Origin of the sequence: Pseudomonas sp. PvP089, assembly GCF_017875165.1 — a bacterium.
Classification (GTDB): domain Bacteria; phylum Pseudomonadota; class Gammaproteobacteria; order Pseudomonadales; family Pseudomonadaceae; genus Aquipseudomonas; species Aquipseudomonas fortuita.
On sequence record NZ_JAGGME010000001.1, the window covers coordinates 4497209 to 4727419 of the forward strand.

At 62.7% G+C, this 230211-nt stretch carries 195 protein-coding genes, 5 tRNA genes and 8 pseudogenes (2 of these 208 only partly in view); 95 read left to right on the forward strand and 113 right to left on the reverse strand.

Features of this window, described 5'->3' with window-relative positions; genetic code table 11:
* Positions 1-565 carry the 5' portion of a L,D-transpeptidase gene (locus tag J3A71_RS20550; protein ID WP_096425828.1) on the reverse strand. The gene continues 470 nt to the left of window position 1, outside the view, so only the first 565 of its 1035 coding nucleotides appear in the window; the start codon lies at positions 563-565; its stop codon lies beyond the left edge, outside the window.
* Positions 566-860: 295 nt separating this feature from the next.
* On the opposite strand from J3A71_RS20550, the gene J3A71_RS20555 reads away from it, so the two are divergent.
* The 5 genes from J3A71_RS20555 to J3A71_RS20575 all read left to right on the forward strand — a co-directional run bounded on the left by J3A71_RS20555 (position 861) and on the right by J3A71_RS20575 (position 6416).
* Positions 861-2381, forward strand: coding sequence for an NCS1 family nucleobase:cation symporter-1 (locus J3A71_RS20555; RefSeq protein ID WP_096425827.1), 1521 nt, complete (start codon positions 861-863; stop codon positions 2379-2381).
* A gap of 380 nt (positions 2382-2761) precedes the next feature.
* A complete protein-coding gene (istA, locus tag J3A71_RS20560; RefSeq protein ID WP_019437638.1) occupies positions 2762-4276 on the forward strand; it encodes an IS21-like element ISPpu7 family transposase in 1515 nt (504 codons plus the stop codon).
* Positions 4277-4293: 17 nt separating this feature from the next.
* On the forward strand, positions 4294-5049 hold the full coding sequence (gene istB / locus J3A71_RS20565) for an IS21-like element ISPpu7 family helper ATPase IstB (protein WP_019437637.1): 756 nt from the start codon (positions 4294-4296) through the stop codon (positions 5047-5049).
* Positions 5050-5466: 417 nt separating this feature from the next.
* On the forward strand, positions 5467-6060 hold the full coding sequence (locus tag J3A71_RS20570; RefSeq protein ID WP_023047147.1) for a GNAT family N-acetyltransferase: 594 nt from the start codon (positions 5467-5469) through the stop codon (positions 6058-6060).
* Positions 6057-6416 carry a cupin domain-containing protein gene (locus J3A71_RS20575; RefSeq protein WP_023047148.1) on the forward strand — a complete coding sequence of 120 codons (360 nt, stop codon included), beginning with the start codon at positions 6057-6059 and terminating at the stop codon, positions 6414-6416. Before J3A71_RS20570 ends, J3A71_RS20575 begins: the two co-directional genes overlap by 4 nt.
* Positions 6417-6580: 164 nt before the next feature.
* Here J3A71_RS20575 and J3A71_RS31500 read toward each other — a convergent pair whose 3' ends face one another.
* From J3A71_RS31500 to J3A71_RS20585, 3 genes and pseudogenes are all read right to left on the reverse strand, one after another.
* Positions 6581-7021, reverse strand: a complete 441-nt coding sequence (locus J3A71_RS31500; protein WP_348636165.1) for an ATP-binding protein — start codon at positions 7019-7021, stop codon at positions 6581-6583.
* The gene (locus J3A71_RS20580; protein WP_245353448.1) at positions 6996-7781 is read right to left on the reverse strand and encodes a histidine kinase dimerization/phospho-acceptor domain-containing protein; all 786 of its coding nucleotides are present in this window, start codon (positions 7779-7781) and stop codon (positions 6996-6998) included. The genes J3A71_RS31500 and J3A71_RS20580 overlap by 26 nt, the downstream gene beginning before the upstream one ends.
* A 268-nt stretch (positions 7782-8049) precedes the next feature.
* Positions 8050-8703: pseudogene (locus J3A71_RS20585) on the reverse strand (IS1182 family transposase); the annotation flags it as partial.
* 522 nt (positions 8704-9225) lie between these two features.
* On the opposite strand from J3A71_RS20585, the gene J3A71_RS20590 reads away from it, so the two are divergent.
* Positions 9226-10209 (forward strand): LLM class oxidoreductase, encoded by a 984-nt coding sequence (locus J3A71_RS20590; protein WP_209953177.1) that lies wholly within the window; start codon positions 9226-9228, stop codon positions 10207-10209.
* Positions 10210-10247: 38 nt separating this feature from the next.
* On the opposite strand, the pseudogene J3A71_RS31505 reads toward J3A71_RS20590, so the two are convergent.
* The 6 genes and pseudogenes from J3A71_RS31505 to J3A71_RS31775 form a co-directional block, all read right to left on the reverse strand.
* Positions 10248-10430, reverse strand: a pseudogene (locus tag J3A71_RS31505) (potassium transporter); the annotation flags it as partial.
* A gap of 194 nt (positions 10431-10624) precedes the next feature.
* Positions 10625-10927, reverse strand: coding sequence for a hypothetical protein (locus J3A71_RS20595; protein WP_023047152.1), 303 nt, complete (start codon positions 10925-10927; stop codon positions 10625-10627).
* Between the two features lie 228 nt (positions 10928-11155).
* Positions 11156-12256: a low temperature requirement protein A gene (locus J3A71_RS20600; protein WP_209953178.1), complete on the reverse strand. Its 1101-nt coding sequence runs from the start codon at positions 12254-12256 to the stop codon at positions 11156-11158.
* Positions 12257-12355: 99 nt separating this feature from the next.
* Positions 12356-12895 (reverse strand): thioredoxin domain-containing protein, encoded by a 540-nt coding sequence (locus J3A71_RS20605; RefSeq protein ID WP_070086726.1) that lies wholly within the window; start codon positions 12893-12895, stop codon positions 12356-12358.
* 11 nt (positions 12896-12906) lie between these two features.
* Entirely contained in the window at positions 12907-13449 is a 543-nt protein-coding gene (locus J3A71_RS20610) for a redoxin domain-containing protein (RefSeq protein WP_019751018.1), read from the reverse strand.
* 36 nt (positions 13450-13485) lie between these two features.
* Positions 13486-13775 (reverse strand): annotated as a pseudogene (locus J3A71_RS31775) (TolC family protein); the annotation flags it as partial.
* A 184-nt stretch (positions 13776-13959) separates the two neighbouring features.
* Between J3A71_RS31775 and J3A71_RS31510 the strand changes: the two are divergent.
* Positions 13960-14130, forward strand: a pseudogene (locus J3A71_RS31510) (FAD-dependent oxidoreductase); the annotation flags it as partial.
* Between the two features lie 229 nt (positions 14131-14359).
* Here J3A71_RS31510 and J3A71_RS20615 read toward each other — a convergent pair.
* Positions 14360-14872 (reverse strand): GrpB family protein, encoded by a 513-nt coding sequence (locus tag J3A71_RS20615; RefSeq protein WP_023047155.1) that lies wholly within the window; start codon positions 14870-14872, stop codon positions 14360-14362.
* A 62-nt stretch (positions 14873-14934) separates the two neighbouring features.
* Positions 14935-15477, reverse strand: a complete 543-nt coding sequence (locus tag J3A71_RS20620) for an AAA family ATPase (protein ID WP_096425821.1) — start codon at positions 15475-15477, stop codon at positions 14935-14937.
* A 418-nt stretch (positions 15478-15895) separates the two neighbouring features.
* On the opposite strand from J3A71_RS20620, the pseudogene J3A71_RS31780 reads away from it, so the two are divergent.
* The 5 genes and pseudogenes from J3A71_RS31780 to dmeF all read left to right on the forward strand — a co-directional run.
* A pseudogene (locus tag J3A71_RS31780) lies at positions 15896-16156 on the forward strand (sigma factor); the annotation flags it as partial.
* 65 nt (positions 16157-16221) lie between these two features.
* Positions 16222-17145: pseudogene (locus J3A71_RS20630) on the forward strand (FecR domain-containing protein); the annotation flags it as partial.
* Between the two features lie 102 nt (positions 17146-17247).
* Positions 17248-19683, forward strand: a complete 2436-nt coding sequence (locus J3A71_RS20635) for a TonB-dependent receptor (protein ID WP_060518354.1) — start codon at positions 17248-17250, stop codon at positions 19681-19683.
* A 413-nt stretch (positions 19684-20096) separates the two neighbouring features.
* Positions 20097-20372, forward strand: coding sequence for a metal/formaldehyde-sensitive transcriptional repressor (locus tag J3A71_RS20640; protein WP_031311694.1), 276 nt, complete (start codon positions 20097-20099; stop codon positions 20370-20372).
* Positions 20373-20380: 8 nt separating this feature from the next.
* Positions 20381-21310 carry a CDF family Co(II)/Ni(II) efflux transporter DmeF gene (gene dmeF / locus J3A71_RS20645; protein ID WP_023047161.1) on the forward strand — a complete coding sequence of 310 codons (930 nt, stop codon included), beginning with the start codon at positions 20381-20383 and terminating at the stop codon, positions 21308-21310.
* Between the two features lie 200 nt (positions 21311-21510).
* Here the strand turns inward: dmeF and J3A71_RS20650 are convergent, their stop codons facing one another.
* A complete protein-coding gene (locus tag J3A71_RS20650) occupies positions 21511-22131 on the reverse strand; it encodes a tyrosine-type recombinase/integrase (RefSeq protein ID WP_209953182.1) in 621 nt (206 codons plus the stop codon).
* 160 nt (positions 22132-22291) lie between these two features.
* Between J3A71_RS20650 and J3A71_RS20655 the strand changes: the two genes are divergently transcribed.
* Positions 22292-22600, forward strand: a complete 309-nt coding sequence (locus tag J3A71_RS20655; RefSeq protein WP_023047163.1) for a chorismate mutase — start codon at positions 22292-22294, stop codon at positions 22598-22600.
* Positions 22601-22637: 37 nt separating this feature from the next.
* Here the strand turns inward: J3A71_RS20655 and J3A71_RS31520 are convergent.
* Together J3A71_RS31520 and cynR are read right to left on the reverse strand one after the other, a co-directional pair.
* A pseudogene (locus J3A71_RS31520) lies at positions 22638-22770 on the reverse strand (LysE family translocator); the annotation flags it as partial.
* A 47-nt stretch (positions 22771-22817) separates the two neighbouring features.
* On the reverse strand, positions 22818-23729 hold the full coding sequence (gene cynR, locus J3A71_RS20660) for a transcriptional regulator CynR (RefSeq protein ID WP_023047164.1): 912 nt from the start codon (positions 23727-23729) through the stop codon (positions 22818-22820).
* A gap of 112 nt (positions 23730-23841) precedes the next feature.
* Between cynR and J3A71_RS20665 the strand changes: the two genes are divergently transcribed.
* From J3A71_RS20665 to J3A71_RS20680, 4 genes are all read left to right on the forward strand, one after another.
* Complete coding sequence (locus tag J3A71_RS20665; protein WP_209953184.1) at positions 23842-24501, forward strand: carbonic anhydrase; 660 nt, start codon at positions 23842-23844, stop codon at positions 24499-24501.
* A 26-nt stretch (positions 24502-24527) separates the two neighbouring features.
* Positions 24528-24998 carry a cyanase gene (gene cynS, locus J3A71_RS20670; protein WP_023047166.1) on the forward strand — a complete coding sequence of 157 codons (471 nt, stop codon included), beginning with the start codon at positions 24528-24530 and terminating at the stop codon, positions 24996-24998.
* A 63-nt stretch (positions 24999-25061) separates the two neighbouring features.
* Positions 25062-25319, forward strand: coding sequence for a DUF2790 domain-containing protein (locus J3A71_RS20675; RefSeq protein WP_031311697.1), 258 nt, complete (start codon positions 25062-25064; stop codon positions 25317-25319).
* Positions 25320-25366: 47 nt separating this feature from the next.
* A complete protein-coding gene (locus J3A71_RS20680; RefSeq protein WP_095116865.1) occupies positions 25367-26590 on the forward strand; it encodes an amidohydrolase family protein in 1224 nt (407 codons plus the stop codon).
* Positions 26591-26846: 256 nt separating this feature from the next.
* Here J3A71_RS20680 and J3A71_RS20685 read toward each other — a convergent pair whose 3' ends face one another.
* The 3 genes from J3A71_RS20685 to J3A71_RS20695 form a co-directional block, all read right to left on the reverse strand.
* Complete coding sequence (locus tag J3A71_RS20685) at positions 26847-27554, reverse strand: anti-sigma factor (RefSeq protein ID WP_060518362.1); 708 nt, start codon at positions 27552-27554, stop codon at positions 26847-26849.
* Positions 27551-28093 carry a sigma-70 family RNA polymerase sigma factor gene (locus tag J3A71_RS20690; protein ID WP_095116862.1) on the reverse strand — a complete coding sequence of 181 codons (543 nt, stop codon included), beginning with the start codon at positions 28091-28093 and terminating at the stop codon, positions 27551-27553. The genes J3A71_RS20685 and J3A71_RS20690 overlap by 4 nt, the downstream gene beginning before the upstream one ends.
* A 109-nt stretch (positions 28094-28202) precedes the next feature.
* Entirely contained in the window at positions 28203-28730 is a 528-nt protein-coding gene (locus J3A71_RS20695; RefSeq protein ID WP_145914506.1) for a DUF3455 domain-containing protein, read from the reverse strand.
* Positions 28731-28946: 216 nt separating this feature from the next.
* Here J3A71_RS20695 and J3A71_RS20700 point away from each other — a divergent pair, with 216 nt between their 5' ends.
* From J3A71_RS20700 to J3A71_RS20730, 7 genes are all read left to right on the forward strand, one after another.
* Positions 28947-29348 carry a GFA family protein gene (locus tag J3A71_RS20700; protein ID WP_082422023.1) on the forward strand — a complete coding sequence of 134 codons (402 nt, stop codon included), beginning with the start codon at positions 28947-28949 and terminating at the stop codon, positions 29346-29348.
* Positions 29349-29463: 115 nt separating this feature from the next.
* A complete protein-coding gene (locus J3A71_RS20705) occupies positions 29464-29949 on the forward strand; it encodes a sigma-70 family RNA polymerase sigma factor (protein ID WP_033692634.1) in 486 nt (161 codons plus the stop codon).
* Positions 29946-30887: a FecR domain-containing protein gene (locus J3A71_RS20710; protein ID WP_060518366.1), complete on the forward strand. Its 942-nt coding sequence runs from the start codon at positions 29946-29948 to the stop codon at positions 30885-30887. The genes J3A71_RS20705 and J3A71_RS20710 overlap by 4 nt, the downstream gene beginning before the upstream one ends.
* A gap of 99 nt (positions 30888-30986) precedes the next feature.
* Entirely contained in the window at positions 30987-33512 is a 2526-nt protein-coding gene (locus J3A71_RS20715) for a TonB-dependent siderophore receptor (protein ID WP_096425815.1), read from the forward strand.
* Between the two features lie 421 nt (positions 33513-33933).
* Complete coding sequence (gene dusA, locus J3A71_RS20720; RefSeq protein ID WP_096425814.1) at positions 33934-34944, forward strand: tRNA dihydrouridine(20/20a) synthase DusA; 1011 nt, start codon at positions 33934-33936, stop codon at positions 34942-34944.
* Positions 34945-35127: 183 nt separating this feature from the next.
* On the forward strand, positions 35128-36054 hold the full coding sequence (tal, locus tag J3A71_RS20725) for a transaldolase (protein ID WP_016485667.1): 927 nt from the start codon (positions 35128-35130) through the stop codon (positions 36052-36054).
* A gap of 207 nt (positions 36055-36261) precedes the next feature.
* Complete coding sequence (locus tag J3A71_RS20730) at positions 36262-38112, forward strand: alkaline phosphatase D family protein (protein ID WP_096425813.1); 1851 nt, start codon at positions 36262-36264, stop codon at positions 38110-38112.
* Positions 38113-38250: 138 nt separating this feature from the next.
* On the opposite strand, the gene rssC is transcribed toward J3A71_RS20730, so the two are convergent.
* Both rssC and rssB read right to left on the reverse strand, forming a co-directional pair.
* Entirely contained in the window at positions 38251-38733 is a 483-nt protein-coding gene (gene rssC / locus J3A71_RS20735; RefSeq protein WP_013971741.1) for an anti-sigma factor antagonist RssC, read from the reverse strand.
* Complete coding sequence (rssB, locus tag J3A71_RS20740; protein ID WP_024717336.1) at positions 38730-39911, reverse strand: two-component system response regulator RssB; 1182 nt, start codon at positions 39909-39911, stop codon at positions 38730-38732. The genes rssC and rssB overlap by 4 nt, the downstream gene beginning before the upstream one ends.
* A 270-nt stretch (positions 39912-40181) precedes the next feature.
* Here rssB and J3A71_RS20745 point away from each other — a divergent pair, with 270 nt between their 5' ends.
* On the forward strand, positions 40182-40481 hold the full coding sequence (locus J3A71_RS20745; RefSeq protein ID WP_016485664.1) for a PilZ domain-containing protein: 300 nt from the start codon (positions 40182-40184) through the stop codon (positions 40479-40481).
* 31 nt (positions 40482-40512) lie between these two features.
* Here J3A71_RS20745 and J3A71_RS20750 read toward each other — a convergent pair whose 3' ends face one another.
* Positions 40513-41220, reverse strand: a complete 708-nt coding sequence (locus J3A71_RS20750; protein WP_016485663.1) for a VacJ family lipoprotein — start codon at positions 41218-41220, stop codon at positions 40513-40515.
* A gap of 201 nt (positions 41221-41421) precedes the next feature.
* Here J3A71_RS20750 and J3A71_RS20755 point away from each other — a divergent pair, with 201 nt between their 5' ends.
* Both J3A71_RS20755 and J3A71_RS20760 read left to right on the forward strand, forming a co-directional pair.
* Positions 41422-41988: a hypothetical protein gene (locus tag J3A71_RS20755; RefSeq protein WP_016485662.1), complete on the forward strand. Its 567-nt coding sequence runs from the start codon at positions 41422-41424 to the stop codon at positions 41986-41988.
* Positions 41989-42110: 122 nt separating this feature from the next.
* The gene (locus J3A71_RS20760) at positions 42111-42374 is read left to right on the forward strand and encodes a DUF4404 family protein (RefSeq protein ID WP_016485661.1); all 264 of its coding nucleotides are present in this window, start codon (positions 42111-42113) and stop codon (positions 42372-42374) included.
* Between the two features lie 142 nt (positions 42375-42516).
* Here the strand turns inward: J3A71_RS20760 and queF are convergent, their stop codons facing one another.
* Together queF and J3A71_RS20770 are read right to left on the reverse strand one after the other, a co-directional pair.
* Positions 42517-43347, reverse strand: a complete 831-nt coding sequence (gene queF / locus J3A71_RS20765) for an NADPH-dependent 7-cyano-7-deazaguanine reductase QueF (protein ID WP_016485660.1) — start codon at positions 43345-43347, stop codon at positions 42517-42519.
* 68 nt (positions 43348-43415) lie between these two features.
* Positions 43416-43922: a cupredoxin family protein gene (locus J3A71_RS20770; RefSeq protein WP_096425811.1), complete on the reverse strand. Its 507-nt coding sequence runs from the start codon at positions 43920-43922 to the stop codon at positions 43416-43418.
* A gap of 182 nt (positions 43923-44104) precedes the next feature.
* Here J3A71_RS20770 and cinR point away from each other — a divergent pair, with 182 nt between their 5' ends.
* Positions 44105-44785, forward strand: a complete 681-nt coding sequence (gene cinR, locus J3A71_RS20775; RefSeq protein WP_016485658.1) for a two-component system response regulator CinR — start codon at positions 44105-44107, stop codon at positions 44783-44785.
* Complete coding sequence (locus J3A71_RS20780; RefSeq protein ID WP_016485657.1) at positions 44782-46134, forward strand: heavy metal sensor histidine kinase; 1353 nt, start codon at positions 44782-44784, stop codon at positions 46132-46134. Before cinR ends, J3A71_RS20780 begins: the two co-directional genes overlap by 4 nt.
* A gap of 119 nt (positions 46135-46253) precedes the next feature.
* Here J3A71_RS20780 and J3A71_RS20785 read toward each other — a convergent pair whose 3' ends face one another.
* The 3 genes from J3A71_RS20785 to J3A71_RS20795 form a co-directional block, all read right to left on the reverse strand.
* Positions 46254-47495 (reverse strand): lipoprotein-releasing ABC transporter permease subunit, encoded by a 1242-nt coding sequence (locus J3A71_RS20785; protein WP_024717337.1) that lies wholly within the window; start codon positions 47493-47495, stop codon positions 46254-46256.
* 61 nt (positions 47496-47556) lie between these two features.
* Positions 47557-48240, reverse strand: coding sequence for a lipoprotein-releasing ABC transporter ATP-binding protein LolD (gene lolD, locus J3A71_RS20790; protein ID WP_172901731.1), 684 nt, complete (start codon positions 48238-48240; stop codon positions 47557-47559).
* Between the two features lie 7 nt (positions 48241-48247).
* Positions 48248-49498 carry a lipoprotein-releasing ABC transporter permease subunit gene (locus J3A71_RS20795; protein ID WP_016485654.1) on the reverse strand — a complete coding sequence of 417 codons (1251 nt, stop codon included), beginning with the start codon at positions 49496-49498 and terminating at the stop codon, positions 48248-48250.
* 93 nt (positions 49499-49591) lie between these two features.
* Between J3A71_RS20795 and J3A71_RS20800 the strand changes: the two genes are divergently transcribed.
* Complete coding sequence (locus tag J3A71_RS20800) at positions 49592-50176, forward strand: PilZ domain-containing protein (protein WP_016485653.1); 585 nt, start codon at positions 49592-49594, stop codon at positions 50174-50176.
* Between the two features lie 31 nt (positions 50177-50207).
* Positions 50208-50924, forward strand: coding sequence for a glycerophosphodiester phosphodiesterase (locus J3A71_RS20805; RefSeq protein ID WP_016485652.1), 717 nt, complete (start codon positions 50208-50210; stop codon positions 50922-50924).
* A 48-nt stretch (positions 50925-50972) separates the two neighbouring features.
* Here J3A71_RS20805 and sthA read toward each other — a convergent pair whose 3' ends face one another.
* The 3 genes from sthA to J3A71_RS20820 form a co-directional block, all read right to left on the reverse strand.
* Positions 50973-52367, reverse strand: a complete 1395-nt coding sequence (gene sthA / locus J3A71_RS20810; RefSeq protein WP_016485651.1) for a Si-specific NAD(P)(+) transhydrogenase — start codon at positions 52365-52367, stop codon at positions 50973-50975.
* A gap of 204 nt (positions 52368-52571) precedes the next feature.
* Positions 52572-53570, reverse strand: a complete 999-nt coding sequence (locus J3A71_RS20815) for an FAD:protein FMN transferase (protein ID WP_024717338.1) — start codon at positions 53568-53570, stop codon at positions 52572-52574.
* A 156-nt stretch (positions 53571-53726) separates the two neighbouring features.
* On the reverse strand, positions 53727-55190 hold the full coding sequence (locus tag J3A71_RS20820; protein ID WP_209953186.1) for a glyceraldehyde-3-phosphate dehydrogenase: 1464 nt from the start codon (positions 55188-55190) through the stop codon (positions 53727-53729).
* 167 nt (positions 55191-55357) lie between these two features.
* Between J3A71_RS20820 and mfd the strand changes: the two genes are divergently transcribed.
* From mfd to J3A71_RS20835, 3 genes are read left to right on the forward strand one after another with little or no spacing between them, the layout of a single operon-like run.
* The gene (gene mfd, locus J3A71_RS20825; RefSeq protein ID WP_031311939.1) at positions 55358-58807 is read left to right on the forward strand and encodes a transcription-repair coupling factor; all 3450 of its coding nucleotides are present in this window, start codon (positions 55358-55360) and stop codon (positions 58805-58807) included.
* Between the two features lie 9 nt (positions 58808-58816).
* The gene (locus J3A71_RS20830; protein WP_016485648.1) at positions 58817-59389 is read left to right on the forward strand and encodes a CsiV family protein; all 573 of its coding nucleotides are present in this window, start codon (positions 58817-58819) and stop codon (positions 59387-59389) included.
* 4 nt (positions 59390-59393) lie between these two features.
* Positions 59394-62711, forward strand: coding sequence for a DEAD/DEAH box helicase (locus J3A71_RS20835; protein WP_096425809.1), 3318 nt, complete (start codon positions 59394-59396; stop codon positions 62709-62711).
* 125 nt (positions 62712-62836) lie between these two features.
* On the opposite strand, the gene nagZ is transcribed toward J3A71_RS20835, so the two are convergent.
* Genes nagZ through J3A71_RS20850 form a run of 3 tightly spaced genes read right to left on the reverse strand, consistent with a single transcriptional unit; the run spans position 62837 to position 65129 of the window.
* Positions 62837-63835: a beta-N-acetylhexosaminidase gene (nagZ, locus tag J3A71_RS20840; protein ID WP_172455937.1), complete on the reverse strand. Its 999-nt coding sequence runs from the start codon at positions 63833-63835 to the stop codon at positions 62837-62839.
* A gap of 22 nt (positions 63836-63857) precedes the next feature.
* The gene (locus J3A71_RS20845) at positions 63858-64382 is read right to left on the reverse strand and encodes a L,D-transpeptidase (protein ID WP_016485645.1); all 525 of its coding nucleotides are present in this window, start codon (positions 64380-64382) and stop codon (positions 63858-63860) included.
* 39 nt (positions 64383-64421) lie between these two features.
* Positions 64422-65129, reverse strand: a complete 708-nt coding sequence (locus J3A71_RS20850) for a TetR/AcrR family transcriptional regulator (RefSeq protein ID WP_060518379.1) — start codon at positions 65127-65129, stop codon at positions 64422-64424.
* Between the two features lie 215 nt (positions 65130-65344).
* On the opposite strand from J3A71_RS20850, the gene lexA reads away from it, so the two are divergent.
* Positions 65345-65953 carry a transcriptional repressor LexA gene (lexA, locus tag J3A71_RS20855; RefSeq protein ID WP_209953188.1) on the forward strand — a complete coding sequence of 203 codons (609 nt, stop codon included), beginning with the start codon at positions 65345-65347 and terminating at the stop codon, positions 65951-65953.
* Positions 65954-65966: 13 nt separating this feature from the next.
* Positions 65967-66443 carry an SOS-induced cell division inhibitor SulA gene (gene sulA / locus J3A71_RS20860; protein WP_016485642.1) on the forward strand — a complete coding sequence of 159 codons (477 nt, stop codon included), beginning with the start codon at positions 65967-65969 and terminating at the stop codon, positions 66441-66443.
* A gap of 48 nt (positions 66444-66491) precedes the next feature.
* On the opposite strand, the gene J3A71_RS20865 is transcribed toward sulA, so the two are convergent.
* The 7 genes from J3A71_RS20865 to J3A71_RS20895 all read right to left on the reverse strand — a co-directional run bounded on the left by J3A71_RS20865 (position 66492) and on the right by J3A71_RS20895 (position 74918).
* A complete protein-coding gene (locus tag J3A71_RS20865) occupies positions 66492-66725 on the reverse strand; it encodes a hypothetical protein (protein WP_003248777.1) in 234 nt (77 codons plus the stop codon).
* 50 nt (positions 66726-66775) lie between these two features.
* Entirely contained in the window at positions 66776-67291 is a 516-nt protein-coding gene (locus J3A71_RS20870) for a DUF6586 family protein (protein WP_016485641.1), read from the reverse strand.
* Positions 67292-67462: 171 nt separating this feature from the next.
* On the reverse strand, positions 67463-70072 hold the full coding sequence (gene topA, locus J3A71_RS20875; RefSeq protein WP_016485640.1) for a type I DNA topoisomerase: 2610 nt from the start codon (positions 70070-70072) through the stop codon (positions 67463-67465).
* Positions 70073-70172: 100 nt separating this feature from the next.
* Positions 70173-70424, reverse strand: coding sequence for a DUF1653 domain-containing protein (locus J3A71_RS20880; RefSeq protein ID WP_016485639.1), 252 nt, complete (start codon positions 70422-70424; stop codon positions 70173-70175).
* 76 nt (positions 70425-70500) lie between these two features.
* Positions 70501-71676, reverse strand: a complete 1176-nt coding sequence (gene fadA, locus J3A71_RS20885) for an acetyl-CoA C-acyltransferase FadA (RefSeq protein ID WP_012271343.1) — start codon at positions 71674-71676, stop codon at positions 70501-70503.
* Between the two features lie 31 nt (positions 71677-71707).
* Entirely contained in the window at positions 71708-73855 is a 2148-nt protein-coding gene (gene fadB, locus J3A71_RS20890; protein WP_209953190.1) for a fatty acid oxidation complex subunit alpha FadB, read from the reverse strand.
* 625 nt (positions 73856-74480) lie between these two features.
* Positions 74481-74918 (reverse strand): hypothetical protein, encoded by a 438-nt coding sequence (locus J3A71_RS20895; RefSeq protein ID WP_060518383.1) that lies wholly within the window; start codon positions 74916-74918, stop codon positions 74481-74483.
* 110 nt (positions 74919-75028) lie between these two features.
* Here J3A71_RS20895 and J3A71_RS20900 point away from each other — a divergent pair, with 110 nt between their 5' ends.
* Positions 75029-75469 (forward strand): universal stress protein, encoded by a 441-nt coding sequence (locus J3A71_RS20900; protein ID WP_016485636.1) that lies wholly within the window; start codon positions 75029-75031, stop codon positions 75467-75469.
* 112 nt (positions 75470-75581) lie between these two features.
* Here the strand turns inward: J3A71_RS20900 and J3A71_RS20905 are convergent, their stop codons facing one another.
* Positions 75582-77510: an ATP-binding cassette domain-containing protein gene (locus J3A71_RS20905; RefSeq protein WP_016485635.1), complete on the reverse strand. Its 1929-nt coding sequence runs from the start codon at positions 77508-77510 to the stop codon at positions 75582-75584.
* A gap of 222 nt (positions 77511-77732) precedes the next feature.
* On the opposite strand from J3A71_RS20905, the gene J3A71_RS20910 reads away from it, so the two are divergent.
* Positions 77733-79658: a transglycosylase SLT domain-containing protein gene (locus J3A71_RS20910; RefSeq protein WP_016485634.1), complete on the forward strand. Its 1926-nt coding sequence runs from the start codon at positions 77733-77735 to the stop codon at positions 79656-79658.
* 67 nt (positions 79659-79725) lie between these two features.
* Here the strand turns inward: J3A71_RS20910 and J3A71_RS20915 are convergent, their stop codons facing one another.
* Entirely contained in the window at positions 79726-80529 is an 804-nt protein-coding gene (locus J3A71_RS20915; protein WP_145914579.1) for an MOSC N-terminal beta barrel domain-containing protein, read from the reverse strand.
* Positions 80530-80584: 55 nt separating this feature from the next.
* Positions 80585-81520, reverse strand: a complete 936-nt coding sequence (locus J3A71_RS20920) for a chemotaxis protein CheV (protein ID WP_016485632.1) — start codon at positions 81518-81520, stop codon at positions 80585-80587.
* Positions 81521-81871: 351 nt separating this feature from the next.
* Here J3A71_RS20920 and J3A71_RS20925 point away from each other — a divergent pair, with 351 nt between their 5' ends.
* From J3A71_RS20925 to J3A71_RS20935, 3 genes are all read left to right on the forward strand, one after another.
* The gene (locus tag J3A71_RS20925; RefSeq protein WP_024717340.1) at positions 81872-82381 is read left to right on the forward strand and encodes a hypothetical protein; all 510 of its coding nucleotides are present in this window, start codon (positions 81872-81874) and stop codon (positions 82379-82381) included.
* Between the two features lie 366 nt (positions 82382-82747).
* Complete coding sequence (locus J3A71_RS20930; protein ID WP_016485630.1) at positions 82748-83644, forward strand: histidine kinase; 897 nt, start codon at positions 82748-82750, stop codon at positions 83642-83644.
* Positions 83634-84293, forward strand: coding sequence for a response regulator transcription factor (locus J3A71_RS20935; protein WP_016485629.1), 660 nt, complete (start codon positions 83634-83636; stop codon positions 84291-84293). The genes J3A71_RS20930 and J3A71_RS20935 overlap by 11 nt, the downstream gene beginning before the upstream one ends.
* Here the strand turns inward: J3A71_RS20935 and yegS are convergent.
* Positions 84277-85164 (reverse strand): lipid kinase YegS, encoded by an 888-nt coding sequence (gene yegS, locus J3A71_RS20940; RefSeq protein WP_209953198.1) that lies wholly within the window; start codon positions 85162-85164, stop codon positions 84277-84279. The genes J3A71_RS20935 and yegS overlap by 17 nt on opposite strands.
* Positions 85165-85472: 308 nt before the next feature.
* On the opposite strand from yegS, the gene J3A71_RS20945 reads away from it, so the two are divergent.
* Positions 85473-86720 (forward strand): glycosyltransferase family 4 protein, encoded by a 1248-nt coding sequence (locus tag J3A71_RS20945; RefSeq protein WP_016485627.1) that lies wholly within the window; start codon positions 85473-85475, stop codon positions 86718-86720.
* On the opposite strand, the gene glp is transcribed toward J3A71_RS20945, so the two are convergent.
* Both glp and moaB read right to left on the reverse strand, forming a co-directional pair.
* Positions 86709-87935, reverse strand: a complete 1227-nt coding sequence (glp, locus tag J3A71_RS20950; protein ID WP_023048916.1) for a gephyrin-like molybdotransferase Glp — start codon at positions 87933-87935, stop codon at positions 86709-86711. The two genes, J3A71_RS20945 and glp, sit on opposite strands and share 12 nt — an antisense overlap.
* Entirely contained in the window at positions 87919-88458 is a 540-nt protein-coding gene (gene moaB / locus J3A71_RS20955) for a molybdenum cofactor biosynthesis protein B (RefSeq protein WP_016485625.1), read from the reverse strand. The genes glp and moaB overlap by 17 nt, the downstream gene beginning before the upstream one ends.
* Positions 88459-88645: 187 nt before the next feature.
* Between moaB and J3A71_RS20960 the strand changes: the two genes are divergently transcribed.
* Both J3A71_RS20960 and J3A71_RS20965 read left to right on the forward strand, forming a co-directional pair.
* A complete protein-coding gene (locus tag J3A71_RS20960; RefSeq protein ID WP_016485624.1) occupies positions 88646-88867 on the forward strand; it encodes a YgdI/YgdR family lipoprotein in 222 nt (73 codons plus the stop codon).
* Positions 88868-88947: 80 nt separating this feature from the next.
* A tRNA-Pro gene (locus tag J3A71_RS20965) sits at positions 88948-89024 on the forward strand.
* Positions 89025-89075: 51 nt separating this feature from the next.
* Here J3A71_RS20965 and J3A71_RS20970 read toward each other — a convergent pair.
* Entirely contained in the window at positions 89076-90692 is a 1617-nt protein-coding gene (locus tag J3A71_RS20970) for a methyl-accepting chemotaxis protein (RefSeq protein WP_209953200.1), read from the reverse strand.
* A gap of 190 nt (positions 90693-90882) precedes the next feature.
* A complete protein-coding gene (locus J3A71_RS20975; protein WP_024717342.1) occupies positions 90883-92646 on the reverse strand; it encodes an ABC transporter transmembrane domain-containing protein in 1764 nt (587 codons plus the stop codon).
* Positions 92647-92855: 209 nt separating this feature from the next.
* Here J3A71_RS20975 and J3A71_RS20980 point away from each other — a divergent pair, with 209 nt between their 5' ends.
* Positions 92856-93029, forward strand: coding sequence for a PA1571 family protein (locus tag J3A71_RS20980; protein WP_016485621.1), 174 nt, complete (start codon positions 92856-92858; stop codon positions 93027-93029).
* A 108-nt stretch (positions 93030-93137) separates the two neighbouring features.
* On the opposite strand, the gene pdxB is transcribed toward J3A71_RS20980, so the two are convergent.
* The 3 genes from pdxB to rlmM all read right to left on the reverse strand — a co-directional run bounded on the left by pdxB (position 93138) and on the right by rlmM (position 96458).
* On the reverse strand, positions 93138-94280 hold the full coding sequence (gene pdxB, locus J3A71_RS20985; RefSeq protein ID WP_023048914.1) for a 4-phosphoerythronate dehydrogenase PdxB: 1143 nt from the start codon (positions 94278-94280) through the stop codon (positions 93138-93140).
* A gap of 60 nt (positions 94281-94340) precedes the next feature.
* Positions 94341-94583, reverse strand: coding sequence for a sulfurtransferase TusA (gene tusA, locus J3A71_RS20990; protein ID WP_016485619.1), 243 nt, complete (start codon positions 94581-94583; stop codon positions 94341-94343).
* Between the two features lie 810 nt (positions 94584-95393).
* A complete protein-coding gene (rlmM, locus tag J3A71_RS20995) occupies positions 95394-96458 on the reverse strand; it encodes a 23S rRNA (cytidine(2498)-2'-O)-methyltransferase RlmM (RefSeq protein WP_016485617.1) in 1065 nt (354 codons plus the stop codon).
* 224 nt (positions 96459-96682) lie between these two features.
* Between rlmM and acnA the strand changes: the two genes are divergently transcribed.
* Entirely contained in the window at positions 96683-99424 is a 2742-nt protein-coding gene (gene acnA / locus J3A71_RS21000) for an aconitate hydratase AcnA (RefSeq protein ID WP_060519030.1), read from the forward strand.
* Between the two features lie 178 nt (positions 99425-99602).
* Positions 99603-101168: a PAS domain-containing methyl-accepting chemotaxis protein gene (locus J3A71_RS21005; RefSeq protein ID WP_016485615.1), complete on the forward strand. Its 1566-nt coding sequence runs from the start codon at positions 99603-99605 to the stop codon at positions 101166-101168.
* 178 nt (positions 101169-101346) lie between these two features.
* Here J3A71_RS21005 and J3A71_RS21010 read toward each other — a convergent pair whose 3' ends face one another.
* The 5 genes from J3A71_RS21010 to J3A71_RS21030 all read right to left on the reverse strand — a co-directional run bounded on the left by J3A71_RS21010 (position 101347) and on the right by J3A71_RS21030 (position 104717).
* Positions 101347-102231, reverse strand: a complete 885-nt coding sequence (locus tag J3A71_RS21010; RefSeq protein ID WP_016485614.1) for a pseudouridine synthase — start codon at positions 102229-102231, stop codon at positions 101347-101349.
* A gap of 51 nt (positions 102232-102282) precedes the next feature.
* The gene (locus J3A71_RS21015) at positions 102283-102591 is read right to left on the reverse strand and encodes a hypothetical protein (RefSeq protein WP_016485613.1); all 309 of its coding nucleotides are present in this window, start codon (positions 102589-102591) and stop codon (positions 102283-102285) included.
* Positions 102592-102656: 65 nt separating this feature from the next.
* Positions 102657-103088 (reverse strand): D-Ala-D-Ala carboxypeptidase family metallohydrolase, encoded by a 432-nt coding sequence (locus J3A71_RS21020; RefSeq protein ID WP_016485612.1) that lies wholly within the window; start codon positions 103086-103088, stop codon positions 102657-102659.
* 108 nt (positions 103089-103196) lie between these two features.
* Complete coding sequence (locus tag J3A71_RS21025; protein ID WP_016485611.1) at positions 103197-103436, reverse strand: glutaredoxin family protein; 240 nt, start codon at positions 103434-103436, stop codon at positions 103197-103199.
* 72 nt (positions 103437-103508) lie between these two features.
* Positions 103509-104717 carry an ammonium transporter gene (locus J3A71_RS21030; protein WP_209953202.1) on the reverse strand — a complete coding sequence of 403 codons (1209 nt, stop codon included), beginning with the start codon at positions 104715-104717 and terminating at the stop codon, positions 103509-103511.
* Between the two features lie 313 nt (positions 104718-105030).
* Between J3A71_RS21030 and J3A71_RS21035 the strand changes: the two genes are divergently transcribed.
* From J3A71_RS21035 to dacB, 8 genes are all read left to right on the forward strand, one after another.
* On the forward strand, positions 105031-105345 hold the full coding sequence (locus tag J3A71_RS21035) for a YqjD family protein (protein ID WP_016485609.1): 315 nt from the start codon (positions 105031-105033) through the stop codon (positions 105343-105345).
* Between the two features lie 9 nt (positions 105346-105354).
* Positions 105355-105729 carry a phage holin family protein gene (locus J3A71_RS21040; protein WP_016485608.1) on the forward strand — a complete coding sequence of 125 codons (375 nt, stop codon included), beginning with the start codon at positions 105355-105357 and terminating at the stop codon, positions 105727-105729.
* A complete protein-coding gene (locus tag J3A71_RS21045) occupies positions 105726-106055 on the forward strand; it encodes a hypothetical protein (protein WP_016485607.1) in 330 nt (109 codons plus the stop codon). Before J3A71_RS21040 ends, J3A71_RS21045 begins: the two co-directional genes overlap by 4 nt.
* A gap of 147 nt (positions 106056-106202) precedes the next feature.
* Positions 106203-107534: a deoxyguanosinetriphosphate triphosphohydrolase gene (locus J3A71_RS21050; RefSeq protein WP_016485606.1), complete on the forward strand. Its 1332-nt coding sequence runs from the start codon at positions 106203-106205 to the stop codon at positions 107532-107534.
* Between the two features lie 285 nt (positions 107535-107819).
* A complete protein-coding gene (locus J3A71_RS21055; RefSeq protein WP_016485605.1) occupies positions 107820-108437 on the forward strand; it encodes a response regulator transcription factor in 618 nt (205 codons plus the stop codon).
* A 2-nt stretch (positions 108438-108439) separates the two neighbouring features.
* Positions 108440-112078: a transporter substrate-binding domain-containing protein gene (locus J3A71_RS21060; RefSeq protein WP_209953204.1), complete on the forward strand. Its 3639-nt coding sequence runs from the start codon at positions 108440-108442 to the stop codon at positions 112076-112078.
* Positions 112079-112119: 41 nt separating this feature from the next.
* Positions 112120-112464, forward strand: a complete 345-nt coding sequence (locus J3A71_RS21065; RefSeq protein ID WP_016485603.1) for a YggL family protein — start codon at positions 112120-112122, stop codon at positions 112462-112464.
* A 185-nt stretch (positions 112465-112649) separates the two neighbouring features.
* Positions 112650-114107: a D-alanyl-D-alanine carboxypeptidase/D-alanyl-D-alanine-endopeptidase gene (gene dacB, locus J3A71_RS21070; protein WP_016485602.1), complete on the forward strand. Its 1458-nt coding sequence runs from the start codon at positions 112650-112652 to the stop codon at positions 114105-114107.
* 123 nt (positions 114108-114230) lie between these two features.
* Here the strand turns inward: dacB and J3A71_RS21075 are convergent, their stop codons facing one another.
* Entirely contained in the window at positions 114231-116624 is a 2394-nt protein-coding gene (locus J3A71_RS21075; protein WP_096425800.1) for a diguanylate cyclase, read from the reverse strand.
* Positions 116625-116718: 94 nt separating this feature from the next.
* A complete protein-coding gene (gene rlmKL / locus J3A71_RS21080) occupies positions 116719-118914 on the reverse strand; it encodes a bifunctional 23S rRNA (guanine(2069)-N(7))-methyltransferase RlmK/23S rRNA (guanine(2445)-N(2))-methyltransferase RlmL (protein WP_016485600.1) in 2196 nt (731 codons plus the stop codon).
* 561 nt (positions 118915-119475) lie between these two features.
* On the opposite strand from rlmKL, the gene J3A71_RS21085 reads away from it, so the two are divergent.
* Positions 119476-119691 (forward strand): ribosome modulation factor, encoded by a 216-nt coding sequence (locus tag J3A71_RS21085; protein WP_003248687.1) that lies wholly within the window; start codon positions 119476-119478, stop codon positions 119689-119691.
* A gap of 96 nt (positions 119692-119787) precedes the next feature.
* Here J3A71_RS21085 and J3A71_RS21090 read toward each other — a convergent pair whose 3' ends face one another.
* Entirely contained in the window at positions 119788-120813 is a 1026-nt protein-coding gene (locus J3A71_RS21090) for a quinone-dependent dihydroorotate dehydrogenase (protein ID WP_096425799.1), read from the reverse strand.
* A 144-nt stretch (positions 120814-120957) separates the two neighbouring features.
* Between J3A71_RS21090 and J3A71_RS21095 the strand changes: the two genes are divergently transcribed.
* The 5 genes from J3A71_RS21095 (at position 120958) to J3A71_RS21115 (ending at position 126245) form a co-directional block, all read left to right on the forward strand.
* On the forward strand, positions 120958-122172 hold the full coding sequence (locus J3A71_RS21095) for a CmpA/NrtA family ABC transporter substrate-binding protein (RefSeq protein WP_209953206.1): 1215 nt from the start codon (positions 120958-120960) through the stop codon (positions 122170-122172).
* An 11-nt stretch (positions 122173-122183) separates the two neighbouring features.
* Positions 122184-122759, forward strand: a complete 576-nt coding sequence (locus J3A71_RS21100) for an ANTAR domain-containing protein (RefSeq protein WP_016485598.1) — start codon at positions 122184-122186, stop codon at positions 122757-122759.
* 306 nt (positions 122760-123065) lie between these two features.
* Positions 123066-124277: a nitrate/nitrite transporter gene (locus J3A71_RS21105; RefSeq protein ID WP_016485597.1), complete on the forward strand. Its 1212-nt coding sequence runs from the start codon at positions 123066-123068 to the stop codon at positions 124275-124277.
* Between the two features lie 9 nt (positions 124278-124286).
* Complete coding sequence (locus J3A71_RS21110; RefSeq protein ID WP_016485596.1) at positions 124287-125957, forward strand: bifunctional protein-serine/threonine kinase/phosphatase; 1671 nt, start codon at positions 124287-124289, stop codon at positions 125955-125957.
* Positions 125958-125984: 27 nt separating this feature from the next.
* On the forward strand, positions 125985-126245 hold the full coding sequence (locus J3A71_RS21115; protein ID WP_209953208.1) for an SAM-dependent methyltransferase: 261 nt from the start codon (positions 125985-125987) through the stop codon (positions 126243-126245).
* Positions 126246-126341: 96 nt separating this feature from the next.
* Here J3A71_RS21115 and J3A71_RS21120 read toward each other — a convergent pair whose 3' ends face one another.
* The 8 genes from J3A71_RS21120 to ppsA all read right to left on the reverse strand — a co-directional run bounded on the left by J3A71_RS21120 (position 126342) and on the right by ppsA (position 134556).
* The gene (locus tag J3A71_RS21120) at positions 126342-127376 is read right to left on the reverse strand and encodes an OmpA family protein (RefSeq protein ID WP_016485594.1); all 1035 of its coding nucleotides are present in this window, start codon (positions 127374-127376) and stop codon (positions 126342-126344) included.
* A 111-nt stretch (positions 127377-127487) separates the two neighbouring features.
* Entirely contained in the window at positions 127488-128054 is a 567-nt protein-coding gene (gene sigX / locus J3A71_RS21125) for an RNA polymerase sigma factor SigX (RefSeq protein ID WP_003248665.1), read from the reverse strand.
* A gap of 113 nt (positions 128055-128167) precedes the next feature.
* Entirely contained in the window at positions 128168-128992 is an 825-nt protein-coding gene (locus J3A71_RS21130; RefSeq protein ID WP_016485593.1) for a mechanosensitive ion channel domain-containing protein, read from the reverse strand.
* A 2-nt stretch (positions 128993-128994) separates the two neighbouring features.
* Positions 128995-129267: a hypothetical protein gene (locus J3A71_RS21135; RefSeq protein ID WP_024717346.1), complete on the reverse strand. Its 273-nt coding sequence runs from the start codon at positions 129265-129267 to the stop codon at positions 128995-128997.
* Between the two features lie 87 nt (positions 129268-129354).
* Positions 129355-130350, reverse strand: a complete 996-nt coding sequence (locus tag J3A71_RS21140) for a zinc transporter ZntB (RefSeq protein WP_016485591.1) — start codon at positions 130348-130350, stop codon at positions 129355-129357.
* A 27-nt stretch (positions 130351-130377) separates the two neighbouring features.
* Positions 130378-130869: a ribonuclease E activity regulator RraA gene (gene rraA / locus J3A71_RS21145; RefSeq protein ID WP_016485590.1), complete on the reverse strand. Its 492-nt coding sequence runs from the start codon at positions 130867-130869 to the stop codon at positions 130378-130380.
* 216 nt (positions 130870-131085) lie between these two features.
* A complete protein-coding gene (locus tag J3A71_RS21150) occupies positions 131086-132078 on the reverse strand; it encodes an alpha/beta fold hydrolase (RefSeq protein WP_245353446.1) in 993 nt (330 codons plus the stop codon).
* Positions 132079-132180: 102 nt separating this feature from the next.
* The gene (gene ppsA, locus J3A71_RS21155) at positions 132181-134556 is read right to left on the reverse strand and encodes a phosphoenolpyruvate synthase (RefSeq protein WP_016485588.1); all 2376 of its coding nucleotides are present in this window, start codon (positions 134554-134556) and stop codon (positions 132181-132183) included.
* Between the two features lie 179 nt (positions 134557-134735).
* Here ppsA and J3A71_RS21160 point away from each other — a divergent pair, with 179 nt between their 5' ends.
* Positions 134736-135554, forward strand: coding sequence for a pyruvate, water dikinase regulatory protein (locus tag J3A71_RS21160; RefSeq protein ID WP_016485587.1), 819 nt, complete (start codon positions 134736-134738; stop codon positions 135552-135554).
* Between the two features lie 167 nt (positions 135555-135721).
* On the opposite strand, the gene J3A71_RS21165 is transcribed toward J3A71_RS21160, so the two are convergent.
* Complete coding sequence (locus J3A71_RS21165) at positions 135722-140587, reverse strand: NAD-glutamate dehydrogenase (protein ID WP_016485586.1); 4866 nt, start codon at positions 140585-140587, stop codon at positions 135722-135724.
* A 273-nt stretch (positions 140588-140860) separates the two neighbouring features.
* Between J3A71_RS21165 and J3A71_RS21170 the strand changes: the two genes are divergently transcribed.
* Positions 140861-141214 (forward strand): hypothetical protein, encoded by a 354-nt coding sequence (locus J3A71_RS21170; protein ID WP_016485585.1) that lies wholly within the window; start codon positions 140861-140863, stop codon positions 141212-141214.
* Positions 141215-141387: 173 nt separating this feature from the next.
* Here J3A71_RS21170 and J3A71_RS21175 read toward each other — a convergent pair whose 3' ends face one another.
* Complete coding sequence (locus tag J3A71_RS21175; protein WP_070086965.1) at positions 141388-142293, reverse strand: LysR family transcriptional regulator; 906 nt, start codon at positions 142291-142293, stop codon at positions 141388-141390.
* 123 nt (positions 142294-142416) lie between these two features.
* Here J3A71_RS21175 and lysA point away from each other — a divergent pair, with 123 nt between their 5' ends.
* The 5 genes from lysA (at position 142417) to J3A71_RS21200 (ending at position 148990) form a co-directional block, all read left to right on the forward strand.
* Positions 142417-143649: a diaminopimelate decarboxylase gene (gene lysA, locus J3A71_RS21180; protein ID WP_060519048.1), complete on the forward strand. Its 1233-nt coding sequence runs from the start codon at positions 142417-142419 to the stop codon at positions 143647-143649.
* 249 nt (positions 143650-143898) lie between these two features.
* On the forward strand, positions 143899-144399 hold the full coding sequence (locus J3A71_RS21185) for a sigma-70 family RNA polymerase sigma factor (RefSeq protein WP_016485582.1): 501 nt from the start codon (positions 143899-143901) through the stop codon (positions 144397-144399).
* A gap of 5 nt (positions 144400-144404) precedes the next feature.
* Positions 144405-145340, forward strand: a complete 936-nt coding sequence (locus J3A71_RS21190; RefSeq protein ID WP_209953210.1) for a FecR domain-containing protein — start codon at positions 144405-144407, stop codon at positions 145338-145340.
* Positions 145341-145450: 110 nt separating this feature from the next.
* Complete coding sequence (locus J3A71_RS21195) at positions 145451-147937, forward strand: TonB-dependent siderophore receptor (protein WP_209953213.1); 2487 nt, start codon at positions 145451-145453, stop codon at positions 147935-147937.
* 609 nt (positions 147938-148546) lie between these two features.
* Positions 148547-148990 carry an acetyltransferase gene (locus J3A71_RS21200; RefSeq protein WP_209953215.1) on the forward strand — a complete coding sequence of 148 codons (444 nt, stop codon included), beginning with the start codon at positions 148547-148549 and terminating at the stop codon, positions 148988-148990.
* An 84-nt stretch (positions 148991-149074) separates the two neighbouring features.
* Here the strand turns inward: J3A71_RS21200 and J3A71_RS21205 are convergent, their stop codons facing one another.
* Entirely contained in the window at positions 149075-149302 is a 228-nt protein-coding gene (locus J3A71_RS21205; protein WP_016485578.1) for a DUF3077 domain-containing protein, read from the reverse strand.
* A 713-nt stretch (positions 149303-150015) separates the two neighbouring features.
* On the opposite strand from J3A71_RS21205, the gene J3A71_RS21210 reads away from it, so the two are divergent.
* The 5 genes from J3A71_RS21210 (at position 150016) to J3A71_RS21230 (ending at position 155939) form a co-directional block, all read left to right on the forward strand.
* The gene (locus J3A71_RS21210) at positions 150016-150726 is read left to right on the forward strand and encodes a helix-turn-helix transcriptional regulator (protein WP_209953217.1); all 711 of its coding nucleotides are present in this window, start codon (positions 150016-150018) and stop codon (positions 150724-150726) included.
* A gap of 103 nt (positions 150727-150829) precedes the next feature.
* Positions 150830-152245 (forward strand): efflux transporter outer membrane subunit, encoded by a 1416-nt coding sequence (locus J3A71_RS21215; protein WP_082422047.1) that lies wholly within the window; start codon positions 150830-150832, stop codon positions 152243-152245.
* A 160-nt stretch (positions 152246-152405) separates the two neighbouring features.
* Positions 152406-153551: an HlyD family secretion protein gene (locus J3A71_RS21220; protein ID WP_209953219.1), complete on the forward strand. Its 1146-nt coding sequence runs from the start codon at positions 152406-152408 to the stop codon at positions 153549-153551.
* Positions 153541-155055: a DHA2 family efflux MFS transporter permease subunit gene (locus J3A71_RS21225; RefSeq protein ID WP_060519055.1), complete on the forward strand. Its 1515-nt coding sequence runs from the start codon at positions 153541-153543 to the stop codon at positions 155053-155055. Before J3A71_RS21220 ends, J3A71_RS21225 begins: the two co-directional genes overlap by 11 nt.
* Positions 155056-155201: 146 nt before the next feature.
* Positions 155202-155939, forward strand: coding sequence for a GntR family transcriptional regulator (locus tag J3A71_RS21230; protein ID WP_060519057.1), 738 nt, complete (start codon positions 155202-155204; stop codon positions 155937-155939).
* Between the two features lie 49 nt (positions 155940-155988).
* Here J3A71_RS21230 and J3A71_RS21235 read toward each other — a convergent pair whose 3' ends face one another.
* On the reverse strand, positions 155989-159069 hold the full coding sequence (locus J3A71_RS21235) for a MexW/MexI family multidrug efflux RND transporter permease subunit (RefSeq protein WP_060519059.1): 3081 nt from the start codon (positions 159067-159069) through the stop codon (positions 155989-155991).
* Positions 159066-160163, reverse strand: a complete 1098-nt coding sequence (locus tag J3A71_RS21240; protein WP_060519062.1) for an efflux RND transporter periplasmic adaptor subunit — start codon at positions 160161-160163, stop codon at positions 159066-159068. The genes J3A71_RS21235 and J3A71_RS21240 overlap by 4 nt, the downstream gene beginning before the upstream one ends.
* Before the next feature lie 84 nt (positions 160164-160247).
* Here J3A71_RS21240 and soxR point away from each other — a divergent pair, with 84 nt between their 5' ends.
* Both soxR and J3A71_RS21250 read left to right on the forward strand, forming a co-directional pair.
* Positions 160248-160703 carry a redox-sensitive transcriptional activator SoxR gene (gene soxR / locus J3A71_RS21245; protein WP_023049466.1) on the forward strand — a complete coding sequence of 152 codons (456 nt, stop codon included), beginning with the start codon at positions 160248-160250 and terminating at the stop codon, positions 160701-160703.
* Positions 160704-160849: 146 nt separating this feature from the next.
* Positions 160850-161098, forward strand: coding sequence for a CsbD family protein (locus J3A71_RS21250; protein ID WP_016485569.1), 249 nt, complete (start codon positions 160850-160852; stop codon positions 161096-161098).
* Positions 161099-161150: 52 nt separating this feature from the next.
* Here J3A71_RS21250 and J3A71_RS21255 read toward each other — a convergent pair whose 3' ends face one another.
* The 4 genes from J3A71_RS21255 to J3A71_RS21270 all read right to left on the reverse strand — a co-directional run bounded on the left by J3A71_RS21255 (position 161151) and on the right by J3A71_RS21270 (position 166349).
* Entirely contained in the window at positions 161151-162404 is a 1254-nt protein-coding gene (locus J3A71_RS21255) for an OprD family porin (protein ID WP_016485568.1), read from the reverse strand.
* 67 nt (positions 162405-162471) lie between these two features.
* Positions 162472-163776: a citrate:proton symporter gene (locus tag J3A71_RS21260; protein ID WP_016485567.1), complete on the reverse strand. Its 1305-nt coding sequence runs from the start codon at positions 163774-163776 to the stop codon at positions 162472-162474.
* A gap of 113 nt (positions 163777-163889) precedes the next feature.
* Complete coding sequence (locus tag J3A71_RS21265) at positions 163890-165197, reverse strand: dicarboxylate/amino acid:cation symporter (protein ID WP_016485566.1); 1308 nt, start codon at positions 165195-165197, stop codon at positions 163890-163892.
* Positions 165198-165269: 72 nt separating this feature from the next.
* The gene (locus tag J3A71_RS21270) at positions 165270-166349 is read right to left on the reverse strand and encodes a 4-oxalomesaconate tautomerase (protein ID WP_082422048.1); all 1080 of its coding nucleotides are present in this window, start codon (positions 166347-166349) and stop codon (positions 165270-165272) included.
* Between the two features lie 147 nt (positions 166350-166496).
* Here J3A71_RS21270 and J3A71_RS21275 point away from each other — a divergent pair, with 147 nt between their 5' ends.
* Positions 166497-167390, forward strand: a complete 894-nt coding sequence (locus J3A71_RS21275) for a LysR family transcriptional regulator (RefSeq protein ID WP_016485564.1) — start codon at positions 166497-166499, stop codon at positions 167388-167390.
* A gap of 25 nt (positions 167391-167415) precedes the next feature.
* Here J3A71_RS21275 and J3A71_RS21280 read toward each other — a convergent pair whose 3' ends face one another.
* Positions 167416-167712, reverse strand: a complete 297-nt coding sequence (locus J3A71_RS21280; protein ID WP_016485563.1) for a DUF3144 domain-containing protein — start codon at positions 167710-167712, stop codon at positions 167416-167418.
* Between the two features lie 386 nt (positions 167713-168098).
* On the opposite strand from J3A71_RS21280, the gene J3A71_RS21285 reads away from it, so the two are divergent.
* Positions 168099-170243, forward strand: coding sequence for an HAD family hydrolase (locus J3A71_RS21285; protein WP_209953220.1), 2145 nt, complete (start codon positions 168099-168101; stop codon positions 170241-170243).
* A gap of 94 nt (positions 170244-170337) precedes the next feature.
* Here J3A71_RS21285 and J3A71_RS21290 read toward each other — a convergent pair whose 3' ends face one another.
* Entirely contained in the window at positions 170338-170529 is a 192-nt protein-coding gene (locus J3A71_RS21290) for a hypothetical protein (protein ID WP_096425786.1), read from the reverse strand.
* On the opposite strand from J3A71_RS21290, the gene J3A71_RS21295 reads away from it, so the two are divergent.
* The 4 genes from J3A71_RS21295 to J3A71_RS21310 all read left to right on the forward strand — a co-directional run bounded on the left by J3A71_RS21295 (position 170528) and on the right by J3A71_RS21310 (position 174787).
* Positions 170528-171310: an aldolase gene (locus J3A71_RS21295; protein WP_016485560.1), complete on the forward strand. Its 783-nt coding sequence runs from the start codon at positions 170528-170530 to the stop codon at positions 171308-171310. The two genes, J3A71_RS21290 and J3A71_RS21295, sit on opposite strands and share 2 nt — an antisense overlap.
* A gap of 44 nt (positions 171311-171354) precedes the next feature.
* Positions 171355-172242, forward strand: a complete 888-nt coding sequence (locus J3A71_RS21300) for a dihydrodipicolinate synthase family protein (protein ID WP_016485559.1) — start codon at positions 171355-171357, stop codon at positions 172240-172242.
* A 69-nt stretch (positions 172243-172311) separates the two neighbouring features.
* Entirely contained in the window at positions 172312-173526 is a 1215-nt protein-coding gene (locus tag J3A71_RS21305; protein ID WP_096425785.1) for a benzoate/H(+) symporter BenE family transporter, read from the forward strand.
* A 58-nt stretch (positions 173527-173584) separates the two neighbouring features.
* The gene (locus J3A71_RS21310) at positions 173585-174787 is read left to right on the forward strand and encodes an MFS transporter (RefSeq protein WP_096425784.1); all 1203 of its coding nucleotides are present in this window, start codon (positions 173585-173587) and stop codon (positions 174785-174787) included.
* Between the two features lie 114 nt (positions 174788-174901).
* On the opposite strand, the gene J3A71_RS21315 is transcribed toward J3A71_RS21310, so the two are convergent.
* A complete protein-coding gene (locus J3A71_RS21315) occupies positions 174902-176209 on the reverse strand; it encodes a DUF2235 domain-containing protein (RefSeq protein ID WP_096425783.1) in 1308 nt (435 codons plus the stop codon).
* Positions 176210-176440: 231 nt separating this feature from the next.
* Here J3A71_RS21315 and J3A71_RS21320 point away from each other — a divergent pair, with 231 nt between their 5' ends.
* Genes J3A71_RS21320 through J3A71_RS21345 form a run of 6 tightly spaced genes read left to right on the forward strand, consistent with a single transcriptional unit; the run spans position 176441 to position 183255 of the window.
* Positions 176441-177400: a MoxR family ATPase gene (locus J3A71_RS21320; RefSeq protein WP_016485555.1), complete on the forward strand. Its 960-nt coding sequence runs from the start codon at positions 176441-176443 to the stop codon at positions 177398-177400.
* A gap of 4 nt (positions 177401-177404) precedes the next feature.
* The gene (locus J3A71_RS21325; protein ID WP_096425782.1) at positions 177405-178349 is read left to right on the forward strand and encodes a DUF58 domain-containing protein; all 945 of its coding nucleotides are present in this window, start codon (positions 177405-177407) and stop codon (positions 178347-178349) included.
* Positions 178346-178840: a DUF4381 domain-containing protein gene (locus J3A71_RS21330; RefSeq protein ID WP_016485553.1), complete on the forward strand. Its 495-nt coding sequence runs from the start codon at positions 178346-178348 to the stop codon at positions 178838-178840. The genes J3A71_RS21325 and J3A71_RS21330 overlap by 4 nt, the downstream gene beginning before the upstream one ends.
* The gene (locus J3A71_RS21335) at positions 178833-179909 is read left to right on the forward strand and encodes a VWA domain-containing protein (protein ID WP_016485552.1); all 1077 of its coding nucleotides are present in this window, start codon (positions 178833-178835) and stop codon (positions 179907-179909) included. Before J3A71_RS21330 ends, J3A71_RS21335 begins: the two co-directional genes overlap by 8 nt.
* Positions 179906-181624: a tetratricopeptide repeat protein gene (locus tag J3A71_RS21340; protein WP_209953223.1), complete on the forward strand. Its 1719-nt coding sequence runs from the start codon at positions 179906-179908 to the stop codon at positions 181622-181624. Before J3A71_RS21335 ends, J3A71_RS21340 begins: the two co-directional genes overlap by 4 nt.
* Positions 181621-183255, forward strand: a complete 1635-nt coding sequence (locus J3A71_RS21345) for a BatD family protein (protein WP_016485550.1) — start codon at positions 181621-181623, stop codon at positions 183253-183255. Before J3A71_RS21340 ends, J3A71_RS21345 begins: the two co-directional genes overlap by 4 nt.
* A 573-nt stretch (positions 183256-183828) precedes the next feature.
* Here the strand turns inward: J3A71_RS21345 and J3A71_RS31525 are convergent.
* Positions 183829-184071, reverse strand: a pseudogene (locus J3A71_RS31525) (RHS repeat-associated core domain-containing protein); the annotation flags it as partial.
* 379 nt (positions 184072-184450) lie between these two features.
* On the opposite strand from J3A71_RS31525, the gene J3A71_RS21355 reads away from it, so the two are divergent.
* The 3 genes from J3A71_RS21355 to J3A71_RS21365 are packed head-to-tail and all read left to right on the forward strand — an operon-like array spanning position 184451 to position 189920.
* A complete protein-coding gene (locus J3A71_RS21355; protein ID WP_016485549.1) occupies positions 184451-185689 on the forward strand; it encodes an exonuclease SbcCD subunit D C-terminal domain-containing protein in 1239 nt (412 codons plus the stop codon).
* Positions 185686-189330, forward strand: coding sequence for an SbcC/MukB-like Walker B domain-containing protein (locus J3A71_RS21360; RefSeq protein ID WP_209953225.1), 3645 nt, complete (start codon positions 185686-185688; stop codon positions 189328-189330). The genes J3A71_RS21355 and J3A71_RS21360 overlap by 4 nt, the downstream gene beginning before the upstream one ends.
* Positions 189327-189920 (forward strand): glutathione S-transferase, encoded by a 594-nt coding sequence (locus J3A71_RS21365; RefSeq protein ID WP_060519113.1) that lies wholly within the window; start codon positions 189327-189329, stop codon positions 189918-189920. Before J3A71_RS21360 ends, J3A71_RS21365 begins: the two co-directional genes overlap by 4 nt.
* A gap of 163 nt (positions 189921-190083) precedes the next feature.
* On the opposite strand, the gene J3A71_RS21370 is transcribed toward J3A71_RS21365, so the two are convergent.
* From J3A71_RS21370 to J3A71_RS21420, 11 genes are all read right to left on the reverse strand, one after another.
* On the reverse strand, positions 190084-190263 hold the full coding sequence (locus J3A71_RS21370) for a hypothetical protein (RefSeq protein ID WP_016485546.1): 180 nt from the start codon (positions 190261-190263) through the stop codon (positions 190084-190086).
* 122 nt (positions 190264-190385) lie between these two features.
* Entirely contained in the window at positions 190386-191516 is a 1131-nt protein-coding gene (locus tag J3A71_RS21375; RefSeq protein WP_024717868.1) for a lactonase family protein, read from the reverse strand.
* Positions 191482-191772 (reverse strand): DUF5629 family protein, encoded by a 291-nt coding sequence (locus tag J3A71_RS21380; protein ID WP_016485544.1) that lies wholly within the window; start codon positions 191770-191772, stop codon positions 191482-191484. Before J3A71_RS21380 ends, J3A71_RS21375 begins: the two co-directional genes overlap by 35 nt.
* A 150-nt stretch (positions 191773-191922) precedes the next feature.
* Complete coding sequence (locus J3A71_RS21385; RefSeq protein ID WP_033731806.1) at positions 191923-194298, reverse strand: RND family transporter; 2376 nt, start codon at positions 194296-194298, stop codon at positions 191923-191925.
* A 20-nt stretch (positions 194299-194318) separates the two neighbouring features.
* Positions 194319-195347: a YCF48-related protein gene (locus J3A71_RS21390; protein ID WP_023048020.1), complete on the reverse strand. Its 1029-nt coding sequence runs from the start codon at positions 195345-195347 to the stop codon at positions 194319-194321.
* A 266-nt stretch (positions 195348-195613) separates the two neighbouring features.
* Positions 195614-198271: an aminopeptidase N gene (gene pepN / locus J3A71_RS21395; RefSeq protein ID WP_016485541.1), complete on the reverse strand. Its 2658-nt coding sequence runs from the start codon at positions 198269-198271 to the stop codon at positions 195614-195616.
* A 13-nt stretch (positions 198272-198284) separates the two neighbouring features.
* Positions 198285-199115 (reverse strand): DUF2797 domain-containing protein, encoded by an 831-nt coding sequence (locus J3A71_RS21400; protein WP_016485540.1) that lies wholly within the window; start codon positions 199113-199115, stop codon positions 198285-198287.
* A complete protein-coding gene (locus J3A71_RS21405; RefSeq protein WP_209953227.1) occupies positions 199112-199372 on the reverse strand; it encodes a DUF1315 family protein in 261 nt (86 codons plus the stop codon). The genes J3A71_RS21400 and J3A71_RS21405 overlap by 4 nt, the downstream gene beginning before the upstream one ends.
* 13 nt (positions 199373-199385) lie before the next feature.
* A complete protein-coding gene (locus J3A71_RS21410) occupies positions 199386-200270 on the reverse strand; it encodes a rhomboid family intramembrane serine protease (protein ID WP_016485538.1) in 885 nt (294 codons plus the stop codon).
* Positions 200267-201241, reverse strand: coding sequence for a metallophosphoesterase (locus tag J3A71_RS21415; protein WP_169725181.1), 975 nt, complete (start codon positions 201239-201241; stop codon positions 200267-200269). Before J3A71_RS21415 ends, J3A71_RS21410 begins: the two co-directional genes overlap by 4 nt.
* Entirely contained in the window at positions 201238-202128 is an 891-nt protein-coding gene (locus J3A71_RS21420) for an NAD(+) kinase (protein WP_016485536.1), read from the reverse strand. Before J3A71_RS21420 ends, J3A71_RS21415 begins: the two co-directional genes overlap by 4 nt.
* An 88-nt stretch (positions 202129-202216) precedes the next feature.
* Between J3A71_RS21420 and J3A71_RS21425 the strand changes: the two genes are divergently transcribed.
* Positions 202217-203149: a DUF1853 family protein gene (locus tag J3A71_RS21425; RefSeq protein ID WP_060519087.1), complete on the forward strand. Its 933-nt coding sequence runs from the start codon at positions 202217-202219 to the stop codon at positions 203147-203149.
* 217 nt (positions 203150-203366) lie between these two features.
* A complete protein-coding gene (locus tag J3A71_RS21430; protein ID WP_016485535.1) occupies positions 203367-203912 on the forward strand; it encodes a cytochrome b in 546 nt (181 codons plus the stop codon).
* Here the strand turns inward: J3A71_RS21430 and J3A71_RS21435 are convergent.
* Together J3A71_RS21435 and J3A71_RS21440 are read right to left on the reverse strand one after the other, a co-directional pair.
* Positions 203864-204793 carry a pyridoxal-phosphate dependent enzyme gene (locus tag J3A71_RS21435; protein ID WP_016485534.1) on the reverse strand — a complete coding sequence of 310 codons (930 nt, stop codon included), beginning with the start codon at positions 204791-204793 and terminating at the stop codon, positions 203864-203866. The genes J3A71_RS21430 and J3A71_RS21435 overlap by 49 nt on opposite strands.
* A gap of 51 nt (positions 204794-204844) precedes the next feature.
* On the reverse strand, positions 204845-206881 hold the full coding sequence (locus J3A71_RS21440; RefSeq protein WP_209953230.1) for an NADPH-dependent 2,4-dienoyl-CoA reductase: 2037 nt from the start codon (positions 206879-206881) through the stop codon (positions 204845-204847).
* Positions 206882-207073: 192 nt separating this feature from the next.
* Here J3A71_RS21440 and J3A71_RS21445 point away from each other — a divergent pair, with 192 nt between their 5' ends.
* Entirely contained in the window at positions 207074-208192 is a 1119-nt protein-coding gene (locus J3A71_RS21445) for a nitrilase-related carbon-nitrogen hydrolase (protein WP_016485532.1), read from the forward strand.
* 4 nt (positions 208193-208196) lie between these two features.
* Positions 208197-209237 (forward strand): AraC family transcriptional regulator, encoded by a 1041-nt coding sequence (locus J3A71_RS21450; RefSeq protein ID WP_060519093.1) that lies wholly within the window; start codon positions 208197-208199, stop codon positions 209235-209237.
* A gap of 230 nt (positions 209238-209467) precedes the next feature.
* Here J3A71_RS21450 and J3A71_RS21455 read toward each other — a convergent pair whose 3' ends face one another.
* From J3A71_RS21455 to leuC, 21 genes are all read right to left on the reverse strand, one after another.
* On the reverse strand, positions 209468-210295 hold the full coding sequence (locus J3A71_RS21455; protein WP_016485529.1) for a DUF2242 domain-containing protein: 828 nt from the start codon (positions 210293-210295) through the stop codon (positions 209468-209470).
* 198 nt (positions 210296-210493) lie between these two features.
* Positions 210494-210570 (reverse strand) — tRNA-Asp (locus J3A71_RS21460).
* A gap of 141 nt (positions 210571-210711) precedes the next feature.
* A tRNA-Asp gene (locus J3A71_RS21465) sits at positions 210712-210788 on the reverse strand.
* Positions 210789-210888: 100 nt separating this feature from the next.
* A tRNA-Asp gene (locus tag J3A71_RS21470) sits at positions 210889-210965 on the reverse strand.
* Between the two features lie 64 nt (positions 210966-211029).
* Positions 211030-211105, reverse strand: a tRNA-Val gene (locus J3A71_RS21475).
* Positions 211106-211343: 238 nt separating this feature from the next.
* Positions 211344-212117 (reverse strand): SDR family oxidoreductase, encoded by a 774-nt coding sequence (locus J3A71_RS21480; protein WP_016485528.1) that lies wholly within the window; start codon positions 212115-212117, stop codon positions 211344-211346.
* Entirely contained in the window at positions 212114-213325 is a 1212-nt protein-coding gene (locus J3A71_RS21485; protein ID WP_016500858.1) for an O-succinylhomoserine sulfhydrylase, read from the reverse strand. The genes J3A71_RS21480 and J3A71_RS21485 overlap by 4 nt, the downstream gene beginning before the upstream one ends.
* 16 nt (positions 213326-213341) lie before the next feature.
* Positions 213342-214847, reverse strand: a complete 1506-nt coding sequence (gene purF / locus J3A71_RS21490) for an amidophosphoribosyltransferase (protein WP_016485526.1) — start codon at positions 214845-214847, stop codon at positions 213342-213344.
* A 42-nt stretch (positions 214848-214889) separates the two neighbouring features.
* Positions 214890-215447: a CvpA family protein gene (locus J3A71_RS21495; protein WP_016485525.1), complete on the reverse strand. Its 558-nt coding sequence runs from the start codon at positions 215445-215447 to the stop codon at positions 214890-214892.
* A 197-nt stretch (positions 215448-215644) separates the two neighbouring features.
* The gene (locus J3A71_RS21500; protein WP_096425772.1) at positions 215645-216310 is read right to left on the reverse strand and encodes an SPOR domain-containing protein; all 666 of its coding nucleotides are present in this window, start codon (positions 216308-216310) and stop codon (positions 215645-215647) included.
* Positions 216294-217601 (reverse strand): bifunctional tetrahydrofolate synthase/dihydrofolate synthase, encoded by a 1308-nt coding sequence (gene folC / locus J3A71_RS21505; RefSeq protein ID WP_060519100.1) that lies wholly within the window; start codon positions 217599-217601, stop codon positions 216294-216296. The genes J3A71_RS21500 and folC overlap by 17 nt, the downstream gene beginning before the upstream one ends.
* Positions 217601-218494: an acetyl-CoA carboxylase, carboxyltransferase subunit beta gene (gene accD / locus J3A71_RS21510; protein ID WP_096425771.1), complete on the reverse strand. Its 894-nt coding sequence runs from the start codon at positions 218492-218494 to the stop codon at positions 217601-217603. The genes folC and accD overlap by 1 nt, the downstream gene beginning before the upstream one ends.
* 215 nt (positions 218495-218709) lie before the next feature.
* Positions 218710-219330 carry a phosphoribosylanthranilate isomerase gene (locus J3A71_RS21515; protein WP_016485521.1) on the reverse strand — a complete coding sequence of 207 codons (621 nt, stop codon included), beginning with the start codon at positions 219328-219330 and terminating at the stop codon, positions 218710-218712.
* A 61-nt stretch (positions 219331-219391) separates the two neighbouring features.
* On the reverse strand, positions 219392-220252 hold the full coding sequence (gene truA / locus J3A71_RS21520) for a tRNA pseudouridine(38-40) synthase TruA (protein ID WP_016485520.1): 861 nt from the start codon (positions 220250-220252) through the stop codon (positions 219392-219394).
* A 187-nt stretch (positions 220253-220439) separates the two neighbouring features.
* Entirely contained in the window at positions 220440-223193 is a 2754-nt protein-coding gene (locus J3A71_RS21525) for a FimV/HubP family polar landmark protein (protein ID WP_102690165.1), read from the reverse strand.
* 71 nt (positions 223194-223264) lie between these two features.
* Positions 223265-224269: an aspartate-semialdehyde dehydrogenase gene (locus J3A71_RS21530; protein WP_016485518.1), complete on the reverse strand. Its 1005-nt coding sequence runs from the start codon at positions 224267-224269 to the stop codon at positions 223265-223267.
* 446 nt (positions 224270-224715) lie between these two features.
* A complete protein-coding gene (gene asd, locus J3A71_RS21535; protein ID WP_016485516.1) occupies positions 224716-225828 on the reverse strand; it encodes an aspartate-semialdehyde dehydrogenase in 1113 nt (370 codons plus the stop codon).
* A 63-nt stretch (positions 225829-225891) separates the two neighbouring features.
* On the reverse strand, positions 225892-226974 hold the full coding sequence (leuB, locus tag J3A71_RS21540; RefSeq protein ID WP_209953232.1) for a 3-isopropylmalate dehydrogenase: 1083 nt from the start codon (positions 226972-226974) through the stop codon (positions 225892-225894).
* A 54-nt stretch (positions 226975-227028) separates the two neighbouring features.
* On the reverse strand, positions 227029-227793 hold the full coding sequence (locus J3A71_RS21545; protein WP_016485515.1) for a class I SAM-dependent methyltransferase: 765 nt from the start codon (positions 227791-227793) through the stop codon (positions 227029-227031).
* 91 nt (positions 227794-227884) lie between these two features.
* On the reverse strand, positions 227885-228529 hold the full coding sequence (leuD, locus tag J3A71_RS21550; protein ID WP_016485514.1) for a 3-isopropylmalate dehydratase small subunit: 645 nt from the start codon (positions 228527-228529) through the stop codon (positions 227885-227887).
* The gene (gene leuC, locus J3A71_RS21555; RefSeq protein WP_016500870.1) at positions 228526-229959 is read right to left on the reverse strand and encodes a 3-isopropylmalate dehydratase large subunit; all 1434 of its coding nucleotides are present in this window, start codon (positions 229957-229959) and stop codon (positions 228526-228528) included. The genes leuD and leuC overlap by 4 nt, the downstream gene beginning before the upstream one ends.
* Positions 229960-230090: 131 nt before the next feature.
* On the opposite strand from leuC, the gene J3A71_RS21560 reads away from it, so the two are divergent.
* Positions 230091-230211 carry the 5' portion of a LysR family transcriptional regulator gene (locus tag J3A71_RS21560; protein WP_016485512.1) on the forward strand. 758 nt of this gene lie beyond the right edge of the window, so 121 of the gene's 879 nt are visible here — the first part of the coding sequence; it begins with the start codon at positions 230091-230093; the stop codon falls past the right edge of the window.

A 230211-nucleotide genomic window follows, 5' to 3' on the forward strand; every position in this document is an offset into this window, starting at 1 on the left:
GGGCCTTGCCATCACTGACCGTCGGCGCCAGCACGCCGGGGTGGTAAACCTCCACCGGGGCACTGTTGGTATCGGAAACGATGACTGTGGTTGAGCTGAAACCGGTGACTTCATACAGCTTCTTTGCAAAATCCATCGGCAGTCGAACACACCCATGCGAGGCAGGGTACCCCGGTAGATGGCCAGCGTGCAGGGCGATGCCGTCCCACGTCAGGCGCTCCATGTAGGGCATCGGTGCGCTGTTGTAGAGGCTGGACTTGTGCTCGACCTTCTTCTGCAAAATGCTGAATACCCCGGTGGGGGTTTCCCGGCCGGCCTTGCCGGTGCTGACGGTGCTGACGCCAATGGCGATGCCATTGCGATAGACGTAGGCACGTTGCTCGGTAAGGCTGACCACAACGGTCACCGGCCCCACCGGCGAGACCTGCGGGTACCAGAGAAACTGGCCAGGCTTGAGGCTTTCAAGCTGGCTCCTGAGTGCGGCCGGCGTGGGCACCTGAAAGGGAGCCGCTTCGACCATGGCGGCGGCGAGCAACAGACTCAGCCCAAGCGGTACACGCAACATCCAATAGCCCCCATATATCCCTGCCCCCAGCTTAGTCGGAACATCATCCGCAAAGCCACCCGCTCAATACACCGGGTAAAAGCTGCCGGCCCGGCGCACGGCCAGCCGTGGTGCGAGTGGTAACAACCTTACCCAAAAAATGTGCACAAAATTCCCAATTACAGCCTTGGAGCACCTGCTGACTATGCCGGATGAAGGCTATAAAGCAGTGGGAGCCACCGAACGCATGGGTTGGTACGAATCTTGTTTGTATACAAGACCAAAAATAAAAGTACACAACCATCATGGAGTTCCGATGGCGTCGATTTCACGTTCCGATGTTGACCAGCTTGATGCTCTCCCGGCCGATACGGCTGGGCCCAGTCAGCTGGCGTTGAGCCCGCGCCTGTACAGTGCCGACCTTGCCCCGACACGCGCGGCAAATCGCACTTGGGGGCGCTACAGCCTGTTTGCGCTGTGGACCAACGATGTGCATAACATCGCCAACTATTCCTTCGCCATCGGCCTCTTTGCCTTGGGCATGAGCGGCGCTCAGATCCTCGCCGCCTTCGCGCTCGGCGCGATGGTGATCTACGGCCTGATGAACCTGTCCGGCTACATGGGCCAGAAGACCGGCCTGCCCTACCCCGTGTTGTGCCGGATCAGCTTCGGCATTCATGGGGCGCAGATTCCGGCACTGATCCGTGCGGTGATCGCCATCGCCTGGTTCGGCATCCAGACCTACCTCGCCTCGGTCGTGCTGCGCGTGCTGCTGACCGCCATCGCTCCGGACCTCAAGGCCTACGACCAGAATTCGATCCTCGGCCTGTCGACCCTGGGCTGGCTCACCTTCCTTGGTATCTGGTGTGTGCAGGTGGCGATCTTCGCCTACGGCATGGAGATGGTGCGCCGCTTCGAGTCGATCACCGGGCCGATCATTCTGGTCGCGTTCGCCTGCCTGGCGGGGTGGATGTACTGGCGCAGTGGCTTGTCGATAGCCTGGTCCAGCGGCAACGCGCCAACCGGCTCCAGCCAGTGGCTGAAGGTGCTCGGCGCCGCTGCGTTGTGGGTTTCGCTGTATGGCACCATGATTCTCAACTTCTGCGACTTTACCCGTAACTGCCCGGATCGGCGCACCATCAGCGTGGGCAACTTCTGGGGCCTGCCGGTGAACATGCTCGGCTTCGCGCTGATCGCCGTGGTGCTGGCCGGTGCGCAGTTCAGCATTGACGGCAAGCTGGTGCAGGGCCCGACCGACATTGTCGCCGCCATCCCGAACACTGCCGGCCTGGTGCTGGCCTGCCTGGCCTTCCTGATCGTCACCGTGGCAGTGAACATCATGGCCAACTTCGTCGCGCCGGCCTACGTGCTCGCCAACCTGGCGCCGAACCTGCTGAACTTCCGCCGCGCTGGCTTGCTCAGTGCCGCAATCGCGGTATTGATCCTGCCCTGGCACCTGTACAACAGCCCATCCGTGATCGTGTATTTCCTCGGCGGCCTGGGCGCCCTGCTCGGCCCACTGTACGGCATCATCGTCACCGACTATTACCTGGTACGTCGCAGCCGGGTGAACCTGCCGCAGTTGTATAGCGAAAGCACAGAAGCCGCCTATCACTACAGCGGCGGGGTCAACCTGCGCGCCGTGGCCGCCTTTATCCCGGCTTCGCTGATCGCCATCGTGCTGGCGCTTGTGCCGGCGTTCGAGACGCTGTCGCAGTTCTCCTGGTTCTTCGGTGCAGGCCTGGGCGCGTTGATCCACTACGCCATCGCCAATCGCAGCATCAAGCACCTGGAAGTTTGCGGCGAAAGCATTGCGGTAGAGAGCGCGCAGCACTGACCGGCGCATTTTTGAATCGGCGCATTTCGCCGGTCACGATGGACCAGCCCTCAGCTCCGCTGAATAGTCCTGAAACCAAGGCCAGCGGCATGCCGCCCCTTCTCATGGGTATCCTGTGTTGCGGGTCGGCCGTTCACGGGCCTTTATCGCCTGTCGGCGCAAGGCCTGGATGATGAGTGCGGATTCCACGCTGACTCGGACACCCATTCCACGCGCATCCGGACAGTGATTCCACGCTGATCCGGACACTCATTCCACGAGCATCCGGACACCGACTCCACGGTCATCCGGACACTTTTCTGGCAGGCAGCCACGCAGGATTTATTCACTACCATCGATCTCTTTTTCGAAGCAGAGAGGTCGTTGTGGAGCGTTTATCCATGCGTAAAATCCGAGAGGTGTTACGCCTCAAGTTCGACTGCGGCCTGTCCGTGCGCAAGATCGCCCGCAGCCTGGGCATTGGCCACAGCAGTGCCGGTGATTACCTCTGCCGTTTTGCCGCCAGCGGCCTCACCTGGCCCTGTTCGTTGTCCGATGCCGAGTTGGAGCAGCAACTGTTCCCGCCGGCCCCGGCGGTTGCCAGTGAGAAGCGGCCTTTACCCGATTGGGCATGGGTGCATGCCGAACTGCGCCGCCCCGGGGTGACCCTGGCGCTGCTCTGGCAGGAGTACCGCCTGAGCCAGCCTCAGGGCTTTCAGTACAGCTGGTTCTGTGAGCACTACCGAGCCTGGCAGGGCAAGTTGGACGTGGTGATGCGTCAGGAGCACCGCGTCGGCGAGAAGCTGTTCGTCGACTATGCCGGCCAGACGGTGCCGGTTATCGATCGCCACAGCGGCGAGATCCGCCAGGCGCAGGTGTTCGTCGCGGTGCTCGGCGCGTCCAGCTACACCTTCGCCGAAGCCACCTGGTCGCAGCAGCTGCCGGACTGGCTAGGCTCCCATGCCCGCTGCTTCGCCTTCCTCGGCGGCGTGCCGGAGATCGTGGTGCCGGACAACCTGCGCAGCGCGGTGAGCAAGAGTCACCGCTACGAGCCGGACATCAACCCGAGCTACCGCGATCTGGCCGAGCACTATGGCGTGGCGGTGGTGCCGGCGCGGGCACGCAAACCGCGCGACAAGGCCAAGGCCGAAGTCGGCGTGCAGGTGGTCGAGCGTTGGATCCTCGCCGCACTGAGGAATCGGCAGTTCTTCTCCCTGGATGAACTCAACACGGCCATCGCCGGGCTGCTGGAGCGGCTCAACCAACGCCCGTTCAAGAAGCTGCCGGGCTCCCGGCAGTCGGCCTTCGACAGCCTGGATCGTCCGGCGCTGCGCCCCCTGCCGGAGCAACCCTACGTCTACGCCGAGTGGAAGAAGGCGCGGGTGCACATCGACTACCACGTCGAGGTCGATGGGCATTACTACTCGGTGCCGTATCAACTGGTGAAGAAGCAGCTGGAGGTGCGCCTGACGGCGCGCACCGTCGAGTTTTTCCACGCCAACCAGCGAGTGGCCAGCCACCTGCGCTCAATGCACAAGGGCAGGCACAGCACGCAGGCCGAGCACATGCCCAAGAGCCATCGCGAGCATGCCGAGTGGACGCCGCAACGGCTGATCCGCTGGGCCGAGCAGACCGGGCCGAACACCGCCGGCGTGATCCGGCACATCCTCGAACGGCGCATCCATCCGCAGCAGGGCTACCGGGCCTGCCTGGGCATCCTGCGCCTGGGTAAAACCCACGGTGAGGCGCGTCTGGAGTTGGCCTGCCGTCGCGCCATCAGCCTCGGCACGTGCAGCTACAAGAGCCTCGAATCGATCCTGCGCCAGGGGCTGGAAAACCTGCCGCTAGCTCAAACCAACCTGCCGCTACTACCGGACGACCACGCCAACCTGCGCGGATCCGCCTACTACCACTGACCCCAAGGAATCCCACCATGCTGCCCCATCCGACCCTGGACAAGCTGCAAACCCTGCGCCTGCACGGCATGCTCAAGGCGCTGAATGAACAACTGAAAACCCCGGACATCGACAGCCTGAGCTTCGAAGAACGCCTCGGCCTGCTGGTCGACCGCGAGCTGACCGAACGCGATGACAAGCGCCTGAGCAGCCGCCTGCGCCAGGCCCGGCTCAAGCACAACGCCTGCCTCGAAGACATCGACTACCGCAGCCCGCGCGGACTGGATAAGGCGCTGATCCTGCAACTGAGCAGTGGTCAGTGGCTGCGCGACGGCCTCAACCTGATCATCGGCGGCCCCACCGGTGTCGGTAAAACCTGGCTGGCCTGCGCCCTGGCCCACCAGGCCTGCCGGGAGGGCTACAGCGTGCGCTACCTGCGCCTGCCACGTTTGCTGGAAGAACTGGGTCTGGCCCATGGCGACGGCCGCTTCGCCAAGCTGATGAGCAGCTACGCCAAGACCGACCTGCTGATCCTCGACGACTGGGGCCTGGCCCCGTTCACCGGCGAGCAACGGCGCGACATGCTGGAGCTACTGGACGACCGTTACGGCCAGCGCTCGACCATCGTCACCAGCCAGATGCCGGTGGACAACTGGCACGAACTGATCGGCGATCCGACCCTGGCCGATGCCATCCTCGACCGCCTGGTGCACAACGCTTATCGGATCAATCTGAAGGGTGAATCAATGCGCAAACGGACGCAGAAATTGACGACGCCAGCCAACCCGGACTAACAATGCCACCCCTGCGTCGCTGCGCTCCGACTGCCTGTCCGAATGAGCGTGGAACAGGTGTCCGGATCAGCGTGGGCTGAGTGTCCGAATGGCGTGGAATCCGCAATGATGAGCTCATCAGCCAGGCCAGCCAGCGACCTGGCGGCACGGCTGACAGTAACCAGCAAGCGTCGCCCAGCCGATTGGCGCAGGCTTGCAACGCCTCATCGAGCCGCGTGAACGGCTCACCCGCGCAGATCTCCCAATCCCAGCGCCAGTGCGCAGGGTTTCACTTTACCGAGCTGAAGCAGCGTCGCATGCCGTGCTGACGGTGTTCGCCCAGAGCATGATGGGTACCGTTGAATCCACCTAACCTGCCACCTGGCCAAAGGGGTAATCCTTGAAAATCAAGTACCCGATCCCATGGGAGCACCGCACATGCTTATCGACTTCAGACCCGCTCATGCCTCGGATGCGCAAGATATTGCGCGCTTCTTTCAACTGACATCGGAGGGCATGGCCGATTACATATGGAGCAAGCTTGCAACACCTGGAGAAGCATTGCTGAGTGTCGGCACGTCTCGCTATGCCAGGGAACAGGGCGACTTTTCCTACAAGAACTGCCTGATGGCCATTTTCGAAGGGCGCGTCATCGGCATGATGCATAGCTATGCTTTGCGCGAGACCCCTGACAGGCCTGTCGAGACCGACCCGGTCCTCGCGCCGTATTCCGACATGGAGATACCCGACACCTTATACATATCCAGCTTGGCCCTGGATGAAGCCTGGCGCAGCCAAGGGCTGGGCGTCCAGTTTCTTCGCCACGCTCAGCAACGCGCTGAGGACGCTGGCCTTGATGGGCTATGCCTGATTGATTATGCCGAAAACCACGGTGCACGCCGCTTCTACGAACGTCACGGTTTTCAAATTGTTAAAACCTGCCAGATCGTTCCGCACCCGATGCTGAACGTAACCGGTGAAGCCTATTTGATGTATCGCCCTACCCACAATGTGCTCGAGAAAAAACCATGAACAAGAAGCTGACCGTATTCCGCGAACTGGATATCCAACCGGTGCGCGACCTTCCCTTTTTCGAAGCGGTCGTGGAAGGCACGCCTCATACGCTGACGTCCAAGTATTATCACGATGAACAACAAGGTCGCATTTCCGGAGAATGGGAAGCCAGCACCGGCGCGTGGCGCATCGACTACAAAGTTTGGGAGTTCTGCCATGTCCTGAGTGGATGCTGCGTCATCGAACTTGAGGGTTGCGCCCCCATCACACTGGCCGCTGGCGACACGTTCATTATCGAACCGGGTGCCAAGGGCAAATGGACCGTACTGGAAGACATGAAAAAGAACTTTGTGATCCTCTTGCCCGCGAACTAGGCATGGGGTGGCGGTTCATCGAGCGCAAGGCCACTTTGCATGCTTGCCTGCTGGCCGCGCTCGAATGTTCTTCGGCAGGCCACAGCAGCCCTCTACCTCATGGCTGCGCTGTCGCGCATACAACCAGGCGTTCGGCGAAGCAACCTATCAACCGAGACTTACATCTAGCCCTCTTCCGTCCACTCCAAGGTGCCAGGGAACCTCGCTATGAAGCGCGTGCCGTCCTCAGGCGTAGAGGTTACCGATAGCGTCCCGTTGTGACCCGCTACGATCTGAGATGCGATATACAAACCGAGCCCCAGCCCCTCCCCGCGACCCCCTGCCGCCCTTTTGAACGGCTGGAACAGTAGCGGTAACAAAACGTCGGGGATTTCTGGGCCATGGTTCATCACTGACAGCACTATATGATTTTCTTGCATGCTTGCGCTCACGTCTATCGGACAATCACGCGCCCCATGAGCAACGGCATTGCCCAACAGGTTTGAAAGCAATTGCCCCATTCTCCCAGCATCACAGAACACCCCAGGTGAAATGACCACCTCTTGACGGATTGTGACGTTGGGATGACTCATCATGATTTCATTGATGACCAGTAAAAACGTCACCCAGGTTATCCACTAAAGTCCGTTTGACCGGAATGCCTCCCCCCAACTTTGCTCGAGAAAAATCCAGGACATCCTCAATCAAGTGATTCATCCGCTGCGAGCTTTGTCGTATTGCAATGGCAAGCTGCTGCTCGCGACCGGCGGGAAGCTTGGCCTCCAGTAGATCAGCGCTCATTCTGATAGCGCTCAGTGGCGAACGAAGGTCATGCCCCAGTACGGCAATGAACTGCTCACGGACAATGCCGGTCTCGGCTGCATTGGCCAGTTCAATCGTTTTGGCCTCAAGGTCCGCCAAAACGTCGAGTTGAACAGCTATCAACTGGGCGAAAAGCGTTAGTGTTTTGCACACCGCATCTTCATCAAAACGTGCTGGAACCTCATCAATAGCACAGAGCGTTCCGAAAAAATCCCCGTTTGTCCTGATGATAGGTATGGAGACATAGCTTTCTAAGCCGTATGTCCTAGGGGTGTGGTGGGCTGAATACACCGGGTGCTCACTGGCATGCTTGAATATAACGGGTTTGTGGTGCTGACGAATTTCGTGGCAAATCGTCGTTTCCAGCACCAACTCGCCGCCCGGCATGAGCCCAAAATCAATAGAATCATCGACGGCGCAAGCCACCCATCTCGTCTCGGTGACACGCGCAATTGCCGCAAAGCGCATGCCGGTGACATGCTTCACCATATTGAGAATGAGCGGGACGGCCTCGACCTTGGCAATCGTACTGATGTCATATGAAAGGTCAGACGGATAAGGCATCAAGTCGCCGATTGTTTGAATGGTAAATTGGCATTAAAGCGTATGCTCCAGCGTTTGACAACGAACCCGTGCAGGGTATGCGGCCGTCAATCCGGGCATGTGGTTTCGATCAATACAGGTGGCTGACGGGCAGTTCCAGTTATGGGGAAGGCGTTGGTCAAGTCAGGTGATTTGAGCGTTCCGAAGGGATGCTCCACCGTCTGCCGGCGAACCTTCATCTTTCTGGGTCGTGCTCCAATCGGATCTGCACGGCTTCGACTGTAATAGCCTCGGCTTCAATGTCCTTGAGCTTCGTCATCTGCTGTTTCACTTTTTCTATTTTTTCGCTCAGCCGTTCAGCCTTTGCCCCGGCGACCTCGAGCGCTGCCCGATCCGCCGAACCCATCGCCGCAAGAGAGCGGTCAATGCTCTGCTCGATCTGCTGCATGCGCGCCTTGATCTTGCCCTGGGTAAAGTTGCGGTCGCGGTTATTTACGGCTTTGAATTTGCTGCCGTCGATGGCAATGATCGACTGGGATAACAGATTGAGGTTGCGGCAAAGCACTACGAATTGCCGGCAGATGCTGCGAATGGCTTTGCCGTTGTCTCGGCGAAAGCCGGCAATCGTTTTGGATTCAGGAACCAACCGGCCCGTTAACCACATCAGCTCGACATTGCGCTCTGCTTCGCGCTCAAGCCGGCGGCTGGACTGAATCCGGTTGAGGTAGCCATAGATGCAGATTTTCAGCAGGACTGCTGGATGGTAGGCCGGACGACCCGTTGCCGCAGGATCGACACCCTCGAAGCCGAGTGCTCCAAGGTCGAGTTCATCGACAAAAACGTCGACTACCCGAACTGGGTGTTTTTTGGTGATGTAGTCGTCCAGGCACTCCGGCAGCAACGTAACTTGTGTCCGAGACTCACCTTCAGTGAATCGCTTCATGATCGTCCCCGCCACGATCTCGACGATCAAAAGGTTGGACAATTGCAGGCGTTTTCACACAGCCGGGGTCGTAAGCTGCCACACGCGGACGGCAGCTATCGACCCATAGCTGCCCTTCGCGAAAGGCAGCTACCGGCCAATAGCGGCCGTTCTGGAATGGCAGGAAACGACCGATAACGGCCTTCGATACGCGACTTTCGCCCGCCAGCGGCTCGATTGTAAGAATATGGCGGAGAGCTGCAAAACCGCCTACGCTTATAGAATGATTCCTCGAACGCCTTGCCCATCTGGTGGTATAGAACCGAGAGATCTGACTTCCTTTGACCGTCCGCTTAACACCCACCCGGACCACCCGCGCCTATCGCCAGCAACTGCCCCCTGAGTCCGGTCCACACGACCAGCAGTACGGCGCAACGGGTAAAAGCCAGACCCAGTCCCCCCACTGCCGTTCAAAAGCGACCGATGCCGCAGCACCTCTGGAAACGGGGGCGCTGTTCACGTTCTGCCATGAGGTCAATCCGTATGTATCGGCCGAGCACGATTCCTTACCAGAAGCATCGAGGGTTCAGCCGAACCTTCACTCAGGGGCATTTGAGCCTTGGATTATTCTTTCCCATGGAGGCGTTCGACGGGGACACTCCGAGCATGCTCAGCCAGGTCACACTGGCTAAACAAGCCGAGGCGCTGGGCTTCTGCGCGCTCTGGTTTCGCGACGTGCCGCTTCGCGACCCTGGCTTCGGCGATGTCGGCCAAGTCTTCGACCCCTGGGTTTACCTGGGTTATATGGCCGCCCATACCTCGGAGATTGCACTTGGCACCGCCTCCATCGCCATCCCGCTGCACCATCCCCTGCACACGGCCAAGGCGTCAGCCAGCGTAGATCAGTTGAGCACTGGTCGCTTGATTCTGGGGGTTGCTTCGGGAGATCGGCCAGTGGAGTTTTCGGCGTTTGGCGTCGATCCAGAAAGGCGTGGAGAGATCTTTCGAGAACACTACGAAGTGATTCGCCGCGCCCACAGCACCAGTTTTGAGCCCATCCACTGGAGCACTGGTGAAATGCAAGGTGCAGACCTGATTCCGAAACCGACCACCCAATTCATTCCAATGCTCGTGACCGGCAACAGTCGCCAGTCACTGGATTGGATCGCGCGTGAGAGCAACGGATGGATCAACTATCCACGCATTCCGAACATGCAGCGGGTGGTCGTGGAAGATTGGCGACTGGAGGTCACGAAACAATGTGGTTCTGTGTATAAGCCCTTTACTCAGTCGCTGTACATCGATCTCGATGAGAATCCGTCAACGCCACCCACACGTATCCATTTGGGGTTCAGACTTGGACGTTACCATCTACGTTTTTTGCTGGAGTCGCTTGAGGAAATCGGCGTGGACCACGTCATTCTCAATCTCAAATACGGCAAGCGCCCTGCGGTGGAAGTTATTGAGGAATTGGGTACGCACATCGTTGCGCAGTTCGGAGTGCAGCCGCGTCAGGCAGCTCATTGAACATCGGTCACTGCTACGCCGACGAATGCTCACTTGACGAAACCATAAGGTGTCACGGCGCGGATGACCTCCGGTTCTATATCAATGATGGAGATCTTCGCGCCATCAGCGACCGGTGCCCGGCAAACAATCTACCCTACCCAGCCTAAACCCGTGATGAGCACGTTGCCTTGCAGATTCTGTGCGGCTTCCACGCCGTCCCTGGACACGATTTGCGCGCGTATCCTTTCACTTATACCGAGCGCGCAAGCATGGCATGAACCCTGGACACGGCACTTTAGCCATGACATTTATCTTCAATACAAGTGTTTTGATTGATCACCGCCCGGAACAGCAGCAGGCCCAAGCTATCCTGATTTTCACAAAATACATCGTGGGCCTCCCAGTACTGACTGGAGCTTCCTATTGGGTTTGCTTAGCCGGGTAGCTTGGCCGCAAGGACGTCAACCTTCTCGATTGATGGCGGTTCGGCAAATAGCTCGGCAGCGTTTGCCATAAGCGCCGCCGCGACCTTGCCCGAAAGATGAGCCTGCCGGCCCGCTTCATCCGGGAATGCGTCAAAGATGCCAAAGGTGGACGGCCCCAAGCGGATTCCAAACCAGGCTGTAGTGGCTGGCTCCTCCTCCACTAACGGAAGGCCACCCAAAAGAAAGCTCTCTACATCCTTTTCTTTCCCGGGTTTTGCTTCTAGGCGAACGAACAACGCTACTTTGACCATGATGTGGCTCCTGTTGTTACGATGCGGCTGGCGCTATCAGATCGCGATAGCTAAGAGGGGCATCCGAGACTCTTAACTATGGTCGACGATACCAGGATTACAAACCCAAATAGACCAAGGGTAGCGGCGAGTAGCGCACGAGCAGTGAGAACGACGTAGTGGGCAGCATGTAACCGCAAGTCAGCCACTTGCTCACTTGGTCCCACCCTCTGGTCTGATAATGATGATTCAACGATATCTGAAATTTAGAAAAACATAAGAGATCATGGTTGCTGTCAGGCCGACCAATATGTACTCGACGCGGGGTAAAAACACGACTAACCCGCCCAAAGAAAACACTATCAACGTGTTTTGTAGGATGTATTTCCTTATTCTACTCACGGCTATGAAATAGCCATATTGCTTACCTAGGAAAAACAAGGCCATGCCGGTGATCGACATAATCTGGAAATCGCGTATCGCAATGTCGTTCAGGATCGCATGCCTAATCAAATTTGCCAGAAGTGCCAGCCCCATAAAAAGAAAAAGGTGCGAGTAGATTAAGGCGTGTCCACTCATACTGCTTTGATGTTTGTTCAGCAAGTAAAAACTATCAAAATAGATCCACCAGATACTGCAAATCATGATAAATCCGGTGATGGCTGCCATCACATTATAACAACCCCATTGAATGTTAGATAAGCCTCCGGAAAGGCTAATAATTGACTCCCCCAATAAGATTAGGGTGAGTAGGCCTATGCGCTCAACCAAGTGCTCTGTGTGTGCTGGCAACGGTTTTAGTTTAGTCCAGAAAAATACAGGAAACAGAATATCAAGAATAATCCCAATATAAGCAACAAGGTAACGCAAGGGCGGGTCAAAAATAACGGATGAAAGGCTAATAACTGCGCTAACTAATAGGGCGAAGCCAAGCCTTGAGGAAAGTTCGCCGCGAGAATCGAGTTTACTAATGGATGAAATATACATAACACTGATGATTGCACGTATACCAAAATAGCAGGCAATAATGAGCGAGTAGTTCACTTCCAAGTCTTCCCCGATCCGTGCCGATAGCACAATGAGCAGGAGCATTATGAATAATGTTGCCAAACGGTGAAGATTGCTGTCTGTATCGAACCTGTTGGAGTAAATCGTGTGACTGGACCAGATCCACCACAGCGGCACAAAAAGCAGTAAGAATGTCCATAATTGCTTATGTTCAAAGTGCCCATCATGAACATGTCCGAGAGTGTGCGTAACTTGGCCTATCGTAACAACGAAAGTCAGGTCAAAAAACAACTCCAACCATGTGGCGTGTCGATTTTCTTCATAATACTTCAAAGATTTCATTAGTTGCCGGCTCCGTGCCCACCTCTTTAATGTAAAAAGGAAGCTAACGTTGGTTTTTCCTCGGCTCCGATGTGGGTGATGCCAAGCCGATTTGGCTCTCTAGCGATTTCGTCCACGCACTAACAAAAGCTCAATCATCTGACTCATCCCGATGAACTCTGGAACTCCGTCATAGCGAAGCCCGTCAATGTAAAACGCTGGGGTGCCATTCACGCCGCTGCGTACACCGCCATTGAAATCGGCTTGTATTTTGGGAATGTAAGTATCCTCTTGCATTGCAAGATCGAATTCCTCCCTGGAAAGGCCGTGTTTGAGAACGATGGCGCGATACAGCGGCAGGCCCAATCGATCCTGATTTTCGTACAATTCGTCGTGGGCCTCCCAGAAGAATCCTCGACTCCCGGCATACTCAGCGGTGACCGCTGCACCCAATGCATGGGGGTGAGCGGTGGTCAGAGGGAAGTTACGGAACACAAACAGCAAGTCATCGCGAAAATGCTGTTGCAGATTCTTGACCATCCAATAAGCTTCACCGCAATAGGGACATTCATAGTCGCCAAATTCGACCAAGGTGACCTTGGCATGCGCACTTCCCTGGCGATGGTCGTTGGCACTTACCGGGACTTTGAGAGTGGCCATCTAATCACCTGTTAATTTTTGGTTGGCGTGCTTTGTGGCGAATTCGCCAAAGCATCCAGCGCATCCAGAATACCGTCCGCACCAGGGTTGATTGCCATCGGGGAGACGTAGCTCCAGGCAACCACCCCGTCCTTGTCAATCACGAACAGCGCACGCTTACAAACCCCGAGCTGGGACTGGTACGCTCCATACTGTCGTGCCACAGCCCCTTTGGGCTCGAAATCGGCCAGCAGGCTGAAGTGAAAATTCCGATCTTTGGCAAAGGCCTGATGACACCAGGCGCTGTCAACCGAGATACCCAGTAGCGCCGCACCGTATTCTCTGAATGTGGGTAGCAACTGGTTGTACAAAGTCAGTTGGTCACCGCACACCGAAGTCCAGTCAGCGGGATAAAACGCCAATATCACGGGATTTCCCTTTAGCTCACGCAGCGACAACTGTTGATCAGGGGTTGCGTGAAGAGTGAAGTCGGGCGCGACAGTGCCGGCCGGCAGCGGCCCCTGAACCAGGTCGCCATTGGTTTTTTGTGCATCATCGAACTCTAAAGTATTCATTGCTTGAACCTTGATAGATGGGTGGTTGGGACGTGCTCAGTGGGATGCGACGTGCCCGGTGGGATAACTCCATCCACCATCAAGGGGTTCAAAAAAAGACAACGCTGCCTCGATCTCAGCCTGAGCCTGAGTGATTTCGGCAGCGAAACGTTCACGTTCCGCATCAAGGAACACAAGAAGATCCGCCGTGTAATCGCGGAATTGGATTAGGCCAGGTTGGCAGGGGAATGGTCAGATTCGCTCTGGCTCACCAATGACTATAGTCGTTGATGACGCTTACCGTAGTAGCTGAACGATTTTTCGCTACCCTCCAGTGCCAACAACACTCACGCGCTTATCTTGCTGCCATTTCAGGCGGCGTTTTAACACGATGATTTTGGCAGCTATTTCGCCACTTCAGACAAATTTACATCTGCTTTCTGGACGACAACTGCTACCCCTTACGACAAGCAGAAATCGACCAGAGGCAGACACTGAAACCGCCTTCAGGTCTACAGAGTGAAGGTTGATATGGGAAATGCTCTGGACAAACGAGTCGTTGTCATTAGTGCCGGCATCGTGGGCGCTTCGCTGGCGTAACACCTGGCTGATAAAGGCGCGAATATCACCTTGGTTGAGGCTGAAGGTATCGCGTCGGGAGTGTTTGGAGATTCACTCGCATGGAGCAACATCCTATACGGATAACGTGACCCCATTGCAGCACTGCGCGGAGCAGCAGTCAAAGATGCGGCTCGCGCAGCGATGGTGCTGTACCTAACGAATAGTCGAGATCGGTCTTCGGGAAGCTGAGCGGCAGACTTTGCGAATATTGTCACTGACCGCTTTTGGCCGTTAGCTGCCCTCCGCCAAGGGCAGCTATGGGTCGAAAGCGGTCGTGCGCGACCGGCAGCTGCCGCCCCCTAGCGGACCATCACCGTCGCCTGTTATCCCCCTCAAGCAACGCCGCGATAATGAACGGCCCCTTCTTTTCCAGATACTCAGCCATACCGCCGGTATTGGTGGCTTCCAGCTCAATCTTTAGGTCTTGATATCGCTGCCGAAGTAAGCTGTCGTTCCTGAGCAGATCTCTGAACGTCAGCATCTGGATGACTGATTGATGGCCACACCTGCAAATGTGGATCTTGTGGGTTCGCACCTCGCCAACATTGCGGCGGTAGAAATGGTGCCCTTGCGACAGGTCACTGCCGCGTACATACCCCAGCGTCAGCAGAACCTCGTCCCGCGCTGCCTCATTGCGATGCTCCGAAACCTCGATCAGCACATCGATTTCAGGCTTGGCTGCAAGTTGCGGGACAGCTGTGCTGCCTACATGATGCATGGCGACAAGCTCATCGCCGAATGCCAAGGCGAGCAGCAGTTTGTCCGCTTCGTACCGTTGCGGCCATGCGGGGTTGTGGGTCGTGATCTTGCTGGTCAGCGCCATGGGCCATCCTTGGGCAGGTAAGAACGTTCTGATGCGCCGTTTCGGCAGGCGCCCGCCGCCATCTAATGACCTTGCACAACCCCATCAGGCTGCGTGCCCATGCTTGCGAGAAAAATCTCGGTCTCCCGATTGGACCGCAGGCAGACCACGCGACACCCCGACGGCACCGTCGCCACGAATCGCTTCATTGCCTTGCGAGACGAGGTTTTCGTCCGCCACATGAACCTGAAAAACTCCGGCAGGTTGGCCAGCAGTTCCGGGCAGTCATCCGGCAAGTCTGGCCGGGACCGACCGCGGTTCAGCATCGTTCTGATGAGCACGCGCCAGAATCGAAGCGGCGCCGAGCGATCGATCCATATCACCATGTCAGCGCGGGCCAGGCGGTTGCTCCATGTGGCCGAATGGCCGCCTTCGAAGATCCAGCGCTCACGAGCCTCGACCTCGTGGCATAGACGCGTCTTCTCGTCCCGGCTCCGCTCCACCCAGCCTGGCTGCCAATGAATCGTGTCGATATGCACGACCGGCAAGCCCGTGCGCTCGCCCAGCTTGCGCGCCAGGGTACTTTTCCCAGAACCCGGCTGACCAATGATCATCACCCGTTGCATTGAAGCTCCCTCTCGCCATGCTTGTTGAAATTGGGGCGCGCGATTCTACGGCAATGGGCGATGCGGCCAACTGCACCGCCCTGGTCAGCTGACAGGTTGAATGACGCGCCCTCATCTGCAAGGAAGCGCCGGTCGCCATACGCTTCAGAGCCCCGTCTGCTCTTTCTTGGGGGCAGCCCACTTTGTGGGAGCGGGTTCAGCCGCGAACACCTGCACAGCCGGTGCCATCCACCGCACCGCCTGCTTTGCGGGTAAACCCGCAGCCACAGGTATTGCCAGTCCTCACGCTCACAAACAATAATAAGAGCAATTCCTATTTGAGATAGCCTCCATGTCGGCCGACTCGTCTGTTTCTGCCTCCGTCGGCACGCTCTACGTCGAACACAGCCCTTGGCTGCTCGGCTGGTTGCGCAAGCGTATGGGCAACCACTGCGATGCTGCGGACCTGGTGCAGGATACGTTCCTCAAGGTACTCAAGGCGCGTACCGCCGATGAGATCCGCGCCCCCCGGCACTACCTGTCGAAGGTGGCCAAAGGCTTGATGATCGACCTGTATCGCCGTCGCTCGTTGGAGCAGGCTTACCTCGAAGCACTGGCCGCTTTGCCTGAGACCCACGTGCCCAGCTCCGAAGCCCAGGTGATGGTGTTCGAAACCCTGATCGAGCTCGACCGAATGCTCGCCGGCCTCGGCGCCAAGGTGCGCGAGGTGTTCGTGCTGGCGCAACTCGAGGGCCTGCCCCGCGCCAGGCCGTTCGCGAGGCGGCACGCTGGTATGCGCAGTTGTCCACCCAGTCGGCCAGCACAGAGGAGCAAGCGCGCTGGCAGGGCTGGTACGACAGCGACCCGCTGCACCGTGAGGCGTGGCAGAGGATGCTGGCGGTCAGCGACCGCTTTGCCGGCTTGCCTGGGCGCCTCGCCGCTTCGACCTTGCTCGGCGCAGGGCAGGCCCGCCGCCAGGTATTGTATGGGCTGGCCGTGCTGTTGGGTGGTGGTGTGCTCGGTGGTGTCGGCTGGCGCAGCGAAACCCGGCAGGTCTGGGCCGCCGACTATCTTACGGGTGTCGGTGATCAGCGCACGGTGCAACTCGCCGATGGCAGTCGGATGCTGATGGACACCGACACGGCGGTGGACGCGTTTTTCGATGGCCAGCAACGGCGTTTGCTGTTGCGGCGCGGCCAGGTGCTGATCACCACTGCACGCGATCACGCTGCCCGGCTGTTCATGGTCGACACCCGCGATGGCCGTGTGTTCGCCCTAGGCACGCAGTTTCAGGTCAGTGTCGACGACCACCGCAGCGAAGTGGCCGTGCTGGAGAAAGCTGTCGAGGTTTCTGTCGGCAGGTTTTACGAAATGCGCCTGGTAGCCGGCCAGCGCGCAACGTTCAACGCCCAGGGCATTGGCCCGCTGCGTGCCAATGACGCCAGCGTCGCTGCCTGGGCGCAAGGCAGCGTCGTGGCCATCGACACCCCGCTGGTTGAGCTGTTGGCGGATTTGTCGCGCTACCGGCCCGGCTTGTTGAGCTGCGACCCTGGCGTAGCGCGCATGAAGATCTCCGGCGCGTTCCCGATCGCCGACACCGACCTGGCGCTGACCGCGCTGGAAAGTGCATTCCCGCTCAAGGTGCATCGGCGCACGCGTTACTGGGTGACCGTGTTGCCAGGCAGCTGACCGCCGCACGCGGAAAAAAATGTTCGCCACCTTGCACTTTGCTGGCAGCTCGTTCGGCTTTTCCTCCCACATGTTCAATCGAATGTTCCTGGGGAGGGAAACATGAGCAACACGCGACAGTCGCATCCAGCATTGGCATTGGCCGTACACCTGGCTTTGGGCGCAATGTACATGGCAGGGGGCAATGCCGTTGCCGCATCGGCGGCCCAGGAGCAAACCCGCAGCTACGATATTGCACCGGGTTCGCTGACCGAAACCTTGGGTCAATTCGCCAGCGCCGCGGGCGTTACACTGTCGTTCGACGGTGCCAGTACCGAGGGCCGCCGCTCCGCTGGGCTCAGGGGCAGCTACAGCGTCGCGGGCGGTTTTGCCACGCTGCTTGCTGGTAGCAACCTGCAGGCAGTGCGCCAGGCCAACGGCATCTATTTGCTGGTTGACGGTGGCGATGGCGCGGTGGTGCTGGGGGCCACCAGCATCACCGGGCAGGCTCTTGGCAGTACCACCGAAGGCACTGGTTCATACACCTCCAGCGCCATGCAGAGCGCCACCAAGCTGCCTTTGTCCATACGCGAAACGCCGCAGTCGGTAACGGTCATCACCCGGCAACGGATGGACGACCAGGCCATGCGCAGCCTCGATGACGTGGTGCAGGCCACCCCCGGCCTGCGGATGTCGGCAGCACGCCCAGCCAACAGCGAGTATTTCTCGCGTGGCTTTCCCGTCACCAACCTGATGTTCGACGGCTTGCCGACAACCTACAACGCCGACTGGGTCGCCGCAGCCGATATGGCCCCGTATGACCGGGTCGAAATCGTGCGCGGTGCCACGGGCATGATGCAGGGTGCAGGCAACCCGTCGGCGGCGATCAACATGGTGCGCAAACGGCCCACCCAGCAGTTCCAGGGCAGCGTCACAGGTTCCGCCGGCAGTTGGGACAACTACCGCGGCGAGCTGGACCTCAGTGGCCCGCTCAGTGACAGCGCCAGCGTGCGCGGGCGTTTCGTGGGCGCCTACCACGACAAGGACAGCTACCAGGACTACGCGGGTCGCGAGCGTGGCCTGTTCTATGGCATCACCGAGTTCGACCTGACCGACAGCACCACCCTGAGCCTGGGTGCCTCCAACCAGAACGACAATAACAACATCAACTGGGGTGGCCTGCCGGTCAACCGTGATGGCAGCCACGTCGGTTACTCCCGCTCCACTAACGTTGGTTACGACTGGAGCTATCAGGACATCGACAACACCACGGCTTTCGCCGAGCTCGACCACCGCTTTGGCAACGACTGGCGCCTGCACCTGGCCGCTTCCAAGAGCTGGTCGGACTTTGCCATGCAAGGGGCGGTGTTCGAGCGCACCGGCACGCCGGCTGCAGAAGTTCTCCGCCAGCGGGTGTTCAACCAGCGGCGTGACTATGACCAGTCCACCTACGATGTGTACGCCAGTGGCCCGTTCAAGTTGCTCGAGCGCCAGCATGAGCTGGTGGTCGGTGCCAGCAAGCGTGAAGTCAAGACCAGCGCCCACGGCGGTACCGTGTTCCTGCCGGTCGACGATCTGTTCAGCGTCAACCCAAGTGGTGTGAGCAAGCCTTCTGTGGCCGACATCTACACCCTCAGCGAGCACGTCGAGCAGGAAGGGGTTTATGCCACCACCCGGATCAACCTGGCCGACCCGCTCAAGCTGATCGTTGGCGCGCGTTTGGACTGGTATGACAACCAGTCGGTGTACAGCGAGATCAATGATGGCTACTACACCAATGCCGACTACAAGGTAACCCGTAACGTTACCCGTTACGCCGGCGTGATCTACGACCTCGATGACCATCACTCGGTCTACGCAAGCTACACCGATATCTTCATGCCCCAGTCGGAACTGGCCCGAGATGCCTCGATCATCCGCCCGATCGAAGGCAAGAACTACGAAATAGGTATCAAGGGTGAGTACTTCGACGGCGCGCTCAATGCCAGCGTGGCTGTCTTCCAGATCGATCAGGAAAATCGCGCGGCGGAAACTACCGACCAGGCCGGTTGCACCAACTTTACCTGCTACGAAGCCTCCGGCAAGGTGCGTACCCAGGGTATCGACCTGGAGTTGATGGGGGCATTGACCCCGAACTGGCAGGTGGGCGCTGGCTACACCTACTCGCAGACCCAATACCGCAAGGACGCCGACAAAACCAAAGAGGGCACGAAGTTCGACACCGACCTGCCCGAACACCTGTTCAAGCTCAGCACCACCTACACCTTGCCGGGCGAGTTGCACAAATGGCGTGTCGGCGGCAACGTCTATGCCCAGAGCAGCATCTTCAACAAAGGTTCCAATGCGTTCGGCAATTATCACATCGACCAAGGTGCTTACGCGGTATACGGGTTGATGGTGGGCTACAAGGTTAGCGAGAAGCTCGACACGCGGTTGAACGTGAACAACGTGTTTGACAAGAAGTACTACCAGGGAATCGCCAGCAACAACACCTGGAGCCCGTACGACGTCTATGGTGATCTGCGTAACTTCACTGTCACTGCCCGGTACAGCTTCTGAAATAGACGCGACAATAGATGCACGACTGGCATGCCTGGTTCACGCCTGCCAGTTACAGCGCCCCGAGCAACCTGACGGCGTCGGTGACCTGGAAGTACTGTGCTGGCCTCTGGCTTTCGCAGGGGTGTCACCAGCTTTCAGGCCAGCACTGTACCAGTGGGAGCCGGGCTTGTCGGCGATGGGGCGCGAAGCGGCCCCGATGCAGATGGTGCCCGCTCAGGGTTGAAGTCAGCCGATCGCAGACTGCTATCGACCCGAAGCTGCCCTTTGCGGAGAACAGCTGTCGGTACAAACAGATACCCGTTCCCTCTAGCTCTTATCTGACTTTACCTGCCTGGGGTTTCGGGCAACGACCTTGCATAGGTATAGGGGGTATGCCTATCATAGGCGTAGATAGGTATAGGGGGTATCCCATGGGTCATATCGCAGCAAACAAAGACGATCTTCTCAAGCGCGTAAAACGCATCGCCGGGCAAATCCAAGCCGTTGAACGGGCATTGGAATCAGACCACGATTGCGCCAAAACACTTCACCTTGTTGCCGCTACTCGCGGAGCCATCAATGGCTTGATGGAGGAAATCATCGAGGACCATGCACGGGAGCATGTCGCTAACCCAGCACTCAGCGAAGAAGAGCGTAGCAAGGGTGTCGAAGAGCTACTGGAAGCCATCCGACGCTACTCCAAGTGAACACGTCCATGAACAGCATCAACATCAACCACACACACGACCACATGTTCCTTGGCTCGGCCCACGACGAAAATGCCAAGCGTACGCTTTGGGTTGTGGCCCTGACTGTTGTGATGATGATTGGCGAGATCACCGCCGGCTATCTCACAGGCTCGATGGCGTTGCTCGCCGACGGCTTTCACATGGCAACCCACGCCGGGGCGCTGGGCATCGCCGCAGTCGCTTACGGATACGCAAGACGTCATGCATCCAGCCAGCGCTACAGTTTCGGCACCGGCAAGGTTGGTGACCTGGGCGGGTTCGCTTCGGCACTGATTCTCGGCCTGGTCGCCCTGGGCATCGCAGTTGAGTCTGTCATGCGCCTCTTGCAGCCAACAGATGTTCAGTTCGGTACTGCTACGCTCATCGCAGTTGTCGGCCTGGTCGTCAACCTCGTCAGTGCGCTGTTGCTGGGTCACGGGCACAGTCATGGGCACGATCATGATGATCACGGCCATGCCCATCACGGCCATGACAACAACCTGAAGTCGGCCTACGTCCATGTCATCGCTGACGCACTCACTTCGGTGCTGGCCATAATTGCACTGCTCGCCGGGCGATATCTCGGCTGGGTGTGGCTGGACCCGGCCATGGGCATCGTAGGCGCCATTGTCATCGCACGTTGGGCCTGGAGCTTGATGGGGATTACAGCTGGGGTACTGCTGGACCAGACAGATATGCACGTTGCCGAGGAAATTCGCGAACTGGTTGAGAAGCCGGGAGATGCCTCCATTACGGACCTGCACGTCTGGCGGGTTGGGCCACAAGCCCATGCTGCCATCGTCAGCGTCCTTGGCGACGCCACTGCGAACGCCGACAGCATTCGTGAGCGGCTCAAACCTGTTCACGAAGTCAGTCACCTCACAGTAGAGTTTCGACTATCAGATGGCAGCCGGTAAATCGCCTGATTTACTCTCGCGCAACTAAGATTACTGACAATCGCGGCCTGAAAAATGGCTGCCGTGCAAAGGGCGCATGCAAGCTTGAAGTGGTTAAGAAAGCTCACGGATAGATACTTCCCGGGCCGGACGTGACCGTCCGTGAGCGGCAGATATGGGTCGAATCGCGACGGTCATTCCTCGACCGTCGCTGGACGCTGTCAGACCTCCGTCTGCTCTGCCATCTCCAATGCGTCATCGACTTCACTGCCCAGGTATCGCACCGTGCTTTCAAGCTTTGTATGGCCGAGCAGGAGCTGAACTGCTCTCAGGTTCTTTGTCCTGCGATAGATCAGCGATGCCTTTGTACGTCTCATCGTGTGGGTGCCGTACCTAGCAGGATCTAGCCCAATAGACTTTATCCACGCCTTGACGATTCGGGCGTACTGCCGGGTGGAGAGATGCGCTGAGGCGTGTAGCCGGCTTGGGAAAAGACAATCCTCGCTGTGGAGTTGGGCTTGATGTATCCACGCCTGTAGGGCCAGCCGCGTTTGCTCTGTAATTTCAAACTGTACGGGACGTTGGGTTTTCTGCTGCATCACTATCGCCCGCGATGACACGTGCTCCCCATGAGCAACGTCGCGTACGCGAAGCTTGGTCAGATCGCAGGCTCGTAGCTTGCTATCGATGGCCAGATCGAAAAGGGCTAAATCACGAGTTTCCTCCGCGATTTGGAGCCTTACCCGAATGGCCCAGATATCTTTCAGTCGGAGCGGAGCTTTCTGCCCGACCAATTTTGCTTTGTTCCAAGGCTGATGGTTGCTGGTCGTAATGGCGTTCATGGCTTGTCCTCCATGTGAGGTAGGACAAGGATGGCCAACCCAATCCAGAGGCGCTAACCGGCCCGTTGCGGACATTCACCAGAGGCTACAATACAGCCCCAAACCACCAGCAACTGCCTGCCCTAACCAAACGTAGGCTCATGAAAAGGAAGTCAGGCAAATGGACGTACGTTGCACCTCTCTGGACGAAGTCCGCCAAGGGATCGATGAAATCGACCGCAACCTTGTTTCGCTTCTCGCCAAACGGGGCCGGCTTGTGACCCAAGCGGCTGCCTTCAAGAAAACCACCGATGATGTGCGTGCGCCTGCTCGGGTCGAGCAAGTGATAAGAAAGGTTCGTGAAATGGCTGCAGAGAATGGTGCCTCGGCTGAGGTCGTAGAGCAGGTCTACCGGGCAATGATTTCGGCCTTCATCACTGAAGAACTGGCCACCCATGCGAAGCTGGCCAACGATCCTTCAGTGTCTTGATGACAACGCGGGGCTCATTCGAAGCTCCGCCGCTTTCCCCGAGCCAGAGCAGATAGCCGGCAGAGCTTGATCACCGAGAAAGCGGCCACCGCGGTTTGCATCAGAAGGCGCAACCCTAACGAAGCGGCTGCGACGTGGAACAGAATGCCCGCGCCTGACGCCATGCCGGATTATTTTTCAGCATTTTCAAGGGTCGATAGCGGCCAACGGCACCCTTTTACATCCGCTGAACGGAGCGGCCTGGCGACTCAAGTTGCTTGGCCACTTTCATCGCCAATTCGACAAAGGCCCTGGCTGCAGCCGTTTGGTAAACCCCTTTTCGTTGCATCAGAACAGCAGTGCGTTGCAGGCGCTGCGGGTCTAGCTCGATAGCGACCAGCTGCTCGTGAGCCTGGGCGATGGTGGCCGGCAACAAGGTCGAGAGCGTGGTCCTGCTGACCACTTCGATAAGCGCACTGATGGTATTGGCTTCCACTTGTACGTGCGGGCGAATGTTGTGTTGGCGGCAGTAGCTGTCGATCTGCTCACGCGTGGCGAATTCGGCGCTCAAGAGTATCAACGATTCTGAGTTCAACGCCTCCAGGCCAATACTGCCCGTCGTGGCTAGAGGATGATGCTTGCCGACCACCAGCGCGAGGGTTTCGACCAGTAGCGCTTGGGCCTCCAGGTCCAGATGATGGCCATTGTCGAACGCAATGCCCACATCAACCTCGTCGGCCAACAACAGTTCTTCCATCGCCTCTTGAGCGATCTCACGCACCACCAGCGTGATGTTCGGGTACCGCCCATAGAACGCTTCAACCAGCGGGCCAACGAGGTAGCTGGTGAATGTTGGTGTTACCCCCACCCGAAGTGACCCGCGACTCAGATCGCCGAGGTCATCAATCGCTCGTTTTGCTTCCTGCAGTTCCTGCGCAGCTCGCTTGGCATAACGCAGGTAAACCTCGCCGGCATCCGTCAAGCGCGTGGTCCGGCCAGAGCGATCGAACAACAGTGTTCCAAGACTCTCTTCCAGCTGCCGGACCTGCTGCGACAAGGCCGGCTGAGACACATGCAAGGCCGCTGCGGCGCGCGTGAAACTGCGGTGATTTGCCACTGCGATGAAGTACTGGATGTGCCGGGCAAGCATGAACGCACCTATAAGATTATCTGATGGACTAGATCATAAATCAGACTTTTACCTTATTGAAGGGGCTGCGTAACCTTTGCTTCAACACATCGCGTCATTCAAGGAGTCAACCATGAAAGACATCATCGACGGGTTTCTGAAGTTCCAGAAAGAGGCCTACCCCGAGCGCGTCAAACTGTTCAAGGATTTGGCCAGCCAGCAAAGCCCACGTGCACTGTTCATCTCATGCTCCGACAGCCGCCTGGTGCCCGAGCTGGTCACCCAGCGCGAACCCGGAGACCTGTTCGTCATCCGCAATGCAGGCAACATCGTGCCGTCCTACGGCCCCGAGCCTGGAGGTGTATCGGCCTCGGTCGAATACGCCGTGGCGGCCTTGCAGGTTTCTGACATCGTCATCTGCGGCCACTCCGACTGCGGTGCCATGACGGCCATCGCCACCTGCAAATGCCTGGACCACATGCCCGCAGTGGCCGGTTGGCTGCGCTACGCCGACTCGGCCCGCGTGGTAAACGCAGCCCGCAACCATTTCGGCCCGCAGGCCAAAGTCGAAGCCATGGTGCGCGAAAACGTGATCGCCCAGCTTGCCAACATCCAGACCCACCCCTCGGTGCGCCTGGCCTTGGAAGAAGGCCGCGTGACATTGCATGGCTGGATCTACGACATCGAAAGCGGGCTGATCGAGGCCTTCGATGGCAGTACCGGCACCTTCGTATCCCTCGCCCACAACCCCGAAGTACACGCCGTTTCCCATCAACCCAAGCGTGTTGCCTGAACATCTTTCAACCAAGGAGAAACACCATGATCCAATCGCAAATCAACCAGAACGCCCGCCTTGCCCTGAGCGAAGTCATCCTTCTGGCCAAAGCCCGCAAAGACCTGTCGTTCTCCCAGATCACCGAGGGTACCGGCTTGTCCGAAGCGTTCGTCACCGCTGCACTGTTGGGCCAGCACCCGCTGCCAGCGAGCGCTGCCCAGGTGGTGGGCGACAAGCTCGGCCTCGACGCGGACGCCATCGCACTGCTGCAGACAGTGCCACTGCGCGGCAGCATTCAAAACGGTATCCCGACCGACCCCACCATCTACCGCTTTTACGAGATGTTGCAAGTGTACGGCACCACCTTGAAGGCGCTTGTTCATGAAAAGTTCGGCGACGGCATCATCAGTGCCATCAATTTCAAGCTGGACATCAAGAAAGTCGAAGACCCCGAGGGTGGCTCGCGCGCGGTAATCACCCTGGATGGCAAATACCTGCCCACCAAACCGTTCTGATTTGGCTGACACATGGGTTCGGCCGCAATTTTGCGGCCGAACCACAACCTGAAGGTGATCAAATTGAAAGCGTTGTTCGCATTGATACTAAGCGGGCTGTGCAACGTGGCCATGGCTGCCGGCGTTGAGCAACAGGTCGACCCGCTGCCGGTTGAACAGTACAGCTATGGCCAGCACCTCGATATCGCTCGCGTCATTTCCATGAGCGAAGTGCCGGATGTTTGCCAGGTAGTGCCTGCTCGCATGACGTACGAAGACTCCCAAGGCAAAGAGCATGTGCTTGAGTACCGCGTGATGGGCAATGGTTGCTCGAATAATTGAGCCCGGCCTTCGTAGCGCAACAGCACTCACTATGAGGACTGAAGTTGATGGACCTGATATTTCGAAGTGTACGCATTGACGATGCCCAGCCACTGGTAGATGTGGCTGTGCGAGCAGGCAAAATCGCCGAGATCGCGCAACACATCGACACCACGGCAGAGCACGAAGTGCAAGGCCACGGCAAAGTGCTGGTTGCCGGGTTTGTCGAAGGCCACCTGCACCTTGAAAAAGCTTACGTCATGCAGCGCAAAGCCAATCGCTCCGGCACCTTGAAGGAAGCGATAGCCGTCACTGCTGAACTGAAGCCCACACTGACCCGTGAAGATATCCGCGAACGTTCGATCCAGGTACTGCGCGCACTGGTGCAGGCCGGTACCACGCACGTGCGTGCCCACGCCGAATTCGACCCCGCCCAGGGCTTCACGGGGCTCGAAGTGGTGCTGGAGTTGCGCGAGCAGTTCCGCGAGGTGATCGACATCCAGGTCGTAGCCTTTCCGCAAGAAGGCATTCTCAAGCTGCCTGGCATGCAGGCCATGATGACCCAGGCAATGGAGATGGGGGCCGATGTGGTGGGCGGCATTCCCTACAACGACGAGTCACCGCTGGAGCACATTGATTTCGTCTTTGATTTGGCCAAGCGCTATGGCAAAGACATCGACTTGCACCAGGATTTCGCCGATGACGCCGAGCACATGACCATTGAATACGTGGCACGTCGAACCATTGCCGAAGGCTACCAGGGGCGGGTCTGCGTGGGGCATCTGACCAGCCTGGCCGCCGTCTCGCCTGCGCGACAGGCGCAGGTCATTGCGTTGCTACGCGAGGCCGGCATCAGCGTGATGTGCCTGCCTGCCACCGACCTGCACCTGGGAGCCCGGGGTGACAGTCACAATGTCAGACGCACCCTGACACCTGTACGTGCGCTGCGCGACGGCGGTGTGACGGTTTGCCTGGCCACCAACAACATCCGGAACGCCTTCACCCCGTATGGCACAGGCGACCTGCTGCACATTGCACAAATGGCCATTCCCGCGTGCCACTTGGGCGGCGCGGATGATCAAGCCACCGTGTTGTCGATGCTCACGACAAACCCTGCCAAAGCCTTGGGCTTGAAACACTACGGTTTGGCGGTGGGCAATGATGCCGACCTGGTGATGATGGATTGCCGTGCTGTGGCCGATGTCATTCTCGACCTGCCGACACGGCTTATGGTGCTCAAGCGCGGCAGGGTGGTGGCAACGGCTGAGCATCGTCGGTCAGTCGCATTTTGAGGCCATCGGGGAGATTCCTATCGCAGGCTCACCCTGCCTCTCCCAGGCCATTACGCGAAGCCTCTTCTATCCATCTCCGATACTGGCGAGTACGCACTGCCATGGAGAGCTGTTGCAGGATCAGCGCGCCCGCTGATCTTCGCCAGTTCACCTATCCTCGTAGCCCACTTGGAAAATGCTAGCGACCTTGAGTTGACTTTAAACCTGGAATCATCGGTCGGCCAAGCCACTGCGTATCACCTGTGCCCTGTCTGGCTCATATTACCTTCACCGCGCGGCCAATGAACTTCACTGGGCCCGTTGGTGCACCCGTGGGTGAGCCCCCCGCCTTCTCAAGGGTCAGCTCGAACAACTGGTTGGGCTCAAGCTCAGGCAAACGCCTCAACGGCACGCGGTACTGCTCGCCAGGTTTGACCAGCCCCAACGAAACAGGTGCGCGCCACTGCTCGCCCTTGGTCCAGAACTGCAAGGTCATGCCTTCGGGCACATCGTCCAGGCCAAGCGGGATCAGTTCGATCATGCTCGCATCGTTGGCTTGCACGACCCACCCCGGGGCCTGGCCCGACGGCGCTACCAGCACCACCATGTAGGTGGTCACAGGTGGCGCCTTGGTCAATAGCGCAAAGGCCAGCAGCAAGCTCGCCGCAAGCCCCGCAGCGCTCAGCCCCTGCCACAGTCCAAGTCGCTGCCAACCGGCAGGCCGTTGGCGCCTGGGCGGGTTGACCTGCGCCAGGCTTCGCTCGATTCGGCCCCACAGGCGGCGGCTTGGCGTGACGGGCTCAACCCGCGTAGCCAGTTCGAGCAGGCGGGCCTCCCATGCGTCCACTGCGGCACGTACGGCCGGCTCCGACGCCAACCGCACCTGCATGGCAGCACGCTGTTCGCCGCTCAAGGTGCCCAGTACGTACTCGGCTGCAAGGTCGTCCAGCTGCTCGGCGCTGTCATCACCAGGGGTCGGCTTCATGTCATGCACTCTCGCAGGGCCTTCAGGCTTCGCTTGATCCATGCCTTCACAGTGCCCAGCGGCGCCCCCAGCAGGGTTGCGATTTCGGCATTGCTGCAACCGTCCACATACGCGTGCAGGATGCAGCGCCGGGGAGCGGGTTGCAGTCGCTCAAGGCAGCGATAGATTTTCGCCGAGCCTGACCACAGTTGCAGGTCGTCCAATTCCGGGCTTGCAGTTGCGATCATGCCAGGCTCGTCCAGCTCGGTTTCCCAGCGGCTGTCTCGCACGCAGTTCAGCGCCAGGTGACGGGTGATGCTGTAGACCCAGCCCCGGGCAGACCCGCGCGAGGGGTCATAGCTGGCTGCATGTGTCCAGATACGGACAAAGGCATCGTGAACGATATCCTCCGCGCTCGCCTGGTCGCGGGCAATGCGCCGTGCCACACCCAGTAAACGGGCCCCCTCCTGCTCATAGAGCGCCTGCAAGGCGTGGCGGTCTCCTTGAGCACAAGCAGCAAGACAGCCCTCGAAATCAAAGGGAAGCACAGGCGAATTCAAAATGGGGTCGTTCCTTCGTCATGAAACCTGGACGGTGCCCTGGCTTACCAGCTTGGGGCACCTCCAGCAGCGTAGATGATCAATCGCTGGTGTGCTGCTCAAGCCCTGGTCATTTGGCTGACCAGAACACGTAGTCCGCCTGGTACTTGACGACCTGCTGCGCCCCTTTGCTCTGCGCTGTGCAGTCCATCGAAGGCGCTACTCCCCCGCGCGTCGCCAGGCGCTGGATGTAACTGACCCCTTGCATTGCACCCTTGCCCTCGGCAGGGTTGGCCTTGACCAGTTGATACGGAATGTCCCCTTTGGCGGCCGGGGCTACGGCAAGCTGGGTACCGGTCACTTTCGAACCGTCCTTGGCCTGCCAGGTGGCCGGAGGACCAAAATAGTCACCCACAGGCTTGCCGCTACGATCGTTCAGGACCGCCTTGGGGCCGACGAAAACCCACTCCATCTGGCCTGGCGCACTGGCCTTGTCGCGGCATTCGTAGGTGATCTCACCGACACCGACGGTTTCCAGCATGATGGCGTGGCCGTCGGGAACCTTGATTGCGTCCGGGACGCCTGACTGGGCATGGGCGGCGCCAGATGCAAGTACGAGGCAGGCAGCGAGCAGGGAGAAAGCGGGCTTGATGATCATGGGGCGAACTCCGTAAGGGTCTGGGGTCAGGCAATCATCGACTGCCTGATAAGAACTACCCATCGGGTGCCGTTCTGGATGCACCGGCTGAAAAATAATTTTGCATGCTCGTTATCGATACCATGCGGACACCGAAGCAGGTGTGCAGGCGTGCCACGGTCGACTGATCCCGCCGGGGCGGTTACGCTGGCGTTTTCCACCTGCACGGAAGCGCCAGTGAAAGAGGCATACCAAGGAAGCTGCTTGTGCGCAGCGGTCAGTTACCTGCTGCTTACCCCGCCAAAAGCTGTGAGCCACTGCCATTGCAGCCAATGCCGCAAAGGGCACGGGGCAGCATTCGCTTCATACGGCAGTGTTCCGCGCAGCATGCTGCGTATCCTTCGTGGCGCCACCAGTATCAAGACCTATGCGTCTTCGCCGAGGGTGATGCGGGAATTTTGCGTAGAGTGCGGCTCGACCTTGTTCTGGTCACGCTCCGAAGGTGAGTTTGCCGACTGGGTTTCGATAGCCCTGGGCACGCTTGATACGCCATTCCTGCCCAAGAAGCAGCAACACCTGCACGTTGATTCTGCTGCCCCTTGGTACGGGCCCTGCAGCTCAGCTCCTCAAAATCACTGACATTGCAAAGCATCCTGATAGCCCTATAATTGCGATCAATTCTTATCCGCACTTTATAATCAGGAAGATCCAGGTGCCCTACCCGCAGCCGCCCGCATCAGCCCGGCATGATGAGATGCATGCCCTGTACCGCGACCACAGCCAATGGCTGCAAGGCTGGATTCGCCGACGCCTGGGTAATGCAGACCGGGCGGCCGATATTACCCAGGACACCTTTCTGCGTCTGATCAGCAGCGCGCTACGCCAGCCGTTGGCAGAGCCTCGCAGCTTTCTGGCCACCGTAGCGCGGCGGGTGATGATCGACCAGCTGCGCCGACGCAACCTTGAGCAAGCCTACCTGGAGTTCCTCGGCAGCCAGCCGGTACTCGAAGAGTGCTCGCCCGAGCAGCGCCTGCTGATGCTGGAAACCTTGATGCAATTGAACGCCATGCTCGACGGGCTGGGCCAGAAAGTGCGCGATACCTTCCTGTACGTGCAACTGGATGGCCTGACCTACCCAGAGGTCGCACAGCGCCTCGGTGTGTCTGTCAGTTCGGTGACGAAGTACATGGCCAAGGCCACCGAACGTTGCCTGCTGTTCGCTTTCGATGCGCAACTGTGAGCCCCTCCGACCAGCGCCAGGCCCTGCGCGAAGCGGCACACTGGCATGCGCGCTTTCTCGCCGCACCTGACTGCCCGCAAAACCGGGCACAGTGGCAAGCCTGGCTCGAGCAGTCACCCTTGCACGGTTGGGCCTGGGGGCGCCTGGAGCAGTTGCAGGCAGGCCTGGCCGGCGTGCATGGCCCGCTGGCAAGGCACACCCTTGCCGCAGGCCAGATCGGGACGGGACGGCGTACGGTGCTCAAGACGCTGGTACTGGGTATGGGGCTGGCTGGGGTAGCCTGGACGGGCTACCGCAATGCCCCTGTCTGGTTGGCCGATGTGCGTACGGCGACCGGCGAACGCCGCAGCCTGACCCTGCAGGACGGCACGCGGCTGACGCTCAATACCGCCTCTGTCGTCGATATCCGCTATAGCACAGAGCAACGCCTGATCGTCCTGGTCGAGGGAGAAATCGCCATACGCACTGCCAGCGACCCGCGTCCGCTGCGCGTGCGCACGGTGCATGGCGAGATGCGTGCCCTGGGCACTGATTTCACCGTGCGCCTGCGTGCCGACTGCACCGAGCTGTCCGTTATCGAACACGCCGTTGCAGTGCGCAACGCTGCGAGCGCCCGCGAGGTGCGGGTTGACGCAGGGATGGCCCTGGCCTTCGACAACGGCCCGCTGCCCGAGCCACGCCCAGCCGACCTGGCTCGCACCGCGTGGCGCGAGGGGCAGCTGGTGCTCGACGGCTGGCCGCTGCGCCGCGCCTTGGCCGAACTGCAGCGCTACCGCCCCGGCGTGCTGAGTTGCAGTGACGACGTGGCCGGGCTGCGCCTGGCTGGGGTGTATCCACTGGACGACACCGACCGCGCCCTGGTGGCGATCGCCGAGGCGCTACAACTGAAGATCAGCACTTGGACGCGCTACTGGGTCAGGCTGATGCCTGCCACGTAATGGCGTCGGGTGAAAATATTATCAGCCGCATTGTCGGATTGGCCTCTCTCGTTCGAGCTCTCCTGCAAACCGCCCAAACAGGCATTTGAAGGAGCTGTCATGCCTATAACAACAAGCTGCCCATACCCGCGCCGAAAACACCTCACGTCCCTGCTGCTTGGCAGCGCCATCGCACTGCATACCGGGCTGCTGGCCCCGCTGCTGTCGACGAGCGCCCAGGCCCAAGCGCAACAGGCCAGCCGCGTCTACGATATCGCCCCAGGGCCGTTGATGACGACTTTGAACCGCTTCGCCCGCGAGGCCGGGGTGCTGCTGTCGTTCGATGCGGCGCTGACCCAGGGTCGGCAGAGCAGCGGGCTGCACGGCCGCTTCAATATCGAACAGGGGTTTGCCCTACTGCTGGCCGGTAGTGGGCTGCAGGCCCAGCGGGTGGGCAACGACTATGTGCTGGTGAGCCAGGTTGATGCTGGTTCGGCACTGCAACTGGGCGCAACCAGCATCACGGGTGAAGGTTTGGGCCTGACCACCGAGGGAAGCGGCTCCTACACCACCGGCGAAACGGCCGCCGCCACACGCCTGAACCTGAGCCTGCGCAAAACCCCGCAGTCGATCAGCGTGGTCACCCGCCAACAGATGGACGACCAGAACCTGCAAAGTGTTTCCGAAGTGCTGAAGCAAACGCCCGGTGTCACGGTCAACCAGGAAAGCTCCGAAGCCTTTACCTTCTACTCGCGCGGTTTCAAGCTGGATAACTACCAGTTCGATGGCGTGCCCAGCCTGTCCTCCGACGGCGGCTCATTGCGCGACAACTACAGCATCGGCAACAGCCTGGTCTATGACCGGGTCGAAGTACTGAAGGGCGCAACCGGCCTGGTCAACGGCGCCGGCAACCCCTCTGGGGTCATCAACCTGGTGCGCAAGCGCCCCACTGCCGCACTGCAGGGCCGTATCGGCGCAGGCGCCGGGTCCTGGGACAAATACCAGGCCGACTTCGACCTTGCCGGCCCGTTGACCGACAGCGGTAATGTCCGTGGCCGCATGGTCGCTGGCACCCAATCCCAGCACAGTTACGTCGAGTACCTGACCGGCGAGCAGAACACCTTCTATGGCGTGCTGGAAGCCGACTTCAGCGAGAACACCTTGTTCACGCTTGGCTACGACGTGCAGAAAAACTACGACAACGGCAGCACCACCGGCGCACTGCCCGCGTTCTTTCTCGATGGCCGTACGGTCAAGTTCGACCGTGATACCAACGCCGCCGACCGCTGGACCTGGCGCAATCAGGAAACCCAGCGCGCCTTTGCAGAACTTGCCCACACCTTCGATAACGACTGGGTACTCAAGGGCGTACTCAGCAGCCGTGATTACCGCTCGCGCGAGCTGATCTCGGGCATCAGCAGCGAGGCCATTCAGGCAGACGGCAGCATTTCTCATGGCTTTGTCGGCGGCAACATCGACCCCGAAACCGGCGCCGTGAACAACAACGGCACCGCGAGCAAATTCAACACCACCAGCAAGGAAAAAGGCCTGGACCTGTATGCTCGCGGCCCGTTCTCGCTGGGTGGACGCGTGCATGAAGCCGTGTTCGGCTACAGCATCGCCCACACCAAATCAACCTCCAAGCGTGATGATGGTGTGACCAATGGCGTCATCGACGATGTATTCCAGTGGGACGGCTACGGCGATACCCCAACCAACTTCGAATGGTGGTCCACCTTCGATATCGAGGCGCGGCAGAAGGTGGGCTTTGCGGCAACCATCCTGAAACCTACCGACGCGCTGGCCGTTATCCTGGGGGCACGGATCGTCGACTACAAATGGGACATCGACACGATCAACGCCATCGGTCGCCGCCTCCCGGCCAGCGCCACCAACTCCAGCGAAATCGTGCCTTACGCTGGCGTCACCTACGACCTGGACCGGTACCACACCGTGTATGCCAGCTACACCGACGTGTTCAAACCCCAGGCGTATAGCCTCGGCGCGGACGGCAAGCCTATCGACCCACTTACCGGTGCAAGCTATGAAATCGGTATCAAAGGCGCCTACTTCGAAAACCGCCTGAATGCCAGCCTGGCCCTGTTCGAGCTGAAGCAGGACAACTTCGCTGTGCTCACCGGCGGCACCACGCCAAGTGGCGGCAGCGCCTACCGGGCGGCGCAAGGCGTCACCACCCGCGGCGTCGAGCTGGAAGTAAACGGCGAGCTGATGAAGGACCTGCAAGTGATGGCGGGCTACACCTTCGCCGAATCCCACGATGCTGATGACCAGCGCGTGGCAACCAACCAACCGCAGCATCTGCTCAAGCTGGCGACCAACTACCGCCTGCAGGGCGATTGGCACAAGTTCACCGTGGGCGGCAATGCGTATTGGCAGAGTGCGACCTTCTTCAAGCCAAGCGATGAGGACTGGTACGCGATCGACGACCCGGCTGCCAAGTTTGAACAGAAGTCCTATGCGCTGGTGGGGTTGGTGGGTGGCTATGACTTTACCCGCAATCTGAAGGCAACCCTTAACGTCAACAACCTGTTCGACAAGCACTACTACAGTGGCATTGGCAACTACGGGACGGTTTTCTGGGGGGCGCCGCGTAACCTGATGGTCAATGTGAAATACAGCTTCTAGGGAATTGCCTGGCACCTCACGAAGCCCCGGCGCCACCACGCCGGGGACAGGGTCTATCTAGCCAGCGCTGCTGGCGCCGGACGACTGGGTATCAGCGGCGGGTCAGTAGGCAGTGCCGAGGTCGTGCGCCTTGGCCTGCCCGCTTGATGCGCCCTAGCGCAAGGACAACATCATTGTCAGCGGAGACAAATCGGGACACGGCGACGGTTCCGACACATATAGCTAACGTCTACACGCGTGTATTGGGCCTCAGACGGAACACTCGGCCTGTTTCCAGACGGATACCAAGCTCTCTTGGTAAACTAGCCGACACCCCGGGCAAACGCAGATCCTTTTTGATGCCAGCATTTGCTAATGCCGCCCCTGCAATTTGCTGCTACGCCCTAAAATCCAGCATTCGGTACCGAAAACGTTGAACGATATGACCGCTAATACAGGCTCTAGCCCAACAACCACGCGCCCTGAGCCGTCACGCCGCTTCAGCGTTGCACCGATGATGGATTGGACAGACCGCCACTGCCGCTTCTTCCTGCGCCTGCTCTCCAAGCAAACCTTGCTCTACACCGAAATGGTCACCACCGGTGCCCTGCTGCACAACGACGCCCACCGTTTCCTGCGCCACGATGCCTCCGAGCACCCGCTGGCCCTGCAACTGGGCGGTAGCGTGCCCACCGATTTGGCCGCCTGCGCACGCCTGGCCGAGGACGCGGGCTACGACGAGGTCAACCTCAATGTCGGCTGCCCGAGCGACCGGGTGCAGAACAACATGATCGGTGCCTGCCTGATGGCTCACCCGGCATTGGTGGCCGATTGCGTGAAAGCCATGCGTGATGCGGTATCGACACCGGTGACGGTCAAGCACCGCATCGGCATCAATGGCCGCGACAGCTATGCCGAACTCTGCGACTTCGTCGGCCAGGTGCGCGAAGCCGGCTGCCGGAGTTTTACCGTGCATGCGCGCATCGCGATTCTGGAAGGACTGTCGCCGAAGGAGAACCGCGAGGTTCCGCCCCTGCGCTATGAAGTAGCAGCGCAGTTGAAGGCAGACTTCCCGGACCTGGAGATCGTGCTCAACGGCGGGATCAAGACCCTGGAAGAATGCCAGGCACACCTTGAAACCTTCGATGGCGTAATGCTCGGGCGTGAGGCGTATCACAACCCTTACCTGCTGGCCGAGGTGGACCAGCGGCTGTTTGGCAGCGATGCGCCGGTGGTCAGCCGTAGCGAAGTGCTGGCGCAATTGCGGCCCTATATTGTGGCGCACATGGAAAGTGGCGGCGCGATGCACCACGTTACCCGGCATATTCTGGGGCTGGCCCAAGGGTTCAAGGGGGCGCGGCGCTTCCGTCAGTTGCTGTCGGCAGACATTCACAAGGCGGCGCTGCCGCTGGCAGTGTTTGACCAGGCGGTGGAGTTGCTGCAAGGACGGTGATACTACCCGTGCACGCGACACAAGGCCGCTCCTGCAGACGAGTATGTGGAACCTCAAGGCAGCCGGGCACTCGAATCTTCACCTTACGTACGGCCCTTCGTGGGCAAGCCCGCTTCTATAGGCCCTTGAGCGGCTGTCGGGGCTCGGGTAATGTCGAGTAAATGCACAGGACAGAGCACGCCCATGACTTCCAAGCTGGAACAACTGAAGCAGTTCACCACCGTGGTCGCCGACACCGGGGACCTGGATGCCATCACCCGCCTGAAGCCGGTCGATGCCACCACCAACCCGTCGCTGCTGCTCAAGGCTGCCGCCATCCCGGGCTACGCCGACCTGCTCAAGCAGGTGAAGGCCGATGCCAAGGGCGATGTCGACCTGGCCTGCGACAAGTTCGCGGTGGCCGTGGGCTCGGGCATTCTCAAGGTCATTCCCGGCCGTATCTCGACCGAGGTGGATGCACGCCTGTCGTTCGATGAACCGGCGCTGCTGAACAAAGCCCGCCAGCTGATCGGCCTGTATGACGCAGCCGGGGTCTCCAAAGACCGCGTGCTGATCAAGCTGGCCTCCACCTGGGAAGGCATCCGCGCTGCCGAGCAGCTGGAGAAGGAAGGCATCCAGACCAACCTCACCCTGCTGTTCTCCTTCGCCCAGGCCCAGGCCTGTGCCGATGCCGGGGTGTTCCTGATTTCGCCGTTCGTGGGTCGTATCTACGACTGGTACAAAAAGAGCACCGGCACGGATTACGTGGGCGCCGAGGACCCTGGCGTGCAATCGGTGACGCGCATCTACAACTACTACAAGGCCAATGGTTACAACACCGTGGTGATGGGCGCCAGCTTCCGCAACATCGGCCAGATCGAACAACTGGCCGGCTGCGACCGCCTGACCATCAGCCCCGAACTGCTGCAGCAACTGAGCGACGATCAGGGTGAACTGCCGCGCGTGCTCAAGCCGGGCAATGCCGGTGAGGCCAAGCAGCAGTTGAGTGAAAGCCAGTTCCGCTGGGCGATGAACGAAGATGCCATGGGCACCGAAAAGCTGGCCGAAGGTATCCGCCAGTTTGCCCGGGACCAGGAGAAGCTGGAGAAGTTGATGGCTGAAAAAGCCTGATACATATCCGGTTTGCCTGATGGGCGGGAAGTGTTCAGCATTTTCCGCCCGTTTTTGTTTTGCCAAGCTTTAGTTGTGAATTGAATTCCAGGGCCTCTTCGCGGGTAAACCCGCTCCCACACGCATACCCACAGGCCTGAAATTGGCGCTGTACTTGTGGGAGCGGGTTTACCCGCGAAGGGGCCCGATAAGCCACCCGAGCTGTCGATGACCTCCTCTACCCCCTTGCCCCTCGTACTCGCCGGCCCGGTACTGCGCCGCCTGGAACCCCAGCGCCTGGCCATCTGGCTGGTCGCTACCCAACCGCTGCAACCCGAATTCATCCTCCCGGCAAGCGAGGCCACGGTGGATTGCCAGGTCGTCCCGGTCGGCCAGCACGCCTTCATCCACCTGCTGGATATACACTTCGACAATGCCCTGCCCCGCAACCAGCAGCTCGACTATGACCTGCTGATCAATGGCCAGGGCATCGCTGGATGGGGGCCGCATCTGCTCTACCCCGGCACCCAGCGCCCAAGCCTGGTGCTGCGCGATCGGCTCGACCACTTGCTGCACGGCTCCTGCCGCAAGCCCCACCACCCCGCCATCGATGGCCTGCTGTGCGCCGACCGCTTGCTGCAAGCCTGCAAGCAACCCGAAGATCGCCCGGCCGTGCTACTGATGACCGGCGACCAGGTGTACGCCGACGATGTTGCCGGCCCGATGCTGCGTGCTATCCATTGCCTGATCGAGCGCCTGGGCCTGTTCGACGAGCAACTGGATGGCGCAGTGGTGCCTGATAGCCAGGCGCTGTACCAGCACCCGGCCAGCTACTACCACCGCGCCGACCTGTTGCCGGCGCAGGAAACGAACGACACCCTGCGCGAGCGCTTTTTCGGCGGCAAGCGCAAGCCGATCTTTTCGTCCAGCAATGCCGACAACCACCTGGTGACGTTCGCCGAAGTCATGGCCATGTACCTGCTGGTCTGGTCACCCGTGCCTTGGCAGTGGGTGGACATGGTCATGCCCGACGGGCTCAGCGACCAGCGCCAGGCGCGTTACCGGCAGGAGCTGCCGCTGATTCAGGCGTTTGCCGAGAACCTCGGCCAGGTGGCGCGGGTGATGGCCCACCTGCCCTGTCTGATGATCTTCGACGACCACGACATCACCGATGACTGGAACCTCTCGGCACAATGGGAAGAAACCGCCTACGGCCACCCGTTTTCACGGCGGATCATCGGCAATGCCCTGCTCGGCTACCTGCTGTGCCAAGCCTGGGGCAACGATCCGGACGGCTGCAAGCCACTGGTCAGGCAATGCCAGGCGTCGAACAGCCAAACCCGCGATGAACTGATCGGCGATCTGCTGCGCTTTCAGGGCTGGCAATTCAGCTTGCCAACAAACCCACCCTTGCTGGTGCTGGACACCCGTACCCGGCGCTGGCGCAGCGAAAGCAACCTGGCCAAGCCATCCGGCCTGCTCGACTGGGAAGCGCTTAGCGAACTGCAGCACGCGCTGCTCGACCACCCATCAGCAGTCATCGTCTCGCCTGCGCCGATTTTTGGCGTGAAGCTGATCGAGACCGTGCAGAAGGTGTTCAGCTGGCTGGGGTATCCGCTTTTGGTGGATGCCGAAAACTGGATGGCCCACCGCGGTGCGGCGCAGGTCATCCTCAACATCTTCCGCCACTCGCGTACGCCGGGCCACTACGTGGTGCTGTCCGGGGATGTGCACTACTCGTTTGTCTATGAAGTAATGATCCGCCACCGCCAGCGCAGCCCGCATTTGTGGCAGGTGACCAGCAGCGGAATCAAGAACGAGTTCCCCCGGCGCCTGCTCGACGTGCTCGACCGGCTCAACCGCTGGCTGTATGCGCCACGCTCGCCGCTGAACTGGTTTACCAAGCGTCGGGAGATGGAAGTAGTGCCACGTACGCCGAGCCACAGCAAGGCCGGGGAGCGGTTGTGGAACGGTGCGGGGTTGGGGCAGGTATTCTTTGATGAACAGGGGCGGCCGATGCGGGTGTATCAGCTCGATGCGGGTGGGGGTGAGGCTACCGAGTTTATTGGCGGAAAATAGTCTGCTCGAGAAATTCTGCTGCCTGTGCCGGCCCTTTCGCGGGCTTGCCCGCTCCCACAGGGGCGGTGTACCGCTTGAAAACTACGCAGCACCTGTGGGAGCGGGCAAGCCCGCGAATGGGCCGGCGCAGGTTAACGATCAGGTCCGCTCCAGCGCATTGACCAGGTCATGGAAGGCTTCGCGGTTGGAGTCGTTCAGGCCCATGAGGATCTTGTGCGCCTCCAGTACCTTGGAACGCACCACGTCTTCGTTCTGGTCCTGCGACGGCAGGTCGGTCAGGCACTCAGGGCAAGGAATCGGGCGATCGACAATGTTGAACACCTGATCGAAGCCCATCGACTGCAACAGCCGGGAAATGTCCGGGTTGGTGGTGACCACGGTCGGCAACAGGCCGACCTTCTGCCGCGACAGGATCGACAGCTTGGCCAGCAGGCCCAAGGTAGTGCTGTCGATACTCTCGGTTTCGGTGAGGTCGATGACAATCGCCGAGAAGTTCAACGCAGTGAAAATTTTCTCGATCGTCGCATCCAAGGCCGAACACAGGGTCAGGCGCACTTCACCGACGAACTTCAGTACGAAGGTGCCGCTCTGCTCGGCGAACTGGATTCTACCGGTACTCATTGAAGGTTCCTGCTTAACACCAATAGGGCGATATCATCCGGCATATCCCCAAGCGTAGCTAATCCGAATCGTTGACGCAGCCCATCCAGGCTGCCACCTGCTGCCCTGACGATCTCCGGCAAGGCGGCTTCTTTATCTTTGAGCGTATCACCCGGCAAAAGGTCCAGAATGCCATCGGACATCAGGCTAAGGCTGAACTGCGGTGGCAGCTCAACAACCAGATCCTGATAAGTGGCCTCGTCGAACAGCCCCACCGGCAGGCCCCGGCCTTCCAGGTAACGGGTGTGCGCCGGGGTATGCAGCACTGGCAGCGGCAAATGCCCACCCACGGCGTAGGTCAACAGACCAGACTCTTCGTCGATCACCCCGCCGACCATGGTGACGTGCTTGCCCAGCTTGCTGTTGATCAGGCCGCGGTTGATGTGACTGAGCACTTCGGACGGCTTGAACTCGCGCATTTTGCTGCGCTTGAGCTCAAACATGAGTCGCGTGGTCATGAATTTCAACAGGACGGTGACAAAGGCCGACGACGCGCCATGCCCGGAAACATCAGCGAGGTAGAAGGCGATGCGCCGCTCGTCCACGCGGAAGTAATCGACAAAATCACCCGACAGGTACAACGACGGGATGATCTGGTGCTCGAACGCGAACTCGCCAGCTACCCAGGGGCTTTCCGGCAGCATGTTCATCTGCACCTGGCGACCGGCGGTCTGGTCCTCCTGCAACAGGTGCAGGCTGGCCTCCAGCTCGCGGTTGGCCGCTTCGAGCTTGTCGCGGTAGCGCTGGTTTTCCAGCACCAGACGCGAGCGGTCGAGGGCACGGCGCACCGAATGCTCAAGGACGGCCAGGTCTTCCAGCGGCTTGATCAGGTAGTCGGCGGCGCCCAGGCGCAACGCTTCCACCGCATCGCTCATGACGCCGGCACCAGACACCACGATCACCGGTAACTGCGGCGCACGCTCGCTGACCTGACGGATCAGTTCGAGGCCGCCCATCTGCGGCATGCGCAAATCGCAGATCACAAGGTCGGGCTGGTGTTCTTCGAAGACCTGAAGCCCCTGCTGGCCATTACCGGCCTGGAGGACGCTGAAGCCACTGTCTTCGAGATAGGCGGCGAGGCTCGCACGGACCACGTCGTCATCATCGATAATCAGCAGCGTTGCACTGGTTTTCTGCATGTGGGCGAACGGCGCCGATTTGGGTTGGTGCAGCGGTGTCGGCAAAGCAGACGGCCAGCTACGGGAATTCTTGGTGGTCACACTCTACTTGAGTTGTAGGACAAGAACACCTGCCCGGCAACTGTCAAAGGTACCTTGTAAGGCGCAGACGGTACTCCCATCCGGCAGGCGTTTCAAGCATGCAACGGTCGACCTCGCCGCTCTTTACAGGGCAAATCACCGGGAGTTATAAGAAAGTCGACTAGCGCACCCCAATGGGAAGGATGCAGCATGCCCCACACGCCCTCCAGCCATAGTGAAAAACGCGATTTCATCCGCATGCGCATCGACACTGCGGTGAGCCTGCTGCATGAAGGCCAGGTGATTTCAGCCGTGTGCCTGGACCTGTCCAGCAGCGGCATGCAGGTGCAGGCCCCGCAACGCTTCCAGGTGGGCGATCAGATTGAGGTGCGCATCGATTCCGACCACCCGGCGTTGAAAGGGCTGCACGCCAGCACTGAGGTGGTATGGATTGCCGACCAGCCGGGTGGGCAGCAGAAGTTCGGGTTGCGCGTGCTGGCCATGCATTGAACAGGGGCCGATTGCGGCCCCTGTTCACAGATCAGAAGTCGTCTTCGACTTCGCCATCCTTGACCTTGAACTCGCGGTTCTGCAGGTAGGCGTTACGAATGAAGATGTACTTGTCACCCTGAATCAGCTTCTCGGCGGACAGCAGGTCGGCACGCGTGTCGATCACGTCCAGGGCGAATATCGAATTGCGCGTCGGCACATGGTCGATGTAGCGGTAAGGCTTGGTGTAGCTGTCGGGGTACTTGGCCACGCCATCACGCACCGTGCTTGGCCCCAGCAGCGGGATGACCACGTAAGGGCCGCTCGGCACACCCCAGTAACCCAAGGTCTGCCCGAAGTCCTCGTCATTGCGCTGCAGGCCCATCTTGGTGCCCACATCGAAGAAACCGCCCAGGCCGAAGGTGGTGTTGACGATCAGCCGCGCAGTGTCCACACCCGCCGCATGAGGCTTGAACTGCAGCACGTCGTTGGCCAGGTTGGTCACGTCGCCCAGGTTGCGGAAGATGTTGTGGATGCCATCTTCAAGGAACTGCGGCGTGACAGCCTGATAGCCCTTGGCCAACGGCTTGAGGGCATAGGTGTCGAGGGTATCGTTGAAGCGGAAGATCGGCCGGTTGACCGCTTCCCAGGGATCTTCCTCGGTGGCTGCCTGGGTGGCTGCCACGGGCGCCAGCAGCATGCTGGCGCAGACACAGGCCTGGGTGACTCGTTCGATCACACTGGCACCGATCCTACGCATAGATGTCTCTCCATCGAATTTCTCGGCCGCAAGCGCAACGGGTCGCGCTGCTGGTAAGGCGGCAGTATAGAGGCTTGCGGGCTGATAAACAGCTTTACACATGTTTGTTCAATATTTTGTGAACAACTGTTGCACAAGGGCCGATGTCACAGGGCGGTAACAATCAACGAATAGCCTGCGGACTATTTGGGGGAAGTTGCCATGGACGCTGCACCCGCCTTCACTGCTGTGCTGTTCGGCTTGCGCGGCTGCCTGGTGCAGGCGGCCAATGGTAGCGCCCCCTCGCCCGCCCCCGGCGCCCTGGCTACCCTCGCCAGCCTGCGCCAGCACCAGGTGCCGTGCATCTGGCTGGATGACCTCAGCGCCACCCAAAGCAAGCGCCTGGCACACGTACTGCCCGACTGGCTGCCGGGGCATTCGGTAAACGGCGTACGCTGGCCGGCGCCCAACGCCTGCTGGCAGGCGTTGATGACCCTGGAAAGCGAACGCCTGGACGGCTGCGTACTGGTCAGCGGCAACCCACAACTGCTGCAGTCCGGCCTTAACGCCGGCTTGTGGACAGTTGGCCTGGCCGCCTGCAGCCCATTCTGCGATCGCAGCTCTCGGCAATGGCAAGCCATGACCTCACAGCAACAGGACGCGGCCCGTGGCAAGGCGACGCTGGAACTGTTCGGCCTGGGGGTGCACTCGGTCATCGACCACCTGGAAGCGCTGGATACCTGCCTGCAGGACATCACCCAGCGCCGGCGCAAAGGTGAAAAACCTTGATACAGCACCCTTGATGCGGATCATGCAAAGCAGCTTCAGGTGGATTACGCTGAAGGCAGACCAGAACCTTTGCCGCTTCGCTAAGGTCCATGGTTTGCCAAGCCATTGATGGAGAACTACCCATGCCTGCCCGCGAATTGCAAAAGCGCCTGAACAGCCTGCGCGAGCAACTGGACCGCAACGTACCGCTTTCGGAAGACGAACTGGCTGCGCTGCACGAAGAAGCGCGCCAGATCGAGGCGCAACTGAAACTGGAGGAAGCCACGCCAGACAACAACCTGGTGGATGGCGTGAACCTGGCAATCGAACGCTTCGAGGCTGACCACCCAGACCTTACCGCCACCCTGCGCAGCATTGCCAACTCGCTGCACAGCATGGGTATCTGATACAGCAAGGGCCGCTTCGCGCCCCATTCGCGGGACAAGCCCGCTCCCACAGGCTATTCGCTGCACTTGAGGGCAGTGCGGCACCTGTGGGAGCGGGCTTGCCCCGCGAATGGGCCGAGAAACGGCCCCAGTCCGGTCAGAGTTACTGACGCACCAGACGCACATTCTTCGGGCTGATCGCCCCAGTGCTACGGTACGGGTTGATATCCAGCCCACCCCGGCGCACATACCGCGCATACACCGTCAGGTGCTCGGGCTGCAGCAGGTTCTTCAAGTCCAGATAAATGCGTTCTACGCACTGCTCATGGAAGTCGGCATGCTGGCGGAAGCTGATCAGATAGGTCAGCAGGCTGGCGTGGTCCAGCGCCCTGCCCTTGTACTCGACCACCACGCTGCCCCAGTCCGGCTGGCCGGTAACGGGGCAGTTGGACTTCAGCAGGTGGCTGTGCAAGGTTTCTTCTACCACTCGCTCCGGGGTGCAGCGCAGCAGCTCAGGCTGCGGCTGCTCGTAGTTGCTGATGGCAACGTCCAGCGCATCGATGCACAGCCCAGGCAAGGCCTCCACGCCTTGGCCCTCGACTTCAGCCAAGGTACGTACCTTCACCCCCACCGGCTTGCCGGCCGCGGCAGACAGGTCTTTCTCCAGGCAGGCCTGCAATTCGCCCAGCGAGGCAAACACCGTCTGATTCAGCGAGTTGAGGTACAACTTGAACGACTTGGACTCGATGATGTTCGGCGAATCGGCCGGGATGGCGAACTCGCCGATCGCCACCACCGGTTTGCCCGACGGCAGCAGCCAGCTCAATTCGAAGCAGTTCCAGTAATCCACGCCCTGCCAGGGCAAGGTCTGTGCAGTGACGCCCAGCTCAGCCCACTTGGCGGTACGCGGGATCGGGAAGAGTTGCTCCGGGGAGTAGGTGGCAATGTATTCGCTGGACTTGCCCAGCGGCGAGTGTTCGGCAGCAGGATGCATGGAAACTGACCTAGAGGTTCGAAATTGCCCCTAGTCTACCGGTTTTGCACCCTGCCTTGGAGCGCAAGTCACTCGATGGTCAACGCCCCGACCATGCCAGCCTGATAATGCCCCGGCACGTTGCAGGCGAACTCGATGGGCGCCGACTTGCGGAAGGTCCAGGTCAGCTCGGCGCGCTGGCCTGGCATGACCAGCACCGTGTTGCCGCCACCGTGGCCATGGCCGCCGCCGTGACCCATCATCTGGCCGTGGTCCATGCCTTCGTGGTTCATGGCCTCGGTGAACAGCTTGCCTTGCATGGCGACCATTTCCTTCTGGTGCTCGGCATGCATGGCCTTGTCACCCAGGTTGAATTCATGCGGCAGCTTACCCTCGTTGACCAGCACGAAGCGCACCGTCTCGCCGGCTTTTACCTGCAGGTTTCTGGGCTCGAAGGCGATGTCCTTGAGCACCACGTTGACCGTGCGGGTGGCTTTGTTCGCCGGGGCCGGCTCGCCAAAGGCGAAAGTTTGCGCCTCGCCGGCAAAGGTCGGCAGGCTGGCCAGGGCAAGGACGGCGATGAACAGGCGTTTCATGATGACTCCGGAAATGTACAACAGGATGAGGCCACCTTAGTCACGGGCGACTGGCAGCTACCTGACAGGGAGATTACAACTTTGTCAGCTTGGGCGTGCCTGCGCTTCGTCACGTATCATTTCAGCCACTACATCACCCGCTTCCACAGGGCAGGTACAAACTTTCAGATTATGGACAGTGCATGAAACTGCTGATCGTCGAAGACCAGGCCCGCACCGGCCAGTACCTCAGCCAGGGCTTGAGCGAGGCCGGCTTCGCCACTGAGCTGGCCACCGATGGCGAAACCGGCCAGTTCCTGGCCCTGACCGGCGACCACGACCTGCTGATCCTCGACGTAATGTTGCCTGGACGTGACGGCTGGCAGATCCTCCAGGCCGTGCGCCAGGCCGGCCTGGATACGCCAGTACTGTTCCTCACCGCCCGCGATGCCGTCGAGGACCGCGTGCATGGCCTGGAGCTGGGCGCCGACGACTATCTGGTCAAGCCGTTCGCCTTTTCCGAACTGCTGGCCCGGGTGCGCAGCCTGTTGCGCCGCGGCACCAGCCCCAGCCAGGACACCACCCTGAACCTGGCCGACCTGCGCCTGGACTTGATCCGCCGCCGCGCCGAGCGCGCCGGCCAGCGTATCGACCTGACCGCCAAGGAGTTCGCCCTGCTCGAACTGCTGCTGCGCCGCCAAGGCGAGGTATTGCCAAAATCGCTGATCGCCTCGCAGGTGTGGGACATGAATTTCGACAGCGACACCAACGTGATCGAAGTGGCGATCCGCCGCCTGCGCCTGAAAATCGACGACCCGCACCCCAACAAGCTGATCCACACCGTACGTGGCATGGGCTATGTGCTCGAAGAGCGCACGGAATGATGCGCAGGGTTTCCCTCGGCAGCCGTCTGGCCCTGTTGTTTGCCGCCTGCACCGCCGCCGTTTCGCTGGGCGCCGGCGTGTTGTTCAGCCGGGCCAGCGAGCAGCACTTCGTCGAACTCGACCAGCAACTGCTGGACTCGCGCCTGTCACTGTTCCGTACGCAACTGGCTGGCATCGCCACCCCAACCGAGCTGCAGGCACGCCTGCCCGCCCTGCGCGATGAGCTGAGCCACCAGGCCGATCTGGCCCTGCGCATCAGCGGCAGCGACGGCACCACCTGGTTCGAAAGCCGCACCGGGCTACCGCAGGCACCGCTGCCCGCCGGGCTGGCCACCCTGCATGCACAAGGCACCGACTACCGCAGCCTGGCTGTGCACCTGGCGCAGGGCGCCGTGCAGTCGCCACAACTGGCCCTGTACCTCGACATCACCCACCACCAGCATTTCCTGCAGGGCATGCAACGCCTGATCTGGCTGACGGTCGGCCTTTCAGCGCTGGCCACCGCGCTGCTCGGCGCCTGGGCGGTACGCAGCGGCCTGCGCCCGTTACGGCAGATGGGCCAGGTGGCCGCCAGCGTGTCGGCACGCTCGCTCACCACACGCCTGCCGGTGGCGCAAATGCCCGAAGAGCTGGCCGAACTGGCCACCAGCATGAACGCCATGCTGCAGCGCCTGGACGACGCCTTCCAGCGCCTGTCGGCATTTTCTGCCGACATAGCCCACGAGTTGCGCACGCCGCTGTCCAATCTGCTAACTCATACCCAGGTTACCCTCACCCGCCCACGCAGCCTTGAGGAGTACCGCGAAGCGCTGCATGGCAACCTGGAAGAACTGCAGTGGATGGCGCAAATGATCAACGACATGTTGTTCCTGGCCAAAGCCGATCACGGCTTGCTGGTACCGGGGCAAGCGCCGTTGGCGTTGCATGACGAGGTGGATGCGCTGCTGGAGTACTACGCGCCGCTGGCCGAAGACAACAATGTGCAGATGCTGCGCGAGGGGGAGGCCGTGTTGCACGGTGACCGGCATATGCTGCGCCGGGCGCTGTCCAACCTGCTGGATAACGCCATGCGCTTTACCCCGGCGGGCGGGCAGATAAGGGTGACACTGGCGCCTGGGCCGAGAATCAGCGTGGCCAATACCGGGCCGGCCATCGAGCCAGCTGCTTTACCGCGGTTGTTCGACCGCTTTTACCGTGTGGACCCGGCACGGCGCGAAGGCAGTAGCGAGCATGCTGGGTTGGGCTTGGCGATTACCCGGTCGATCGTGCAGGCCCATGGCGGGGGCATTCGGGCGGAATGTGAAGATGGGTGGACACGGTTCGTGATCGAGTTCAGCCAGGATCGGTGAAAATGGGGCCGCTTCGCGGCCCATCGCCGGCAAGCCGCCCCCACGGGTACGCATCAAGCCGGGAGCCTGCGCGGCACCTGTGGGAGCTGGCTTGCCGGCGATGGGCCCTGGAACCTACCTCAAACCGCCAGGCCAATCGCCGGCTGCACCTGCGACGCCCGATAAGCCGGGTAAATGGTCGCCAGGAAGCTCATCACCAACCCCGCCGTGCAGATCATCACCACATCGCCCCACTGCAATTGCGACGGCAAGCTGCTGACGAAGTACACATCCGAAGTAAAGATGTGTTGCCCGCTCACCCGCTCCAGCCAACCCACGATCTGGCTGACATTGAACGCCGCAATCACGCCCAGCACGCCGCCGATCAGCGTCCCGACAACACCAATCAGGCTGCCCTGGACCATGAACGTGCCCATGATCTGCGCAGGCGTGGCGCCCAAGGTCCGCAGAATGGCAATGTCCGGCCCCTTGTCGTTCACCACCATTACCAAGGTGGCAATGATATTGAAGGCCGCCACGGCGATGATCATCATCAACAGCAGGCCGATCATGGTCTTTTCCATCTTCATGGCGCTGAACAGGCTGCCCTGGGTGTGCGACCAGTCATCGGCGCGGTAGGCGTCACCCAGCCCGGCTGCAATCGCCTTGGACACCTGCGGCGCGGCATACAGGTCATGCAGCTTCAGGCGCACGCCCTGCACCTGGCCCGGTGCCCAACGTTGCATCTCGCCGGCATCGGCGACGTGGATGTAGGCTTGCGAACCATCCAGCTCGGCACCGACCTTGAAGATACCGACCACGGTCAGGCGCTGCATGCGCGGGGTAATGCCACCCGGCTCCTTGCTGATTTCCGGCACGATCAGGGTCAGCTTGTCGCCGGTGTTCAGGCGGAAGCGCCGTGCGGTCAATTCACCAATGACCACACCGAACTCACCCGGCTGCAGGTCCTGCAGGCGGCCCTGGACAATGTGCTGGCCAACGATCGAGACCTTGCCCTCTTCGGCCGGGTCGATACCGCCCACCTGGATCGGCTGCATCGCACCCTTGTACGAGAGCATGCCCTCCATTTCGGTAATCGGCGCAGCCGCCATCACCGCCGGGTTCTGCAAGGCTGCGTCGGCCACCTTGTGCCAGTCGTCCAGCGGCTGCACGCCGAGGATGGCGGCATGCGGTACCAGGCCGAGAATGCGCGAGCTCATTTCGCGCTGGAAGCCGTTCATCACCGACAGCACCACGATCATCGCCAGCACGCCCAGCGACAGGCCGATCATCGAGGTCATCGAGATGAACGAGATGAAGTGGTTGCGCCGCTTGGCTCGGGTGTAGCGCGCGCCGATGAAGATGGGCAAGGGTCTGAACATGTACGAAATCACCCAATGAAAACAGGAAAACGGGGCGGCACCTGCCACCCCGAGCAGTCGATCAGATCGCCACCAGGTGGCCGTCGTCGAGCTTCAATACACGGTCCATCTGCCGCGCCAGGTTGAGGTCATGGGTCACCACCAGGAACGCCGTGCGCGACGAACTGGACAGCTCCTGCATCAGTTCCTGGATGCCTTGTGCGGTATGGTGGTCGAGGTTGCCGGTAGGCTCATCGAGCATCACCAGGCCGGGGCGGTTGACGAGTGCCCGGGCAATCGCCACCCGCTGGCGCTCACCACCAGACAATTCGGCCGGCTTGTGGTTCAGGCGGTGGCCCAGGCCCACCCGCTTGAGCAGCGCCTCGGCACGTTCCCGGGCCTCAGGGATGGGCGTGCGGCCGATCAGCAGCGGCATGCACACGTTCTCGATGGCGGTGAATTCCGGCAACAGGTGGTGGAACTGGTAGACAAAGCCCAGCTCACGGTTGCGCAGCAGGCCACGGGCACGTTCACCCAGGGCCGACAGCTCTTCGCCAGCCAGCCATACGCTGCCTTGTGTGGGCCGATCAAGGCCGCCCAACAGGTTGAGCAAGGTACTCTTGCCCGAACCGGAGCTACCGACAATGGCCACCCGCTCACCGGCATGCAGCTCAAGGTTGAGCCCGGATAGCACCTTCACCGATTCCGGGCCTTCGTCGTAAGACTTGCCCAGGTTGCGGCAACTCAGAACGGCTTTATCACTCATGCGCGACTCACTCATAACGTAGCGCCTCTGCAGGCTGGGTGCGGGCCGCACGCCAGGCCGGGTACAGGGTGGCGAAGAAACTCAGGACCAGCGCCGCACCGCAGACCATGTACACGTCCTGGGACTGGATCTGCGACGGCAGGTAATCGATGAAGTACACGTCGGCGTTCAGGAACTTGTGCCCGATCAGCTTCTCGATGCCGGCGATCGCCGCACTCACGTTCAGCGCAGCAACGATCCCGACCACGGCGCCGATCAGGGTACCGATCACCCCGATCACCGTGCCCTGGACCATGAAGATGAGCATGATCTGGCCGGGCGTGGCGCCCAGGGTGCGCAAGATGGCAATGTCGCCGCGCTTGTCGTTGACCACCATCACCAGGGTAGAAATGATGTTGAACGCCGCCACCGCCACGATCAGCAGCAACAGCAGGCCGATCATGGCCTTTTCCATGCGGATGGCCTGGTACAGGTTGCCGTGGGTGCGGGTCCAGTCACGGCTGTAGAACTCCTGGTCGCCCAGCTGCTGTGCGATGCTCCAGGCCACGCGCGGCGCCTGGAACAGGTCGTCGAACTTCAGGCGCAGGCCCTGCACCTGGTCGGGCTTCCAGCGGTGCAGGCGGGAAAGGTCGCTGATGTTGGTCAGCCCCAGGTAACCGTCGATCTCGCCTGCGCCGACGTGAAAGGTGCCAACCACGGTGAAGCGTTTCATGCGCGGGAACATGCCGGCCGGCGTCACGCTGACCTCGGGGGCCACGAAGGTGAGTTTGTCGCCAATGCCCACCCCCAGCTTGGCCGCAGCCTTGTCGCCGATCATGATGCCCCACTCACCCGGCGCCAGCTGGTCGAGGCGGCCTTGCAGGACAAAGTTGTCGATGATCGACACCTCGCGCTCGCGGGCCGGGTCGATGCCGTTGAGCAGCACCTTCTGCACCTTGCCGTCATGGGTCAGCAGCCCCTGCATCTGGGTGAACGGCGCAACCGCCACCACCTGCGGATTCTGCTTTACTTGTTGGGCAAGGGCCGGCCAGTCGGCAATGGGCTGGCCGCTCTCCAGCGTGGCATGCGGGATCATGCCGAGCACGCGGGTGCGCATCTCGTGGTCGAAGCCGTTCATCACCGACAGCACCACGATCATCACCACCACGCCCAGGGCGAGGCCGATCATCGAGGTCAGGGAAATGAACGAGACGAAGTGGTTACGGCGTTTGGCACGGGTATAACGCGTGCCTATGAATGCGAAAAGAGGTCTGAACATGTCGGGGCTTGTTCGGATGAAAGGGAACGTCCTTGTGGCGAGGCGCCTACGGCGGCTTTACACTCGGACCACCGCCGCTACCTTGGGTTCGCCATGACGACATTAGACGAAGAAGATCGCCGCGAATACTACCGCATCGAAGACCGGATCGCACTTCAAATCAGCCCCCTCAGTGCGGCCGAAGCCCTTGAGCCAGATGTATTGCAAGATGATTCTCCGCTGTTCAACCTGCTGAGCGAGCTGCACCTGTCCGACTTCGAGTCGCAGCACCTGCTGCGTCAGTTGAGCGACAAGGACCGCACACTCGCGGCCTTCCTGCGGGCGCAGAACAAACGCCTCGACCTGCTCAGTGCAGTCGTTGCCCAGACCCTGCTCGGCGAAGTAGGCCAGCCTGTGCCGGTCGTGCTTTCCGAAGGCGGTATCGAATTCGCCCAGGCCACGCAGGTTGCCCCTGGCACCCGGGTGAAAGTGAAGATGGTGCTGATGCCCCGCGCCCACGGTTTGCTGCTGCGCGGCAAGGTCACCCATTGCGACCCGCGCCCCGCGGGCGGCTTCGAGGTCGGTACCGAATTCATCGACATGACCGACGCCCAGCGTCAACTGCTGGCTCGCTATATCCTGCAGCGCCAGCAACAACAGCGGCGCCAGCAGCTGGAACAGAACGATCCCGCCCCATGACCCTGTTTTTCTCTGATTTGAAGGAACGAACGTGACCCTGATCTACGGCCATCGCGGCGCCAAGGGCGAAGCACCCGAGAACACACTGCACAGCTTCCGCCAGTGCCTGTCCCACGGCGTCACCCGCTGCGAACTGGACCTGCACCTGTCGGCCGACAACGAGCTGATGGTGATCCACGACCCCACCCTCAAGCGCACCACTGGCCGACGCGGCAAGGTGGTCGACCACCCGGCCGCCGACTTGATGAAGATCGATGCGCGCAAAGGCGGCCCGGGCCACGTGCAGCCCTGCCCTATACCGAAACTGGAAGAGCTGTTCGAAAAATGCCCGTTCGAGCACTGGCAGCTTGAGGTAAAAAGCGCCTCGCGCACCCGTGCTGCCACCACCGTGTTGGCAATTCGCGAATTGGCCCAGCAGCATGGCCTGCTGGACAAGGTCACCATCACCTCCAGCTCACGCGAAGTGCTGGGCGCCGCCCTGGAGCTGGTGCCAGACGTGAAGCGCGGGCTGGTCGCCGAGTACGCCTGGCTCGACCCGTTGAAGGTGGCGCAGAACTACGGCTGTGAACTGCTGGCATTGAACTGGACACTGTGCACCCCCGAGCGCCTGCTTAAAGCGCAGGGCCAGGGTTTGCACGTATCGGTGTGGACGGTCAACGAGCCGGCACTGATGCGCCGGCTCGCGGACTTTGGCGTGGACAGCCTGATTACAGACTTTCCCGGTTTGGCCAAGACCACCCTCGGGTAGTGTTGAAATCGGTCTCTCCGACCGGCTCAGGCCACCGGTCGGAGCCGCTCAAAAAAGCCGGTTCAGGCCATCGTAGGCAGCTACCCGATAGGCTTCGGCCATGGTCGGGTAGTTGAACGTGGTGTTGACGAAGTACTTCAGGTTGTTCTGCTCACCCGGCTGGTTCATGATCGCCTGGCCGATATGGACGATCTCCGAAGCCTGGTAGCCGAAGCAGTGCACGCCGAGGATTTCCAGGGTTTCACGGTGGAACAGGATCTTCAGCATGCCCTGCGGCTCGCCGGCGATCTGCGCACGCGCCATGCTCTTGAAGAAGGCCTTGCCCACTTCGTATGGCACCTTGGCCTGGGTCAGTTCCTGCTCGTTCTTGCCGATCGAGCTGATTTCCGGAATGGTGTAGATGCCGGTCGGTACGTCATTGACGAAGCGCCAGCTGCCATTGTCGACGATGCTGCCAGCCGCAGAACGCCCCTGGTCATGGGCGGCACTGGCCAGGCTCGGCCAGCCGATCACGTCACCGGCGCCGTAGATGTTCGGCACGGTAGTGCGATAAGCCTCGTCGACCTCGATCTGGCCACGGCTGTTGACCTTGATGCCGATGTTCTCCAGGCCCAGCTTGTCGGTGTTGCCGGTCCGGCCGTTGCACCACAGCAAGGCGTCGGCCTTGATCTTCTTGCCCGACTTCAGGTGCAGGATCACCCCGTTGTCCAGGCCTTCGACACGCTCATACTCTTCGTTGTGGCGCACGGTGATGTTGTTGTTGCTGAAGTGGTAGCTCAGTGCCTGGGAAATTTCCGAATCCAGGAAGCTCAACAGTTGGCCACGGTTATCCACCAGCTCTACCAGCACGCCCAGGCCGCTGAAGATCGACGCGTACTCGCAACCGATCACACCGGCGCCGTACACGATCAGCTTGCGCGGGGTGTGGCTGAGGCTGAGGATGGTGTCGCTGTCGTAGACCCGCGGATGGTGGAAGTCGATGTCGGCCGGGCGGTAAGGGCGCGAGCCGGTGGCGATGATGATGTGCTTGGCGTTGAGCTTTTCAACTACACCGTTCGGGCACACCACTTCAACGGTTTGCTCGTCGGCAAAGCTGCCGGTGCCGACGAACACATCAACACGGTTGCGGGCGTAGTAGCCGGTGCGCGATGCAACTTGCTTGGAAATCACCTTCTCGGCGCTTTTCAGCACGTCCGGAAACGAGAACCAGCGCGGCTCACCGATCGCCCGGAACATCGGGTTGGTGTTGAACTGCATGATCTGCCGCACCGAGTGACGCAGTGCCTTGGACGGGATGGTACCCAGGTGCGTGCAGTTGCCACCGACCTGGCGACGGTCATCGACCATCGCTACCTTGCGCCCTGCTTTGGCGGCGTTCATTGCCGCGCCTTCACCGGCCGGGCCGGAACCCAGCACCACTACGTCGTAGTTGTAGACAGCCATGCGTACTCCTTCAGAACTGGCCCGCAAGCCACGGTCGCTCGCGGGACGCGATCATGCCGCCGGGGCGTCATGAGAAAATTCGGGTGCAGTCTAATCAAGCCTGAACGCCGCGCACATTAACCCTTGGTCGCGTCGTAGGCCAATTTTGCCCGCACTACATTTGGTTCACCCATTCCCTGGCGGCCATCATCCCTGCCTGCGCTTTCAATCGCCTTTCACCGCCCGTTCGAATGCGGGCGTAGCTCGAGAGACGAAGCCACCCTCGGCCCGAGTCACCAATACCGCGGCCAAGCCGTGCGCCACGGCAAAATCCCAGCCACGCTCAGGGCCAAGGATCAGCAGCAGTGTCGAATAGCCGTCGGCCTGCAACGCCGAGGCGTCCAGTACGGTGACTGCAGCCAGGTCGTGCTGCACGGGGCGCCCGAGGCGGGCATCGAAGGTGTGCGAATAACGCCGGCCATTCTCCTCGAAATAGTGCCGATAGTCACCCGAGGTTGAGACTGAAAGCTCATTGACTGCAATGATCTGCCGGGCGATCTGGCGGTCTTCACGGGGCAACTCCAGGGCGATGCGCCAGGGACTGCCATCGGGCTTGCGGCCAACCGCCTTGAGCTCGCCAGTGGCTTCGGCGACAAAACTGGCTATACCCATGGCGCGCAGGCGCGCAGCGATCAAGTCCACGGCATGGCCGGCGGCGATGCTATTGAAGTCGAGCTGCACCGGGGCGTCCTTGCACAGGGCCTGGTCTTCGATATGCAAGTGCCGGTAACCCACACGCTGACGAACCTGGGCCACGGCTTGCGGGTCGGGTACCCGCTCATGGCGGGCCTGGGGGCCGAAACCCCACAGGTCAAGCAAGGGTTCAACGGTGAGGTCAAAGGCACCCTCACTCTGCTCGGCCAGGTGCTGGCCAAGGGCAACCAGTTCAAGCATGTCGGGTGGCAGGGCCAGGCACTGGTTGGCGGGCAACTGGTTGAAACGGCTGACGGTAGAGTCGCCGCGGTAGGTCGAATAGTGCCGGTCGATTTCACCAAGAATGGTTTCGACCGCTGCCTGCACCTGGGCCGGCGCCGGGCCGCCAGGCTCGCGAACGTACTGGATGCTGTAGCTGCTACCCATGGTCGGGCCGCCCAGGCGCTCAAGGGTGGGGCCCTGGTTGCAGGCGGTGAGCAGCAGGAAAATGAACAGTAAGGCTGTGCGCAAGGTTCGGTTCCTGGGTGCTTGGCTTGGGCTTTGGGGTATGGCGCATATCGAGCGCCGCCCGCGCGGCGCTCGATCTCACAGGCACCACACGACCCACGGCAAGCAAAAAAAAGGGGAACCCGAAGGTTCCCGTTTTTTCATTGCCTTACAAGCGAATCAGCGTGGAAACGCTGGCGGGTTCACACCGGCCATGTCTTCCATCACGCGAACCACCTGGCAGCTGTAACCGAATTCGTTGTCGTACCAGACGTACAGGACAACGCGGTTGTCGTTGGCGATGGTGGCTTCAGCGTCAACGACACCGGCGTGGCGCGAGCCAACGAAGTCGGTCGAAACCACTTCCTGCGAGCTGACGTAGTCGATCTGCTTGTGCAGTTCCGAGTGCATGGCGGTCTGGCGCAGGTACTCGTTGATTTCGTCGCGGTTGGTGGCCTTTTCCAGGTTCAGGTTCAGGATGGCCATCGAAACGTTCGGCGTCGGTACGCGAATGGCGTTGCCGGTCAGCTTGCCCTTCAGCACTGGCAGCGCCTTGGCGGCAGCAGTGGCTGCGCCGGTTTCGGTGATGACCATGTTCAGCGGCGCGGCACGACCACGGCGGCTGCCCTTGTGGAAGTTGTCGATCAGGTTCTGGTCGTTGGTGAACGAGTGAACGGTTTCGACGTGGCCGTTGACGATGCCGTACTTGTCGTTGACAGCCTTGAGCACCGGCACGATGGCGTTGGTGGTGCAGGAGGCCGCCGAGATGATCTTGTCATCGGCAGCAATGTCACCGTGGTTGATGCCGTGCACGATGTTCTTCAGCGCGCCCTTGCCAGGTGCGGTGAGGATCACGCGGGCAGCGCCCGGGCAGGCCAGGTGCTGGCCCAGGCCGTCGGCATCACGCCATACCCCGGTGTTGTCGACGATCAACGCGTTTTCGATGCCGTACTGGGTGTAGTCGACTTCGCTCGGGCTCTTGGCGTAGATAACCTGGATCAGGTTGCCGTTGGCAGTGATGGTGTTGTTGGCTTCGTCGATGGTGATGGTGCCGTCGAACGGGCCGTGAACCGAGTCACGACGCAGCAGGCTGGCACGCTTGACCAGGTCGTTCTCGGCGCCTTTGCGCACGACAATGGCGCGCAGGCGCAGGCCGTCGCCACCACCGGTCTTCTCGATCAGGATACGCGCCAGCAGGCGGCCGATGCGGCCGAAGCCGTACAGGACAACGTCGGTGCCTTTGCGCGCCGAAACGTTCTGCTGGCCAACCACGTCGGCCAGTTCTTCACGGACGAACTGCTCGGCAGTACGGCCATTGCCTTCCTGCTTGAATTTGTTGGCCAGCTTGCCCAGGTCGACCGAAGCGGCGCCCAGTTTCAGCTCGCTCATGGCCTTGAGCAGGGGGAATGTCTCGTGGACGGACAGCTCGGTTTCGTCGGCTTGACGATGACGCGCAAAGCGGTGCGCCTTGAGGATCGAGATAACCGAACGGTTGATCAGGCTACGGCCATAAATCGAGCTCACCACGTTGTTGTTGCGGTAGAGCTGACCGATAAGCGGGATCATCGCTTCAGCCAGAGCTTCACGATCAATCCACTCACCAAGACACTGGTCGGGCTTCTGAGTCACGGGAACCTTCCACATGTAGGGACAGAAAAAAGGGGCTACATTATGACGCCCCGACGCGGAACCGGCAATGAGCGCCTGTCGCAGTCACGCAAGCCAGCGTTCACGCCCTTTCGAGCCTGACAGCCGGCACGGTCACCGGTACAATCGGTGTCTTTGCCGCAACGCTTGGAGTGCAATCTCCCGTGTCAGTTCTGCGCCTACCGCACATGTCGGCCACGGCCGGCAAACAAACCTGGGGTAACCTGCCCGGTGCCGCCCTCAGCCTTGCCATCGCCGAGGCCGCCAGCAACGCTGGCCGCTTCACCCTGCTGCTGACAGCCGACAGCCAGGCCGCCGACCGTCTGGAGCAGGAGCTGCGCTTCTTCGCCCCGGACCTGCCGGTGCTGCCATTCCCCGACTGGGAAACCCTGCCCTACGACCTGTTCTCGCCACACCAGGACATCATTTCCCAGCGCATCGCAAGCCTGTACCGCCTGCCGGAACTGAGCCATGGCATCCTCGTGGTGCCGGTCACCACCGCCCTGCACCGCCTGGCGCCCACCCGCTTCCTGCTGGGCAGCAGCCTGGTGCTGGACGTGGGCCAGACCATCGACGTGGAGCAGATGCGCACACGCCTGGAGGCCAGTGGCTATCGTTGCGTCGACACCGTCTACGAGCATGGCGAGTTCGCCGTGCGCGGCGCGCTGATCGACCTGTTCCCGATGGGCAGCAAGCTGCCCTACCGCATCGACCTGTTCGATGACGAGATCGAGACACTGCGCACCTTCGACCCCGAGACCCAGCGCTCGATCGACAAGGTGGATTCGGTGCGCCTGCTGCCGGCACGCGAATTTCCGATGCAAAAAGAGGAAGTGACCCGCTTCAAGGCACGCTTCCGTGAACGCTTCGACGTCGATTTCCGCCGCAGTGCGATCTTCCAGGACCTGGCCAGCGGCATCATCCCGGCCGGCATCGAGTACTACCTGCCGTTGTTCTTCGAAGAAACGTCCACCCTGTTCGACTACCTGCCGGCCGACACCCAGGTGTTTTCGCTGCCTGGCGTGGAACAGGCCGCCGAACACTTCTGGAACGACGTGCGCGGCCGTTATGAAGACCGCCGTGGCGACCTCAGCCGGCCGCTGCTGCCGCCTGCCGAGCTGTTCATGCCAGTGGAGGACTGCTTCGCCCGGCTCAAGCAGTGGCCGCGAGTGGTGGTCAGCAGCGAAGACATCGAACCGGGCGCGGGCCGCGAGCGCTTCCCGGCGCGCGCCCTGCCCAACCTGGCGATCGAGGCCAAGGCCAACCAGCCGCTGGCCGAGCTGGCCAACTTCCTCGACCAGTTCCCCGGCCGCGTGCTGTTCACCGCCGAATCGGCCGGCCGCCGCGAAGTGTTGCTGGAGCTGCTCGAACGATTGAAACTGCGGCCGCACACTGTCGACGGCTGGGCCGACTTCATCACCGGAAGCGAGCGCCTGGCGATCACCATCGCCCCGCTGGATGACGGCTTGCTGCTGGACGACCCAGGCCTGGCCCTGGTCGCGGAAAGCCCGCTGTTCGGCCAGCGCGTGATGCAGCGCCGCCGCCGCGACAAGCGTGGCGAAACCGCCAACGACGCGGTCATCAAGAACCTCACCGAGCTGCGCGAAGGCGCACCGGTGGTACACATCGACCATGGCGTGGGCCGCTACCTGGGCCTGGCCACCCTGGAAATCGAAGGCCAGGCTGCCGAATTCCTTACCCTGGAATACGCCGAGAACGCCAAGCTGTACGTGCCGGTGGCCAACCTGCACCTGATCGCCCGCTATACCGGCAGCGATGATGCCCTGGCACCCCTGCACCGGCTGGGCTCGGAAGCCTGGCAGAAGGCCAAGCGCAAGGCCGCCGAACAGGTGCGCGACGTGGCCGCCGAACTGCTCGACATCTATGCCCGCCGGGCCGCGCGCAAAGGGTATGCGTTTGCCGACCCGTCCGCCGACTACGCCACGTTCAGCGCCGGCTTCCCGTTCGAAGAAACCCCGGACCAGCAAACGGCCATCGAGGCGGTGCGGGCTGACATGCTCGCGCCCAAGCCAATGGACCGCCTGGTGTGTGGCGACGTCGGCTTCGGCAAGACAGAAGTGGCCATGCGGGCGGCGTTCATCGCCGTGCACAGTGGCCGCCAGGTCGCCGTGCTGGTGCCCACTACCCTGCTCGCCCAGCAACACTACAACAGCTTCCGCGACCGCTTTGCCGACTGGCCGGTGACCGTGGAGGTCATGAGCCGCTTCAAGTCGGCCAAGGAAGTGGCCGCCGCCGCCGCCGACCTGGCCGAAGGCAAGATCGACATCCTCATCGGCACCCACAAGCTGCTGCAGGACGATGTGCGCTTCAAGGACCTGGGCCTGGCCATCATCGACGAAGAGCACCGCTTTGGTGTACGCCAGAAAGAGCAGCTCAAGGCACTGCGCAGCGAGGTCGACATCCTCACCCTGACCGCTACGCCGATCCCGCGCACGTTGAACATGGCAGTGGCCGGCATGCGCGACCTGTCGATCATCGCCACGCCGCCAGCGCGCCGCCTGTCGGTGCGCACCTTTGTCATGGAGCAGAACAAGAGCACGGTCAAGGAGGCACTGCTGCGCGAACTGCTGCGCGGTGGCCAGGTGTACTACCTGCACAACGATGTGAAAACCATCGAAAAATGCGCCGCCGACCTTGCCGAACTGGTGCCCGAGGCACGTATCGGCATCGGCCACGGGCAAATGCGCGAACGCGAGCTGGAACAGGTGATGAGCGATTTCTACCACAAGCGCTTCAACGTGCTGGTGGCGTCGACCATCATCGAAACCGGCATCGACGTGCCTAGCGCCAATACCATCGTCATCGAGCGCGCCGACAAGTTTGGCCTGGCCCAGCTGCACCAGCTGCGTGGCCGGGTCGGCCGTAGCCACCACCAGGCCTACGCCTACCTGCTGACCCCAACCCGACAGAAAGTTAGCGCCGACGCTGAAAAACGCCTGGAAGCCATCGCCAACACCCAGGACCTGGGTGCTGGCTTTGTGCTGGCCACCAACGACCTGGAAATCCGCGGTGCGGGCGAGCTGCTGGGCGAAGGCCAGAGCGGTCAGATCCAGGCGGTGGGCTTCACCCTGTACATGGAAATGCTCGAACGCGCGGTCAAGGCGATCCGCAAGGGTACCCAGCCAAATCTGGAGCAACCGCTTGGCGGCGGCCCGGAGATCAACCTGCGCCTGCCCGCACTGATCCCCGAGGACTACCTGCCTGACGTGCATGCACGGCTGATCCTGTACAAGCGCATTGCTTCGGCCGCCGACGAAGAAGGCCTCAAGGACCTGCAAGTGGAAATGATCGACCGCTTCGGTCTGCTGCCAGAACCGACCAAGAACCTGATGCGCCTGACTTCGCTCAAGCTGCAGGCGGAAAAGCTCGGCATCAAGAAAGTCGATGCTGGCCCCAATGGTGGCAAGCTCGAGTTCGAAGCCGAAACCCCGGTCGACCCGCTGACCCTGATCAAGCTGATCCAGGGCCAGCCCAAACGCTACAAGTTCGAAGGCGCTACCCAGTTCCGCTTCCTTGTGCCGATGGAACGCCCCGACGAACGTTTCAACACCCTGGAGGCGCTGTTCGAGCGCCTGACCCCACAGCCTGCCTAAGGAAGATCCATGCGTGCCATCCGTTGCCTGACCCTGCTGCTGGCGCTGTTCGCGCCAGCCGCCTTCGCCGAAGGCCTGTATCAGGTAGAAATGATTCTGGTGCGGCAGAACAGCGTGCCCGCCTTCACCAGCCCGTTCGCCCCGGAAGACTGGAGCGCTGGCGCCCCACGCCTGGCAAAAGACGCAGAGCGCCCACTGGCGCTGGAAGACGAAGCCACCCGCCTGGAAGCCACCGCCGACTACACCGTATTGATGCACAAGGCCTGGCAGCAGCAGGTCGGCAGCGAACCTGGCCGCATTGCCCTGGGCGAAGGCGCCGAACAGTTCGGCCACTTCCCTATCGAAGGCAACCTGAGCATCGCGCAAGGCCGCTTCATCTCGGTCGAGGCCAACTTCTGGGTCAACCAGCTGGACGGCAACGGCAGCGTGCTGCAAAGCGAGCAGTTCAGGCAGAACAACAGCAACGTCAAGGCCGGCCAGCTGACCTTCCTCGACGGCGGGCACCTGGCGGTGCTGCTGAAGGTGACACCACCGGGTACGCCGAAAATGCCGGTGATGGACCCGGAGATGATGGAGCAGTAATCCGATGAAGCAAGATGCCGCCGAGATGGTGAACGCTTATCCGAACTGGACCCAATCGTTCAGCAAAGCTGCCCTGCAACGCGGTGAGCGCTATGCCGAGGAAGGCAGGGTCGAACTGGAAGGCTTCTATGGGCCGACCATCACGGCCAATTGCCAAGGGAGTGGCGACAACCACTATCGGCAAAGCATCGAGTTGCACGTAGCCGGCGGCCGTTGCCATGTGCACGGTGAATGCGATTGCCCTGTAGGGCAAAACTGCAAGCATTGCGCCGCTGCACTGTTCTGCATAAGCGACCCTTGGTCCAATCATGAGGCCACGCAAGCCGACCCGGCAACGTTGTCCGCGGAACTGCAGCACTGGTTGAGCGGCCTGGAGCAGGCCCCGCCCAAGCCCAACGCAGCCGAAGACAAACGCGGACGCATGGTGTGCTACCAGCTCGACCTCACCGATGATGCCGGCTGCGCCCTGCTGGTACGCAAGGGCACACGAACCGAGGACGGCATACGCTTCAGCCGCGTCCAGTCACTGTACGACTTTCTCTACGAGCCACCGCGCTTCGTGACGGAGGAAGACACCCGCATTCTGCGCCTGCTCTCGGCCCTGAATCAGGGCGGCGGCCAGGACCGCGGCTATAAACTGAAGGGCCAGGAAGGTGGCGAGTTGTTCCAGCGCGCACTCGAAACCGGGCGCATGTTTTACGATGTCGGCTTCCCACCGCTTCATCAAGGCCCGGTGCGCCATGCCGAGTTCCGCTGGGTACGCCTGGACAACGGAAACTACCGGGGACTGTGGTACAGCGGCGAGGAAATGCTGCGCTGCGTCATCCCGCTGCTGCCACTTTACTACTTCGATCTGCTGACCAGTGAAGTGGGCAAGGTTGAGCACAGCCTGGATCCGCATGTCGCCGTGCAGCTGACTATTGCCCCGGATGTACCCGAGCACCTGGTCGTACCCCTCAGCCATAAACTCAATGCCCTCAGCCACAAGGTGCCGACGCCGACGCCAGTGCAGGAGCAGTTGCTCGATCACATCCAGCCCAAGGCCATTCTTGCGCTCGGCAGCCTTGAATACACCGCCTACATGCCGAAAACCGGTCGCATGCAACGGCAAATGCAACACCGCGCCGCATTGGCATTCAACTATGACGGTTTGCAGGTCAGCGGCACCGACGAGAAGCCGCTGACCCGACTGGCGGGCAGCACCAGCCAGCGAATTCGCCGACAGCCGCAAGCCGAGCTAGCCCTGCGCAATGCGTTACGCGACCTGGGCTTCAAACCCGCCACTCGGCAGAGCAAGGCGCTGCCCGACAGTGCCGGCGAAATGTATCAGTTGCCCGACGACGAAGCCTGGCTGCGCTTTGCACGCGAAGGTCTGCCACGCCTGCGCGAAGCTGGCTGGAACATCGACATACACCGCGATTTCGCCTTCAACTTGCAGGAGGTGGACGACTGGTATGCGACCATCGACGAGGCGCCCGGCCATGAATGGTTCGACCTGGAGCTGGGCATTGTGGTCGATGGCCAGCGTCACAGCCTGTTGCCCATCGTGTTGCAACTGCTGCGCAGCAGCCCAGAGCTGCTGCGCCCCAGCGAACTGGCCCGGCGCAGTGACGATGAACACCTGCTGATCGACCTCAACCGCGGCCGCCTGGACACACCGGCATTGCGCGTGGCCCTGCCCTACGGCCGCATCAAGGCCGTGATGGGCACCCTGGGTGAGCTGTACCTGCACGAAGACACCGCTGGCCCGAGCCTGCGCATGGAGCGCGCCGACGCCGCGCGCCTGAACGAAATCGAGGGCCTGCCCTTGCACTGGGAAGGGGGCGAGCACGTTCGCGATCTGGGCCGCCGCCTGCGCGATGCCCGCGAGCTGCAAGTGCCACCCCCCGCCGGGCTGCGGGCCAACTTGCGGCCGTATCAGCAGCAGGGCCTGAACTGGCTGCAGGCACTGCGCGGGATGGGTACCGGCGGCATCCTCGGCGACGACATGGGCCTGGGCAAGACCCTGCAGACCCTGGCGCACCTGCTGCTGGAAAAGGACTCCGGGCGCTTGGGCGCACCGGCCCTGGCGGTCATGCCCACCAGCCTGATACCCAACTGGTTGGACGAAGCCCAGCGTTTCGCCCCTGACCTGCGCGTACTGGCACTGCATGGCCCAGGGCGCAGCAAGCATTTCACCCGATTGCACGAATACGACCTGGTCCTGACCACTTACGCCCTGATGCCACGCGACCTGGAACACCTGCGCGCCCAAGCCTGGCACATGCTGGTGCTGGACGAGGCACAGAACATCAAGAGCAGCACCAGCAAGGCCGCCCTCGCCGTCTGCGAGCTACAGGCCGGCCAGCGCCTGTGCCTCACCGGCACGCCGATGGAAAACAACCTGGGCGAGCTGTGGTCGATCTTCCACTTCCTCATGCCCGGCTGGCTGGGCGACCTCAAACGGTTCAACCAGGACTACCGCGTCCCGATAGAGCGCCATGGCGACGCTGAGCGCCTGGCCCACCTGGTCACGCGTATTCGCCCCTTCCTGCTGCGCCGCACCAAGGAGCAGGTGGCCACCGAGTTGCCCGCCAAGACCGAGATGGTGCACTGGGTCGAGCTCAGCGACGCCCAGCGCGACACCTACGAGGCCGTGCGAGTGGCCATGGACCAGAAAGTCCGCGACGAAATCGCTCGCAATGGCGCCGCGCGCAGCCAGATCGTCATCCTCGACGCCCTGCTCAAGCTGCGCCAGGTGTGCTGCGACCTGCGCCTGGTAAAAGGGGTGGAAAGCCATGGGAACCAGGCCGACAAGGGCAAGCTGGGCGCGCTGCTGGAAATGCTCGAGGAGCTGCTCAGCGAAGGGCGCCGGGTACTGCTGTTCTCGCAGTTCACCTCGATGCTGGCACTTATCGAGCAGGAGCTGCAGAAACGCAAGATCCGCTATAGCTTGCTGACCGGCGACACGCGCGACCGGCGCACGCCAGTGCGGCAGTTCCAGCAGGGTGACAGCGAAGTGTTCCTGATCAGCTTGAAGGCAGGCGGGGTGGGCTTGAACCTGACGGCCGCAGACACGGTGATCCACTACGACCCCTGGTGGAACCCGGCCAGCGAAAACCAGGCCACCGACCGGGCGTACCGGATTGGCCAGGACAAGCCAGTGTTCGTGTTCAAGCTGATTACCCGGGGTACGGTGGAAGAGAAGATCCAGATGTTGCAGCAGGAGAAAGCGGCATTGGCAGCCAGCTTGCTGGATGGCGGGCAGGCTGGGCAATGGCGCATGGGCGATGAAGAAATCGAGGCACTGTTTGCGCCATTGCCAGGCAAGCGTGGGCGGTAAACCATCAACTTTCACTGCCCAAGCTGGCCTCTTCGCGGGTGAACCCGCTCCCACAATGACCGCACCGCTATCTGGCATGCGCAGTACCTGTGGGAGCGGGCATGCCCGCGAAGCGGCCGAGGCAGTCAATCGACCAGCTGAGCTTCCTTCAACGCCCCCAACGCCTCCAGCCAGCGCGGCTGCTGGCGATAATCGGTCCGCGCAAACCCTTGCCCGCGCATCCGCGCAATCCGCGGCGATGGCTTGACCTTCATACGTTGCGCCGCACTCAGTGCCAGCTCCGCTGCCGCCCGGTCATTGCACACCAGGCCCATGTCACAGCCGGCGCTCAACGCTGCCTCGATACGGCTGGCCGCATCACCCACCACATGCGCACCGGCCATCGACAAGTCATCACTGAAGATCACCCCGTCAAAGCCCAGCTCGCCGCGAAGGATGTCCTGCAGCCAGCGCCGCGAAAAACCGGCTGGCTGGTTGTCAACCTGCGGGTAGATGACATGCGCCGGCATCACCGCCGCCAGCTGGCCGCTCAGGCGCGTGAACGGCACCAGGTCGGCCTGGCGTAATTGCTCAAGGCTGCGCTCATCGGTGGGAATGGCCACATGCGAGTCAGCCTCGGCCCAGCCATGGCCGGGGAAGTGCTTGCCACAGGCAGCCATGCCCGCCGCATTCATACCGCGGATGAACGCCCCCGCAAGTTGCGTGGCACGCAGGGGGTCGCCCTCGAAGGCACGGCTGCCGACCACGGCGCTGCGCTGGTGGTCCAGGTCCAGCACGGGTGCAAAGCTGAGGTCCAGGCCAACCGCCAGCACCTCGGTCGCCATCAGCCAACCGCACTGCTCCGCCAGGTACTCGGCGTTGTCATTGTCGGCCAGCGCACGCATGGCTGGCAGGCGCACGAAACCCTGGCGCAGGCGCTGCACGCGGCCGCCCTCCTGGTCTACCGCCAGAATAAGGTCAGGGCGTATGGCGCGGATCGATGCGCACAGCTCACGCACCTGGCGCGGGCTGTCGATGTTGCGGGCAAAAATGATCAGGCCGGCCACTTCGGGTTGGCGCAGCAAGTGACGGTCTTCGGCGGTCAGCCATTTACCGGCGATATCCACCATCAGGGAGCCTTGCAGGCTGACGGTCATGGGTAATCCTTCATTGAAGACAAAGAGAGGCCCACTGGGGGCAGGCGGCCTGTTCGATACGCACCGGGCAATGGGCCGGCACCCGCTCGAACAGGCTTAGCAAGTCAGTGTTGCGCAGGCGTATGCAGCCATGGGACAACGCTACGCCCATGGGTTCCGTATCCGGGGTGCCGTGCAGGTAGATGTAGCGGCGGAAGGTGTCGACCGCGCCCAGGCGGTTAAGCCCCGGCTCACAGCCGCTGAGCCAGAGGATGCGGGTGAGTATCCAGTCACGGCCCGGGTATTGCGCGTGCAATACCGGCGACCACACCTCACCCGCCCAGCGCCGCCCGACCAGCACTGCAGCAAGCGGCAGGCCCGCGCCAATTTTTGCCCGCACTTGATGCAGGCCACGCGGTGTGCAACCCGAACCGTGGCGCTCGCCCGCACCGTTGCGCGACGTGGAAACCGGCACGCGCACGCGCAGCTGGCCACGGGCAAAGCCATACAGGCATTGGTCGGCAAGGGAAATGTGCAGCAGGTCGAGATCGGGCATGGCGCTAGCTTAGCCGAAGCGCCCTGCCCCGCCCAGCCTTCAGGCCTTGGCGGTAATAGCGGTAGCTTTGCTGCGTGGTCGCAGCTGCGCCGTGGCCATGGCTTCGTCGGTGACGCCGCTGTGGGCACGCATGCCTGCAGCCAGGAACGGTACCATCAGGCGCATCACCTGCTCGATCGAGGTGTTGATGCCAAAGTCAGTCTCGGCGATCGCACGCAGCGCCTTGATGCCGGACATGCTGAAGGCGGCGGCGCCGAGCATGAAGTGCACGCGCCAGAACAGTTCCAGTGGTGGAATACGCGGCGCAGCCTCGTTGACCAGCAGCATGTAGCGGCGGAACACCTTGCCGTACATGTCTTCCAGGTAACGCCGCAGGTGGCCTTGGCTCTGGCTGAATGCCAGGCCCAGCAGGCGCATGAAGATCGACAGATCGTTGTTGCTGCGAGGTTGCACGACCAACGCCTGCTCCACCAGCATCTCCAGCAGCTCTTCGAGGCTGGGCTTGTGCTCCGGCTTGGCCTGGCGACGCTCCAGCTCGCGCTCCAGGCTGGCGCAGAACGGCCCGAGGAAGCGCGAGAACACCGCCTGGATCAACGCTTTCTTGGAGCCGAAATGATAGTTGACGGCCGCCAGGTTCACCCCGGCCTTGCTGGTAATCAGCCGCAATGAGGTTTCGGCAAACCCCCTTTCCGCGAACAGCTGCTCGGCAGCATCGAGAATGCGTTCAACGGTTTCCGATTGGGCCATGACTACTCCGCGTACTCCGCCAGACAAACAGGTGTTTGAAACATACGTTTCAGTCCTGCTTCTGTCAAGGCTCGGTGACCGGGCGGTCGCCATTTAAAAGCCCCAGGCGGCGTGCTGCAAGTGCCAGCGTTCAGGTTTAATGCGCCTTTTGGCTTGCAGCGCATCCAGTACTGTATATAATCCCAGTCACTGTACAAAAAGACAGAGCGCTCACCATGTCGAAACTGACGCCACGCCAAGCCGAAATTCTCGCGTTCATCAAGCGCTGCCTCGAAGACAACGGCTTCCCGCCGACACGCGCCGAGATCGCTCAGGAGCTGGGCTTCAAATCGCCCAACGCCGCCGAGGAGCACCTCAAGGCCCTCGCCCGCAAGGGCGCAATCGAGATGACCCCGGGCGCCTCCCGTGGCATACGCATTCCCGGCCTGGAAACCAAGGCAGAAGAAAGCGGCCTGCCTATCATTGGCCGGGTTGCTGCCGGTGCGCCGATTCTTGCCGAACAGCACATTGAGCAATCCTGCAATATCAACCCCGCCTTCTTCCACCCCCAGGCCGACTATTTGCTGCGCGTACACGGCATGAGCATGAAGGACGTCGGCATCTTCGACGGCGACCTGCTGGCAGTTCACACCTGCCGCGAAGCCCGCAACGGCCAGATTGTCGTCGCCCGCATCGGCGACGAAGTGACCGTCAAACGCTTCAAGCGTGAAGGCAGCAAGGTCTGGCTGCTTGCCGAAAACCCCGAATTCGCCCCCATCGAAGTCGACCTGAAAGAACAGGAACTGGTGATTGAGGGTTTGAGCGTCGGCGTCATTCGCCGCTGATCCAGGAGGCGTCATGCAGCAGTTCATTCACGCACCCGAGCAAGCCCAGTTGCCCCTGTTCGAAGCATTTCTCGCCCAGCCCGTGCTACCTGGCCTGAAAGCCAGCGAACTGGCGCGCAAGCACAACCAGCCTGAACTGTTCAGCGAATTGTCGCTGCGCGGCGCGCCAGGTCACTGCCAAAGCCTGCTGGCACCGGTACTGCGCGAACTGAGCGAAGAGGACGCGGCCCGCTGGCTGACCCTGATCGCCCCGCCGTCGAGCCTGACCCAGGCCTGGCTGCGCGATGCCGGCCTCAACCGTGAACGCATCTTGCTGCTGCAACCTCGTGGCAATCAAACCCCGCTGCAACTGGCCTGCGAAGCTTTGCGCCTGGGCCGCAGTCACACGGTGGTCAGTTGGCTGGGCAACGTCAACGCCACCGCTCGCCAGCAATTGCTGCGCGCCGCCAGTGTCGGAAACGCACAAAGCCTGAACATCCGCCTCGGCTGATGCTCAGGCTTTGCCTGTCATTTGAAAAACCTGCTGGCTGCTGCACGGTCAGTGCAGCACACGCGGCCCTTCATCACGTTCGAGCTCACCATCCATGAGGCGGCCGGCCATCTGCACGCCCACGCTAAGCATGGCCTTGGCCACTTCTACATGCTGGCCCTGCAGGAACACCTTGGCGTCTTCCGAGAAATCCAGGGTTACCAGAGAGCCCTCATCCTCAGCGCGACGCAGTTCGATGCGGCCATCAGGCAACTCGACAATTTCCAGAAAAGACGTAGACATAAATGGCAGTTCTCCGCGAAAGGTCCGTATTGTACCAGCCGTAACGGCTATCAGCACTCACTCAACGCATCGCGGAAACGTCTCACCAAACCCTTGAGGTTGTTGCGCCAGCTTTCCAGCTCGGTACGCGATAGCGCAGGATGCTCGGGCTCATCGAGATTGACGGCCTGGATCAGAGGCTGCGTGACATCGGTTTTCGGCGCTTTCCTGGCGACCGGTGGTCGGAACAAATCGGCATAAGCACCCAGCATTTGCGCCAGCCAGGTTTCGCGCTGACGGGCAAGCTCAAGCAGCTCGGCCACTTCCGGGATAGCGATGCCATTCAGCGCGTCGTCGGCCAGCGCTTGCTCGACAGTTGCAACCACCGGCAGGCGGTAGAACACCCCGATTTCATGGCACAGGCCCAGCAGCGCGCCATACAGGTGGAACAGCGCCGATTCGCGTTCAGCCTGAACCAGGCCCTGTGCATTCATGGCCTGGCTTTGTTCAGCCTTGGCCATGGACTCCAGAGCAAGGCCGGCGAAGAACAGTTTCTGGTTGGTGCGAGTGTAGGTTTCCTGGGCCATTTCTTTGCCCTCCCATCAGGCTGCAAGGCGAATACATGCATCATAAATGATTGGGGCCGCTTTGCGCCCCTTCGCGGCACAAGGCCCTCCTGCAAGAGAACGCGATTCCTTGCAGAAGCGGCCTTGTGCCGCGAAGGGGCGCAAAGCGGCCCCAATTAAAGCACCGAAAGATCAGCGCTTGTCTTCAACCTTCCAGGCATTGCCGTCGTAGAAGGCCTTCCAGCCGGTCGGCTTGCCATCGACCTCGGACTGCACGTACTGCTCCTTGGTCTTGCGGCTGTAGCGGATAACTGCCGGGCGGCCTTCTGGATCTTTCTGTGGCGCATCGCAGAGGAAGTGGTACTTCGGATCGATCTCGTGCTTGTGCGGCACAATTTCAAGCACCAGCGGCGCACGGGTTTCACGGTTTTTCGGGAACTGACTGGCAGCCAGGAACAACCCCGAAGCACCGTCACGCAGCACGTAGGTGTCGTCCACCTTCTCGCACTTGAGCTCCGGCATGTCCACCTTGTCCATCTTCGGTGGCGCCGCCTCGCCACTCTTGAGCAGCTTGCGGGTGTTCTTGCACGCCGGGTTGGTGCAGCCGAAGAATTTGCCAAAACGGCCGGTCTTCAACTGCATCTCGCTGCCACACTTGTCGCACTCCAGGCTCGGCCCTTCGTAACCCTTGATGCGGTAGCTGCCCTCTTCGATCTCGTAGCCAACGCAATCGGGGTTGTTACCGCAAATGTGCAGCTTGTGCTTCTCATCCAGCAGGTAGGCGTCCATCGCTGTGGCGCAGATCGGGCAACGGTGCTTGCCCAGCAGCACGCGGGATTCCGATTCACCCTCGTCATCAGCGGCAATCTCGTCACCCGGCACCAGGTTGACGGTGGCCTTGCAGCGCTCTTTTGGCGGAAGGCTGTAACCCGAACAACCCAGGAAAACACCCGTGGAAGCGGTGCGGATCATCATCGGCCGGCCGCATTCCTTGCACGGAATGTTGGTCATGGTCGGCTGGTTGGCGCGCATGCCGTTTTCGCTGGACTCTGCAGTCTGCAGCTTCTTGCTGAAGTCGCCGTAGAACTCGTCGAGTACGTTTTTCCAGTCACGCTCGCCCTGGGCCACGTCGTCGAGGTTCTCCTCCATATCGGCGGTAAAGCCGTAGTCCATCAGGTTGGAGAAGCTTTCCGACAGGCGCTCGGTGACGATGTCGCCCATTTTCTCGGAATAGAAACGGCGGTTATGCAAGGTCACATAACCACGGTCCTGAATGGTCGAGATGATCGCCGCATAGGTCGACGGGCGACCAATGCCGCGCTTTTCCATTTCCTTGACCAGGCTGGCCTCGGTGAAGCGCGCCGGCGGCTTGGTGAAGTGCTGGCTCGGGTCGATCTGAATCAGCTTCAGCGCCTCGCCCTGGACCATCTCAGGCAGCACGTCGTCTTCGCCCGGCTTGCTCTGTTGCGGCAGCACGCGGGTATAACCGTCAAATTTGAGGATACGGCCCTTGGCACGCAGCTCGAAGTCGCCCGCAGCCACGGTGACGCTGGTGGACAGGTACTGCGCCGGGGGCATCTGGCAGGCCAGGAACTGGCGCCAGATCAGCTCGTACAGGCGCTCGGCGTCGCGCTCCATGCCGCTGAGCTTGGTCGGGTGCGTATTCACATCGGAAGGACGAATCGCTTCGTGCGCCTCCTGGGCCCCTTCCTTGCTGCCGTAAACCAGCGGCGCATCCGGCAGGTACTGCTTGCCGAACTCGCGCTCGATGTAGCTACGCGCCATGTCCAGGGCATCGACCGACAGGTTGGTCGAGTCGGTACGCATGTAAGTGATGTAGCCGGCCTCATACAAGCGCTGGGCCATCATCATGGTCTTTTTCACCCCGAAGCCCAGGCGGTTACTGGCCGCCTGCTGCAGGGTGGAGGTAATGAACGGCGCCGACGGCTTGCTGCTGGTCGGGCGGTCTTCACGCTTGACCACGCTGTAGCTGGAAGCCTTGAGCTTCTCCAGCGCAGCCATGGCCTGGGCTTCGTTCAGCGGCTTGAAGGCCTCGCCCTTCTCGCGCGCCACCTCGAAACGCACCTTGGCGTTCTTGGCGGTACCGAGGTCGGCATGAATCTCCCAGTACTCTTGCGGGATGAATGCACGGATTTCACGCTCGCGCTCCACCACCAGCTTCACCGCGACCGACTGCACACGGCCAGCAGACAGGCCGCGAGCAATCTTGGCCCACAACAGCGGCGAAACCATGTAACCAACCACACGGTCGAGGAAGCGCCGCGCCTGCTGAGCGTTGACCCGGTCGATGTCCAGCTCGCCTGGCTGCGAGAAGGCTTCCTGGATGGCCTTTTTGGTAATTTCGTTGAACACCACGCGCTTGTAGCGTGTGTCGTCACCACCGATGGCTTCGCGCAGGTGCCAGGCAATGGCTTCCCCTTCGCGGTCCAAGTCGGTTGCGAGATAGATGGTGTCGGCATCCTTGGCCAGGCGACGCAGCTCTTCGATCACCTTTTCCTTGCCAGGCAGGATCTCGTACTTGGCCTTCCAGCCGTGATCCGGGTCGACGCCCATGCGTGCCACCAGCTGGCGACGGGCCTTTTCTTTCGGCGACAGGGCCGGAGCCTCACCCGCGGCCTTGCCACGCTTGGCGGCCGGCTCTTTGCTTGCGCTGGCCGAACCGCTGGTGGGGAGGTCTCGGATATGGCCGATACTCGACTTCACCACGTACTGGTTGCCCAGGTACTTGTTGATGGTCTTGGCCTTGGCCGGGGATTCCACAATGACCAGCGATTTGCCCATGGATCGGAGTATTCCTGAATCTGAAAATGAAAAACGCGTCAGGTACCAAACGCGGCACCGCTATATATAGTGGCAAAAGTGTGAGGTCAAGCTCGGACAATCACTCGTGCGACTTGCCCAGCAACCCAGGCAGCCCTTCTTCGGCCTTGACCAAAGCAAAGCGTGGCACCTGCTCGCCGTCAACCTCGACGGACTCCTGGAACATCAAAAGGGGGCGTACCCAGAAGCTGTAATCACCATACAGGCATTGGTAGAACACCATCCACTCTTCGTTCTCGGAGTGCCGCGCAACGCTGAAGACACGGTACTCAGGCCCTTTGTAATGCCGGTATACGCCTGGTTGTATCTGCATGTTGCCCACCCTCTTGAATAAAACCTGTAAAAACAAAACCGGGGCACAAGGCCCCGGTTGCTGTCCCGCAACGCGATCAGACGCGTTCGAAGACAGTGGTGATACCTTGGCCGAGGCCGACGCACATGGTCGCCACCCCCAGAGTACCGCCATTCTGCTTCATGACATTGAGCAGGGTGCCCGAAATGCGTGCCCCGGAGCAACCGAACGGGTGACCCAAAGCAATGGCGCCGCCGTGCAGGTTAACCTTCTCATCCATCTTGTCGAGCACTTTCAAGTCTTTCAGCACTGGCAAGGCCTGTGCAGCAAAGGCTTCGTTAAGCTCGATGAAGTCGATGTCGGCCATGGTCAGCCCGGCGCGCTTGAGCGCTTTCTGGGTCGACGGTACCGGACCATAACCCATGATCGCCGGATCAACACCTGCCACCGCCATCGAACGAATCACCGCCAATGGCTGGATACCCAGGTCCATTGCACGCTGGCCAGACATGACGATCATGCACGAAGCGCCGTCGGTGATCTGCGACGAGGTACCGGCGGTGACAGTACCGCCTTTCGGGTTGAACGCGGGCTTGAGCGATGCCAGGCCTTCGAGGGTGGTTTCCGGGCGAATGGTTTCGTCGAAATCGAATACCTTCAGGAAGCCGTTCTCGTCATAGCCCTGCATCGGGATGATCTCGTCCTTGAACTTGCCTTCGACCGTGGCTTTGTGGGCCAACTGGTGCGAACGCACGCCGAACAGGTCCTGCTGCTCCCGGGTGATGCCGTGCATCTTGCCGAGCATTTCTGCAGTCAGGCCCATCATCCCGGAAGCCTTGGCCGCATGCAAGGAAAGGTGCGGGTTAGGGTCCACGCCATGCATCATGCTGACGTGGCCCATGTGTTCCACGCCACCGACCACGAACACATCGCCGTTACCGGTCATGATCGCCTGGGCAGCGGTGTGCAAGGCGCTCATCGAAGAGCCGCACAGGCGGCTGACGGTCTGCGCTGCAGACGTGTGCGGAATCTGGGTCATCAGCGACGCCATGCGGGCGATGTTCCAGCCTTGCTCCAGGGTCTGGTTGACGCAGCCCCAGATCACGTCTTCGACTTCTTTCGGGTCGACCTTGCCGTTGCGCTCCAGCAGCTTGCTGATCAGGTGCGCCGACATGTCTTCGGCGCGGGTATTACGGTGCATGCCACCCTTGGAGCGGCCCATTGGCGTGCGACCGAAGTCGACAATCACCACGTCTCTTGGATTCAGGCTCATATCAAATCTCTCGCTCTAGCTCGTTGACCGCTCAGTTGAAGAAGCGCTGGCCGTTCTTGGCCATTTCACGCAGCTTCGCAGTCGGGTGGTACAGCGGCCCCAGATCGGCGTACTGATCGGCCAGTGCGACGAATTCGGCCACGCCGATCGAGTCGATGTAGCGCAGCGCACCACCGCGGAAGGGAGGGAAACCAATGCCATAGACCAAGCCCATGTCGGCTTCGGCGGCGGTTTCGACAATGCCGTCTTCCAGGCAGCGCACGGTCTCCAGGCACAGCGGGACCATCATCCAGTTGATGATGTCTTCGTCGGTGACTTCACGCTGTTCGAACACGATCGGCTTGAGGACGTCGAGCACGGTGGCATCGAAGACCTTCTTCGGCTTGCCGCGCTTGTCGGTTTCGTAGGCGTAGAAGCCCTTGCCGTTCTTCTGGCCCAGGCGGTTGGCCTCGTACAGCGCGTCCACGGCCGAGCGGCGGTCGTCCTTCATGCGGTCCGGGAAGCCTTCGGCCATCACGTCACGGCCGTGGTGGCCGGTGTCAATGCCAACCACGTCCATCAGGTAAGCCGGGCCCATTGGCCAGCCGAACTTCTCCATGACCTTGTCGATGCGCACGAAGTCGACACCGGCACTGACCAGCTTGGCAAAGCCGCCGAAATACGGGAACAGCACGCGGTTGACCAAAAAGCCCGGGCAATCGTTGACCACGATCGGGTTCTTGCCCATTTTCTTGGCGTAGGCCACGGTGGTGGCCACCGCCACTTCACTGGACTTCTCACCACGGATCACTTCAACCAGCGGCATCATGTGCACCGGGTTGAAGAAGTGCATGCCGACGAAGTTTTCCGGGCGTTTGAGCGCTTTTGCCAGCAGGTTGATGGAGATGGTCGAGGTGTTGGAAGCGAGGATCGCGTCGTCCTTCACCTGGCCTTCCACTTCAGCCAGCACAGCTTGCTTGACCTTCGGGTTCTCGACCACAGCTTCGACGACGATGTCGACATTGGCGAAGTCGCCATAGGACAGGGTCGGGCGAATGGCGTTGAGTGCCTCGGCCATCTTGGCCGGGGTCAGGCGGCCCTTCTCGACGCGGTTGCCGAGCAGCTTGGAGGCCTCGTTCAGGCCCAGCTGGATAGCTTCCTCGCGGATATCCTTCATCAGGATCGGGGTGCCGTTGACCGCCGACTGGTAAGCGATGCCGCCACCCATGATGCCGGCGCCGAGCACGGCGGCCTGCTTGACGTCGTGGGCAATCTCGTCATGCGCCTTGGCCTTGCGCTTGAGTTCCTGGTCGTTCAGGAACAGGCCGATGAGGCTTTCGGCAACCGACGTCTTGGCCAGCTTGGCAAAGCCTGCGGCTTCGACCTCCAGGGCCTTGTCGCGGCCGAAGTTGGCGGCCTTCTGGATGGTCTTGATGGCTTCGACCGGGGCCGGATAGTTCGGGCCGGCCTGGCCGGCAACGAAGCCCTTGGCGGTCTCGAAGGCCATCATCTGCTCGATGGCATTGAGTTTGAGCTTTTCCAGCTTCGGCTGACGCTTGGCCTTGTAGTCCAGCTCGCCGCTGATGGCCCGCTTGATCAGGTCCAAGGCACCGGCCTGCAGCAACTCAGGGGCGACCACGGCGTCGACAGCGCCCACTTTCAAGGCGTCCTCGGCACGGTTTTCCTTGCCGGAGGCGATCCACTCGATAGCGTTGTCCGAACCGATCAGGCGCGGCAGGCGCACGGTGCCGCCAAAGCCGGGGTAGATGCCCAGTTTGACTTCGGGCAGGCCAATCTTGGCGCTGGAGGACATGATCCGGTAGTCGGCGGCCAGGCACATTTCCAGGCCGCCGCCCAAGGCGATGCCGTTGATGGCAGCAACGGTCGGCACTTCGAGGTCTTCGAAGGCACTGAAGATGCGATTGGCTTCCAGGTTGCCGGCGACCAGTTCGGCCTCGGGCAGCTTGAAGTTGTCGACGAACTCGGTGATGTCGGCGCCGACGATGAACACGTCCTTGCCACTGCTGACGATCACGCCCTTGACCGAGGCGTCGGCCTGGATGGCGTCGACGGCCTGGCGAAGCTCGTTCAGGGTCAGGCGGTTGAACTTGTTGACGGACTCACCCTTGAGGTCGAATTTGAGCTCGACGATGCCACTTTCAAGAGCCTTAACCGTGATGGCTTTACCTTCGTAAATCATCAACTGATCTCCACGATATGGAAGCTGAACTGTACACGCCGATCGCTGCAGCAGAAGCAGGCCTAGCTGCCCTGCCCCAGGCACACCCGTCAGCGCGCTAGTCGGAAGTATGGCTTGGCGTCATGACATACAAACGCTCAATTCATACGCCCGTTTGATTTGGGTGTGCACACATTCTCCGAAAAGATCGGCGTTGTCAAATGCTCAGGAGCACGACGAAAACGCGACTTTCCAGTCACTTTGTATCGTCCGGGTGCAAAACATGATGACAGTGATCGCCGACCATTCACGTCAGCGATTGACCACGCCCGGTTGGACAGTGCTGCATCTTTCGGCTTGCGCGGCACCCCAGTGCGGCTACACTGGCACTTGCTTGAATGAATACCCGGCCTGCCTGGCCTTTTCTGCGTAGCAGAAACGCAAAGCGGCGACTTGGCACCCCACCCCTTCAGGGTTCTGCCAAGCCGCCGCTTTGTCGTTTAAAGCCCTGAACGCCTGCGCCGTACCTGTGGGAGCCGCCTTGTGCGGCGAAGAGGCCGATACGCCCGGAACAGTACTATCAGGCATACCGGCCTCTTCGCAGCACAAGGCTGCTCCTACGGGTACGACGTGGCCCCACGAGGTTTCAGGCCAGGGTTTCGAGGACGTAGGCAACATCCTGCAATACAGCCGTATCACCCCGTTCAGTCCAGTACAGGGCGATCATCCGCGCGTCGGCTTCGACCTTGTAGACGCTCGCCGGCAAGCGCGCCAAGGCCTCGATGAAGCGAGGATCTTCGCAGGGCTCGCGCCATTGGTTCCACCACACCCCTGGGGTGACCTGCCAGAAGCTGAAGCTGTCCTCATGCCCGCGATGCCGCGCCCGGTGGTATTGCGGGCAAGGGCTTGGCGGCTCCATTTCGAGCCAGTGCGGCCACTGCTGCGGCGCCAGTTGCATGGCCAACCCCATGCGCCGGGCCTCCAGCCGCAACTTCATCTGCTCGCTCTGCTTGCGCGAGCCTCGCAGCCAGGAAAGCGGGCTGAGAATCAGCGCAAGGATTGACACCACCAGCAATACCGTCATATCAGTAGTTCCCATAAAGCGTTGCAAATGAGCTGGTTAGCCATTTTTCACGGTAGACCCGCCCGAAAGCGACCATACTTCTTCTATCGCGATTGCCAGGAGTACCGCTCATGCAATATGAACATTTGTTGGTCGCCGTCGACCTGACCGAAGAATGCGACCCGGTGATCAAGCGTGCCATGAAGCTCGCCGAGCCCTCAGGCGCCAAGGTGTCCCTGGTGCACATCGTCGAGCCGATGGCCATGGCATTCGGCGGTGACGTACCGATGGACCTGTCGCAGTTGCAACAGCAACAGTTCGACCAGGCCAAGGAGCGCATGGACCGCCTGTTCAACAAATACCCGGACATCCAGCGCGGCGATTCCCACCTGACCTACGGCCAACCGCGCCAGGAAATCCACCAACTGGCCAAGGAACAGAATTGCGACCTGATCGTGGTCGGCAGTCATGGCCGCCATGGCCTGGCGTTGCTGCTGGGTTCCACCGCCAATGACGTGCTGCATGGTGCGCCGTGCGATGTACTGGCGGTGCGGTTGCAGAAGAAAGAATGACTTAACCTGTACCGGCCTCTTCGCGGGGCAAGCCCGCTCCCACAGGGACCGCGCCGCGATACCTGTGGGAGCGGGCTTGCCCCGCGAAGAGGCCGGTACAGGTTAAAGCCGATCAGCCTTCCAGCTCGGCCCAGCGCTCTACCAGCGCATCCAGCTCACCCTGTAGCTTCTCGATCTTCGCAAGCACTGCCGAAGTTTCCGCAATCGGCCGCTGATAGAAGCCCGCCGCATTCACTTCTTCCTGGGCCTCAGCCATACGCTGCTCAACTTCGTCGATCTGCCCTGGCAGCATCTCCAGCTCACGCTGCAGCTTGTAGCTGAGCTTCTTCTTCGACGCCTCTTCCGCCACCGGCGCAGCAACAGGCGCGGGCTTGTCCTCGACTTTTTCCACCACTGCGCTGTTGAGTTCGGACTTGCCGCCCTTGCTCTCGGTCACGCCCAGCAGCTTTGGCGAGCCCCCCTGGCGAATCCAGTCCTCGTAGCCGCCCACGTACTCACGCACCTTGCCCTCGCCTTCGAACACCAGCGTGCTGGTGACGACGTTGTCGAGGAAGGCCCGGTCGTGGCTGACCATCAGCACGGTGCCCTTGTAGTTGGACAGCACTTCCTCGAGCAGCTCGAGGGTTTCCACGTCCAGGTCGTTGGTCGGTTCGTCGAGTACCAGCAGGTTGGCCGGCTTGCTGAACAGCTTTGCCAGCAGCAGGCGGGCACGCTCGCCACCCGACAGTGCCTTGACCGGCGTGCGGGCACGCTGAGGGCTGAACAGGAAGTCGCCCAGGTAGCTCAGCACGTGGCGGTTCTGGCCGTCGATCTCGATAAAATCACGGCCTTCGGCCAGGTTGTCGATCACGGTCTTTTCCAGCTCGAGCTGGTGGCGCATCTGGTCGAAGTAGGCCACTTCCAGCTTGGTGCCGCGCTCGACCTTGCCCGAAGTGGGCTCCAGGCCGCCGAGCATCAGCTTGAGCAGGGTGGTCTTGCCGGTGCCGTTGGCCCCCAGCAGGCCGATCCGATCCTGACGCTGCAAGACCATGGAAAAGTCTTTGACCAGCATCGGCCCGTCGGCGTGATGGAAGCTGACGTTTTCCAGCACCATCACCTGCTTGCCGGATTTTTCCGCCGCCTCGATCTGGATGTTGGCCTTGCCCTGGCGCTCGCGGCGCTCGCCACGCTCCACACGCAAGGCTTTCAATGCCCGCACACGCCCTTCGTTCCGGGTGCGGCGTGCCTTGATGCCTTGGCGAATCCACACTTCTTCCTGAGCCAGGCGCTTGTCGAACAGCGCATTGGCAGTTTCTTCGGCGGCCAGTGCGGCCTCCTTGTGCACCAGGAAGCTGGCGTAGTCACCGTTCCAGTCAATCAGGCCGCCGCGGTCCAGTTCAAGGATGCGGGTGGCCAGGTTCTGCAGGAAGGACCGGTCGTGGGTGATGAACAACACCGCGCCGTTGAAACTGCGCAGGGCCTCTTCGAGCCAGGCAATCGCACCGATGTCCAGGTGGTTGGTCGGCTCGTCGAGCAGCAGCAGGTCGGGCTCGGACACCAGCGCCTGGGCCAGCAGCACACGGCGGCGCCAGCCACCGGACAGCTCGGCCAGGGTCTTGTCGGCCGGCAACTGCAGGCGGCTCAGGGTGCTCTCCACCACTTGTTGCAGGCGCCAGCCATCACGGGCTTCCAGCTCGTGCTGGACGTGCATGAGTTTTTCCAGGTCTTCGTCGTTCTGGATATTCATGCTCAGGTGGTGGAACTGCGCCAGCAGCTCGCCGACGCCATCCAGGCCTGCGGCCACCACATCGAACACCGTGCGCTCGTCGGCCACCGGCAGTTCCTGCGGCAGCTCGCCGATCTTCAGGCCCGGGGCACGCCAGACTTCACCGTCGTCACCCTTCTGCTCGCCCTTGACCAGGCGCAGCATGCTGGACTTGCCAGTACCGTTGCGGCCGATGATGCACACCCGCTCACCACGAGCGATCTGCCAGGACACTTTGTCCAGCAGCGGCATGGCGCCGAATGCGAGGGACACATCGCTGAATTTGAGCAGGGTCATGTTGGTCTCCATAAATCGGGCGCGCATTCTACCTGACTTGGCCCTCGACGGCATCCGCTTGGCCACCCGGCGACCGCTTTGCGACATCTGGTCGAAGTTAATATCCCGATACAAGCACAGTGCTTTCACCCGCCGCCGGCAAACAGCTAAGCTAAGGGCAATCGCTTCCAACAGTGCTGGCTCCGCCGTCACTTCCCCATGGTTCTACTGCCCGGACGTATCATGCGCAGCCGCCTGTTACACATTGCATCATGCCTGCTGCTCACCGCTGCCACCTGCGCGGCGCAGGCCACCGACCTCACCCAGCAACGCCAGTACTACGACGAGGCCAAGCGTGCGCTGGCCAAGGGCGACAAAGGCCCGTACTTGCGCTATGCGCAAGCCCTGAGCGACTACCCGCTCACACCGTACCTGGCCTACGACGAGCTTACCGCCCGCCTCAAAAGCGCCAGCAACCAGGAGATCGAAGGCTTTCTCGCCAAGCATGGCGACCTGCCCCAGGCCAACTGGATGAAACTGCGCTGGCTACGCTGGCTGGCCGAACGCGGCGAATGGGATACTTTCGTCAAATACTACGACCCAAAACTCAACTTCACCGAACTGGACTGCCTCAATGGCCAGTATCAGCTCAGCCATGGCCTGCGCGCCGAGGGCTACGCCACAGCCGACAAACTGTGGAACGTCGGCAAGTCCCAGCCTGCCGCCTGCGACACGCTGTTCGGCATGTGGGCGGCGGAAGGCCAACTGACCGAGGCCAAACGCTGGGAACGCACCAAGCTGGCGGCCCAGGCCCGCAACTACGCCCTGGCCAACAACCTGGTCAAGACGCTGACCACGCTCGGCCCGCAGGGGCGCCTGCTGGTCGATGTGGCGCAGAAGCCTGAGCTGCTCGGCCAGCCGTCGCGCTTTACCCCGGCCAACGACGCCATGTCCGACGTCGTCAGCCTCGGCCTGCGCCGTCTTGCACGGCAAGACCCGGACCGGGCCATGGCACTGCTCGACGATTACGCCCAGCGCATGCACTTTTCCCGCGATGAGAAGGTTGCCATCGCCCGCGAGATCGGCCTGACCCTGGCACGTCGCTACGACCCGCGCGCGCTCGACCTGATGACCCGCTACGACCCCGAGCTTCGCGACAACACCGTCAGCGAATGGCGCCTGCGCCTGCTGCTGCGCCTGGGCCGCTGGGAAGACGCCTACGAGCTGACCAAGCGCCTGCCCCAGGACCTGGCCAGCAGCAGCCGGTGGAAATACTGGCAGGCACGCAGCCTGGAACTGGCCCAGCCGAACAACCCGCAGATCCCCCTGCTGTACAAGACCGTGGCACGTGAGCGGGACTTCTACGGCTTCCTCGCCGCCGACCGGGCACAGACGCCGTACCAGTTGAACAACAAGCCGTTGTTGCTGAGCCCGCAACTGGTCAAGAAGGTCCGCAACACACCCGGCATTCAGCGTGCCCTGGAGTTCCACGCCCGCGGCCAGATCGTGGAGGGCCGTCGCGAGTGGTACCACGTCAGCCGCCACTTCACCCGCGACGAAATGGTTGCCCAGGCTCGCTTGGGCTATGAGCTGCGTTGGTACTTCCCGGCCATCCGCACGATCAGCCAGGCGCAATACTGGGACGACCTGGACATCCGTTTCCCGATGGCCCATCGCGACACCCTGGTGCGCGAAGCCAAAGTCCGCGGCCTGCATTCGAGTTGGGTATTCGCCATCACCCGCCAAGAGAGCGCATTCATGGAGGATGCGCGCTCGCCGGTGGGCGCCAGCGGCCTGATGCAGCTTATGCCGGCCACCGCCAAAGAAACCGCCCGCAAGTTCAGCATCCCGCTGGCATCACCGGCGCAGGTGCTGAACCCGGACAAGAATATCCAGCTGGGTGCGGCCTACCTGAGCCAGGTGCACGGCCAGTTCAACGGCAACCGGGTGCTGGCCTCGGCGGCCTACAACGCCGGGCCCGGGCGCGTTCGGCAGTGGCTGAAAGGCGCCAAACACCTGAGCTTCGATGTGTGGGTGGAATCGATCCCGTTCGACGAAACGCGCCAATATGTGCAGAACGTGCTGTCGTATTCGGTGATCTACGGGCAGAAGCTGAATTCGCCGCAGCCGCTGGTGGATTGGCATGAGCGGTATTTCGATGACATGTAAGGCCTGCTGAACCTGAACCGGCCCTATCGCTGGCTTGCCGGCGATAGGGCCGATTCAGGCGGCACATTCACTCCAGAACTTCCACCTGCATTCCTGTTTCAAGCCACCCGCTGCCATCCACTGCCAGGTTCTGGCCAAACAGTACATCCCCCTCCTTCTCGCGAAAGGTCTTGAGCGTGACCATCGGCTCGCGGTCCGCACTGCGCTCCCCGGTTGCCGGGTCTATCGTGGTAAAGATGCACCGCACACTGGGCTTGAGCACGCGAAATTCCAGGTTGCCGATGCGGATTCGCTTCCAGCCATCCTCGGCAAATGGTTCAGCCCCCCGCACCACCAGGTTGGGTCGAAAGCGCAACATTTCCATGGGCCGGCCAATACGCCGGTTGAGCTCGTCCAGCGAGCCCTGCCCGATAAGCAGCAAGGGGAAACCGTCGGGAAACGCCGCCCGATCACTGTTGAAGCCATAACCATTGGGCAGGTAACGTGCGCGCTGCTCCGGGCAATACACCAGGCGCACGGGCTTGCCCAGCAACGCGGTCAACCAGGCGGCTGCCGCGTCGCCGGCATCCGGCACCCGCAGGGTGTCGCGCCAGATCGTCACGCCGCGCAGGGCCTCATCGGTAGCGGGCACGGGCACCCGCAACGGCACCCGCCCGGGCGCCTGCAGCAACAACTGGCCCTCGTCGTCGTCGCACGCCTGGAGCTGGCCAAGGTGCGGCCAGGCCCGCTGGGTCAGGAAGCGTCCATTTTCTTCCTCGACCACCATCCAGCGGCGGTCGCCTTGCAACCCCAGCAAACCCACCCGTGAAGCCTGCAGGCTTTGCGCCTGCCCCGACTTCACCGGGTATCGATACAACTCACTGAGAAACATCCCTGCAGCCTCGCATCATGCCAAACACCAAGCTTATACCTGGCCGGCCCAACGTTCACGCAGTGGCGGTATCCAGCAGCAGGCGTTGCTTGACCACATCGACCAGGCGGTCGGGCTGGAACTTGGACAGGAAGTTGTCGCACCCCACCTTCTTCACCATGGATTCATTGAAGCTGCCTGACAGTGAGGTATGCAGCACCACATAGAGCTGGCGCAGCCGCGCATCACTGCGGATCTCGGTGGTCAGCCGGTAGCCGTCCATTTCCGGCATTTCGGCGTCGGTAAACACCATCAGCAGCTTCTCGCACACGTCCTCACCCGCATCGGCCCAGGCCTTGAGCATGCGCAGCGCCTTCAGGCCATCGCTGGCCACATGTAGCTTCATGCCCAGCTGGGACAGGGTGTCACGCAACTGCGCCAGGGCCACACTGGAGTCGTCCACCAGCAGCACCTCGCGGCCACGGGCACGGGCCAGCACCGGGTCGGCGAGTTTATCGCCAGAGACCCGGGCGTTGTACGGCACGATCTCGGCCAGCACCTTCTCCACGTCGATCACCTCCACCAGCTTTTCATCGACCTTGGTGATGGCAGTCAGGTAGTGCTGGCGCCCGGCGCTGGCAGGCGGCGGCATGATCGACTCCCAGTTCATGTTGACGATGCGGTCGACACCGCCCACCAGGAAGGCCTGAACCGAACGGTTGTACTCGGTGACGATGATGGTGCTGTCCGGCCCCGGCTGCAGCGGGCGCATGCCGATCGCCTGGGACAGGTCGATCACCGGCAGGGTCTGGCCACGCAGGTTGACCACCCCGCAGACGAAGGCGTGGCGCTGGGGCATCAGGGTGAGCTTGGGCATTTGCAGCACCTCCTGCACCTTGAACACGTTGATCGCGAACAACTGGCGGCCGGCCAGGCGAAACATCAGAATTTCCAGGCGGTTCTCACCCACCAGTTGCGTGCGTTGGTCTACTGTGTCGAGAATGCCAGCCATTGGAAAACCCCCAGGCTTGAGTCAAAAAAGTGAAAACATCCACCCTGTATCGGCGGCTTCACGTGCACCTTGACCCTTGCGGGAAAATGCCGTGAAGGCAATTGATATCACTTTACCATCATGCATTACTGCGGGCAGTCCATGGGAATTCAGCGGGTGCTACAAAAGTTCCCCACCTTAGCCCGGCATCAGGGAAACCCTTAGCTGCAATCGGGTGTAACCTGATGTTCGCGATATCCTTTAGCCATTAATGTGACGCCATTCTCAATGCATGAATGGAGTCAGGCTTTTGCTAGCTATCGTTTCGGCGTGCCCGCCCCCTGCGCCTGCACCACGCGCGGGGACCTGATCATGGACACTGCCTTATCGTTCGATGAAGCCCTGCAGAATTACCTGCTGGATGCACAGATATTGCTGACCCAGGCTCAGGAGTGCCTGCAGCATCTGGAACTGATCGACAATGATCCGGATGCCTGCCGCTGCCTGGACAGTACCCTCGATAACCTTGCCCGGCAGGCCACGCGCCTGGGCCTGCGTGAAGTCGCCCATTACACCAACGCCCTGCAACAGTTGCTCGCCCCCGCCTGTCACCGCGGTCGCCTGCAACGTGAAGCCCTGCCCGCGCTAGAGGCCTGCCTTACCTTGCTGGCCTGGCAACTGGAACTGGTCGATGCCCGTACCGGGCGGCTGAACCTGGACATCGGCGAACAACTGGTGTTGCTGAAAAACCTGGCCAAGGTCGTGCAGCAACCCATTGCGCCGTCCTGTGCTTCCTGCGACGAGCAAGGCAGCGTGTGCCTGCACTCGCACACCACTGTGGCAGCCGGCACACGCCCCGGCCGGTCGAATCCACCGTATTAACCAGACACAAAAGGCAACTAAGCCTGCTCGTTCAGGCCCCGCCAAGATCAAACTTGAAAAGTTCTAAAAATGCTCGGGGGCCACGTTGAATGATTACCGCACGAGTTAAGCGACAAGTGCATAGTGCGCGATCAAAGGGTGGCACTTTGCTACCCGCCAAATGCCCCACCCGCAGGCGTTTCAAGGCGTTACCCAGCCGCGACCGATACAGTGCGAAGTGGTAATATGCGCCCCCACAAACGCTTGCAACCTGAATAAAGGTTGAACGATCACGTGTCAGAAAAGAAATCGAAAGTACTGCGCCAAAGCCTCTGAGCAGCATTGTGCAAGGCCTCCATCAGCAATACTTCAGTGGCTTCCCTACCTATGCTCCCACGCTTGAAGACTTCTTTGCGTTGCTGGTCCCGCGTTGCCCTGCTGCCTTGGGCCACGGCCGCGCTATGCGTGGCCTCGCTGGTCGCCAATCTGGTGCTCTACTTTACCCAGCAGGCAATCCCGGCCAGCCTGCTGGCTCTGCAACTGGCCGCTACGCTGGCCACTGTCGCCTATCTGGCCCTGGGCGCAAGGTCGATCAGCCTGCGCCCGGCGGAACTGGCCGAGCGCATGCTCAAGGTCCAGGAAGACGAGCGCCAGCACTTAAGCCGCGAACTGCATGACGACATCGGTCAGATGCTGACCGCTGCCAAGCTGCAACTGCAGTGGTTGCAACGGCGCATGCCAGACGAACTGCAGAGCCACTGCAACACCCTGCGCAGCACACTGGATGACACCTTGGGCAACGTGCGCGACGTGTCCGCCCTGCTCAACCCTCGGCAATTGGCCAGTCTTGGCCTTGAAGCCAGCCTGCGCGCGCACCTGGTGCGCACCCTGGCCAACAGCGACGTGCACTGGAGCCTGGCGTGCAACCAACGCCTGGGCGGCATCGACGAGGCAGTGGCCATGGCGGTGTTTCGCATTACCCAGGAAGCGGTGACCAACATGCTGCGCCACGCCCAGGCAGGCAACCTGATCATCCAGCTGCAGCGCACCCCAGAGGGGCTGGCGTTGTCGATTCAGGACGATGGCTGTGGGTTCGTCCCGACGCGGCACCCCGCCGCAGCTGGCCAGCGTGGCCTGGCCGGCATGCAGGAGCGGGTCACCGCATTGCAGGGTAGCCTCGACATCACCAGCCAGCGCGGCCTTGGCACGCGTATCGAGGCAGTGTTCCCTTGGCCTGCGCGTACTCAGCAACGTGCCGGGAGTACGAACACCCATGATCTGTAGACTTTTGCTGGTAGACGACCACTCGCTGATCCGCGCCGGTGTGCGCGCACTGGTCTGCGACATTCCTGGGTATGACGTCATCGGGGAAGCAGACGACGGCAGCCAACTGCTCGACAACGTGCGCGCGCTGGCGCCCGACATCGTCTTGCTGGACATCTCCATGCGTTCGACCAGCGGCCTGGATGCACTCACTCAACTGCGGGCAAGCGGCAGTCCGTGCAAGGTACTGATCCTGTCGATGCACACTGACCCGGACCTGATCATGCGAGCTCTGGAAAGCGGCGCCCACGGCTACCTGCTCAAAGACACCAGTGCCACCGAGCTGGAACAAGCCCTTGGTGCGGTACGCAACGGCGAACGCTACCTAAGCCCGGCCATCGCCCATACGGTCATCAACCAGGCCCTACGGCACACCAAGAATGGCAAGCAAGCTGCTGGCGAGCGGCACAACCTCACTGCTCGCCAACTGGAAATCCTGCGCCTGATCGTACGCGGCAAGGCCACTCGGGAAATCGCCACTGGCCTGGGCCTGTCGATCAAGACCGTCGAAACCCACCGCTCGCAAATCATGAAGCGCCTGCAGATTCATGACGTGGCCGGGCTTGTGCTGTTCGCCGTACGCGAGAAAATCATCAGCCTGGATGACTAAGCAATGGCGACCCGGCCGGCAGGTGCAGGCGTAACGCGGCAGGCCTGGCCTGGAAGCGCAGGTTGTCGGCCTGCAAAGGCTCGCCGTCAAGGTTCATGTCCAGGCCTTGGGCACTCTTGATCTCGACCCAAGGTAACCTGGCCCGAACGAACAGGCCGTCACCCGCCAGCAGGTCACGCAGCGCCCCAACCACCTCTTGTGGCGCTGGCAGGATGGCGATGTCGAGCAAGCCGTCGTTCACCACCGCGTCGGGGCATAGCACTTGACCGCCCCCAGCCTGACGACCATTACCGATACCCAGTGCCAGCAAGCTCCCCTGCCAATGGAAGTCAGGCCCCTGCAGCTCAACAGAAGCGGCCTGCAATTCGCTGAAACGTGACAAGCCAGTGAACAGGTAGGCCGCAGCACCCAGCACTTTTTTCAGGTCTTCGGAGGTGTTGGCGGTGACCTGGCTACCAAACCCACCCGTGGCCATGTTGAGGAACAACTGGTCGCCGGCCTGGCCCAGGTCAATGGCCTGCGCGGGCGCATTCAGCAGCGCCAGTGCCGCAGCGGGCTCCAAGGGTATGCCGGCGGCTTTGGCGAAATCGTTGGCCGTGCCCAGCGGCAACAACGCCAGGCTGGCTCCGGCGCCCGCCAGCCCCATGGCCTCGGCCACATCCCGCAAAGTGCCATCCCCACCGCCAGCGACGATATGGCTGTAGCCAGCCGTCAGCGCCTCGCCGACCAGGCGCTGCGCGTCACCTGCCTCCCAGGTGACCCGCACATCCAGCACCCAGCCTGTATCACGCAGATCCAGCACGGCGCTGCGCAGCTCTTCATTCATCGCCTGCTTGCCGTGCAGAATCAGCATTGCCTTGCGCCCTTGCATCGCGCGTCTCCGAGAAATTGACCGACGCAGATCTCGACCACACACGGCCGCGGATCGTTGCATGCCCACAAAAAAATACCGAAGCGTGCGTGGTCTTTTTCCCACACCCGACAATGCGCGCTATGCTCAGAAAATGAACATTTGACAAGTTTTTGACCTAGGCAAACAACGCCCCTGGCAAGTCAGTCTTTTGACGCTTGTGTGTGGGGCTCCGAACCCTAGCCATGGACGCGCCCCGGCAGTGGTACTCAGCACACTGGCGATGGGCGCGTCTTTACATCCGCGGCCTTTAGCGAGGATTCCGGGTCATGCGCATTCTCTGGACACTGCCCTATCTACCCTGGCCGACCACCAGTGGCAGCAAGACCCGGCAATACCACCTGATACGCGCACTGGCGCAGAAGGGCCATCGCATTACCCTGTTGGCGCAGTCAAAAATACCCCTGAGCGACGCAGCCCGCGAAGCCTTGGAGCCCCTGCTCGAACGCCTGATCGTAATACCCCGTCGGCCATTGCACAGCCCGTTGAACCTGCTGGCTTCGCCAATCATCGACTACCCCATGCGGGCCATCATCAACGGCCTTTCGCCTTGTCTGCGGCACCGTTTCGAGCAATTGCTGGACGAACCCTGGGACGTGATCCAGATCGAGCACAGCTACAGTTTTCAACCCTTCGAAAAAGCGCTGCAGGCCCGCGGGCTGCCCTACATGCTAAGCGAACACACGCTGGAGTCGGTGATGGGCGGGGCCTGCCACGACCGGCTGCCCTTGTGGCTGCGTCCTCTCAACGCCTTCGACCGCTGGCGCTACCGCCGCTGGGAACACAGGGTGCTCCGCCAGCCCACCGAACTGGTGGCAGTCAGCGCCCACGATGCCGAGCTGATCGCGCAGATCAGCGGACGGCCGGTAAACGTAGTGGTCAATGGGGTTGACTGTGATTTCTACCAGCACGTGGAACCCGCGCTACACAGCCAGCGCCTGTTGTTCGTCGGCAACTTCGAATATGGCGCCAACCTGGAGGCCATCGAGTGGGCGCTGGAGGACATCATGCCGCAGGTGTGGATGAGCAACCCGGCAGTGCGCCTGGCAATAGCCGGGCACGCCCTGCCGGCTAGCTGGAAACTGCACTGGAACGACCCGCGCATCGAATGGTTCGGCTACCGCCCTGACCTGCGTGAGTTGCAAAAACGTTCGGCACTGTTCTTCGCGCCGCTGCGCTATGCCGGCGGCTCCAAGGTAAAAATCCTCGAGGCCATGGCAGCAGGCCTACCGGTAATCACAACCGGCAAAGGCGTATCGGGCCTGAGCGCAAACAATGGTGAGCACTACCTGGGCAGTGATGACGGCGACCAGCTGGCCCTGCTGATCACCCAACTGCTCAACCAGCCCTGGCGCATGAGCCAGTTGAGCGCTGCCGGGCGCCAGTTGGCCCGCCAGCGTCATGACTGGAGCGTAGCCGCACAGCAGCTGGAGAATGTGCACATGCGCCTGACCCAGGCAGCACCGTCAGAGGCCGCCCCACTGGGCAGTGCCTGGCTGGGCCGCTCAGCCAAGTAGCTCGCTGAAGGGAATGAACGGCACGCTGTCACCTTGTTTCAGTGTGCTGCCCTCACGCACTTCTACCAGCCCCTCGGCCCACGCCGCGCTACGCAGCACGCCAGAGCTCTGGTTCTTGTAGATACGCACCTGGCCGTGCTCGATGCGTGCACGCAGGTACTCGCGCCGGGTGCCAGGCTTGGGCCAGTCAAAGCCTGCCGGCATGTCGAAGCGCAGCGGCGTGACATCCGGCACACCCTGGCGGCGCAACAGGTAAGGCCGGGTTAGCAGGCCAAAGGTGACCAAGGTCGAGGCCGGGTTACCCGGCAGGCCGATCACCGGTACGCCCTGGAAGTGGCCGAAGGTCAGTGGCTTGCCCGGCTTGATCGCCAGCTTCCACAAGGCCAGTTCGCCGGCTTCGCGCAGCGCCGCGCCCAGGTAGTCGGCCTCGCCCACCGAAACACCACCGGTAGACAAGATCAAATCAACGTCGCCCAGCGAAGCCAGGCATGCGCGGGTCAGCGCCAGGTCATCCGGCAGGATGCCTGCATCCACAACATCGCAGCCCAGCCGCTGCAGCCAGCTGACCAGCAGCCGACGATTGCTGTTGTAGATTTGCCCCGGCCCCAAGGGCAGACCAGGCTCGACCAGTTCGTCTCCCGTGGACAGCACCGCCACCCGCACCTTGCGCACCACGTCCAGGCGGCCGTGACCCAGCGTCGCCGCCAAGCCCAGTTCGATCGGCCCCAGCCGGGTACCGGCGCTCATCACCTGCTCGCCCTTGCGGGTTTCCTGGCCTTGGGGGCGAATGTTCTGATCAGCCTGCAAAGGTGCGAGAAAGCGCACCCGACCGCCGTCGACCACTTCGGTGTTTTCCTGCATTTCGACGCAGTCGGCACCTTCGGGCACAGGCGCCCCGGTGAAAATGCGCGCACAGGTGCCTGGCTGCAGCGGCTGCGGCGCATGGCCGGCGAAGATCCGCTGGCTGACCGGCAGAGGCTCGCCTTGCCAGTCGGCCTTGCGCAAGGCATAGCCGTCCATGGCACTGTTCGGCCAGGGCGGCAGGTCGAGCGAGGCCACCAGGTCGGTGGCCAGTACGCGGCCCTCGGCCTCGGCCAACGGCAGGTTCTCGATGTCACGGATTGGCGCCGTTTCGGCCAGCGCCAGCAGTTGCCCCAGGGCTTGCTCCACCGGCATCAGCGGCCGGGCCTGGCTGACCTCAGCCACGGCTGTCACAGGCCGCTGCCTGCTTCAGGTGCGCCACGAAGTTGCAGGGGCGATGGCGTGCATCGAGCTGCTCGGCCAGGATGCCATCCCAGCCCGTGCGCACCGCATTGGTAGAGCCCGGCAGGCAGCAGACCAACGTGCCGTTGGCCAGCCCGGCCAAGGCGCGCGATTGCACGGTGGAGGTGCCAATATCGGCCACGGAGATCTGCCGGAACAGCTCGCCAAAGCCATCGACCTGCTTGTCCAGCAGGCAGGCCACCGCCTCGGGCGTGCTGTCACGGCCGGTAAAGCCAGTACCGCCCGTAATCAGCACCACTTGCACGCTGTCATCGGCAATCCAGGTGGCGACCTGGGCGCGAATCTTGTACAGGTCGTCCTTGAGCAGCACACGCTCGGCCAGGTGGTGGCCCGCGGCGCTCAGGCGGTCGACGAACAGCTGGCCAGAGGTGTCGGTGTCGAAGGTACGGGTGTCGCTGACCGTCAGCACGGCGATGTTCAGCGCCACGAAGGGGGTATCTGCCTTGGCTTTCATGGGTGTCCGTCACAACAGGATGAGATGGCCGCAGTTATATCACAGCGTACCTTTTCCGGCGTTGCGCCCATCAGCCTTGCCCTGGATCAAGGGGACAGATTTGTCGCTATGCTGCACTTGCAGTGAACTTGCACTAAAGTCCTGCGTCATAAATGTCATCTAGCACCATCGCACTTGGAGAAACACGATGATCAAACGGACCCTACCCGCCTTCCTGCTCGCTCTGGGCCTGGGCGCCCTCGCTGGCTGCTCGACCCCTACCGTCATCACCCTGAACGATGGCCGGGAGATCCAGGCAACCGACAAACCGTCCTTTGACGAAGACTCCGGTTTCTACGAATTCGAGCAGCTCGACGGTAAGCGCACGCGCCTGAACAAGGACCAGATCCGCACCGTCAAAGAGCTGTGAAAAACACCTTTTTTTGCCAATGGCCCTTTAAACAACAAGGGCTTGCGGGCAAAAACCGGATGCAGTAGGATTTTGTTCATCGGAGTGTAGCGCAGCCAGGTAGCGCGTCTCGTTCGGGACGAGAAGGCCGCAGGTTCGAATCCTGTCTCTCCGACCAGATCCTTTCAAAAAGCCCGCCTTGCGCGGGCTTTTTGTTGCGCTGAAATTGTCAGGCGCTCAGGCGCGAGGTCACTTCACCCAGTTGCCCCGACAACCCATGCAGGCGTTGCCCCGCCTGCTCGGTGTACTGCACAGACGCCTGGTTGGCCGTGGCAATACGGGTGATTTCGATGAGGTTGCGCGAGATGTCTTCGGCCACGCTGGTCTGTTCTTCGGCCGCCGTGGCGATCTGCCGGTTCATGTCGCGGATCGCCTCTACCGCCAGGGTGATGCGCTGCAACATCTGCCCGGCCTGCTGCACCTGCTCGGCCCCCTCTTCGCTTCGCTGCTGGCCGCTTTCGATGGCCTTCACCGCTTCCACCGCGCCCGACTGCACCGCTTCGATGATCTGATGGATCTCGGCAATCGAGGCTGCCGTGCGCTGGGCCAGGCTGCGCACCTCATCGGCCACTACCGCAAAGCCCCGCCCGGCCTCACCAGCGCGGGCCGCTTCGATCGCCGCGTTGAGCGCCAGCAGGTTGGTCTGCTCGGCAATACCGCGGATCACTTCCAGTACTTTGCCGATACGGGTGCTGTCATGCTCCAGGTCGCGGATCACCGCTGCGGTACCGGCGATTTCGCGGTTGACCACGCCAATGATGTCGATAGTCTGCTGCATGACCTGCTCACCGGCCTGGGCACTGTGGTCGGCGTCATCCGCCGCACGGGCAGCTTCTGCAGCATGGCGGGCAACTTCCTGAGCGGTGGCAGACATCTCGTGCATGGCCGTGGCCACCTGGTCGGTACGCTGGAACTGGTCATGGGTGCCGCAGGCCATGTCGCCGGCAATGCTGCGCAACTGGCCGCTGGCACCTTCCAGCTCCTGGGCATTGTCCTTCAGCCGGCCGACGGTGTCGGCGAGGAAGTCGCGCAGGGTATTGGCGGCCCGCGCCAGGCGCCCCAGTTCATCCTCCCGGCGGCTGTCCACCCGGGCGGCAAAACGGCCCTGGCTCAGCTGCGCAACATACTCGATCAGCTGGCGGATCGGCTCGATCAGGCTGCGGTTCACCAGCCACAGGCTGAGCAGCCCCACTGTCACCGCCGAGGCCAGCATCACCAGCAGGCCCAGCCATACCGTGCGCTCGGCGCTGGCGCTGATACTGGCCGCGCGCTGGCGGGCATCGGCACGCAATTGCTCGACCAGTTCGCTCATCTGCTCACTGGCTGCGCGATCCACGCCCTTGACCGCCCGATCGCCGGCGACCGGGTCGCCACCCGCGGCGACGAAGGCCTGACGGCCCTGCGCATAGGCCTGGCCCAACTGTCGGTGGCTATCACGCAATTGCTGCAACGGCGCCTTGAGCCTGGCGTCGCTGCTGTCGATCAATTGCCCGAGCAGTTGCTGCACCTGTTGCTCGCGCGCCTGAAACTGCTGCCAGTACTTGTCCAGCTCAGCCGGCTGACGCCCGCGCAGCAGCACGTTCTTCCATTCCTGCACCTGGATCTTGAACTGCAGGTTGGCTTCGTCAATCAGTTGCGAGGCCCGAAGCGGCCCGTCGACCAACTCAGCATAACCGCGCACGCTGGACGACAAAAACTGGAAACACACCAGTGCGATCAGCAGCATCGCCACCAGGCTACCGCCAAGCAGCGAGAGAATTTGCACTCTGAGGGATTTACGCAACATCGTGGATCTCGAAACCGGAAGGAAAGGAATGGCGCGCATCCGCAACACCAGGTAAGACATTCCATGTCCTTGTTGGCAGGCCAAAAAAAAGCTGCCATCAAGCAATGGCAGCCAGGTCGAGCACTTACGCAACAGTTGAGCCAGATACTCTCAGGCAATTGCTACAAAATTGTTACAAGCTTACGACGCGTTAGCCGCTTGTGAATTGCAAGGCCGCCAGCCGCGCATACAGTGGGCTTTCCTCGATCAACTGGCGGTGGGTGCCCACCGCCACCACCCGCCCCTTGTCGATGACCGCGATGCGCTCGGCGTGCTGCACCGTGGCCAGGCGATGGGCGATCACCAGCGTGGTACGCCCGGCCATCAGGCTGGGCAATGCCTGCTGGATCAGGTGCTCGCTCTGCGCATCGAGCGCGCTGGTGGCCTCATCCAGCAACAGGATCGGTGCATCGACCAGCAACGCACGGGCAATCGCCAGGCGCTGGCGCTGGCCACCGGAAAGGCCGATGCCGCCCTCGCCCAAGGGCGTCTGGTAGCCTTGCGGCAGCTGCCGGATAAATTCGTCGGCATAGGCGCCATGCGCCGCTGCTTCGACCTCCGCCAGGGTCGCCTCGGGCCGGCCATAACGGATATTGGCCTCCACCGTGCCACGAAACAGTGAGGGGTTTTGCGCCACCAGGGCAAACTGCCGTCGCAATTGGTCGGGATCCAGCTCGGTAACCGGCAGCCCATCGAGCAGGATGCACCCTTGCTGGGGGTCGTAGAAGCGCAGCAACAAATCGAACAGGGTCGACTTGCCCGCCCCCGAAGGGCCAACCAAGGCCACGGTCTGCCCAGGCTCGATGACCAGGCTCAGGCCATCGACAGCCGCCACCGAGGGCCGTGACGGGTAGGCGAATACCAACTGCTGCAGCTCGATATGTCCGCTGGCCCGCTGCTGCGGTAGCGCCTGCGCCACGGTGGGTGGCAGGATCGCGCTGCGCGCCGCCAACAGTTCGGCGATACGCTCGGCCGCACCCGCCGCACGTTGCAGCTCGCCGATCACCTCACTCAGGGTGCCGAACGCGCTACCGACGATCAGGCTGTAGAACACAAAAGCCGCCAGCTCGCCTGCGGAAATACGCCCGGCAATTACATCCATGCCGCCGACCCACAGCATCACCCCCACCGCCCCCAACACCAGCACGATCACCAAGGTAATCAGCCAGGCACGCTGGGCAATCCGCTTGCGGGCGACGCCAAATGCGGCTTCGACCGTGTCGGCGAAACGCTCGCGGTCATGTGCCTGGTGGTTGTAGGCCTGTACTGTCTTGATCTGCCCCAAGGTCTCGGCCACGTAGCTGCCCACATCGGCCACCCGGTCCAGGCTCTGGCGCGACAGGCTGCGCACCCGCCGGCCGAACAACAGGATCGGTGCCAGCACCAGCGGCAGGGCCACCACCACGATGCTGGTGAGCTTGGGGTTGGTGATGAACAGCAGCACCACACCGCCAATGACCATTAGCGCGTTACGCAGGAACATCGACAACGAGGAGCCGATGACCGATTGCAGCAAGGTGGTGTCGGAGGTCAGTCGCGACTGGATCTCGGAGCTGCGGTTGTCTTCAAAAAAACCGGGGTGCAGGCCGATCAGGTGGTCGAACACGGCACGGCGGATATCGGCCACGCAGCGCTCGCCAATCCACGACACCAGGTAGAAACGACTGAAGGTGCCCACTGCCAAAGCCAGCACCAGCAGCAGGAACAGCCCGATGGTCTGGTTGAGTTGGTGCGCGGAGCGGGTCATGAAGCCCTGGTCTACCAGCAGGCGGATGCCCTGGCCCATGGACAGGGTGATGGCGGCAGTGACCACCAGGGCCAACAAGGCCAGTAGCACCTGGCGGCGGTACGGACGGACGAACTGCCAAGCCAGGCGCAAGGCACGGCGTTGGCGAGGAGAAACCGATTCTGGCATGGCAGCGACCACAATGGCGGGGAAACCGCAGACTATCATTCATCCGGGTCGGTGGAGTGTACGCAGGTTGCTATAACGCATTGGTCTAAACAGATCATGGAGCTTTCACAGGGTTTCTGTTGGACTGTTGCTGCCGTGACACAGAAGCTGTCACAGGCCAGTCACGGCGCAGGGCTACCCTGACCTTGAACCTGAAGAGGAGACAGTGCATGAGCTTGCAGCATGGCAATGACAACCAGAAGCCCCAGACCATCCCGCAATCACAGGCGTGCGGTTCGATCATCGACGGCAAGGGGCGCGAAGTGCCTATCACCGAGCAGATGATCCAGCAGGCCTGCAAGGCTCTGGAAGAAAGCCGGGTCGAGCGCGTACGCAAAGGTTAATCGGCGGATTTTTTGCAACCCGGCGCATGCGCCGGGTTTTTATTGCCTGGCAGCCGGTGGACGCCGCGCCTACAGGGGACTGCAAAAACCTGGGGAATTGCCAACTTGTCAGACCAACTCAGCCCCCAAGGCACTGACCAGCTGCGCCAACTGCGGCGACTCTCCGCGCAAGCGCACCGCCAGCCCTTCGATCTCGCGCCGAGGCGGGTACTGTTTGCGCAACTGGTCGAACGCCGCACGCTGCTGCTGCGGGTCATCACTCAGGCTGCGACGGAAGTCGGCATCGTCGCGTCGTGGGTCGTACACGGCGCGGCACAGGGTCGCCAATGCCCAAGCCGGGTCAGTGCTGGCATCCAGCTCGATCTGCGCCAGCGGCGGTCGGGGCAGCAAGTCTGCCAGCTGCACCTGCTCATGCACCCCCAGGAAACGGCACAGCGCCTGGTAGATCTGCGCCGTGCCACGCTGGCGGCCGTCGAGGCTGTAGCCGGCAATGTGCGGCGAGGCCAAGGTGCACAGGTCGGCCAATTGCAGGTCGACCTGTGGCTCGCCCTCCCACACATCCAGCACCGCATGCACATCTTCACGGTCCAGCAGCAGCTCGCGCAAGGCGGCGTTGTCCACCACCGGGCCTCGGCTGGCATTGATCAGCCAGGCACCCGGGCGCAACTGCGCGAGCTGCGCCTGGCCCAACAGGTGCCAGGTCGGGTGCTCGCCACCGCGCTGCAACGGGGTATGCAGGCTGATCACATCGCACTGTTGCACAATGGTTTCCAGGCTAACGTAGTTGCCGCCCTCGGCGGCCTGGCGCAACGGGTCGCACACCAGCACCTTCCACCCCAGGCCGTGCAGCACCCGCACCAGGCGGCCACCCACCTCACCCGCACCCACTACCCCGTACACACGTTCGGGCAGTGCTGCTCCATCCAGCTCGGCCAGGGTCAGCAGGCTGCCTAGCACGTAATCGACCACACCGCGGGCATTGCAGCCCGGCGCACTGCTCCAGCGAATGCCGGCTTGGGCAAAGTAGTCCAGGTCCAGGTGATCGGTGCCGATGGTGCAGGTGCCGACAAACCGTACACGGCTGCCTTCGAGCAACTGGCGGTCGACCTTGGTTACCGAGCGCACCAGCAGGATATCGGCGTCCTTGACGCTGGCGGCATCGAGGCTTCGGCCGGGGTAACGGCGGATTTCACCGAAACCCTGGAAGAAGGCATCGAGCAGCGGGATGTTCTCGTCGGCAACTATCAGCATGGCGCTCTCCTGTCTGGGGAACGCAGTGTAGGCGCAACGTCGGGCGTGTTCCAGAGCGCTTCAGTCGGCTTTCTTGCGGATCCAGTACAAGAAAGTACCGGCGTCCTCTTGCTGTTGCAGCAGTTCGTGGCCGAGGAAGTTGCAGAACTTGGGAATGTCGCGGCGGGTCGACGGGTCGGTGGCGATGACCTTCAGCAGGCCGCCAGCGGCCAGGCCACGCACGTGCTGGTGCAGCATCATCACCGGTTCCGGGCAGTTCAGGCCGGTTGCATCGAGGATGGCGTCGGGGGTGAAATCGGTCATGGGGGGCTCCGAAAATGATCGCCATTGTCGCGCATAGCGCGACGCGGTCCAAGCACCGCTTGAGAAATGCCCAGCTGCGCCCCCCCCCCGGCCCAGCTCTTGATCTTGATCTTGATCTTGATCTTGATCTTGGATCTTCGCGACTTCAGGAGGCCGAACGCAGGCCTTGCGAAGGGAGGTGACGGGCATGGATGCCCGTCAAGCGCTGGGCCCCAGGATGGGGCCTGCAGCGCCATCCTCCCGGGAGCGAGGCCGGAGTGAGGGGACCCCGGAGCGCAGCGCAGGGGCCGGATGATCGGAGCGCAGCGTTTTTTGGTTACTTTTTGTCGCGTCTGACAAAAAGTGACTCGCCGTAAGGGCGAAAAGGTGAGTCAGCGTCACCATCGCAAACGGACTGTTCGATGCACCAAAACAGCCATATCCGCTTTTTAGCTTCTTGCGAGGTGGGCCTCAACACAGTGTAGACATTCGTTCGCGCAGGTGGCGCCGAGTCACCTTTCCGCCCTTCCGGCGGGTTACTTTGGTCTTGGCCAAAGTAACCAAAGCCGTCCGCTCCCATCATCCGGCCCCTGCGCTTCGCTCCGGGGTCCCCTCGCTCCGGGCTTGCTCCCGGGAGGACCGCGCTGCAGGCCCCATCCTGGGGCCCAGCGCTTGACGGGCATCCATGCCCGTCACCTCCCTTCGCAAGCCCTGCGCTCGGCCTCCTGAAGTCGCAACCTGCGTCGCCTGGACTACCGCGCGCTTAGAAGCAAAAACCGAAGCAAGAGCTAGAACAAGAGCTACAGCTGGAGCGCGAACAGCGCGCTGGGCTCAGCGCGGCTTCAGATCGAGCCGGCGCAGGTGGCAAGTCACTTCCTCACGGTCGTGATACAGCTGCTTGCAGGCAATCGACACCCTGATCTTGCGCGCCTTGAACGTCGCCTCCATGCGGTCGAGCAGCCGGCGCACTTCGGCATAGCGCTGCTTCATCGGCAGTTTCAAGTTGACCACCGCCTCGCGGCACAACCCCTCCCCCAGCCAGGTTTCGATCAGCGAGGTGGTGCGCGCCGGCTTCTCGACGATGTCGCACACCATCCAGTCAACCGGCTGCTTGGGCTGCCAGGTAAAACCATCAGCCATCAGGTGCTGGACCAGGCCAGTGTCCATCAGGCTTTCGGCCATCGGGCCGTTGTCGATGGCGGTCACCAGCATGCCCCGGCGCACCAACTGGTAAGTCCAGCCACCTGGCGAGGCGCCCAGGTCAACGCCGGTCATGTCATCCCCCAGGCGCTGGTCCCATTGCTCGCGCGGGATGAACTGGTGCCACGCTTCCTCCAGCTTGAGGGTCGAGCGGCTGGGCGCCTCGCGAGGGAATTTCAGGCGCGCAATACCCATGGGCCACAGCGCACTGTTGTTGACCGGGGCAACACCGGCAAACACCCGCCGGCCGCTGATGAAGGTGAGCAGCAGGCGTGGGCGGCTGGCATCGTCAACCAGGCGGCCGGCCTTTTCCAGTGCTTTGCGCAGCGGCACTTCGAACTTGCGGCAGAACGTAGACAATTCCTTGCCGTCGTTACTGTCCAGCACTTCCAGCCACAGGCTGCCAAACACCGGCAGTTCGGCCAACTGTGCCAGCAACACACTGATGCGGTCACTTTCCGGCAGCTCGACATAACCGCCCCGGGCCCACTGCCGCGGGAAAATCAGCTCGCTGAAACGCAACGCCCCCATCAGCCGCTCGGCACCGCCTTCTTCGGTACAGACAAACTCGGCGCTGGCACTGTGCGGCTTGCCTTTGGCGTAGCCCGCAATGCCAAGGCGGGCAGCATGTTCGCTGATTTCGGCGCACACCTCGCCCTCGAAACCAGGCCGGCAATGCATGAACAGGGTATTCATCTCTCACTCCACTACGGCTGGCGCGCAACAGGCGCCGGCAGGGCGGCGATGATAAAGGAAGTTCGGAACCTGCGACACGCCCCGCCGGTCCAGAAAAGGGTCAGGGGCCGCAAAGCGGTCTAACCTGACCACTCAGCCAGGTCCGTACCGTGCGGATCGACACAGAGCGGTGACACCGGCAGACCTTTAATATTTGCCGGGCACCGGCGCAGAAGGAGTTGGCAATGCCCTCGCTCGATAGCCTGAACACCCTCAAGCCCCTCCAGGTCGGGGACCAGACCTACCATTATTTCAGCCTTACCGAGGCCGCCCGCCAGTTGGGTGACCTGCAACGCTTGCCCATGTCGCTGAAAGTGCTGCTGGAAAACCTGCTGCGCTGGGAGGACGGCCATACCGTCACCGGCGACGACTTGCGCGCCCTCGCCCAGTGGCTGAGCGAGCGGCGTTCTGATCGCGAGATCCAGTACCGCCCGGCGCGGGTGCTGATGCAGGACTTCACCGGTGTGCCGGCCGTGGTCGACCTGGCCGCCATGCGCGCGGCAATGGCCAAGGCCGGCGGCGACCCCCAGCGGATCAACCCGTTGTCACCGGTGGACCTGGTGATCGACCACTCGGTAATGGTCGACCATTACGGCACGCCGCAGGCCTTCCACGAGAACGTGGACATCGAAATGCAGCGCAATGGCGAGCGCTATGCTTTCTTGCGCTGGGGGCAGAGCGCCTTCGACAACTTCCGCGTAGTGCCGCCGGGCACCGGCATCTGCCACCAGGTCAACCTTGAATACCTGGGCCGTACGGTTTGGACCCGTGAAGCCGATGGCCGCACCTACGCCTTCCCCGACACCCTTGTCGGTACCGACTCGCACACCACCATGATCAATGGCCTGGGCGTGCTCGGCTGGGGTGTCGGTGGCATCGAAGCCGAGGCGGCCATGCTCGGCCAACCCGTGTCGATGCTGATCCCCGAGGTAATCGGCTTCAAACTGACCGGCAAGCTGCGCGAAGGTATTACCGCCACCGACCTGGTACTGACGGTGACGCAGATGCTGCGCAAGAAGGGTGTGGTGGGCAAGTTCGTCGAATTTTATGGCGACGGCCTGGCCGAGCTGCCCTTGGCTGACCGTGCGACCATCGCCAATATGGCGCCCGAATATGGCGCCACCTGCGGTTTCTTCCCGGTTGACCAGGTGACGCTGGACTATCTGCGCCTGTCGGGCCGCCCCGAAGCGACAGTGCAACTGGTCGAGCAGTACTGCAAGGCCCAAGGCCTGTGGCGCCTGCCGGGGCAGGAGCCGCTGTTCAGCGACAGCCTCGCACTGGACATGCACGAGGTCGAAGCAAGCCTGGCCGGGCCGAAACGGCCACAGGACCGCGTGGCGCTGGGCCAGGTCAGTCAGGCCTTTGACCATTTCATCGAACTGCAGCCCAAGCCACTGGCAAAAGAAGTCGGCCGCCTGGAAAGCGAGGGCGGGGGCGGCGTAGCGGTGGGCAACGCCGACCAGGCTGGCGAGATCGATTACAGCCATGCAGGCCAGACTCACACCCTGCGCGATGGCGCCGTGGTAATTGCGGCGATCACCTCGTGCACCAACACCTCCAACCCCAGCGTGATGATGGCTGCCGGGCTGGTGGCCAAAAAGGCCGTGGAAAAAGGCCTGCAACGCAAACCCTGGGTCAAGAGTTCCCTGGCACCAGGCTCCAAGGTTGTCACGGACTATTTCAAGGCCGCCGGGCTCACCCCCTACCTTGAGCAACTGGGCTTCGACCTGGTCGGCTATGGCTGCACCACCTGCATCGGCAACTCGGGCCCGCTGGACGAAGCGATCGAGAAAGCCATCGGCAGCGCCGACCTTACCGTAGCCTCGGTGCTGTCGGGCAACCGCAACTTCGAAGGCCGCGTGCACCCACTGGTCAAAACCAACTGGCTGGCTTCGCCACCGTTGGTAGTGGCTTACGCACTGGCCGGCAGCGTTCGCCTGGACCTGACCCGCGACCCGCTGGGCACCGGCAAGGACGGGCAACCGGTGTACCTGCACGATATCTGGCCCAGCCAGCAGGAAATTGCTGCGGCCGTGGCCAAGGTCGATACCGCGATGTTCCACAAGGAATACGCCGAAGTGTTTGCCGGCGATGCGCAGTGGCAGGCCATCGAGGTGCCACAGGCTGCCACCTATGTGTGGCAGGCCGACTCAACCTACATTCAGCACCCGCCGTTCTTCGACGACATCGCCGGGCCGCCGCCACAAATCGCCGACATCCAAGGCGCGCGGGTGCTGGCGCTGCTGGGCGACTCGGTGACCACCGACCACATCTCCCCTGCCGGCAACATCAAGGCCGACAGCCCTGCCGGGCGCTACCTGCGTGAAAAGGGCGTGGAACCGCGCGATTTCAACTCATACGGTTCGCGGCGCGGCAACCATGAAGTCATGATGCGCGGCACCTTCGCCAACATCCGCATTCGCAACGAAATGCTGGGCGGAGAAGAAGGCGGCAATACCTTGTACGTGCCTACTGGCGAAAAGCTGTCGATCTACGACGCGGCCATGCGCTACCAGCAGGAAGGCACCCCACTGGTGGTAATCGCCGGCCAGGAATACGGCACCGGCTCGAGCCGCGACTGGGCGGCCAAGGGTACAAACCTGCTGGGCATCAAAGCGGTGCTGGCGGAGAGTTTCGAGCGCATTCACCGCTCCAACCTGGTGGGCATGGGCGTGCTGCCGCTGCAGTTCAAGGCCGGCCACGACCGCAAGCAACTGGTGCTGACCGGCAAGGAGCGGATCGATGTGCTGGGCTTGAACGGTGCACAGATACGTCCGGGCATGAGTCTGCCGTTGCGCATTACCCGCGAAGACGGGCAGCAGGAACAGATCGAAGTGTTGTGCCGGATCGATACCTTGAATGAGGTGGAGTACTTCAAGGCCGGCGGAATCCTGCACTATGTGTTGCGACAGATGATCGCTGGCTGAGGCTGGGAGGTTCGGCTGCAGATTTGCGGCGCTCTCGAGACCGAGCGCCGCCCGCGCGGCGCTCGATTTCACAGGCGCCAGAGCCCCAACGACGAACAAACGCAGCCACATTAAATAATCATTCAATAAAACCCCTAGCTTGCCGATACCTGTCCAAAGCCCTGCGGACTATCAACCCATGCGTAACAACCAGCCGATTACCCAGAGAGAACGGACTTTCCCTGCCCAGCAGCGGTTGATCTCCACCACCAACGCCAAGGGCGTGATCACTTACTGTAACGATGCCTTCATCGACATCAGTGGTTTCACCCGCGAGGAGTTGACCGGGGCGCCGCACAACCTAGTACGCCACCCCGATGTGCCGCCTGCCGTGTTTGCCCATATGTGGCAAACCCTCAAGCAGGGCCAGCCGTGGATGGGCATCGTCAAGAACCGTTGCAAGTCCGGGGACCACTACTGGGTCAACGCCTACGTCACACCGATTTACGACAATAACCAGGTCATCGGTTTCGAGTCGGTGCGGGTCAAGCCAACCGCCGAGCAGATTCGCCGCGCCGAGGCCCTGTACCAACGCATCAACCAAGGCAAGCCCGCAGTACCTCGCAGGGACAAGTGGCTGCCGGTGCTCCAGGACTGGCTGCCGTTCATCCTGATCAGCCAGGTAGGCTTCCTGATCGGCAACTGGCTGGGCCATTCCTGGGGCTTTGCCCTGGCTGCCGGGCTATCCGTCCCCTTGGGCCTGCTGGGCTTGAGCTGGCAGCAGCGCGGCCTCAAACGCCTGTTGCGCCTGGCCGAACAGACCACCTCCGACCCGCTGATCGCGCAGATGTACACCGACAGCCGTGGCGTGCAGGCGCGTCTGGAGATGGCCATGCTCAGCCAGGATGCCCGCATGAAAACCTGCCTGACCCGCTTGCAGGACAGTGCCGAACACCTCAGCGACCAGGCGCGCCAGTCCGACGCCTTGGCACACAAGAGTTCGTCGGGGCTGGAGCGCCAGCGGGTGGAAACCGAGCAGGTCGCCGCCGCTGTCAACCAGATGGCCGCCACCACGCAGGAAGTGGCCAACCACGTACAGCGCACGGCCGACGCCACCCAGGAAGCCAACCGCCTGACCAGCCAGGGCCGGCAGATTGCCGGGGAAACCCGCGAGGCCATCGAGCGTCTGTCGGCAGCGGTGGGCGAAACCGGTCAGACGGTTACCCAACTGGCCAAGGACAGCGACGAGATTGGTGGCGTGGTCGATGTGATCAAGGGCATTGCCGACCAGACTAACCTGCTGGCACTGAACGCGGCCATTGAAGCGGCGCGTGCCGGCGAGATGGGCCGTGGCTTTGCCGTGGTGGCCGACGAAGTCCGCCAGCTGGCCCAGCGCACTGCCGAATCCACCGGGCAGATCCACGGCCTGATCGCCAAGCTGCAACAAACTGCCAGCAACGCCGTGCTGACCATGGAAACCGGCCACCGTCAGGCGCAGGAAGGTGTCGACCGGGTGATGCAGGCTGATGAGGCATTGGTGGGGATCAGCGAAGCGGTGGCCAACATCACCGATATGGCCACCCAGATTGCCGCTGCGACCGAGGAGCAGACTGCAGTGGCCGACGAGATCAGCCGCAACATCAGCACCATCGCCGAACTGGCCGACCAGACCGCCGAACAGGCGCAGCATTCAGCACTGCTGAGCGAGGCGCTGACCAGCACAGCGGGTAGCCAGTATTCGCTGGTGGAGCGGTTCAACCGCTGACGCTCCGGTATTCGCGGCTGAAGCCGCTCCCACAGGAACCTAGTGACCTTGGAGCCTGCGACGTACCTGTGGGAGCGGGCGTGCCCGCGAAGAAACCAACGCGGTGGATGGCACCGGCCCTGCCGGTGTTCGCGGGCAGGCCCGCTGCCACAAGGGCCGCGTATGCCTGCGGCCTGTGTTACCAGTCCAGCCGCAGGCGGCTCTCGAAATAGCGTTCTTCGCCGCTCAACGGGTCTTCGAAACGCAAGCTCTGCGCCAGCAGTTTCAGCGGCCGTTGGTAGTCATCCTCTGCAGTAAGCAGCTGCGGGTAGAACGGGTCATTGCAGATTCCCGCCCCCAAGGCTGCCATGTGCACGCGCAACTGATGGGTCTTGCCGGTCACTGGTGACAGCCCATAGCGCCACAGCTCCCCATTCTTTTCCAGCACCTCGGCCAAGGTTTCACTGTTGGCCTCACCCTCCACCTCATGCATACGGAAAAACGGCTCGCCATGCACCAGGCGGCTTTTGTGCACCAGCGGAAATGCATGCTGCGGCATCGCCGCCGCAATGGCCTGGTAGCGCTTGTCGATGCGCCGCTCGGGGAACAGGCGTTGGTAAACGCTGCGGCTGTGCGGGTTGGCGGAAAACAGCACAAGCCCGGCGGTGTGCCGGTCTATGCGGTGCAACGGCACCAGATGCGGGTTATCCAGGCGACGAATCAGGCGGCGCAGCAAGGTCTGCTCGACGTACTCGCCCGTCGGCGTCACCGGCAGGAAATGCGGCTTGTCGGCCACCACCAAGTGTTCGTCCGCGTGCAGTACCACTTCCTGCACCGGGATCGGCCGCTCGTTCGCCACTTCGCGGAAGTAGTGCAAACGCAGGCCACGCTTGTAGGGTAACTCGGCAGCAATCGCCCGCCCCTCGGCATCCAGCACCCGGCCACGGGCAAAACGGTCAAGCCACTGGGCGCGGTCGATGGCCTTGAAATGGTCGCACAGGCAATCGAGCACCGTCGCCCAGTTACCGGGGGGCAGGCACACCGTGCTGGCTTGCTGGCGGGCGGGGTCGAAGGGCGCGGTCATGGCAGGGCTCGAAACGTTCACGGCCGCGCATTATCGCCCAAGCCCGCGCCCTCAACCAGCCTGGACTATCGCCTCGCTGCGTTCCTTCAGCCAGCGCAACACCTGCACCGGTTCCCAACGACCGGGGTCGTACAGGGCATAGAGCAACCCCTGGTAGCCCACCACATCCAGCCCGCGGTGATAGCCGGCACGCTGGAACAAGGCCTCGATCTCGGCGAAGCAGGTATTGAAGTGGACTTTACCGAACGGCGTGCGGTCGTCGGTCACCAGGCCTTCGAGGCGCAGTTCCAGAACGGCGTCAGCCACCCGATCCACGGGCATGCGGTTGACGCTGTACTTGAGTTGCTCGACGTTGAGCATGACGTTACCTCGACACTGTATTTATATACAGCATACGAACATCCCCTTGCCGCCGTCAATGCGGTTCATTGCAGCCCCGGCAGGTAGCCGCTGCCTCTGCGCAGGGTCAAAACCTGCCTGCGCGGGGTGCCACGGGTTACCGAAAGATGCACCCATCTGTCGAACTCCAGGATGAGTTGATCGAACGGCACGGCACTTTCGTTGATCCGCCGAGCGGTTTCCCGAGGGCTGACTTCCATCACCGTGAAGTCAGCCGCCAGCCCCTGAATATGCTGGCTGTTGGTGGCACCGCCGATCAGCCGGTTAACCTTCTCGCTGCGAAAACCGCTGCTGACGATGATCGGCACGCCGAACAGTGCGCGCACCTGCTCCAGCGCACAACACAGCAATTGCAGGTTGGCCCGGGCATCAGGAGGTGGGGTGTTATCGAACCCGTCCCTGGCGGCGAGCTGGGAAACGGTCATTTCATCGAGCGTGAAATGTGGAGTGATCAACATGGCGAACTATTCCGATGATGGGAAAGGTGACCGGCGCCAGTGCGCCGGCACCTGATCATCAGCTCGCTTCACCCTTCATGGAGCAGGGTTGCAACTCCTCTGCAGCCATCATTGCCCCAGGAACGCCACCACCTGTTCGGCATCGAACGGCCAGTGCAGCTCAGCAGCATTGTCGCAGCGTCGCAACACCGGAATGATCAGGCCATAGCGCTCGAACAGCACCTCACTCTCGGCGATGTCGACCAGCTCGACCAACAGGCCATGATCGACAAAAGGCATCAGCACGGCCTCGGCCACTTCACACAGGTGGCAGCCGAGGGTACCGAACAGTTGGCATTCAGGCAGCATGGCTCAGGTCCCGGTTGGCATGCAGAGATACCTATTCTAGGTCTCTCGCACTCGTCATGCACCTGACCTGGCTCAATCCTGGCTGGTGGCGCCGATACGGTGCAGCGACAAGTCCGCGCCCTGAAACTCCTGCTCATGGCTCAAGCGCAGCCCATGCAGCGCACGGATTGCGCCATACACGGCAAAGCCGCCGGCCAATGCCACCAGCACGCCCATCAGGCTGCCCAGCAGCTGGCTGGCCAGGCTGACACCACCCATGCCGCCCAGTGCCGTCTGGCCAAAGACGCCGCAGGCAATGCCACCCCACACGCCGCACAGGCCGTGCAGTGGCCACACGCCCAGCACGTCGTCGATCTTCCAGCGGTTTTGCGCTGCAGTGAAGGTCCAGACGAACAACGCGCCAGCCACCAGTCCGGTGGCCAGTGCGCCAATCGGGTGCATCAGGTCGGAGCCGGCGCAGATCGCCACCAGGCCGGCCAGCGGCCCGTTGTGCAGGAAGCCCGGGTCGTTACGCCCGGCCAGCAAGGCCGACAGGGTGCCACCGACCATGGCCATGAGCGAGTTGATCGCCACCAGGCCGCTGACGCCTTGCAGCGTCTGTGCACTCATCACGTTGAAGCCGAACCAGCCGATGATCAGAATCCACGACCCCAACGCCAGGAACGGAATGCTCGACGGCGCAAACGCCACCAAACGGCCGTCCCGGTAGCGCCCACGCCGCGCGCCCAGCAGCAATACCGCCGCCAGGGCTAGCCAGCCGCCCATGGCGTGCACCACCACCGAGCCTGCAAAATCGTGGAAAGGCGCGCCGAAGCGGGCCTGCAACCAGGCTTGCAGCCCCAGGTTGCCATTCCACACCACCCCCTCGAAGAACGGGTAGATAAACGCCACGATCAACGCCGTGGCACACAACTGCGGCACGAAGCGCGCGCGCTCGGCGATGCCCCCGGAGATGATCGCCGGGATCGCCGCAGCGAACGTCAGCAGAAAGAAGCACTTGACCAGCGAATAACCATGGTCAACGGCCAGCGCCGCTGCCGGCTGGAAGAAATGGACACCATAGGCTATCCCGTAACCAATGAAGAAATACACCAGTGCCGAGATGGCAAAGTCGCTGAGGATCTTCGACAAGGCGTTGACCTGGTTCTTGTGGCGTACCGTGCCCACTTCAAGGAAGGCGAAGCCGGCATGCATCGCCAGCACCAGGATGGCGCCCATGAGAATGAACAGAGTGTTGGAACCGTGGACGAGGGAGTCCATTGCGCTGTGCATGTTTTCCATGAAATAGGCAGGCCTGCTAAAAAAGGCACCAGGACAGTTCAAGAACCTGCATCCCTGCACCGAATCGGTGCCAGCCCCCTGCCCTGTTTCGGTGAGCGGGTCGGAGCCTGCGTGGTTTTTTCTTGGGTTTGTCGTGGATTGGGTTAAGGTTTATCGGTACACGCTGCGCTGACGCCCTGAATCGGCGCAATCGCTGCCAGCCACGCCCCGCAACGTGGCAATGACTTAGCAAGGCCCATACCAGCACCGGCACTTGAACCTTCCGCGCGTGCTATTACTCGAACTACCAACACTCATCGACAGGGAGAGGCCCATGGCCAGCAAATCGGCAAAGACTGCACAAGAGATACTGATGGCTGACTTCCAGGCGTTGGTACGCGACACCGAGAGGTTGCTGGCCGACACTGCCAACCTGGCCGGCGACCAGGCCGACGAATTGCGCGAACAGATTCACGACCGCCTGACCCAGGCTCGCGAAACCCTGCAACTGACCCAGGACTCCGTGCGCCAGCGCGGCCAGGCCGCGCTGGGCAGCGCCGAGCAGTACGTGCAGGAAAACCCGTGGCAGGCAATCGGCATCGCCGCCGGCGTCGGCCTGTTGATCGGCCTGCTGGCCAACCGGCGCTGAGGGGTTCCCATGGAGAATGACGCCAACGGCGCCAGCGCCTCGGGCAAGCGCCTGGGCGCAGCTGCGCTGGGGCTGCTGCACAGCCACATCGAACTGCTTGGCATCGAATTGCAGGAGCAAAAGGGCCGCACCCTGCGGTTGCTGCTGTTCGCAGGCCTGGCCCTGGTGTTCGCCCTGCTGCTGCTGACAGCCCTTTCCGGGTTGTTACTGGTGCTCCTGTGGGACAGCTATCGCCTGGCCGGCATCATCGGCCTGTGCGTGTTCTATGGCTTTGCCGCGCTGTACTGCGGGTTGCGCCTGAAGGCAGCGGTGTTCGACGAATCGTCGCCATTCGGGGCCACCCTTGAAGAACTCGCCAAGGACCGGGAGCGCCTGTTGCCATGAGCCTGCCCCAACTGCCAAACACCCGTAACCCGCGCGAACTGCGCAAAGCACTGCTGCGCCTGCGCATGGAGATGCACCGCCAGGAAATCCGCCATGAGTCCGGGCAACTAATGGAGCCGCTGCGCCGCGTGCGCGGAATGGGCAGCTCGCTGCACGCAGGGTTGGGGATCAAGCATGCGCCTTTATGGGGGATTGGTGCCGTGGTGGCGCTGGGCTTCCTCACTGGCAAGGGCGTGCGCAGCGGTAACCTGGCACGGCTGGTGCGCCTGGGCAGCAGCCTGCTGCCGCTGGTGCGCCTGTACCTGCAAGGCAACCGCCGCCCCTGAACACTGCACATTCCTTTGTAGGAGCAGCCTTGTGCTGCGAAGAGCCCGGCCCGGCGATACCCGTGTATCGCTCAAACAGGCCTCTTCGCAGCACAAGGCTGCTCCGGCAGGATATGCTGCTTCCTTCGATCCACAGGAGAATGCGCCTTGGACTGGCACACCCTGCTCACCCGCGAACGCCTGGGCAAAGCCCTTTATAGCGCCGATGAACTCGGGCGCAGCCCCTTCCACAAAGACCATGACCGCATCATCTTCTCTGGTGCCTTTCGCCGCCTTGGGCGCAAGACCCAGGTACACCCGGTTTCCAGCAACGACCACATCCACACACGCCTGACCCACTCACTGGAAGTCAGTTGTGTCGGTCGCTCCCTGGGCATGCGCGTCGGCGAAACACTGCGCGACAACCTGCCCGACTGGTGCGCCCCCAGCGACCTGGGGATGATCGTGCAGTCAGCGTGCCTGGCCCACGACATCGGCAACCCACCCTTCGGCCACTCCGGCGAGGACGCCATCCGCCACTGGTTCCAGCAGGCAGCCGGGCGTGGATGGCTGGATGACATGAGCGACGACCAGCGGGCCGATTTTCTGAATTTCGAGGGCAATGCCCAAGGCTTTCGTGTGCTCACCCAGCTGGAGTATCACCAGTTCGACGGCGGTACCCGGCTGACGTATGCCACCCTCGGCACTTACCTGAAGTACCCCTGGAGCGCGCGCCACGCCGACGCCTTGGGCTACAAGAAGCACAAGTTCGGCAGCTACCAGAGCGAACTGCCCCTGCTCGAGCAGATCGCCCGCAAGCTCGGCATGCCGCAACTGGAAGAACAGCGCTGGGCGCGCCACCCGCTGGTTTACCTGATGGAGGCTGCCGATGACATCTGCTATGCGCTGATCGACCTGGAAGACGGCCTGGAAATGGAGTTGCTCGAATACGCTGAAGTCGAAGCCCTGCTGCTTGACCTGGTCGGTGAAGACCTGCCAGAAACCTACCGCCAGCTCGGCCCCCGTGATTCCCGCCGGCGCAAACTGGCGATTCTGCGTGGCAAGGCTATCGAACACCTGACCAACGCTGCCGCCCACGCGTTCGTCGAGCAGCAGCAGGCATTGCTGGCCGGGCACCTGGCAGGCGACCTGGTAGAGCACATGCACGGCCCGGCCAAGCGCTGCGTGCTGCAGGCCAAGGACATGGCACGCAACAAGATCTTCCAGGACAAGCGCAAAACCCTGCACGAAATTGGTGCCTATACCACCTTGGAGATTTTGCTCAATACCTTCTGTGGCGCAGCGCTCGAACAGCACGGTGGGCGCACCCCCTCGTTCAAGAGCCGCCGGGTACTGGACCTGATCGGCAACAATGCTCCGGACCCACGTGCCTCGCTGCACAGTGCCTTCCTGCGCATGATCGACTTCATCGCCGGGATGACCGACAGCTATGCCAGCGAAATGGCTCGGGAAATGACCGGGCGCTCCAGCCCCACCTGAAGCACGCCGGTGCAGCCACGGTCCTTGAGCCAGTGCTGCACCGCATATTGCAGGAAACTTCCTACATATACTGACGGCAAATTAAACAGCCCGAGTAAAAGTGCACGAAAAGTTACCAATCACGCTTTGACATTGGGTCAAACACACAAAATTCGTAGCCCGTTTTGTTTTATCTTGTAAGCCATTTCCCATAAAGGGCGAATCGCCCTTCCTCGCATGTCTGACGACTTCCAACTGCGATAAGGTGCCGATTATCCCCCTCAATCGCCCGCAGGGAAGTTGAACATGCATTCCATATTTATTGTCGACGATCATCCTGTCATCCGCCTGGCCGTCCGTATGCTGCTGGAAAACCAGAACTACAAGATTGTCGGCGAGTCGGACAACGGCGTGGACGCCATGCAGATGATTCGTGAAGCCGCCCCTGACCTGGTCATCCTCGACATCAGCATCCCCAAGCTAGACGGGCTGGAGGTGCTTTCCCGCTTCCAGGCCATGGCCCTGCCATTGAAGGTTCTGGTATTGACCGCGCAGTCTCCCGCATTGTTTGCCGTACGTTGCATGCACTCCGGCGCCGCAGGCTATGTGTGCAAGCAGGAAGACCTGAGCGAACTGCTCAGTGCAATCAAGGCGGTCCTGGCCGGTTACAACTATTTCCCCAGCCAGGCAATAAAGCATGACCAGACAGCCGATGCCGAGCTGAAACTCTTCAGGCAGGTAAATGACCGCGAACTGATGGTACTGCAACTCTTCGCCCAAGGCCGCAGCAACAAGGAAATTGCCAAGGGCATGTTCCTCAGCAGCAAGACTGTCAGCACCTACAAGAAGCGCCTCATGCACAAACTTCAGGTCAACACACTGGTTGACCTGATCGAAATTGCCAAACGCAACGCGCTGGTCTGAGGATGGTCATGCCGCGCCCTTTCGCTCGCCTGCTGTTCGCCCTGCTCCTGTTCAGCGGCGTCGTGCAGGCCACCTATCAAGAGGCCTCATCCTATACGTTACTGGCTCGGTCATCAGCCAAGCCGACCCGCCCCATGCTCACGGCCGAACAACGGCGATGGCTCGAAAGCCGTCAGGAACTGGTACTGGGCACGTCGGCTCCGGATTACCCACCGTTCGACATCACCAGTGGCGGCCGCGACTACCAGGGCCTCACCGCCGAGTACGCGAGCCTGATCGGCACGGCCCTGCAGTTACCCGTGCGGGTGCTGCGTTTCTCCAGCCGGCAGGCGGCAGTGGAGGCGCTCAGGCATGGCGATATCGACCTGCTTGGCACCGCCAATGGCTACGAAGCGGCCAGCGACGGCCTGGCGCTGTCGCATCCGTATGCCGTTGACCAACCGGTGCTGGTAACACGCGAAGACGAAACCCGGGCGCTGGACGCGGACCTGACCGGCCTGCGCCTCGGCATGCTTTACCATTACCTGCCCAAGCAGGAGGTACGCCGCACCTACCCCATGGCCGAGCTACTGGCCTTTGGCTCCTCCAGCCAAGCCTTGAACGCCGTGGCGTTCGGCCAGGCCGACGTATACATCGGCGACACCATCTCCACCCACTACCTGCTTAACCGCGGCCACCTGCCACGCCTGCGCATGGCCAATTTCGGCCAGCACGAAGCCATCGGCTTCGGCTTTGCCTTGCGCCAGCAAGACACGCAACTGCTGGCGCTGGTGAACACCACACTGGACAGCCAGCCTGCGGCACTGCGTGCCAGCATCTTCAAACGCTGGAGCGCCGGCAGCGACCTGCTGCTGACTGACCGCAAGCTGCAACTGACCGATGCCGAGGAACAGTGGCTGCAAGATCACCCGGTGATGCGCGTAACGATCGATGATACGGCTGCGCCGCTATCCTATTTCGATGGCTCAGGGCATTTTCGCGGCATCACAGCCGACCTGCTGGAGCTCATCAGCCTGCGCACCGGTTTGCGTTTTGACGTGCAGCGTGCAAGCGGCATTGCCGACATGATCGCCCGCCTCAAGGATGGCCGCGCCGATGTGATTGCCGCACTGGCCACTGGCGGGGTGACCAAAGACGACCTGCAGGTCAGCCGGGCCTACCTGGAGAGCGCCTTCGTGCTGGTCGGCCGCAAGGATGACAAGGGCATGAGCACGCTGGAGCAGTTGCAGGGGCATCGCGTGGCCATTACCCGCTACAGCGCCATGGACACCCTGTTGTCCCGGCACTATCCGAAAATCGGCTGGGTCGAGACCGAGAGCGCGTACTATTCCATGGCCTTGCTCAACAGCGGTGCCGTCGATGCGGTGATCACCACGTTGATCGACGCCAACCATGCCTTGGCCAGCAACCCTGGGCTGGTCATCCGCACCACGGTCGGCAGCGAGCCTGCCAACTTCGCCATGGCCACCAGCACCCCGTCACAGGCGATGCAGTCGATCCTCGACAAGGCGCTACTGAGCATCTCGCCCGAAGAGCTGGGGGTGATCAACAACCGCTGGCGCGGCTTCGGGCAGCACGACGATGGCAGTGGCAAAGACTACAGCCAGCTTGCGCTACAAGTGGTGCTGGGCATGGTCGCGCTGCTGTTGCTGGCCTTGCTCTGGAACGCCCGCTTGCGCTTGCAGATTCGCCAGCGCCAAACCGCCGAACGCGCACTGAACGACCAACTGGCGTTCATGCGCGCCCTGCTCAACGGCACGCCCCACCCCATGTACGTGCGTGACCGCGAGGGGTGCCTGCAAAGCTGTAACTACAGCTATCTGGAAGCCGTGCAGGCCCGCTCCGACGAGGTCATCGGCAAACGGCTGGACGCCAGCCTGTTTGCCGACAGCGAGCAGACACGGCAGATCCAGGCCGACTATCTGAAAGTCATGGCCGCAGGCTCGCCGTTGATCATGGACCGGCCACTGCGGATCAAGGGCCGCGAAATGACCATCTATCACTGGATACTGCCGTACCGTGACTCACTGGGCGAAGTACAGGGCATCATCGGCGGCTGGATCGACATCAGCGAACGCCGCCAGTTGGTCATGGAGTTGCGTCAGGCCAAGCAGCAGGCCGACGACGCCAACCGCGCAAAGAGCACCTTCCTGGCCACCATCAGCCATGAGATCCGCACCCCGATGAACGCCGTCATCGGCATGCTCGAACTGGCAGTCAAACGCGCCGACCAGGGCCAGGTGGACCGCAGCGCACTGGAACTGGCCCACCACTCAGCCAAAGACCTGCTGGGTCTGATCGGCGATATTCTCGATATCGCGCGTATCGAATCCGGGCACTTGTCCCTGGCACCGGAAGCCGTCGACCTTGCGGCCCTGGTCGAATCGGTAGGGCGCATTTTCGAGGGGCAGGCACGCCAGAAAGGCCTTGCCCTGGAGGTGATGATTGCACCCGCCGCGCGTTGCCACGCACTGCTCGACCCGCTGCGTTTCAAACAAGTGCTGTCCAACCTGGTAAGCAACGCCATCAAGTTCACCGAGCATGGCCAGGTTCGCATCTGCGTAGGGCTGCTGGATGACGGCAGCACCCTGCCCGCAGTGCTGGAGCTGGAAGTGCGCGACAGCGGCATCGGCATCCATGCCGACGACCTGCAGCGCCTGTTCAATCCGTTCATACAGGCCAACCCGCATAGCCAGGGCGCCCGCGCGGGTACCGGGCTGGGCCTGGCCATCTGCCGCAGCCTGTGCGAAATGATGGGCGGCAGCCTGACCATCAAGAGCCTGGAAGATGTTGGCACCCAGGTGCGCCTGAAAATGCCGCTGCAGCGCATTGACGCCGCCCCGCATTCAGCGCCGCCCTTCGAACACCTCGAGGTGCCTGACCCGCGGCTGAATGTGCTGGTGATCGATGACCACCCGGCCAATCTGCAGCTGATGGCGCAGCAGCTCGGCTACCTGGGCCTGCCGCACGCCAGCGCCCGCGATGGCCGTGAAGGCCTGGCCACCTGGCGCGCAGGCGACTTCGATGTGCTGGTGCTCGACTGCAACATGCCGCACATGAACGGATACCAACTGGCGACCGCCGTCCGTGCCGAAGAACGCCATGGCAAGCGGCAGCGCTGCACCATTCTCGGCTACACCGCCAACGCACAGCCAGAGGTGCGCCGCCAGTGCCTGAGCGCCGGTATGGACGACTGCCTGCTCAAGCCGATCAGCCTGGGCACCCTCAGCCAGCGCCTGGCGGGCATTCGCCCGCGCCGCCAGCAAAAGCCCCGGCGCAAGCTGTACCACCTGGAAGGCCTGGCTGCAGTGATCGGGCATGACCCCGACGACCGCCAGCGCTTCCTGCTGACCTTGCAGCAAAGCCTGCAGGCCGACCGGGCCAGCTTGATGGCGCTGCACCCGGAGCAAGACAGCGAGGCCATTGCCGAGCAGGCCCACAAGGTGCTGAGTGCCGCGCGCATGCTGGAAGCCCACGACCTGATGGCGGCCTGCGAAGCCCTGGAGGCCCGCGGCTTGCCTACCCCCCAGTTGCGCTTGCGCCGTCAGGCACTGGCGCGGCACATGTGCCGTGTGGAACGGGCGTTGGCCAACGAACTGACTACCGGCGCATGCACTCAGGCAGGCAGCCCCACGTGTTAACTGGTAGACTGCGCGGCGTTATTACCTAAGAGGATTGTTTCATGGCCACAAACCGCTCCCGTCGTCTGCGCAAAAAGCTGTGTGTCGACGAGTTTCAGGAATTGGGCTTCGAGCTGAACCTGGAATTCAAGGAAGATCTGGATGACCAGGCAATCGATGCTTTCCTCGATGCGTTCCTGGAAGAAGCGATGGACGCCAACGGCCTGGACTATGTAGGCGGTGACGATTACGGCCTGGTGTGCTCGGTCAAACGCGGATCGGTCAGCGAAGAACAGCGTGCTGCCGTTGAAACCTGGCTCAAGGGCCGTAGCGAACTGACCAAGATCGAAGTCAGCCCGCTGCTGGACGCCTGGTACCCGGAAAAGCCGATCAACAAGGCTGAGTGATCCCTGCCTGGCTTGATCGCTGAAAAGGCTGCCCTTGTGGTGGCCTTTTTTATTGGCGGTGCTTTTCCGTCGAACGTGGCGCATCGTCGCTACGCTTGGGGCATAATGCGTACTCTTTCGTCGTGGGGCCATCATCTCTTACAGCCCCAATGCCCTTTTCCCTCGCCGCAGGGTATTTATCCATTATGATCAAAACGCTTCGTCCCCTCATTCTGGCAAGCCTGCTGTTGCCACTCGCATTGCCCAGCCAGGCCGCCACCGTCAATACCACCCTGCCCGCCAAAGTGCAGCAGGCGCTCAAGGCCAACAAGCTGCAGGACACGGCCCTGTCGCTGGTCATGCTGCCGCTGGACGGCCCCGGCACGCCCACCGTGTTCAATGCCGATGTGTCGGTGAACCCGGCCTCGACCATGAAACTGGTCACCACCTACGCGGCCCTCGAACTGCTCGGCCCGACCTTCCAGTGGAAAACCGAGTTTTATACCGACGGTACCCTGAGCAATGGCGTGCTCAACGGTAACCTGTACCTTAAAGGTGGCGGCGACCCGAAACTGAACATGGAAAAGCTGTGGCTGCTGATGCGTGACCTGCGCGCCAATGGCGTGCGCACCATCACCGGTGACCTGGTGCTGGACCGCAGCCACTTCGTGCAGCCCAACCTGCCGCAGTTCAACGATGACGGCGGCGATGAAAACAAGCCGTTCCTGGTCAAGCCCGATTCGCTGCTGGTCAACCTCAAGGCGCTGCGCTTCGTGGCCCGCAACGATGGCGGCAAGGTGACCGTTGCGGTCGAGCCACCGATTGCCAGCATCCGCATCGACAACCAGGTCAAGGCGGTGGCTTCGAAGCAGTGCACAGGCGATGTGCGCTACAACCCGGTGCCACAGGCCGATGGCATCAGCGTCACCGTCAGCGGCCAGCTGGGTGACGGCTGCAACTCGCAGACCTACCTGTCGCTGCTCGATCACGCCACCTACGCCGCCGGTGCCGTGCGCGCCATCTGGAACGAGCTGGGTGGCAGTATCCAGGGTGGCGACCGCATCGAGAATGTACCCAAGAGTGCTCGCCTGCTGGCCCGCGCCTTCTCGCCAGACCTGGTGGAAGTGATCCGTGACATCAACAAGTACAGCAACAACACCATGGCCCAGCAGCTGTTCCTGAGCCTTGGCGCGCAGTTCCGCACCGATGCCGATGGGGACGATGCCCGCGCCGCCCAGCGCGTGGTGCGCCAGTGGCTGGCAAAAAAGGGCATTACCGCGCCGCATCTGGTCATGGAGAACGGCTCTGGCCTGTCGCGTGCCGAGCGGGTCAGCACCCGGGAGATGGCCCAGATGCTGCAGGCCGCCTGGAAGAGCCCCTACGCTGCCGAATTCATGAGCTCCATGCCGCTGGTGGGCATGGACGGCACCATGCGCAAGCGCCTGAAGCGCACTGCCATGACCGGTGAAGGCCACATCAAGACCGGCACGCTGAATACCGTGCGGGCAATTGCCGGCTTCAGCCGCGACAGCAACGGCCATACCTGGGCGGTGGCGGCGATTCTCAACGACCCGAAACCGTGGGGTGCTTCGCAGGTGCTCGACCAGGTCCTGCTGGACCTGTACCGCCAGCCGAAGCTGGCCGGCAGCACAGCGGCCAACTGATTGGCTGGTCCGTACCGGCCCTTTCGCGACTGAGAGCAAGTGTCTTGCGCAAACTGTGACAGTTTGCGCGATCACTGTGGGAGCGGCTTTAGCCGCGAAAGGGCCGGCACAGACAGCTGGCAGCTAACAGGCCGACTCCCCCTCCACCCGGTCCCGCCCGGCCTGTTTCGCGATGTAAACACCCGCATCAGCCCGTAGCAGCAAGGCATCGGCACCCTCCCCCGGCCGCCAGCCAGCCACACCAAAACTCGCGGTCACCTGGCCCACGCCTTCCACCGGCAACGTGCGCACCCCTTGCCATAACTCAAGCGCTAACAACCGCGCCTGCTCAGCATCACTGCCCGGGCACAGCACCATGAATTCTTCCCCGCCCAGCCGGCAGAACACATCAGTACGCCGCAAACGCTGGCCGATACGCTGGCACAAGCTGCGCAGCACGCGATCGCCCATGGCATGGCCGAAGCGGTCGTTGATGCATTTGAAGTGATCGATGTCGAGCATGATCACGGCCAGCGCCAAGCCTTCGCGCTGGGCGCGTTCCAGCTCAACCTTGAGCCGCTCCTGAAAGTAGCGGCGGTTATGGATGCCCGTCAGCGAATCGGTCACCGACAACGCCCTCAATTCCTCCTCCACGCCCTTGAGGTCGGAGATATCCGTCAGGTAGCCATGCCACAGCGTGCAGCCTTGCTCACCCACCTCTGGCGTCGCTTCGCCACGCACCCAGCGTAGCCCGGCACGCGGCAGGCATACCCGGTATTCCTCGCGCCAGGGCGCCAGGTGCTCGGCCGAATAACGCACCGAGCGGCGCACGCGGTCCAGGTCGTCGGGGTGGATACGCTCGAACACCAGCGTGGCATCCTCGCGCAGCTGCTGCAGGTCGACTTCATAGATGTCGTACAGCCCTTGGCTGGCATAGGGAAAGCACGAATGACCATTGGCATCGAGGCGATACTGGTAGATACCGCCCGGCACCTCGGCGCTGAGCTTTTCCAGCAGTCGGTCACGCGCCGCCAGCGCCTCATGCACCCGACGCCGCTCTGTGACATCAATGCAGATGGCCAGATAGCCCACCCACAAACCCTGTTCATCCAGCATGGCGGTAACCAGCATGTTGGCCACCAGCTGACTGCCATCGGCGCGCAACAATGTCCACTCCCCAGGCTCGGCACCCTGCGCTTGAACCGTTTCGGCGAACATGGCCTGACCACCGGCGATCGTGCGGCCATAGCGCAGGCTCAGCGCCTGAGCCCGCTGGCTCAGTTCTTCAGGCAGCACCAGGTGGTCAAGGCGAAGCTGGCCGATCGCCTCGCTGGCCGGATAACCGAGCATACGCTCTGCACCGGCATTGAACGTACTCACTACACCCTTGAGGTTGGTGGCAATGATCGCCACCTGGGTGGCCGCATCCAGCACGCTGCGCAACTGGTTGTGGGTACCTCGCAGCGACTGCTCGCTGACCCGCAGTTCGGCGGTGCGCTGCTCGACCAGGGCCAGGGCGCGCTGGCGCTGGCTGAACAGGTTGTACAGCAAGGCGCTGAGCAGCAGGCTCAACAACCCGCCCAGTAGAACGACTGCCAGCACAGCTGACGAACGATTAGCCTGCAAGAAGGCCAGGCTCGGCAGGATGCTCAACTCAAAGCGATGGTCGGCCAGCTGCAACACTTGGTTGCTGGCCAGCGACAAGGGGGCTGCCTGGTTCAGCGAGTCGAACATCACTTCCGGCCCTTGCAAGCCGGACGGATCAACGATACGCACCACCAGGTTGTCATCCGTCGCCACTGGCCGCCCATCGCTCACCAGCTCGCGCATGCTCAGCAAGGCCATGACGTAGCCTGCTGCTGCGCCATGCTCGTTTGCGTCGGAAAACACCGGCGCCACCAGCAGCAGACCACGCGCGTACGAAGGAATATCGTACAAGGCCAGGGGTTCTGACACCGCCATGCTGCCAGGCCCGAGTGCGCGCGCCAGCGCGGCCTGGGCCGCACCTTGGCCGGCAAGATCCAGCCCATACGGCAGCCCGGGCATTTCACCCGATTGGGTATACAGCACAGGGAAGTAATGGTCGCGCTGTGGCGCGGGGCGCCACTGGCCTTGCGCGTCCTGATCACGGATTACATAGCCCGGGCCCGAATGCTCACGCGCATGGCGCTCGAACTCGGCGCGTTGCGCAACTTCGACGCGGGGCGCCCAGGCGTAGGCCAGCGTGCGCTGCAGCAACGGCCTGGTGTAACCGTCAAATTCAAGTGAGGTGACTGTGTTGGAAAAGCCGAAGAACCGCCGCAGGCCGTCCAGCCGCTGCTGCTGTTCATCGAAGCGTTCAGCAATGCGGCTGAAGCGCTCGCTGGCCAGCAACTCGAAACGCTGGCGCAACTGCTGCTTGTAGACACCCTGCGCGGCAAGCGCCAAGGCGGCCGTCAACAGGCCGCCCGCCACCAAAACCACCAGCGCCACCGCCCAGGCGGACACCGCTTCTGTGCACAGGCCAGATAACCGCGCACGCACGCCACACTTTGACATACACCCATCTCGTCACGTCAGCGTCCTGCGGATTAGCTTGCCCTGCCCTCATTTATAGCTATTGGCCATCAGCCGCGCAACGTACCTCGTCGGCTCAACGCAATTGCAGACGCCAGGCGCGGTGGATGCGGTTGTTACGGGCAAAGTCCGGGTCCAGGGTCTGGGCGGTGATTTCCTCCACGGCATAGCGTGCCATCAGGTGCTCGTCGAGCTGGAACTTGCGGAAGTTGTTGGAGAAATACAACACCCCCTCCGGCGCCAGCCGAGCCATGGCCAGGTCCAGCAGTTGCACGTGGTCACGCTGCACATCGAACACGCCTTCCATACGCTTGGAGTTGGAGAAGGTTGGCGGGTCGATGAAGATCAGGTCGTAGCTGTCGCGGTTGCTTTCCAGCCAGGCCATCACATCACCCTGCTCCAGGCGGTTGCGCTCGGAGAAGCCATTGAGCGCCAGGTTGCGACGCGCCCAGTCGAGGTAGGTTTTCGACAGGTCGACACTGGTGGTGCTGCGCGCCCCGCCCTTGGCTGCATGCACCGACGCCGTAGCGGTGTAGCAGAACAGGTTCAAGAAACGCTTGCCGGCAGCCTCGCGCTGGATGCGCATGCGCATCGGACGGTGGTCCAGGAACAGACCGGTGTCGAGGTAGTCGGTGAGGTTGACCAGCAGCTTGACGCCACCTTCGTTCACTTCCTGGAAGCGGCCCTCGGTGGCCTGGCGCTCGTACTGGCGGGTACCACTCTGCCGCTCGCGGCGCTTGAGCACCACGCGCTGCGGCGAAATGCCCAGTGCCTGAGGGATCGCCGCCAAGGCATCGAGCAGGCGCGATTGGGCCTTGTCCGGGTCGATCGAACGTGGCGCAGCGTATTCCTGCACATGCACCCAGTCGTGGTACAGGTCGACTGCCAGGGCGTACTCGGGCATGTCGGCATCGTACAGGCGGTAGCAGTCCACCTGCTCGCGACGAGCCCACTTGCCCAGTTGCTTGAGGTTCTTCTGCAGACGGTTGGCAAACATCTGCGCCCCTTCCGACAGGCGCGCCGGCTCGCTGGCTACCGACGGTGCCTGTTCGCGGACTTGCGCGCTTTCGGGCTGTGCCTCGCGGCGCTCGCCCGTCACGAACTGGTCAGGCTGCACCTTGAACAGCAGCAGCTTGCACGGCAAGGCGCCGTTCCAGAACGCGTACTGCTTGTGGCTGCGAATACCCATGCGCTTGCCCAGCTGCGGCGCGCCGGTGAACACCGCCGCCTCCCAGCCCATGCACGCCTGACGCAGGCGCTCGCCCAGGTTCTGATAGAGGTACAGCAAGCTGGCTTCGTCACCCAGGCGCTCGCCATAGGGTGGGTTGCTGATGACCAGGCCTTTCTGGTTCTGGTCCGGGCGTGGTTCGAAGGTGCTGACCTCGCCCTGATAGATCTTCACCCAGTCGCCCAGCCCGGCACGCTCGACGTTATTGCGGCCCGGCTGGATCAGCCGCGGGTCGGCCTCGTAGCCACGGATCCACAGCGGTGGCTTGGCCAGGCCGGCCTGCGCCCGCGCCTGCGCCTCGTCGTGCACCTTGCGCCACAGCGCCGGCACGTGGCCGAGCCAGGCACTGAAGCCCCAACGCTCACGCTTGAGGTTGGGCGCGATATCGGCGGCGATCATCGCCGCTTCGACCAGGAAGGTGCCCACACCGCACATCGGGTCGGCCAGCGCGCCACCTTCGGCGGCAATGCGCGGCCAGCCCGAGCGGATCAGCACCGCCGCCGCCAGGTTTTCCTTCAGCGGCGCAGCCCCTTGCTGCAGGCGGTAGCCACGCTGGTGCAGGCTGTGGCCGGACAGGTCGAGGGAAAGGATGGCCTCACCACGGTCCAGGCGCAGGTGCACACGCACGTCCGGGTCGATTTTTTCCACCGACGGGCGCAGGCCTTCGCGGTTGCGCAGCTTGTCGACGATGGCGTCCTTGACCTTCAGCGCACCGAAGTGCGTGTTGTCGATGCCCGAGCCATGGCCGCTGAATTCCACCGCCAGGGTGCCGTCGGCTGCCAGGTGGTCGGCCCAGTCAACCGCGTTCACGCCGTCGTAAAGGTCGTCGGCGTTCTTCATGGAGAAGCGCTTGAGCACCAGCAGCACCCGGTTGGCCAGGCGCGACCATACGCACAGGCGGTAGGCGGTTTCCATGTCGGCGGCGCCGCGGATGGCCGAGGTGTGCTCACGCACCTCGTCAAGGCCAAGGCCCTTGGCCTCCTCGGCAAGCAGGCTTTCAAGGCCTTTAGGGCAGGTGAGGTAGAGTTCGAAACGGTCCGACATGAGTATTCCAGAGCCTTGGGCTATTTGACTGACGAGGCGACGCATCGCCCCGCGATGTTTGCCCGCATGCCTTTCCAGCAGGCGTGCGGGTGGCCCTTTTCGGCACATAAGCGTGCCGCGAAGGGCCGGGCCGCCTGACCGATCTGCGCTCGGCCCAGTGGCAAAGACAGCTTAGATCATCAGGCAGTACAAAAAATTCTGGCGATGCCGGGGCCTGTGTGACCCTTCGTCGCATTTCAAATTATTTCTGCCACCCGCCAGAGACGCTGGCGAAATGACGTCAATCATCAGCAAACCCCGATCATAGCGGGCCAAACCTCAAATAAGGTTAAGTCGCATTTATTTACTTATCCCCTGACCCTATGAAAGGTTACGTGCTTATGACAAATCGATCATTCACACCGTGACTCGCATTCGTTAGAACTGGTCTCAGGCCGCTTCGCAACGAGGCGGCACTTTCAGCTCGCCACGCCGGCAGCGAGCGCAAACCGGCAGAAAGACTCTGCCCGGCCTCAGAGAGGCCGACGGGACATTACAGTCAACAAGTGAGGGCAACACCCTATGAGAAGACTTAAGCGTGATCCGTTGGAAAGAGCATATTCACGTGGCTACCAATATGGGGTCACCGGCAAATCCCGCGAACTTTGCCCCTTCAATCTTCCTTCTGTTCGCCAAGCCTGGATCAACGGCTGGCGCGAAGGTCGCGGTGATAACTGGGACGGAATGACTGGCACCGCTGGTATCCATAGACTCAACGAAAATCACGCCGTTGGCTGATCGAGGACACTGAATTCGATTTACCATGCACGCCCCATCCGGGCGGCGGGCGAAGGCCCAGGGGCCCCTTGAAGGGGCCCTTTTTTTGTCTGCCGATCAAACCCGTGGCATTGCCGCGATAGCGTCCACCGCCTCGCGGACAAGTGCCGGCCCCTTGTAGATGAAGCCCGAATAGATCTGCACCAGGCTCGCCCCGGCGGCGATTTTCTCGGCAGCGTGACGGCCTTCGGTAAGGCCACCGGCAGCAATGATCGGCAGTTTGCCGCCCAGTTCACCTGCCAGCACCTTGACGATGTGGGTGCTCTTCTCCAGCACTGGCGCGCCCGACAGGCCGCCCGCCTCGCCACCATACGGCAGCCCTTCGACACCTTCACGACCCAGCGTGGTGTTGGTGGCGATCACCGCATCCATGCCCGATTCCATCAGGGCGGCGGCTACCAGCGCGGTTTCTTCGTCACTCATGTCCGGGGCAATCTTGATGGCCAGCGGCACGCGCTTGCCATGGGTAGCGGCCAGCTGCTCACGGCGCACGGCCAGGGCATCGAGCAACTGCTTGAGCGAATCGCCGAACTGCAGGCTGCGCAGGCCGGGGGTGTTCGGCGAGCTGACGTTGACGGTGATATAGCTGGCGGCGGTGTACACCTTGTCCAGGCAGATCAGGTAATCATCGACGGCACGCTCCACCGGGGTGTCGAAGTTCTTGCCGATGTTGATGCCCAGCACGCCCTTGTAACGCGACGCACGTACCCGGTCGAGCAGGTTATCAACACCCAGGTTGTTGAAGCCCATGCGGTTGATGATGGCCGTGGCTTCCGGCAATCGGAACAGCCGCGGCTTGGGGTTACCCGGCTGCGGCCGCGGGGTGACGGTGCCGATTTCGACAAAACCGAAACCCAGCTGGGCGAAACCGTCGATGGCTGCGCCGTTTTTGTCCAGGCCGGCAGCCAGGCCCACCGGGTTGGCGAAGTTCAAGCCCATGACCGTGACCGGCAATGCTGCCGGCTGCTTGCACAGCATGCCGTTAAGGCCAAGGCGGCCACCGGCACCGATCAGGTCCAGGGACAGGTCGTGGGAGGTTTCCGGAGAAAGCTTGAACAGCAGCTGGCGGGCCAGGGTATACATGGGCAGGCAAGGCTCGGGGTAAGTGAGGGGGCGATTATAGCCACCGTGGCGCTGGCAGGACAGCAAATCATGGGCCAGTGCAGCCCTGGCACATCGGTTGCACCGGTTTGGCCCACAGCCTAATCAGTACAGGCGAGGAACCTTGTGAACACTGTACCCCGAGCAACGCCCCTGGCCTGGGTCAACGGCAGCGATGCGCCCGAGAAGCCCAGCCTGAACATCGGCTACATGGCCCTGACCGACTGCGCCTCGGTGGTGGTCGCGGCCACCCAGGGCTTCGCCCAACAACACGGACTTACCCTCAACGTCCACCGCCAGGGCTCCTGGGCGGGGCTTCGCGACAAGCTGGTCAGCGGCGAGCTGGACGCGGCGCACTGCCTGTATGGCCTGGCCTACGCCGTGCATCTGGGGATTGGCGGGGTACCCGCCAGTGATATGGCCGTGCTCATGGGACTGAACCAGAACGCCCAGGCCATCAACCTGTCCCCGGCGCTGCAGCGCAAAGGCGTGACCAACCCTGAAGCACTGGCGCGGCTGGTGCACCAGCAAGGCGCACGGCTGACCTTCGCCCAGACCTTCCCCACCGGCACCCATGCCATGTGGCTGTATTACTGGCTGGCCAGCCAGGGCATCCACCCACTGCGCGACGTCGACAGCGTGGTGGTGCCACCGGCACAGATGGCCGCACACATCCAGGCCGGTCGCATCGACGGCTTCTGCGTGGGCGAGCCCTGGGCCGCTGATGCGGTCGCCAAGGGCCAAGGCTTCACCCTGGCCACCAGCCAGTCGATCTGGCCGGACCACCCGGAAAAGGTCCTGGCCTGCGCCCGCGCCTTCGCCGAACAGTACCCCAACAGCGCCCGCGCCCTGATCAAGGCAATCCTCGCCGCCAGCCGGTTCATCGAGCAAAGCCCGGAAAACCGCCGCAGCACCGCGCAACTGCTCAGCGGCAGCGCTTATCTGGATACGCCGCTGGCGAGTATCGAGCCACGCCTGCTCGGCCACTACCAGGATGGCCTGGGCAACCACTGGCAAGACCGGCATGCCCTGCGCCTGTTCGACCACGGCCGGGCCAACCTGCCATACCTGTCCGACGGCATGTGGTTCATGACCCAGTTCCGCCGCTGGGGCCTGCTGCGCGAAGACCCCGACTACCTCGGCGTGGCCCGCCAGGTACAGCAACTGGCACTGTACAGCGAGGCGGCGCAAAGCCTGGGCGTAGCGTGCCCTTCGCTGCCGATGTGCAGCAGCCTGCTGATCGACGGCACCTGCTGGGACGGCAGCGACCCCTACGGCTACGCCCGCAGTTTCAGCCTGCATGCATTGGGCGACCTGCCCGAAGCCCGCGTCGGCGTGTGAGGGAGACCTACATGTTGCGCATCCTGCTGATTGACGACACCCAGCACAAACTTGGCCGCCTCAAGGCGGCGCTGATCGAGGCGGGCTTCGAGGTCACCGAAGCCCCAGGCTTGACCATCGACCTGCCCGCCTGCATCGAAACGGTGCGCCCGGATGTGGTGCTGATCGACACCGACTCACCTGACCGTGATGTGATGGAACAGGTGGTGCTGGTCAGCCGTGACCAGCCACGCCCCATCGTGCTGTTCACTGACGAGCATGACCCCGGGGTGATGCGCCAGGCGATTCAGGCGGGCGTCAGTGCCTATATCGTCGAAGGCATCCATGCCGCCCGGTTGCAGCCCATTCTGGATGTGGCCATGGCCCGCTTCGAAAGCGATCAGGCACTGAAGGCGCAGTTGGTGGCACGCGACCAGCAACTGGCCGAACGCAAACGCATCGAGCAGGCCAAGGGTTTGCTGATGAAAATGAAAGACTGCAACGAAGAACAGGCCTACACCCTGATGCGCCGCCAGGCCATGAGCCGGCAGCAGAAGCTGATTCAGGTGGCAGAGCAGATCATTGCCATGCATGAAATGCTCGGCTAGCAGTGCAGGCCTTTGTGGGAGCGGCCTTGTGTCGCGATAGGGCTGCGCAGCAGCCCCGGCAATCTCAGCGGCGAAGCTGAAATCATGGGGCTGCTGCGCAGCCCTATCGCGACACAAGGCCGCTCCCACAAAGTCCGCGCTGCTCGATATTCCGAATTGGCCCGGCTCTTGCTGATGTATTTGCACCGGTAGCCAACGGCGGTTGCCCCACTTAAATCCCGACAAAGACGTCGCTCTCCCCTCCACCTCCGTGGAGCGGGTAGCGGCGTCTTTTTCGTTCCGCTGCATTGCCAAGTGAGGTGTTCGATGAGTACCAGCTTCTGGAAATCCGGGCATGTGCCCACGCTGTTCGCTGCGTTTCTGTACTTCGACCTGAGCTTCATGGTCTGGTACCTGCTGGGCCCGCTGGCGGTGCAGATTGCCGGTGACCTGCAACTGAGCGCACAACAACGGGGCCTGATGGTGGCCATGCCGATCCTGGCCGGGGCAGTACTGCGCTTTGCCATGGGCGTACTGGTCGACCGCCTGTCGCCCAAGACCGCCGGCGTGATCGGCCAGGTGGTGGTGATCGTCGCGCTGGCGGTGGCCTGGCACTTCGGCGTACACAGCTATGAACAGGTGCTGCTGCTGGGCATGTTCCTCGGCTTTGCCGGCGCTTCGTTCGCCGTATCACTGCCGCTGGCGTCGCAGTGGTACCCGCCGCAGCATCAGGGCAAGGCCATGGGCATTGCCGGCGCCGGCAACTCCGGCACAGTGTTCGCCGCCCTGCTGGCGCCGGCGCTGGCCGCGGGTTTTGGCTGGAACAATGTGTTTGGCTTTGCGCTGATTCCTTTGACACTGGCGCTGGTGGTGTTCGCCCTGCTGGCGCGCAACGCCCCGCAGCGCCCAAAACCAAAGGCCATGGCTGACTACCTCAAGGCCCTCGGCGACCGTGACAGCTGGTGGTTCATGTTCTTCTACAGTGTCACCTTCGGCGGCTTCATCGGCCTGGCCAGTGCCCTGCCTGGCTACTTCAGCGACCAGTACGGTTTGAGCCCGGTCACCGCTGGCTACTACACCGCGGCCTGCGTGTTCGCCGGCAGCCTGATGCGCCCTCTCGGCGGTGCCCTGGCCGACCGCTTCGGCGGTATCCGCACCCTGCTGGGCATGTACAGCGTTGCAGCCATCTGCATAGCCGCAGTCGGTTTCAACCTGCCGTCTGCCGCCGCCGCCCTGGCGCTGTTCATCAGCGCCATGCTCGGCCTGGGCGCGGGCAACGGCGCGGTATTCCAGCTGGTACCGCAGCGCTTCCGTCACGAAATCGGCGTAATGACCGGGCTGATCGGCATGGCCGGGGGCATCGGTGGCTTCCTGCTGGCCGCCGGGCTTGGCACCATCAAACAGCACACCGGCGATTACCAGGTGGGGCTGTGGCTGTTCGCCAGCCTCGGCCTGCTGGCCTGGTTCGGCCTGCACGGCGTGAAACAGCGCTGGCGCACCACTTGGGGCTCGGCTGCAGTCACTGCGGCGCGGGTCTGAGGCACCTCGATGAGCCTGCAACTGAGTTTCGCCCAGGCCAGCGCCACCGGGCCGCGCGAGGAAAACCAGGACGCCCTGCGCCTGGTTACCCCAGCGCCAGAGCTGGCCGCCAGCAAGGGCTACCTGTTCGCCCTTGCCGACGGCGTCAGCCAATGCGCCGATGGTGGCCTGGCAGCACGCGCCAGCTTGCAGGCGCTGGCCCTGGACTACTACGCCACCCCCGCCACCTGGAGCGTGGCCCAGGCCCTCGACCGCCTGCTGCTGGCACAGAACCGCTGGCTGCGTGCCCAAGGCAGCGGTCAGCCATTGTTGACCACCCTCAGCGCCCTGGTGCTGCGGGGCCGGCGCTTCACCCTGGCCCATGTTGGCGACTGCCGTGTGTACCGCTGGCACGCCGGGCACCTGCAGTGCCTGAGCGAAGACCACGTGTGGGACCAGCCGGGCATGCAGCATGTGCTGAAACGCGCGCTGGGCCTGGATCAACACCTGCTGGTGGATTATCTGGAGGGCGAGCTGCAGGCGGGTGAATGCTTCTTGCTGGTCAGCGACGGCGTCTGGGCCAGCCTGGGCGACCAGCATATACAGGCGGTGTTGCGTGAGCAGCCCGACCTGCAACTGGCCGTCGACACGCTGGTTACCAGTGCGCACCTCAATGGCAGCCAGGACAACGCCAGTGCCTTGCTGGTGCAGGTCGAGCAACTGGGCACGGCCAACCTCGGCGACACCCTGGCACAGCTGCAGCAGGGGTCGGTACCCGGCCCGCTGCGCGAAGGCCAGGTGATCGATGGCTGGCTCACCGAACAGCTGCTGTCACACAGCCGCCAGTCCCTGGTCTACCGGGTGCGCGACGGCCAAGGTCAAGCGTGGCTGCTAAAAACCCTGCCTGCCGCACGCGAGCAGGAGCCAAAAGCGGCGCAAGGACTACTACTGGAGGAGTGGTTCCTGCGCAGGGTCGCTGGCCGACATTTCCCCGAACTGCATGCCGCCAGCCAGCGCCAGCACCTGTACTACGTGATGCGCGAATACCCCGGCCAGACCCTTGCAACGCTGCTGGCCGAACACGGCCCGCTGCCCTTGCCACAGTGGCTGGAAATGGCCCGGCAACTGCTGCAGGCGGTTGGCGTGCTGCACCGGCGCAACCTGCTGCACCGCGATATCAAGCCAGACAACCTGCACTTGGGCAGCGATGGCCAGCTGCGCCTGCTGGACTTCGGCCTGGCTTACTGCCCAGGCCTGTCCGAAGACCCGCTGCACGACGTGCCCGGCACACCCTCGTACCTCGCCCCGGAAGCGTTTGACGGCCAACCGCCCAGCCCGCGCCAAGACCTGTATGCCGTGGGCGTGACGCTGTACCGTCTGCTGACCGGTCACTACCCGTATGGCGAGGTGGAAGCCTTCCAGCGCCCGCGCTTCGGCCAGCCAGTCAACGCCGCGCGCTACCGCCCCGACCTGCCGGAATGGCTGCAGCACAACCTGCAACAGGCGGTGGCCGCCGACCCGGCGCAACGCTTCGAAACGGCCGAACACTGGTTGCTGCTGCTTGAACGCGGCGACCGCCAGGAGCTGCCCACCCGGCCACGGCCACTGCTGGAGCGTGAGCCGCTGAAGGTGTGGCGCACCCTGGCCTTGCTGTCCCTGCTGTTCAACCTGATTTTGCTGTTCAGCCTGCTAAAAGGCTGAGCGGACCCTGCCGATGAGGAATACCTGATGAGTGCAAAAGTCTGGCTGGTGGGTGCCGGCCCTGGCGACCCTGAACTGCTCACCCTCAAGGCGGTACGCGCCCTGCAACAAGCCTCAGTGGTGATGATTGAGAATGCCTCGATGCCGCAGCAGCGGGAGTGCAGGAGCGATGTGCGGGGCATAGTTGAAGATGCGCGTGGGTTTGGCTTGCGTAGCCCGGCGATTCTGGTGATTGGGGAAGTGGTCGGGGAACAGCAGGCTCTGGAGCTGGTTTCAATCGCGGGCTGAATACCCTTCACTGCAGGAGCAGGCTGTCAGGCCGGTTAAAACCCAGGCAAAGAAAAACCCGGCCGAGGCCGGGTTTTTCATGAAGCATCAGGCCAATTACTTGGACTGAGCTTCTACCTGAGCTTCAACGCGACGGTTGATAGCACGGCCTTCTTCGGTGGCGTTGTCAGCAACCGGACGGGTTTCGCCGTAGCCAACCGAGTCAACACGGTTGGATTCTACGCCGTACTGCTGGGTCAGGACTTGCTTGACAGCGTTGGCACGACGCTCGGACAGCTTCTGGTTGTAAGCGTCTGGACCCACGGAGTCAGTGTGACCTTCAACCACGGTGGTGGTTTGTGGGTACTGCTTCATGAAGTCAGCCAGGTTCTTGATGTCGCCGTAGCTGTTTGGCTTGACGACCGACTTGTCGAAGTCGAACTTGACGTCCAGCTCAACACGAACGACTTCGGCAACAGCCGGGCAGCCGTCGGCGTCAACGGTAACGTTGGCCGGGGTGTCTGGGCACTTGTCGACGTTGTCGCAAACGCCGTCGTTGTCGGAGTCGGAGCACACTTCAGCTACTGGAGCTGGAGCGACTTCGGCTTGCTTCGGGCTACCGCCGAAGTTCAGGCCAACACCAACGCTTGGGGCCCACTCGGTGTCGCCCTGGTCGATGTTGTACTGAGCTTCTACGCCGGCACGGGCATAGAACATGTCGGTGATGTACCACTTGGCACCAGCGCCAACGTTGGCGAAGGTGGAGTGGTCACGACCGCCACGGCCGGTCTGGCCCAGCGACTGGTGCGAGAAACCAGCGGAAACGTACGGACGGATGGCGTCATACGGGTTGTTGAAGTGGTAAACGGCGTCCAGGGCGGTGTTCGAGCCCTTGATGTTCTTGCCGTCTTCGCCACGAGCGTTGTGAACTTCGTCGTAACCCAGGCGCAGTTCAACGTCGTCGGTCAGGAAGTAACCGATCGAGCCGCCGAACAGGTTGCCGTCGTTCTTGAAGTCACGCTGGCTGTCGAAGAACTCTTTCTTGTAGAAGCCTTCGACTTCCACAGCGCCTGTGCCTTGTGCCATAGCGCCAATCGAGGTAGCGGCTACGAGCGAACCAATGGCCAAGCCCAAGGTGTTTTTCAATTTCATCCGTTAAATCCCCATCTGGTGATAGTTAAGCAGTCCCACCACAAACAAGGGGGACAACTCGACGGCAAGTCTAGCAGAACTCGCCGGTTCGTTAGAGATATTTGCACGCCACTAAGTTTCATCCAGGCCGGCAAATTTCTCACGAAGCTTGTCTAGCGCGCGCTTGTAACGCATTTTCGTCGCGCTCAGGCCCATGTGCATGATGTCTGCAATTTCCTGAAATTCCAGCTCTGCGACAAAACGCAGCACCAAAATCTCCCGGTCAATCGGGTTCACATGCACCAGCCACTTGTCCAGCCCGCCTTTTTCTTCCGGTTTCGGTGCCTTGTCTTCGGACGCCTCTTCAACAGGGTCCAGGCTCAAGGCATCCATCAGCCGGCGTTTACGGCGCTCCTTGCGGTACTGGGTAATGCACTCGTTGTAGGTGATGCTGTAGAGCCAGGTCTTGAACTTGGATTTGCCCTCGAAGTTCTTCAGCCCGTACAGCACCTTGAGCATCACTTCCTGACAGACATCGTCCGCGTCACGGTCGTTCCCCAAATAACGCGCACAGACGTTGAACAGGGTTCGCTGATAGCGCCGCATGAGCTCCTCATAGGCGCGGGTAACGTGGTACAGCTCCTCATGCGAACGCGCCACCAACTCTTCGTCGGTGAGCTCGCGGGGGTCATAACGCATGGGCGGCGAATGAACTTTATTCAAAACGGATCTGGCCGACAGTCAGGTCAATGTCGCCGCGCGACCCCGTGGGTCGAATTTCGCGGCGGCATACATTAACAGCTTTTGTGCGGTTAGCGACTATTGACGCGCTGCTCGAGCAACTCTCGATTGGACAGCGACACCAGTTCGCCATCATCGGTCAGCAACGTAGTCTTGACCGTGCCGATTTCTTCAATATGCCCTTCGACCTCTCCAATTCGCACCTGCTGGCCGACCTGGTACAGCTCGCGCACGTAAATTCCGGCCAGAATCTGCCCGGCAATTTCACGGCTGCCAAGGCCCATGGCCAAGGCTACCGCCAGACCAACGGTAATCAGCCCGATGACGATCACGTGGTTCAGCAGGTCGGTTTTCACCTCCAGCTGGCTGATGGCCACCGAGATGCTGATGATGATCACCAAGCCCTGGGTGATACGCCCAAGGCCCGCCGAGTACTCCAGGCCGATGCCTTCGGCGGCGCCGCGCACCAGGCCGTTGGCCACCTGTGCCAGCAGCACGCCGACCAGCAACACCAAGGCCGCGCCGAATACTTTCGGCAAATACAGGGCGAGCATGTCCAGGGTGGCCGAAACCCGCTCCAGGCCTAGCGATTCAGCGGCCGAGACGAGGAAGATGAGCAGCACGAACCAGTAGACAATCTTGCCGATCAAGGTAGAGATCGGTACCTGGATGCCGACCCGGCCGAGCATCTTGGTCAGGCCGGTGCCGGCCATCAGGCGGTCCAGGCCAAGCTTGGCCAGCAGCTTGGACAGCAGCGTGTCGAGCAGCTTGGCCACCACGAAACCGAGCAGCACCACGACCAGCGCGCCGAACAGGTTGGGGATGAAGTTCGCTACCTTGGTCCAAAGGGCGGTCATCGCGGTGACCAGGCTCTGGGTCCAGAGATCGAGTTCCATATTCAATCGGCCTTATCTGCTTTGCTGCCGCTGGCAGCGTTGCGGGAAGAGTGTCGACGCACCGGCGCGACATGCGCCGAGCCATTATTGACGGCAATCAGCAGCGCCTGGCTCCAGCGGCCAAGCAGGCTGAACAGATCACCCGCGCCAACCTGACGGTTGGCAGTTTTAAGCACGCGACCCAGGCAAGCAGCGTCGTCCAGGTCATCCCGGTCATTGCCGGAGGGTGACGCCTTGAGCAGGTCACGCAGGGATTCTTCAAACGGATCGTGCATGTGCACCTCGCGCAGTGTCAGCAAGAGACGAGATGGCCGGGCAATGGGTCACACATCCGATTGGCACGAATGTTTCAAAATGAACACCTAGACCCATCGCAACCGCCGGAACATCCACCACTGCCCCACCGCCAGCCCCAGCACGACGAGGCAGGCGAACAGGAAGCCATAGGGGTTTTCCGCCCCCGGGATGCCGCCGACATTGATGCCCAGCAACCCGGTGATGAAGCTCATGGGCAGGAAGATGCAAGTGATGATGCCAAAGCGGTACATGGTACGGTTCATCCGCTCGCTGCGCCGGCGATCTTCGCTCTCCAGCACCAGCGCAGCGCGCTCGCGGGTCAGCTCAAGCTCTTCGAGGTAGCGGATCAGGCTGTTGTTCAGCTCGTTCCAGTAATCGGCATCGGCATCGGCAAACCAGCCCCATTTGCTGCGCGACAGCTGGGCATAGATTTCCCGCTGCGGCGCCAAAAAACGCCTCAGGCCCGCTGCACGACGGCGGATCTGCTGCAGGCTGCCGTTCTCCGGGGTGTACCGTTCGTCGGCTTCGACCTTTTCTTCTTCCAGGTCGACCAGTTCGGAGAGGTCGCTGACCAGGCCCTGGACCTTTTCGGTCAGCAGCTCGCCCATCAGCAGCAGCAGTTCGGAAGCCGACTTCGGCCCCCTGCCCTGCTCCAGCAACTGAAGAATCTCGTCACTGGCGCGCAATGGGCGCAAGCGCAACGATATGACCCGCTGCGCCTGGGCGAAGATACGCACCGAGACCATGTCTTCGGGTTCTGCGCCCGGGTTGAGGTTAACCCCGCGCAAAAACAGCAACAGCTGTTCGTCAGCCATGGGCAGCAGGCGCGGCCGGGTGTTTTCTTCCAGCAGCAGCTCGCAGGCAAACTCGCTCAGGCCGCTGTCATGCAGCAGCCAGGTGCGGGTTTGTGGATGGCTGCGGTCCCAGTGCAGCCACAGGCTCTGCTCAGGTTGCAGCTGCAAGTCGTCCAGTTCGGTACGGGCAATCGGGCGGGCGCTGCCTTTACCATCGAGCACCAGGGCATGGACCAGCCCCCACTGCGCGTTGTCTTCCTCGAACATCAAAGCTCCATCAGCGCGTGCGGCGCATCACTCCGGCATCTTCAGCGGGCTTGGCGAGACCAGCACGCCATTGTTGTCGGCATACACATATTCGCCCGGGCGGAAGGTCACCCCGGCGAAAGTCACCACCACGTTGAGGTCGCCGATGCCGCGCTTGTCGGTTTTCATCGGGTGGCTGGCCAGGGCCTGTACGCCGACATCGGTCTGGATCAATACGTCTACGTCACGCACGCAGCCATAGATCACCAGGCCTTCCCAACCGTTCTTGGCGGCCTTGTCGGCAAGCATGTCGCCAAGCAGCGCACGGCGCAGCGAGCCACCGCCATCGACCACCAGCACCTTGCCCTTGCCGTCGAGTTCGACCTGCTCCTTGACCAGCGAGTTGTCTTCGAAGCACTTGATGGTCACGATCTGGCCGCCGAACGAATCACGGCCGCCAAAATTGCTGAACATCGGTTCCAGCACCTGCACCAGGTCCGGGTAGGCGTCACACAGGTCGGGCGTTACGTAATGCTGCATGGGGAGGCTCCTGTCAGTCACAACGAAAGCGGGTATCGGCCAAGGCTACACCTTGGAGGCTGTCGTAGTCACCAAGGACCAAACGGTCATCTTCAGCCTGTGCGGGCCTCTTCGCGGGTGAACCCGCTTCCACAGGGATATCACAAGACTTCAGTGCTGTGTAATCCCAGTGGGAGCGGGCGTGCCCGCGAAGAGGCCCGCACAGGTAATGCAGGATCAGCTGGCTGGCAAAGGCTCTACAGCCACAATGGACTCGTGCACCGGCAACAGCGGGTTACGCAACCAGCGTTCCACCAGCGGCCACACCTGCACCTGCGCAGCCTTGCTCACCAGCATGTCGACATGCCCGAAGGCGTCGAAGCCTTCCTCACGCCCAAGCCGCAGGAACTGCTTGCGCTCACCCCCCATTTGCTCGAACAGCTTGCGGCAGGCCCACACCGGGTCTTGGAAGTCCCCCGCGCCAGCCACCGCCAGCAGCGGCACATCCACCTCTGCCAGCCCCGCCCACCAGTCGCTCTGCTTGTCGCCAAAGCGCCCGAACAGGCCGTGCCAGCGCATGCTCTCCAGCGCCAGACCGATCGGCTCATCCTCCGGCCCACGCTTGAAGCGCGGCCCGGAGATCTGCCCCCAGCGCTTGAGCAACAGCTTCGCGCCCCAGGCCAGCGGTGGCACTTTCAGCGGCCAATAGACGCGGCTGATCTGGGTACCGAACAGTGCCACGCTGGCCACCTGCCCGGCAGCCAGAAAACCACCGCCCAAGGCTGCCGCCAGGGTCGTGCCGCCGAGGGAGTGGCCTACCCAGTGCGGCGCCTGGCCCGACTGCTCGCGCACGAACGCAGCAATCAGTGGCAGGTCATCACGGGCATAGGCGGCAACAGTGTTGTGCTGCCAGGCGCGGTTACGCGGCGACAGGCCATGGCCGCGCATTTCCGGGATCCACACATCGAAACCGGCACGGGCGAGATAGGCGCCCAGGCCAACCCCTTTGGGCGAATACCAGAAACGCCGATTGGAAAAACTGCCGTGCAGGAGAATGACCGGCACGCCAAAGGCCTGCCCCTGATCGGCAAGCCCCAGACGGGTGAGGGCAAGCTCGACGCTAGGGTCGGGGCTGTTGCCAGCCTTGATCCGGTACACGTCTTCGCTGAGGTCGCCGCGCCGCTCGGCACTGAGCAGGGCCACGGGAAATAGAGTGCTGCTGCTTTGCATAAGGTTGCTTGGTGCACAAAAAAGGGCGGGAACCATTACTGGAACACGCCCTGGAAAAAACCAGGCGGGGGCACGCCAGACGTCCCCCCGCGTTTTACTGCGTCAGGCCGCGCCCTGGCCTTCGGCCAGGAAGAACCAGGTCTCGAGCACCGAGTCCGGGTTCAGCGACACGCTTTCGATGCCCTGCTCCATCAGCCACTTGGCCAGGTCCGGGTGGTCCGATGGGCCCTGACCGCAAATGCCGATGTACTTGCCGGCCTTGTTGCACGCGGCAATGGCGTTGGCCAGCAGCTTCTTCACCGCAGGGTTACGCTCGTCGAACAGGTGGGCAATGATGCCCGAGTCACGGTCCAGGCCCAGGGTCAGCTGGGTCAGGTCGTTGGAGCCGATCGAGAAGCCGTCGAAGTACTCAAGGAACTCTTCAGCCAGAATGGCGTTGGACGGCAGTTCGCACATCATGATCACGCGCAGGCCGTTGTCACCGCGGGCCAGGCCGTTTTCGGCGAGCAGGTCGACGACCTGGCTGGCTTCGCCCAGGGTCCGCACGAACGGCACCATGATCTCGACGTTGGTCAGGCCCATCTCGTTGCGTACACGCTTCAGCGCACGGCACTCGAGCTCGAAGCAGTCACGGAACGATTCGCTGATGTAACGCGAAGCACCGCGGAAGCCCAGCATCGGGTTTTCTTCTTCTGGCTCGTACAGCTTGCCGCCGATCAGGTTGGCGTACTCGTTGGACTTGAAGTCCGATAGACGCACGATGACCTTTTTCGGGTAGAACGCTGCAGCCAAGGTGCTGATGCCTTCGACCAGTTTCTCGACGTAGAAGCCGACCGGGTCGTTGTAGCCGGCAATGCGTTTGTCGACGCTTTCCTTGAGCTCCGGCGGCAGGCCCGCATAATTGAGCAGCGCCTTGGGGTGCACGCCGATCATGCGGTTGATGATGAACTCCAGCCGCGCCAGGCCGACACCGGCGTTGGGCAACTGGGCAAAGTCGAACGCACGGTCCGGGTTGCCGACGTTCATCATGATCTTGAACGGCAGCTCCGGCATGGCATCGACCGAGTTCTGCTTGATGTCGAAGCCCAGCTCGCCTTCGAAGATGAAGCCGGTGTCGCCTTCGGCGCAGGACACCGTCACACCCTGGCCGTCTTTGAGCACCTGGGTGGCGTTGCCGCAACCGACTACGGCCGGAATACCCAGTTCACGGGCGATGATCGCCGCGTGGCAGGTGCGGCCGCCGCGGTTGGTAACGATGGCACTGGCGCGCTTCATCACCGGTTCCCAGTCCGGGTCGGTCATGTCGGAAACCAGCACGTCGCCCGGCTGGACCTTGTCCATTTCCGATACGTCGTTGATCACACGAACCTTGCCGGCGCCGATGCGCTGGCCGATGGCGCGGCCTTCGACCAGCACGGTGCCCTTTTCTTTCAACAGGTAGCGTTCCATGACATTGGCGCTGGAACGGCTTTTCACTGTTTCCGGGCGTGCCTGCACGATGTACAGCTTGCCGTCGTCACCGTCTTTGGCCCACTCGATGTCCATCGGGCGCTGGTAGTGCTGCTCGATGATCATGGCCTGCTTGGCCAGCTCGCTGACCTCGGCATCGGTCAGGCAGAAGCGCGCGCGCTCGGCACGGTCGACTTCGACGGTCTTGACCGAACGGCCGGCCTTGGCTTCTTCGCCATAGACCATCTTGATCGCCTTGCTGCCCAGGTTGCGACGCAGAATGGCCGGGCGGCCAGCCTGCAAGGTGTTCTTGTGCACGTAGAACTCGTCAGGGTTGACCGCGCCCTGCACCACGGTTTCGCCCAGGCCATAGGCGCCAGTGATGAACACTACGTCGCGGAAACCCGACTCGGTGTCGAGGGTGAACATGACACCGGCGGTGCCGGTTTCGGAGCGGACCATGCGCTGCACGCCGGCAGACAGGGCGACCAGCTTGTGGTCGAAGCCCTGGTGCACGCGGTAGGCGATGGCGCGGTCGTTGAACAGCGAAGCGAACACTTCCTTGGCCGCGCGGATCACGTTATCAACGCCGCGGATGTTGAGGAAGGTTTCCTGCTGGCCGGCGAACGAAGCATCCGGCAGGTCTTCGGCAGTGGCCGAGGAGCGCACGGCAACCGCCATGTTGTCGTTGCCGGCAGCCATTTCGGCGAAGGCGGTTCGGATTTCCGAATCCAGACGTGCCGGGAATTCGGCTTCCATGACCCATTGGCGGATCTGCGCGCCGGTCTTGGTCAGGGCGTTGATGTCATCCACGTCAAGCGCATCGAGCGCCGCATGAATCTTGTCGTTCAGACCACTCTGTTCGAGAAAATCGCGGTACGCCTGCGCCGTAGTGGCAAAGCCGCCCGGCACCGATACACCAGCACCGGCAAGGTTGCTGATCATCTCGCCCAGGGATGCGTTCTTGCCCCCCACATGCTCTACATCATGGACGCCGAGCTTATCGAGGGAAACTACGTACTCTACCAAGGTGATCTCTCCACTAACTGTGTTGGAAAAGCTCAAAGAGGCGCCCGCCTGTCTTCGGTGACTTGGCCGGGCGTTTGTGGCCTGTACCTGGAAAATAAGTGAGAATGCCGACAGCCGCATTCGGCAAACCGAACTTATCATATCCAAGAAACGTCATCAGCTTAAGGCCCAGATCGCAAATGAAACGAACCGCGTTCTTCATCTCCGACGGCACCGGTATCACTGCCGAAACCCTGGGCCAGAGTTTGCTGGCGCAATTCGAGAGCATTCCGTTCAACAAATTCACCCGTCCGTACATCGATTCGCCCGACAAAGCACGCACCATGGTCCAGCAAATCAACGCGGCGGCCGAACGTGACGGGGTACGCCCGATCATCTTCGACACGATCGTCAACCAGGACATCCGTGAGATCCTGGCGACCTCGAACGGCTTCATGATCGACATCTTTTCTTCGTTTTTATCCCCCCTTGAACAGGAATTGACCGCCCATTCGTCGTATTCCGTGGGCAAATCGCACTCGATTGGCGGCAACTCCAACTACATGGAACGCATCGAGGCGGTGAATTTCGCCCTGGATAACGACGACGGCGCGCGCACCCATTACTACGACAAGGCCGACCTGATTCTGGTGGGTGTGTCCCGCTGCGGCAAAACCCCTACCTGCCTGTACATGGCGATGCAATTCGGCATCCGCGCGGCCAACTACCCGCTGACCGAAGACGACATGGAGCGCCTGCAACTGCCAGCGGTGCTGAAAAAGCACCACAGCAAGCTGTTCGGCCTGACCATCGACCCCGACCGCCTCACCGCCATCCGTCACGAACGCAAGCCCAACAGCCGCTATTCCAGCTTTGCCCAGTGCGAGTTCGAAGTGCGCGAGGTAGAGAGCCTGTTCCGCCGGGAGAACATTCCCAACATCAATTCCACGCATTTTTCAGTGGAAGAGATTTCCGCCAAGATCCTGGTGGAAAAAGGGGTGGAGCGGCGGTTCAAGTAAGCCTCTACCGGCCTCTTCGCGGGGCAAGCCCGCTCCCACAGCTGCTGCACTGAACTTGAAGGCAGTGGGGCACCTATGGGAGGGCCTTGCCCCGCGAAGAGGCCGGTACAGACAAAAGAAAAGCCCCGGCATCACTGCCGGGGCTTTGTTTTACCGCACCACAAGGCTCAGGACGGTACCACCGCCGCCTGCCCGCTCATGGCCAGGTCGACCAGCTCGCGGTTGGCCACCGCGTACATCGCATAGTCGGTACCGGTGGCGTTGCGCAGGTCGTCCAGCATGGCGCGCCAGCGCTCCACCATGACCCGGTGCTGTTCGGCCCACAATGCCACACGGGCGTCCATGTCATCCGGCGCATCGGCCATTTGCAAGACCGAGATGGTGATCGCCCGCTGCTGCAGGTCGATATCGTCGCGGAAGGCTTCGCGGGCCAGCGCCTGCCAGTTGTTCTCAACCGGCAAGTTACTGATTTCCTGCAGGTACCAGGTCAGGTCCAATGCACTCCCCACGGCAAAGAACGCCTTGGCCACCTGCGCCGGGTCGTGGCCCGTGACGTCGGCTGCTTCAATGATCGGCAGCAAGGTGTAGAGGTGGCTGGTACCCGCCACCATGCGCGCCAGCAACTCTGGCACACCGGCGTCGACAAAGCCTTGATAGCGAACCATCCAGCGTTCGCGGGTCGGGCCTTCGAGCAGTTCATCGAGCTTGAGCCCCAGTTGCGCGACTTTCGGCCCGAAGTGTGCGGTATCACGCCCAGCGTCCTGCTCGTTACGGCGGCTGCGCAGGAACCAGCGCGTGGCACGGCGGCCCAGGCGCATCAGTTCGTCCATCAGGGTCAGCTGGACTTCTGCCGGCACCTGGTAATCCAGTGCCTCGATCTGGCGGAACCAGTGCGGCAGGTGGAAGATGTCGCGCACGATCACATAGGCCCCGGCCACGTTCGCCGGGCTCATGCCGGTCGACTCCTTCAGGCGCTGGACGAAGGTGATACCCATGTTGTTGACCAGGTCGTTGGCGATCTGGGTGCTGACGATTTCACGCTTCAGGCGGTGGCGGCGCATGGAGTCGGCGAACTTGCTGACCAGCGACGGCGGGAAGGCGGTTTCCATGTCGCGGGTCAGGTAGTCGTCGTCTGGCACCAGCGACTTAAGCAGCTGTTCCTTGAGGTCGATCTTGCTGTACGAAATCAGCACCGACAGCTCGGCGCGGGTCAGGCCCTGGCCGGCCGCCAGGCGTTCGGCCAACTGCTCTTCGGACGGCAGGAACTCGATGGCACGGTCCAGCTTGCCACGGGCTTCCAGGTCGGCCATCAGGCGCTTGTACTCGGCAATCCGCTCGCGGGCACGACGGGCCGCCAGCGATAGCGCCTGGGTCTGCTTGTAGTTGTTGCCCAGCACCAGGGCGCCCACTTCGTCGGTCATGCTGCCGAGCAGCTGGTTGCGCTGCTTCTCGGTCATGTCGCCACCCTGCACCACTTCGTTGAGCAGGATCTTGATGTTGACCTCGTGGTCGGAGCAGTCCACGCCGCCGGCGTTATCGATGAAGTCGGTGTTGGTGGCGCCGCCGTTCAGGCCGAACTCGACCCGGCCGAGCTGGGTCATGCCCAGGTTGCCGCCCTCACCCACCACTTTGCAGCGCAGTTCGTTGCCATTGACCCGCAGCGCGTCGTTGGCCTTGTCGCCAACATCGGCGTGGCTTTCGGTGCTGGCCTTCACGTAAGTACCAATGCCGCCGTTCCACAACAGGTCGACCGGTGCCTTGAGCAACGCGTTGAGCAGCTCGGTCGGGGTCAGGCGGTCGGCTTCGATGGCGAAGCGCTCTTTCATCTGCGGGCTGATGGCGATGCTCTTGGCACTGCGCGGGAAAATCCCGCCGCCTTCGGACATGATGCTGGTGTCGTAATCGCTCCAGGCCGAACGCGGCAGGTCGAACAGGCGCTTGCGCTCGGCAAAGCTGGACGCAGGCTCCGGGTTCGGGTCAATGAAGATGTGCAGGTGGTTGAACGCCGCCACCAGTTGCAGCTTGTCGGACATCAGCAGGCCGTTGCCGAACACGTCGCCGGCCATGTCGCCCACGCCAATCACGGTGATCGGGTCTTCCTGCACGTTGATGCCGCGCTCGCGGAAGTGGCGTTGCACACCAACCCAGGCGCCGCGCGCGGTAATACCCATCTTCTTGTGGTCGTAACCGGCGGAGCCGCCCGAGGCGAACGCATCGCCCAGCCAGAAGCCGTAGTCGATGGCAATGCCGTTGGCGATGTCGGAGAAAGTCGCCGTGCCCTTGTCGGCCGCCACCACCAGGTACGGGTCGTCATCGTCGTGGCGCACCACGTTGGCCGGAGGCACCACGCCGCCGTCCTTGAGGTTGTCGGTGATGTCGAGCAGGCCGGAAATGAAGATGCGATAGCACGCCACGCCTTCCGCGGCGATCTCGTCACGGCTCCCCCCCAGCGGCAGGCGACGCGGCAGGAAGCCACCCTTGGCGCCGACCGGTACGATGACCGAGTTCTTCACCTGCTGGGCTTTCACCAGGCCCAGCACCTCGGTACGGAAGTCTTCCTCACGGTCAGACCAGCGCAGGCCGCCACGGGCGACGTTGCCAAAGCGCAGGTGCACGCCCTCTACCCGCGGCGAATAGACGAAGATTTCGAACTTGGGGACTGGTTTGGGCAGTTCGGGGATCAGCTTGGGGTTGAACTTGAAGCTGAAGTACGACTTGTTCTGGCCGTTGGTGTCCGGCTGGTAGAAGTTGGTGCGCAGGGTAGCCTTGATCAGGTCCAGGTAGCGGCGCAGGATGCGGTCTTCATTGAGCACCTGCACGTCGTCCAGCGCGGTCAGGATCGCTTGCTCCAGGCGCAGTTGCTTGTCGTCCAGGTCGTCCTGGGTGAGCTTGCGTGCCAGGTAGAAGCGGGTCTTGAACAACCGGGTCAGCTCGCGGGCAATGTCGGTGTGGTTGTTCAGGGTGCTGGCGATGTAGCCCAGGTCAAAGCCCAGACGAATCTGCTTCATGTAACGGGCGTAGGCGCGCAACAGCGCAACGTCACGCCATGGCAGGCCGGCGGTGAGCACCAGCCGGTTGAAGGCATCGTTCTCGGCATCGCCGCCCACGATGTGGATGAAAGCGTCCTGCAGGGTGTCGTTGAGCTGCTGGATATCCAGGCTCAGGCCCTCGCTGTAGGTGAAGGCGAAGTCGTGGATCCAGTACTCGCGGCCATTGGCATGGCGCAGGCGGTACGGAAACTCGCCGAGCACACGCAGGCCGAGGTTTTCCAGGATCGGCAGCACATCGGACAGCGCCAGGGGCGTATCGGCGTGGTACAGCTTGCAGTGCAGGATGCGCTCGCCCACCTGGGTCAGCGGCTGGTAGAAGCTCATCGCCAGCGGCTTGCTTTCCGACAGGTTCAGCACGTGCTGCAGGTCGACCACCGCCGAGTGCGCGGCGAAGCGCTCACGGTACCCGGCCGGGAAGCCCTTGGGGAAATCGGCCAGGATGTTGGTGCCTTGGGCTTCACCAAAGTTCTCGACCACCAGGGTCGAGTAGTCGTCTTGCCACGAGCGGCAAGCCTGGATCACTTCGCGTTCCAGCTGCTGCGGGTCGATGTCGATGCGGTTTTTCGGGTCTACCCGCAAAATCAGCTGCACGCGTGCCAGCACCGACTCGGAGAAGAAGGTCCAGAATTCGCAGTCGCTGGCCTTCAGGCGCTCCATCAGCACCTGCTGGATCTTCTGCCGCACTTCGGTGGAGTAGATTTCCCGCGGGACGTAGGCCAGGCAGTAGCAGAAGCGGCCGTAAGGGTCCTTGCGCAGGAACACGCGGATCTTGTTGCGCTCCTGGATCTGCACGATCGCCATGACGGTGGTGAACAGCTCGTCGATCGGCGTCTGGAACAGGTCGTCGCGCGGCAGCACTTCCAGCACCTGGGCCAGTTCCTTGCCCAGGTGGGCCTTGGCGTCGAAGCCCGAACGGCGCTCGACTTCAGCCACCTTCACACGGATGTACGGAATGGCATGCACGCTTTCGCCATACACCGAAGAGGTGTACAGGCCCATGAAGCGGTGTTCCTTGATGACTCTGCCGTCGGCGTCCAGCTGGCGGATCGACACGTAGTCCGGGTAGGCCGGGCGGTGCACGCGGCTGGGCAGTGCGGCCTTGGCGAACGACAGCAACAGTGGTTCGTTGAGGTAGGCCACGGCGTAGTCTTCGATGCGCAGCTCTTCGGCCGTCAGCCCCACGCGCAGGCGGCGCGGCAGGCCGAGGAACGACTGCTCGTCGTAGACCATCTGGCCGCCGTCGGCGTCGCGCTTGACGGTGAATTCTTCATAGCCCAGGAAGGTGAAATGGTTGTCCAGCAGCCACTCGAGGAAGGCTTTGACCTCGCCCTTCTCGTTCTGGGCAGGACCAAAGGCGGTCTGCTCCACCTGCGCCACCACTTCACGCAGCTTGGCCTTCATCGGTTCGAAGTCGGCCACGGCCACCCGTACCTCGGCCAGCACCTGCTCGATCTCGCGGGTCAGCACGGTCAGTTCGGCGGCATTGGCGCAACGGTCGATCTCCAGGTACATCAGCGACTCATGACGCACGCCCTCGCCCTGTGTGCCCTTGGGCAGCAGCTCCAGCAGCTCGCCCTTGGCGCCACGGCGCACGCTGAGCACGGTGGTTTGCAGGGTATGGATGCTGTAGCCGCGGCGGTTGAGCTCGGTGCGCACCGAGTCGACCAGGAACGGCAGGTCGTGGTGCAGCACTTCGACCACGGTATGGGTCGATTGCCAGCCGTTGCGTTCGTAATCAGGGTTATACACCCGCACTTGCGGGTATTCGGGGTCGAAACGCTCGATGATGCGCCAGGCTGACAGGGTGCAGCCGGCCAGGTCGGAAAGCCTGCGTTGGGTGAGTTCGTCCAGAGAGATGATGCCGAAGAACTGCTCGGCGAACAGCGCCACTTGTGGCAGGGACTGTTCGCTGATGTGCTGCGCCAGGGCCGCTTGCAGTTGATGCTGGAAGTCGGCTTTGCTGGCTGCGGTGAAGAACGCCATCTGTGGTACTCCGCTTGGGCTTTGTAATAATTGAAGCGTCGCTGCGTGCGCCGTGTACGGATCAACGATAGCCAACCCGTGGCAAGGCGGACGGTAAAACCAGGCGTCGAACGTGCACAGGCACGCTCAGGGCTCGGCGAAGCTTAACGACTGATCGGTCATCAACGCTTGCAGCGCTGCGACAATTTCGGTCAAGGGGCGGTAACTTTACGTTTATGCCTGTACGCAAGACTGTCAGAATTCCCTTCCGTTTCCTTTGATCCGAGCCTGCTCATGCAAATCAACACCGCCCTGCTGTTCGCCACCCCTTGCGATGACGAGGAAGACAACATGGCGACCCTGTGCTGCCACAGCGACAAGGGTCAGATGTTCCTGCTTACCCGCTACCCGGACGAAGACACCGTCGACCTGACCCTGGATGACGAGCCGTCGACGCTCGATGGGCTGAAGGTGACGCTGAGTGCCAAGCGCCTGCTGATCGAAGTGGCGGCCGGCGACCAGGATGCGCTTAAGGGGGACGAGGTGCTGGAGATCCACCTCACCAGCGACCTGAGTGACCTGGACGAAGTGAAGCAAACCCTGGAAAACATCCTGACCGGGACCGGGACCTTCGTCTGCGAACTCTGAACCGCAGATTGCACATAGGACCGACCGTTGTTGCCTGTACTGGCCTCATCGCCGGCAAGCCAGCGCCCACCCCGACCACCTCTGCCTCAAGCCATGTGCAGCACCTGTGGGAGCTGGCTTGCCGGCGATGAGGCCGGTACAGGCAGCACAAAACCCCTTGGGAGAGCCAGGCGCTAGCGCAATGCTGCCTGCATTGCTTTAGCCTGCACCCGCAGCGCCTCGCAAAACGGCTCCACCGCTGCCGATGCCGGCCGGTGGTCGGGGCGTATCAGCATCACCTGGTACGGCACCGACACCCGCAACCTGCGGATCGGCAACCCGCCCTGTGCCGCCTCCAGCCCGCTCAGCGGGTTGATGATCGCCACCCCTAGGCCTTGCCTGACCATGGCGCACACCGAGGCGGCACTGGTGGTCTCGATCACCGTGCGGCGGTTCACCCCCGCCGCACGAAAGTGCTGGTCCAGGCGCTGCCGGTAGGTGTCCAGGCTGGCCAGGTTGATGAAATCGACCTCGTGAAAATCGCTCAGCTCCAACTCGGCCTTGGCCTGCAACGGGTGATGCTCGGGCAGCACGCACACCATGTTGGCGCTGAACAGCAATTCGCCATAAGCGCCGCGCGGTATCTGCTCCACCTCGGTCAGGCCAAGGTCATGCTGCTGGGCGACCAGTGACTCCTCCAGCAACGGCGATTCCTGCGCCAGGATGCTCACGCTCACGCCGCGGTGCTGCTGGTGGAAGCGCTGGCAGGCCTTGGGCAGCAAGGTCTGGGAGAACAGCGGCAGGCAGGTGATGGCCAGCCGCCCCTGCTCGAAATTGCGGATGGCCTGGGCAAAGCGATCGATCCGCTCCAGCCCGACGTAGGCGCGCTCGACTTCTTCGATCAACAGCAGCGCCTGGGCGGTCGCCACCAGGCGCCCTCCCTCGCGTTCGAACAGGTTCAGGCCAGTCACCTGCTCCAGCCGCGCCAGTTCGCGGCTAACGGTGGGCTGCGAGGTGAACAGCAGGCGCGCCGCACCGGTAACACTGCCGGCGGCCATGATGGCGCGGAACACTTCGATGTGGCGCACGGACAGTTTCACGGCAATACCCGATGAGTAGACGATGGGTATATCAGATATGAATGACTGACGGAAAAATAGCTATTTTTATGAATTCCCGCTTTGGCTCATCCTTGTGGCCTTCCTTATATGAGTTGCGCCACCATGACCGCACCCTTCACCCTCCTGGCCGAGGCGGTTCGCCAGCACGGCTCGCCGCTGTGGGCGTACGACGCTAGCACCATCGCTGAGCGTGTCGAGCAACTGAACGTTTTCGACACCGTGCGTTTCGCCCAGAAAGCCAACCCCAACCTGCACGTACTGCGCCTGATGCGCGCCCACGGCCTGGTGCTGGATGCCGTGTCGCTGGGTGAAATGGAGCGGGCCTTCGCTGCGGGTGCAAGCGTGGACGGTGATCCTGCCGGCGTGGTGCTGACGTGCGACGCGCTGGACCGGCCAACCCTGGAGCGCGTGGTGGCAGAAAAGATCGAAGTCAACGCCGGCTCCATCGACATGCTGCGCCAACTGGGTGAGCGCTCGCCCGGCCACCGCGTGTGGGTCCGCATCAACCCGGGCTTCGGCCATGGCCACAGCCGCAAGACCAACACCGGCGGCGAAAACAGCAAGCACGGCATCTGGCACGAGGAACTGGACGAGGCGCTGGCATGCATCAAGGCCCATGGCCTGCACCTGGTAGGCGTGCACATGCACATTGGTTCCGGGGTGGACTACCAGCACCTGGAACAGGTGGCTCGCTCGATGATCGAGCTGATCGGCCGCCTGGGCGTGGACATCGAGGCGTTCTCCATAGGTGGCGGGCTGTCCACCCCTTACCGCAGCACTGACAAGCCGGTCGACCTGCAGCGCTACGCCCAGACCTGGGCGGTGGCGCGCAAGGAAATCGAAGCCATGCTGGGTCACCCCGTGCGCATGGAGATTGAGCCTGGGCGCTTCCTGGTGGCCGAGTCGGGCTACCTGGTAGCCGAAGTGCGTGCCGTCAAGCAAGTGGGCCGCAATACCTTCGTCATGATCGACGCCGGCTTCAACGACCTGATGCGCCCGGCGATGTACGGCGCCTATCACGGCATGACCCTGCTCGACGCCAACGGCCAGCCGGTGGACCGCCCACGGCAGCCGACTGTTGTGGCCGGGCCATTGTGCGAATCGGGTGACGTGTTCACCCAGGATGACCAGGAACTGACCCCGCAGGACCTGCCCCAGGCACAGGTGGGCGACCTGCTGGTGATCCATGATGCCGGCGCCTACGGTGCATCGATGTCGTCGAACTACAACAGCCGGCCGTTACTGCCGGAGTTTCTGATCGAGGACGGGGCGCTGCGGATGATTCGCCGGCGGCAGACGGTGCAGGAGCTGCTGAGCCTGGAGGCCGGGTTCTAACAACGTTTTCAATGTGTGCGTCCTGCCTTTGTGTGAGCAACTGCCTTGCTCAGGATCCAGAAGCTGGCGCAACCTCTGTGGGAGCGGGCATGCCCGCGAACACCGGCAGAGCCGGTGCCATCCAACGTGTTGCCTGTTTCGCGGGCACGCCCGCTCCCACAAGGCTGTGTGCATGCACACGATCCTTGCAATCAGCCCGCCCTACTACGACAATGCGATCAATTCCCATTAATATTGCGGTCTTGACGCATGTCGACGCTCGATCCCCAGGCCCTGCACCAGCTGTACAGCGAAAACAACAGCTGGCTGAAGGGCTGGCTGCGCGCCCGCCTGGGCAACGCCGCCGATGCTTCCGACCTGGCGCACGACACGTTCTTGCGGGTAATGACCGCGCGTAATCCGTTGCCGATCCGCGAGCCGCGCAGCTACCTCAGCGCTATAGCCCGCGCGCTGCTGATCGACAAAGCCCGCCGTCGCTCCATCGAAAAAGCCTACCTCCAAGCCCTGGCCCTGCGCCCGGAGCCGGTTGACGTCTCGCCGGAGGTGCGCTTGTCCATCATAGAAATGCTGGTGGCCGTGGACAGCCTGCTCGACGAACTCGGCGCCAAGACCCGCGCCATTTTCCTTGCCGTTCAACTTGAAGGCCTGACCTACGGTGCTGCGGCTGAGCGTTTCGGCGTGTCGGTTACCACCGTGAAGAACCACCTGATCAAGGCGATGACCCGCTGCCTGCTGGTAGTTGAAGGCTGAACGCGATGGATCTCAAGACACTCGAAGCCGCTGCCACCTGGTATGTGCAGCTCAACGATGGCGCCTGCGACGAGACCCGCACCCAGGCGTGGCGGCAATGGCTGCAGGCCAGCCCGCACCACGCTGCCGCCTGGGCGCGGGTGGAGAAGCTGCAGCAGCAATGGGCCATGGTGCCCGCGCAAGCAGCATTGTCCAGCCTTGGCGCTGCGCAGGCGCAGCGCCGCGATGTGCTGAAAGTGCTGGGCCTGCTGGTTGCCATGGGTGGCGGCAGCTGGCTGGCAGCCGAACAGGTGCCCTATCGCGCCTTGCTGGCACAGCAACGCACCGGCACGGGTGAGCGACGCACCCTAGCGCTGGCGGACGGCTCGCAGCTGGAGCTGAACGTGGGTACCGCGCTGGATGTACGCTATGACACGAAGGTGCGGGCGATTCAGCTGTACCAGGGAGAAATACTGGTCAGGCCTGTCAGCGAGGTGCAGCACCGTCCGTTCATCGTGCACACCGAGGACGGCAGTATCCTTGCCCGCAGCACCGAGTTCAGCATCCGCAAACTCGCGCACAAGACGCGCGTCGGGGTACTGCAGGCCAGTGTCGAGGTTCGCCCGCAGCGCCACGTTGAGCGGCGGCTGCAACTGCAAGCCGGGCAGCAGGTGAGTTTTGACCAGAATGACTTCGCCACCCCGCACGCCCTGCCCGTTGACTCGACTGCCTGGCGGCATGGCATGTTGAGTGTGAACGACTGGCGCCTGGACGACTTCCTCGAAGAGCTGGGGCGTTATCGGCCAGGGGTGTTGCGCTGCGCCTCGTCGATCCAGGCCATGAGCATATCCGGCGCATTCCGCATCGACGACACCGATATCGCCTTGGCCAACCTGCCAAAAACACTGCCCGTGAAGCTGCGCTACCTCAGCCGCTATTGGGTGAGTGTGGAACCCGCCTGAGCAATTGCGAAAAAACTTTCGCCGCAATCTTGCTGATTTCGATTCTCGTCCGTCCCTGACACAAGCCGCGACGACAGCGACTTTCTGCCATGACTCGGAAGGATCACGAAATGCCTCACCTGCACCCTACCCCTGCAACCAAGCTGAGCCAGGCCGTACGCCTGGTGCTGTTCGGCATGTCCCTGGCCAGCGCGCCGGGCCTGCTGCTGATGCCTGCCCAGGCCATGGCCCAAAGCCAGACCGCCTACCACGTCGCCGCTGGCCCGCTGGGCAATGCCATCACCCAGTTCGGCGTGCAGGCGGGCGTGACCATTTCGTTCGACACCGCACAGACCCGCCACTTGAGCAGCGCCGGCCTGGAAGGCAGCTACAGCATCGATGAAGGGCTGGTGCGGCTGTTGGCCAATAGCGGCTTGCAGGCACAACGCCAGGGCAATGGCGGCTACGTGCTGATGCCTGCCAACAACGGCGCGGCCATGGAACTGGGCCCACTGAACATCGATGCCAACCGGCTGGACGCCACCAGCGAGGGCACCCAATCGTACACGGCACGTGCAGTAACCATCGGCAAAGGCGTGCACACGCTGAAGGAAACCCCGCAGTCGGTCACCGTGATGACCCGCAAGATGCTCGACGACCAGAACCTCAATACGCTGGAACAGGTGCTGGACAAGACCCCGGGCATCACCGTGTACGACTCGCCCATGGGCGGCAAGTACTTCTACTCCCGTGGTTTCAACCTGGACGGCCAGTACCAGTATGACGGCGTGCCGCTGGACGTGGGCGGCAACTACGTGCAGGCCAACAGCTTTTCCAGCGACATGGCGTTCTACGACCGCGTCGAAATCCTCAAGGGCGCGGCCGGCATGATGAAGGGCTCCGGCTCCTCCGCCGGCGGCGTCAACTTCGTACGCAAGCGTGGCCAGGAAAAGGCCACCACCACCGTCACCCTGTCTGCCGGCAGCTGGGACAACTACCGCGGCCAAGTAGATGTAGGCGGCCCGCTGAACGAGTCGGGCACCGTGCGCGGGCGCGCCGTGGCCTCGCTGCAGGACCGCCAGTACTTCTATGACACGGCCAAGCGCCAGGACCAGATACTGTACGGTGCCATCGACTGGGACGTCACCGCCGACACCACCCTTGGCTTTGGCCTGGCCTACGAGGATGTCGATGCCACACCGTGCTATTCCGGCCTGCCACGCTACGCCAATGGCAGTGACCTGAAGCTGTCGCGCTCTACCTGCCTGGGGGCCAGCTGGAACGACCTGCAAAGCCAGCGTATTACCGGTTTTGCCGACCTCAAGCACCGCTTCAATGATGACTGGACGCTGAACTTCGCCTCGATCTACACCCACAACACCCAGGACATCGAATACGCCTACTCCGAAGGTACGGTGCCGGTCGGCGCCAGCACCGCCAGCATGAACGTGCGCGCCGGCCGCTTCGACTACGACCAGGACGACTACGGCTTCGATAGCTATGTCGATGGCAAGTTCGAGGCGTTCGGCTTGCAGCACGAGCTGATCATCGGCGCCAACGCCAGCCGGCAGAAAACCCATGATTACTTCGCGTTGATGCTGCTGAACGCCAAGCAGGACCCATTCAACCCAACCTCGAACTTCCCACACCCGTCCAAAGGCGATTATCTGGTCAACCCGAGCCGCGGTGGCAGCGTGCCAACCGATTCCACCACCACTCAATATGGCACTTACGCCAACCTGCGGCTGAAGCTGGCAGAGCCGCTGACCCTGGTGCTGGGCGCACGGGTCAGCTGGTACCGCAACAAGAGCGACTCCTATACCCAGCTCTACGATTACTGGGTGAATAACCGTAGCCAGGAAAACGGCCAGGTCACGCCGTTCGCCGCCGTGCTGTACGACCTGAACGAGCAGTGGACCGCCTACGCCAGCTACGCCGACATCTTCCAGCCGCAGAGCGACAAGGTGAACGCCGAGCGGCAGTCGCTTCAGCCCAAGACCGGTGCAAACTACGAGATTGGCATCAAGGGCGAACTGCTTGACGGCGCATTGAACACCTCGTTCAACCTGTTCCGCACTGTGGAGAAACACCGTGCGGAAACCGACTACAACGAAGCCTGCCCGTCAGGCGACGGCTATTGCTACACCGACAGCGGCAAGGTTCGTGCCCAGGGTTTCGAGGCTGAGATCAGCGGCTCGCCGATCGAGCGATTACAGCTGCTTGCAGGCTACACCTACACCCAGACCAAATACCTGAATACCATCGAAGACAGCGACCCCACCGAGCTGACCTTCACCTCCAGCTTCATCCCGCGGCACATGCTCAAGGTGTGGGGTGACTACCAGCTGGGCGGTGCACTGGAGCGCTTCACCGTCGGCGCCGGCCTGAACAGCCAGAGCGAGAACTTCCGCACCACCGGCACTACCCGCGTCGAGCAGGCAGGCTACACCGTATGGAACGGCCGCGTGCAGTATCGCATCGACCCGAACTGGACAGTCGCGCTAAACGGCAACAACCTGTTCGACAAGAAGTACTACGCCACCATCGGTGCGCCGGCGTGGGGCAATTTCTATGGTGAGCCACGCAATTTCATGGTGACCTTGCAAGGCACGTTCTAAGCGATCACGACGCAGTTGTGGGAGATTGTGCAGAGAACAAAGACGGCAGGTAAGCCACTTGTGGGGGCAGGCTTGTTCCGCGAATGGAACAGGCGGTGCCTGGCACCGGCTTTGCCGGTGTTCGCGGGACAAGCCCGCTCCCACAAAGCCCGTGCTGGATCAACGGGCTGGCGGTCGTTCTATGAGGGCGCAAGCACGCTACTTGTGGGAGCGGGCTTGTCCAGGGTACAGACCGGAGACATCGTTGACATTTTCAACCGGGGACATGGTTGCGCTCCTGCATCAGGGCTTCGAACACCACCATCAGGTTGATATCGGCTTTGCGCAGTTCGTTGCGGTTCATTGGGGCTCCCGGCCATGGCCATGACGTGCGGACTCAATTCCAGCATCGATATGGATTGCGGTCGAGTAAAAACCGGAAACCCGACTCAGGCTGCATTGCCCCACACTGCGCAATCCGGGTAACCTTCTGCCATCTTCCCTTCCGGCTTCCCCTGCCGTGCACCGCCCAGGCGTTAAATCGCGAAGCGGTCATTCATGATGCCGACACCTGCATGGCCGCCACCTTTTGGCGCGCCCATCTGCCATCTATACATTCAGGATGACCCTATGATCATTCGCCAAGGCATTGCTGCAGACTTCCCGCTGCTGCTCGACATCTGGCTGCGCGCCGTACGCGCCACACACCACTTTCTGCAACCGTCCGACATCGACGCGCTGTTGCCACAGCTGCAAGACGTGTACTTTCCGGCCGTCGAGCTGTGGGTTGCAGTAGATACCGATGACCAGCCGTTGGGCTTCATCGGTTTCAATGAAAACCACGTGGAAATGCTCTTCGTCGACCCCGAGCGACATGGCCAGGGTATTGGCCGTGCGCTGCTGGATTTTGGCCGCCAGTCGCGTAACGCGATGAGTGTCGATGTCAACGAGCAGAACCCCCAGGCAACAGGGTTCTACGAGCACTACGGCTTCGTCCAGACCGGCCGCTCGCCGCTGGATGGCGAAGGCCGGCCGTTCCCCTTGCTGCATATGAGCTTGCCCACCAAGACATGACTAGAAGGCACACACCGCGATGGACCGGTCCATCGGGCCATGTGTCGCAAAAAGGGCCGCAAAGCGGCCCCCCAGGGCAGCCGTTCAGCGCAAGGTATTTTTGGTCAGTTCGACTTCGTTCATCAATGCCTTGGCCAACGCCGTGAGGTAATCGGCGGCGCCCAGGAATTTGTGGTCGTCCTCCATATCGCCTTCGCGCAGCAGATGCTTGATGTAGCTCAGCAGGATCGAAACTTGCTCATAGGCATCATCGATAGGAATGCCGGGCTGGACCCGCAGCAGATCCTGTGGATCGGGGACGAACTTTTTCATTGTGTAATTCCAGCTTCTAGGGAAGGAACCACCACCTGAATCTTTCTCATGGATTGAAGGCGGCAGCCGTACGCAGGTGTGAGAAAACCGGGCAGAAGCTAGCAAAGGCCCGGCCAGGCGAAAGCCCGCCCACGTACGGCCACCATGAAGGTGCTGCTAGCTTGACTGTCGGGTTCTCATGCCCGGTCGCCGGAGCGACGCGAAAACGTTATCCCTGAGGTACTTCGCCGGCAACGGCGATAGTTCAGCAGCGCGCGTAGGATAATTCCTAAGCGGGTTGATTCTGAAGCATTTGGTTTCATGTTCAGAAATGTCTTACAGGGGATGGCTTTGAGGTGCCTGCCAAGGGATCGGTCAGGGCCACCAGGTGCTTGCCGCAACATTTTCAGCGCCTACAAGACCGAGCGCCGCCCGCGCGGCGCTTCGCGGGGCAAGCCCGCTTGTGTTTTGGGGCCAATCATTCCTGTGACAGGTGCGCGCGACCGCCTTGTTTGTCCGACGCGATATCGAGTCATGCGCCAAGGCGTTCGCGCGCAAATCGCACAGGCAGAATTGGCCCCAAAACACATGTGGGAGCGGGCTTGCCCCGCGAAGCGCCGCGCGGGCGGCGCTCGATCTCGCAGGCGATGAATAATTGCGCCGAACCGCCAACCTTCGCAATCAAGCATCAATAAACCGCCGTATAATCGGATCCAATACCGAGGATGCCCCGCATGCAAGCATTGGAAATGGACTACGGACACGGCGAAGAAGTGGCCAGCCACTGCCACGCCGAAGATCAGCTGATCTACGCCGCCAGCGGCGTCATGCGGGTCAGCAGCGAAGGCGGTAGCTGGGTGATCCCTGGCGGGCATGCGTTGTGGATGCCCGCCGGGGTCAGCCATGGCATCCGCATGGAAGGCGTGGTCTGCATGCGGACCTTGCTGCTCGAAGCACGTATCGAGCGCTGCCAGGTCATCGTGGTAACCGGCCTGCTGCACGAACTGATCCTGGCTGCGTCACGCATGCTCGACCTGCGTGACGGCGAGCACGTGCGGGCGCTGATCCGGCTTGAGTTGGCCACTGCCAGGCGCATCGATGCCTTTGTGCCGTTGCCGCACCAGGCGAAACTGCGCGCCTGGTGCGAGCGCTTCCTGCAGGACCCGGCCCAGGACCTGACGCTGGAACAATGCGGCGCGCAACTGAACATGAGTGCCCGCAGCGTGGCACGGCTGTTCCAGCGTGAGGTGGGCATGTCGTATGGCGAATGGCGCGCCCGTGCCCGGGTGATGCTCAGCCAGCAATGCCTGGCCGATGGCCAACCGATCCTGAACGTGGCGCTGGAGCACGGCTACCAGAGCGCCAGCGCCTTTGCCGCCATGTTCAAGCGCATCCTCGGCTACGCGCCGAGTGATTGGCAAAACAGTACCGCGCGCGGGTACTGAGCTCCAGGTTGTCCCACTTGCGCGCAGGGTTGTCCCGCTTGCGGCAGCGGCGGGCGCCCCACCCTCGTTAACCTCGCATCACCACCCTTGAGCGACATGTGTGATGCCCTTACTGCCTTCATTTCCCTCCCCTGCCCGGTTTGCCGTACTCGCCATACTCGGCGTGCTGGCGGCGTGCACCCGGCAACCCGCACCTGCCGAGCCACCCGCAGCGCTGCTGGCCAACCCGCTGGCGAATGTGCCGGCGGGTGTCAGCCGGCAACCATTGCCCCAACAATGGTGGGCGCTGTTCCAGGACCCGCAACTTAACCACTGGGTACAGCAAGCCCTGGCGCACAATCAGGACCTGGCCCAGGCCGAAGCCAATGTGCAGGCCATGCTGGCGGGGATAGGCGAGTTCGATGCCAGGCGCTGGCCGTCAACCTCGATGGACTTTGCCGCCACCTATGGCAAGAGCGCCGATGACCAGACCCTGGCCGAGGCGACCGACAGCCACGCGCCGTCGCAATGGCAATTCAACCCAGGCATCGAGTTGGCCTATCAGGTGGATGTCTGGGGCCAGGTGCGTGCTGCCATCGAGCGCGCCCGGGCCCAGGCTGAAGCCAGCGCTGCGGCGCTGGATCTGGTGCGCCTGCAAGTGGTCGCCCAGACCAGCCGCGCCTACCTCGACCAGTGCATCTACACGGCGCGCCTGGACGAGGCTAAGCAGTCCCTGCAAACCCTCGACCACAGCGTGCAACTAAGCGAACGCCAGCGCCAGGCCGGCGTGGCCACTGCCCTCGACAGCGAGCGCCTGCTGGGCTTACGGGAACAAGTGCGGGCGCAGCTGCCGATGCTCGCAGCCGGGCGGCAGATGGCGCTTTACGAACTTGGCATGCTCAGTGGCCAGGCCTCGCTGGCCGACACCACCACTTGCACAACCATCCCCACGCTGTCGGCGCCGCTACCGGCCGGCGATGGTTGGCATTTGCTCGAACGCCGGCCGGATGTGCGCCAGGCAGAACGGGAGCTGCAGGCTGCCACCCTGGAAACCGACATCGTCCGGGCCGACCTGTATCCGAAGGTCAGCTTCGGCGCTTCGCTGACCTCCTCGGACCATCACCTGGCCAACCTCGGCGACAGCCGCGCGGTGATGTTCGGCATTGGCCCGCTGATCCGTTGGGAGTTTCCGAATATGAAAGCCAACCGCGCGAGGGTCGGCAAAGCCGAGGCGTTGCAGCAGGCGCAGGTTGCCCATTACCACGGTATGGCGCTGAGCGCGCTCAAGGACGTGCGCCAGGCCCTTGCACGCTATGACGGTGAGCGGCAGCGGTTGCAGGCACTGGATGCAGCCCTGGCGCACAGCCAGCGCGGCTATGCCCTGGCCCAGGGCAACTACCGCGCCGGCACCTTGGACGGGCTGGCCTTGCTCGACAGCGAGCGAGAACTGATCCGCCTGCGGGCCAGCCACGTAGAAGCCCGAGGGCGGCTGGCGCAGGCACAGGTCAACCTGTTCCGCGCCCTGGGCGGGCGGTGGTAGCTCCAGGTAACAACAAATGGGGCCGCTTAGCGGCCCTTCGCGGGCACACCCGCTCCCACAGGAACTGCGCAGCGCCCGAAGAAAACGCCATCCCTGTGGGAGCGGGCGTGCCCGCGAAGGGCTGCACAGCAGCCCCAAAAATCAAGCATGGAAACCGAACATGAATGTCGCCGTAGAACAAACCGCACCCGCCGAAACTGAACCGCGGGCCAAAGCCAGATCCCGTCGCCGCCTGGCCTACACCGCCAGCGGTAGCCTGGCAGCAATCGCCCTGCTGGCCTTCACCAGCTACTGGCTCACCACCGGCCGCTACCTGGAGACCACCGACGACGCCTACGTGCGCGCCGACTGGGTGGCCCTGAGCCCACGCGTGGCCGGTTACGTGGCCGAGGTCGCAGTGGCTGACGACCAGCCCGTGAAGGCCGGCGATGTACTGGTACGCCTGCAAAGCCGCGACTACCGCGCCCGCCTCGAGCAGGCACGGGCAGGTGTGGCCGAGGCCCAGGCGGCACTGATCGCCGCCCAGGCCCGCCAGCAGGTGGCCAGCGAACGTATCAACCAGCAACAACAAGCCATCTTGCAGGCTGAAGCGGCCATGCGCAGTGCCACTGCCGAACAGCGGCGCAGTGACTTGGACATGCAACGCTACCGTGGCCTTGTGCGAGACGAGGCCGCGACCGTGCAGCGCCTGGAAACCGCCAGCGCCCATGCCACCCAGGCACAAGCTGCGCTGCAAGGTGCCCAGGCCGCGCTGCGCCAACAACGGTCACAACTGGCCATGGCCAAGGCCCGGTCAGCCCAGGCTGACGCCGAACTGCAACAGCGCGCGGCAGCGCTGACCCGCGCGCAGGCCCGCCAACAGTTGGCCGAGCAGGACGAACAGGACACCGTGATCCGCGCACCGATCACGGGCGTGGTCGGCCAACGCCGCGTACGTGCCGGCCAGTACGTGGTGCCGGGCCAGCCGCTGCTGGCCGTGGTACCCCTGCAGCAGGCCTATGTGGTGGCCAATTTCAAGGAAACCCAGTTGGCCAACATGCGCCCGGGGCAGCCGGTAGAAATCCGCGTCGACAGCTTCGTCAGCCAGCCACTGCGCGGCCATGTGGCCAGCTTTTCGCCAGCGTCCGGCAATGTCTTCGCATTGCTGCCGTCGGACAATGCCACCGGCAACTTCACCAAGATTGTCCAGCGCTTCCCGGTGCGTATTCTGCTGGACACACCGCTGGATGGCCCGCAGGTACTGCCCGGCATGTCCGTGGTGAGCACGGTCGACACGCGCCCCGCAGAGGTCGCCGATGGGCACTGAACCAACGGTCACACTGCGCGCCTGGGTAGCGGTGCTCGGCGGCCTGCTGGGCTGCTTCATGGCCGGCATGAACGTGCATGTCACCAGCGCCGCGCTGCCGGAAATCCGCGGCTCGCTGGGCGCCAGCTTCGAGGAGGGCTCCTGGATTTCCACCGCCTACCTGGTAGCGGAAATCGTGATGATTCCGCTGACGGCCTGGCTGGTGGACGTGTTCTCGCTGCGCCGGGTGATGTGGACCGGCTCGCTCATCTTCCTGATCGCTTCGGTGGCCTGTTCCTGGGCGCCCAACCTGGAGGCGATGATTGCCATCCGGGTGATCCAGGGTGCTGCGGGCGCGGTGCTGATCCCCCTGTCGTTCCAGCTGATCATCACCGAACTGCCGGCCAGCAAGATGGCCATGGGCATGGCCCTGTTCAGCCTGGCCAACAGCGTGGCGCAGGCGGCCGGGCCATCGATTGGTGGCTGGCTGACCGATGCCTATTCGTGGCGCTGGATCTTTTATCTGCAACTGTTCCCCGGCCTTGCGCTGCTGTTCGCCATCGCCTGGTCGATCGAGGCCAAGCCCATGAAGCTTGAGCTGCTACGCAAAGGTGACTGGCTGGGTATCGCCGCCATGGTGATCGGCCTGGGTGGCTTGCAGATCGTGCTGGAAGAAGGCGGCCGGCTGGACGGGTTCGGCTCGCCATTCATCGTCGCCATGAGTGTGGTCGCCGCCATTGCCCTGGTGGTGTTCGTGGTGACCCAGCTGTTCGGCCAGCGCGCCTTCATCAACCTGCGCTTGCTCGGGCGCTACAACTTCGGCGTCGCCAGCGTGGCGATGTTCATCTTTGGCGCCGCCACATTCGGCCTGGTTTTTCTGGTGCCCAACTACCTGTCGCAGCTGCAGGGTTTCAGCGCGCACGATGTCGGCGTGGCGCTGATCGCCTATGGCGTGGTGCAGCTGCTGCTGGCGCCGTTGATGCCCCGGCTGATGGGCTGGACCAGCGCCAAGTTCATGGTCGCCAGCGGCTTTCTGATCATGGCCCTGGGCTGCTGGCTGGGGGCTAGCCTGAGCGCCGACAGTGCCGACAACGTGATCATCCCGTCCACGGTGGTGCGCGGTTTTGGCCAGCCTTTCATCATGGTGGCGTTGTCGGTGCTGGCGGTGGCCGGGCTGGACAAGCGTGAAGCCGGCTCGGCCTCGGCGGTGTTCTCCATGCTGCGCAACCTGGGGGGAGCCATCGGCACGGCCGGGTTGACGCAACTGGTGGCCACCCGTGAGCGCTTTCACAGCGAGCGCATTCACGAGCAGGTGACAGTGTTCGCGCCTGGCGTGCAAGAGCGCATCAACCAGACAGTACAGAGCTGGTTGCCGCACCAGCAGCAGATGCTGGAGGGGCTGGCCGGGACGATTCGGCGGGAGGCTTACCTGCTGGCTTACAGTGATGCGTTCTACCTGGCGTGCCTGGCGTTGGTCGGGTGTGCAGTAGCGGCATTGCTGTTACGGTCAAAACACCAATTGTGACGCCGACACTTCTCCCTGCAGGAGCATGCGTTTAGAGTGCCGCACCCGGCGCGCGGCCCAGCACCGCACACATTTCGGCGGTGCCGAACATATCCCTGCCGCTGTTACACTGCCAACCGATGAAATTTACGAGACAGACCAGAGGTATGAACCCGACGCGCTACTCCACCGTGGCAAAGGACTTGATGGAAGGCATCGCCAACGGCCGCTACCCGGTGGGCAGCCTGCTGCCGACCGAGTTCGAGCTGTGCGACCTTTACGATGTGAGCCGGCACACGGTGCGCGCCGCGATCAACCAGCTGCTCGACCAGGGGCTGGTGTCGCGGCGCAAGCGCGTAGGCACCCGGGTAGAGGCCAGCAGCCCGCGCGGCGGCTATTCGCAGTCGTTGGCCAGCGTGGCCGACCTGGCCCACCTGGCCGAAACCCAGCAGCGGGAAATCCAGGACGTGCGCCATTTCGTCGCCGACCTGAGCGAGGCGGCGCGGCTGGGGCTGGTACCGGGGGAGCACTACTTTTGCGTGTCGAGCATCCGCGTCGACCGCCTGCACAATGCCGCACCGCTGTGCTGGATCGATGTGTACGCACAGCGCGACTATGCCGAGGTCATCGAGCGGGCCCGCGAGCACCCCGACCAGCTGATTGCAGGGCTGATCGAGCAGCACGTTGGCCGGTCAATCGCGGTGGTCGACCAGCAGGTACGGGCAGTGTTGCTGACGGCAGAGCTGGCCAAAGCACTGAAGGCCGAGGCGGGTTCACCGGGGCTGAAAATCATCCGCCAGTACCGCGAGGAAAACGGTGATTTGATGGCGGTTTCCGAAACCGTGCACCCGGATGACCGCTTCACCCTGGTGACCCAGATGCGCCGGGTTCGCTCACCGTCCTGATCGTGCAACCGGGGCCGCTATGCGGCCCCGATATTCCTGTTCCCTCACTTCACATGCCCAACACCCGATCGGCCTCCAGCAACTGCTGCCCCCGCACCGTGGTCACCCGGTGATCGCGCGCCAGCCAGGCATAGAGGGTCGGCAGCACGAACAAGGTAAACAAGGTGCCCACCAGCATCCCGCACACAATCACCACCCCCAGCCCGAAGCGGCTGTTGGCCCCGGCGCCGCTGGCAAACAGCAGCGGCAGCACGCCAAAGGTCATCGCTGCGGTGGTCATCAGCACCGGCCGCAAACGTATCTGCGCGGCACGGACAATGGCGGCAGCACGGTCGAGGTTGTCGCGCACCTGGATCTCGTTGGCGAACTCCACCATCAGGATGCCGTGCTTGCTGATCAGGCCGATCAGCGTCACCAGGCCAATCTGCGTGTAAATGTTCAGCGTGGCCCAGCCCAGCGCCAGCGGCAGCAGCGCACCGCAGATCGACAGCGGCACAGTCACCAGGATGATCAGTGGGTCAACCAGGCTTTCGTACTGCGCCGCCAGCACCAGGTAGATCACCACCAGGGCAGCAAGAAACGCCCACATCAAGGCAAAGCCTTCCTGCACATACTGGCGCGATTCCGATTGCCAGTCGTGGCTGAAGCCCGGTGGCAACTCGGCGGTGAGCTGTTCGAGAAAGGCCACGGCGTTGCCCATCGACACACCCGGGGCCGGGATTGCCTGCAGGGTACTGGCGTTCTGCTGGTCGAACTGCAACAGGCGGTTGGGCGCCACTTCGAGATCCAGGTGCACCACCGTGGCCAGCGGCACCAGGCTGCCCTCTTCGGCGCGCACATACTGGCGGTTCAGCGCCGCAGGCGTCAGGCGCTGGTCCTGGATACTCTGCGGGATCACATCATAGGCGCGCCCGAACAGGGCAAAGCGGTTGAGGTATTGCTCGCCCACCAGCACCCCCAGCGACTCGCCAATGGCCTGCATGCTGATGCCCAGGCTGGCCGCCTTGGCCCGGTCGACACGCACCTTGACCACCGGGTTGTTGTAGTCGAGGTCGCTGTCCACCACGGCAAACAGGCCGCTGTCGCGGGCGCGTTGCTTGAGCACTTCCATGGTCTGGTACAGCTCGGGGTAATCCTGGGCGCTGCGCAGCACCATCTGCACCGGCAGGCCACCACTGGAGCCCGGCAGCGAAGCGACCTGGAAGGCGAAGATGCTGCTGCCTTCGATATCCGCCACGGCCTGCTGCAGCTGTGCCTGCACCTGTGCCGCGGACCGCTCGCGCGCCTGCCAGGCGCTGAGGTTGATGCCCCCGAAACTGGCGGCCGGGCCGTCGGTGCCGTTGATGATCCAGGTGTCGGTGGTTTCGGCGATGGACTTCATCACCTGGTCGAGCTTCAGCGCAAAGCGTTCCGCATATTCGAGGCTGGCATGCTGCGGCGACTTGATGGCGGTCAGCACCGCGGCCTGATCCTCGGGTGGCGCCAGCTCGCGTTGGGGCAGCAGGTAAAGCCAGGGCAGGCTCAGGCACACCAGCAGCGCCACACCAGCGCTGATCCAGCGATGCGCCAGGGAGTAGGCCAGCACTTGTCCATAGGCCCCGGTCAACGCAGCAAACAACCGATCGGCCATGTTGGCCATCGCGCCATGCTGCTGCCCGGGTTGCAACAGCAACGAGCTCATCACCGGCGACAAGGTCAGCGCCACAATGCCGGACACGATCACCGCCCCCGCCAAGGTCAGGGCGAATTCGCGGAACAGCGTGCCGGTCAGCCCGCCCATCAGCCCGATCGGCGCATACACCGCCGCCAAGGTCAGGGTCATGGCAATGACCGGCCCGGCGATTTCCCGCGCCCCGGCCAATGCCGCAGCAACCGGCGACTTGCCCTCTTCGATATGCCGGTGCACGTTCTCCACCACCACGATGGCATCGTCCACCACCAGACCGATGGCCAGCACCATCGCCAGCAAGGTCAGCAGATTGAGACTGAAGCCGAACATCAGCATCAGGCCCGCGGCACCGAGCATCGACAGCGGAATGGCCACCACCGCGATCAGCACACTGCGCAACGAACCCAGGCACAACCAGATCACCAGCACCACGATCAGCATCGCCTCCACCAGGGTGCGCAACACCTCATGGATCGAAGCATCGATGAAGCGCGCAGTCTCATAGGCCAGCGCCACCTTCACCCCAGGCGGCAGGGTCTGCTGGATTTGCGGCAGCAGCTGGCGAATGCCCTCGACAATCACCAGGGGGTTGCCGGCCGGCGTGGGGAACAGCCCCAGGTGCACGGCAGGCTTGCCGTCCATGGTAGCGCTGGTCTGGGTGGCCGCCGCACTGAGCTCGACGGTGCCGACATCGCGCAGGCGCACCAGGTCGGTGCCATCGTTGCGGATGATCAGCTCACGGAAGTCCTCGACCCGGGTCAGGTCGGTGTCCACCTGGATATCGGCCAGCACGTACTGCCCACGCACCTGGCCCGGCGTCGCTTGGTAGTTGTTGGCCCGCACCGCCTGCGCCACGTCCGCTGCCGTCACCCCGCGCCCGGCCATCTGCTCGCTGTCCAGCCACAGGCGCATGGCCAGGCGTTGCCCACCGAACGACTGCACGTTGGCCACGCCGTCGATGCCTGAGAACTGCGGCTCCACCACCCGCGACAGGTAATCGCTCAGCTCCGGGATCGAAAGGCTGTCGCTGGAAAAACCCACATAGGCCACGGCGGTGGAGTCGCCTGCCGACAGCTCCACCACCGGGTCGTACGCCTTTTCCGGCAGGCGATAGCGCACCTGGTTGACCTTGGCCATGGTCTCGGCCAGCGCCTGGGTCGAGTCGCGGTTGAGCACCATGCGCAAGGTGATCAGGCTGCGCCCCTGCTGCGACGACGAGGACAGGTAGTCGATGCCCTCGACCGACGACACCGCCTGGGTAATCGGCTGGGTCACGAAGCCCTGCATCAGCTCGGCAGAAGCGCCGGGGTACTCGGTGCTGATGGTAATGGTCGAGCTTGCCAGCAACGGGTACTGACGGATCGGCAACTTGCCCATGGCAAACAGCCCCATCAGGATGATCAGGCTGCTGACCACCAGCGCCAGCACCGGGCGGCGCACGAAGAGATCGGTAAATTTCACCGCTGCCGGCCTCCGAGGTTGGCCTGCAAGCTGTCCTGCGCCACCGGCTCGACCGACATGCCGTCGCTCAGCTTCAACTGGCCAGACACCACCACCCGGTCACCGGGCGCCAGGCCGGAGGTAACCTCCACCCGCCCCTGCCAGCGCTCACCCGTGGTTACCCGCACCCTGCTGACCCGGGTACCATGCGCCGCGTCCTGAGTGGCAACGAATACTGTCTGGCCATAGGCGGCGTAGGTGATCGCGGTTTCCGGCACCGCCAATACAGTCGAAGGCTGCACTGCATCCAGGCGCACGCCAGCGTACATGCCCGGCTGTAGCTGCCCGTCCGGGTTCGGCAAGGCTGCCTGCACCTGCACCAGGCGCGCCTTGCTGACCACCGGATCGACCGCCACCACCCGGGCCTGGAAGCCTTGCCCGGGTACGGCGTCCAGCGTCAGTGCCAGCACTTGCCCGACGTGCACTTCGGGGGCGGCCTGCTCGCCCAAGGCAAAATTCACATGCAACTGGCTGATGTCGGCCAGGCTGACGATGGCCTCGCCGGCGCCCAGGTATTGGCCCTGATGCACCCGCCGAATGCCCAGCTTGCCGGTAAACGGTGCGCGAATGGCCTTCTGCGCGATCAGCGCTTCGACATGCTGCAGCTCCCCGCTGGCCACGTCCACGGCGGTGGCGGCGTTGTCCAGCAACTCTTGCGACACGGCATTCATCGCCCGCAGCTTGCGGCTGCGCTGCAGCACCACGTTAGCGTTACGCAATTTCGCCCGCAACTGCACCCGCTGGGCCTGCTCCGGCGCGTCGTTCAACTGCACCAGCAACTGCCCGGCGGTTACCGCCTGCCCCGACTCGAAGGCAATGCGGGTAATGCGCCCCGCCGTCTCGGCCGCTACCTGCACCTGGTTGACCGCCTCCAGCTCCCCCGAAGCAAAGTGCTGCCGCGCCAGTGGCACCTGCTCGGCCGTGGCCAGCGCCACCTTGGTCGCCGGCCACGCCGCCGCGGCGGGTGGCGCCGAACCGCTACCCACTAACGCATAGCAAGCAGCCAGCACACCGGCTACAGCGCCAGCCCAGGCCAGTAACGTCCGTTTGTTCATGCACAGCTCCGATCACAGGGAAAGCGGTTGCGGGGAAGATCGGGCAGGACTATAAGAGCTCAACTTAACTTGAGGTCAACAGGCATGGCAGCGGACAACACGCGGATGCTCACTGTGGGTGAAGTGGCCAGGCGCAGCGGCGTGGCGGTGTCTGCGCTGCACTTCTACGAGACCAAGGGGCTGATCGCCAGCGTGCGCACGGCTGGCAACCAGCGCCGCTTTCCCTCACTGGTGCTGCGTACACTGGCGATCATCAAGGTGGCGCAGCGCACGGGTATTCCGCTGGAGGAAATCAGGCAGGCGTTCAGCCGCTATGCGCCCAACAGCAAGCTTACGGCGGCGCAATGGGGTGAGATGTCCACCGCCTGGCGCGAAGACCTCAACGCCCGCATCCGCACGCTGGAGGCGCTGCGCGACAGCCTCGACAACTGCATTGGTTGCGGTTGCCTGTCGCTGGAAGACTGCCCGCTGCGCAACCCCGAGGATGTGCTGGGCAAGGAAGGTACCGGGGCACGGATTCTGGAGAAGAAGGCCCGCTAACCTCGCGCTCTCGAGCCATGTGCAACCCTTCGCAACAGCGCGTGGCCTGCAGGTGGCAAGCAGTTGCTTGGAACCATTGCGGTCCTTCACCGCCCTAACCCTGTGCTGTTAACCCAAAGCCGATCACAGGAAGGAACAAAGCCATCATGAAACGTGAACAGATCGAAGGTGTTGCAGAGAACCTCGCAGGCAAGGCACAAAGCGCTGTAGGCCGTCTGGTCGAAGACCCGGCGCTGGAAGCCGAAGGCGATGCGCGTCAGGCCGCAGGCCAGGTGACCAAGACCTACGGCGACACCCTGGATACGGTGTCTTCGTTCGTCAAGGAAAAGCCCTTCGCCGCACTGGCCATCACCGCCGCCGTCACACTGGTGGTTTCTCGCCTGCTGCGCCGCTGAACCACGGCGCCTCAGGCGGCTCAGGGCCGGAGATATCGTCCGGCCTGTGCCATCACCAGATGGCAATATCGTAGGTCAGGTACAGGCGATTGCTGTCTCGGCCGCGGGCGAAATCTGATCGATACACATAGTTTCGCAGCTTCACGCCCAGCCCTTTCAGCGGTCCGCCCTGCACCACGTAGGCAATCTCGGCGTCACGCTCCCACTCCTTGATGCCCTCGCCAGCTGAACGGCCATTGTCCCCACTCAGGTACCGCGTCATGAAGGTCAGCCCCGGCACCCCGGCCGCAGCGAAGTTGTAGGCGTAGCTGGCCATCCAGGTTTTCTCTTCCTCCTCGATGAATTTGCCGATGCCGACGTTGCTGAACGAATACACGGTCGCACCGCTGATGTACGGCAAGCCGGCTTCGCCATCGAGCACCTGGTAACCGGCACCCACAGAATGACCGGAATGCGCGTACGCCACCTGGCCGCTGAACATGTGGTTGTCGATGCCGCCGCCGTAGGCCGCCCCGCTGTCGCGGCTTTTGAAGTAGCGCAGGTCGGTGGTCAGTACCCCGCCGGCCAACGGCAGGTCATGGACCAGCCCGGCAAAATCCTGGCGATAGAAGTTTGCCAGCTGGCCATGGTAGACACTCAGGCGCAGTTGTTTGGTCACTGCATAATCGGCACCTGCAAAGCTGAAGTCACCCGATTTGCCGCCCCCATATCCGTCCAGATAGATACCGGTGCTGTCAGACGAGTCACGCTGCTTGAAGCGGTCGAGGTGCCCGGCCGTCAGGGTCAGCCCGTCGATATCCGTGCTGGTCAGCTGAGTGCCCTGGTAGGTCTGCGGCAGCAGCCGCGCATCGTTGTAAACCAGCACCGGTGTCTTTGGCAGCAAGGTGCCGTACCTGACCACGGTCTGGCCCAGGCGTGCCTTGGCCGTGGCCCCGGCACTGGCAAGCTCCTGCGCTGCGCGGCCATCGTCGTGCACCGGCAACAAACCCGTGCCGCTGCGCCCACGACCGGAATCGAGGCGCAAGCCTAGCAGCCCCAGTGCATCGAGCCCCACGCCCACCGTACCTTGGGTAAAGCCAGACTGGTAGTCGAGCAGAAAACCTTGAGCCCACTCCACCCGTTCGCTTTTGGCGGTGGCGGCCGCGCGGGCGCTCATACCGTGCTCGTCACGGAAATTCTCGTTGAAATACACATTGCGCAACTGCAGCTTGAGCTTGCTGTCGTCGACAAAACCGGAAGCGCCGGCAACAGGCAGCCAGCCGCAAAGCAGGCCACAGGTGGCCCCACGGAACACAGCTCGGGACATGATCGGTACTCTATTGTTGTTTTCTGAGTGAGCGGGAGCCCGGGCGCCTGGCAACGCCCGGTAATGCTTAGACGAAGAAGGACAAGGCGCCCGTGAGCAGCGCCAGCGCTGTGATCACCAACGAGGTGAGCACGGCCCATTTCACGGTGGCTTTCTGGAAGTCACCGATATCACGGTCGACCATGCCCACCAGCAACAACGTGGAAGCCACCAACGGGCTCATCAGGTGCACAGGCTGGCCTAGCACCGAAGCGCGGGCAATTTCCACCGGGTCGATGCCGTACGCGGCCGCGGCGTTTGCCAGGATCGGCACAACGCCGAAGTAGTACGCGTCGTTGGACAGCACAAAGGTAAGCGGCATGCTGGTCAGCGCCACCACCAGCGGGAACCAGTGGCTCCAGGCTTCCGGAATCCAGTCCACCAGGGTCTGGGCCAACGCATCGACCATCTTGGTACCCGAGAAAATACCGGCGAATATGCCTGCGGCGAACACCAGCAGCACCACGGTCATGGCGTTGCCCGAATGGGCGAGGATGCGCTCTTTCTGCAGGTCCAGCTGCGGGTAGTTGATCATCAGTGCGGCGACAAAACCGATCATGAACAGGATGGCCGCGTGCATCAGCCCCAGCACCAGCGCGGTCATCACGGCGATCACCAGCACCAGGTTCACATAGGCAAGGCGCGGGCGCTTGTGCGGGCTGTCCCCGAGGATTTCCTTGATGTAGCAGTTACCCCCTCCCGACTCCAGCGCAATATTGCCGATACGCCGGCGCTCGGTGCGACCAAGCAGGTAAGCGGTGAACACCACCCACAATGCGCCGCCGATGACGGTGGGCAACATCGGAATGAAGTATTCGGTCGCATCCAGACCGAGCGCGGCAATGGCGCGGGTGGCGGGGCCGCCCCAAGGGCTCATGCCGCTCATGATGCTCAACGACAGCATCGACACGGTGGCCAGGATCATCGGGTTCATGCCGATCCGCTTGTACAGCGGCAACATGGCGGCGCAGGTAATCATGTAGGTCGTGGTGCCGTCACCGTCCAGCGCCACCAGCAGCGACAGCAAGGCCGTGCCGATGGCGATCTTGACCGGGTCGCCGTTTACCCGTTTGAGGATCTTGCGGATCAGCGGGTCGAACAGGCCAGCGTCGATCATCAAGCCGAAGAACAAGATGGCAAACAACAGCAGCGCGGCAGACGGTGCGACCATTTTCAGCCCATCGAGCATCATCTTGCCCAGGTCTGGCGCGAAGCCGCCAACCAGGGCGAAAACAATCGGAACGACGGTCAGTGCAACGATCGGGGACAGGCGTTTACTCATGATCAGGTAGGTGAAAGTCACCACCATGATCAGGCCCAAGAGTGCGAGCATGGTTTGTTCTCTTGTTTTTATTGTCTATGTGGCCACCTGCAGCGCAGACGGCCCCCTACCCCACCCGGCAGCGCCTGGTGGGGGCCTTGTCAAAAGGGTGAAGGAGTGGGTGTTCAGCCGTGGCGGCGCGGTTCGGCGACCCAGTCGGCGGATTCAACCACGGGGCTGGCCACCGGCTCGCCGTTCAGGCGGCTGTGAAGCGTCTGGCGGTCACAGGCATTTTCCGACAGCGAAACCACCACCGTAGCCACTGCGTTGCTGGCAAGACTCGTCAGCGCACGGGCTTCCGACATGAAGCGATCGACGCCGATCAGCAGGGCCAGGCCGGCCAGGGGAATGTCATGGATAACGGTAAGGGTCGAGGCCAAGGCCACAAAACCGCTGCCGGTGACACCTGCCGCGCCCTTGGAAGACAACAGCATGATCGCCAGCATGGTCACCACCTGGCCCAGGCTCAGGTCGATGTTGCAGGCTTGTGCGATGAACACGGCTGCCAACGACAGGTAGATGGCAGTACCGTCAAGGTTGAAAGAATAGCCGGTGGGCAGCACCAGGCCGACCACGCCTTTCTTGCATCCAAGCTTCTCGAGCTTTTCAAGCATGCGCGGCAGCACAGGTTCGGTGGACGAGGTGCCAAGCACCACCAGAAACTCCTCACGGAAATAACGCAGCAGCTTCCACAGGCTGAAGCCATGGGCCCGGCAGATGCCACCGAGCACCACCAGAACGAAGAACGCACAGGCGATATACAACGTCCCCACCAGCTTGGCCAGCGAGCCGAGGGAGGTAATGCCGTACTGGCCTACGGTGAATGCCAGTGCGCCGAAAGCGCCGATCGGGGCAAAGCGCATCAGGTAACCGAAGATGCGGAACACCATGGTCGACGCCGATTCCAGCACATCCAGTACCGGCTTGCCCTTTTCGCCCATCGACGACAGCGCGAAACCGCTGAGCACGGCGATGAACAGCACCGGCAAGACCTCTCCCTTGTTGAAGGCACCGACGAAGGTGTCCGGGATGATGTGCATGAAGAAGTCCACCACGCTCAGCTTGGCGGCCGAGGCGGTGTACTGGCTCAGGCCTGCAGTACTGAGGGTGGCAGGGTCGATGTTCATGCCACTCCCCGGCTTGAACAGGTAGACCGCCGCCAGTCCGATCACCAGGCTGACCACCGTCAGGCCCAGGAACAACAGCAGGGTCTTGCTCATCAGCCGCCCCAGCGAGCGCTTGTCGGTCATGCCGGCGATGCCGGTGACGATGGTGCAGAACACCACCGGCGCAATCATCATCTTGATCAGCTTGATGAACGCATCACCCAGCGGCTTGAGGGCCACGGCCTGTTGCGCCCAGAAGTGGCCGACCACCACGCCCAGCAGGACGGCGCAGAGGATCTGGAAGTACAGCGATTTGGCGAGTTTCATGGGGCATCACCATTGTTGAAATTGTGCGGATGCGCTTGCTAAGAATGTGCGGGGCTTGATCGACGCCTGGTGCTACCCGGCCAACCTGCGGAATGTAGGGGCGTAGACGAAGCCTGAGAAGAGCCGCCGGGCGGTTCGTACGACCGAGGCCTGGATCGTCTGGCCATCGGCACCGCTGCGCGTCAGGGCGATATCGATGCCGCCACTGGGGTGCTCGAGTCGGACCTCGGTCAGCTGCTGCGCGCCTTCGCCCAGCAGGTCGGCAATCACCGTGCCGGGGCTGACGCAGGCAGTCGCCAGCCCCACTGCGCCAGTGATAGCCAAGGCGCGATGGCAGTTGTGCGGCATGAAATAGCGAACCTGCAGCGTGCCGTCGTAGCAAGGCCTGGATACCAGCACTGGTTTGGGAATGACCATGCCACTGACGTCGCCCAGGCCCATGGCCTTGCCGGCCTTCAACCGCAATGCTTCAAGGCGTTGCAACAGTTCGCTGTTGGCGTCCAGCTGGGCCGGGGTTTCCGAGCCGGTGACACCCAGCTGGCTGGCCTCTACCACCATCATCGGCATGGCCATGTCGATGCAGGTCACCGGTACACCATCGATCAAATCCTTGGCCTGACCGGTGGGGAACAGCTTGCCGGTCTTGCTGCCGACTGCATCAAGGAAAGTCAGGTGCACCGGGGCCGCCGTGCCTGGCACGCCGTCGATTGCGGTTCGGCCTTCGTAGCGCACGATGCCGCCTGGGGTTTCTACCAGCGAATTGACGAAGGTACCGGTGTTCAGGTTGCGAATACGGACCAGGGTCTTGCCTTCCTTGCCTTTGACCAACCCCTGTTCAATGGCGAACGGGCCAACGGCACACAGCATGTTGCCGCAGTTGGGGGCAGTATCGACCCGCCGCTGTGCAACCATCACCTGCACGAACAGGTAGTCGACGTCGGCGTCGGCGTGCAAAGACGGGCTGATGATCGCCACCTTGCTGGTCTGCGGGCTGCCGCCACCGATGCCGTCGATTTCCAGCTCATGGCCAGAGCCCATCAGGTTGATCAGCAACTCGTCGCGCTCGACCACATTGGCAGGCAGGTCCCAAGCGTGGAAGAACGGCCCTTTGGAGGTACCACCGCGCATGAGTACGCAAGGAATTCGTTGCATGATTTCGCACTCTTGTTGATCAATGGACATCATTGATGCTGTGAGCAAAAGAGTGACAGGCATGGATAAATCAATCCAATGCAAATATCGTAGCCATTATTGCGATTCAAACATTAATCAAGCACGGCGACAGTAGCGGGTTTTCTTATGGAATATGAGCTGCAAGACATCAGATCTTTCGTGAAAATCGCCGAACTCGGCAGCTTCCACGAGGCCGCCGAAGCGCTTCACCTGTCCCAACCAGCGCTAAGCCGGCGGATCAAGAAGCTCGAGGAAGGCCTGGGCACCTCGCTGCTGGAACGCACCACTCGCCGGGTCAGCCTGACCAGCGTGGGCCGCGACTTCCTGCCCAAGGCCAGGCGCCTGCTGGATGATTTTGAAGACTCGATCCTCAGCATTCGCGAGCTGGCCGAGCGCCAGACCGGCCAGGTTACCCTCGCCTGCATTCCCACCGCAGCGTTCTACTTCCTGCCGTCGGTGATCCGCGATTACAACGAGCAGTACCCTAAAATCCGCATTCGCCTGCTGGACCTTAGCGCCAACGACGGGCTCGAAGCAGTGCTGCGCGGCGAGGCCGACTTCGGCATCAACATGATGAGCGGCCAGCACCCGGACATCGAGTTTGTCTCACTGGTGCAAGAGCATTTTGTACTGGCGTGCAGGCGCGACCACCCACTGGCAGAGCGCGCATCCGTTACCTGGACAGAGCTGGCTGATTACCGCCTGATCGGCGTCGGCCGCCTGAGTGGCAACCGCATGCTGCTGGACCATGCGTTGTCCGGGCTCAACCTGCGGCCCAAATGGTTCTACGAAGTGCAGCACCTGTCGACGTCGCTGGGCATGGTCGAGGCCGGGCTGGGCGTGTCGGCCATGCCCAGCCTGGCCATGCCCAACGCTGATCACCCGACGCTGGTGAGCGTGCCGTTGATCGAGCCGCAGGTCACACGCACCCTGGGGCTGGTGTACCGGCGCGGTGCGTCATTGTCGCCTGCGGCGGAGAAGTTCGTTTCGATCCTGCTGCAGCAGTGGCCCAACCGTTGAGTCGCGGCTGCGCAGGCAGGTGAGGTCAGGCGTCCTTGCCTAGCACAATGCGGTCGAAATGCTCGATGTGCTCATCCAGATTATCTTCGAGCATCATCCGGTACTGCTCGCAGAAGTACTTCAGAATCTCCTCCCGGGCTGCCGCAAGTTCCGCGCCCGACTTGAAGCTGCGGGCGCTCATCCAGGCGCTGAAACGCGTGGCGCCAAAGGTCAGCGAGGCACTTACCTTGCCCAGGTCTTCGAATTTTTCAATCTGCTGGTTGGCCAGGTCGATGTGCGCATCGGCGCGGTCATAAAAGGCCTGATCGGTAGCTTGGGTCATTGCGCTTCACCTTGTAACGGAAGCCCAAGCCTTGCATGGCGGCGCGCATACGTGCAAGGCTGAAAAAGGATGACCCATGACGAAAAAGGAAGCAAAGCACCTTATGCTTGGAATCACACGTATCCATCGCTACTTGCGCCCACTGCCTGCAAAACCGACTGCAGCCAGTGGGCGTGACCTCAAGGCCAAACCAGTTGCCCGCCTCGCCTCAAAGGTTACAAACCTGCTCTGCACCCCCCGCTCCGCCCCGCCTTACCTCTGCGTCACCCCTGAGCGCCCCCCTGTCGACCGTGTGCCCCCTACCTGACTGCCATCGCTGCAGCTCACACACCGTATTCGCCTGTTACAGGCGGGATGTATGACGCAACAACAAGGGGCAATACCCAATGCTTTTCTTTCACGGTAAACGCATTTTCAGCGCCATCTTCGATATGGATGGCACCCTCTTCGACACCGAACGCTTGCGCTTCAAGACACTGAAGCAAGCCTCTGTGGAAATCTTCGGCAAAGCGCTGAGCGAGGACACATTGATCGGCTCGCTGGGTTTGAGCGCGACCAAGGCCGAAGCCTTGGCCAAGGCGCATAACGGTGAAAACTTCCCGTACGCCGAGATTCGCAAACGCGCGGATGAACTTGAGCTCGAATATGTGCGCAATCACGGCGTACCCAAAAAGGCCGGCCTGCTGGAGGTACTCGAACGCCTGCGCAAGTCGGGGTTGACCATGGCAGTGGCCACCTCCAGCCGCCGTGCCATTGCCGAGGAATACCTGATCAATGCCAATGTGCTGAAGTATTTCGACATCACTGTCTGTGGCGATGAAGTCAGCCAGGGCAAACCCCACCCCGAAATTTTCCTGAAAGCCGCCCGCGCGCTCAATTGCGAACCCGATCAGTGCTTCATGGTCGAGGATTCAGAGAACGGCATGCTGTCGGCCATCCGCGCCGAAGGCCAGGCGATCCTGATCGAAGACATCAAGCCGCCCGCTGCCCAGATCAAGGCAGGCGCACTCAAAGCCTACCGCAGCATGCATGAGTTTCTCGCCGACCTGAGCGAGTGCGTACCTGACTTGGGCATGCCAGCGTTGAGCGAGCCGTTCCCGGCTTCGTTGAACCAGTTCAGCGTGGGCATTCATGGCTTCGGCGCCATCGGCGGTGGGTACCTGACACAGGTATTTTCCCATTGGGACGGCTACACCCGGCCCCGTGAAATCATCGCCGCGACCCGCTCGCGCATGCTGCGCGAAAGCGTCAATGCCTTCGGCCGTTACAGCGTGCGCTACGGCGCCACTTCGTTCGACCAGACCATCGACAATGTACGCATGATCGACCTGGACGATGACGACGCCGTGATCGGCATGTACACCACTGCCGAAATTGTCGGCCTGAGCCTGCCCGAGCAGGCCATCCGCAACCAGGCGAAGGTGATCGCCAAGGGGCTGCTGCAACGTTTCGAACGACGTGGCCGTGAGCTGACGCTGCTGATCGTGCTAAACAAGGTAGGCGGCGCCGCGTTCGTGCGCCGCCATGTGCAAGCGGAGCTGGCATTGCTGTGCCCGCCGGCCATTGGCGAGCAAGTGCTGGAAAAGACCCATTTCGCCGAAACGGTGGTCAGCCGCATCGTCTCCAAGCTCAGCAATGACGCACTGGTACGGCAACTGCGCATCAAGTCGCAGATGTTCCAGAACAGCCTGGAAGACGAACCGGCAGTCGCCACAAAGGCATCCACGCCAGTGCCTGAGTACGAACGACTGATCGGGCGCTTCAGGCCTTTCGCCCAGCCGAGCAGCGCGATGAGCCAGTTGCACCTGATCCTGTTCAACAGCGAACCCGACATGCCGCTGTATGTAGAGCACGGCAGCGAGCTGCTCGAGCGCCTGCGCCAGGTGAAGACGGTGCCTGACATCACCCAGATCCAGGTCATCAAGAACCGCCTGTGGAACGGCCCACATGCCGTTGTTGCCTGGTACGCAAGCCTGCTGGGCCATGATTCGGTGGGCCAGGGTATGGGCGACGCGCGTGTCAGCGAACTGGCCGAACGCCTGATTCGCCAGGAAGTCGGGCCCGCACTGGTGGCGGAGTACCCACACATGGCCGAAGTGGTCAGCCGTTTTGCCGATACGTTCCTTGAGCGCTGTGCAACCTCGTTCAAAGACCCTTGTGCCCGGGTGGGGCGCGACCCGTTGCGCAAGCTTCAGCGTAACGAACGGATCCTCAGCAGCATCGACCTTGCACGCAAACACGGTATCGAAACCCCGGCACTGACGTTTGGCGCGGCCTTGGCCATTCACCATGCGTTGCGCTGCGAAGACAGCAAGGACCAGGAAGCCCAGGCGATCAGACAGGTTTATCGGGAAAACGACGCCAGCGTTGAGGCCGTGCTTACCCGTGACGGTGACTGTAATGGCAAGCGTTTTCCAGGATTGCACCCGATCAGGGATGAGCAGCTGATCACCGCCATTTCAGAGGCGTTTCGACAGTACCCGCAAAGGGATATGGCAACCAGGCGGGACGACCTTTGCATAGGCGCATGAGGTACTGCATAAGCCTGCAACCCGCGCAGTGAATGGCACGGGCTTCGCCCGTGTTCGCGGGGCAAGCCCGCTCCCACAGGGATCGCGCCAGCTTTTAGAAGTTAAGCAAGACAGTTGCTCCCACCTTGATCGCGCTAGCTTTCAGAGGGTTGCCAGCCAGCCCCCCTTTTTGAATGACACAATGCTTGCGAATGACACAAAGTGTCATTAAGATCGCCATGTGTCCTGGCGACGCCATCACGACGAACAGCCAGCGCCCGCCCTTTCCCATGCAGGTACCGCCCATGACGACCACCATGCACATCCCCAAGGACCAGTTGGTCAAGCTGGCCCAGCAGCAGATGCTGACGGCCCTGGCCGACAACACCTACACCGCCCGACAAAAGCTTGCCCTCACCTGCCGCATCCTGTTCGATGGCGGCCACGACTCCGGCCTGGCCGGGCAGATCACCGCTCGTGCGCAGGAACCTGGCACCTATTACACCCAGCAACTGGGCCTGGGCTTCGACGAAATCGCTGCCTCCAACCTGCTGGTGGTGGACGAAGACCTCACCGTCCTTCAAGGCCGCGGCATGGCCAACCCGGCCAATCGCTTCCATAGCTGGCTGTACCGGGCCCGCCCCGACGTCAACTGCATCATCCACACCCACCCGCTGCACAGCGCCGCCCTGTCGATGCTTGAGGTGCCGTTGGCCATCTCGCACATGGATCTTTGCCCGCTGTTCGACGACTGCGCATTCCTCAAGGAATGGCCAGGCGTACCGGTGGGCAACGAGGAAGGTGAAATCATCGCGAAGGCGATTGGCGACAAGCGTGCAATCCTGCTCTCCCACCACGGCCTGCTGATTGCCGGTGGCTCGATCGAGGAAGCCTGCGTGCTCGCCCTGCTGTTCGAGCGCGCAGCAAAGATGCAATTGCTGGCCATGGGCGCCGGTGACATCCGCCCCATCCCTGAGGCACTGGGCAAAGAAGCCCACGACTGGATCTCCACCCCCAAACGTCATGGCGCCGCGTTCAGCTACTACGCACGCCGTGCCTTGCGTGCCCATGGCGACTGCCTGGGCTGATCGAAGCTGTACTCTTTCCTCAACAACGGCAAAGGTGCCTGGTCATGTCTACACCTGTAATTCGCGGCGTTATCGGCTACACCATCACTCCCTTCACGGCTGAGGGCACGCTCGACCTTGATGCCCTGGGCACGTCCATCGACAGCCTCATCGCAGACGGCGTGCACGCCATCGCACCGCTGGGCAGCACCGGCGAAGGGGCCTACCTGTCCGACAGCGAATGGGAAACCGTGGTGCGCTTCAGCCAGGCACGCATTGCCGGCCGCGTACCCAGCGTGGTCAGCGTATCCGACCTGACAACCGCCCGTACCGTGCAGCGTGCCCGCCTCGCCCAGGCCTGCGGTGCCACAGCAGTGATGGTGCTGCCCATTTCCTACTGGAAGCTCACCGAAGCCGAAGTGGTTGCCCACTACAAGGCCGTCGGCGCGGCCATCGACATTCCGATCATGCTCTACAACAACCCGGGCACCAGCGGCACCGACCTGTCGGTGGAGCTGATCCTGCGCATCCTCGGCGAAGTGCCCAATGTGACCATGGTCAAGGAAAGCACCGGTGACATTCAGCGCATGCACCGCCTGTTCAAGGCCACCGACGGCCGGGTGGCCTTCTATAACGGTTGCAACCCGCTCACCCTGGAAGCCCTGGTGGCTGGCGCCACGGGCTGGTGCACCGCCGCACCCAACCTGATACCAGCCCTGAACCTGGCGCTGTGGGACGCCGTGCAGCAAGGCGACCTGGCCCAAGCGCGCGCGCTGTTCTACCGCCAGTTCGAGCTGCTGGAATACATCACCCGCCGTGGCCTGCCCACCACCATCAAGGCCGGCCTGAAAATGCTCGGCCAGGATGTCGGCGCGCCGCGCCTTCCCCTGCAGCCGCTGGATGCGCAAGGCAGCAACTACCTGAAAAGCCTGCTGACCGAACTGGCCAACTGACCTTGAAACCTGCCCGGCGGCACCTCGCAGCCGGGCCCCTGCTGCACCCGACCTTCACCAGAGGCAACCATGGACGCGCCTGCACATAGCTCTTCAACCCCGTTTCGGCCTACAGACCTCCTTCACCCCGTGATAGCCGGGCTCGTTTCGGTCATCGTCAACTATGGCGGCACCTTCATCCTGGTGTTCCAGGCGGCCAAGGTGGCCGGGCTGAGTCCAGAGCTGACGTCATCATGGGTCTGGGCCGTGTCGATCGGCGTCGGCCTCAGCGGCCTGTTGCTGTCCTGGTACAGCCGCGAGCCGATAATCACGGCATGGTCCACGCCAGCCGCAGCTTTCCTGGTCACCGCCCTGGCCAGCGTGCCCTACAGCGAAGCCATCGGTGCCTACCTGCTGTCGGCCGCGGGCTTCGTGGTGCTGGGGCTGAGCGGGTGCTTCGAGCGCCTGGTGCGGGTGGTCCCTGGCGGCATTGCCGCCGGGCTGCTGGCGGGCATCCTGCTGCAGTTCGGTATCGGCGCCTTTGCCAGCCTGTCGCTCGACCCCGTCCTGGCCGGGCTGCTGATTGCGGCCTATGTGGCATTCAAACGCTTCACCGCCCGTTATGCCGTGGTTGGCATTCTGCTCCTGGGCCTGGGCTACCTGCTGCTGCAGGGGCAAGCAGGCCTGACGGCATTGCAGCTGGAATTCGCCTCACCAGTGTTCACCGCGCCCACCTTCACCCTCAACGCCGCCCTCAGCGTGGCCCTGCCATTGTTCCTGATCACACTCACCGGCCAGTACATGCCAGGCATGCTGGTGCTGCGCAACGACGGTTTCAAGACCAGCGCCAACCCGATCGTCGCGGTCACGGGCCTGGGCTCATTGCTGATGGCGCCATTCGGTTCCCACGCCTTCAACATCGCCGCTATCACGGCGGCCATCTGCACCGGCAAGGAAGCCCATGAAGACCCGGGCAAGCGCTGGGTGGCGGGGATTGCTGCCGGTGTCTGCTACATCGGCGTGGGGGTGTTCGGGGTCACCCTGGCCAGTGTGTTCATGGCGCTGCCAGGTACCTTTATCACGACTCTGGCCGGCCTTGCCCTGCTGGGCACCATCGGTGCCAGCCTGGCCGGCGCGATGGCGGATGCCAGCTCGCGCGAAGCGTCACTGATCACCTTCCTGGCGGCGGCGGCCAACATCAGCCTGTTCGGCATTGGCGGGGCCTTCTGGGGACTGGTCATTGGCCTGCTGGCGTATGCCGTGCTGAACGGGCGCCTGCCACGCGCCAGCCGTTCATCCCGATAGACAGCTTACAACCAACCTACCCTGCGCCCTGTATCCACGCCGTTCGACAGGTATCGACATGCCCCAAGCTGGCCCCAAGCTTCTTACCCAAATTGCTGCCGTGCACTTTGTCAGCCATGTGCACATCATGCTGATCCCGGCATTGCTGCCCGTCCTCCCCGGCCTGCTGGGTGTGGGGTTCGTCGAGCTTGGCGTGGCCCTGGCGGTGTTCAACATCGTCTCTGCCTTGGTGCAGGCACCGTTGGGCTTTGCCGTCGACCACTACGGTGCGCGCAAGGTGCTCAAGGCCGGGTTGCTGCTGGGCAGTCTCAGTTTCCTGATGCTGGCGGTCAGCCCCGGCTATGCGGTATTGCTGGTAGCGATGGCCTTGGCCGGGCTGGCCAATGGCGTCTACCACCCTGCCGACTACGCGTTGCTGGTCAACGGCATTGAGGCAGGCCGCCTGGGGCGATCGTTCTCGATCCATACGTTCGCCGGTTTCCTCGGTTCGGCGGTAACGCCAGCGGTATTTCTCGGCATCGCCGCCGTGTTCGGTACCCAGGCCGCCCTGGCAGCAGGTGCGGTGGTAGGTATTGCCGCGCTGCTGCTGATCTCTGTGCCACGCAGCGGCATTTATCAGGTTTGCGGGCATGGCAACAAAAGTGACGCTGGCCTTGGTGCTGCGCCTGGCCGCGTGCGCTTGCTCACGCCGATGATCGGTGTGTTGACGGTGTTGTTCATCCTGCTGAACCTGAGCACCAGTGCCATCGAGAAGTTCTCCGTGGCCGCCCTGGTCCAGGGCCAAGGCCTGACCCTGGCCTGGGCCAACACGGCGCTCACGGCGTTTCTGCTCAGCAGTGCAGTGGGCGTTTTGTGCGGCGGAGCCCTGGCTGACCGCACCCGCCGCCATGGCCTGGTGGCGGCCATGGCCTTTGCCCTGGCGGCGGCGCTGACGACGCTGGTGGCGCTGGGGCTGGTGCGGGACTGGGCATTGGTAGCGGTACTGGGGGCCATCGGCTTGCTGACCGGGGTCATCGCGCCGTCGCGGGACATGCTGGTCAAGGCGGCGGCACCCCGTGGTGCCGAGGGTAAAACCTTCGGGCTGGTCTCGACCGGCTTCAACATCGGCGGCGCTCTCGGGCCCATTGCATTCGGCTGGATGCTCGATCAGCGCCTGCCCGAAGGCATCTTCATCGCTTCGGTGGTGTTCATGCTGCTGACCGTGCTGCTGACCCTGGCGCAGGAGGCATATTTAGCCAGTAAGCGTCGCCAGCTGGCTTAGACCCTAGGGCTGCTTTGCAGCCCTTTCGCCGGCAAGCCAGCTCCCACAGGACTCCACACCTCTTGAGTGCGGCGCGATCCGTGTGGAAGCCGGCTTGCCGGCGATGAGGCCGGTTCAGGTTGATAAAGCTACCGGGTTCGGATGCACCACCCGACCGCCTGCCGCTGGCCGGTTGATGAACAACATATCCAGCACACTGTTGCGCAACCCCTTCAGCGCATTCCAGTTCGCCGAGGTGTGCACATACCTGTCACGCAACAACCGCTGCTCATCCCCGGTCAGGCCAGGCTGTTCACATTCGCCCAGGGCAAACGCATGCAACTTGCGGCTGATCTCCAGCAAATCAGCCGGCACCCCATGCTCAGCCTGCCCACCCAACGGCTCAAACGGCACCCCCGCACGCACCGCCAGCTCACGCATGACACTCAGGTACACCCGCGAAAGCTGCCCCGCCACCTCCCGCTCCCGGTACACCGCCGCATACACCTGCTTTTGCGCCTCCTCTGGCCGCCCACCGGCAATCGCTTCTTCCCAGGTAATCACCCGCGCGCCCAAGCCGCCAAATGCCGACGCCAACAACGCACTTACCTTGGCATATGCGCGGGTCTGTTCAGCGCAGACGCGCCGCATCACACGCTGTGACTGCGGTTTGCACAGCAGTACCCGCTCCTGCGTACTGCTCGGGTAACCACCACCAATATTCGAATGCACACCCGGCAACACGATGTCGTGACCGCTGCTCACCAATGGGAAGTTGTGCCGCTGCTCATCCCCCGCCACCAGTTGCACCACATGACGGGCAATGCCGCTACCCAGGCCCAGCCGCAAGCCGCCATGGCGGTCGTCGGCAGGGTCGAAATCGCCCTGCAACGGCGCAATGATCGCAGCCACGGTGTCGAACAGGCCGATGAAATTGATCGTGATACTGCACGGTACTGCCAGCAGCCTGGCGCCGTCGTCGTGCAGCAGATTTGCCAGATGACGCACTGCCGCCGCACCGCGGCTGAAGCCGAACAGGTCGAACTCGACCTGCGCCAGCATGGCCTGCGGATGCGCCCGGCGCCAATCGCGCAGTTGCCCGGCAAGCCCCGCCAAGGCTTCGGTAACCCGCGCTTGCGCCCCCGTGTGGCCACGCCCGGTGGCCGAGGCATAGGTGCCATCCGCCTCACCGGCTCGGGTACCCACCCCCTCCACATAACATTTCAGAAACGCCATGGCCCCGCCCGTATCGGCCGCCTGCGCCGGGTACAGCGCATGCAACAGGGCCACATTGCTCAAGGCGTTGGCATAACTGGCGCCTTTGTCGCCGTTCGCATCCGCCGATATCGCATTGTGCTGGTTGTTACCCGTGCCGTCGAAAAACACGCCGAACCTCAAAGTGAGCGGCGCAGCGGCTTCATTACTGCAGCTGTTCAGTTCCATCGTTGTGCTCCTGCTTGCGTCAGAAGCACAAGCAGGCGCCAGGACCCCGCCGCAGAACATCGGCCTTTGGCCAGCCACTTGCAGGACATTTCTGTATATACAAGGCCCAGGGCTGGATAAATTTCCCAGCCGCCATTGGTCGCCACCCCCCCGGATGGATTAAAGTATCACCCCTTGCCAGGGCAGCTGCCTTCAGCCCCGCCTGCGGCCCCATACCAGGAACCGTCACTGATGGAACACCGTGAAGCGCTGACCGCGCTGCGCACCTTTCTTTCTACCCAGATCCTAGGCCAGGAGAAACTGGTCGAACGGCTGTTGATCGTGCTGCTGGCCGACGGCCACATGCTGGTCGAAGGTGCCCCGGGCCTGGCCAAGACCAAGGCCATCAAAGAACTGGCCGAAGGCATCGAGGCGCAGTTCCATCGCATCCAGTTCACCCCAGACCTGCTCCCGGCCGACATCACCGGTACCGAAATCTACCGCCCGGAAACCGGCAGCTTCGTGTTCCAGCAGGGGCCGATCTTCCACAACCTGGTACTGGCCGACGAAATCAACCGCGCCCCGGCCAAGGTGCAGTCGGCACTGCTCGAAGCCATGGCGGAGCGCCAGGTCAGCGTGGGCCGCAGCACCTACGACCTGTCGCCGCTGTTCCTGGTCATGGCCACGCAGAACCCGATCGAGCAGGAAGGTACCTACCCCCTGCCCGAAGCCCAGCTCGACCGCTTCCTGATGCACGTTAAAATCGGCTTCCCCGACGCAGCCGTGGAGCGGCGCATCCTGGCGCAAGCACGTGGCGAAGCGCTGGGCGGCGAAACCAAGCCCGAGCGCCGGGTCAGCCAGCAGGCCATCTTTGCTGCGCGCAAGGAAATCCTCGGCCTGTACATGGCCGACGCGGTGGAGGAATACCTGGTGCAACTGGTGATGGCCACCCGCACCCCGGCCAAGTTCGACACCGAGCTGGCCGACTGGATCGCCTACGGCGCCAGCCCACGCGGTTCCATCTCGCTGGACCGCTGCGCGCGTGCCCACGCCTGGCTGGCCGGGCGGGACTTCGTCAGCCCCGAAGACATCCAGGCCGTGCTGTTCGACGTGCTGCGCCACCGCATCATCCTGTCGTTCGAGGCCGAGGCGGCGGGGATCGACCAGGACCGTGTGGTCCAGCGCATCCTCGACGTCGTCGCCGTTGCCTGACCCAATGCCCACCGCGCAGCTGGCCGAACCCGGCATCCGCATCGGCCTTGCCGAGCTGATCGACATGCGCCACCGCGTGCGCGAAATCCAGCTGTTTTCCAAGCCCGGCCAGCGCAGCCCGCTGGTGGGCCTGCACCATTCCAAGCTGCGCGGGCGCGGGGTGGACTTCGACCAGGTGCGCGTGTACCAGGCCGGCGACGATGTGCGCAACATCGACTGGCGGGTCACTGCACGCACCCAGGAACCGCACACCAAGCTGTTCCACGAAGAGCGCGAGCGGCCGATCTTCATCCTCGTCGAGCAAAGCCAACGGCTGTTCTTTGGTTCGGGCCTGCTGTTCAAGTCGGTGCTGGCGGCCCAGGCTGCGGCACTGTTCGGCTGGGCCGCACTGGGCCACAACGACCGCATAGGCGGGTTGGTGTTCGGTGACAACGACCCTCACGAAATCAAGCCCCGGCGCAGCAAGCAGAGCCTGCTGCAACTGCTCAACCGCCTGGCCAAGGTCAACCAGTCGCTGCACACCGAAGCCGTGCCCCAGGCCGACAGCCTTGGCCTGGCCCTGCGCCGGGCGCGAGAGGTACTGCGCCCTGGCAGCCTGGCCATTGTCATTTGCGACGAACGTGCGCTGACCGCGCAGTGCGAACAGCACCTGGCCATGCTTTCGCGCCACTGCGACTTGTTGCTGCTACCAATCTCCGACCCGCTCGACCACGCCCTCCCTGCCGCCGGCCTGTTACGCTTTGCCCAACGGGGCGCGCAGCTGGAACTCGACACCCTGGACGCCAACCTGCGCCAGGCCTATCGCAAGCAGGCCGAAGCACGCATCGAGCGCTGGGAGCTGATGGCCCAGAAACTGCGCGTCGTGTTGATGCCGCTGAGCACCCAAAGCGACATGATCGAGCAACTGCGCGAGTACCTGAACGCCCAGCGGCCAAGGAGCGCGTCATGAACCCGCTCGACCAGTTGCACCCACTGATCGAGCCTGCGCCTGTCGGCCTGTGGCCGCCGGCACCGGGCTGGTGGCTGCTGCTGGCCGTGCTGCCATTGCTGGGCTGGGGCCTGTGGCGGCTGCGCCGCTGGCGCCCGGGCAAACGCCGCATCGTGCGCGCCGAACAACCGCTCGACCCGGTGCGCGTGGCCGCCCTGGCCGAGCTGGCGCGCCTGCCGCGCCCCTACGACGGCGCCCCGGCCGGCGCCTGGCTGCAACAGATCAATGCCCTGCTCAAGCGCCTGTGCCGCAGCCACTACCCGGGTGCCAACAGCCACACCCTCAACGGCCGCCAGTGGCTGGCATTTCTCGACAACCGCTGCCCGGCTGCCGGCCTGACCCGCTGGATGATACTGGTCGAAGGCGCCTACAAGCCTGAGTGCAAGCTCGACGACAAGGCCATTGCCGGGCTCAGCCAGGCCGTCGAAACCTGGATCCGCAAGCATGTTTGAACTGGCCTGGCCGTGGGTCTTCGCCCTGTTGCCGCTGCCGTGGCTGGCGCGCCTGCTGCTGCCGGCCGCCGACAGCGGGGAGCCGGTGCTCAAGGTAGGCTTCCTCAACGAGCTGGAAGGCCTGGCCGGGCGCCGCGCACGGCTCAACCTGCCCACCTGGCGCCAGCAGGCGCCGTTCGTGGTCATCTGGTTGTTGCTGCTATGCGCCGCCGCCCGCCCGCAATGGCTGGGCGATCCGGTGCCGGTGGCCGCCAGCGGCCGCGACCTGCTGGTGGCGGTGGACGTGTCCGGGTCGATGGACTTCCCCGACATGCAGTGGAAAAACGAAGACATCAGCCGCCTCGACCTGGTCAAGGCGCTGATGGGCGACTTCTTGCAAGACCGTGAAGGCGACCGTGTGGGCCTGATCCTGTTCGGCAGCCAGGCCTACCTGCAGGCGCCGCTCACCTTCGACCGGCGCACCGTGCGTACATTCCTGATGGAGGCGCAAATCGGCATCGCCGGCAAAAACACCGCCATCGGTGACGCCATTGGCCTGGCGGTCAAACGCCTGCGCCAACGGCCAGCACAAAGCCGGGTGCTGGTGCTGATCACCGACGGCGCCAACAACGGCGGGCAAATCCACCCGCTGACCGCTGCCCGCCTGGCCGCCCAGGAAGGGGTGCGTATCTACACCATCGGCATTGGCGCCAACCCCGAAGCCAGTGGCACCCCCGGCTTGCTTGGCCTGAATCCGAGCCTGGACCTGGATGAGGCCTCGCTCAAGGAAATCGCCGACATCACCCACGGTGCCTATTTCCGTGCCCATGACGGCGCCGAACTGGGCGCCATCGGCGACGCCCTCGACCAGCTGGAGCCGGTAGCCCAACAGCCTACCCAGGCACGCACGGCCCAGGCCCTGTACGCCTGGCCCCTGGCCTTGGCGCTGCTGCTCAGCGTGCTGCTGGTGGTGGCCGTGCAATGGCCCGACAACCTGTTGCAACGCCTGCTGCGCAAGCCGCGTTTCCTGCAGCCGCACCCGGAATGGCGCCAGCGTCTGAAGCGCCTGCGCCTGAGGAGGCGGCGATGATCGAACTGTGGCCCCAATGGCTTCGCCCGCTGTGGTTGCTGGCCGTGCCGCTGCTCGGCTGGCTGCTGTACAAGCTGTGGCACCGGCGCAAGCGCGCCGGGCGCTGGCAGATGATCTTGCCACCGGCCTTCCACGGCGTATTGCTGGGCGGTGGCAGCGGCAGCGCAAGCAAGCTGCCGTGGATAGCACTGGGCCTGGCCTGGGCGCTGGTGATCCTGGCCCTGCTCGGGCCCAGCTGGCAGCGCGTGGAAGAAAACCGCCAGCGCCCGGCCGACCCCTTGGTGATCCTGCTGGAGCTGACCCCGCAGATGCTCGCCGACGACAGCCCGCCCAACCGCCTGGAGCAGGCCCGGCGCAAGGTGCTCGACCTGCTCGAACGCCGCCGTGACAGCCAGACTGCGCTGGTGGTGTATGCCGGCTCGGCGCACACCCTGGTGCCGCTGTCCGATGACCTGGCCACCACCCGCAACCTGCTGGAGGCCATCGACCCGTCGATCATGCCAAAACCTGGCCAACGCGCCGACCTGGCCGTGCAAAAAGGCCTGGCCTTGCTGGCCCAGAGTGGCCTGGGCCAAGGGCGTTTGCTGTTGATCGGCTCGTCGCTGAGTGCCCAGGAACGGCAAGGCATCAGCCAGGCCCTCGGCCGTCAAGGCCCAAGCCTGCTGATGCTGGGCATTGGCAGCCGCGAAGGCGCGCCGGTACGCCAGGCCAGCGGCGAATACCTCAAGGACGACCAGGGCGGCATTCTATTGCCACGGCTGGACAGCGCCAGCCTCAAAGGCTTCATCAACGGCACGGGCGGACGCTACCGGCATGCCCGCATCGACGACCTCGACCTGCGCGGGCTGGGCCTGTTCGACAACCCGCGCACCGCACGCAATGACGGCCAGACCCTGCAACTGGACAGCTGGGCCGACCAGGGTTACTGGCTGCTGATCCCGTTGTTGTTGCTGGCCGCCTGCGCCGGCCGTCGTGGCTGGCTGTTCTGCCTGCCACTGCTGCTGGCCCTGCCACAGCCGAGCCAGGCCTTTGAGTTCAACGACCTGTGGCTGCGCCCCGACCAGCAAGGCCAGCGCCTGCTGGAACAAAACCGCCCGGCCAGCGCCGCACGCCACTTCCAGAACCCACAGTGGCGCGGCATGGCGCTGTACCAGGCCGGCGACTATGCCGGTGCCGCCGAGGCATTTTCCCAAGGCGACACAGCCGCCGCCCACTACAATCGAGGCAATGCCCTGGCCCGCAGCGGCGAACTGGAGGCCGCCCTGGACGCCTACGAGCAAGCCCTGGAGCGCCAGCCAGACCTGCAACCGGCGCTGGACAACCAGGCGCTGGTGCAACAACTGCTGCAACAGCGCGAGGCCAAGGCCGAGGAGCAGTCAGCCAGCAGCGATGCCCAAGGTACACCCGGCAGTGAAACCGAAGGCAATAGCAGCTCGGCCAGCAGCCCGGCCCAAGGCACGCCCGGCAGCGACGAACAGGCCAACGCCGAACAACCCGGTGAAAGCAGCAATAACAACCAGGCCGCGCCCGGCAACCAGGCGGGTGCTGACGACAATGTCACCCAGCCGCCACAGCGCCCGGTTTCGACCAGCCTCGACACCGAGCAGCGCCAAGCCCTGGAACAATGGCTGCGGGAGATCCCCGATAACCCGGCGGAGCTGCTGCGGCGCAAATTCTGGTATGAACAGCAATTGCATCAGGAAACCCCACGATGAGTCGCTTCGGCGTCTTTCTGCTCACCCTGGTATGGGCCGTGCTGGCCCAGGCCGAGCCGCTGCTGCAAGCCAGCGTTGACCGCACCCGCCTGGAAGCCGGCGAGAGCCTGGAGCTGACCCTGGAAAGCCAGGACGTCACCGAGTTCGGCAAGCCCGACCTGCGCGCCCTGGAAGGTGACTTTGAAGTGCGCGGCACGCGCCAGCTGAACAGCCTGCACACCCTGGACGGTGAAACCCGCGCCAGTACCCGCTGGATCATCACCCTGCTGCCACGGCGCAGCGGCAGCCTGCGCATTCCCGAGCTGCAACTGGGCCAGTCGCACAGCCAGGCCATCGAACTGCAAGTGCTGCAAGCCGATGCCAGCCGCCAGGACAGCGCCTCGCAAGTGTTCATCGAAGCGACCCTGGACAGCAACGACGTCTACGTCCAGGCCCAGGCTGTGCTGACCCTGCGCATCTACCATTCGGTGGCGCTGTACGACGACAGCAGCCTCAGCCCGCTGCAACTGGAGAACGCCAAGGTCGAGCCACTAGGCGAATCGCGCACGTATGAAAAGGAAATCAACGGCGTGCGTCATGGCGTGATCGAAACCCGCTATGCGGTGTACGCCCAGCAAAGTGGCAGCCTCGATATTCCCTCACTGACCTTTACCGCCACTGCCGCCGCCAGCAACGACGAAGCGCCACAAGCCAATGGCACGGCGCGCGCCGGCCGCCAGGTGCAGGTCAGTTCGCTGCCCTTGCGCCTCACCGTGCGGCCGATTCCCGCGGCCTGGCCCGCTGGCGTACCATGGTTGCCAGCCCGCAGCCTGACCCTGGAAGAGCACTGGAACCCCGACCCGGGCAGCCAGCAGGTGCAGATTGGCGACTCGCTGACGCGCAACATCACCTTGCGTGCCGAGGGCTTGTCCAGCACCCAACTGCCGCCGCTGCCCGCCACAGAGATCATCGGCTTGCGCCGCTACCCTGACCAACCGCTGCTGCGCAACGAAATCAGCGAGCGCGGCATGACCGCCAACCGCGAAGAACGCGAAGCCCTGGTGCCGACTCACGCCGGTACGCTGACCTTGCCGGCGCTGGAAGTGGCCTGGTGGAACACCCGCGAAGACCATCTGGAACACAGCAGCCTGCCGGCGCGCACCCTGAATGTGCAGGACAACCCGGCGCTAAGCGCAGACACCCCTGTGGGCGACAACAGCAGCGCCAGCACCCTGCTGTGGCCTTGGCAACTGGCCACACTGGTGTTCGCCCTGACCACCGTGCTGGGCTTTGCCCTGTGGTGGCGCGCCCGCTCGCGGCCTGCGGTGCTGCGCGCGGCGCAGAACGGGCCAAGCCCACGTACCTTGCTGGACGACCTCAAGCGTGCGTGCCAGGCCAACGACCCCCAGGCCACGCGCCAGGCGCTGGATGCGTGGGCCCGGCAACAACCGGAAACCCTGGCCGAGATGGCCGCGCGCTTCGTGCCGTTGTCGGATGCGCTGGATGGGTTGAACGGGGCGTTGTATAGCGAGAGTGGCCAGTATTGGCAGGGTGAGGATTTATGGCGGGCGATTGGCACCATTCCGCCGGCTGAGCAGGTGCTGCTGCCGACGGGTGACAACGGCAGCTTGCCGCCGCTTTATCCCAAGTAATGCGCTGCCTGGGCCGACCTCTTCGCGGGTAAACCCGCTCCCACGCTGACCGCGCAAGCTTTTAGCGCTTGCGCAAGACAGCTGCTCCAACGATGAACTGCGAATACCTGGACGATACGGTTAAAACCATTCATCGCCGCGGAGCCGCTCAGCTGTCTGCGAGGGTGGTTCTGCGATCGACTCGGCAGGACCAAACCTGGGGGGGAACGGATCATTCGAATTCAACAGTCCGTGGATCATTGGCGTTGCACTCGACACCTTGCTTTGTAATTCAATCGTTTGCGGCGAAGGACCTTTCTTGACCTGCCTGGATGCCAACTTATTGATCAGCAGCATTTGCTGATCGTGGAGCTGGCTTTGCGTTGTCCTGGGATTTGAAAGTTTGTTTTCGATCATTTGCCAGCCGAGCGTGTTGTACTTCTGAACCAGCCGCTCCGCAGGCAGCGCCTGCATTTTTTTTGCGGGATCAAGTTTGATCCGGATAGGGCGGCGTGTAACAACGTTGCGTTCAAATCCTTGCCCGGTGGGATCACGTTTGCTCCGGATAGGCCGGCGTGTAACAACGTTGCGTTCAAATCCATGCCCGGTGGGATCCCGCCGGTTCACAGGCTCATTCGAGCAATAGGCATAACTGTTCAGTCCCCCCTCCCCAAATGGGCTGAGGCTATCCGGTGAGTGGAAGCGCATCAGAACCGGGCTAAACGCTCGATACCCATTGCCCAGCAGGTAACTCGCCAACTCGACGGCCAGCCGCTCACCATTGAAGCCGAGTACTGTGGTGTTCGATGGCCGTTCGGAGTACCCGTATGCCGTATAGACCTGCGTCAAGGTTGCCATCGCCTAGCCTCATGCAAGTGAGCCAGTTGCAGTCTGCCCGAGCACAATTTTTCAGTCATGAACAACGGCACTGCAACTGGCAAAAATGCCAGGCGAGCGCGGCCCTTGTGGGAGCGGCCTTGCGTCGCGAAAGGGGTGCGCAGCGCCCCAGGATACTTGCATCATCGCAAGATTGCCGGGGTCGCTGTGCGGCCCTATCGCGACGCAGGGCCGCTCCCACAGATACAGCGCATGCATTGAGCCTTGTGCAATACCTGTGCGCGCTGGCTGCCCGCGATTGGGCCGCACAGCGACCCCATCCCTGGGTTACCATACCGCCCTTTCCCCGCTTGCCCGACTCGACACCAACAGGTCATCCATGCGTCTGTTTCATACCTCCGACTGGCACCTGGGCCAAAGCCTGCACGGCCAGGAACGCGACTTCGAACACGCCTGCTTCCTCGACTGGCTGCTCGGCCAGCTGCGCCTGCGCCAGCCGGATGCGCTGCTGATTGCCGGCGACATCTTCGACACGGTCAACCCGCCGGTCAAAGCCCAGGAGCGCCTCTACGACTTCATCGTCCAGGCCCATGAGCAACAGCCCAAGCTGGACATCGTGATGATCGCCGGCAACCACGACTCCGGCTCGCGCATCGAGCTGCCCGCCGCATTGATGCGCCGTCTGCGCACCCATGCCCTGGGCCGTGTGCACTGGCTGGATGAAGGCCAGCTGGATGCCGAGCGCCTGTTGATCCCGTTGACCAACGGCCGCGGCAAGGTCGCCGCCTGGTGCCTGGCCCTGCCCTTCCTGCGCCCGGCCGAGGTCACCGGCCCGAACCTGGGCGACGACTATCTGCAAGGCATCACCCAGGTGCACCAGCAACTGATCGCCGCCGCGCAGAAAAAGCGCAAGAAAGACCAGGCGCTGATCGCCATCAGCCATGCGCACATGGCCGGTGGCTCGGTGTCGGAGGACTCGGAGCGCAGCCTGATCATCGGCAACGCCGAGGCACTGCCGGCCAAGCTGTTCGACAAGGCCATCAGCTATGTCGCCCTGGGCCACCTGCACAAGCCGCAGAAGGTCAACCGCGAAGAACGCCTCCGCTACAGCGGCTCGCCGATCCCGCTGTCGTTCGCCGAAATCAACTACCCGCACCAGGTGCTGGAAGTGGAGCTGGACGGCACCGACCTGGTCAGCGTCGAACCGCGCCCGGTACCGCGCGCGGTGGCCCTGCAACGGGTCGGCCCGGCGCCGCTGGGCGAACTGCTGCAACAACTGGCCGACCTGCCCGTGATCGACCTGCTCGAAGACCCCAACCGCCAGCCCTGGCTGGAGGTGCGGGTGATACTGGACGAGCCGCAACCCGACCTGCGCCAGCAGATTGAAACTGCGTTGGAAGGCAAGGCCGTGCGGCTGATCCGCATCAGCGCCGAATACGCCGGCCGCAATAACGCCGAAGACGATGACCTGGCCTTTGTCGAGCTTTCCCAGATGACCCCGCAGGACCTGTTCAGCCGCGCCTGGGAGCAGGCTTATGGCAACCCCGCAGATGAGCAGGCGCTGGCCGACTTTGCCCTGCTGTTGCAGGACGTGCAGCAGGAAGAGGAGCAGCCATGAAGATTCTCGCCATTCGCTTGAAGAACCTGGCATCGCTGGCCGGCCCGGTCGAAATCGACTTTACCGCCGAGCCGCTGGCCAGCGCTGGCCTGTTTGCCATCACCGGGCCCACCGGGGCGGGCAAGAGCACGCTGCTCGACGCCCTGTGCCTGGCGTTGTTTGGCACGGTGCCACGCCTGAACGACATTGGCCGCGAGGCCAAGGTGCCCGACGCCGATGGCGAAATCCCCACCTACGACCCGCGCAACCTGCTGCGCCGGGGCACCGGCAGTGGCTTCGCCGAGGTCGATTTCATCGGTATCGACGGCCGCCGCTACCGCGCCCGCTGGGAAGCCAACCGCGCCCGCGACAAGGCCAATGGCAAGCTGCAACACAGCCGCCAGAGCTTCTACGACCTGGACAGCGAACAGGTGCTGGGCAGCGGCAAGAACGAATACAAGCAACTGGTCGAAGCCCGCCTGGGCCTGAACTTCGAGCAGTTCACCCGTGCGGTGATGCTGGCTCAAAGCGAGTTCGGGGCCTTCCTCAAGGCTGACGACAAAGAGCGCAGCGAGCTGCTGGAAAAGCTCACCAACACCACCATCTACACCCGCCTGGGCCAGCGTGCCTTCAGCAAGGCCCGTGAAGCCGCCGAGGCCCACAACGCCCTCAAGGACCGCGCCAGCCACCTGTTACCAATGGCCGCCGAAGCCCGCACCGAACTGGACCAGCGCCTGGAGCAGGCGCAGCAGCAGTTCAAGGCCGACCAGGCCGGCGAGCGCCAACTGGAGCAGCAACGCAACTGGCTGAATGAGCAACGCCAGCTGCAGGCCCAGCATGCCGAAGCCGGCACCGCGCTGCAGGCCGCCGAACACAGCTGGCAGCAACTGGCCGAACCCCGCCTGGACCTCGTTCGGCTGGAACGCCTTGCCCCGCAGCGCCACCAGTTCCACCGCCAGCAGGCGCTGGCTGCGCAACTGGCACCCATGGCCGCGAAGATCGCTGAGCAACAGCAACAGCAAACCGAGCTGCAACTGCGCACCCTCGAGCTCGAACAGGCGCTGAGCGCCGCACGCCAAGCGCTTGCCGAGCGCCAGGCCCGGCACAGCGAGGACGCACCACGCCTGCGTCAGGCCTTTGCCGCCCAGGACAACGTGGCCCGCCTGGGCCAGGAGCTGGCCGCGCAGCGCAGCACCGGCCAACAGGCTGAACAACAGGTCGCCGAGGGCCAGCAGCAGGTGCAGCAGCTGGAAGCCAACCAGCAGCGCAGCCTGCAGCAACTGGCCAACATCGACACCGCACTGGCCGACAGCCAGCACCTGGCGGGCCTGGCCGATGCCTGGCACGCCTATCTGCCGCAGCTCAAGCAGGTGATGCTGATTGGTGGCCGCCTGGCCAAAGGCCGTGATGAACTGCCCGGCCTGCAGGCCCAGGCCAGCCAGGCCAATGCTCACTTGCAGGCCGAGCGCGACGCCTATGACCTGCTATTCCGTGAAGCCAAGGCCGAACCGCAGGCCCTTGCCGAACAAATCGACCTGCTCGGTGGCATGCTGCAGGACAACCGCAAGCAACAGCGCGCCGTCGAGGAGCTGTCGCGCCTGCATGGCCGTGAACAAGACCTGCGCCAGCAGCTGGATGCCATGCGCGAACGGCAGCAGCAGGCCATGCAGCAACGCCAGCAACTGATTACCGAAGGCACCGCCGCCAAGGCCGAGCTGGAAGCGGCCGAGCAAGCGCTGACCCTCACCCGCCAGTTGCTGGAACGCCAGCGCCTGGCGCGCAACACCAGCGTCGAAGAACTGCGTGGCCAGCTGCGCGACGGCGAACCCTGCCCCGTGTGTGGCAGCGCCGAGCACCCGTTTCATCAGCCCGAAGCGCTGCTGCAGAGCCTGGGTCGCCATGACCAGGCCGAAGAAGAGGCCGCGCAGAAGCAGGTCGAAACCCTCAACGGCAAGCTGGTGGAACTGCGTACCCAGCTGGGCGTGGTGAATGCCCAGCTCAAGGACTACCAACAGCAACTGCAACAATTGGGCGAACAGCTGCAACCGCTGGTGGCCCAGGTACAGGCGCACAGCCTGTGGCCGGCCCTCGCCCCGCAGGACGACAAGGCCCGCAGCACCTGGCTCGACAGCCAGTTGCGGCGCCTGGATGAAGAAATCGGCCAGGACGAGAAGCGCCAGAGCGCCCTGCTCGCCCTGCAAAAAGATGCCGCCCGCCTCAACCAGCAATTGCAGGCTGCCCACGACTCCCAGCAGCAGGCCCAGCGTCATCTGGAGCAACAGCACCAGGCCCTGGCCAACGATGAGCAGCAGTTGCAGCAGGGGCTGAGCGACCTCGCTGGCGTATTGCCCGAGCAAGCCCTCAAGGCCCTCAACGAAGACCCGGCAAATGCCTTCCTCGCCCTCGACCAGCAGATTGCCCAGCGCCTCCAGCAACTGGAGCAGCGCAAGGACGAACTGGAAGAACAACAAGCCCGTCAGGCACAGCTGGACAAGTTGCACGACCAGCAACAGGCGCGCGTGCAAGGGCTGCAGCAGTTGCAGCAGAAACTGGCCGTCCTCGAAGAACAACGCCAGCAGGCCCAGGCCTCACTCGGCGAACTGCTGGGTGAGCACAGCAGTGCAGAAGCCTGGCAGCAGCACATGAACAGCACGCTGGAGCAAGCCCGCGCCCTGGACGCCGACACCGCCCAGCGCCTGCAAGACCTGCGCACCCAGGGTGTGCAACTGGCCAGTGAACTCAAGGCCAACGTCCAGCAGCAGCAAGCGCTGGACGCCGAGTGCCAGCAGTTGCAGGGCCAGATTGCCCAGTGGCGCAGCGAGCACCCGGAACTGGATGACGCCGGCCTGGATCGCCTGCTGGCCATGGATGACGCGCACGTCAATGAACTGCGCCAGCGCCTGCAAAACGCCGAAAAAGCCATCGAACAGGGCCGTGTGCTGCTGCAGGAGCGCGAACAACGCCTGCAACAACACGCCACGCAAATGACCGTGGACACCTCGGCCGAAGCCCTGGAGCACGCCCTGACCGGGCTGCGCGCGCGCCTGGCCAGCCACGAGCAGCAGTGCGCCGAACTGCGCGCGCAACAGGCCGACGACCAACGTCGCCAGCAGGCACACCAGGCGTTGGCGGCAGAAATCGAACAGGCCCATCAGCAATGGCAACGCTGGGGGCGCCTGAACGCTTTGATCGGTTCAGCCTCGGGCGATGTGTTCCGCAAGATCGCCCAGGGTTACAACCTCGATCTGCTGCTGCACCACGCCAACACCCAGTTGCGCCAGCTCGCCCGCCGCTACCGCCTCAAGCGTGGCGGAAGCGCCTTGGGCCTGCTGGTGCTGGACACCGAGATGGGCGACGAACTGCGCTCGGTGCATTCGCTGTCGGGCGGGGAAACCTTCCTGGTCTCACTGGCCCTGGCCCTGGGCCTGGCCTCGATGGCCTCCAGCACCCTGCGCATCGAATCGCTGTTCATCGACGAAGGCTTCGGCAGCCTCGACCCCGAGTCGCTGCAACTGGCCATGGACGCACTCGACGGCTTGCAGGCCCAAGGCCGCAAGGTGGCGGTGATCTCCCACGTGCAGGAAATGCACGAGCGTATCCCGGTGCAAATCCAGGTGCGCCGCCAGGGCAATGGCCTGAGTGACGTGGAGGTATGCGGGTGATCCTCTACTCGTTCCGCCGCTGCCCCTGGGCCATGCGCGCGCGCCTGGCCTTGCGCTATGCCGGGTGCGCGGTGGAAATCTGTGAGGTGGCGATGAAGAACAAGCCGGCAGCACTGCTGGCCTTGTCGCCCAAGGGCACGGTACCGGTGCTGGATACCGGTGCCGGGGTACTGGAAGAAAGCCTGGACATCATGCGCTGGGCGCTGACGCAAAACGACCCGCAGGACTGGCAGCTACAGGCTGACCCTGCGGCGGCGCAGCAGGCTGAAGCGCTGATTGCGCGCAACGACAGCACGTTCAAGGCCCAGGTGAACCTGTACAAGTATGCCGAGCGTTACCCGCAGCATTCCCGCGAGCATTACCGCCAGCAGGCCGAGGCCTGGCTGGCGGAGCTCGAAGGCCTGCTGGCCGGCCGGCCCTACCTGCTGGCCGACCACCCGAGCATTGCCGATGCCGCGTTGCTACCCCTGATGCGCCAGTTTGCCGGGGTCGAACCGCAGTGGTTCGCCGAGGCGGCTTATCCGCGGGTGCGGAGCTGGCTGGAGGGGTGGCTGGCTTCGGAGCTGTTCAGGTCAGTCATGGCCAAATGAACAGCTCTCAGCTTTACACGGTCCCCTGTGGGAGCGGCCTTGTGTCGCGAAAGGGCCGCACAGCGGCCCCAGCATTCTTAGAGTAAACCGCTCAAATCCTGGGGGCGCTGTGCGCCCCTTTCGCGACACAAGGCCGCTCCCACAGGGGCCGCAGCAGGCTGGCTCAGTGGTGCTGCTTGGCACTCAAGGCCGCATGGAAGTTGGCACTCTGGCGCAGGTACTGCTCGGTGTAGCTGTGGGTGGCAGAGGCCTTGCCGCTGCTGTCGGCATGGGCATGCGCCGGCAGTACGACCGATGCGGAAATGGCGGATGCGGCAATAACCGGGAAGAGATTGAAGTTCATCTGGGCTGACCTCGACGGCGGTGGTTTGACGGTGGCCCACTTGGGCCTTGGGTCAAACTTACGCCGCCGAGGCCGCACGCAAAAATTCATTGCGCCAGTATCGATTATCACGCCAATCGATATCACTCGATGAACTTGAGGTCCGAGGGTGCATCCTGCTGCAGCGTCTGCACCGTCTCCAGCAGCTTGCCGCTGCGCGGATCGCGACGCATCACCACGATCTGGTTGCTCTTCTGGTTGGCCACCAGCAGGAAGTTGTCACTCGGGTCCAGGGCAAATTCCCTGGGGTGATCGCCTTCCACCGAACGACGCTGCAGGAAGGTCAACTGGCCATCGTCCTTGCTCACGCCAAACACCACAATCTCGTTAGCCGTGCCGCGGTTGCTCACGTACAGGAAACGCCCGTCCGCCGACAGGTGCAAGCCACCCGCCGCCTTGGCTGCTGCCTCCTGGTGCTCGGTCAGGGGCAAGCGCTGGCGTTCGACCAGGTTGCCGTCCTGCACATCGAACATCACCACCTCGGCGTTCATTTCCAGGGTGAGGTAGGCATGGCGGCCTTTGGCATCGAACAGCAGGTGACGCGGCCCGCTGCCCGGCGGCAAAGCCACGGACGCCGGTATCGCCGCTGTCAGCGGGTGGTCCGCACTGGCGCCGTCGTACCGGTAGATGAACACCTTGTCGGCACCCAGGTCGCTGGCATACAGGTGCTGGCCATCAGGCGACAGCACCAGCGAATGCACATGGGCACCGGCCTGGCGCTCAGGGTTTACCCCGCTGGCCTGGTGTCGGGCCTGCTGCACCACGGGCTTGAGCTTGCCGTCCCTGGCCACCGGAATCACCACCAGGCTGCCACCGGGGTCGGGCTTGACCGCATAGTTGGCCACGAACAGGTAGCGCTGGTCACGGCTGATGCTGGCGTGGGTTGGCTCGTCGCCCTCGGTGGCCACCTGGTTGAGCGGCTTGATTTCGCCTTTGCTGCTGATGCTGAAACTGCTGGCATGGCCCTGCGGGGTTTCATTCACCGCGAACAGCTGACGCTGGTCGGCCGACAACACCAGCCACGAAGGGCTGACGCTCTTCACCACCTGCAAGGGCGTGGGGTCAATATGGCCGACCTTGTCGTCGAATTGATAGCGGTAGATGCCTTGGCTGGCACCATCGGTATAACTGCCCACCAGCAAGGTAGCGGCGTGGGCGTGGATTGTCAGGCTCATCAGGCTAGCGGTCAGCAGGTTCGTCCAGATCCGGTTCATCTTGGTCTTCATCCGGGGCGCGAAAGGCACTCATACAGACTAGCCGATGCTCGCCGTTGGCATCGTTGAGTTGCCATTCATCACCGGTGGCGATAGCGGCGGCGACCTGATCAGGGGTGAAGGACCAGCGGCGCAGCTGGCGGCCGTCCATGCATTCGACGGTGAGGCCGGATGCGTCGGCGGTGAAATCGAAGGCGTGCAGGCCGTCGATCAGGAGCATGTCGCAGGACTGCAGGGCGGTGGCGAGGGGGGACATGGGGGTACCTGTGGGAAATATGGCGGCATTATAACCCTGGGGCTGCTTTGCAGCCCATTCGCAGCACAAGGCTGCTTCTACAGGGGATCGCGTAACCCTTGCAGGAGCAGCCTTGTGCTGCGAATGGGCCGCAAAGCGGCCCCTTGCGATTCAATGGGCGAAAATGGACCCACCTTCCTTGCCCACCATCTTCTCCGGCTTGATCAGGAACCGTGCCAGCGCCGGCAGCAGCCACAGCGCGCCAAACATGTTCCACAGCAGCATGAAGGTCAGCATCAACCCCATGTCGGCCTGGAACTTGATTGCCGAGAAGATCCAGGTGCACACGCCGATGGCCAGGCACAAACCAGTGAACAACACGGCTTTACCCGTCGAACGCAGGGTCTGGTAATAGGCTTCCTGCAACGGCAACCCGGCACGCAGGAAGCTTTCCAGCCGGCTGTAGATGTAGATGCCGTAATCCACGCCAATCCCCACACCCAGCGCCACCACCGGCAAGGTCGCTACCTTCACCCCGATGCCCATGTAGGCCATCAGTGCATTGCCCAGCACCGAGGTCAGTACCAGCGGCAGGACGATGCACAGGGTGGCGGCGAATGAGCGGAAGGTGATCAGGCACATCACCGCCACACAGATGTACACCAGGATCAGGATAGTCAGCTCGGCCGACTTGATCACTTCGTTGGTCGCCGCCTCGATCCCGGCGTTGCCCGCCGCCAGCAGGAACTGCAGGCCTTCCTTGTTGTGGCTGTCGGCAAACGCCTTGGCCACGGCGGTCACCCGCTCCAGGGTCTCGGCCTTGTGGTCGTTGAGAAACACCAGCACCGGCGCCAGCGAGCAGTCACCGTTGTACAGGCCGTCGGCACGGGCGATGGAGTTGTTGAGGATGTCCGGGTTACGCGACAGGGTTTCCCATTTCAGGCTGCCCTCGTTCATGCCCTTGATCACCTGCTTGGACACGGTCACCAGGGAAATCGCCGACTGCACACCCGGGGTGTTCTGCATGGTCCACATCAGCTCGTCGATAGGCGCCATGGTCGCGTGGACCGAGCACTGCTCGGGCGGGGTTTTGACCATGATCACCAGCACGTCGGAGCTGGTCGAGTAGTTGCTGATGATGAAGCTGTTGTCCTGGTTGTAGCGCGAGTCAGGGCGCAGCTCCGGCGCGCCTTGGTCGAGGTCGCCGATCTTCAGGTTCTGGCTGTACCACAGCCCACCGGCGAAGGCGACCAGCGCCAGGGTGACAGACACCGGCGCCACCTTGGCACTGGCAAAATTCGATAGCAGGCGCCAGAAGGGGTGCTCGCGGGTCGCGTCCTTCTTGCTGCGCTCGATGGCCTTCTTGCTGATGCCGACATAGGAAATGGCCACTGGCAGCAGGATCAGGTTGGTGAACACGATCACCGCCACGCCGATGGAGGCGCCGATGGCCAATTCGCGAATCACCCCGATATCGATGATCAACAGAGTGATGAAGCCCACCGCGTCGGCAAGGATGGCGATCATCCCCGGCAGGAACAGCTGGCGGAAGGTGCGCCGGGCCGCCGTGAGGGCGTTGTCAGCGTCACTCGACTGCAAGGCGATGCCGTTGATCTTCTGCACCCCGTGGGAAATGCCGATGGCGAAGATCAGGAACGGCACCAGCATCGAGTATGGGTCCAGCCCAAAGCCCACCGCATGCATCAGCCCCAGCTGCCAGACCACCGCCACCAAGGTAGTGATGAGCACGGCGATGGTGCTGCGTATGCACCAGGTGAACCAGTACAACAGCACCCAGGTAATGGCCAGGGCGACGCCGAAGAACATCGCCACCATCACCAGGCCATCGATCAGGTCACCGACCTTCTTGGCGAAGCCGACAATGTGGATTTTCACATTGGGGTTCTGCGCCTGGAACTTGTCGCGGATCTTCTCTTCCAGCAGGTGCGAGAACTGCTGGTAGTCCAGCTTCACCTGCTTGCCTGGGTCCTGCGGGTCGGGGTAGCTCTCCAGCAGCGGCACGTCGACGATGCTCGACTTGAAGTTGTTACCCACCAGGCGCCCCACCTGGCCGGACTTGAGCACGTTGTCGCGCAGGGTGTCGAGGCTGTCCTGCGAACCGTTGTAGGTGTTGGGGATCACCTCGCCACCGGAAAAGCCCTCCTCGGTTACCTCGCTCCAGCGCACGCTGGGGCTCCACAGTGACTTCAGCCCGGCACGGTCGACGCCGGGGATGTAGAACACCTCGTCATGGACCTGGCGCAGGGTCTCCATGTAGTCCTTGTCGAAGATGTCGCCATTCACCGCCTCCACCGAAATGCGCACGGTGTTACCCAGGTTGGCGAGGTCGTTACGGTGCTCCATCATCTGCTCGATGAACGGGTGCTGCAGCGGGATCATCTTCTCGAAACTGGTGGACGGGCGAATCTGCGTCGCCTGCCAGAACAGGAAAATGCTCACCAGCACACACAGGGCGATGACCACGGGGCGGTTGTTGAAGATCAGGCGCTCAAGCAGCGTGGCCTTGTCCTGGTGGTGCGGGTGCATGGTAATGCTCTCCCTGCTGGTCATCGGCTCACCCCTTCGGCACCCTGGGCATCCGCCAGGTGTACGCCGCCCTGCCCCACCAGCAGCAGGCCGCCATTGGCCAGGCCGCTGACGCCAGCCAGGGCGATGCGGTCGGCGCGGTTGTACACGCTGAAGGTCTGGCCGCCATCGGTACTGCGCAGCACACTGCCGCCGTTGCCGACCAGCACCAAGGTGCCATCATCGAGAAGCGTAGCGCTTGCCAGGCCGAATTCGAGGTTGCCGCGCGCGACCTTGAGTTCGATCGGCTGCCAGCTGTCACCAAAATCGGTGGAACGGAACAGGTTGCCGCGCAGGCCGTAGGCCAGCAAGGCGTGCGACTGGGCGGTGCCGATCACACCGAACAGCGAGCCCTCGTAGGGGCCCTGCACCTTGGCCCAGGTCTGGCCGTTGTCGGCGGAGCGGAACATGCCGCCCTGCTCGCCTACGATGAACAGGCCGGCATCCCGCACACGGGCAATACCGTTCAGGTGTAACTGGTCAGGGTTGTCCAGGCGCTCGGCCACGTCCTGCCAGTGCTGCCCGCCGTCGGTGGTTTCCATCAAGGCGCCATAGGCCCCTACGGCAAAGCCGTGCTGCGCATCGAGGAAAGCGACATCGAGCAAGGGTGCTTCACGGGCGAGGTCTTCGAACTGCTTGGTCCAGGTTGCGCCGCCGTCGCTGCTGACGAGGATCTGCGCATCATGGCCGACCGCCCAGCCGCGCTTGTCATCGAGGAAGAACACGGCGGTGAGCAACTGCCGGGTGGGTACACGAGCCTGGGTCCAGGTATTGCCCTGGTCGTCGGAGAACAGAATATGGCCGCGATCACCCACCACCACCAGGCGCTTGCCGGCATGGGTGGCGCCGATCAGCAGGCTTTGGCTGGCCTTGGCAGATTCGGTGGAGTATTCGTCGGCAGCGGCGGCCTGGGCACTGTCAGCCCACACCCCCAATGCCAGTGCCAGCAATGCGCTGGCCGCCAATGGCCAGGCACCACGCCTGGCCGGCGCCCGTAGCTGTTCCCTCATGACTGCCCCCTTGTTGTGTTCTTGTTGGTGGGTCAATGCATTGCAGGTACTGCAAAAAGCCTGATCTAGAGGCCTGCAATAGCTTGAGGGGATCGTAGCGGGGATGTCTGCGCGATTACAACGGGCGGGGTGTTATGTTTTGTTGTCGGCCCAAAAAGCTTCGCGGGTAAACCCGCTCCCACAGGTGCTACACCGTCCATGAAAGCGGTGAAGTACCTGTGGGGGCGGGTTTACCCGCGAAGAGGCCGGCACTGACTACAGAAAACTCAAGCCAGGCTCTTGCTCACCACTTCATACACATCACTGGACAGCTCACCCGAAGCCAGAATCCGCTCCAGCTCGCCCCTCATCAGCGCCTGACGCGCATCGTCATATTTGCGCCAGCGGGTCAGCGGCGCCAGCTGACGCGAGGCGATCTGCGGGTTCAGCGCATTCAGCTCGATCACCAGGTCCGCGAGGAAGCGATAGCCCGAACCATCGGCGGCATGGAAGTTGATCAGGTTCTGCCCGGCAAAGGCCCCAATCAGCGCACGCACCTTGTTCGGGTTTTTCAGGGTGAACGCCGGGTGCTGCATCAACGCCTTGACCCGTGCCAACCCGCCCGGCAGTGTGCTGGCCGCCTGCACGCTGAACCACTGATCCATGACCAGCGGGTTGTCCTTGAAGTGCTCGGCAAAGGCTTCCAGGGCCTTGGCCCGCTCGGCTTCGAACGGCGAGTTGACCAGCACCGCCAAGGCCGTGAGGCGCTCGGTCATGTTGTCGCACTGATCGAATTGTTCCAGGGTCGCTTCCAGCACCTGCGGCTTGCCGCTCTGCATCAGGTACGACAGGGCAATGTTCTGCAGGCTACGGCGGGCGAAGTGCTCGGCAGAGGCCACGTAGGCGGTGCCGCGCGACACTTCACGGTGGGCCTGATAGCGCGCCCACAGGGCGTCGAACAGCTGCTCGGCGATCTGCTGGCGGGCGAACTCGCGGGCTGCGTGGATGGCGTCCACGTCGGCCACCTGGCTGATCTCGGTGAGGTACGCCTCGCCCGGCAACGAAAGCATTTCGGCAACCATGGCCGGGTCCAGCGACGCGTTACCCAGCACGGTGCCCAGGGCCGTGATCAGGCGCTGGTCGAGTTTCAGGGCTTCGCCGCGTTGATGCTGGCCGATCAGCTCCTGCAACACCTGTACCGACAGTTGCTGCCCCGCTTCCCAGCGGTTGAAACCGTCGCTGTCGTGCTGCATCAGGAACATCAGCTGGTCGCGGTTGTAGGGGAAGCTGAGCTTCACCGGTGCGCTGAAGCCGCGCAGCAGCGAGGGCAGCGGCTTGGCCTGGATACCCTCGAAGGTGAAGGTCTGCTCGCCCTCGGTCACCGACAGCACACGGCTGGTACCGCCAGCTGCCGGCTCACCGGCCAGACGCAGCGGCAGGTCATTGCCTTGAGCGTCCAGCAGGCCCAGCTCGACCGGGATCACGAACGGAAGCTTTTCGGCCTTGTCCGGGGTTTGCGGGCAGCTCTGGCGGAAGGTCAGGCTGTAGGTTTGTGCAACTGCGTCATAGCTTTCGCTCACGTCCAGACGCGGGGTACCGGCCTGGCTGTACCAGCGCTTGAACTGGGTGAAGTCCACACCGTTGGCGTCTTCCATGGCCTTGATGAAATCATCGGTGGTCACCGCTTGGCCATCGTGACGCTCGAAATACAGGTCGCTGCCCTTGCGGAAGCCGTCGGCGCCCAGCAGGGTACGGACCATGCGCACCACTTCGGCGCCCTTCTCGTACACCGTCAGGGTGTAGAAGTTGGAAATTTCGATGAAGCTGTCCGGGCGCACCGGGTGGGCCATGGGGCCAGCGTCTTCGGCGAACTGGTGGGTGCGCAGGTAGGCGACGTCTTCGATGCGCTTGACCGTGCGCGAGTTCATGTCGGCGCTGAACTCGGCATCGCGGAACACCGTGAAGCCTTCCTTGAGCGACAGCTGGAACCAGTCACGGCAGGTGACCCGGTTGCCCGACCAGTTGTGGAAGTACTCGTGGGCGACCACGCCTTCGACGCGCTGGTGCGCGGCATCGGTGGCGGTTTCGGCACGGGCCAGCACACAGCTGGAGTTGAAGATGTTCAGGCCCTTGTTTTCCATGGCGCCCATGTTGAAGTCGTTGACCGCGACGATCATGAAGATGTCCAGGTCATACTCACGGCCGTAGACTTCTTCGTCCCAACGCATGGACTTCTTCAGGCTGACCATGGCGTGGTCGCACTTGTCGAGGTTTTCGGGTTCGACATAGATGCGCAGCATCACATCACGGCCAGACTGACGCGTAAACGTGTCCTCGACGCACCACAGGTCCCCGGCCACCAGCGCGAACAGGTAAGCCGGTTTCTTGAACGGGTCTTCCCAGGTTGCCCAGTGGCGGCCATCCTCGGCCGGGCCGCTGCCCGTCGGGTTTCCGTTCGACAGCAATACCGGGTAACGATGCTGCTCGGCGATCACCGTGGTGGTGAAAGTGCTCATCACGTCCGGGCGGTCGAGGTAGTAGGTGATCTTGCGGAAGCCCTCGGCCTCGCACTGGGTGCAGAACATCTTGCCGGACTTGTACAGGCCTTCCAGCGCAGTGTTGCGCTCAGGGTGGATCTTCACGCTGGTGTCGAGGGTGAAGCGTTCGGCCTTGGGATGGACGGTCAGGCTGTCGGCATCGACCTGGTAGTCGCCCGACTGCAGTTCCTGGTCGTCCAGCGAGGCACGCAGCAGTTCCAGCTGCTGGCCGTCTAGCACCAAAGGCGGCAGGCCGGCACCGCGTGCCGGGTTGCGGCGCATGACCAGTTGCGCGTGGACCAGGGTGTGGTCCTCGAACAGCTCGAAAGTCAGGTGCGTCTCGTCGATCAGGTACTCGGGCGCCTGGTAATCCTTCAGGTAGATCACTTGCGGTTGTTCGGTACGCATGTGCAGGTCCTTTTTACTGGAGCACGGCCAACTGGTAGGCCGTGTACTTGCGAATATTGATCACCCCGGTGTCAAAGATCAGATACTGGCCCTTGATGCCCAGCAGCGTGCCTTCGGCCACCGGGTCCTTATCGAGGTTGAAGCTGACGATCTTTTTCGGGTAGGCCTCGACCGGGTAGTTCATCTGCACCACTTCGGCGTCGGGCAGCGGCTGAATCGCCTGCAGGCCAAAGCGCCCGTGCAGCTCGCGCAAGCCGTCGGCGCAGGCGTCGAAGATCTGCTCACGAATGGCGGGCAGGTCGAGCACCTCGGCATCGCCTTTGAGCAGCGTGCGCCAGTTGGTGCGGTCTGGCACCTGGCTGCGCAGTACATCTTCCACCAGGCCTGATTGCTGACGGGTGGCCACACGCATGATCGGCAGGGCCTGGCTGGCGCCCTGGTCGAGCCAGCGAGTGGGCAGCTGGGTGGCGCGGGTGATGCCGACCTTGATCCCCGACGAGTTGGCCAGGTAGACCACGTGGTCGGTCATGCAGAATTGTTCGCCCCACGACGGTTCGCGGCAGGTGCCGGCATCGTAGTGGCATTTTTCCGGGGCCATGATGCACAGGTCACACTGGGCCAGCTTGGTCATGCACGGGTAGCAGTAACCCTGGCTGAAACTGGTCTTGGTGCGCTTGCCGCAATGGCTGCAGTGAATGGCGCCGAGGTATTCCAGGCGCAGGCGCTGGCCGATCAGCGGGTTGACTGGCACCTGCGTGTCATCCAGCCGGAAGCTGTATTGCACCACGGGTGCCTGCAGGCTTACTGCCATCTTGCTCAACGAGCCACGAGCGAGTTCGATCAATGTACCGAGTCCGACTTGAACAGAATGTTGGCGATCGGCGCAGACTTCGATGCGCATTCCTGCGGGCCCATGTAGCCGGTGCGCTGCTCTTCGGGCAGGTTTTTCATCTCCCAGGCGATGACCGCCTGCAGCGACTGCTCTTTCTGCTCGGCCGTGAGCTTGCGGCCATCCGACCATTTGCCGATTTCCACGGCCAGTTTCAGGCTTTCGTAGATTTCCGGGGTGATGTTTTCAATCATTTGCGCGAAAGTGGACATAGTGTCTCCTGATTCAAGCCGACAGTTTACGCCGGGCCAGCGCCCCACCCAAGAGCCCGGTCAGGCATCCGATGAGCAACCCGCCAACATGGGCAGCGTTGGCGATCTGGCCAAGGCCCAGGGTGCCGACCACGCCGGTCAGGCACACCACCAGCCAGACCAGCATCATCACCAGTACGCCCTTGGGCAGGTTGAAGTGACGGTTGGGCGCCAGCCACTGGTACAGCCAGATATGCCCGAGCAAGCCGTACAGCACGCCGGACAGGCCGCCGAACAGGCTCGGCCCGCTGGTGTAGTGCTGGGCCAGGTTGGACACCAGGCTGAACAGCAAGGTCAGGCCCAGCAGCATCCACGGGCCCTGGCGCAACTCGATGCGCTTGCCCAGCTCCCAGTACCACAGGCTGTTCATGGCCAGGTGCAGCACGCCAAAGTGCAGCAGCATGGGTGATACCAGGCGCCACCACTGGCCTTGGTCCAGGACTTGTGCCAGCGAGCTGAAGTACAGGTAGTCGCCCTGGACGCGGAAGTCGAGGAAGGTAAACCAACTGATGGTGGTGAAATTGTCGCCCAGGCTGGTGAGGCCGGCGACGATGAAGCACAGCAGCAGCGTGAGGGTGGTGATCTTGCAGGCTTTGGCCTGCTGCACCAGGGAGGGTTGTGTGGGGCCGTTCGCAGGCCCCGCTCCCACAGGTTGCTCCACCGCCTGGAGGTCGGCGTTGCCGTCGGGGTAGCGCTGGTAGAGTTGCAGCACGTCTTCGGCAAGGGTGTCGGGTGCCCAGAGCACTTGGACATCGCCCTCCTCGCTGACCCGGTGCGGCACCTGCAGACGTTGCAGCAGGTGGACGAAGCCGCTGAGGTCGACCGACAGCGGCAGGCGCATCACTTCGATAATGTTCATTGGTTGGCCTGTGGGCGGTCGACGTCGACCCAGACGAACTTGTGCGGGTCAATGCGGGTTTCATCATCCAGCCGGTAGGCGGCCAGTTTGCCGTAGAGCACGGCACTGTAGTCCAGGCAGGCCAGGTTGGCGCGGATCGGCGCTGGGCGGCCGCTGCGCCAGTAATGGCCCACGAACAGCAAGGGCTCGTCTTCGGCATAGCGCAGCAAGGCGTTCTTCTGGCTGTGGCTGAGCGGGGTACTGGCTACCTCCTCGGGCAAGGCATCGGGCTGAAACACGATGTCGCCATAGGTTTGCGGGTCTTCTTCCCAGAACTTGGTGCGGAAGAACGCGCGGGTCAGGCCGTCGCCGCCGGTCAGCGTCAGGCCGTCCGGCAGGCGCATGTCGGTGCCGCGCAACAGGCGGTTGCACACCGTGTCGGCAAAACTGCCACTGACCGCCGAGGCCTGGATGAAGTGTTCATCGATGCGCCCGTCGGGGTATTGCTGGCGCAGCGGCTCGATCAACCGCGGGTCCCAGCAGGCGTGCACCAGGCGGAAGCGCCCGGCATCGATGAACAGCGGCAGCTGGTAGAACCAGTTGACGAAATCGTGCCAGTCGCCGGGGTGGTGGGCGAACTGGGTGAGGGTTTCGTCAATCAGCCGGGCGTGGCGTGGCGTGTGCTCGCGAACATAGGCCTTGCCGCTGCCGGGCAGTGCCGGGGTGACCCAGCCCAGGGCGTTATATTCGTGGTTGCCCATGATGCAGAACGCCTGGCCGGCCTCGACCATGTCATGGACGATGTGCAGCGCCTCGCGAATGCGTGGCCCGCGGTCGACGATATCGCCCAGAAACAGCGCGAGGCGCCGCGGGTGGCGCCACACGCCGGCCACACGCTTATAACCGAGGGCGTCGAGCAGGCGTTCAAGGGTCAGTGCACAGCCGTGTACGTCACCGATGATGTCGAAACTTCGCGCCGGATCGAGCATCAGTCGTCCCTGCTCCCCAGGCGGCTGCCCCAACCGAGCTTGGTGCGGCAGACCTCGTAGTAATTGTGGTCCAGCGGGTGAATCAGGCGCAGCTTCTGCGGTTTCTTGCTCACCGTGATGGTGTCGCCGGGGGCGCAGGTGAAGTGGTTCTGGCCGTCACAGGACACTTGCGGGTAGATCTGCAGGTCCTTGGACACCACGATCTTCAGCTCGCTGTTGCCGTCGACCACGATCGGCCGGCCCGACAAGGTGTGCGGGTACATCGGCACGATGACGATGGCGTCGAGCTTGGGGTGCATGATCGGGCCGCCGGCCGACAGCGCGTAGGCAGTGGAACCGGTGGGCGTGGCGACGATCAGGCCGTCGGCCTTCTGGCTGCAGACGAACTGGCCGTCGATGTAGATTTCGAACTCGATCATGCGCGTGGACTTGCCTGGGTGCAGCACCACGTCGTTCAGCGCATCACCCTGGCCAATGGCCTCGTGATGGCGACGCACCTCGGCCTGCAGCAGGAAGCGGTTTTCCACCAGGTAGTGGCCGTCGAGCACTTCGGCAACTTTCTCTTCCAGCTCGTCAGGGCGGATGTCGGTGAGGAAGCCCAAATTGCCACGGTTGATGCCCAACACCGGAATGTTGTGCCGGGCCAGGGCGCGGGCGGCGCCCAGCAGGCTGCCGTCGCCGCCGACCACGATGACCAGGTCGCAGACCTCGCCCAGCAGCTTGCGGGTAGAGGTTTGCAGGCCATGGCCGGGTAGCACTTCGGCAATGGTGTCCTCGAGGATCACATGCAAGTGGCGATCGAGGAGGAATTTTTTCAGTCGGCGAATGGTGTCGAGCACCTGCGAGCTGCCAAGGCGGCCGATGATACCGATATTGCGAAATTGCTCCATGGGGCTCCTGCGGGGCTCTGCGACGGGTGACGATGGCCCGATTATGGGCGAAACCACCGGGTAGCGGCAAACCGGCTATGCTCGCAGGATGATGCCATTCGCCCTGCTCATCGACCTGCCCCGGCAGCTACGCCGCCCCGCCGTGCGCGACCTGGCCTGGGCGCTGCTGTCGCCGCCCCTGCTCAGCACCCCGCCCTGTCCCCAGCGCCACCCGCTGACGGGCAGCCTCTGGGCGCAGCAGCCGCAGCGTCTCGAGGGCTGGTTGCGAGCGCTGGATGCCGACGATCGCCCGCTGCAAGCGTGGCTGGCAAAGCTCGGCAGCCGGCGGCTGGGGCTTTACTACGAACGGCTGTGGCAATTTGCCCTGGGCCAGGCACCCGGCATCGAGCTGCTGGCGGCCAACCTGGCAATCCGTGACGGTGGGCACACCCTGGGCGAGCTGGACGTGGTGCTGCGCGACCGCGACGGTGTGCACCACCTGGAACTGGCGATCAAGTTGTACCTGGGGCCGCAAGACGCCGGGCACGACCCGCATGCCTGGCTGGGACCTGGGTGCCATGACCGGCTGGGGAGCAAACTTGCGCACCTGACGGGGCACCAGTTGCCCATGTCGAACGGCGCGCACAGCCGCGAGCTGTTGGCGCGGTTGGGGGTTGAGCAGGTGCAGGCACACGTGTGGCTGGGTGGCTACCTGTTCTATCCATGGCCTGGCCATGCCGAGCCACCCGCGGGCGCCAACCCGCAGCACTTGCACGGGCGCTGGGTGCGCCGGCGGGACTGGGTCATGGCAGAGGGTGAACATTGGCAGCCCTTGCAGCGGCATGCCTGGCTGGCACCTGCGCGGGTCGAGGCAGGTGAAGGCTGGACGGTGGAGCAGTTTGCGGCCTGGTTGCATGTGCTGGAGCGGCAGGCGCCGGCGCAGTTGCTGGTGAGGTTGGAGGCTGATGCCGAGGGTGCCTGGCAGGAGGTGGAGCGGGTGTTTCTGGTGGCTGATGACTGGCCGCACGTGCCCGGTGCCTGATGTTACCTGTACCGGGCCTATCGCCGGCAAGCCAGCTCCCACTGCACAGGCCCCAGGCTCAGCATCGTCCCTGTGGGAGCTGGCTTGCCGGCGATAGGGCCGGTGCTGGCAACACAATTTTCACAGACCTAGCGCAAAGATTTATTTCTGGTAACCACTACAGTGGTACCTGAGCGCCAGCAAGAGCGCCATTTTGACCTGATGACGAGGACCGATCATGGTTTCATCCAACCCCGCGACCCATTACGCACGCGTGTCCATCGCCCTGCATTGGCTGATGCTGGTGCTGCTGGCCGCTGTTTATGCGCTCATCGAACTGCGTGGCCTGTTCCCCAAGGACAGCGCCGAACGCAATCTGATGAAAGACCTGCACTTCATGCTCGGGCTCAGCGTGTTCGTGCTGGTCTGGCTGCGCCTGGCCATGCGCCTGAGCCGCCCTACCCCGCCCATCGTGCCCAAGCCGCCGGCCTGGCAGACCGGGCTTGCGCACCTGATGCACCTGGCGCTGTACCTGCTGATGATCGGCATGCCACTGGCCGGCTGGCTGATCCTCAGCGCCGCCGACAAACCTGTGCCGTTCTTCGGCCTGGAGCTGCCACACCTGATTGGCCCGGACCCGGACCAGGCCAAGTTCATCAAAGGCTGGCATGAACGCGTGGGCAGTTGGGGCTACTGGTTGATCGGCCTGCACGCCCTGGCCGGGCTGTATCACCACTACGTGCAGCGCGACAACACGCTGCTGCGCATGCTGCCCTTCAAGTAACCGCGCCGGCCCTGCAGGCCACCGGTATGCACAACGATCAGGCGAGTGCCGGGCGCAAACAGCCCGGCCTCGACCTGATCACGCAGGGCCAGCAGGGCCTTGCCGGTGTACAGGGCCTCGAGCGGTACACCACTGTGCTGCTCGCACCCGGCAATGAAGGCCAGCAGCTCATCGTCGAATTTGCCAAAACCGCCACGGCACGCATCGTGTAGCTGGTAGCCGTGTGTACCGGCCAATGCTGCCACCGTCTCCGGCACGCCATGATCCCTGGGCACGGCCAATGCGCCATGTACGACATGCGCACCCGCCTCGGCCAGCACCAGGCCGGCCAGGGTAGTACCGGTTCCAGCAGCCAGCCACCAGGCATCGTAGCCCGACCAGCCCAATGCCGTGAGCTGCGAACGCGCCTGCTGCATGATCAGCGCACAGCCCTGTGCACCAGCCGGGCCGCCGCCGCCTTCGGGGATGCAATGCCAGCCTGGGTAGCGTGACTGCCAGGGGCCCCAGAATCCGGTTTCGTTGCGCGCGCGGTAGCCGCCGTAGCCGAGCCAGTGCAGCTCCATGCCCAACGCCTGAAGGTCACGCACCGTAGGTGTTTCCTGAACGTGGCCCCGCAGCAGGCCGGCGGTGGCGAAGCCGAAGCGCTTGCCGGCGGCGGCCAGGGCGTGCAAGTGGTTGGAGTGATTGCCGCCAAGGCTGATCAGGCCCGGGGCTTTGCTGACGCTGGCTTGCTGCAGGTGAAGGCGAAGCTTGAACCACTTGTTGCCGCTGACCAGTGGGTCGATCAGGTCCAGCCGCAGGATGGCGGCCTCGACATTGGCAGTTGCCAGCCAAGGCAGGTTCAGGGGTTGCAGGGGCGCTTGAGGGAGGTCGAAAAGCATCGTGCGAGTTTACCAGCGAAATCCTGGGGCTGCTTTGCAGCCCCAGCGATCTCAGAGTTCCGCCGCCAACCTCGAACCTTGGTTGATCGCCCGTTTGGCATCCAGCTCGGCCGCCACATCAGCCCCGCCAATCAGGTGCACCGACTGCCCCGCCGCCACCAGGCCGTCCTGCAATTCGCGTAGCGGATCCTGGCCAGCGCAGATCACCACGTTATCCACCGGCAGCACCTGCGGCTCGCCGTCGGCCACACGAATGTGCAAACCGGCATCGTCGATACCCAGGTACTCGACACTGTTAAGCATCTGTACCCGCTTGTTCTTCAACCCGGTGCGGTGAATCCAGCCCGTCGTCTTGCCCAGGCCATCACCCACCTTGGACTTCTTGCGCTGCAACAGGTACACCTGCCGCGCCGGCGCATGCGGCTCGGCCTTGATCCCGGCCACACCGCCACGCGCCTCAAGACGGGTATCGATGCCCCACTCCTGCCAGAACGCCTCACGGTCCTGGCTGGTGGCCACGCCTTGGTGCACGAGGTATTCGGAGACATCGAAGCCGATACCACCCGCACCAATGACCGCGACCGCCTTGCCTACCGGCTTGCGTTCAAGCAGCACGTCCAGGTAGCTGAGCACCTTGGCGTGCTCAACACCGGGAATGGCCGGGGTACGCGGTGCGATGCCAGTGGCCAGGATGATTTCGTCGTAGCCGCCGCTCACCAGCGCCTGCACGTCGACACGGGTATTCAGGCGCAGGTCCACGCCCGTGCTCTTCACCTTGTTGCGAAAGTAGCGCAGGGTTTCAAAGAATTCTTCCTTGCCCGGCACCCGCTTGGCCACGTTGAACTGGCCCCCGATTTCGCTTGCGCCGTCAAACAGGGTCACCGCGTGGCCCCGCTCGGCCGCCACGGTGGCCGCAGCCAGGCCAGCCGGGCCGGCGCCGACCACGGCAATGCGCTTCACTGCCCGCACGGGCAGGTAGTTGAGCTCGGTTTCGTGGCAGGCACGCGGGTTGACCAGGCAACTGGTCAGCTTGCCGCCGAAGGTGTGGTCCAGGCAGGCCTGATTACAGCCGATGCAGGTGTTGATCTCATCGGCACGGCCAGCCGCTGCCTTGTTGACGAATTCCGGGTCGGCCAGGAACGGCCTGGCCATTGAAACCATATCCGCATCGCCTTCGGCCAATACAGCTTCGGCCACTTCCGGCGTATTGATACGGTTGGTGGTGATCAACGGAATATTCACTACCCCACGCAGCTTGGCCGTGACCTTGCTGAATGCCGCACGCGGCACCTTGGTGGCGATAGTGGGGATACGCGCTTCGTGCCAGCCGATGCCGGTGTTGATCAAGGTCGCGCCAGCCTGCTCGATGGCTTTGGCCAGCAGCTCGATCTCGTCCCAAGTGCTGCCACCCTCAACAAGGTCGAGCATCGACAGGCGGAAGATGATGATGAAATTCGGCCCTACCGCGCCGCGTACCCGGCTGACGATTTCCACCGCCAGGCGCATGCGGTTTTCATAGCTGCCGCCCCAGCGATCGGTGCGGTGGTTGGTGTGGGCGGCGAGGAACTGGTTGATGAAGTAGCCTTCCGAACCCATGATTTCGACGCCGTCGTAACCCGCGCGCTGGGCCAGTGCCGCGCAATTGACGAAGTCGGCAATCTGTTTCTCGATGCCCTCCTCGTCCAGCGCCTTGGGCGTGAACGGATTGATCGGCGCCTGGATCGCGCTAGGTGCCACCTGCCGAGGGCTGTAAGCGTAACGCCCGGCATGCAGGATCTGCAGGCACACCTTGCCACCCGCCGCGTGCACGGCTTCGGTGACGATGCGGTGCTTGGCGGCCTCTTCTTCGGTACTGAGCTTGGCCGCGCCGGAATACACCCCGCCTTCATCGTTGGGCGCAATGCCCCCGGTGACCATCAGGCCGACGCCCCCACGGGCGCGCTCGGCAAAGTACGCAGCCATGCGCTCGAAACCACCAGGGCGCTCTTCGAGGCCGGTGTGCATCGAGCCCATCAGGGTGCGGTTGCGCAAGGTAGTAAAGCCCAGGTCCAGCGGGGCGAGCAGGTGCGGGTAGCGGTCGGCAGCCATGGAAAAGTCCCCTGGTGGCGTGATCACGGTATGCGGGCACCTCACTGGTCGGCGGGGCCCGTCGTTTGTCTGTCAGCGAGATTAAACAGCCGTTTGAATGGGCTCAATGATCGAAAATGACAAGTTATTGATCCTGACGTACAGCCGGACTACCCTAGGGAACCCTCGGTTCTCAAGGCCTCGTCCTGTTCCATGCGAAAACTCCTGGCAAGCGCGCTGGCGCTGGTGATGATCGCCTCCCTGTGCGGCTACGGCTTCTGGACCCAGCAGCGCCCAGAAGGCCACTACCTGTCCGACCTGCGCATCGAGCTGGCCCTCAACCATGGCGTGCCGGGCGAGCACGGTAATCTGCTGGGCGTCGAGCCGCTGCTGTACCCGGGCGACTACCAGAACCTGCAACGCCTGCACCGCAAGCTCGCGGCTTATCTGGAGCAAGCCCGCGCGCAAGGGCTGGTGAGCCCGCGCACGGTGGTGGTGCTGCCGGAGCACATCGGCACCTGGCTGTGGGCGCGTGGGGAAAAGAATGAGCTTTATCAAGTCACGCACAGCCGCGAGGCCTTGCAGTGGCTGGAGCTGAGCAACCCGCTGCGCTACGGCCTGGCAATACTCGGCGCAGACGGCGACGACTGGCGCGCTGACGCGCATTTGCGCATGAAGGCCGAGCAAATGGCCGCAGACTATCAGCAGTTGTTCGGCGGGTTGGCCAGGGAGTTCGGCGTCACCCTGGTGGCCGGCTCCATCGTGCTGCCCGCACCCTATGTCAAACAAGGCGTGCTGCATGCCGGCAGTGGCCCGCTGTTCAACAGCAGCCTGGTGTTTGCCGCAGATGGCTCGCTGCTGGGCCAGCCACAGCGCCAACAGTTTCCCGACAGTGAAATCCGCCGCTACGTCCATGATGGCCGCCAGCAACCGCTGCAAGTGGTGCAAACCCCGGCCGGCCGCTTGGGTGTCCTGGTGGGCAGTGACAGCTGGTATCCGCAAAACCATGAGCAACTGGCACAACAAGCGGTACAGCTGATCGCCAACCCGGTGTTCCTCAGCGGCAAGGGTAGCTGGGAAGCGTCATGGCGCGGCAATCGCCACCAGGACGCCAGCGCAGGGCTGGCCCTGCAACGGGGCGAGGTCAGCGAACAGACTGCCTGGCAACGCCTGACCGAGGCAGCCGGGGCCAGCGTCAGCAGCATGAGCGTGTTCATGCGCGGGCAGTTCTGGGAGCAGGCCAGCGACGGGCAGGGCTTTGCCCGACAGTCGGGTGAGTTGCTGACGGGTCCCCCCAGCCCTGGCGCCCGCCTGCTGAATCTGTGGCTGTAGGCTCATGACCCGCCCCCGCGTACGCCTGGGCGACCTTTCGGTAGGCTTTGTCCAGCCGCTGACAGAGGCCCTGCGCGAACTGGGGCACGACCCCGAGCCCCTGCTGCGCCGTTATGGGCTGGGTGCGCCCCGCCTTGCCGAGGCCGGCGCGCGCTTGTCGATCCCCCGTTACATGCACCTGGGCCACGCAGCCATCGAGCTGAGCGGCGAGGCCGCACTGGGCCTGCACATGGGCCGCCTGAGCCGCCTTGCGCATGCCGGCCTGGCCGGGGTCACCGCCGCCCAGGCACCGACACTGGGCGACGCGGCGCGCACCCTGCTGCGCTTCGAGCCACTGTATGCGGCCAACTACCGTGGCCACTCCAGCTTTGAGGAAGACGCCCAAGGCGCCTGGTTGCGTTTCTACTCCATCAGCCCTTACAACGCCTACAACCGCTTCGTGGTCGACTCACTGCTTGCCGGCTGGCTGGCGCAACTTGCCGACCTGGCCGGCACACAGGTGCAGGCCGAGCGCCTGGACATCGAGTTTGCCGCCCCTGCCTACGCCAAGGGTTATCAGGCGCTGTGCAGCACACCTGTACAATTCGCGGCCGAGGGCAACCAGCTGCGGCTAAGCCGCGCAACCCTGCAACTGGCCAACCCAAGGCATTGCCCGAGCACCTGGCAGCACCTGCTGCAACTGTGTGAGGCAGAGCTGCTGCAACGCACACGGGTGCGCAGCCTGGGTGAACGCATTACCCACTTGCTGGGCCCGCTGCTCAATGGCGGCCGTGAACCGGACCTGGAAGAAGTGGCGCTGCACTTACAGCTACCGACCTGGACGTTGCGCCGCAAACTCGCCGAAGAAGGCACGCGCTTTCGCGACCTGCTCAACGAAACGCGGCGCGACCTGGCCGAGACCTATATCCGTGACACGGAGCTGGCCTTCGGCGAGATTGCCTATCTGTTGGGGTTTGCTTCGGCCGAGGCCTTCCAGCGCGCATTCAAGCGCTGGACGGGCCTAACGCCGGGGGAGTTCCGCCGCAACCAGCGGCGGGCGGGCTAAAGCTCGGTAGCGTCTTCAGCCGGTTCCGGGGTGTCCAGTTCGTAAGCCTGGGTTTCGAGTAGTTCTTCCTGGTATTCATCCATCGCCCTGCGTCCTCTTTACTCATATTGTCTTCGTAGGTATCGCCTTCAGCCTAAGCAGGTGGGATGAAGGGATGATGACAAGCTTATGAGTGGTAAACGTAGCAGGGGTTCAGGAAGTTATCGCGGGTGTCTGTAACAGGCAAACAGTCAAAGGGAGGGTGACGCGGCCTCGGCAGGCTGGGATTGCTGCTGCACCTGAATAGGCGCAGCTTCGGCCGGCGGCGCCACCGGCTGCGAGCCCTGGCTGTCATCCACCACCGGTGCCGCTGCCGCTTCACTGGCCGGGGCAACGGCCGGCGCAGGTGCATCTTGCGCCTCCGGTGCCGCTTCCGGAGCCGGCGCAGGCGCCACCGGGTTCGCCGCTGCCTGCTCAGGTAACCCCAGTTCTACCGCTGGCTTCGGAACCTTGGGCGCCTCGACCTTGGCTTCTTCAACCTTCTTAGGCTTGGGCTTGGGCAGGTAGCTCTCTACCAAGGCGAAATAACGGTCATAGAACTGCGCTGCCGTCACCGTTTCGCTGGCCACCTTGACCATCGAGTCGTCGCTGGAGCCGATCGGCATCGATACCGAACCCAGTACCCCCACGCCCAGGCTGGCGGAGGTGTTGGATTTTTTCAGCGCGTAACGGTCCTGCAGGGCGTTGGCGAACATGGTCGAGCGCTGTTCGTCGCTCACATCCGGCGCACAGGTCACGTTGAAGCTGATCTGCAGGTGATTCTCGCTGTTCTGCTGGAAGCTCTTGTTGCCCACCACCTGGTTGGCACCGCTGTTGGTAATGATGTAGCCCTGGCTGAGCAAGGCACGCCGGGCGGCCTCGCAAGTGCCGGCATCGCTCACCGGAAAGCTGCGCGAGAAGGTACCCGAGTCATCGAAGTTCTCGTGCTCGTACACGGCAGTCTTTTTCGAGGAACAACCGGCCACCCCCGCCAGCACCAGGGCCAGCCCGAGCGCACCAAAGACGGAAGATCTGGTCATTGCGAATTCCGGGTAAGTCGAGAAGGTGCCTATTGTGCAACACAGCAGGCAGGCACAGGAACCACTGGTCGGTGAAGAGTCTGTCAGGTTGGTGTAAAAATGGGTAAAGACAGGTTTTCAGCCGCAGAAACAAAAAAAGCGACCCTAAGGTCGCTCTTTTTGTGCTTCAAGGCGTTCAAAGGGGCCTTGAGGCAAAGATGGCGCAGCGGACGGGACTCGAACCCGCGACCCCCGGCGTGACAGGCCGGTATTCTAACCGACTGAACTACCGCTGCGTATCATTCAGGCTTTCACCCGATTGAAACCTGGGTCTACCCTTCCGGCGCCAAGGCCTCAGGGCAGGCACAAAAAAAGCGATAACATGATCGCTTCTCTTGTGTTTGCTTCAAGGTGTTCTAGGGACCTTGAAGCGAAGATGGCGCAGCGGACGGGACTCGAACCCGCGACCCCCGGCGTGACAGGCCGGTATTCTAACCGACTGAACTACCGCTGCGTATCGTTCAGGCTTGCACCTGATTGAAACTGGGATCAGCCAAAGACAATTTGCCTTGTGGCTTCAGACCGGTGCAAAGCACCCATCTGTTACTGAAAAATGGCGCAGCGGACGGGACTCGAACCCGCGACCCCCGGCGTGACAGGCCGGTATTCTAACCGACTGAACTACCGCTGCGCAGTGCGTTCCTCTCTGGCTATGGGCTTCTTGCGAAACCTTGCACCAGGAACTTCTCAGGAAGTGGTGGGTGATGACGGGATCGAACCGCCGACCCTCTGCTTGTAAGGCAGATGCTCTCCCGGCTGAGCTAATCACCCTCGCGATGTTGCTTGTTGCGTTTGCTTCGCTGAGGCCGCGAAATTTACGCAGATGGCGAAGCTAAGTCAATAGCCCCATTGAATTTTTTTCAAAAAGGGCAAAATAGTGCGCTTGCCTGTACGGGCCCCTTCGCGGGTGAACCCGCTCCCACAGGTACGGCACAGGTCTTTAGCACTGCGCTGTACCTGTGGGAGCGGGTTCACCCGCGAAGAGGCCCGTAAATGATAAGCAGAATGTTCAGGTGTAGATCATCTTGCGGGTCATGCCGCCGTCGACCACAAACTCCTGGCCAGTGACAAACGCCGCCTGGCGCGACAACAGCCAGGCAACCATGGCCGCCACATCTTCCACGGTACCCACCCTGCCCGTCGGGTGCTGGGCATGATCGGCGTCGGTCAACGGCTCGGCGCGGCGCTGCGACGGGTCACGGGCATCGATCCAGCCCGGGCTTACCGCATTGACACGAATCTCCGGGCCCAGGCTCATGGCCAGGGCGTGGGTCAAGGCCACCAGGCCGCCCTTGCTCGCCGCGTAGGCCTCCGTATCGGGCTCGGACTGCCGCGCCCGGGTGGAGGTAAGGTTGACGATCGCCCCGTTGTGCGCACGCAGGTACGGCGCACAATGCTTGGCCAGCAGCATCGGGCCATTGAGGTTGACCGCCAGCACCCGGTTCCATTGCGCCAGGCTCAGGCTTTCCAGCGTCTGGTTGTGCGGATTGGCGATGGCCGCATTGCACACCAGCGCGTCCAGCCGACCAAACTGCCCGAGCACTTCAGACACCCCGGCACTGACCTGGGCCTCGTCGGCAACGTCCATGGTAATGAACCAGGCGTTGTCGCCCAAGGCCTTGGCCACTTTGCTGCCACGCTGCCGGTCGAGGTCGCTCAGCACCACCTGCCAGCCTTCACAGACCAGCCAAGCGGCAATGCCCAGGCCGATGCCGCGCGCGGCACCGGTGACCAAGGCTACCCGGCCATTGTGGCCCGGGGTACTGCCGCGGATTTCGATCACAGTGCGGCCAGCCCGCGTGCAAGGTCGGCCTGCAGGTCGGCCACATCTTCCAGGCCCACGGCAACGCGGATCAGGCTGTCGCGGATACCGGCGGCTTCACGCTCCTGCGCCGACAAGCGGCCGTGGGAGGTGGTGGCCGGGTGAGCGATGGTGGTCTTGCTGTCACCCAGGTTGGTGGTGATGGAAATCACCCGGGTCGCGTCGATAAAGCGCCAGGCGCCCTCTTTGCCGCCCTTGACCTCGAAGCTGACCACCGCACCAAAGCCACTCATCTGGCGCTTGGCCAGCTCGTGCTGCGGATGGCTGGGCAGGCCGGCGTAGTGCACCTTCTCCACGCCATCCTGCTGCTCCAGCCATTCGGCCAGGGCCTGGGCGCTTTCGCAGTGCGCACGCATGCGCAGGCGCAAGGTTTCCAGGCCCTTGGTGAAGATCCAGGCATTGAACGGGCTGAGCGTTGGGCCTGCGGTGCGCAGGAAGCCCACCACTTCTTTCATCTGTTCGGCACGGCCGGCAACCACGCCACCCATGCAGCGGCCCTGGCCGTCGATGAACTTGGTGGCCGAGTGGAACACGATGTCGGCACCCAGCTTCAGCGGCTGCTGCAACGCAGGGGTGCTGAAGCAGTTGTCCACCACCAGCATGGCACCGCGGGCATGGGCGATTTCACTGAGCGCGGTGATATCGACCAGCTCGGCCAGCGGGTTGGACGGCGACTCGACGATCAGGAGCTTGGTATTGGCCTTGATGGCCTTTTCCCAGCCACCGAGGTCGACCAGCGGCACGTAGTCCACCTGCACACCAAAGCGCTTGAAGTACTTCTCGAACAGGCTGATGGTCGAGCCGAATACGCTCTGCGATACCAGCACGTGGTCACCGGCACTGCACAGCGACATTACCACGGCCAGGATCGCCGCCATGCCGGTGGACGTGCCCACGGCCTGCTCGGCGCCTTCCATGGCCGCCAGGCGCTCCTCAAAGGCGCGCACCGACGGGTTTGTGTAACGCGAATAGACGTTGCCCGGTGTTTCACCGGCAAAGCGCGCGGCCGCATCGGCGGCCGTGCGGAACACGTAGCTGGAGGTCAGGAACAGCGCTTCGCTGTGCTCGCCCTCAGGTGTACGGTGTTGACCGGCGCGCACTGCCAGGGTGTCGAAACCGACACCCTCGAGGTCGCTGTCCAGTCGCCCGGCATCCCATTGATCCGTCATGCCGTCGCTCCCTGAATCAGTTGTTGTAGAGGTCGATGATCGCGCTGACGGCCTGGTTCTTGACCTTGGCCAGGTCATTACGGGCCTGCTCGATACGCTCGAGGTAGGCATCGTCGATATCGCCGGTGACGTACTCACCGTTGAACACCGCGCAATCGAAGTGATCGATCTTGATCTTGCCGCCACCGACCGAGTCAATCAGGTCTGGCAAGTCCTGATAGATCAGCCAATCGGCACCAATCAACTCGGCCACTTGTTCGGTGGTACGGTTGTGGGCGATCAGTTCGTGAACACTCGGCATGTCGATGCCGTAGACGTTGGGGTAGCGCACCGCAGGGGCTGCGGAACAGAAGTAGACATTCTTGGCACCGGCTTCACGGGCCATCTGGATGATCTGCTTGCAGGTGGTGCCGCGCACGATCGAGTCGTCCACCAGCATCACGTTCTTGCCGCGGAATTCCAGTTCGATGGCGTTGAGCTTCTGGCGTACCGATTTCTTGCGCGCGGCCTGGCCGGGCATGATGAAGGTACGGCCGATGTAGCGGTTCTTGACGAAGCCTTCGCGGAACTTGACGCCCAGCCGGTTGGCCAGTTCCAGCGCAGCAGTGCGGCTGGTGTCCGGGATCGGGATGACCACGTCGATATCATGCTCTGGGCGCTCGCGCATGATCTTGTCGGCAAGCTTCTCCCCCATGCGCAGACGGGCCTTGTACACCGAAATACCGTCGATGATCGAGTCTGGGCGGGCCAGGTAGACGTGCTCGAAAATGCACGGCTGCAGTTTTGGCGATTCGGCGCACTGCTTGGTGAACAGCTGGCCTTCTTCGGTGATATACACCGCTTCGCCCGGCGCCAGGTCGCGGATCAGGGTAAAGCCGAGCACGTCCAGAGCCACGCTTTCCGAGGCGATCATGTATTCCACGCCTTCGTCGGTGTGACGCTGGCCGAACACTACCGGGCGGATACCGTGGGGATCGCGGAAACCGACGATGCCGTAGCCAGTGACCATCGCCACCACGGCGTAACCGCCGACGCAGCGGCTGTGCACGTGGGAAACAGCGGCGAACACGTCCTCTTCGGTCGGTTGCAGCTTGCCACGCACCGCCAGCTCATGGGCGAACACGTTCAGCAGCACTTCCGAGTCGGAGTTGGTGTTGACGTGGCGCAGGTCGGACTCGTAAATCTCTTTGGCCAACTGCTCGACGTTGGTCAGGTTGCCGTTGTGGGCCAGGGTGATGCCATACGGCGAGTTGACGTAGAACGGCTGGGCCTCGGCCGAGGTCGAGCTACCTGCCGTCGGATAACGCACGTGGCCAATGCCCATGCTGCCCACCAGGCGCTGCATATGGCGCTGCTGGAAGACGTCGCGCACCAGGCCATTATCCTTGCGCAGGAACAACCGGCCGTCATGGCTGGTCACGATACCGGCAGCGTCCTGGCCGCGGTGCTGGAGGACCGTAAGCGCGTCATACAGCGCCTGATTGACGTTCGACTTACCGACGATACCGACGATGCCACACATGCGACGCAACCCCTACTTTGACGAAACTTGAGTGAATAGCGCTCAGGGCCGGGACGGCCCGAGCAACTGTTCCTTGAACGGAAGATCAGCCGGAGCGCTGATCAACCCACTGGGCGTCCATTGGCCGGTAAAACCCAGGATCAGGTTTTTCGACCAGTCGGCGACCAAGAGAAATTGTGGTATCAGGCGTGATTCCTGCCACCAGGTGTCTTGTTGAACAGGCCCCAGGCTGATCAGGCCTATGGCCACCACTACCAGCAAGGCCCCGCGCGCAGCGCCAAAGGCCATGCCCAGGAAACGATCGGTGCCGGACAGCCCGGTCACACGGATCAGCTCGCCGACAAGGAAGTTGACCATGGCCCCCACCAGCAAGGTGGCGACGAAAAGAATGGCGCAGCCGGCGATGACGCGCATGGATGGCGTCTGGATATAGCTCTCAAGATACACCGAGAGCGAACCGCCGAACATCCACGCAACCGCACCCGCAACGATCCAGATGAGCAACGACAAGGCTTCCTTGACGAAGCCGCGCTTGAGACTGATCAGTGTGGAGACGGCGATGATCGCGATGATCGCCCAATCAACCAAGGTAAATGCCACGGTGCTGCCTGCAGACGTTTGAGGCGGCGCATTTTACCAGAGCGACGGGCTGGGAGTAAGCGGAATGTCGGGTGGATTGGTGTTGGCTTCATCGCCGGCAAGCCACCTTTCATAGAACAAAACATGACCGGGTGATTTGCCAGGCACTCTCTGGAGCTGGCTTGCCGGCGATGGCCGGCAAAGCCGCCCTCGTGCTATCAGCTGCGCTCTGGCTGGAAACGCACCACAAAGCCTTTGAGGCTGTTCTGCCGGTTGATGGCGTCGCGTGTCCGCTCCGCCTCGGCGCGCTCGATCAGCGGCCCGACGTACACCCGATTCATTCCGCCCGCCGAGCGGATATAGGCGTTGTAGCCCTGGCTGCGCAGGGTTTGCTGGAGCTTTTCGGCACCGGCACGATTGGACAGGCTGGCCAACTGGATGGACCAACTGACAGGCAAGCCATTGACGTCGATTTTTGAAGGGGCAGCCGGCTTTGCCACTGCTGCGGCAGGTGCCGGGGTGGCCACTGGCTTCGACTCCACTTTAGGCGCAGCAGCCTGTGGCTTGGCCGGCTGGACCTGCGCCTGGATTTGCGGCGATGGCGTAATGGGCTGACTGGGCGTGGCGGGCGGCGCAGTGGACTCGTCGACCACCACCGCTGGCTGCTCCGGCGCTTGCGCAATCGCCTGCGGCTCGGGCACGGCGACCGGCTCCACCTTCACTTCCGGCAGGCTTGGCATGGCCGGTGCTTGCGGGGCCTCGACGTGCACCTGGCGCATCTCGTCCTCGCGGGTGAACAGCATCGGCAGGAAAATAACCGCCAGCGCCACCAGCACCAGCGCACCCACCATGCGCTGTTTCATCCCTTTATCCAGCACTGCCATCTACTCCACCCTCCTGGGCGTGCCGCTCCAGCCACTCCAGCGCCTGGGCAACACAGAAAAACGAACCGAACAGCAGGACCTGATCATCCGCCGTCGCCTGCGCACATTGCCCTTCAAGGGCGGCGTCGACGCTGGCATAAGACTTCACCGCGGCGCCGAGGTTCGTCAAGGCTGTGGCCAGCTCGGCAGCCGGGCGGCTGCGCGGGGTATCCAGCGGCGCCACGGCCCAGTCGTCGACCAGGCCCTGCAGCGGCGCGACCACGCCTTCCAGGTCCTTGTCGGCGAGCAGCCCGAACACCACCAGGCGACGGCCCTTGGGCGGCCGGGCCGTCAGGCGCCGGGCCAGGTACTCCGCTGCATGAGGGTTATGCCCCACATCCAGCAACAGCTCCACCCGCTTGCCCTGCCAGTTCACCAGGCGGCGATCAAGGCGGCCTGTAATACGGGTAGCCAGCAGCGCCTGGCGCACCTGCGCGGCATCCCACGGCAGCCCCATCAGCAGGTACGCCTGCAGGGCCAGCGTGGCGTTTTCCATGGGCAGGTCGAGCAGTGGCAGGTCACAAAGCGCAACTTGCGCGCCGTCTGCCGCAGTACCGCGCCAGCTCCAGCCGGCCACGGTGCTGGCCAGATCAAAGTCCCGACCACGCAGGAACAGCGGCGCAGCCAGCTCGGCGGCCTTGTCCAGCAACGGTTGTGGCGGATCGAGGTCGCCGCACAGGGCCGGCTTGCCCGGGCGGAAGATCCCGGCTTTCTCGAAGGCTACCTGCTCGCGGGTATTGCCCAGGTAATCGACATGGTCGACGCCGATGCTGGTCACCAGCGCCAGGTCGGCATCCACCACGTTCACGGTGTCCAGGCGGCCACCAAGCCCCACTTCCAGCACTACGGCATCCAGCTGCGACTGGTAGAACAACCAGAACGCGGCCAGCGTGCCCATTTCGAAGTAGGTCAGGGAAATATCGCCCCGCGCCGCCTCGACGGCGGCAAAGGCTTCGCACAGGCGCTCATCGCTGGCCTCTTGGCCATCGATCACTACCCGCTCGTTGTAGCGCAACAGGTGCGGCGAGCTGTAGACGCCGACCTTGAGCCCCTGGGCACGCAGCAGCGAGGCCACGAATGCGCAGGTCGAGCCCTTGCCATTGGTGCCGGTTACCGTCACCACACGTGGCGCCAGCTTGCCTAGCGCCAGCCGGGCAAGCACCTTCTGCGACCGCTCAAGGCCCATGTCAATGGCCGAGGGATGCAACTGCTCGAGGTAGGCGAGCCATTCGCCCAGGGTTCGTTGTTTCATCACGCGACAGCAGCCGCCTCACGCGCTTGCTCCGGGGTTTCCTGGCCGGTCATCTGTGCCAGCAGGCGGGCCAGACGCGGGCGTAGTTCACCACGGGAGATGATCAGGTCGATAGCACCGTGCTCCAGCAGGAACTCGCTACGCTGGAAGCCTTCTGGCAGCTTCTCGCGTACGGTCTGCTCGATCACGCGTGGGCCGGCGAAGCCAATCAGGGCCTTAGGCTCACCGACGATAACGTCGCCGAGCATCGCCAGGCTGGCAGAAACGCCGCCGTACACCGGGTCGGTCAGCACCGAGATGAACGGGATGCCCTCTTCGCGCAGGCGCGCCAGCACCGCCGAGGTCTTGGCCATCTGCATCAGCGAGATCAGCGCTTCCTGCATGCGCGCACCGCCCGAAGCAGAGAAGCAGACCATTGGGCAACGGTGTTCCAGGGCGTAGTTGGCCGCGCGTACGAAGCGTTCGCCGACAATGGCACCCATGGAGCCGCCCATGAACGAGAACTCAAAAGCGCTGACCACGATCGGCATGCCCATCAGGGTGCCGCTCATGGAGATGAGCGCGTCTTTTTCGCCAGTCTGCTTCTGGGCGCCGGTCAGGCGATCCTTGTACTTCTTGCCGTCACGGAACTTCAGGCGGTCGACCGGCTCCAGGTCGGCCCCCAGTTCGGCACGGCCTTCGGCATCCAGGAAGATATCGATGCGCGCACGTGCGCCGATGCGCATGTGGTGGTTGCACTTGGGGCAGACATCCAGGGTTTTTTCCAGCTCCGGACGATACAGCACGGCCTCACAGGCTGGGCACTTGTGCCACAGGCCCTCAGGCACCGAGCTCTTCTTCACCTCGGAACGCATGATCGAAGGGATCAGTTTGTCGACTAACCAGTTGCTCATGCTTTATTTCTCCAGTATCGGCAGGCGGGGGGCGGTGTCACCGCCCTGCCCTGCCCTTGAGCTCAAAATCTTTTATGAAACAATGGTAGACCGGCCACCGGGGCTGCCAGCGTGCCACTCCACCGCTAATGTGTTGTTCCGCCGCCAGCGGCGGCTGCCCCGCAGGGCTGCGAAAGCTATGGACGATGGCGCGCAGCCAGCCGTCACATCTGCCATCACGCCTGTTTCACCGCCTGCATGAAGGCCTCGATTTTCGCCGCGTCCTTGATGCCCTTGGCCTGTTCGACGCCACCACTGACATCCACCGCGTAAGGCCGTACCTGGGCAATGGCCTGGCCAACGTTGTCGGCCGACAGCCCGCCCGCCAAGATGATGGGCTTGCTCAGATGTGCCGGCACCAGTGACCAGTCGAACGCTTCACCGGTTCCCCCGGGTACGCCTGCCACGTAGGTGTCCAGCAGTATGCCGCGAGCCCCCGCATAAAGCTGGCAGGCCGCCTCCAGGTCGTCGCCCGGGCGCACCCGCAGGGCCTTGATCCAGGGGCGGTGATAGCCTTCGCAGTCTTGCGGGGTCTCGTCGCCGTGGAACTGTAGCAGGTCCAGCGCAACCACTTCGAGGATCTCGTTCAGCTCGCAACGCGAGGCGTTGACGAACAGACCGACCGTGGTCACGAACGGCGGCAACTCGGCAATGATCGCCCGCGCCTGGCGCACGTCCACGGCCCGCGGGCTCTTGGCATAGAAGACAAAACCGATGGCATCGGCACCCGCCTCGGCAGCAGCCAGCGCGTCTTCGATACGGGTAATCCCGCAGATCTTGCTGCGAACATTGCTCATGGACAGCGAACCCTGATTGTTACGGTGAAAGGCCGGATGTTAGCAAATGGCTATTCGCCCGTCAGTCGGCCAACGCCTCGTAGCCCGTCAAAAAGTGTGGGCCGATGTAACGCTGGGGCAGCGCATACGCCTCGGGGTACTCCACCTGGACCAGGTAAAGCCCGTACGGATGGGCCGTGACCCCGCCTTCACGGCGGTTGCGCCCTTCCAGCACTTCACGCGCCCAGGTGACCGGGCGCTCGCCGGCGCCAATGGCCGTCAGCACACCGACAATATTACGCACCATGTGGTGCAGGAAAGCCGTGGCGCGCACGTCCAGCACGATCATCTGGCCATGGCGGGTAACGCGCAGGTGGTAGATATGCTTGATCGGCGACTTGGCCTGGCACTGGCTGGCGCGGAAGGCGCTGAAGTCGTGGGTGCCAAGCAGGAACTGCGCGGCTTCGGCCATGCGTTCGACATCCAGCGGGCGGTGGTTCCAGGTCACTTCCTCGGCCAGGTGCGCCGGGCGGATCGGGTCGTTGTAGATGACATAGCGGTAGCGCCGGGCACATGCCTTGAAGCGGGCATGGAAGTCGGCCGGCATCGGCCGCGACCAAACCACGCTGATGTCGTGCGGCAGGTTGAAATTGGTGCCCAGGGTCCAGGCGCGCTCGTCGCGTACGGCACGGGTATCGAAGTGCACGACCTGGCCACAGCCATGCACACCGGCATCGGTTCGCCCGGCACAGATCACCGAAACCGGTTCGTTGGCCACCTTGGACAATGCTTGTTCCAGCGCTTGCTGGACGCTGGGTACTCCGCTGGCCTGGCGCTGCCAGCCGCGGTAGCGGGCGCCCTTGTATTCCACGCCCAGGGCGATACGGGAGTAGCCTTCGGCTGCGGATTCGGCGGTAGCGGTGTCGATGATGTCCAAGCGCATGAAACCTGTGGGGTGTACGAAATGGCGGGGATTATAACGACAACGGCAGCCTTGTAGGGCTGTGGGAGCGGCCTTGTGCCGCGATAGGGCCGCAGAGCGGCCCCGGCGATGCTAGCTGAGTGGCTGAAATTCTGGGGCCGCTATGCGGCCCTATCGCGACACAAGGCCGCTCCCACAGGCGCGAGATTCAGACCAGGCGAGACAGCATGTCCTCGGCTTCCTGGCGCTGGCTGTCGTCGCCGTCCTTGACCACTTCATCAAGGATGTCGCGGGCCCCCTGATTGTCGCCCATGTCGATGTAGGCGCGGGCAAGGTCGAGCTTGGTGGCCACTTCGTCACTGCCGGAGAAGAAGTCGAAGTCCAGGTCGTCCAATGGCTCGGGTTCAGGCTGCGCAATCGCATCGTCGCTGGTGAAGTGTGGCTCCAGCGATGGCGATTCGAGGCTTTGCGACAGCTTGTCCAGTTCGGCGTTGACGTCGTCCAGCTCCGAGGCAAAGCGCTTGGCGGCAGGCGAATCGTCTTCCAGCGACAGCGACAAGTCGAAATCCGACGGCATGTCGAACTCGGAGACCGGGTCAAACTCCGGCACGCTGTCGAAGGCAGCCAGCTCGGCGGCGATGTCCACCGGGGCCTCCTCCTCGGCTTGCGGGGCGGCCGGGGCAACCGGCTCAGTGACATCGAGGTCGAAATCGGACAGGTCCGCAGCAGGCTGTGGCTCTGCCTGGGCCAGCATGGCCTCGAAATCGGCGTCGGCGTCGGCTTGCAGTTCGGCATCCACGGCAAACGGCTGCTCTTCTGGCTGAATCGCTTCCAGCGCTGGCTCATCCAGCACAGGCTCGGCAATGACCAGCTCGTCGGGTACAGGTTCCTGTGCCGCCGGCTCGTTCAGCAACGGCGCTGCCAGTGGGTCTTCTTCCGGCAGGTCTTCACCCAGACTCAGGTCGAAGGCGCTGTCCAGGTCCTGCTCATCCAGGCCCGGTGCATCGAGGGTCGGCACTTCTTCGAAGGCATCCAGTTCGGCTTCAGGCTCTGCTTGCGCCACAACCTCTGGCTCAGCCTCTACCTGTTGCTCGAACTCAGGCACCTCGCCAGGCACGACATCGGCAACCACCGGCGCCTCAGGCTCGTCGTGCAGCAGCTCCTGCACATACTGCTGATCCATCTCGGCAGCCAGCGCCGCGGCACCCAGGCCGGCGGCGGCCAGGCCGAGCATGGCCGGGTAACGTTCTTTCAGCCCGGCAACCTGGGCAGTGTTGTGCTCGCTGGCCGGCAGCTTGCGCTCCTGTTCGGCGAACGCGCTCTGATCACCTTGGCGGGCGTACACATCCATCAGTTTCAAGCGCAGGTCGTCACGCTCCGGCGCGGCGTCCACAGCGGGCTCCAGCAGTTCGGTGGCGCGATTCAGGCGGCCCTCGGCCAGGCATTGATCCACTTCGGCCAACAGCGCGGCGTGAGGGTCTGCGTACGGCTCAGGCTCGAGTGCTGGCTCGGCGGCTGGCGCTGCCACTTTTTCCGCAGCAACGGCAGCGGCAGCCGAGGCTGCGACCACGGCTGGCGACAGCGTCACGCTCGGCTCCGCGACCTCAACGCCGTCAAGGCTCTCGGTATCGTTGTCGAAACCTGTGCCTTGCTCTTCTTCCAGCGCCCGCGCCATGCGCAGGTGCTTTTCTGCTTCTTGCTGGGCCTTGCGCTTGCGCGCCAGCAGCCACAGCAACAAGGCCAGCACCAGAATGCTGGAGCCGGCAATCAGCCAAAGCAGCCACGGGTTGCCCAGGATCTGGTCAAGTGCGCTGCCCGACTGGCTAGCTGACGCCGGATTGGCGGCCGGCACCGGCTTGGGCGCGGTATCGACGGCAGCAGGTGCAGGCTTGACCGCTGGCTGAGCGGCGGCTGCCGGCTGGGCAGAAGCAGCAGCTGCCACTGCCGGAGCGGCTGCACCCTGGCCTTCCAGGCGCGCCAGCTGATTGTTCTTCAGCTCGATCAGACGCTGCAGCTTGTCCAGCTGGCTCTGCAGGTCGGCCATGCGGCTTTTGAGTTCGTCGTTGTCACGGCGGCTGGTGTCCAGGCTTTCCTGGGCCACGGCCAGCTTGTCGTTGAGTGCCTTGGCCTGGCCGGCACCGGCCTGGCTGCCCGGTGTGACCAGGCGCAGGTTGTCGCCCTGGGCGATGCGCGCCGGGGCGGCTTCGGCGGCGCCACGGCGGGTAGCGTCCAGCTGGCGGGCACGCGGGCCGAGGCGGCGGCCTTCACGCCAAGCGGCGTACTGCTCGGCCACCTCGCGGTTCGCCTCGCCTTGGGCAATGTTCTGGACCTGCTGCTGGTCGGGCAGGCGCAGTACCTGGCCAACCTTCAGCTGGTTGATGTTGTTGCCGATGAAGGCGTCCGGGTTCAGCGCCTGGATCGCGATCATGGTCTGCTGGATCGAGCCACCCTGGGTGTTGCGCGCAGCAATTTGCCACAGGGTATCGCGGCGCTGGGTGGTGTAGTTGCTGGCACCGGTTGTGGCCGGTGTGACATTGCCCGCCGCCGGCTTGTCGCCTTGCGCCTTGGCCTGGTCGAGCAACACGCTGTAGTCACGCAGCAGGCGGCCTTGCGGCCACATGACCTGGACCAGGAACTTGACCACTGGCCCCGGCAGCGGCTGGCTGGAGGTCACCCGCAGCACGCTCTTGCCGTTGGGGTTGATCACCGGTGTGAAGGTCAGGTCTTCGAGGTAGGTCGGAAACGCCACCCCGGCCTTGCTGAACTCTTCCGGTGGCGCCAGGCTCGGCGCCACTTCGGCGGCTTTGAGGTCGCGTACGTCGAGCAATTCGATCTCGGCGTCCAGCGGCTGATTCTGTGCCGACTTCAGGGTCAGCTCCCCCAGGCCCAGCGCATTCGCCATGCCAGACGACAGCGCGGAGGCTGCAGCCATGGCCAGAACCAGTTTGCGAATTCGAAGCATGACCTCTTCCCTTGTATGAATCGTCCCGAAACCTGCAAGCAGAGCAGGACAAAAGTGCTCGCCAGTATCTTTTACGGCATCTGTTTAATCAACAATTGTGCCACTTGCACGGCATTGAGCGCGGCGCCTTTGCGCACGTTGTCGGTGGTCAGCCAGAGGTTGAGCTGCTGGTCTTCATCAACACCGTGACGTACACGACCAACATAGACCACGTCTTGGCCCACTGCGTCACCGACCGGGGTCGGATAATCATCACGCTCCACCCGCTCGACGCTATCGGCTGCCTCCAGCGCCTGGTTGACCGCCTCCAGGTCGACCGGGCGACGGCTCTGCACAGCCACACTGAAGCTATCGCCGAAAAACACCGGGACTTGAACGCAGCTTACGGAAATCTTCAATTCAGGCATGCCGAGCAGCACCCGCAACTCGCTGACCAGGCGGCGCTCCAGCGCTGTATGGCCCTGTTCATCGGCGGCCCCTACCTGGGCCAGCAGGTTGAATGCCACCTGGCGGTCAAAGAAGCGAGGCTCCAGCGGCCGGGCATTGAGCAGCTCAGCGGTTTGCCGGGCCAGTTCGCTGACCGCTTCACGGCCTTGCGCAGACACCGCCAACGCGGCCATCACTTGCACCCGCTCAATGTCGAGCAGGCCTTTGAGCGGCGCCAGCGCGACGGCCAGGGCTACAGCGGCCGAGCATGGGCTGATGATGCGCGCTGGCAACGACAGGCCGGCCAGGCGGTCGGCGTTGGCTTCCGGCACCAAGGCCAGGGCGTCGTCCAGGCCACCGGACAGGTCGATCACCGTGCAGCCTGCCTGCAGCGCCTTGCCGGCAAAGCTGCGGCTGACGGCGGCGCCGGTGGCGAAGAAGGCCAGCTTGACCTGGGCAAAGTCGAAGCTGTCGACTTCGCGCACTTTCAGCTTCTTGCCAGCGAACATCACGCTGCTGCCCGCCGATTCCATGCTGGCCAGCAGGTGCAGCGTGGCGACCGGGAATGCGAGTTCTTCGAGGATCTGCACCAAGGCTTCACCGACGCTGCCGGTGGCGCCGACGACGGCGATGTCCAAAGGGTGTGTCATGGTAGGGATCCTCTTGCAGAAAACGGCGGGGGCGGCACTTTACTCGGATTGTAGGGTTTTGTCTGTGCTGGCCGTATCTTCGCCGCTGTGGGTTGCGTGAGGGCTAGCGGGGATGGTTTGGGATTTGCGGTGTTTGTGAGATCGAGCGCCGCCCGCGCGGCGCATCGCGACGCAAGGCCGCTCCCACATTTGTTTCGGGCCAGTCCATCCTGCGCCAGGCGCGCGCGACCGCCTTGTATGTACGACGCGATATCGATGCATGCGCCAAGGCCTACGCGCGCGAATCCCACAGGAATAACTGGCCCGAAACAAATGTGGGAGCGGCCTTGCGTCGCGATGCGCCGCGCGGGCGGCGCTCGATCTCACCGGCACCAAAAATGCTGTGGCGAACACTCAAAAAAAACCCGCACTGTCGCCAGCGCGGGTTTTTGGTCAAAGCAGAACGATCAACGCTCCAGCAGAATCCGCAGCATGCGGCGCAGCGGTTCGGCGGCGCCCCACAGCAGCTGGTCACCCACGGTGAACGCGCCCAGGTACTGCGAGCCCATGTTCAGCTTGCGCAGACGGCCAACCGGGATGTTCAGGGTACCGGTGACCTTGGTCGGGGTCAGCTCCTGCATGCTGATTTCACGCTGGTTCGGCACCAGCTTCACCCAAGGGTTGTGCTGGCTGATCATGCCTTCGATGTCGGCGATCGGCACGTCCTTGTTCAGCTTGATGGTCAGCGCCTGGCTGTGGCAACGCATGGCGCCGATGCGCACGCAGATGCCGTCGACCGGGATCGGGCTCTTGAAGCGACCGAGGATCTTGTTGGTCTCGGCCTGGGCTTTCCATTCTTCACGGCTCTGGCCGTTCGGCAGTTCCTTGTCGATCCAAGGGATCAGGCTGCCGGCCAGTGGCACACCAAAGTTCTCGGTCGGGAAGGCGTCGCTGCGCATGCTCTCGGCAACCTTGCGGTCGATGTCGAGGATGGCGCTGGCCGGGTTGGCCAGGTCGTCGGCAACGGCTGCGTGAGTGGCGCCCATCTGCTTGATCAGCTCGCGCATGTTCTGCGCGCCAGCACCCGAGGCTGCCTGGTAGGTCATGGCGCTCATCCACTCGACCAGGCCGGCTTCGAACAGCCCACCCAGGCCCATCAGCATCAGGCTGACAGTGCAGTTGCCGCCGATATAGTTCTTGGTACCGGCGTCCAGCTGCTGATCAATGACCTTGCGGTTGACCGGGTCGAGGACGATCACCGCATCATCCTGCATGCGCAGGGACGAGGCCGCATCGATCCAGTAACCCTGCCAGCCGGCTTCACGCAGCTTGGGGAAGACCTCGTTGGTGTAGTCGCCGCCCTGGCAGGTCAGGATCACGTCGAGGGTCTTGAGTTCTTCAATCGAATAAGCGTCTTTGAGCGGCGCTGTATCCTTGCCCACGTTCGGGCCTTGGCCGCCGACATTGGAGGTAGTGAAGAACACCGGCTCGATAAGGTCGAAATCCTGCTCCTCCAGCATCCGCTGCATGAGCACGGAACCGACCATGCCGCGCCAACCGATCAGACCTACACGTTTCATCGCAACTACACCTTTGCTAAAAGTGGGCCGCCACCGGGAATTTGGGGTGGCGGGCCAGAGAGATTACAGATTCCGCAGCGCTGCGACTACTGCGTCGCCCATTTCCTGCGTACCAACTTTGCGGCAGCCTTCCGAGAAGATGTCGCCGGTGCGCAGGCCCTGGTCAAGGACCAGGCTGACGGCCTTCTCGATCGCATCGGCGGCAGCCGACTGATTGAAGCTGTAACGCAGCATCATCGACACCGACAAAATGGTCGCCAGCGGGTTGGCGATGCCAAGGCCGGCGATGTCCGGCGCCGAACCGTGGCACGGCTCGTACATGCCCTTGTTGTCGGCATCCAGCGACGCAGATGGCAGCATGCCGATGGAACCGGTCAGCATGGAAGCTTCATCCGACAGAATGTCACCGAACATGTTGTCGGTCACCATCACGTCGAACTGCTTGGGTGCGCGCACCAGCTGCATGGCAGCGTTGTCGACGTACATGTGGCTCAGTTCGACGTCCGGATAGTCCTTGGCCACGTCTTCGACCACTTCACGCCACAGCTGGCTGGACGCCAGGACGTTGGCCTTGTCCACCGAGCACAGCTTCTTGCCACGTACGCGGGCCATGTCGAAGCCGACACGGGCAATGCGGCGCACTTCGCTTTCACTGTACGGCAGGGTGTCGTAGGCCTGGCGCTCGCCGCCTTCCAGCTCGCGCTGGCCACGCGGGGCACCGAAGTAGATGCCGCCGGTCAGCTCACGGACGATGAGGATGTCCAGGCCCGAAACGATTTCCGGCTTCAGCGACGAGGCATCGGCCAGCTGCGGGTAGAGGATGGCCGGGCGCAGGTTGGCGAACAGGCCCAGTTGCGAACGGATTTTAAGCAGGCCGCGCTCAGGGCGGATGTCACGCTCGATCTTGTCCCACTTCGGGCCACCCACGGCGCCCAGCAGCACGGCATCGGCCTTGCGCGCACGCTCCAGGGTTTCGTCGGCCAGCGGCACGCCATGCTTGTCGATGGCGGCGCCACCGATCACGTCATGTTCCAGGCTGAAGCCAAGCTGGAACTTGTCGTTGGCCAGTTCCAGCACCTTGACCGCTTCGGCCATGATTTCCGGGCCGATACCGTCACCAGGGAGAATCAGAATCTGCTTGCTCATGCTTTCCTCTATCCATTCACGCGGTGCGGCCAAACGGGCCCCACCGAAAAGTGCTTAACGCTCGGCCCACAACACCAGCACATCGGTGCTGAACGAGCCATCGGCCTCGATCTGGTAATACTGCCGTACTTCTTCACCCATGGCTTGCTGCAATTGGCGTATGGCCACGCGCATCGGCTCGGGGGTGCGCATGCGCTCGACCCAGCTGCTGAACTCCAGGCGCAGTGGCTGGCGCGTGTGGCTGCGCACATGCAGGCCGGCTTCGCTGACCTGACGCTGCCATTCGGCGGCGGAGTAGTCGCGCACATGGCTGGTGTCGCGCAGCACCTCGACCGTTTGCAGGTAGGTGTCGAGCAGCGGGCTGCCGGGTGACATCACATCGACGAACGCCGCCACGCCACCGGGCTTGAGCACCCGGCGCACTTCGCGCAGGGCCAGGCCCAGGTCGCTCCAGTGGTGGGCCGAGTAGCGGCTGAAGACGAAATCGAACGAAGCATCGGCAAACGGCAGGCGTTCGGCCGCGCCGCGCTCGGTGGTGATGTTGGCCAGGCCGCGCTCGGCGGCAGCACTGGCGACCACGTCGAGCATGGCTTGCGAAAGGTCGTAGGCGACCACCTCGGCGACCAGCGGCGCGACGTGGAAGCTGACATGACCGGCACCGCAGCCCAGGTCCAGCACGCGCGCATGGGCCTGCCCTGCCAGCTCAGCCTGCAGCAGGGCGAACTCACTGCCCTGGGCGTGCACGGTGCTGCTGAGGTAGGCGCTGGCCTGTTCGCCGAACTGGCGCTGGACCACGTCGGTGTGGTTGGTGCTGGTCATGGGTGCAGTCCTTTTGATTGTCATCACCAGTACCGGCCTCTTCGCGGGGCAAGCCCGCTCCCACAGAGGCCAGCACTCACAGCTACATCACTCAGGCATCACGGAACAGCCAAGGCTGGCTGGCGCGGTGCTTGCCTTCGAAGGCCTTGATCGCATCGCTGTCCTGCAGGGTCAGGCCGATATCGTCCAGGCCGTTGAGCAGGCAGTGCTTGCGGAACGCATCGATCTCGAAATGCAGCACCTTGCCATCCGGACGTGTCACGGCCTGCGCTTGCAAGTCGATGGTCAGCTGGTAACCCGGGTTGGCTTCGACCTGCTTGAACAACTCGTCGACTTCCTCATCGCTGAGGATGATCGGCAGCAAGCCGTTCTTGAAGCTGTTGTTGAAGAAGATGTCGGCAAAGCTCGGCGCGATCACGCTGCGGAAGCCGTACTCGTCCAGCGCCCACGGGGCGTGCTCACGGCTGGAGCCACAACCGAAGTTTTCCCGCGCCAGCAACACGCTGGCACCCTGGTAGCGTTCGTGGTTGAGCACGAACTCGGTGTTCAGCGGGCGCTTGCTGTTGTCCTGGTAGGGCTGGCCCACGTCCAGGTAACGCCATTCGTCGAACAGGTTAGGGCCAAAGCCGGTGCGCTTGATCGACTTCAAAAACTGCTTGGGGATGATCTGGTCGGTGTCGACGTTGGCACGGTCCAACGGCGCGACGAGGCCAGTGTGCTGGGTAAAGGCTTTCATGCTGCGCTCCCTTGGATCAACTCGCGGACATCGATGAAGTGGCCGGTCACCGCGGCAGCGGCAGCCATGGCCGGGCTGACCAGGTGGGTACGGCCACCGGCCCCCTGACGGCCTTCGAAGTTGCGGTTGGAGGTGGACGCGCAGTGCTCGCCGCTCTCCAGGCGGTCCGGGTTCATCGCCAGGCACATCGAGCAGCCTGGCTCACGCCATTCGAAACCGGCTTCGACAAAGATCTTGTCCAGGCCTTCGCGCTCGGCCTGGGCCTTGACCAGGCCCGAACCTGGCACGACGATGGCTTGCTTGACGGTAGCGGCCACCTTGCGGCCCTTGGCGATTTCGGCTGCGGCGCGCAGGTCTTCGATACGCGAGTTGGTGCACGAGCCGATGAACACGCGGTCCAGCTGAATATCGGTGATCGCCTGGTTGGCGGTCAGGCCCATGTACTTCAGGGCACGCTCGATCGAACCACGCTTGACCAGGTCGGCTTCGGCAGCCGGGTCCGGCACGCGCTGATCGACGGCCAGGACCATCTCGGGCGAGGTGCCCCAGCTGACCTGTGGCTTAATCTGGCTGGCATCGAGCTCGACCACGGTGTCGAACACGGCATCGTCATCCGACACCAGGTCTTTCCACGACTCGACCGCTTGTTTCCACTGCTCGCCCTTCGGCGCGTACGGGCGGCCTTCAACGTAGGCAACGGTGGTGGCGTCAGTGGCCACCAGGCCCACGCGGGCACCGGCCTCGATGGACATGTTGCAAATGGTCATGCGGCCTTCCATCGACAATTCGCGGATGGCGCTGCCGGCAAACTCCATGGCGTGGCCATTGCCACCCGCGGTGCCGATCTTGCCGATCACGGCCAGGACGATGTCCTTGGCGGTAACACCGGCAGGCAATTGGCCTTCCACGCGCACCAGCATGTTCTTCATCTTTTTGGCGACCAGGCACTGGGTGGCGAGCACGTGCTCGACCTCGGAGGTGCCAATGCCGTGGGCCAGGGCACCGAAAGCGCCATGGGTGGAGGTGTGCGAGTCACCGCAGACCACGGTCATGCCGGGCAAGGTGGCGCCCTGCTCGGGGCTGATGACGTGAACGATGCCCTGGCGTTCGTCATTCATCTTGAATTCGACGATGCCGTATTCGTCACAGTTTTCGTCAAGGGTCTGCACCTGCAGGCGCGACACCTGGTCGACGATGGCCTCGATGCCGCCCTTGCGCTCTGGCGTGGTCGGCACGTTGTGGTCGGGGGTGGCGATGTTGGTGTCGATGCGCCACGGTTTGCGGTTGGCCAGGCGCAGGCCTTCAAAGGCCTGGGGCGACGTCACTTCGTGGATGATGTGGCGGTCGATGTAGATCAAGGACGAGCCGTCATCACGGCGCTTGACCTCATGGGCTTCCCAGAGTTTGTCGTAGAGCGTTTTGCCAGCCATCAGACTGTTCCTCATCAGCGTCTTTCTATGCCAAAGACCCCTTGGCTTGTACGGACGATGCTAGGGGGTTAGATTGAATAACTCAAATTCATAATTTTTATGCTTTGGATAACCCAAAGGAATACAACCCCATGGACCTGGCCAACCTCAGTGCCTTTATCGCCATTGCCGAAACCGGCAGTTTTTCCGGGGCCGCCGACCGGCTGTTCCTGACCCAGCCGGCCATCAGCAAACGCATCGCCGGGCTGGAAC

What these genes read in the sequence shown, in the direction of transcription:
- J3A71_RS20800 (WP_016485653.1), top strand. Translation starts at nt 49,592, where the DNA reads ATGACGACATTAGACGAAGAAGATCGCCGCGAATACTACCGCATCGAA.
- J3A71_RS21420 (WP_016485536.1), bottom strand. Translation starts at nt 202,128, where the DNA reads ATGGAGCAATTTCGCAATATCGGTATCATCGGCCGCCTTGGCAGCTCG.
- J3A71_RS20820 (WP_209953186.1), bottom strand. Translation starts at nt 55,190, where the DNA reads ATGTGGAAGGTTCCCGTGACTCAGAAGCCCGACCAGTGTCTTGGTGAG.
- J3A71_RS21060 (WP_209953204.1), top strand. Translation starts at nt 108,440, where the DNA reads ATGGTCATGCCGCGCCCTTTCGCTCGCCTGCTGTTCGCCCTGCTCCTG.
- J3A71_RS21335 (WP_016485552.1), top strand. Translation starts at nt 178,833, where the DNA reads ATGTTTGAACTGGCCTGGCCGTGGGTCTTCGCCCTGTTGCCGCTGCCG.
- sigX (WP_003248665.1), bottom strand. Translation starts at nt 128,054, where the DNA reads ATGCGTTATGACCCCCGCGAGCTCACCGACGAAGAGTTGGTGGCGCGT.
- lolD (WP_172901731.1), bottom strand. Translation starts at nt 48,240, where the DNA reads ATGAGTGATAAAGCCGTTCTGAGTTGCCGCAACCTGGGCAAGTCTTAC.
- J3A71_RS21075 (WP_096425800.1), bottom strand. Translation starts at nt 116,624, where the DNA reads ATGTCAAAGTGTGGCGTGCGTGCGCGGTTATCTGGCCTGTGCACAGAA.
- acnA (WP_060519030.1), top strand. Translation starts at nt 96,683, where the DNA reads ATGCCCTCGCTCGATAGCCTGAACACCCTCAAGCCCCTCCAGGTCGGG.
- dacB (WP_016485602.1), top strand. Translation starts at nt 112,650, where the DNA reads ATGATCAAAACGCTTCGTCCCCTCATTCTGGCAAGCCTGCTGTTGCCA.
- lexA (WP_209953188.1), top strand. Translation starts at nt 65,345, where the DNA reads ATGTCGAAACTGACGCCACGCCAAGCCGAAATTCTCGCGTTCATCAAG.
- J3A71_RS21515 (WP_016485521.1), bottom strand. Translation starts at nt 219,330, where the DNA reads ATGAGCAATGTTCGCAGCAAGATCTGCGGGATTACCCGTATCGAAGAC.
- J3A71_RS20750 (WP_016485663.1), bottom strand. Translation starts at nt 41,220, where the DNA reads ATGCGTAGGATCGGTGCCAGTGTGATCGAACGAGTCACCCAGGCCTGT.
- J3A71_RS20925 (WP_024717340.1), top strand. Translation starts at nt 81,872, where the DNA reads ATGGACACTGCCTTATCGTTCGATGAAGCCCTGCAGAATTACCTGCTG.
- J3A71_RS21380 (WP_016485544.1), bottom strand. Translation starts at nt 191,772, where the DNA reads ATGTCCCCCCTCGCCACCGCCCTGCAGTCCTGCGACATGCTCCTGATC.
- J3A71_RS21265 (WP_016485566.1), bottom strand. Translation starts at nt 165,197, where the DNA reads ATGAAACTCGCCAAATCGCTGTACTTCCAGATCCTCTGCGCCGTCCTG.
- J3A71_RS21310 (WP_096425784.1), top strand. Translation starts at nt 173,585, where the DNA reads ATGCCCCAAGCTGGCCCCAAGCTTCTTACCCAAATTGCTGCCGTGCAC.
- J3A71_RS20705 (WP_033692634.1), top strand. Translation starts at nt 29,464, where the DNA reads ATGCATGCCCTGTACCGCGACCACAGCCAATGGCTGCAAGGCTGGATT.
- folC (WP_060519100.1), bottom strand. Translation starts at nt 217,601, where the DNA reads ATGAAACAACGAACCCTGGGCGAATGGCTCGCCTACCTCGAGCAGTTG.
- J3A71_RS21370 (WP_016485546.1), bottom strand. Translation starts at nt 190,263, where the DNA reads ATGAACTTCAATCTCTTCCCGGTTATTGCCGCATCCGCCATTTCCGCA.
- J3A71_RS21525 (WP_102690165.1), bottom strand. Translation starts at nt 223,193, where the DNA reads ATGCTTCGAATTCGCAAACTGGTTCTGGCCATGGCTGCAGCCTCCGCG.
- J3A71_RS21195 (WP_209953213.1), top strand. Translation starts at nt 145,451, where the DNA reads ATGCCTCACCTGCACCCTACCCCTGCAACCAAGCTGAGCCAGGCCGTA.
- J3A71_RS21530 (WP_016485518.1), bottom strand. Translation starts at nt 224,269, where the DNA reads ATGACACACCCTTTGGACATCGCCGTCGTCGGCGCCACCGGCAGCGTC.
- J3A71_RS21440 (WP_209953230.1), bottom strand. Translation starts at nt 206,881, where the DNA reads ATGGCTGCCGACCGCTACCCGCACCTGCTCGCCCCGCTGGACCTGGGC.
- J3A71_RS21485 (WP_016500858.1), bottom strand. Translation starts at nt 213,325, where the DNA reads ATGACGGATCAATGGGATGCCGGGCGACTGGACAGCGACCTCGAGGGT.
- J3A71_RS21190 (WP_209953210.1), top strand. Translation starts at nt 144,405, where the DNA reads ATGGATCTCAAGACACTCGAAGCCGCTGCCACCTGGTATGTGCAGCTC.
- J3A71_RS21250 (WP_016485569.1), top strand. Translation starts at nt 160,850, where the DNA reads ATGAAACGTGAACAGATCGAAGGTGTTGCAGAGAACCTCGCAGGCAAG.
- J3A71_RS21430 (WP_016485535.1), top strand. Translation starts at nt 203,367, where the DNA reads ATGGTTTCATCCAACCCCGCGACCCATTACGCACGCGTGTCCATCGCC.
- J3A71_RS21455 (WP_016485529.1), bottom strand. Translation starts at nt 210,295, where the DNA reads ATGACCAGATCTTCCGTCTTTGGTGCGCTCGGGCTGGCCCTGGTGCTG.
- pepN (WP_016485541.1), bottom strand. Translation starts at nt 198,271, where the DNA reads ATGCGTACCGAACAACCGCAAGTGATCTACCTGAAGGATTACCAGGCG.
- J3A71_RS20770 (WP_096425811.1), bottom strand. Translation starts at nt 43,922, where the DNA reads ATGAAACGCCTGTTCATCGCCGTCCTTGCCCTGGCCAGCCTGCCGACC.
- J3A71_RS20745 (WP_016485664.1), top strand. Translation starts at nt 40,182, where the DNA reads ATGCCCCACACGCCCTCCAGCCATAGTGAAAAACGCGATTTCATCCGC.
- J3A71_RS21500 (WP_096425772.1), bottom strand. Translation starts at nt 216,310, where the DNA reads ATGGCAGTGCTGGATAAAGGGATGAAACAGCGCATGGTGGGTGCGCTG.
- fadA (WP_012271343.1), bottom strand. Translation starts at nt 71,676, where the DNA reads ATGAGCCTGAATCCAAGAGACGTGGTGATTGTCGACTTCGGTCGCACG.
- J3A71_RS21260 (WP_016485567.1), bottom strand. Translation starts at nt 163,776, where the DNA reads ATGCTCGCACTCTTGGGCCTGATCATGGTGGTGACTTTCACCTACCTG.
- J3A71_RS20655 (WP_023047163.1), top strand. Translation starts at nt 22,292, where the DNA reads ATGGACGTACGTTGCACCTCTCTGGACGAAGTCCGCCAAGGGATCGAT.
- lysA (WP_060519048.1), top strand. Translation starts at nt 142,417, where the DNA reads ATGACCGCACCCTTCACCCTCCTGGCCGAGGCGGTTCGCCAGCACGGC.
- J3A71_RS20870 (WP_016485641.1), bottom strand. Translation starts at nt 67,291, where the DNA reads ATGGCCCAGGAAACCTACACTCGCACCAACCAGAAACTGTTCTTCGCC.
- J3A71_RS20920 (WP_016485632.1), bottom strand. Translation starts at nt 81,520, where the DNA reads ATGGCTGGCATTCTCGACACAGTAGACCAACGCACGCAACTGGTGGGT.
- J3A71_RS21325 (WP_096425782.1), top strand. Translation starts at nt 177,405, where the DNA reads ATGCCCACCGCGCAGCTGGCCGAACCCGGCATCCGCATCGGCCTTGCC.
- fadB (WP_209953190.1), bottom strand. Translation starts at nt 73,855, where the DNA reads ATGATTTACGAAGGTAAAGCCATCACGGTTAAGGCTCTTGAAAGTGGC.
- J3A71_RS21270 (WP_082422048.1), bottom strand. Translation starts at nt 166,349, where the DNA reads ATGCAACGAATTCCTTGCGTACTCATGCGCGGTGGTACCTCCAAAGGG.
- J3A71_RS21135 (WP_024717346.1), bottom strand. Translation starts at nt 129,267, where the DNA reads ATGCACGATCCGTTTGAAGAATCCCTGCGTGACCTGCTCAAGGCGTCA.
- J3A71_RS21045 (WP_016485607.1), top strand. Translation starts at nt 105,726, where the DNA reads ATGAGCCTGCCCCAACTGCCAAACACCCGTAACCCGCGCGAACTGCGC.
- J3A71_RS21055 (WP_016485605.1), top strand. Translation starts at nt 107,820, where the DNA reads ATGCATTCCATATTTATTGTCGACGATCATCCTGTCATCCGCCTGGCC.
- J3A71_RS21065 (WP_016485603.1), top strand. Translation starts at nt 112,120, where the DNA reads ATGGCCACAAACCGCTCCCGTCGTCTGCGCAAAAAGCTGTGTGTCGAC.
- J3A71_RS20685 (WP_060518362.1), bottom strand. Translation starts at nt 27,554, where the DNA reads ATGAAGCCGACCCCTGGTGATGACAGCGCCGAGCAGCTGGACGACCTT.
- queF (WP_016485660.1), bottom strand. Translation starts at nt 43,347, where the DNA reads ATGCATCCTGCTGCCGAACACTCGCCGCTGGGCAAGTCCAGCGAATAC.
- J3A71_RS21340 (WP_209953223.1), top strand. Translation starts at nt 179,906, where the DNA reads ATGATCGAACTGTGGCCCCAATGGCTTCGCCCGCTGTGGTTGCTGGCC.
- J3A71_RS21110 (WP_016485596.1), top strand. Translation starts at nt 124,287, where the DNA reads ATGAGCCTGCAACTGAGTTTCGCCCAGGCCAGCGCCACCGGGCCGCGC.
- J3A71_RS21225 (WP_060519055.1), top strand. Translation starts at nt 153,541, where the DNA reads ATGGGCACTGAACCAACGGTCACACTGCGCGCCTGGGTAGCGGTGCTC.
- J3A71_RS21015 (WP_016485613.1), bottom strand. Translation starts at nt 102,591, where the DNA reads ATGCTCAACGTCGAGCAACTCAAGTACAGCGTCAACCGCATGCCCGTG.
- J3A71_RS20945 (WP_016485627.1), top strand. Translation starts at nt 85,473, where the DNA reads ATGCGCATTCTCTGGACACTGCCCTATCTACCCTGGCCGACCACCAGT.
- J3A71_RS21115 (WP_209953208.1), top strand. Translation starts at nt 125,985, where the DNA reads ATGAGTGCAAAAGTCTGGCTGGTGGGTGCCGGCCCTGGCGACCCTGAA.
- tusA (WP_016485619.1), bottom strand. Translation starts at nt 94,583, where the DNA reads ATGACCGATTTCACCCCCGACGCCATCCTCGATGCAACCGGCCTGAAC.
- J3A71_RS20665 (WP_209953184.1), top strand. Translation starts at nt 23,842, where the DNA reads ATGAAAGACATCATCGACGGGTTTCTGAAGTTCCAGAAAGAGGCCTAC.
- J3A71_RS20865 (WP_003248777.1), bottom strand. Translation starts at nt 66,725, where the DNA reads ATGTCTACGTCTTTTCTGGAAATTGTCGAGTTGCCTGATGGCCGCATC.
- J3A71_RS20880 (WP_016485639.1), bottom strand. Translation starts at nt 70,424, where the DNA reads ATGCAGATACAACCAGGCGTATACCGGCATTACAAAGGGCCTGAGTAC.
- J3A71_RS21105 (WP_016485597.1), top strand. Translation starts at nt 123,066, where the DNA reads ATGAGTACCAGCTTCTGGAAATCCGGGCATGTGCCCACGCTGTTCGCT.
- J3A71_RS21320 (WP_016485555.1), top strand. Translation starts at nt 176,441, where the DNA reads ATGGAACACCGTGAAGCGCTGACCGCGCTGCGCACCTTTCTTTCTACC.
- dmeF (WP_023047161.1), top strand. Translation starts at nt 20,381, where the DNA reads ATGAACAGCATCAACATCAACCACACACACGACCACATGTTCCTTGGC.
- J3A71_RS21450 (WP_060519093.1), top strand. Translation starts at nt 208,197, where the DNA reads ATGACCCGCCCCCGCGTACGCCTGGGCGACCTTTCGGTAGGCTTTGTC.
- J3A71_RS21210 (WP_209953217.1), top strand. Translation starts at nt 150,016, where the DNA reads ATGCAAGCATTGGAAATGGACTACGGACACGGCGAAGAAGTGGCCAGC.
- rlmKL (WP_016485600.1), bottom strand. Translation starts at nt 118,914, where the DNA reads ATGTCGGACCGTTTCGAACTCTACCTCACCTGCCCTAAAGGCCTTGAA.
- J3A71_RS20835 (WP_096425809.1), top strand. Translation starts at nt 59,394, where the DNA reads ATGAAGCAAGATGCCGCCGAGATGGTGAACGCTTATCCGAACTGGACC.
- J3A71_RS20615 (WP_023047155.1), bottom strand. Translation starts at nt 14,872, where the DNA reads ATGGCGCTGACCAGCAAGATCACGACCCACAACCCCGCATGGCCGCAA.
- J3A71_RS20755 (WP_016485662.1), top strand. Translation starts at nt 41,422, where the DNA reads ATGGACGCTGCACCCGCCTTCACTGCTGTGCTGTTCGGCTTGCGCGGC.
- J3A71_RS21295 (WP_016485560.1), top strand. Translation starts at nt 170,528, where the DNA reads ATGACGACCACCATGCACATCCCCAAGGACCAGTTGGTCAAGCTGGCC.
- J3A71_RS21355 (WP_016485549.1), top strand. Translation starts at nt 184,451, where the DNA reads ATGCGTCTGTTTCATACCTCCGACTGGCACCTGGGCCAAAGCCTGCAC.
- J3A71_RS21275 (WP_016485564.1), top strand. Translation starts at nt 166,497, where the DNA reads ATGGAATATGAGCTGCAAGACATCAGATCTTTCGTGAAAATCGCCGAA.
- J3A71_RS21130 (WP_016485593.1), bottom strand. Translation starts at nt 128,992, where the DNA reads ATGGAACTCGATCTCTGGACCCAGAGCCTGGTCACCGCGATGACCGCC.
- istA (WP_019437638.1), top strand. Translation starts at nt 2,762, where the DNA reads ATGCGTAAAATCCGAGAGGTGTTACGCCTCAAGTTCGACTGCGGCCTG.
- J3A71_RS21300 (WP_016485559.1), top strand. Translation starts at nt 171,355, where the DNA reads ATGTCTACACCTGTAATTCGCGGCGTTATCGGCTACACCATCACTCCC.
- J3A71_RS21025 (WP_016485611.1), bottom strand. Translation starts at nt 103,436, where the DNA reads ATGCTGCCTGAATGCCAACTGTTCGGTACCCTCGGCTGCCACCTGTGT.
- J3A71_RS21315 (WP_096425783.1), bottom strand. Translation starts at nt 176,209, where the DNA reads ATGGAACTGAACAGCTGCAGTAATGAAGCCGCTGCGCCGCTCACTTTG.
- cynS (WP_023047166.1), top strand. Translation starts at nt 24,528, where the DNA reads ATGATCCAATCGCAAATCAACCAGAACGCCCGCCTTGCCCTGAGCGAA.
- J3A71_RS20845 (WP_016485645.1), bottom strand. Translation starts at nt 64,382, where the DNA reads ATGCCCGATCTCGACCTGCTGCACATTTCCCTTGCCGACCAATGCCTG.
- J3A71_RS21035 (WP_016485609.1), top strand. Translation starts at nt 105,031, where the DNA reads ATGGCCAGCAAATCGGCAAAGACTGCACAAGAGATACTGATGGCTGAC.
- sulA (WP_016485642.1), top strand. Translation starts at nt 65,967, where the DNA reads ATGCAGCAGTTCATTCACGCACCCGAGCAAGCCCAGTTGCCCCTGTTC.
- J3A71_RS21305 (WP_096425785.1), top strand. Translation starts at nt 172,312, where the DNA reads ATGGACGCGCCTGCACATAGCTCTTCAACCCCGTTTCGGCCTACAGAC.
- cynR (WP_023047164.1), bottom strand. Translation starts at nt 23,729, where the DNA reads ATGCTTGCCCGGCACATCCAGTACTTCATCGCAGTGGCAAATCACCGC.
- J3A71_RS21165 (WP_016485586.1), bottom strand. Translation starts at nt 140,587, where the DNA reads ATGGCGTTCTTCACCGCAGCCAGCAAAGCCGACTTCCAGCATCAACTG.
- topA (WP_016485640.1), bottom strand. Translation starts at nt 70,072, where the DNA reads ATGGGCAAATCGCTGGTCATTGTGGAATCCCCGGCCAAGGCCAAGACC.
- J3A71_RS20715 (WP_096425815.1), top strand. Translation starts at nt 30,987, where the DNA reads ATGCCTATAACAACAAGCTGCCCATACCCGCGCCGAAAACACCTCACG.
- J3A71_RS20595 (WP_023047152.1), bottom strand. Translation starts at nt 10,927, where the DNA reads ATGGTCAAAGTAGCGTTGTTCGTTCGCCTAGAAGCAAAACCCGGGAAA.
- sthA (WP_016485651.1), bottom strand. Translation starts at nt 52,367, where the DNA reads ATGGCTGTCTACAACTACGACGTAGTGGTGCTGGGTTCCGGCCCGGCC.
- leuB (WP_209953232.1), bottom strand. Translation starts at nt 226,974, where the DNA reads ATGAGCAAGCAGATTCTGATTCTCCCTGGTGACGGTATCGGCCCGGAA.
- rlmM (WP_016485617.1), bottom strand. Translation starts at nt 96,458, where the DNA reads ATGAATACCCTGTTCATGCATTGCCGGCCTGGTTTCGAGGGCGAGGTG.
- asd (WP_016485516.1), bottom strand. Translation starts at nt 225,828, where the DNA reads ATGAAACGTGTAGGTCTGATCGGTTGGCGCGGCATGGTCGGTTCCGTG.
- dusA (WP_096425814.1), top strand. Translation starts at nt 33,934, where the DNA reads ATGACCGCTAATACAGGCTCTAGCCCAACAACCACGCGCCCTGAGCCG.
- J3A71_RS21220 (WP_209953219.1), top strand. Translation starts at nt 152,406, where the DNA reads ATGAATGTCGCCGTAGAACAAACCGCACCCGCCGAAACTGAACCGCGG.
- J3A71_RS21405 (WP_209953227.1), bottom strand. Translation starts at nt 199,372, where the DNA reads ATGTCCACTTTCGCGCAAATGATTGAAAACATCACCCCGGAAATCTAC.
- J3A71_RS20620 (WP_096425821.1), bottom strand. Translation starts at nt 15,477, where the DNA reads ATGCAACGGGTGATGATCATTGGTCAGCCGGGTTCTGGGAAAAGTACC.
- J3A71_RS21425 (WP_060519087.1), top strand. Translation starts at nt 202,217, where the DNA reads ATGATGCCATTCGCCCTGCTCATCGACCTGCCCCGGCAGCTACGCCGC.
- rssB (WP_024717336.1), bottom strand. Translation starts at nt 39,911, where the DNA reads ATGCAGAAAACCAGTGCAACGCTGCTGATTATCGATGATGACGACGTG.
- J3A71_RS20970 (WP_209953200.1), bottom strand. Translation starts at nt 90,692, where the DNA reads ATGTTGCGTAAATCCCTCAGAGTGCAAATTCTCTCGCTGCTTGGCGGT.
- soxR (WP_023049466.1), top strand. Translation starts at nt 160,248, where the DNA reads ATGGCAGCGGACAACACGCGGATGCTCACTGTGGGTGAAGTGGCCAGG.
- J3A71_RS20760 (WP_016485661.1), top strand. Translation starts at nt 42,111, where the DNA reads ATGCCTGCCCGCGAATTGCAAAAGCGCCTGAACAGCCTGCGCGAGCAA.
- J3A71_RS21090 (WP_096425799.1), bottom strand. Translation starts at nt 120,813, where the DNA reads ATGTATACCCTGGCCCGCCAGCTGCTGTTCAAGCTTTCTCCGGAAACC.
- J3A71_RS21205 (WP_016485578.1), bottom strand. Translation starts at nt 149,302, where the DNA reads ATGAAAAAGTTCGTCCCCGATCCACAGGATCTGCTGCGGGTCCAGCCC.
- purF (WP_016485526.1), bottom strand. Translation starts at nt 214,847, where the DNA reads ATGTGTGGCATCGTCGGTATCGTCGGTAAGTCGAACGTCAATCAGGCG.
- J3A71_RS21285 (WP_209953220.1), top strand. Translation starts at nt 168,099, where the DNA reads ATGCTTTTCTTTCACGGTAAACGCATTTTCAGCGCCATCTTCGATATG.
- rssC (WP_013971741.1), bottom strand. Translation starts at nt 38,733, where the DNA reads ATGAGTACCGGTAGAATCCAGTTCGCCGAGCAGAGCGGCACCTTCGTA.
- truA (WP_016485520.1), bottom strand. Translation starts at nt 220,252, where the DNA reads ATGCGCTTGGACATCATCGACACCGCTACCGCCGAATCCGCAGCCGAA.
- leuC (WP_016500870.1), bottom strand. Translation starts at nt 229,959, where the DNA reads ATGGCTGGCAAAACGCTCTACGACAAACTCTGGGAAGCCCATGAGGTC.
- J3A71_RS20915 (WP_145914579.1), bottom strand. Translation starts at nt 80,529, where the DNA reads ATGTTTCTCAGTGAGTTGTATCGATACCCGGTGAAGTCGGGGCAGGCG.
- J3A71_RS21020 (WP_016485612.1), bottom strand. Translation starts at nt 103,088, where the DNA reads ATGTTGATCACTCCACATTTCACGCTCGATGAAATGACCGTTTCCCAG.
- J3A71_RS21085 (WP_003248687.1), top strand. Translation starts at nt 119,476, where the DNA reads ATGAGAAGACTTAAGCGTGATCCGTTGGAAAGAGCATATTCACGTGGC.
- J3A71_RS21255 (WP_016485568.1), bottom strand. Translation starts at nt 162,404, where the DNA reads ATGTCCCGAGCTGTGTTCCGTGGGGCCACCTGTGGCCTGCTTTGCGGC.
- J3A71_RS20680 (WP_095116865.1), top strand. Translation starts at nt 25,367, where the DNA reads ATGGACCTGATATTTCGAAGTGTACGCATTGACGATGCCCAGCCACTG.
- J3A71_RS21410 (WP_016485538.1), bottom strand. Translation starts at nt 200,270, where the DNA reads ATGAACATTATCGAAGTGATGCGCCTGCCGCTGTCGGTCGACCTCAGC.
- J3A71_RS21385 (WP_033731806.1), bottom strand. Translation starts at nt 194,298, where the DNA reads ATGCACCCGCACCACCAGGACAAGGCCACGCTGCTTGAGCGCCTGATC.
- J3A71_RS21240 (WP_060519062.1), bottom strand. Translation starts at nt 160,163, where the DNA reads ATGAACAAACGGACGTTACTGGCCTGGGCTGGCGCTGTAGCCGGTGTG.
- cinR (WP_016485658.1), top strand. Translation starts at nt 44,105, where the DNA reads ATGAAACTGCTGATCGTCGAAGACCAGGCCCGCACCGGCCAGTACCTC.
- J3A71_RS21200 (WP_209953215.1), top strand. Translation starts at nt 148,547, where the DNA reads ATGATCATTCGCCAAGGCATTGCTGCAGACTTCCCGCTGCTGCTCGAC.
- J3A71_RS20570 (WP_023047147.1), top strand. Translation starts at nt 5,467, where the DNA reads ATGCTTATCGACTTCAGACCCGCTCATGCCTCGGATGCGCAAGATATT.
- J3A71_RS20785 (WP_024717337.1), bottom strand. Translation starts at nt 47,495, where the DNA reads ATGTTCAGACCCTTGCCCATCTTCATCGGCGCGCGCTACACCCGAGCC.
- J3A71_RS21040 (WP_016485608.1), top strand. Translation starts at nt 105,355, where the DNA reads ATGGAGAATGACGCCAACGGCGCCAGCGCCTCGGGCAAGCGCCTGGGC.
- J3A71_RS20555 (WP_096425827.1), top strand. Translation starts at nt 861, where the DNA reads ATGGCGTCGATTTCACGTTCCGATGTTGACCAGCTTGATGCTCTCCCG.
- J3A71_RS20895 (WP_060518383.1), bottom strand. Translation starts at nt 74,918, where the DNA reads ATGACGGTATTGCTGGTGGTGTCAATCCTTGCGCTGATTCTCAGCCCG.
- leuD (WP_016485514.1), bottom strand. Translation starts at nt 228,529, where the DNA reads ATGAAAGCCTTTACCCAGCACACTGGCCTCGTCGCGCCGTTGGACCGT.
- J3A71_RS21435 (WP_016485534.1), bottom strand. Translation starts at nt 204,793, where the DNA reads ATGCTTTTCGACCTCCCTCAAGCGCCCCTGCAACCCCTGAACCTGCCT.
- pdxB (WP_023048914.1), bottom strand. Translation starts at nt 94,280, where the DNA reads ATGCTGATAGTTGCCGACGAGAACATCCCGCTGCTCGATGCCTTCTTC.
- J3A71_RS20635 (WP_060518354.1), top strand. Translation starts at nt 17,248, where the DNA reads ATGAGCAACACGCGACAGTCGCATCCAGCATTGGCATTGGCCGTACAC.
- J3A71_RS20930 (WP_016485630.1), top strand. Translation starts at nt 82,748, where the DNA reads ATGCTCCCACGCTTGAAGACTTCTTTGCGTTGCTGGTCCCGCGTTGCC.
- J3A71_RS21290 (WP_096425786.1), bottom strand. Translation starts at nt 170,529, where the DNA reads ATGGGCGGTACCTGCATGGGAAAGGGCGGGCGCTGGCTGTTCGTCGTG.
- J3A71_RS20780 (WP_016485657.1), top strand. Translation starts at nt 44,782, where the DNA reads ATGATGCGCAGGGTTTCCCTCGGCAGCCGTCTGGCCCTGTTGTTTGCC.
- J3A71_RS21010 (WP_016485614.1), bottom strand. Translation starts at nt 102,231, where the DNA reads ATGACCGCGCCCTTCGACCCCGCCCGCCAGCAAGCCAGCACGGTGTGC.
- J3A71_RS20935 (WP_016485629.1), top strand. Translation starts at nt 83,634, where the DNA reads ATGATCTGTAGACTTTTGCTGGTAGACGACCACTCGCTGATCCGCGCC.
- J3A71_RS21445 (WP_016485532.1), top strand. Translation starts at nt 207,074, where the DNA reads ATGCGAAAACTCCTGGCAAGCGCGCTGGCGCTGGTGATGATCGCCTCC.
- J3A71_RS21150 (WP_245353446.1), bottom strand. Translation starts at nt 132,078, where the DNA reads ATGCAAAGCAGCAGCACTCTATTTCCCGTGGCCCTGCTCAGTGCCGAG.
- J3A71_RS20730 (WP_096425813.1), top strand. Translation starts at nt 36,262, where the DNA reads ATGACCTCCTCTACCCCCTTGCCCCTCGTACTCGCCGGCCCGGTACTG.
- J3A71_RS21005 (WP_016485615.1), top strand. Translation starts at nt 99,603, where the DNA reads ATGCGTAACAACCAGCCGATTACCCAGAGAGAACGGACTTTCCCTGCC.
- rraA (WP_016485590.1), bottom strand. Translation starts at nt 130,869, where the DNA reads ATGCAGCATTACGTAACGCCCGACCTGTGTGACGCCTACCCGGACCTG.
- J3A71_RS21160 (WP_016485587.1), top strand. Translation starts at nt 134,736, where the DNA reads ATGAAACGAACCGCGTTCTTCATCTCCGACGGCACCGGTATCACTGCC.
- J3A71_RS20830 (WP_016485648.1), top strand. Translation starts at nt 58,817, where the DNA reads ATGCGTGCCATCCGTTGCCTGACCCTGCTGCTGGCGCTGTTCGCGCCA.
- istB (WP_019437637.1), top strand. Translation starts at nt 4,294, where the DNA reads ATGCTGCCCCATCCGACCCTGGACAAGCTGCAAACCCTGCGCCTGCAC.
- J3A71_RS20900 (WP_016485636.1), top strand. Translation starts at nt 75,029, where the DNA reads ATGCAATATGAACATTTGTTGGTCGCCGTCGACCTGACCGAAGAATGC.
- J3A71_RS20960 (WP_016485624.1), top strand. Translation starts at nt 88,646, where the DNA reads ATGATCAAACGGACCCTACCCGCCTTCCTGCTCGCTCTGGGCCTGGGC.
- J3A71_RS21375 (WP_024717868.1), bottom strand. Translation starts at nt 191,516, where the DNA reads ATGAACCGGATCTGGACGAACCTGCTGACCGCTAGCCTGATGAGCCTG.
- J3A71_RS21330 (WP_016485553.1), top strand. Translation starts at nt 178,346, where the DNA reads ATGAACCCGCTCGACCAGTTGCACCCACTGATCGAGCCTGCGCCTGTC.
- J3A71_RS20610 (WP_019751018.1), bottom strand. Translation starts at nt 13,449, where the DNA reads ATGAATACTTTAGAGTTCGATGATGCACAAAAAACCAATGGCGACCTG.
- J3A71_RS21390 (WP_023048020.1), bottom strand. Translation starts at nt 195,347, where the DNA reads ATGAGGGAACAGCTACGGGCGCCGGCCAGGCGTGGTGCCTGGCCATTG.
- J3A71_RS20850 (WP_060518379.1), bottom strand. Translation starts at nt 65,129, where the DNA reads ATGGCCCAATCGGAAACCGTTGAACGCATTCTCGATGCTGCCGAGCAG.
- J3A71_RS20980 (WP_016485621.1), top strand. Translation starts at nt 92,856, where the DNA reads ATGAGCTTGCAGCATGGCAATGACAACCAGAAGCCCCAGACCATCCCG.
- J3A71_RS21280 (WP_016485563.1), bottom strand. Translation starts at nt 167,712, where the DNA reads ATGACCCAAGCTACCGATCAGGCCTTTTATGACCGCGCCGATGCGCAC.
- yegS (WP_209953198.1), bottom strand. Translation starts at nt 85,164, where the DNA reads ATGCAAGGGCGCAAGGCAATGCTGATTCTGCACGGCAAGCAGGCGATG.
- J3A71_RS21545 (WP_016485515.1), bottom strand. Translation starts at nt 227,793, where the DNA reads ATGACCAGCACCAACCACACCGACGTGGTCCAGCGCCAGTTCGGCGAA.
- J3A71_RS20910 (WP_016485634.1), top strand. Translation starts at nt 77,733, where the DNA reads ATGCGCAGCCGCCTGTTACACATTGCATCATGCCTGCTGCTCACCGCT.
- moaB (WP_016485625.1), bottom strand. Translation starts at nt 88,458, where the DNA reads ATGAAAGCCAAGGCAGATACCCCCTTCGTGGCGCTGAACATCGCCGTG.
- J3A71_RS21215 (WP_082422047.1), top strand. Translation starts at nt 150,830, where the DNA reads ATGCCCTTACTGCCTTCATTTCCCTCCCCTGCCCGGTTTGCCGTACTC.
- J3A71_RS21030 (WP_209953202.1), bottom strand. Translation starts at nt 104,717, where the DNA reads ATGGAAAACATGCACAGCGCAATGGACTCCCTCGTCCACGGTTCCAAC.
- J3A71_RS20575 (WP_023047148.1), top strand. Translation starts at nt 6,057, where the DNA reads ATGAACAAGAAGCTGACCGTATTCCGCGAACTGGATATCCAACCGGTG.
- J3A71_RS20640 (WP_031311694.1), top strand. Translation starts at nt 20,097, where the DNA reads ATGGGTCATATCGCAGCAAACAAAGACGATCTTCTCAAGCGCGTAAAA.
- tal (WP_016485667.1), top strand. Translation starts at nt 35,128, where the DNA reads ATGACTTCCAAGCTGGAACAACTGAAGCAGTTCACCACCGTGGTCGCC.
- J3A71_RS20605 (WP_070086726.1), bottom strand. Translation starts at nt 12,895, where the DNA reads ATGGCCACTCTCAAAGTCCCGGTAAGTGCCAACGACCATCGCCAGGGA.
- J3A71_RS21170 (WP_016485585.1), top strand. Translation starts at nt 140,861, where the DNA reads ATGCAAATCAACACCGCCCTGCTGTTCGCCACCCCTTGCGATGACGAG.
- J3A71_RS20975 (WP_024717342.1), bottom strand. Translation starts at nt 92,646, where the DNA reads ATGCCAGAATCGGTTTCTCCTCGCCAACGCCGTGCCTTGCGCCTGGCT.
- J3A71_RS21185 (WP_016485582.1), top strand. Translation starts at nt 143,899, where the DNA reads ATGTCGACGCTCGATCCCCAGGCCCTGCACCAGCTGTACAGCGAAAAC.
- J3A71_RS20580 (WP_245353448.1), bottom strand. Translation starts at nt 7,781, where the DNA reads ATGCCTTATCCGTCTGACCTTTCATATGACATCAGTACGATTGCCAAG.
- J3A71_RS21100 (WP_016485598.1), top strand. Translation starts at nt 122,184, where the DNA reads ATGTTGCGCATCCTGCTGATTGACGACACCCAGCACAAACTTGGCCGC.
- J3A71_RS20650 (WP_209953182.1), bottom strand. Translation starts at nt 22,131, where the DNA reads ATGAACGCCATTACGACCAGCAACCATCAGCCTTGGAACAAAGCAAAA.
- J3A71_RS21140 (WP_016485591.1), bottom strand. Translation starts at nt 130,350, where the DNA reads ATGTTCGAGGAAGACAACGCGCAGTGGGGGCTGGTCCATGCCCTGGTG.
- accD (WP_096425771.1), bottom strand. Translation starts at nt 218,494, where the DNA reads ATGAGCAACTGGTTAGTCGACAAACTGATCCCTTCGATCATGCGTTCC.
- J3A71_RS20695 (WP_145914506.1), bottom strand. Translation starts at nt 28,730, where the DNA reads ATGATCATCAAGCCCGCTTTCTCCCTGCTCGCTGCCTGCCTCGTACTT.
- J3A71_RS20905 (WP_016485635.1), bottom strand. Translation starts at nt 77,510, where the DNA reads ATGACCCTGCTCAAATTCAGCGATGTGTCCCTCGCATTCGGCGCCATG.
- J3A71_RS20590 (WP_209953177.1), top strand. Translation starts at nt 9,226, where the DNA reads ATGTATCGGCCGAGCACGATTCCTTACCAGAAGCATCGAGGGTTCAGC.
- J3A71_RS21120 (WP_016485594.1), bottom strand. Translation starts at nt 127,376, where the DNA reads ATGAAATTGAAAAACACCTTGGGCTTGGCCATTGGTTCGCTCGTAGCC.
- J3A71_RS20600 (WP_209953178.1), bottom strand. Translation starts at nt 12,256, where the DNA reads ATGAAATCTTTGAAGTATTATGAAGAAAATCGACACGCCACATGGTTG.
- J3A71_RS21230 (WP_060519057.1), top strand. Translation starts at nt 155,202, where the DNA reads ATGAACCCGACGCGCTACTCCACCGTGGCAAAGGACTTGATGGAAGGC.
- J3A71_RS21345 (WP_016485550.1), top strand. Translation starts at nt 181,621, where the DNA reads ATGAGTCGCTTCGGCGTCTTTCTGCTCACCCTGGTATGGGCCGTGCTG.
- J3A71_RS20795 (WP_016485654.1), bottom strand. Translation starts at nt 49,498, where the DNA reads ATGTTCAGACCTCTTTTCGCATTCATAGGCACGCGTTATACCCGTGCC.
- J3A71_RS21360 (WP_209953225.1), top strand. Translation starts at nt 185,686, where the DNA reads ATGAAGATTCTCGCCATTCGCTTGAAGAACCTGGCATCGCTGGCCGGC.